Here is a 229324-nt window from a genome sequence, read left to right on the forward strand (position 1 = left end):
AGATCTCGAAGACGTGATCACCATCGCTTTGTTTGCATTGACGGCAAACCCGGCTTCCTGAAGCAACGGAGTCAGGGGCGGAGCAAGCTGCTTGCTACTTGAGTCTATACGCCTCAAACCTAAGCAAGCCCAGCCTCACCCATGAAGGGGGAGAGCTGGGCTTGTTTTCTTTGTCCGGGCCGAGCAGCCGTGTCAGAGCGTCTTGGCCTCCAGCCGCCGGGCGATGATCGAGAGAATGTAGTTCACGATGAAGTACAGGGCGGCGGCGAAGATGAGGGCCGGGATGACGTAGTTCGGGCTGTGTCCCTGCAGAATCTGCACGTTGTGCATGAGCTCGGGAAGCGAAATGATGACGGCGAGCGACGTATCCTTGAGCAGCGAAATAAACTGGCTGACCAAGGGCGGAACCATGCGGCGCAGCGCCTGCGGCAGAATGATATGCCGGAGCGTCTGCATATAGCTCAGCCCCGAAGAGCGGGCCGCCTCGATCTGTCCCCGGTCAACGGAATTGAGCCCGCCGCGGACGATCTCCGAAATCATGGCCCCCTCAAACAAGGTCAGGCCGACGACCGTCGCCCAGAAGGGGGACATCTTGATGCCGAGCTGAGGGAGCACGATGTACATGAAGAAGATGATCAGCAGCAGCGGCAGGTTCCGGATAATATCGACGATGGCTGCGACAATCCGGGACAATACGGGGATTTTGGCGTAACGCAGCGTCCCGAGAACGGTTCCCAGCACGAAGCTGAACACAATGGACAACACCGCGACCTCGATCGTAACGAGGAACCCCTCAAGCAGAAACTTGACGTTGGGTAGGGAATAGGCACCTATAAAATCCATGGCGGCATCTTCTCCTCTTGCCAGAATAAAGCCCCTTTATCGGTCAGCCGAGCGGAAACGGCGTTCCATGTAATGGACCGCAAAGCTGAGCGGAAGCGTAAGCACCAGGTAAAAGACGGCGACGATCGTATACACGGTCAGGGGCAGGAAGGTGTCGGAGTTGATCAGGTCGGCGTAATACATCAGGTCCATCCCGGTCACGACGGCCAGAATGGACGAATTTTTAACGAGATTAATAAACTGGTTGCCGATGGCTGGCAGCACGATCTTGATCGCCTGGGGCAGCACGATGTGAAGCATCGTCTGGATGTACGACAGTCCCGTCGCGCGGGCGGCCTCGGTCTGACCGGCCGGTACGGACTGGATGCCGGCACGGATGGCTTCCGCGATGAAAGAGGCGGTGTAGACCATCAGCCCGAGCGTCCCTGAGGTAAAGCCGTCCAGCGGCAGTCCGAGCGACGGGATTCCCAGGAAAAAGAAAAACACGACAAGCAGGAGCGGGATGTTGCGGATAAACTCAACATACACCGTTCCGATCACATTCAGGGCCCGGATCGGGGAGATCCGCATCACGGCGATGATAACACCGAGTACGAAGCTCCCGATCAAGGCGAGGACGCTGGCTTCGATCGTGTGGATAAAGCCTTCGGCAAAACGGTCCCAGTGGTTAAACAAGACGTGAATGTCAAATTTGCCCGGCATGGCCTTCGTCCTTTCTTAAAGGTTTTCAGGGCTCCCCGCAGCGTGCCGGGAAAGGCAGCGAAAGCCAAGTCCCTACTCGGGTTTGACACCCATCCACTGCTCATACAGCTTGTCGTATTCGCCGCTGTCCTTCATTTCCTTGAGCAGATCGTTGACGGTTTTCACAAACTCGGCGTCGCCTTTTTTGATGGCGATTCCGTAAGGCTCGTCGGTGAAGGTGCCGCCGACCAGCACGTAGTTCGGATCCTGCTTTTGCATGCCGAGCAGGATGGCGTTGTCGGTCGTCAGGGCTTCCCCTTGGCCGGCTTTCAGCGCGGTAAATGCGTCCTGATAGTTTTCAAACTCCAGCACGGTGGCGTCCGGCGCCTTTTCGCGGATGTTTTTAGCCGAGGTGGAGCCTTTGACGGTCAGCACCTTCACGCCTTTTTTCAAGTCCTCCAGGCCTTGGATGGCGCTGCCCTTCTTCACGAGCAGGGATTGACCCGCTTTAAAATAGACGTCGCTGAAATCGACCTGCTGCTTGCGCTCCTCAGTGATGGTCATCGTGGCGACGATGAGGTCGATGTCCCCGTTCTGCAGCAGCGGAATGCGGGTTTTGGACGTTACTTCCTTCAGCTCGATCTTGGTTTCATCACCGAGTATTTTTTTGGCTAGCGCCTTGGCGATGTCGATGTCAAAGCCCTCTACCTTTCCGGAAGTCGGGTCTTTCAGCCCGAACAGCTTGGTGTCGTATTTCACGCCGGCGATAAGCTTGCCGCGGGCCTTGATCGCTTCCAGCGTACCACCCTTGGCGGCCGTGTCCCCGCCGTCGTCCTTGTTTCCGCTTGCGGTCGTGTCGGTCGAACCGCCGCCGGTCGCGGCCGTGGGCTCGCTCTTCGAGCCTCCGCAGGCCGTGAACACCAGGCACATCGCCAACAGGACAAACGCAACACTCCACCTCAAAGGTTTTTTCATGAATTCAATAACCCCTTTCCATATGCTTCCGCTGAATTTAATGATGAATCAGCCGGCTGAGAAACGTCCGCGCGCGCTCTTCCCGCGGATGGTCAAAGAAGCTTGCCGCCGGGCCTTCCTCAATGATCTGACCGTTGTCCATAAAAACGACACGGTCGGCAACCTCGCGGGCGAATCCCATCTCATGCGTAACGATGACCATCGTCATCCCGTCGTAGGCGAGAGAGCGCATTACGTCCAGCACTTCGCCGATCATTTCGGGATCGAGAGCCGATGTGGGCTCGTCGAACAGCATGATCTTCGGATGCATGGCCAGGCCCCGGGCGATGGCGACCCGCTGCTGCTGTCCCCCCGAGAGCTGGGAAGGGTAGCTGGATGCCTTATCCGCAATGCCGACGCGGGACAGATAAGAGGTCGCACGCTCGGCCGCTTCTTCTTTGGAGAGGCCAAGCACCTTGATCGGCGCAAGCACAATGTTGTCGATCACCGTTTTATGGGGATACAGATTAAAATGCTGAAAGACGATGCCGATCTCGCGGCGGAACCGGTTAATGTCGATCTTTTTGTCATGCAGCGCCGTTCCGTTTACGTAGAGCTCGCCCGACGAGATTTTTTCCAGCCGATTGATACAGCGGAGCAGGGTGCTCTTGCCGGAACCGGACGGTCCGATAATCACGACCACTTCGCCCTCTTCGATCCGAAGGTCGATATTCTGGAGGACATGGAAGCTGCCGTAAAATTTACTGACGTTCTTGAATTCGATCAGAAATATACCTCCCTTCCTATGTAACCTTTAAGTGCGTGTTCAAAAAGTTCGGTTTTCAGCACCGAGAAGATTGAATGAAGCAAGGGACTGAGGAGCAGAGCGTACGTAGCGGGTACGTGAGCACCTGAAATGTTTCCGAAGGAAACATACTACGCAAGCATCCACTTAGGCCCGGCTGAATTCAAGATTCGATGCCGAATCAGCTTCCCGATTAAACTTCGTGATCAAAAGCGGACTTTTTGAACAACCTCTTTAAGGAGCATGTCGGCCCGACGTGCTCGTAACACTATATTGCTGTAAGCCCGATAAAATGATTAACCTGCCCAAATGCCGTCAGCTCGAAGTCATATCTTGGCATGGCATATCAACATTTCCCAAATCCTTGCATTTTGGTGATTTTCGTGGTACACTGTATTCAGTTCTAAAATTTGAAACCAATTCACATATTGAAAAGGGTATCATGTTTACGATGGAACTTTTTTCAATGTGTGAATTTTTTTTAGCATTATTTAAAAGAAGGATCATATTAAATTTCAATTTTGGAGGTACAGCCCCATGCAAACAGGTACAGTTAAATGGTTTAATGCCGATAAAGGCTTCGGATTCATCGAAGTTGAAGGCGGAAACGATGTTTTCGTACACTACAGTGCAATCACTGGCGATGGTTTCAAAACGTTGGACGAAGGACAACGCGTCCAATTCAACGTGGTTGAAGGCAACCGTGGACCACAAGCTGAGAACGTAGTGAAACTGTAACATCAACAAGCGGCTGCCCTTAACAGATTCGTTAAGGGCAGTTTTTTCATATAGACCAAGCAGGCTTGTCCAAGATCCGTTCTTGGCGGAGGTTGACTGCTGCAGGGCGTCCGTTTATACAGTTTGGTTTTATACTTCATAAAAGGGGGACTGAGCATGAACTACCGCAAAAAGTCGATGGAGGAAATACCTGAGGAAAATACAGCGATCTGGTCCTGTACGAAGGAAGGGTGCAAAGGGTGGATGCGCGATAATTTCGCCTTTGAGCATGAGCCGACCTGCAGGTTGTGTAATTCCCCGATGGTGCGGGATACGAAAATGCTTCCTGTTCTGAACAATTCGAGTGCCGATCAGAAATCGGCCAAGAAGGGCGTCAAGATCGACTCCTAAGCAATGAACCCGTGTGAAATCATAGAATAATCCGATATAAACGGCAAAAAGGTCTGCACGATCATGCAGGCCTTTTTTCTATGGGATTCAGATCGAAGTTATCCCCATTGAAGGTTCTGGTTCGGTTAATTTATCTTGTTAATGGTTCATGTCCTGAACCCTAGAGAGTCTTTCCCGGCCGGTATCCGGTGTTAGTGGTCTTCGTCGATGACGCCAAGCGCCCGGTTTTTCTCTTTGAACCGCTCATTGTGCGAAGAAACATAAGCAACCTTGGGAGCTTCGGGATCCATGTAGAGCTTGGCGCTGTTCGTGGCAAGCACAGCATCGGTGAATGTGCCTGCAATCAGTCTCACTTTGCTGCTGTAGTCCACAAAGTCTCCTGCGGCAAAAATTCCCGGCACATTCGTTTCCAGCTTGTCGCTGACGTTCGCCGTCCATTCGCCCATATCGATGCCCCAGTCGCGGATTGCCCCAAAGTTATACCGCATGCCGTGGTTGACGATGACCGCATCAACGTCCACGCGAAGGGTATCGCCGCTCTCTTCATGGCAGATCGAAACCTGGTTGATCGCGCACCCGTCGCTGCTGTGCAGCTGGCGGACGGTATAGGGAACATGGATCTGGACGGAGGACTGCTTCATGCGAACTACGTTGCGCTCGTGGCCGCCAAACTGCTCGCGCCGATGTACCACGCAGACGCTGGCTGCGATCGGCTCGAGCTCATTGGCCCAGTCCACGGCGGAATCGCCGCCGCCGGAGATGAGCACGCGCTTGCCGCGGAAGGGCTCGAGCTCCTGCACCGTATAGTGAAGGTTGCTCACTTCGAACCTGTCGGCTCCTTCGATGTCAAGCTTCGCCATCTCCAGGATGCCGTAACCGATCGCCATGATGACGGTGCGGGTCCAGTGCTTTTCTCCGGTTGAGGAAGTAAGCAGAATAGTGCCGTCTTCCAGGCGCTCCTGGCCGACGATCTGCTGGCCCAGCACGACGGTCGGATCAAAGGTCAGCGCCTGCTGCTTCAGCTGCTCAATCAGATTGCGGCATAGAATCGGTCCCGTACCGCCGACGTCCCAGATCATTTTCTCCGGATAAATCAGCATCCGTCCGCCCAGTTCGTCCTTCGCTTCGATCAGCTTGGTCTTCAGGTCGCGCATCCCGCTGTAAAAAGCCGCATACATGCCGGCAGGGCCACCCCCGATGATGGTTACGTCGTACAGCTCCAATGATTCACTCATGGTTTTCCCTCCAAGTCCATTCAGGTATGATCCGATCCAAAAGTCGGAAAATAAGATCTATATCAAGCAATGGCATTTAACTTTTCGCTCTGGCGAGCAGATACAGAAAATAAGGTGCGCCGATGACGGCGACCACGATGCCCGTCGGTACGCCGGAAGGCTGCAGAATCCAGCGGCCGATCGTGTCGGCCGCGATAACGAGCAGCGCCCCGATGAGCGCCGAGACCGGCAGCAGCATCTGATGCTTCGGACCGACGAGGCGTCTGGCCAAATGCGGACCGACGAGCCCGACGAAGGCGATCCCGCCGCTGACGGCTACGCTGGCCGCAGCAAGGGCGACGGCAGCGGCGAGCAGGCGGAACTGCTCTTTGCGTACATTTTCGCCAAGGCTGGTCGCCATCTGCTCTCCCATCTGCAGCACGTTCATCACACGTGCCCGATAAATAATGTACGGCACCAGGACGACGATCCAGGGGAGAAGGGAGAGGACAAACTTCCAGTTCGTTCCCCAGATGCTCCCCGCGAGCCATGTCGCGACGAATTGATACTGCTCGGGCTTCAGCCGGAGCGTCAGCACGATCATGGCCGCCTGAATGCCGGCGGCGACGGCGATGCCTGTCAGCATCAGCCGGATCGGGCGGATTCCCTTGTTCCGCGTGTAGGACAGGGAGTAGATCAGCGCTGCCGTCAATCCTGCGCCCACAAAAGCTAGGAGAGGGAGCAGGAACACCGGCATCGCCTGCGTCGTCGGATAGAACGACACGAGCAGCATGACCATCAGCCCCGCCCCCGAGTTAATGCCGAGGATGCCGGGGTCGGCCAGCGGATTGCGGAAAATCCCCTGCATGACCGCTCCGGACACCGCCAGTCCCGCGCCGATCAGCACCGAAATGACGATCCGCGGGAGCCGGAATTCGAAGAGAATCAGGTTCTCCTGATCCGATCCCTGCCCGAACAGCGTCCGGATCAGGTCGAGCGGGCTTAACCGTATGTAGCCGGTGTTCATGCTGATAATAAAGACCGCAACAATGAGCAGCGCGAGAATCAGCATGACGGTCATGCCGCGAAGCTTTCTCCGCTGTTCGTAAGTAGAAACCGCTTGTCGTTCGGACATTACAGATCCCCTACCTCTCTTCGTGCAAGATAGAGGAAGAACGGAACGCCGATCAGCGAGATGATCGCCCCGATCGGGGTTTCATGCGGCGGATTGATCATTCTTGCCGCCAAGTCGGCGAGGACCGCCAGCAGGCTGCCCAACACCGCCGAGCAAGGGACGATCCAGCGGTAATCGACGCCGACGAGATAGCGGGTGACATGCGGAATTATAAGCCCGATGAAGCCCACCGATCCGACCACGGCTACCGAGGAACCCGCCAGGACGAGCACGATGAGCACGGCGGCCAGCTTGATTAGGGCGGTGCGCTGCCCGAGCCCCTTGGCGACTTCATCGCCGAGACTCAGCATCGTGATCGACCGCGAAATAAGCAGCGAGCCGATCAAGGCGCCGGCGATCCATGGGAACATGATCTTGAGCTGCACCCACTTCGTGCCGGCTACGCCGCCGGCATACCAGAAGGCCAGGTCCTGGCCGATGTGAAAGTACAGCGCCACGCCTTCGCTGAGCGCGGTCAGCAGCAAGCTGAGCGCTGCACCGGCCAGAACGAGTCGTACCGGGGTAAGCCCTCCCGGAGCGAGCGATCCGACGCCGTAGACGAGTCCGGCACCGACCCCCGCGCCGAGAAAGGCGTACAGGATCAGGTACATAAAGGACAGACCGGGGAAGAAGGCAAAGCACAGCGCAAGGGCGAAGCCTGCACCCGCATTAATGCCAAGGAGTCCCGAGTCAGCGAGCGGATTGCGGGTCATCCCCTGCATCAGGGCTCCGGCTACCGCAAAGCTTGCGCCAATCATCGCGCTGGCAAGGACCCGCGGCAGGCGCAAATCCCGAATAATTTGATGATTGACCACATCCGCATGGAAATTGAACACGGCCGACCATACTTCAGACAACCGGATATTGGCCGCTCCGAAGGAGATCGATAATCCCATGCTCAGAACGAGAGCGGCAAGGCCGCCGATAAGGATCAGGCTGGCGGTCTTCGGACGGGAACGAAGGTGTTCCTTGGAGTCCGGGGTCATATTCGCTGCTGCCTGCTGATTCATATATTGTCACCTATTTCCATGAAATTGATTCTCATTCTCATTTCATTCTCAATTACTCATTTTATATGAACAGCAGGCCTCTTGGCAATGAGAAATATGAAATCGGCATAAATCTGGCACAATTGAGCGTTGGTTCTGCAATGCACTGGAAGCAGGCCATTCTCCATAAGGAAGTACGCAGGTGAAACCCTGCAGATATCGGGCAAACCTGTGGACGGTGCCGAATTCCCGGCAAGAAAATAAAGATTGACATGGGGCCAGCGAACTGATAAGTTTTCAATTGATAATGATTATCATTACTGATGAATTACATACCTATGGGGGGTTATTATGTTTACAAGGTCCAAATCATCGTTTACGGTCATGATTCTGGTGTTCATGCTATCCATGCTGGTGACGGCATGCGGCGGCAATAGCGGCGGCAGCGGGTCAGCGGCATCCGGCGGGACGGCAGCCGAAACTTCAGGCAAGGAGACAGCCGCATCGGATTCGAAGGAAACGGCGTCGGACGGAGGAACGCGTACGTACAAGACAGAAAAAGGCGACGTGGAGATTCCCGTAAAGCCGAAGCGCATCGTAACCGATTATTATGGAGGCGAGCTGCTGTCCGTCGGAGCCCCTGTGGTGGGCGCGGAACCGAGCATTTTCCAAAACCCCTTCCTGAAGGATAAGCTGAACGGAGTAGAGGATGTAGGCTATCCAATCAATACCGAGAAGGCGCTCTCGCTCAAGCCCGACCTGATCGTCGTCATGTACGACGACAATTATGAGGCGTTGTCCAAAATCGCACCGACCATCTACATTCCTTACGGCACAGCAACTAACGTTGACGATACGGTGCGCCTGTTCGGCGACATTGTCGGCGAAAAGGAAAAGGCGGAGGAATTCATCAAAGCGTTCGACGAAAAAGCAGCGGCTGCCCGTGAGAAGCTCAAAGGCGTCGTGGACGAGAACGCCACCTTCGGCATCTACGAGTTGACGGACAAGGGCGAGCTGTGGACGTTCGGCGACAATGCCGGCCGCGGCGGCCAGGTGCTGTACAATGCGCTTCAGCTGAAACGTCCTGCGAAGAACAGCAAGGAAAACCAGACGCTGCAGCTGTCCATGGAACTCCTGCCCGAGTATGCGGCGGATTACATGTTCCTGACGACCTACGATCCGGAGAAGAAGGGCGACAAGCTGAAGGAACTGAAGGCTTCCCCGGTATGGAACAGCCTGGCGGCCGCAAAGAACGACCGCATCTACTATAACGACTTTGACACGTTCTACCGCTATGATCCGATTGCTATTATGGGCCAAATCGATTTGTTCGTGGATATGATCCTCGAACACAGTGGTAAGAAATAGGAATTAGCATATAGGGTACCCAGGCGGCAACGCTTGATACCCGCCTGCCGGTAACGAAAAAGAAGCTGCTCCGCTTTGATGCGGGGCAGCTTCTTTTTACATCACTTTGTTAAGCTGTCTGGGACAGTTTCTCTGATCAGCTGTTTTTACCGGTCGTTTATTGCCGTCTTTTCGTAAACGAAGTGATCAAGGACACGATGGACAGCAGCAGGGCGGCAATCGAAGCGACCAGTGTCGCGGTCTGAACGCCGCTGCTTCCGGAATCCGCTGCGGTCGGGGCAGGAGTCGATGCGGCAGCCTGGTCCTGAGCGGATGTGTCGGTCTCGGCTCCGTTATCCGTGGAGGCTGTGTCGTCATGGCCGTGATCGGCAGGCTCCGTGGATTCCGTGGTGGTGATTTTGGTGATGGAGTGCGGCGAATCCGCGCCTTCGTCACCCGTCCATTCCACGATGCTGCCGTCTTTGTAATATTGGTAGGCGTCCCAGGCGACATCGGCATCCTGGTCCGGGTTCTGCGCAACGAAGTTAAACTGCTGGAATTCTCCGGCATTAATGCCGGCCCCGGTAGCGCTCCACGTAATGGTTTTGATTTTACCTGAGGCATCCTTTTCGGTCGTGACTTTCCACTCCGGCACCGGCTGGTACTGTTTAAGGTCCACGTTCTCCGGCACTTTTAACGTTACCTTGGTAGTGGCGACTTCTTTCTCAGACGGAATCTTGATCGTGTACGTTTCCCAGGCTCCCGGAGCCGATGTGGCCGGCTTGACCGTCACATGGGCGCTGGCGATGCCGGAAAACAGAAGCAGGCCGGCGGCTGCCGTGATCAAGAACGGGATGCGTTTGCTCAACAATTTTTTCATGCTCAATACCCCTTTATATTGTATTTGGTGATGAGGCCGATATCATTTGCCCTGCGTGTTTCAACTGCTTCCGACGGTAATCTGGAAGTCGGTATCCCAGGCGTCGAGGGACTCGGTCAAAATATGGACATGGACGTTCCAGCGGCCTGCCATGCTGATCAGGTCCTGGGCTTTATACGTCTTGTCGGCGCCGGGAATCTCGATTTCGTATTTGCCCATCTCCATGTCCAGCGAGGTCAGCGTCAGCTTGATCTGCTGAATGCCCTGCACCGGCTTGCCGCTGGCATCCTTCACACCTACCTCGAAGGTATTCTCGCCTGCGATATTCGGGCTGATCTGCAGCGTGACGACGGTGCGGTTATCCAGCGTCTGCTGCACATTCACCGGCCCCGGATTGGAGGATGCCGGGGGCAGGTTCGAGAGGGCGGCGGCGAGCACGAGGGCTGCGATGCCGGCCGCGAACTCGATCCATACGCCGGCGCCGAGCGGCTTGCTGCGGCGCTGCCCACGGATAAGGTGCACGGCAGCGAAGCCGAGCATCACCAGCAGCAGCACGCATTTCAGCAGCAGGATGCGTCCGTAGGCGGTGTGAAGGAGCGAATACCAGGTCGGTACATACGTCAGCGAGGCGTACACGCCGCTGATCAGCACAGCCGCCACCAAGGTGGTGCCCCATAGAGAGAAGCGCTCGATGACCGCGAAGTAACTCTTTTTACGAAGATCCGGTTCGTCTGGCAGCGATGCCTCCCTGGGCAGAATCAAGCCGAGTGCGAGCAGGCAGCCGAGCCAGATGGAAACTGACACGAGATGAAGGAAATCCATAAATACCGGCATCCATATCGACTCGGCCGAAGCGGCGTGCCCAATGAATGCCTTGGACAGCAGCAGCCCCACGCCGGTGAGCAGCGTGCCCGCATACAACGCACGGAGCCCTTTTTGCTCGGTGCTCTGGGTTGCGGCATAGAGCAGTGCGCCCAGGAAGAGTACAAGGATCACCTGCACCAGCCAAATATGGCCGAAGCTCGTAATGCGCAGCATTTTGCCGAGGAGCTCTGCGTTCCATACCTCGCTCCAGCCGACTCCGGCTTCGATCGCCGTTTGCATCGGCAGGCTCAGGAGCACACCGAGGATCAGAGCGGCATAGGATATGCCCAGAAGCTTACGGCTCCGAGGAGATAACTCCGGATGCCGGGATCCTCCGCCCGCAGGCAGCAAATATAGATAAAAGCATAAAACGCCAAGCAGAAAAGCCAAGCTTACATAAAAGACCCAGCGGATCAGGATTAGATCGGCGCCCGGCGTATAACCAGCGTACACAATGTGGCTGGCCGTATTCTGGCTGCCTGTGCCGATTTGGAACGGAAATGTTCCGTTCACCGGATGGCCGTCGCCGGACACAGCTTTCCACTGAACTGTATAAATGCCGTCCGGAAGACCGGTCTTCAGGTCCACTTCCAGGACGGCCGGCTGTCCGGCCGGAACTCTGCTGTTGCCCTGGTTAACCTCTGCTCCGGACGAATCCATCACGATGATGGAGTGAAAGGCCGGCTGCAGCGCCTCGTTGAACTGAAGCGTCACTTTGGCTGGCGCCTGCGTCATCACCTCATTATCGGACGGGCTGGACTTGGTCAGATAGGCATGGGCCGAACTGGCGGCAGGATGAATGAGCACTCCGATGAAGATCACCAGCATCCACACCCATAGCGGTTTCATATTACGTTTGAACATATCAAGGATTCACCTACTTTGAATTCGGTGCCGTTACCGCCGCTTGCGGCCGGCACATTGGTAATTGTATAGCCGTCGTTCCGAGATGAAAATGACCCTAATGGGCTATAGCCGACCACAGGATTCATCGATTTCGTGAACTTTAGCCATGAAGCTGGATGGATCTAGGCGATTCTTCTTTTTCGGAAGCTAAATTTTTCCATGAAATGGGATATTTGGCGGCTGACTTGCCGGATACCGGAGGATACGGCAGGATTTCTCCGGCTGGGGGCTCTGAGCCCCGGTCATCGCGGTTCAGCCCGCGAGGGCCGGGATCAGCCATTTTCAGCACATTTTCAATAAGTTTCAGGTCTCGATATAATAAAAAGGGAGTTCCCAATGAACGAAAAAATTGAAATCAGGAGTGATGTTATTCATGAGTTTGGCTGTATTGGAACGTCGGAGTGAGCTGCTGAAGAAACGGATTCAACAATTGATCATCAAGGATAACCAGTACGGAATCAGCCGTCAACAGAACATGTTCCTGCAGCACATGATTAAGGAATTACACCAAACATCATACGAGTTAAACACGGAGCGCGGGTAAGCCGGCTGGGCTGATCCGGACGGACAGAAAAAGGGTACCCGCAAGGGTATCTTTTTAGATTAAGAAAGCAATTAAATCAAGTTGAAGAAACCCGGATCATGCTTGCAGACATGCGCCGGGTTTTTCGTTCATATAAATAGAATACGTGTGAATTCAAGGCGTTGTAGGCGAACCCGCATAGAGAAGTTTCACATCCGCAGCAGGGAGGGCTTTGCCCTTCTGTCTGGCTTCGATATACCGGATGAACAGCTCGGTCAGGTCCGGGTCAAACTGGGTTCCGGCACAGGCGCGCAGCTCGCGGATTGCATCTTCGACCGATTTGGTGTTCTGGTATGGGCGCTCCGAGGTCATGGCGTCAAAGGAATCGATCACGGTGAGCATCCGGCACAGCAGCGGGATTTCCTCCCTCTGATACCCGTGCGGATACCCCTTGCCGTCGTACCGTTCATGATGCAGCTCGATATAAGGCACCAGCGCTTTGAATGGCTCCTGAATGAGCGCGATTTCCTTGCCCCAAACGACATGCTTTTTCACCGTTTCCCATTCCGAAGGGCTCAGCTTGCCCTGCTTCCGGATAATGTCGCGCGGTATTTCGAGCTTGCCGATATCGTGGATGAGTGCCCCGAGCACGAACTGCTTCCGGCTGACCGGGTCCAGCCCGAGTACTTTGCTCATATCCATGGCGTAGCGAAACACCCGCTTGGAATGCTTGAACGTATCGATATCCTTGTACAGAAACAGGCTGAGCAGCTGCTCGATGTTTTTGACGTCCTGGGCGATGTCCTGCTCATCCTGAACTGGCTGGGATTCCCCGAAGATTTGTACGGTGTTTTTACCCTGTTTTTTGGCACCGTAGAGGGCCTGGTCCGCCTGATCCACCAATAGCGATTTGTCGTGAATGTCGGGCTTGTATCCGGAAATGCCGGCTGAGAAGGACAAGCATCCATGCGGAAAAATTTCTACGCCTTCGTAAGGGGTATCGTTGATCCGTTTGCGCAGACGGTTGATAAACTCGAGGGCTTGCTGCGTATCGTAACCGGGCATCAGCAGGGAAAACTCCTCGCCGCCGTACCGGGAAGCGGAAATGCCGGCCGTTTCCGATTCCTCTTTTAAAATTTGGCCCATGAGGCCCAGCAGCCGGTCGCCCTTCAGATGACCGAAGTGGTCGTTGTACTTTTTGAAATCGTCGATATCGACCATGGCCAGGGACAGCGGCTTGCCGGTATTTCTCGCCTGCTGCAGCTGCACGTCGAGAATTTGCTCGAAGTAGGTGTGATTGTACAATCCCGTCCGCTGATCCGTATTGGCGCGCTCCTGCACCTGCTGATACATGCCGAACTGCATCCGGAACAGGTGGGACAGCAGCAGGCTGATGCCGAGAAACAGCCCCAGTCCCGTCACGCCGTTATGAACGACCATGATCGTGAGCACGAGAGAGAGGATCAGGATGCATAAGTAGACAAGCATGGATTCCCGCAGCAATCCCTTCAGCAGGGCGTACAGGTTGTCCCGGTTGCGGTACATCAAGCAGTAGTACAAGCTGATACATATCAGATTCAGTATAAAATAAGCAACGAGGGCGCCGAAGTATGCCGGCAAATGGACGTTCTGAAGGTAGCCCTGACGGCCGCCCATCAGATGAAACATGCCGCCTGCACCGGAAATCATGATGGAATAGATGGAGAAGTTGAGAAGGTGCTTCCACCATGCCAATTTCCGTTCGATGCAGGCGAAGATGACCGCGCTGACCAGCAGCATGACCAGAGAAGCCGCGCTCCCATAAGTAAAGATGCACGCCAGATACACGACCGAGTCCATCGACTGCTTGCTCCCGTCCGGGGGAACTTGGAAGGTATACATATACAGGACCAGTGACGCGGCAAGCATGGAGCCGAGAAGAATCCAGTCCGCCGAAGTATATGCGAGGGACAGGCTGCGCATGTTGAGCAGGAACAGAAGGGTGCCAAGCAGGCAGAACACCGTCGTGCCGACCAACCCGGGAATTTGCTGCTGCGTAATAAGACGTTTTTTGAACATAAGATTTATCTCCCTGCAGCAAAAAAATGGATATTTGAATCTGATGTTTATTTCGCCTTGTTAAATCTTAATTCCTTTAATTTTCAAGGCGGAATGGAAAACGAATCATCATCTGACGGTTCTGTGCTTACATACTATTGGGGGGTATCGTATAATGATGGTATCAAAGTGGCATAGGAGGTGTCCTTATGGCGAAGGTCGAAATGAAGGTCGAAGGAGTGACGGGTGATGCCCTGCTCTCCGCAGCCGGTCCTGACAGTTCCTGCGAAGGGGGATGCAGCGAGCGGCACAGCCACCATTCGGAACAAACCAAGAGCAATTTGATTACCCGTTTGAACCGGATTGAAGGACAGATCCGCGGCGTGAAAGGCCTGATCGAGAAGGATACCTATTGCGATGATGTGCTGAACCAGATCGCGGCGATCCAATCGGCCCTGAACGGCGTAGGCAAGCTGCTCCTGGAGGGTCATATGAAGAGCTGCGTGGTCGAGCGGATCGAAGCCGGGGATCATGAAGTGATTGACGAACTGCTGGTTACGGTGAAGAAATTGATGAAATAATACCTGCATGAGAAGCAGGGATTATCCAACTTAAGGAGGAATATATGATGAAACAGGTTACGCTTAACGTTGAAGGCATGTCGTGCAACCATTGCGTCAATGCGGTAGAAGGTGCGGTGAAAAATGCCGGCGCCGCAGGCAAGGTTGACTTGCCGTCCAATACGGTGACTGTGGACTACGACGAGAACAAAGTAAGCCTGGACACCATTAAGGCAGCGATTGAGGATCAAGGCTATGATGTTGTTTAAACATTAGATCAGGCGGATGTTACGCTTCTAATACGAGTTTCAGAAGATGGCGGAGGCGAGGATGTCCTCTGCTTATACCAGGCAGCGATGCGAATTTACGTGATTTGCGGGCGCTGCCTTTTTTGACTCTAGTTTATACCCCGCTGGGGTATGCCATAGACTTGGGGAAAGGAGAGGACGCGGCTATGGAACAGCATACGCCGGATCAATCGGAGAAGCATACGACCCTGCCCATTACGGGAATGACCTGTGCGGCCTGCGCAGCCCGGATCGAGAAGGGGCTAGGCCGGATGGAGGGCGTCAGCCGGGCGAACGTGAACCTGGCATTGGAGAAGGCCTCCGTCACCTATGATCCGAAGCAGACAAATCTGAAGCAGCTGGAAGACAAAATCGTATCGCTCGGTTACGGCACGATGAAGGAAACGATGGATTTTGACATTACGGGAATGACCTGCGCGGCCTGCGCGATCCGGATCGAGAAGGGGCTCAGCCGGCTGTCCGGCGTGACGGAGGCGAATGTCAATTTGGCGCTGGAAACGGCCCGGGTGGAATATATGCCGGGGACGGTAACCGTGCAGGACATGATGCATAAAGTGGAGCAGCTCGGGTACAAGGCGATTCCGAAGCAGGAAGCCAAGGATACCGCCGAGCTCCGCCGTCAGGAGATCCAGCACAAACGATGGAAATGGATGATGTCAGCCATTCTCTCCCTGCCGCTTCTATGGGCGATGGTTGGCCACTTTTCCTTTACGGCATGGATCCCGGTGCCTTCGCTGTTCATGAACCCTTGGTTCCAGCTGATTGTGGCTACGCCGGTACAGTTCATCATCGGCGGGCAGTTCTACGTCGGCGCCTATAAAGCGCTGCGCAATTGGAGCGCCAACATGGACGTGCTGGTCGCTCTGGGTACATCGGCCGCTTATTTTTACAGTCTGTATCTGACGATTGCCTCCGCCGCGATGGGAATGAACCATTCGGTGGAAATGTATTATGAGACGAGCAGCATTCTGATCACGCTGATTCTGGTGGGCAAGTGGTTTGAGGCGCTTGCCAAAGGCCGGTCCTCGGAGGCGATCAAAAGCTTGATGGGGCTGCAGGCCAAAACGGCGCTCGTTCTGAGGGACGGGAAGGAGGTCAGCATCCCGGTCGCGGACGTGGCCGCCGGCGATACCGTGATCGTCCGTCCCGGGGAGAAGATCCCGGTGGACGGGCGTGTACTCGAAGGATCGTCCTCTGTAGATGAGTCGATGCTGACCGGCGAAAGCCTCCCGGTCGAGAAACGGACCGGGGACAACGTCGTGGGCGCCACGCTGAACAAGAACGGCGTGCTGCGCATCCGGGCGACGAAGGTCGGCAGCGAGACGGCGCTGGCCCAGATCATCAAGGTGGTGGAGGAGGCGCAGGGCTCCAAGGCACCGATCCAGCGGATCGCCGACGTCATTTCCGGCATTTTCGTGCCGATCGTGGTCGGCATAGCAATTGTAACCGGGCTGGCCTGGTACTTCCTTGTGGACCCGGGCCACTTTGCCCCTGCCTTGGAGAAGGCCATCGCGGTGCTCGTCATCGCCTGCCCGTGCGCGCTCGGACTGGCGACGCCGACCTCCATCATGGCCGGCTCCGGCAGGGCCGCGGAGTTCGGCATCCTGTTTAAGGGCGGGGAGCATCTGGAGTCAGCGCAGGACGTCCAGGTGGTGGTGCTGGACAAAACCGGCACCGTGACGAGCGGCAAGCCGCAGCTGACGGACGTGGTACCCGCGCCGCTCATGACCGAGCAGTCGCTGCTGCGGATGACTGCCGCGGTCGAGAAGCATTCCGAGCATCCGCTGGCGGAAGCCATCGTGACGGGCGCGCAGGAGCGGAGCAAAGGGCTGCCGCTGCCGGAAGCGAAGGATTTTGCCAATCTGCCGGGCTACGGCGTCTCCGCTCGGGTCGACGGCCGCTTCGTGCTGATCGGCACCCGGAAGCTGATGGCCGAACGAGGAGTAGCGCTGGACAGCGCCATTCCGGTCATGAATCGGCTGGAGGAGGCCGGGAAGACGGCGATGCTGGTGGCGGTGGACGGCAGATATGCCGGGCTCGTAGCTGTCGCCGATACGATCAAGGAGACGTCGCGCGAGGCGGTGTCCCGCCTGCAGGAGATGGGCATCGACGTCGTCATGATCACCGGCGACAACGAGCGGACGGCGCAGGCGATTGCGGCCCAGGCCGGTATCCGCCGCGTGCTGGCGGAGGTGCTGCCGGAAGGCAAGGCCGAGGAAGTGAAGAAGCTGCAGCAGGCCGGCCGCAAGGTCGCGATGGTCGGGGACGGCATCAACGACGCCCCGGCCCTGGCCACAGCCGATATCGGCATGGCGATCGGCACAGGGACGGACGTGGCGATGGAGGCCGCCGACGTCACCTTGATGAGGGGCGACCTGAACGCCATCGCCGACGCGATTCTGATGAGCCGCCGGACGATGGGCAACATCAAGCAGAACCTATTCTGGGCGCTCGCCTACAACACGGTCGGTATCCCGATTGCCGCAGCGGGTTTCCTGGCGCCATGGCTGGCCGGCGCCGCGATGGCGTTCAGCTCCGTGTCGGTCGTGCTGAACGCGCTGCGCCTGCAGCGGGTGAAACTGTGACTCTGCCGCCGATTAGACTTAAACGGCAGCGGTGGCAAGGGTTATGCCGGCCGCTAGTTTAACTGCATATGCCGCATATCAAATACGCCCAAGGGAACCGGATGAACGCCGGCCCCTTGGGCTTTTTGCGTGTAAATCATCTCTCCCCCGTCTCTCCTGAGAACAGGACTGATGCCTGGCAATATGGCCCCGGGTCGGTCAAATTTTAATGTCCGCATGATTCCTTTGAGCTTCGAGCACGTCGTACAGTGCCAATTTATAATTGATTTTATCCAAATTGCGGTAGAGATCGGCTATTTTGTTTTCAATATCTTTTTTATGCTGGAGCATCATCGCTTTACGTTCCGAAATGGTGAAATCGCCCGCTTGATACAACTGGACATATCTCTGTATCTGCACAATTGGCATGCCCGTTGCCCGAAGTGCGGTAATGAAATGGACCCATTCCAGGTCCTCATCATCGTATTGGCGTTTTCCGTTCTCATCGCGTTTGACATGAGGGAGCAAGCCTTCATTTTCATAGTACCGGAGCGTGGAAGCCGATATTCCGGTCATCTGCGTGACCTCTTTTATACTGTTCATGGATACACCCCTCTGTATTTTTTATTAAAGTTAACTTTAGCATAAGTGATGTTCGGAAGTAACTGAAATGAGCGGCTGGATGGATCGAATGCCGATGGGACAGGCAGCAGATGTTGGAGAAAACGGAACACAATATGAAAAACTGAGGATATTGAGCGAAATCTGCGTAAAGAACTCAGAAATAGGAAGTGTTTATGCCAAAGAACCGTGGTCTCTGAAGTGATGGAAAAATACCCTTGACTTAAAGTGAACTTTAAGATTTATGCTAAACATGCAATCCAATAAGGCAATCCAATTCCATGAGTAAAGGAGTAGTGACAAGACATGTGTAAAACACGCGTGCTCAGCACCCCAGGCGCAAAAAAGCCTTTTGAAAAAACAACGATTGAGCGGAGAGAGCTGCGGCCGGACGACGTTTTAATCGATATTCATTACAGCGGGATTTGCCATTCGGATATACATAGTGCCTACGATGAGTGGGGCGGGGGGATATTCCCTATGGTTCCCGGTCATGAAATTGCCGGCATCGTAGCGGCCGTAGGCTCGGAAGTAACCCGATTTGCGGTAGGTGACCGCGTTGGCGTGGGCTGCTTTGTAGACTCGTGCGGAGCGTGCGAATACTGCCTCATGGGGGAAGAACAGTATTGCACGAAGGGCGTCGTTCAGACCTATAATTCGCTGGATTATGACGGCAATCCGACCTATGGCGGGTACAGCCAAAAGATCGTCGTTACGGAAAGATTCGTAGTCCGGATCCCGGAAGGTCTGGAGTTGAGCGAGGCAAGCCCGCTGCTCTGCGCCGGCATCACCACCTATTCCCCATTGAAGCATTGGAACGCTGGTCCCGGCAAAAAAGTAGCCATTGTGGGGATGGGCGGACTCGGCCACCTGGCGATCCAATATGCGCATGCCATGGGTGCGGAAGTCACGGTTTTTAGCCGCTCCATGGGTAAAAAAGACGAAGCCCGGAGCTTCGGCGCAGACGATTACTTTTCCACCAGCGATCCGGATACGTTCAAAACGCTGGCCGGCCGTTTCGATCTCATCCTGAACACAGTATCCGCGAATCTTGACGTTGACGCGTATCTATCACTCCTTCGCGTCGACGGTACGCTTGTGAATGTCGGTGCACCGGGCACGCCGGATCAGTACAACGTGTTCTCCTTAATTATGGGCCGCCGCAGCATTGCCGGATCGCTCGTAGGCGGCATTCGGGAAACGCAGGAGATGCTTGAATTCTCAGCGGAGCACGGCATTGCCCCTAAAATTGAGGTGATCCGCGCCGACCAGGTCGACGAGGCTTATGAACGCGTCCTTCGCAGCGACGTGCGGTACCGGTTCGTCATTGATATGGCTACACTGTAATGAAGCCATATTTCGATGTGGAACTCGCTCAACAGATAACGGATCGCCATGTGCTTCATGGACAGATCCATCCGAGCCCTGGCAGGGACTTTGCCACAATCCCCTGCCGGGGTTTTGTGCTGCCGCTTACTTCTGAAGATGCTGGATGGAGGCGAACCCGGCCAGAACGAACCCGCCGTGCCCGCCGGACAGGACGGTCGTGATCGAGCACTCCGGCACCAGCTCGCTCTGCCTGGAGACGAAGGAGGGGTGCCAGCGGTTCAGCTCGCTCTCGGGAAAGGTATTGAGCAGAAAATCCGTGATCAGTCCGCCGTGGGTGACCAAGGCGAGATGTTGGCCCGGATGCTGCAAAGCCTGCTCCGACAGCAGCGATGACAGCCGGTCGCCGGCCTGCCGCGCGGAGTCGCCGACGGGTGGGACGTAATCCCGGTCGTTCGTGCATCGTTCCCACATGCGCACAAACGCTTCGAAGGTTTGGCCGGGAAGGTCGCCCCAGTTGGCGCGCTCCCTGAGGCGCACATCGGTGTGCACGGGAAGGCCGGACGCTTCAGCGATATATCCGGCCGTGTCCGCCGCCCGCCGGAGCGGGCTGGACACAATCGCGGCCAGGGGCAGCCGGCCTAAATGCCGGGCGGTCTGACGGGCTTCCAGTACTCCCTCGGGGGATAGCGGGACATCGCCTATGGCGCGGACCTTGGTGCCGTGCCGGACGAGATAAAAGGTGGTGCTGGTGGCAATCGGATTCATGAAGGGACCTCCTTGGCATAGAGCGTTAGTGTTGCGTTTCAATCGTTAACGTGATTAACAAACAATATTTGATTTAACGTAAGTGAAATTAGATAATCATCTAAATGAATTCTAATGGATTTCTATGAAAAATAGAAACAGGGGAAGCCACAGCGCATCCATTTTTTGAAAGGACGAGGATTGGTTTATAATAAAAGGGTCCATGTTTGCCTGTATTCACGCGATTGCAGGTGCGATACAAGTCATGAGGCGGCTAGACAATAACCACTCGCGTTAGGAGATGTATGACTGATGAACGAGGTTATATCCTTAATAAAAAACCACCGCTCCATCCGCAAGTTCAAGAATGAACCGGTCACGGAGGAGCAGCTGAACGAGATCATTTCTGCGGCACAGTGCGCTTCCACTTCCAGCAATGTTCAGGCATACAGCGTTATCGCGGCCACGGACCCGGCCCTAAAGAAGCAGCTGGCTGAATTAGCCGGCAATCAGGCCTATATCGAGGAATGCCCGGTGTTTCTGATCTGGTGCGCGGATTTGCACCGTTTGGATCAGGTCACCGCCGGGCACATGGCCGGCCGGGAGTCGTACGTGGATTCGACGGAGAACTTTATCGTGGCCACGGTCGATGCGGCCTTGGCGGCACAGACGGCGGCGGTCGCCGCGGAATCGCTCGGGCTTGGCATCGTCTATATCGGCGGCGTCCGTAACCGGATCGCCGAATTGTCCGAGCTGCTGAACCTGCCGGAGCTTGTCTACCCGGTATTCGGCATGTGCCTGGGTGTGCCGGATCAGGAGCCGGGCATTCGTCCGCGTCTGCCGGTGGAGGCGGTTCTGCACCGCAACGGTTACAACGAGGAGCGGATTCAGGAGCCGGTGCAGGCATATGACCAAACGATGCAGCGCTACCTGTCCGAGCGTACCGGCGGCAAGCGGGATACGCCATGGTCGCAGATTATGGCCGATCGTTTGGCCGAGCCAATCCGGCTGCATATGCGGGAGTTTTTGAGCGGCAAAGGCTTTATGAAAAAATAAACCGGCAGCCGCCGTAACTCGATTATGATAAAAAAGAGGCTTGCGTTTAAATTGCGCAGGTCTCTTTTTTATTGTGTCTGTTGTGCCAATTTTCCTTTTCCTGGGTAAATAACTTAGGAATGGTGACAAAACCTTCATCCAAAAGTAACGGAGCCGCCCTTTTATAGACAAGCAGGGGTCTCTATAATGCTTATAATCGCTTATCCCAGATTGAAAGATATAGAAATGATCATTTTATGGAAAAGGAGCAGCCATACATGCGGACAAGATTCAAATTGGTACTGCCGGGATGCTGTATGCTTCTGGCTTTGGCGGGTTGCACGGAACCGGGCGGCTTGAATGACGGCCTTGGAAGGACTCCAGCTCCCATCAGCGCCGGCGAGGAGGCAGGAAAGCCTGGTCATGCGGAGAACGGGCATTCATCAGGTGGGGCAGCTGGAACAGCGGAGCAGGGTGCGCAGGGGAGTAACGCCTCTTTTGCCGATCAGATGAAGGCTCTGACGAACACGGGGACTGTGAAAAGCTTGAGCTATTCCCGGCTCACCCAAAAATACGTATACATTAAATCGACGGCCAGCAACAGCTTTGAGGTCTATTTCGGAGACGATCAGGCGAAAACAGAAAAGCTCGTCATCAAGCATACATACAGCGCCAAGGAGTCAAGCGTATCCCTAAGCCCTACAGGGCCTTACTTTATCGTCAACCGGGTAACGAGCCGCAATCCCGAGCGATATAAGTCGGAACTTTACTATACCGGAGATTTGAAGCCTTACGCTGTGCTGAACACCTTCGGCGAGCCCAGATGGGACGAGGATGGCAGGCTCATTCGGTCTACGGAGTATTTCGATAAGCATTCGAATACGTACCAAAGCCAGATCAGCGTAGATTCCTTGAAAGCCGTGCCGGAACCGGACGAGGTGTTCGCTCAGACTGTCACCGTGGTGAAGGGTACCGAAACGTCCAGGAAGACCGGCGTTATCTTCAACGTGACCAAGGTGGACAAAAACATGATCTATTATCAGGAACTGAATCTGGATACCAAGCGGATTGAAAACAAGCAGAAGCTGTATTAAGACGAGGCATCACCTTCAACCCTTGATAAGCCAATCCGCCCCGAATGGATACTTGCACTTTAAAAGCTGGCGCCCCGCTGCGGGGCGCCGGGAACATCGATTTCTACTCATGTGATTCGATTTGCGCCGAGCCCGAAAGCGGTGTGGTGTCGAGGTATCTGACCTCGTAGACGCGCTCGGCGAATTTCCAGCCGTCCTCTGTGCGCTGGTAGCGGTCATGGTACACGGCGTAGTTCAGTCCGCTCCTGCCGTCTTGCAGGCGGGCGAGCTCAGAGATGTAGGCACGGCCGGCCGCGGCATCGCCATCGATCTGGATCGTGCCCGGGTGTGTGGTTTGCACGAAAAAATCCCACTGGCTTTGCAGCCGCTTGCTTCCGTCGCGAATCTGCTCCCGGCCGGTGAGTTCAACGCCCGCACCCGGAATCCGCCACACGCCATCCTCCGTGAACAATGACGCTAGACGGTCGGGGTCGCGCATCATCACCGAGTCGGTGAACTCGCCGCGCAGCGCTTCGATCTCGAAGCGATCAACAATACTCTGAATGCTGCTCATTGCTTTTATCCTCCTCTGTGTTTACAGTACACTTTTTTCTCCGACTTCAGCCTTTATACTGGGATCGAAGGTGCACCTTCGGCAAATTCGCCCGCGTAGGAACGTTCGTGTAACTCCGTGAGTGTTGCTCCCTCCTGCCAAGCTTTCAAAAAGGTGTCCGGATTCACCATGACTCCAAGTGCTTCGATGGGATTGGAACATTGCTGAAGCGCGCGCATGGCTTCCAGACCCTTGAGCAAGTCAGGTCCGTAGTTGTCGACTTGGAGTTCCAGGGCATTGTTGTCAGGATCGCGGTAATAGAATGACGTATTTGGACCATGGTTCATCGCCATGTACGGCAGCAGCCCCTTGTGTTTCAGACGTTGGTACGTCCGCATGAGATCGTCAATGCTGTAGATGAATGCTACATGATGCATGCCCGCGCTTGCGGGTACCTGCTCGATACATGCGGGATCATGAAAGAGGACCAGGCGATGGTGAGCCAGATCGAAGGTGTAAAAACCACCGATACCCTCCACTTCCAGGGACGGTGTGACCCCGAGGAAGGTGCGATAGAACGCCCGCATCTCCAGAAACCTTGCCGTTTTAAACCCAATGTGATGCAGCTGCATAGGCGGAATCCCTGCCTCATCAAGGCGGTCTACCTCATGTTGTGGAGTGTCCATCATCTGTTCAGTCATATAGAAGATCAGCTCCCATTCATTTTTTATGCGATTTGCATGCCGCCGGCTGACAAACAAATCCATTTGCGCTATCATGTGACTATAAAGTCACTTATGATACCCTCATCATATGTTACCAAAAAGTAACGTGTCAAGCGAAACAAAACATTTTTTTGAACTGGAGCGTGAAATGAAAATGGAAAACAACCCCCGTCATGTAAGTCGGATCGCGATTAAGGCAACCCCCGAACAGGTTTGGCAAGCGATTACGGATCCGGCCAAGACGTCAAAATTTTGGCACCATTGCGCCATCCGTTCCGATTGGCAAATCGAGTCCCCATTCGAATTATGGAACGGGGAAGAGAAGAGGGCGGAAGGAATCATTCTCGACATCGACCCTCCGAGTAAACTCGTGATGAGTTGGCGGTATGTTGCGTTTCCGGGGGCGAAACACGAGCCCCCGATACGCATTACGTGGGAGATCGGTTCACATGAAGAGCTTATGGGCGTAACCCTCGTCACCGTTGTGCATGATGGACTGGACCAAGCCGCTGAAACCGCAAAAATTGTTGAAAGGGGATTTCCGATTGTGCTTTCAGGCTTAAAGACGCTGCTTGAAACCGGAGAGGCGCTCGTTGGCGGATAACACCCGAAGATAGGTGAAATTGAATTTGGAGAGGGAAAAGAAAAAGGCCTGTCCGTAGCGGGCAGACCCTTTTTTGATTTAGCGCGGAAGGCCGTAAAAACGGCAGGCATTGGCATGCAGCAGCGCCCTGGCTTCCGGCAGGGGGACGCCACGGATGCTGCTCCATACGCGGGCCACCTCCGCGGTCATGCGGGGATGGGTTATCTGACCGGTGAACGGCCCTTCGAACGGCCAAGGCCCGTCGGTCTCGGTCATCACCTGGGAGGCAGGATACCGGCGTGCGAGCTCCTGGATCTCCGCCTCATAGGCGATATCCGGCGTGAACGAGACGTAATATCCGCTATCCGCCATGCGCCGCACGGTGTCCGCCGATCCTTTGAACCAGTGGAAATGGGCGCGGGAGACGCCGTGCTTTTCAAGCAGATCGCAGGCGATATCCGCATCCTCGTACACGGCATGCAGCACGATCGGCTTGTCATGGTCCCGGGCAAAACGTACGAAGCGCTCAAGCAGCGCCTCGTACGGTCCGTTATCCCAAGGAAGCCCGGCTTCGGCGGCCTCCAGCCGCGAGTAGTACGGCAGGCCGACTTCGCCGACGGCGACCATGTCATCCGCATGCTCCGCCATCCAGCCGAAGAGCGCGTCGATCTCGCGGTCAGCAGGGAGCGGCTGCTCGGGATGGAAGCCGAAGGCGGGATAGACCTGCCCGGGCCAAGTCTGGGCAAGCCTCAGATTGGCCTGGCTCGATGCCAAATCCATGGACACGCCGATGACAGCTTCGACGCCGGCATCTTTCAGACTCCCTAGCAGCGCCTGTGTCTCGTGCTTCTTATAAGTATCGAGATGAATATGGGCATCGATCAAGGGCGCGAGCGGCGACCGGTTCGCCTCCGCCGGCGATGCGGATGCCGCCGCTGCCCGGTCGAGGACCATCTCTTGGCCGTTTGCGGGGCTTACTTCGCTGTGGTTGCCGCTCATTGGCGTGAACCTCCTTGCTGTGCAGCCTGCATTTTTCGCTGCTCCTCGCGCATCCATTCGCTCAGCTGACGCTTCAGCTTCAGAAACTCGGGAGCTTCCGTCATTTCCTCGCGCCGCGGGCGCGGAAACGGCACGTCGATGGCGTGCAGCACTGCGGCCGGCCGGCTCGAGAAGACGTAAATGCGGCTCGAGAGCAGCAGCGCCTCCTCGATGTTGTGCGTAATGAAGAGAACCGAGCGGCGGTTCTCTTCCCAAATGTCGAGCAGCCAGCGCTGCATGTCGCTGCGGGTCAGCGCATCGAGCGCGCTGAACGGCTCGTCCAGGCACATCAGCTCCTGCGGGCTGAGCAGCGCGCGGAGAAAGGCCGCCCGCTGCTGCATGCCGCCCGACAGCGTATGCGGATGCGCCTTCTCAAAGCCGGCCAGGCCGACTTTGGCGAGCCAGCGCCGCGCGTTCTCACGGGCCTCCCGGCTGACGGGGCCGTGCACCTCCTGGGCCAGCAGCACATTGTCCTCGATCGTTCGCCAAGGGAACAGGGCGGGCTGCTGCGGCATGTAGCTGATATGCCCCTGCTGCCCGGTCACCTCGGCGCCGTTCATCTGGACGGTGCCGGCATCCGGGCGGGTCAGCCCGCCGATCACGTGCAGCAGCGTGCTCTTGCCGCTTCCCGACGGTCCGATGATGGACACGAATTCGCCTTGGCCCACGGTCAGCGAGATGTCGCTGAGTACCGGCAGCGTCCGGCGCTTCTCTTTGAAGCTTTTGCTGACGGAGACGATCTCCAGCGCGGGCGTGGTTTCTTTATTCATCACGGTATTTCTCCTTTCCGGCCAAGCCCGCTAGCCCTGCTTCGGCTTCCAGCGGACGAACCATTTTTCGAGCAGCGCAATCAGCCCGAACATCAGCAGGCTCAGCACGACGATGATCATGATCGCGACGAACATGCGGTCGGTACGGTAGCCCGATTTTTGCAGCATCATATAATAGCCGATGCCCTTGTCGGCCCCCAGCCACTCGGCGATAATCGCACCCATGACACTGTAGGTGGCGGCGATTTTAATGCCGGAGAAGATGGAAGGGAGTGCGTGGGGCAGCTCCAGCTTGGCGAAAATTTGGCCCTTGCCCGCCCCGATCATGCGCATGTAGTTCATCATGACGGGATCGGTCTGCTTCAAGCCGCCCAAAGCGGCGACCGCCACCGGGAAAAAGCAGACGAGCGTGATGACGATCAGCTTGGGCAGGAGGCCGAAGCCGAACCAGATCATCAGCAGGGGGGCGAGGGCGATAGTCGGGATATTTTGGCTTAGAATGAGCAGCGGATACAGCGCCTGTTTTAAAAACGGAATCAAATGCAGAATCAGTGCGATGACCAGCCCGATGGCGGTTCCGATGGCGAAGCCGAACACGGTCAGCTTCAGCGTGGCCCATACATGCTCCCACAAGCCGCCGGAAGCGGCCGCGGCTTCCCGGGCGATGTCGCTCGGCGCAGGCAAAATCCATTGTTCAATATGGAACAGGGAGGTCAGCAGCTGCCACACGAGCAAAAAGAAGATGACCGCCACGAGGGGCGGCCATACGTTTTTCCACCAGCTTCTCATGGACGGTACTTCTCCGTCAGCTTGTCCATGCTGATTCCGCCGGGATTATGGGCGATTTTGACCTGGGAGATGATACTCGGGCTGCCTGCGGCCACCAGAGCTTCGTGCATTTTGCGTACGACGTCCAACAGCTCCTCCAGCTCGCCCTCCATCGTCGTTTCCAGCGGGTGCACCTCATGTTTCACGCCGGACTGCTGAATGACCTCAATGGCACGGTCGACGTAGGCGTAAGAGTCTTCGTTGCCCGGCGTCTTCGGGATCACCTGAATGCTTAACAGCGTATTGGCCATGCGAATCAACTTCCTCTCTTGATAAGATTACGTGTATTTTAGGTTAGATGTGGCTTACTGTTCCGGCAAAAAGTCGTTCGTGTACGCGCTCTTCACGTCCAGCGGCTTGTCCAGCAGCTTGTGCTCGTACATCCAATCGGAATAGCCCTTCCAGATTTGTTCCTTCTGCTCGCCCCAGCGGGCTGCGTCGTCCTGATATTTAGGACTTAACCATTTCTGGCTTTCGATCACCAGCTGCTTATCGAGGTCCGGCACGTCCTTCAGCAGCAGGTTGGCAGCTTCTTCCGGCTTGTCGATCGCGTACTGGTAACCTTTGGCGGTCGCGCGCATAAACGCTTTGACCAGCTCAGGGTCGTCCTTGATCTGCTTTTCGTTCGTTACGAGAACCGGCGTGTAGTAGTCCAGCTTCTCGGAATAATCTTTGACATACAGCATGTCCAGCGGCTCGCCGCGCAGCTTCGCCTCGATTCCGGTCCAGCCGTAGAAGATCCAGGCGAAGTCGATGTCCCGCTTCACGGCGGTAAAATAATCGGCGTCGCCCATGTTGACGATTTTTACCTTCTTCACGTCCGCCTTGTCGATCTCCATGATGGAGCCCATGACGGCTTCCTCCACAGGGGAGCCCCAGCCGCCGTAGGTTTTGCCTTCGAAATCCTTCGGCGTCTTGATGCCCCGGTCCACCGGTGCGGCAAAGCCCGACGTATTGTGCTGGATGACCGCGGCAATCGAGACGAGCGGCACGCCCTGCGTGCGGGCCTGGGTCACACTCTCCTGATAGCTAACGCCGAAAGGTGCTTTGCCGGAAGCGACCATGGCGTCCGCGCCGGTGGAGCCCGGCTGCACGATCTCGACGTTCAAGCCTTCGTTTTTATAGTAACCCAAGTCTTTGGCGACGTAGAGTCCGGTATGGTTCGTGTTGGGCGTCCAGTCGAGGACAACTTTGACGTCCTTCAGCGGCTTCGCTGCAGTGTCGTCCTGGCCTGCCGTGCTGTCGGAAGCGGATGTGCCTTCTCCGCTGCCCGTATTGTTTTGGCTGCCGCCGCATCCGGCAAGCGCCAGTACGAGCATGCAGACCAGCAGCAGCAAGCCGATCGATTTGTTCTTCATGGCTTTCTCTCTCCTTTGATGTCCGGCCGTTCTTATTCTCTCTGTGGAAGCAACGACCGGTGATCCCCTCTCCCTGTTATATTTAGAATCGTAAGCCGATCTGAGTGACTGAATCATAGAAAGCATTCGCAAGGCGTAATCCCGTTTTTCACTAGTATGAATGAAAAAAGCGCCCCGTAAACGGGACGCTTCATATGCGCAAGATTAGCACGGCTTGTATGCCGTGACAAACGGTTTCCTACGCTGGCATTACCCAGATCAGGTTAAAAGGGTCAGTATCTTGAAGGGATACAATCTCAGCCGGCCAATTCCAGCACCCCGGATTCTATAAGGTTTTCGGGTTGTTTTCCTCCCATATTATAGTCCATCCCCATGGGGGTGTCCAGACATCCGCCCGATTCCAGATTATCTCTGGAAAAATTCGATCCATTCTTTTTCCGGACCATAGATAAAGAAGTATTGGTATCCGTTGGGCAGGGTTACGATTTCCTGATCGATCAGCTCCACGCCGTCGAGCGCCTGAATCCGCTCAAATTCCTTCTGAATATCGTCGACATGGATCGCAAAATGGTGCACCGTGCCTTCGGCCGGCAGGTCGTAGCTGTAGCCTTGAATGAGCTCGATTTCCGTCTCGTTGCTGCCCCCGAAGCCGAGAAACGCCAGCTGGAACACGCCGTTGGTGTGCGTCAGCCTGCCCTTCAGCTCCAGGCCCACGATCTCGGTATAAAATCGGATGGTTGACTCCAAATCCCGTACGACGATGCCGACATGATCCAAACGTTTATTAGCCATATGTATGAGCTCCTTTTCATAGTACTTATAAGTAATGGGTTTGCCCTAAATTAAGGCCATTATAGCATTTAAATCCGAGTTGTAAGGCAACTTTATGCAAACATCATTGTTTATAAATTATAGGCTGTTTGGTGGCATCGTTAGGTATTGAATAGTCAGGAACGGGGGGAGAGGGCCCTGAAAAAAATAATTGCAGCATGGCTTTTCATATGTATGTTGACAGCATGTACCGGGCCATCATCCAGTGGAGGGGACATAACGATACTCGATAAGCAGCTCATTGGCTCGACATATTGGATTGTCGCCGAGAAAACCCATAGTAAAGAAGAAGGAGCATTTAAAATTAAAGTCGATAATGAAAACACATGGAACTTGTTAGAGGTCGGAAGAACGTACTTATCGACATACTCCTACAAGTCGTTGGACAAAGGAGCTAAACTGGAGAGTGTCCGCCATATAAATCAAGGGCAGTGAAACGCAACAGGTTCATTTGACTAAAGCCAGGGAAGTCTGTCAGACTACCCTGGCTTTTTAGTTCTCGCGCTTCTGCTTCTTCTTCGCATAAAATTCGGCCGCCTTATGGCGGTTGCCGCAAGTGTCCATGCTGCACCAGCGCCGCTTGCCGCTCTTGGAGGTGTCCACAAAGTGCAGGATGCAGTCGTCATGCTCGCAGATCCGGATGCGGTCCGAAGATACGCTTGCCAGCGTCTCGAACAGGGAGCGGACGATGGGGTACAGCACGTCTTGGACGGCGGTTTGCCCGTAGGTGATGAGAAGGGGGGTGCCCTGCGCATCCCGCTCAGCCCGAAGCGCCACGTCTAACCGCGAAGCTTCCGCCTCCATGGCGGCGAATGCCTCATCCGACAAGGTACCACCATGGTCCAGGTCTTCTAGAACGAGCCGGCACACGCCGCGAAGACGGAGCAGTTCGGGCAGCAGGTCTTCCCGCGTCACAGCTGAAGCTGCCCCTGCGGTATTGTTCAAGCCGTGCAATTCATTATCGTGGAGCCATTCGTCTAAATAACCTGGCTCCTCCAGCATATCCGTGACCCGGTGCTCCCGCATGCGCACCGTATTGGCGAGATTGATCCACAGGGCGCCCCCCAGCACGTTGCGGGAAGGGGATTTATCCATGATGCGTCATCCTTTATAGAGTAATCGTTTTCTTTGTGTTCAGGAATGCTATGTCCATTGTATCACCAACTGCAGCCCGCAGGCGATTTTGCCAATCGGGAGTCTGCAGGTATACAGGCGGATGGTGGATGGCGGTATGGTGGATCGGCACCAGCCGTTTGGCCCCGAGAACGCGTGCGGCCGCGGCCGCTTGTTCCGGAAGCAGCGTAATCGGCATGCCGCTGGGCGGCTGACGATCAGGACGTTCCAGAACGGCACCGTTCACCGGCAGGCATACCGCATCGAATGGGCCGTGGGCCGCGGCAATCTTCCACCAGTAGCCGTGCCACAGCGTATCTCCGCAGTGGAGCAGGCGGTGCTCGCCGTCGCTCAGCGCCCAGGCGATCTGCACGTCTCCGACCCCGTCGACGGAGTACGTGGCGGCTGCGCTCAGCGCACCGATTTGGAAGGCATCGCCGACGGAAGCACCGATTACGCGGTTCAGGCCGCTATTTTCGGCAAGGAGGACGCTCTCCTGCGGGAGGTACACGGGAATGTCAGCCCCGAAGGCATCGATGATGGCCTGGGGATCAAAGTGATCCGCATGCTCATGGGTAATCAGCACCGCATCTGCCGGGCCGTATTCGTTAAGCGGGAAGAGCGGTTCGTGAGACTGGGCGTATCTTTCCGGAAAATGATAAAGCGGGTCAATGACCACCGATGTGTCTCCTGCCGTCACTCGAATGCCTGCCCAGGGAAGCTTTTGAAGTTCCATGTCATCCATCTCCTTTGTATAACCTCTAAAATTTGTATTACAAGTTATAATTGGAGTATAACCGTATTTTTATAACCTGTAAATATATTTTTAGGGGTTATACAAAAATAAAAAAAAGCGGTCCGGCTGGCCCGCTTTTAATTTGAATGGCTTATTTTCCTGCACCTGATGGCCCCTGCAGTCCGCTCTGGTGAACCAGCTTCCGCCGCTGCAGCTGGAAAGCCGCAAAGCTGAGCACGACCATGCCGGCGGTGAACACCGCGAGCATCCAAGCCGACTGGTTCACTTCCAGATGGTCCAGGCTCCAGCCCATGATAAGCGGAAGGATGGCTCCGCCGACGCCGCCGGAGGCGATTAAAATGCTAGGTGTCGATTCTTCGCTGCCCTGCAGCAGCTTGCTCGCAAATACGAGCGCAATCGAAAAGATCCCCGACATGAACAGCCCGAGCAGCAGGATGATCGCGAAAGCCGACCATACCTGGCCCATCAGCGGGAACACGATCAGCAGCACCAGGGTGATGAGGCAGCTGAACAGCACGTAGACCCGGTAATGAATCTTTTCGGCGACGACGCCGGCAAAGATCCGGCCGACGGACATCGCGATCCAGAAGCAGGTGACGCTGAGCGCCGCGGCGGCTTCCTTCATGCCCATTTTCTCAATCAGGATGGCGGGCATAAAATTGGCCAGGCTCATCTCGGTGCCGACGTACAGAAAGAAGAATACGATAAAGAGGACGAGAATGCCGAAGGCTCCGCCTCGATAAGGGAAGCGTTTGGCCGAGGCATGCTCTTGACCGGATACGGAAGCGGCAGGCCCTTTGGCGCTCAGCACGGCATCGATTTCACCGAAGGAGGCCTTCGACCAGAACAGCAGCGTGACGAGTGCGATCAGCGAAATGACGAGGAACGAAAACCTCCACCATCCTTCCGTAATGAATCCGCTTGCGATCAGCGGCATGACCATGGCCCCGACCCCGAAAAAGACCTCCAGGCGGCTCATCGCCACAGCGGTTTTATCAGTAATCGCCGCAATAATAATGGTGCCGATCACCGCTTCAATCATGCCAAAACCAAAGCCTGCGCACACGGCAATGGCGTACAGCCATTCCCAAGGCGGCAGCAGGGTATAGACCAGCTCGGCGGCCGTAAGCAGGCCGATGGCGATCAGCAGCCCGCCCCTTTTACCAAAACGGCGGTTCAGCCACGGGGATACGAGCACACCGGCCAGAAAACCGGCGAACTGGGTGAAGATCAGCGTCCCGCCTTCGCTGTATTCGCGGTGATAATGCTCCAGCAGCACGGGAAGGACTGATCCCAGCACGACATGCGCCAGGCCGATCAGAAAATAGGATAGACATCCTATCCAAATGAGTCGTTTCATGAGGAACTCCTTTACAGTATTAAATTCTTGGTGCGGACAAGCCGGATGACGGCCGGTATCTCCATCATAACAAGGTATTCAGGGCACGTCATGCCTATTCTTGGATAAAAGCTGACGTGTTCCAAGGTTCATCCTATACCGGACAGGGTACACTATGGGTACGGGCTGTGCCCATGAACAACACGAAGCAGAAAGGAGCGGATCATCTAGAGATGGAAGCGAAAATCATCCTGGAACAAAATCTGGCCAAAATACTGGATCACAACCAGTTTTGCTCATTTGCCACAGTGGAAGGCAACCGGCCGAAGCAGCGGTATATGGCTTTATATAATCAGGGCCTCAGCATCCATCTGGTCACCGACCGCAAGACGCATAAAGTCGAGGAACTGGAGGAAAACCCTCACGTTTCCCTGCTGCTGGGCTATGAAATCGGGGGATCGCGGGAGGTTGTGGAGATTGAAGGAACCTGCAAAGTAACGGCTGAGGACTCCCTGCGTAAGCAGATCTGGAAGGAAGAATTCAAGAAGCGGTTTACCGGTCCCGATGATCCGGATTACGTCCTGCTTGAAATTACGCCCGTCCGTGTAGAATATACGGGAAAAGACGGGGAAAAGCACGAATGGATCGAGTAGATTTACTGTGTCCATAAGCAATTGGAACCATTTTCATAGATCCGTGATACGCCCTGATGCTCGAGACCTTGTTCTCGGGCATTATTTTTTGGGAATTGGATGTATTTGTCTTTATTTCATAGGTTACATCGATATAAACTACTCTTGTAGACAGAACTTAATTTAACAATGGTTAGTTAAATAAAGGGGTTAAATTTGTTCTGCCCACCGTACTCGATGTACATCTATTAGGAGGGGTAACATGTCGAAGTCCCGTAAAAAAGTCCTCAAAGGCATCACCGCCGCAGCCGTTGCGATCAACGTGCTCGCCGTTCCAATGGTGCCGGTATTTGCGGACAGCAGCAGCAACGGATCCAAGGTGAAGCTGCGGATCATGGAAACATCCGATTTGCACGTGAACATGGTCAACTATGACTACTATGCGGACAAGCCCACTGACGAATACGGGTTTGCCAAGACGGCCAGCCTGATCAAGGCAGCCAGAAACGAAGCGAAGAACAGCCTGCTGTTCGATAACGGGGACTTGATCCAAGGGAATCCGCTTGGCGACTACGTGGCCAAAGTGAAACCGCTTAAAGAGGGCGAAGTGCACCCGGTTTACAAAGCGATGGACCTGATGGATTACGATGCCGGCGGCGTCGGCAACCATGAATTCAACTATGGCCTGGACTTCCTGAAACTGTCGGAAGAAGGCGCCAACTTCCCGATTGTCAACGCCAACGTCTACAAGGATGACGGGGACAAGGATGACAGCAACGACGTGAACTATTTTACCCCTTATACGATTTTGGACAAAAAGGTTACGGACGAGAACGGTAAGGAGCAGACGATCAAGGTCGGTGTGATCGCATTCGTTCCTCCGCAAATTTCCCAATGGGATAAAGCCAACCTGGAAGGCAAAGTCATCGTGAAGGACATGGTTGAGACCGCCAAAAAGTTCATTCCGCAGATGAAGAAGGAAGGAGCCGACGTCATCGTCGCCATTCCTCATTCCGGCTTTGAGGATATTCCGGAGACGCCTCTGATGGAGAATACCGTTCTGTATCTGAGCAAGGTGGAAGGTATTGACGCCATCCTGTTCGGACATGCCCATAAAACGTTCCCGAGCGCAGAATTTAAAGGCAAAACCGGCGTCGACCTGGAGAAAGGCACGATTAACGGCGTTCCTGCGGTCGAACCTGGATTCTGGGGCGATCACCTCGGCATCATCGACCTGAACCTGGAGAACGTAGACGGCAAGTGGAAAGTGGTTGATTCGAAAACCGAAGCGCGCCCGATCTACGATACGGCGAACAAAAAGGCGCTCGTTGACGCCGATCAAGAAATCGTGAACGCAGTTAAAACGGAGCATGATGCAACAATCGATTATGTACGCGGACCGGTAGGCAAAACCAGTGCGCCGATCAACAGCTATTTTGCACTCGTACAGGACGATCCGTCCATTCAAATCGTCACCAACGCCCAGAAATGGTACGTCGAGAAAAACCTGAAGGGGACCGAATACGAAAACCTTCCGGTGCTGTCGGCAGGGGCTCCTTTCAAGGCGGGCGGACGTAACGGCGCTTCGTATTATACGAACATTCCGGCCGGAACGATCGCGATCAAGAACGTCTCCGACCTCTACGTGTACCCGAACACCGTGCATGCCGTTGTCGTTACAGGAGCCGAAGTGAAGGAATGGCTGGAGTGGTCCGCAGGCCAGTTTAACCAGATCGATCCTTCCAAGACGACCGAGCAGCCGCTCGTGAACATGGACTTCCCGACATACAATTACGATGTCATCGACGGTGTAACGTACCAAATCGATGTGACCCAGCCGAACAAATACGATGCAAAGGGCACGGTAGTGAATCCTTCGGCAAACCGTATCAAGAATTTGCAGTTTGACGGCAAGCCGATCGATCTGAAACAGAAGTTTGTCGTGGCGACCAACAACTATCGCGCTTCGTCCTCGAAGCTCGCTAACCCGGACGGCAAGCGGATCGTCATGGCCGCTCCGGACGAAAACCGTCAGGTCATCATCGACTACATCCGCGACAACGGAACCATCAACCCGTCCGCTGACGGCAACTGGACTTTTGCGCCGGTGGATGCCAAGCTGAACGTGACCTTTACCTCTTCTCCGGATGCGAAGGACCTTGCGGCCAGCAGCAAAAACATGAAATACATCGGCGCGGCCGAGGACGGCTTTGCCAAATACGGACTCGATTTGTCGGTCAGCACGGCAGGTACGGCACCAGTGACGCCTCCGGCAACCACACCGGAGACGCCTTCGAAGCCGTCCGAGCCAACGACGCCGGCGCAGCCTTCGAAACCGTCCACGCCGTCCAAACCGGCTCCGGCACCGGAAACGAAGCCTTCCGGCAAAGTATACGTCATCAAGAAGGGTGACAACCTGTACCGCATCGGCATCAAGTTCGGTGTGGACTGGAAGACCATCGCCCATGTCAACGGCATTACGAACGTGCATGGATTGAAGGTCGGACAGCAAATTATGATTCCGTAAGTTTCAATCTATAGGTACGATTCGGGATTTAAAGGGAAAAGACGAAAGAGCAGAGAAGTTTCTGCCTTTCGTCTTTTTTGTGTTCAATAGAAAATTTATGAATGTCCAGGGGATCCCGCAAGACCCGGATCGGCATTGAGGTCTGCGGCGGGCCTCAGTGAGGATATTTTGCGCAGACGGGGCTTTTATCACTGCGAGACCGGCGGTAGCGGAGCGGGGGCTTCGGACCGTACATTGAGGACGCCGTCCAGCCACTCCAGCATGCGGTGGTTGAAGTACAGCAGCGCCCCGAATTGGCAGTGCTCCTCGGCGCCTTCTTCTGCTGTGAAGAGCATGAAGGTTTTGGGGCAGTTCAGCGCCTGGAACAGCTGCTGGGCAGGGCAATTGCACTAGCGGGACGAATTATGAGCCCACACCGGCGCGGGTGTTCTGCTGCGGTGCCGCGCTGCGTCCAAAGCGGAGCAGGTAGACGACGGCGACGATGATCATCATGACGGCCAGCACAAGGAAAATGCTGCTGTACAGATAGCTGCCCGGATACGTGTTCAGCGGGTTCCAATGGGCAGATGAGCCGGTGTCGAGAATGCTGCTGTACACAGAGGTGGCAACCGCTGCGCCGATGAAGTTCAGCATGCTGAGCAGTCCCATGCCGACGCCGGTCTCTTCCTTGGCCAGTGTGCGGGAGACGGTGTTCGAGAGCGCGACCTGCATGAAGGTCTGGCCGACATTGCTGAAGATCAGCACGATGGCGATGATCCAGGCATTGATGCCGGCAAAGGCGGAGAGGAGAAAGAAACCGATCATTTGAAGAAGGGCTGCGATGCAGACGACGAAGAGGTTGCCCTTCAGGTCGGCGAACTTTCCTCCCGCGAAGCCGAGCAGCGCGGAAGCCGCGGCACCCGGAATCATGATCAATCCGATGATACTGGCGTCCAGATGATTTGACTGGGTTAGCAGCTGCGGGATCAGGAACGGGATCGAGAAAGCGATACAGGAAATGACAAAGGCAATGCCGATCCCAAAAGTATAGTTTAGATTCCGGAACAGCCGGGGCTGCACGAACGGATCGGCTGCTTTGCGGATACGGATGACGAACAGGATAAGCAGCAGCACTCCGGCGGCTGCCGGAATCCAGCCTCCACCGGTCAAGGCGAACAGGATCAGACCGGTCGAGGCGGCGAGCAGTCCGCCGCCCAGAACGTCCATGCGCCCACTGCTTTCCTTGGCATCGTCAAGGTATTTCCGGTAAAAGGGCAGGGTGAGCAGGACGAGGACCGAGAAGCAGAAGAGCCAGCGCCACCCGGCGTAGCCCATAATGAGCCCGGAGACCACGGGGGCGAGCGTATTGCCGACGGCGAGGCCGATCGCCGACTTGCCGAGGGCGCGGCCCCGGGTCTCCGGCGGGAAATAGCGGACGGGGATGATCATGGCGGCCGCCGGGATCACCGACGATCCGGCCGCCTGAAATACCCGGCCGATGACGATCATCCAGTAGGCGCCGGCGGCGAGCCCGAAGACGGAGCCGAGTACGAACACGATCAGCCCGATGGTGATCAGTTTTTTCAGGGCGTATTTGTCCGCCAACTTTCCGTAGGTCACTGAGCCGACCGCATAGACGAGCATGTAGGCGGAGGACACCCAGCTGACCTGGGCGGCGCTCAGGTGAAATTCCGCCCGGATGCCTGGCAGCGCGATATTGAACATGGAAACGTTCATGACCGAAATAACCAGCGTGAACATGAGAATCTGGATCAGTTTGTTGCCTTGATTGACGGACTCGGCCGTAGACTTCATCGTTATTCCCTTCTTTCGGGTAAGTGATTAGCTGAGGAGCCATTCGGCGGCGGATAAAATGTCTGTCAGCACTTACTGACATATAGTGCGAAAAAGCGCCGCAATCTGCGCTTTTTTTAAGCCCAAAGCCTTTTATTGACTGTAAAAGGGCACTAATTTCCAAGGTATACGCCCGATTTGAAGAAATAGATGCACTTATTGGCGGTCGAGCAGCGGGTTCAACGCCACGCCGGGATAAATAGATGCACTCTTGCGATCAAAGCCTAAGGCGTTAACGCCCGGGTGAACAGCCGGACGCTTTCCTCAATAAAGGCGTCCATCTCGATATCCGTAAACGTTTGGACCGCATGGGTCGTATTGAGGAAGGCCCCGAGGTTCATCCACATAAAGGAAACCGCCGTCAGGGACGGATCCTTCGTGAACAGCTTGCCTTGATCGGACATGTGCTTGAAGTAATTCGTCAAAATTTCATGAAGCTGTCGGGGGTGGTTCTGGGTGTTATTCCTAAAGCCCGGCAAATGATCTCCGACCTGCATGCTGATCATAACTAGCTTCCGGTTACGGTTCATAATTTTATGATAGGTCCGGCTGATCATAAGCAGGTCTTCGTGCAAATTTCCCGTGAGATTTTCCTTGAAGATTTTCTGCATCTCAGCTGCGTACAAATAACGGTCATACGCCTTCTCCAGCAGGTTCTGTTTGCTGCCGAAATGACGGAAGAGCGTCTTCTCGCTCAGCCCGGCTTCAGCGGCGATTTCACGTGTAGACACCCCGTCATAGCCTTTGGCGGAGATGAGATCGATTGCCGCCTGCATCAGCTTATCCTGGGTGCATAACTGGTTGTTTTCGTTCATGTGACTCTGCCCACTTTCCATGTTCTGACTGTCAGTACTTACTGTCATGATAGACTTCGGGTTTGCTCTTGTCAAGGGCAAAACGGCCGCTCTATGCATAGGAAAAAGCAGCCCGGCTTCATAAAGCCAGGCCGCTTTTCGGCAGTCGAGTTGATGCCAGTTCAAGACAATGTTCCCAATTTAGTTTACATCTGCACTATTCAATGTCAGTTACGCTGAACTGTTCAATGTCACCTACGCTGCGCTTCCCAATGTCAGCCTACAATCGCACTGCTGCTCAGATTGCCGATGCCTACCTGAACCTGGCCCAGCCCGCCGAGCTGATAACCGCGCCCGTAAACGCTGATGCTGGTCGGAGTTTCGGTCTCATTGGTCACGGTCACATCCTGCTCGCCGACCGTCACTTGGAGACGCGCGCCGCGGAACATCACTTTGAAGGAGAAGGCACTCCAATGTCCCGGATTGAACGGATTCAGGTGCAGCACTCCATCCTTGACGCGCAGCCCGCCGAACCCGTGCACGACGGACATCCAGGTGCCGGCCATGCTGGTGATGTGGCAGCCGTCCTCGGTGTCGTTGTTGTAATTGTCCAGATCTAGGCGCGATGTGCGCAGGTACATTTCGTATGCCTTCTCCCGGTAGCCCAGCTCACAGGCGATGATCGAGTGAACGCAAGGGGAGAGGGAGGACTCGTGCACGGTCAGCGGTTCGTAAAAATCGAAGTTCCGCTTTTTCGTATCGAGGTCATATCGGTCCCCCAGGAAAAACAGCCCCTGCAGCACGTCAGCCTGCTTGATGTACGCCGAGCGGAGGATCCGGTCCCAGGACCAGTTCTGGTTCAACGGCAGGTTCGACGGATCCAGGTCCTTGACCGGCGTCAGATCCTTGTCGAGGAAGCCGTCCTGCTGAAGGAAAATGCCGCGCTCCGCATCAACCGGATAATACATTTTCGCAAGGATGTCGCCCCATTTGGCCGTTTCTTCGGGCGCCAGCGCCAGCTTGGCCACCAGCTCCTCGTAGTGTGCCGGGTCGCTTGCCTGAAGGCCGGACAGCACCTGCAGCGTGTATTCCATCGTCCAGCAGGCGATCCGATTGGTGTACCAGTTGTTGTTGACGTTGTTTTCGTATTCGTTCGGCCCGGTCACGCCCAGAATCATATACTGGTCCTTGGCTGGGACGTAGTTTACCCGTTCTTCCCAGAAGCGGGAAATTTCAACGAGCACCTCCACGCCGTATTGGGCGAGGTAGCTGTCATCGCCGGTGTAGTTGACGTAGTTGTAAATGGCGTAGGCGATCGCGCCGTTACGGTGGATTTCCTCAAACGTAATCTCCCACTCGTTATGGCACTCTTCGCCGTTCATCGTCACCATCGGGTAGAGTGCGCCTTTGGCAAAGCCGAGTTTACGGGCGTTCTCGCGCGCCTTCTCGAGGTGCTTATAGCGGTAGATCAGCAGGTTGCGGGCGATTGCAGCATCCGCCGTGCTCAGATAGAAAGGCAGGCAGTAGGCTTCGGTGTCCCAGTATGTGCTGCCGCCGTATTTTTCCCCGGTAAAGCCTTTGGGCCCGATGTTCAGCCGGTCGTCCTCGCCGGTGTACGTCTGGTTCAGCTGAAAAATGTTAAACCGGATCGCCTGCTGCGCCGCCACGTCCCCTTCGATCACGATATCGCTCTCGCGCCATTTGGCCGCCCAAGCCTGCACCTGCTCCTCATAGAGATGCCCGAAACCGGCAGCAGCAGCTTCCTGAAGCGCCGATCGTCCGGCGTCCAGCAGTTGGGCGTACCCGTAGTCGCGCGAGGTCACGTTCGCTACGTATTTGTAGATGACGGTCTCCTCATGCTGCTTGGCTTCCACCTGTACGCGGTAGCCGGCGTACTTCTCCTGCTCGATCTGCTCCGGTTCCAGCGCCAGCTTGGCGCCGTTCTGATGGATTTCAAACGTCATGACCGAGGTGACGTGAAAATCGAGCTTTTTGGTCCGGACCGTTAATGCGGCGTTGTCCGCGGTCACTTCCTTGTGCACTTCGACCCAGAATTTCTCGTCATAGTTTGAATCTTTGTTCTGCACATCGCCGTCCAAGTACGGCGTGACGGTCAGCGTTCCGCTAAAGTTCAGCGGCGTCACCGCATAGCGGACCGCTCCGATCTCATGCCGGGCCAGGCTGACAAAACGGACCGCCTCGACGCGAATCTCCTTCCCGTCCGGCAGGGTGGCGGTAAAGCTGCGCGACAGTGTACCTTCCTTCATGTTCAGCACGCGTCTGAAAGACTTGACCTGACAGGCTGCGAGATCAAGCTCGGTGCCATTAACCGAGATGCCGATGCCGATCCAGTTGGTGCTGTTCAGCACCTTGGCAAAATACTCGGGGTATCCATTTTTCCACCAGCCCACCCGTGTTTTGTCGGGATAGTAGACACCGGCCATGTAGCTTCCCTGCAGAGACGGACCGCTGTAAGCCTCCTCAAAGTTGGCGCGCTGGCCCATATATCCGTTGCCGATGCTGAAGACGCTCTCGGATATTTCCTGCTGCTGGGGATCGTACTGCTCCTCGATAATATTCCATGGGTCCAACGTTAGATATTGTTTCATAGTTAACTGGCTCCTTCGGGAAAAAGTGTTATTAACTCTTTGTTATGCGACGTATAATCATTGTGCTGCGCAGGACAGGGGGAGTCCTGGTTTTCATCTCTGCCAGGACTCCCTGCTGCACGAACGCCGCCTGGTTCGGGGAACCTAGCGGTGAGAAACGAGCTCAAGCAGGCGGACGGTCGTCATGTCCTGCAGCGAAGGCACCACGGCATCCGCCGCGCCCAGTACTTTCGGCGAGCCGATGCCGATGCTGCGCATCCCGGCCCGCTTGGCGGCTTCGATGCCGGCCTCGGCATCCTCGAACACGACGCATTCCTGCGGCTGTGCGCCAAGCTCCCGGGCACCCAGCAGGAAAACCTCGGGATCGGGTTTGGCGCTGGCCGTTTTGGTCCCGTCGATAATCGCGTCGAAATACGGAACAAGGCCAGTGTTGTTCAGGATGGTCATCGCATTTTTGCTGGCTGATCCCAGGGCAATGAGGATTCCGTTCTCCCGCAGCTCCCGCAGGAAGGCGAGCGCCCCCGGAAGGATCTCCTGTTCATCCATATGCGAAATATACTCGACATACCAGCGGTTTTTCTTGTCGGCCAGCGCGGATTTGGTCGCATCGTCCAGCTCAAGCCCGCCGACTTCAAGCAAAATGTCCAGCGACGCCATTCGGCTGACACCCTTGAGGCGCTCGTTATCCTCCGGCGTAAATACAAAGCCGAGCTCTTCGGCCAGGCGTTCCCATGCAAGATAGTGGTATTTGGCTGTGTCGACCAGGACCCCGTCCAGATCGAACAGGCAAGCTTTAATGGGAGCTGCAGCTGTCATTTGTCATTCCTCCTTATGTAGTTGTGCAAACGTTTGAACAAACAGGTGAAAAGAAATGAAGCACCGGGATGCTCCACATGGTTTTGATACGTTTACGATGGTTTAGGCGGCGTAAAAATGGACGACTCCCGAATCACCAGCCGGTGGGGAATAATGTGGCGCTTCTGAAACTGCCGGTCCCCGTCGTGCTGAATGGACTGAATCAGCGCCTGGGCTGCGGTGTAGCCCAAGTTATAGATGCCGATATCCATGCTGCTGATGGGCGGCGTGGACAGTTCGGCGATGGAAATGTTGTTGAAGCTGACGATGCACAGGTCGTCCGGAACACGGTAACCGAGCTCGTGAAGTCCACGCAGGACACCAAGCGAGACGAGATCGTCCATGACCACGAGGGCAGTGGGACGCTCCGGCAGATTCATGAAAAACGACATCGCCCGGTAGCCGCTCTCCTGGAGAAACTCGCCTTCGACGATCCAGTCCTTGCGCATCTCGAGACCCGCCTCTTTCAGAGCGTTCGTGTAACCTTTCAGCCGGTCGCGCGAGACGATGTGATTCGGAGGCCCGCTGACAAAACCAATCCGCTGGTGGCCGAGGGATATCAGATGTTTGGTCGCATCGTAAGCGGCCTGAACGTTGTCATTGTCCACGGACAGGATGTCCGGGTACTTCTCGCTGCGTCCGATGAGCACGAACGGATGGCCGTTCTGCCGCAGAAAATCGACCACCGGATCCTCTTTGCGTGAATAGAGCAGGATCGCCCCGTCAACGCGCTTGCCGTTCAGCAGTCGGGAGACGGCCTCGACCTCTTCCTTCTCGCTGCCTCCGGAACTGATCAGTACATCGTAACCGGAGCGGTTGGCCTGGGTGACGATACCGCGGATCAATTCCATGAAGAACAGATTCAGGAACAGCTCTTCGGCAGGCTTGGGCAAAATGACGCAAATGCTGCTCGTCGTCTTGGAAACCAGACTCTTGGCCGTCATGTTGGGGTGGTATCCGAGCTCCTCCATGACATCCCGTACCTTCTGCGACGTTTCACGGCTGATTCTGGAGTTATTCGACAGCACTCGGGAGACGGTGGAGGGGGAAACGCCAGCTCGTTTGGCGACATCTTTAATCGTTACAGACATTTGTTACCTCCTGTGGAACCGTTTGCACTATATCGTAAATGAGAAACGGCCGTCTCATAGACGCTGGCTATTTTACAATTGCTATCTTAGCCGAAAGCCCCAAGCTTGTAAATATCCAACCTGAGGCGGCGAAAGAAGCCGGTGGGATCTGGCTTGAGGTACTTTTTACAAGCAGGAATAGGCGGCGATATTATAAAAACCCATGATATAGATAGAATAGTCAAGAAAATGAAAGATAATACAGTATAAATTGTTAAATATTGCGAAAAACCGGGCAAAAATTCAGCTTTTCATAGAAATTAAGCCGTCGTATTCTCCATACAGACCGGTGTCGTCCGAAAGCTGCCCAGGGTCAGTCCAGCTCGCCAGTGATTATATCCGCTTTCTTTCCAGGTGATTGACGGGGCTGATCGGCAGTATTCTGCTCCAAGGATGCCGGATCAAGCAAAGGAGGATGTCATGAAAACAAACAAATGGGGCATGCCGGCAGGACAACAACTGCGGAGGCTGGCAGCAAGCGTAACGGCGGTATTCATGGCGGTTGCCCTGCTGTCGGGATGCAGCAGCGCGGGAAACCATGCTGCGAATGACAACGGGGCTCAAGGCCGGCCCGATGCAGGAGCTGGCAGCCAGACGGCAGAACAACAGGGACAGCCGGGAACGGGAACCACAGCAGGGGAACAGCGTGGCGGATCTGCCGCCACGGCCGTTGACGAGCAGCCATCGACCGTGTTCTATGAGGTGTTTGTCCGCTCGTTCTATGATTCGAACGGGGACGGTATCGGCGATTTGAAGGGGCTGACGCAGAAGCTGGATTACCTGAACGACGGCAATCCGGCTACGACCGACGATCTCGGTGTCGGCGGCATCTGGCTGATGCCGATCCAACCGTCGCCCAGCTACCATGGGTATGATATTACCGACTACGAGGGCATTCATCCCGAATACGGGACGCTGGAAGATCTGCAGGAGCTGATCGCCGAGGCGCACAAGCGCGGGATCAAGGTTATCATGGATCTGGTGTTGAACCACACCAGCACGCAGCACCCCTGGTTTGTCAGCGCTTCGAAGGATCCGGGCAGCAAATATAGGGACTGGTACGTGTGGGCGGAAGACCAGAAGCTCAGTCCCACCGGGGTCAGTGCGGCCGGCAGCGGCAGTCCGTGGCATGCCTTGAACGGAAGCCACTATCTGGCCACGTTCTGGGAAGGGATGCCGGATCTGAATTACGACGATCCCGAGGTGCGGACGGAAGCCGTCCGGATCGGGCAATATTGGCTGAAGCTCGGCATGGATGGATTCCGGGTGGACGGCGCCAAACACGTTTACGAGAACCTGCAGAGTGACCGGGGCCAGGCGGCCACAGCCAAAAACACGGCGTGGTGGCAGGAATTCCGGACCGGCATGGATCCAGTGAACAAGGATGCCTATATCGTGGGTGAGGTATGGGAGAATTCGGCCGCTGCCATCGCGCCGTATCTGGATCAGGCTTTTGATTCGGGGTTTAATTTCAGCCTGGCGGAGAGTATCCTGAGCGCGGTGAAGGACGAGAAGGACAACAACCTTGCCTTTACGCTGCAGCGGACCCAGCAATTCTACGGTAAACAATCGCAGGGGCGGTTCACCGACGCTATTTTTCTGTCGAATCACGACCAGGACCGCGTAATGAGCCAGCTGGACGGAAATCCGGACCATGCGCGGATGGCCGCGGCGCTGCTGCTGACGCTGCCGGGCAATCCGTTTATTTATTACGGCGAGGAAATCGGCATGCGCGGCGTGAAGCCCGACGAGCGGATCCGGGAACCGATGGTGTGGAGCGATCTGTCCCGTCAGCCCGGCCAGACGTCGTGGGAACAGCCGCTTCTCACCGGAGAATCAGCGAAAGGAATCAGCGTCCAGTCGGAATCGGCCGACCCAAACTCGGTGCTGTCCACCTATCGGGACCTGATCCGCTGGAGAGAGGACGTTCCCGCATTGCGGGATGGCGACATCCAGAGCTATGACTCCGGCAATCCGGCCGTGGTGTCCTTTTTGCGCCGTAGTGCACAACAAACTGTGCTAGTGTTGCACAACTTATCAGGAAAGGAGCAGCAAGTCCAGCTCGAAGCAGGGCAGGGAAGGGGAATCGAAAAGGTACTCAAAAGCACCAGTAAATCCACGGTTTTAGAGCATAATTTACTTCGCCTCCCTCCATATTCCAGTGTGGTTCTGGATTAAAATTGATGTAATTTAAAGATATAATGCGATATGGAAAGAATTATAAAGAAAATTGCTGTTTATACTCTATAAATGGGCTAAAACACATTGTGCAAACGTTTTTACAAAAATATAGACGTTGTGTATGATAAACGCATGTTTAAAGCGCTTACTTGGTAACTTCCGCCAGAGGAAATACCGGCGATTCTTGAAAAAACTGCGGAATTTACGCTGATCTTGCCATGTGATTGCGCAGTCGATCATTGTCCGGGAAGGGCTTCATAACATGCACCTAATCATGCCTTGCCAAGAAAGGCGCTTGCAAATGGGGAGTTAGGCATGTTTATGAAATCGTTTGCGCAAGTATGCAGGTCCTCAAAGAGAGGCGGCAGGGCATCAGTAGGCAGCCATCAGGTATTCATTGGAATCGACGAGGTATCAGGCATGAATGGGAGTCAGCAAAGTAGCAGGTATTACAGAGAGTCAGTAAGTCAGCAGGTATTAAAGGGAGTCAGCAAGGCAGTAGTGTTACGAGTAAATGATCAGAGAGGGGTTCGTTTTGGAATGAAGATGAAAAAGGTTATGGCGCTCGTCGCAACGTTGACCATGGCATTCTCGATTACGGCATGCGGCAGCTCCGGCAGCAAGGCAGAGGAGCAAACTCCATCCACGACAACAACCGAAACGGCGGCTACAGACGGCCAGTCGGATAACACAGCGGCTTCGGGCGACAGCCTCCAGCCGGAAGAAGGGGCTTCCCTCGTCGTATGGGAGTCCAAAGAAGAGCGCTCTTTTACGGATGAAATCGCCAAGCAGTTTACCGAAAAGTACAACGTACCGGTCAAGATTGAAGAGGTAGCGGCAACGGATCAGGTAACGAAGCTGTCCCAGGACGGTCCGTCGGGGCTTGCAGCCGACATCGTGATGTTCCCTCACGATAACCTGGGCAGAGCGGCGGCAGCGGGACTGCTGCTCGCCAACGATGCGTTCAAGGACGAAACGGTGAAAAACAACACGGAAGCCTCGATTCAAGGCGTTACCTATGACGGCGTGCTGTACGGCTACCCGAGAGCGGCCGAAACGTACGCCCTGTACTACAATAAGAGCCTTGTGAAGGAAGCGCCAAAGACGTTCGATGACGTCATCGCGTTTGGCAAAACCTTCACCGACAAAGCCAAAAAGAAATACGGCATCATGTGGGAAACGGGCAACATGTACTTCAACTATCCGTTTATCGCAACGACCGGCGGATACATTTTCGGTAAAGACGGTACGGATAAAGACGATATCGGCCTCAACAGCGAAGGCGCGGTCGAAGGCCTGAAAACCTATGTGCAGCTGAAGGAAATCCTTCCGGTGAAGAGCGGCGACATTTCGCCGGACATCAAGCGCAGCTTGTTCAACGCGGGTGACGTGGCGATGGACATCAACGGTCCGTGGGAGCTTGCCGGCTACAAGCAGGCGCTGGGCGATAACCTTGGCGTAGCTCCGATCCCTACGATCGGCGGCAAAGCGGCAATCTCGTTCTCCGGCATCAAAGCCTGGTACGTCAACTCCTTTACGCAGTATCCGAATGCAGCCCAACTGTTCGCGAACTTCGCCTCCAGCAAGGATGCTCAACTGCTGCTGAACACGAAGGTTGGTTCCATCCCGACGAACAAAGAGGCGCTGGAATCCGATCAAATCAAAAACGATCCGTACATTTCGGCTTTTGCGGAGCAGACGAAAAACTCCCAGCCGATGCCTTCCATCCCGGAAATGGGCAACGTATGGAGTCCGGTGAATGCGGCGCTGCCTGAAATTTGGGACAACAACGCGGATCCGAAGGCAGCGATGGATAAAGCGGCACAGCAAATCAAAGATCTGAACAACGGCGCAACCAAGTAAGGCATCGGCGCACCGCTGTCAGGTAAGGCAAACGTTATGAATGGAAGTATGACCCGCCGCCATCAACCGCGGCGGGTCATTCCCTGACATACCGGTACAGCTGGAAAGGTGCACGCTTCGGCTGCCGGTATCGCCAAGGAACAGGGCCGGGAAAGCGCGGCCTGTCTTCTTGGAAGCAGTACCCTCCGGGGGTGCTTCCGTTGACCCGGGGAGAGGAGAAGAGGATACGATGAACAGGCTCCGCGGCAAAGCCGCTTTACTGTCGATTATCAGCATGGGATTGGGACAAATCTATAACCGTCAATGGATCAAAGGCATCTTGTTCCTGCTGATCGAGGCTTTTGGTATTTACTACTTCATCAACAATTTGGGAAGAGCGCTTTGGGGGATTACGTCGCTCGGGGATACGCCGCGTCTGCTCGTGAAAGGCAAGTGGATCGATGGCGACCATTCCATCTTTATCATGATTCAAAGCTTGATCACGCTGCTGTTTCTGCTGATCTTTATCGTCGTATATGTCATGAACGTCAGAGACGCGTACCATACGGCGATCAAACGCGAAAACGGGCAAGTCCCGAACAGTTTCGCCAAGTCCATTAAATTTGTGATGGATTATAAATTCGCCCAAGCCTTTTTGACGCTGCCGGCGCTCGGCATCTTGTTCTTTACGATCATGCCGATCCTGTTTATGATCATGCTGGCTTTTACGAACTATTCCGCACCGAACCATATCCCTCCGGCGAAGCTGGTGGACTGGGTCGGATTCCAGACCTTCAAAGATCTGGTGTCGCTGAAAACCTGGAGCCATACGTTTTTCGGCGTATTAACTTGGACCATTATCTGGGCGGTCCTGTCCACGGCGACCACGTATTTGGGCGGCCTGCTCGTTGCGCTTTTGATCAACCAGCAGGGCATCAAATTCAAGGGCTTGTGGCGGACGATCCTGGTTATCCCTTATGCCATTCCGCAGCTGATTTCGCTGCTCGTCATGAGGAATATGTTTAACGGCCAGTTCGGGCCGATCAACCAGTACCTCGGCTACTTCGGGCTCGGCGGTCTTCCTTGGCTGACCGATCCGTTCTGGGCCAAGGTGACGGTTATTCTCGTCAACATGTGGGTGGGCATTCCGGTCTCGATGATCCTGATCATGGGCGTGCTCACGACCATTCCGAAGGATATGTACGAAGCGGCTGAAGTCGACGGGGCAAGCGCGTATCAGAAATTTCGCATCGTTACGCTGCCGATGATCCTCTTCTCGACGGCACCGACACTGATCATGCAGTTTGCCGGAAACATCAACAACTTCAACATGATTTTCCTGCTGACAAACGGGAACCCGGTGGTCGGAGACTATCAGTACGCGGGAGCGACGGACCTTCTCGTGACCTGGCTGTACAAACTGACGCTGGATCAGAACAAATACAATATGGCGTCGGCCGTCGGCATCATTATCTTCCTGATTATCGCCATATTCTCCATTTACAATTACCGGCGGACCAAATCATTTAAAGAGGAGGATATGATCCAATGAGCGGACGTCAAGGCAGAAAAGCAGTTCGGCTAACAGTAAGCTACATCATTCTCATCATCATGGCCATCGGCTCGATCTATCCGGCCCTCTGGGTCATTCTCGGCTCCTTCCGCCCGGGGAAATCGCTCTACAGCAAGACGCTTCTTCCGGAAGCGTTCACGCTGGACCATTATCGGGAGCTGTTTACGTCCAGCAGCATTTTGTTCGGACAGTGGTACATGAACACCCTGAAAATCGCCGTGTGCTCGATGATCATCGGCGTCTTCCTGACCCTGCTCACGAGCTATGCGGTGTCGCGTTTCCGCTTCAAGTGGCGCAAGACGGCTTTGTCGACCGTGCTCATCCTCGGCATGTTCCCAGGATTCATGAGCATGATTGCCATTTACCTGCTGCTGAAGGAGTGGCATTTGCTGGATACGCATCTTGCGCTAATTATCGTGTATGCGGCGGGAGCCCCGCTAGGCGGCACCTTTATCGCCAAGGGCTTTCTTGACACGATCCCGCGGACGCTGGACGAGGCGGCAAAGATCGACGGAGCGAGCAACTGGACGATTTTCAGCCGCATTATTCTGCCGCTGTCCCGGCCGATGCTGACCTACATGGCGCTGACGCAGTTCGTCGGCCCATGGGTGGACTACATCTTTGCTCGCCTCGTGCTGCGGACGAAAGAAAATTGGACGCTGGCGGTCGGATTGTTCGACATGGTCAGCACAAACCAGAATACGAACTTCACCACCTTCGCCGCAGGGGCGGTTCTGATCGCGGTGCCGATCACGATCCTCTTTATTTTCCTGCAGCGCCTGCTGGTAGACGGTTTAACATCGGGAGCGAGCAAAGGGTAAGCAGGGCGTGGGGGCTTCTTCCCCACGGGCGCTCTGCCCTGACGGGTTGTTTTTTTGAACAAAAGAAAAACAGAAAGGCACAGCTTTCGCATCATGCATGCAGGCTGTGCCTTTTTATTTCGAGGCTGGCTGTAGCTCCAGAGTGCACCGGGCCCAATTCAACTATAAACAGGAAAGGTTTCCCTTGGATAAAAAGTACCGGATGGGGAGGGATTCGCATTCATATGAAGTATATGTTATAGAGGTGAAAAGAAATAGATCGAAGGGAGTTTACCTATATGAATCAATCATGTTTCGAAGACCGGATTTACTGTATGGGATGCGGCAAGCTCGTGAAGGAGCACAGGGCCAGACAGGTGCTGAAGACCGGATACTATATGCACACCCACCGGCTGGCGGCGGGATGCGATGAGTGCGGAGCGCATTACGTGGATTTGCTGCCGGATGAGACGGGCTCCAGAGCTGCGAGCTACCACCCTTTTTGAAAGCGCATTCAAATAAAAAGGGTTTGTGTCGATTTAACCGGGAACATGTCGTAAAAAAATTCGCTAAAACATAAAATTCCATCTTTCGTTTTTATCGACAACGTCGTATGTTTATAGTAAGTAGAAAATTCCAATTTATAAAATATATTAGGGAAGCGAAATGCACCGGGGGAGTCCCTCGGCGTATGGATGCTGGCCGCCGCCTGTGAACCGTGAGAATAACGGAAGAATAGTCAAACATAGGAATGGTACGGTAGTAGGAGGAAGTTAGGTGGAAGCTCTCGGCTTCATGTTTTTTTCAACGCTGGAGACATTTGCGATCTATTCGCTGACGATGTCGCTGTTTAGGTTCAAAACCTCGGATTACTTGTGGCAGGCTCTGTGTGTCACGCTGCTGGCGAATGTGCAGAGCTATGTTATGAGGGACGAGCTGTCGCTGTCGTTTTCAGCACCGTTAATCACGATTCTGATTTACATTCTGCTGTACACGACCGTGATGAAAATCCCTCTGGCCTGGTCGGCCATCTGCACGATTCTGGGTTATGCGCTGTATGCGCTCATTCAGACCGTCTATGTGCTCTGGTTGTTCGGATCGGTTCAGGAAGCCAGCGCCACGGACGTTAACTCTTACAGCTTGCAGGTTGTCTCGGCGTTAACGGGACTTGGGGTATCGTGGCTCATGTACAAGTTTGGCATCGGGTTCGCCTTTGACTTTGAAAGGCTGCGCTTCAAGAAAGAGCACATCGTGCTGGTGCTGCTGATTATGGTCACGCTCGTCTCGGTGGAATTTATTTTCTATTACAACAAGGTATGGATCAACGTTCTGTTTTTCGCCTGCACGTTCGGCCTCTTTTTGTATTACACCATCCGCAAGGAGGAGGAGGATATCCATGCTGATTGAAACGGCCGCCGTACGAATCGCTGAAGGGATCAAGCGGCAGGTTCCGGAACATAAATCCTCGGTGAACATCCTCAAACATGCGATTGCCGTCATTCTGAACGTGGTGTTGATTATCGCCCTCACGCTGGTGATCGCGTTCTTCACAGGGCATATGGACCGTGCAGCGATAGCGCTGATCGGATTTGCGCTGCTGCGCCAATTCACGGGCGGTATTCATCTGAAAACCGGGGAATGGTGCGTGCTTGTCACCACCGCCTTGTTCACCCTGGTGTCGTTCATCGAGCTGTCCGCCTTCTATGTTCAAGTACTGAACGTTCTCAGCATGGTGCTTGTGGCTGTATTTGCTCCGTGCAAAATCGAAAAGCAATCCAGAATTCCGCGCAGGCATTATCCCAAGCTGCGGGTGATCGGAGTCCTTATTGTACTGGCCAACGTCTTGATCCAGTCGCAGACGCTTGCCGTCGTCTTCTTCGTCCAAGCCCTCAGCCTGATCCACCGAAAGGAGGTGAAACGCCATGTCACTGATCAGCAAAGTTAAGCACAGCACATTCACAGCGATTGCTTCGGCATTAACGCTGGTAGCTGTGTATCTCGTAAGTGTTGCCAGTCCTGTGTATATTTACAGCGGTGAGACGCCAGAGGAGCTGCTGAAGTGAAATGGAGGAGCTGATTCAGATGCAATATCTTACGGTTTCACGAGATATTGAAGGGGAATCAGGCATCGTCAATCTTCGGGTACACGATATTTTGTTCATGGAATTCAGCATTCCGGCAGATCGGGTTGTCGTTCATACGATGGAAGAGCAGTTTTATATGAACGGCACGCTCAAATACTGGTCCGGCATGCTGAGCGCGAGCGGGTATACGTTCCGCAACGTGGACCGGAACCTCGTCAACGTGGACAGGATTATGCTGATCGACAGCGTGTACAAGAAGGCGTATTTTGAGCCGGAAATCCATAAGGGCTCCAAATGCTGCACCATGGCGTTTAAAAGGTACAACAAGATTAAAGAGGAGCTATTAGCCTATAACCCGGGAATATTGATCGTCTGAAAGGAGCTGCGCTAAGCAGCTCTTTTTTTTTGCTTCTTCAACGCTTCTCAATAGGCGCAGAGCTGCTGGCGAGGAAGAAATTACGCTTGACCCCAAAGGCTTCATATACTATAGTAAACCCATCGGAATTAAATTAACTGACTCGTCAGTCAAGTGATGAAAGGGGTCCTGATTCTGCCATCGCAAACTAATGAGGAACCGCAGCGCGAGCAGGAGCTAAGGCAGGCCGCCCTCGAGCTGTTTGCACGCAAAGGTTACCATAATACAAAGATATCGGAAGTGGTGAAGGCGGCCGGCGTCTCGCAGGGGACGTTCTACTGGTATTTTGACGGGAAAGAGCAGATGGCCATCCGTTTGGTGGAGAACGGTCGGGACAAGCTGGTCGAGGTCATTGAACAGGGATACCGCAAGCATGCGGGATCTGTAGACGACATGGTGAATTCCTCAGCCAACTTGCTGACCAACCTGTTCGAGTTTGCCAATGAAAACCGGAATTTGATGGCTTTTCTGCTGATCAAGGGGCAGGGCGCCGATCCCAAGGTCCGTTCGGCGGTATCGGAAGTGTGGATCGCGTTTGAAGAGGCCTTTAAGAAAAATGTGCTCCGCGCTATAGAGTTGGGCATGCTGCCGCAGTTTACGGACGTTTCGCTGCGCGTGAACATTCTCGTGTCGCTCATCACGGGCGTTTTGACCAAATGGTTGTTCGGTCCGCTGCATGACGTTGACTACGAGCCGGTGTACACCGCATCGCAGATTGCCGAAGAAACGGCCCGGTTCGAGTTCCGCGGGCTGCTGGGTTAAATATTACAACCTATATAAGGGGGATTATAGAAATGAAGTTTCGAGTCAAATCACTATTTATGTCGCTGTCGCTGATCGCCGTTATCGCTCTGGTACTGGCCGGCTGCGGCAAAGATCAGGCGTCTTCGGGCAGCAATGCTTCCGGTGGAAGCGGCAATCAGGCGTCTTCGTCGGCTGGCAATCTGCTTGAGCAGGTCAAGAAGAACGGAAAAATCAAGGTAGGTTTGATGGGTACGTATGCCCCGTATAACTTCTTGAACGACAAGAAGGAAGTAGACGGGTACGACGCCGACATCGCCAAAGCGATCGCCAAGAAGCTCGGGGTTGAGGCTGAGTTCATTACCGGCGAATTTTCGGGCCTGATCGAGGGGCTGCAGCAGGGGAAATACGATGTGCTGATCAGCCAGGTGACGATCACGGATGACCGGAAGAAAACGATGGACTTCTCGGAGCCTTACATCAAGAACTCCGTAAATGTGGTCGTGAAGAGCGACAACGATACGATCAAGTCGATCGACGATTTCAAAGGCAAAAAGATCGGGGTCGGACTTGGCACCAATGACGAGAAATACCTGCGCGACGAAGCGATGCCGAAGGTTGGCAAGTTTGAAATCGCAACATACAACGACGTCATTTCGTCTCTGATGGATTTGAACACGGGCCGGATTGACGCAACGATCAACAACATGTTCGCCCTGAAGCCTCTTATCGACCAGAACCATCTGAAGATCAAAGCGGTCGGCGATTCCATCAAGGACGATTATGCCGGTGTTGCCATGCGCAAGAACAATCCGGAACTGCTGGATGCAATCAACAAAGCGCTGGACGAAATGAAGACCGACGGAACGCTGAAGGAAATCCACCAAAAATGGTTTGGCGTCGATCCAAGCTTTTAAGTTATGAGTCTTACAGCTGTGGGAGGCCGTTTTAAATGAAATTGGTAATGGATAATTTGGGTTTTCTGTTTACGGGAGCCTACTACACCCTGCTCATCACGATCGTCTCCATGTTTTTTGGGTTGTTTATCGGACTGTTCACAGCCATCGCCCGGTTAAAAGGAAACCGGCTGATCGCCGGCATCGCCAGGGTATATGTGTCCATCATCCGCGGAACCCCGATTATCGTGCAAATCTTCATCATTTATTTCGGCTTGCCCGATTATGGGATTACCCTGGGGCCCCTGACGGCAGCATATATTGCGCTTAGCATCAATATCGGCGCTTATTTGTCTGAAACTTTCCGCGGTGCGATTCTGTCCGTGGATAAAGGGCAGACCGAAGCGGCGCTGACTCTGGGGCTGACGCCATGGCAGACGATGCGCAAGGTCGTTCTGCCCCAGGCGGCCCGGGCGGCGATTCCGCCGATGGGCAACACGTTTATCGGCATCTTAAAGGAAACGTCGCTTGTGTCCATCGTCACGGTTACAGAGCTGCTGCGATCGGCACAGCTGCTTATTGCGCAGTATTACGTGGCGATGCCGTTCTACCTTGCTATCGCCGTCATGTACTGGGTGATGAGCACAGGCTTTTCGGCGATTTTGAACGTCATTGAGCGGAAGCTGTCCAAGGCTTATTAAGGAGGGAGAAGGCATGATCGAAGTCAGCCATTTAAGCAAAAGCTTCGGATCGTTATCGGTTCTGAAGGATGTGAGCCTGAACATTCGGCAGGGCGAAATCGTGGTGCTCCTGGGTCCCAGCGGCTCGGGCAAGAGTACCTTGCTCCGGTGCCTGAACGGCCTGGAGCAGGCTGATGCCGGCTCGGTCCGCATCGACAGCGTCCACATCGAAGCTGCGATGCGCGCCAAAGAGCGAAAAAAGGCGGTTCACGAGCTGCGCAGCCTGACGGGCATGGTGTTTCAGTCGTTCAACCTGTTCCCTCATCTCACCGTCCTGGACAATGTGATCATGGCCCCGATGACGGTGAAAAATATGCCGAAGGAACAAGCGGTTGACATTGCCGAAAAGCTGCTTGGCAAGGTAGGCCTGGCGGAGAAGAGGGACGAGTATCCTTCGCGGCTGTCCGGCGGGCAGCAGCAGCGGGTGGCAATCGCCCGCGCTTTGGCGATGGAGCCGAAGATCATGCTGTTCGATGAGCCGACATCGGCGCTGGATCCGGAGCTGACCGGCGAGGTGCTGCAGGTGATGCGGCAGCTGGCGGAAGAAGGAATGACGATGGTTGTCGTTACGCATGAGATGAAATTCGCGCAGGAAGTGGCGAATCGGATCGTGTTTATGAGCGAAGGCATCATTCAGGAAGAAGGGGCGCCGGAGCATTTCTTCGCCGGACCGAAGACGGAACGGGCGCGCAAGTTCCTTCGCCAGATGGCGCAGGAGCCGGTCTAAGGCTGGAATATAAACGATGATACACGGACTTAAGAACGGAAATACGGAGACAGGACAGCCTGATCCGAAGGAGTTGAAGCGCAGCATGAATGATCATCAGCAGCATCTGGACATGATTTCGGAGCGGGTACGGCGGATCATGGACAGTGAAAATATCGACGCGCTGGTCGCGACCAGCAGCGAAAATTTTTATTATCTCTCAGGGCATCAGAGTGCCTTTATGTATACCCTGCGCATGAGCGAGGTTGGGCTGGCGGTTCATTTCCGCGATCCCGGGCGGAAGGCAGTCATCATCATGAACGATTTCGAAGCCGCCGGGTTTGCCGGGGATTCCGAGCGGTATGAGGTTCGCACCTACCCTACTTGGGTAGATGTGGATGATCCGCTTCATTTGAAAGGCGGCAGCTATCAAGGGAAGCGGCCGGTGTCCCCGCAGGCGGAGGAGATGTTCGGCGTCCTTCAGCAGGTGCTGGAGGAGTACGGCATCTCCCGGGGGCGAATGGCGGCCGAGCTGGATTTGATGCGGCATTCTTCCGTGATGGCGCTGCGCAAGGCGTGCCCGGACATTTCCGAGCTGGCCGAGGCGGGGCCGATCTTCACGCGTCTTCGGGCGATCAAGACGCCGTGGGAAATTCAGCAGCTGCGCCGGGCATGTGCCTATGCGGAAGCAGGCGTCGAGTACGCGGTCCGCGAAATCGAGCCGGGCGTTTCTGCCGCAGAGATCGTGGATGCGTTCCGGAGATCGCTGATGCGGAATCCGGACGGGTCGACCCCGCGGTTCCATATGATTTCGGTCGGGGACCACTTTGCCCCTGTACAAGTGTTTGATACCCGGCCAAGCCAGCCGGGGGACGTGATCAAGTTTGACGTAGGCGTCGAGGTGGCCGGCTACGGCTCGGACATCGCCCGCACCTTCGTACTGGGCGAGCCTACGGATGTCACGAAGCGGATCTATGAGGCCCTCCGGCGCGGGCATGACCGCCTGCTGCAGACGATCGAGCCCGGGATGCCGATGAAGGCGGCATTCCAAGAGGGGATGAGCGTCATCCGTGCGGAGGGGCTGAGCCAGTACAACCGGGGCCATCTGGGGCATAGCGCAGGGCTGAGCCTTGCCGCGGAGGAAGGGCCGTTCATCAGCCCGTCCGAGACGGCGGTTTTTGAGCCGAACATGGTCGTCTGCATCGAGACGCCTTACTACGGCTACGGGATTGGAGCCATCATGATTGAGGATATGCTTCTGATTACGGAGAACGGCGTGGAGCGGCTGAACCGTTTAAGCACTGATTTGGTATCTTTGTAATTAAGCGTAATGGAAGTAAAGTTTTGTCTGATTAGGGATTAATTTGACGAATTATTATTTTTCTGGAAAACATTCATCCCGATGAAAGTGCGTTTACAAACCGGCTGACTTGGTTTTAAATAGGGTAAGCCCATTTTCCTCGCAAAATCGGTTACTCATCATTAAGGGTTCCTTTCTTCCTGGAAGATCTCCAGGATTCTTAGGGAACCTTGGAAGATCGGGGGGATTGAAATGCAAATCTTGTCTGATGAACAGCTGCTGGAATGCGTGATGCTGGCCAAGCAGTTGGAACTGGATCGGGAATTTCTGGCCCTGTTGATGTCGGAGCTGCAGCGCCGGGGAATCGAGCTGCAGGATGAGGACGGTGTTCTCCATCAGGAGAATTATCAGGTATCCGGAAGCCGCGAGCTCGATGCAGCCGAAATGTACTTTGCATGATCGGGAGAGTCGTCACGAGACTCATGAGAGCGCCGTTGCAGCACTTGCTTCGGGCTCACCGGTTGAGCACCTGACTGAAGAGAATAAAGGCCTCAGCGATGCTGGACCATTCCATATTCGGTAACAAGATTTTCGCTGCAAGCGGTCTGCTTTCAGTGAATGTATGCAATTGGATCGTTTGAGACAAGGAGCTGCGCCCTTTGGGGCTGCAGCTCCTTTTTTATGGGATTCCAGCCTGGAATTCGGCCCGGCAGGCCGGACATGGTACAATACCAAAGGAGTGAGAAGACACCTTTACTTTTCCAAAGGAGATTATTCGTCATGTTTAAAATTTTCATTGTCGAAGATGACAAGAAGCTTGTCAGCCTGCTGGAGGAGCATTTGCATAAATTCGAATATGACACGCGTTCCGTGACAGATTTCGCTGCGGTTCTGAGCGACTTCCGGAGCTACGATCCTCACCTGGTGCTGCTCGACATCAATTTGCCGAAATACGACGGATACTATTGGTGCCGGCAAATTCGCGGCCTGTCGACCTGCCCGATTATTTTCATATCGGCCCGGGAGGGCAAGATGGACCAAGTGATGGCGCTGGAAAACGGGGCGGACGATTATTTGACCAAGCCGTTCGATTATGAAATCGCCGTGGCCAAAATCAGCAGCCAGCTTCGCCGGGCGTACGGTTCGTATGCCGCATCCCAGCAGACGCGGTCCGTCACGGTCTCAGGGCTTACGCTGGATGTGGACCGGCTCTATCTGACCTTGAACGGGCAAAAGGTGGAACTCAGCCATACCGAAGCCAAAATATTAGAGGAACTGCTCACCCGCCAGGAGCAGGTCGTCAGCCGCGACCGGCTGCTGGACCGGATCTGGGACGACCAGTCGTTCGTGGATGACAACACCCTGAACGTCTACGTCACCCGCGTCCGCAAAAAACTGTCGGGGCTCGGCGTGCAGGATGCCGTCCAAACCGTCAGGGGCCAAGGTTACCGGCTGCTTCCAAACTGGGAGGACGAAGCATGAAGCTGTATCTGAGAGACCAAGCCCCGCTTATCGCCCTTTATATTCTGCAATTATTTCTCATCACGCTGGTGTACCGGCTCGACGGGTACCGGAACGCCGAGGTCAGCCTATATGCGGCCCTGCTCAGCAGCTTCCTGTTCGCCGGGTACCTCCTGATCCGGTACTGGCGCAACCGGACATTCTATGCGCGGCTGTCCGCGCCGTCCCCGACGACGGAAGAGCTGCTGAACAACAAGCAGCAGACTCCCTTGTCCCTGAGTCTTCACCGTCTGATCAAGGGGCAGTACCGCCGCTATCAAACCGAGCTGCAGCAGTATAAGCACAAGCTCGATTCCCATATTCAATTCATCAACCAGTGGGTGCATCAGATGAAGACGCCTGTGTCGGTCATCCATCTGATCATTCAGCATCAGGACAAGCCGGAGTTCACCGCGATCGGCGATGAGCTCGACCGGCTCCGGAAGGGGCTGGACATGGTGCTGTACACCGCCCGGCTCGATACGTTCGAAAAAGACTTTTATGTGGAAGAGCTGGATCTGGAGCAGGTGGTGCGTTCGGTGACGTCCTCCCAGCGCCGGCTGTTTATACGGAGCCGCATCTTTCCTGTTATCGAGTTCGAACGGCCGCTTCGGATTACTTCAGACGAAAAGTGGCTGTCCTTTGTCATGACCCAGCTGGTCACGAACGCGGTCCGGTATTCCGCAGGGGAGGAGCACCGGCAAATCCGGTTCCGCGGATACCAAAGCGGCAGCGAGGCGGTTCTGGACATCCAGGACGAGGGCATCGGCATTCCGCAGGGGGATCTGCCGCGCGTGTTCGATCCGTATTTTACCGGCGAGAACGGCCGGTTGTACCAGGAATCGACCGGGATGGGACTGTACCTGGTCAAGCAGATTTGCAGCCGCATGGGACACGGCGTCGAGATTGAATCGGAGGAAGGACGGGGAACGACCGTCCGGATCAAATTCAAGCTTACAAATGTGTAAGCTAGTGTAATGTTGCGCGATGGCAGGCTGAAGCAGGCACTGCCTATAATAAGCCTATGACAGAAATCAAAGCGGAGGAGCCTGGAGCACGTGACGATTCTGGAAGTGAAGCATTTGTCAAAAATCTATGAAGGCCGCGTACCGCTGCAGGCGCTCGACCATATCCAGTTCGCGGTGTCCGCCGGCGAATTCGTGGGTGTGATGGGCCCCTCGGGGAGCGGCAAGACTACGCTGCTCAACGTGATTGCGACCATCGACGAGCCGACGGCCGGCGAAGTCTGGATTAACGGGACCAACCCGCATCAGTTGAGCCGCAAACAGACCGCACTGTTCCGCAGGCGCGAGCTGGGCTTCGTTTTCCAGCACTTCAACCTGCTCGATACGTTGAGCGTCGGGGAGAACATCGTGCTGTCCCTGTCGCTGGACGGGGTGCCCGTCCGGGAGATGGAGCGCAGGCTGGAGGAAGTGGCGGAGAAGCTCGGTATTCGCGGGATTCTGGACAAGCGCACCTACGAGATTTCGGGGGGACAGATGCAGCGGACAGCCATCGCACGGGCGCTGATCCACCGGCCTTCGCTGATTCTGGCGGATGAGCCGACGGGCAATCTTGACTCTAAGGCGTCCAAGGACGTCATGGAGACGCTGGATCAGATGAACCGGCAGGAGCAGGCGACGGTGCTGATGGTGACCCATGATCCGGTCGCGGCGAGCTTCTGCCACCGGGTCATTTTTATCAAAGACGGCAAATTCTATAACGAAATCTATCAGGGCAGCAACCGGCAGGCGTTTTTCCAGAAAATCATCGACATGCTGTCGCTGCTGGGGGGAGACAACCGTGTCCTTTCTACAGTTCGTTTATAGAAACGTCGCCCGCAGCAAGCGGACCTATGCGGCTTATTTCCTCAGCAGCGCCTTCTCGGTCATGATCTTCTTCATCTGCGCCCTGTTCCTGTTCAGCCCCTATATCCGCGGGCAGCTGATCTACCCGATCGTGATGCAGACGATGATCACCGCCGAATGCATCATGTATCTGTTCTCTTTTTTCTTCGTGCTGTATTCGGTAGGCTCCTTTCTGACCTCGCGGAAGCGGGAGATCGGAATCCTGCTGATGCACGGGATGACCAAGGGACAGCTGAACCGGATGGTCCTGATGGAGAACATGCTGATCGGCCTCGGAGCCATCCTGACCGGTATGGCCGCCGGCCTTATCACAGGCAAGCTCTTTCTGATGATTGGCTCCCGTTCCTTCGGGATGGCGCCGATCCCGTTTTACCTGCCCTGGCAGGCGCTGGTGCTGACGGCGGGCGCATTCGTGCTGCTGTTCCTGCTGATTTCGGTCTGCACCTCCGTCATGCTCCGAAACCGGACGCTCATCGAGCTGTTTCAGTCAGGGCAAAGGCCGAAGACCCCGCCGCGGACGTCCGGCATCCAGTCGCTGCTGGCGGCCGTGCTGCTGCTTGCATCCTATGCGCTCGCTGCGACGACCACGGTGAATACGATCTACATCCGCATGCTCCCGGTCGTTATCATGACCATCGCCGGCACGTATTTCCTGTATACCCAGCTTGGCGTATGGGTCGTCCGGCTGCTGCAGAAGCGGAGGCTCTTTTTCTGGAAAAAGACGAATATCGTGACGGTATCCAATCTGGCGTACCGGCTCAAAGACAACGCGAACATGCTGTTCATGGTGACGATCATTTCGACGGTTTCGTTCTGTGCTGTCGGGGTGTTTGCTTCCATTAATACGCTCTCCGGCCAGTTCCGGGAGGACTACCCGGCGGCGGTCAGTTATCTGTCCAAGGGCGGAAATTCTCTGGAAGCGCAGCACGTGCGGCTGCTTGAGGACGAACTTCGTGCGAAGGGGCTCCGTCCGGCGATCGTCAGCTTTCCGGTCAAAAACATCCAGGTCGGCCTGCCAGCCGGCGAAGGGGACAGCGCGCTGCTTCCGGTCATCTCTTATTCCAGCTACAAGCAGGCGGTGGAAGCCGCCGGGGACAGCGACCTGGAGAAGCCGCTGGAAGGCATTGACGCCCTGGTGATGATCAGTTCCGAGCGCGACCGTACCTACACCCGGATCCGGGAGATGGAGGTCTATACGCTGGCGGAAGAGAGGCTGCAAATCCGGGAGATCGGGTACACGTCGCGGGTACCCGTGCCTGAGCATGTCCTGCGGGAAATGAAATGGAAGCGGGAGGGAGACTTCAGCGGCCTCGTGGTCAGTGACCGCCTGTTTGACCGTCTGACGTCTCCCGTGTCAGTGGACCGGTATACCGGATTCTACGTGGACGATTTCGAGCGTACGCTGGGCCTCGGAGAGCGGCTCGCGCCGCGCGGCGAAGTCCGGTATGACGCCGGACTGCCGTACGCGATGACGGTGAGCGGCACGCTGTATGTGACGCAAATGACGTCTTACCGGGCGATGCTGTTTGCAGCGCTGCTGGTGGGGACGGTGTTTTTTATCGCGGCGGGCAGCTTCCTGTATTTCCGCCTCTATGCGGACCTGGACTACGACCGGCGCCAATACGACACGATCGCCAAGATGGGACTGACGGACCGGGAGCTGAACCGGATCGTGACCGGACAGCTCGCGATGCTCTTTTTCGTGCCGATATTACTAGCCGCTCTGCACAGTATTTTCGCTTTTATGGCGCTGCAAAGCTTCTATTATCTCTCCATCGCTTGGGAAATGGGGGCGGTGCTGGCGTGCTTCGTTACGGCCCAGGTGGCGTATTTTTTCTTCATCCGTTACAACTATTTGCGGAACGTAAGAAAGACCCTGATTTAACGCAGGGCTTCACTATAAACCGTATGGGAGGGAATTCCATGGAGCAGTGGATTACCAGCGTCGTGGAACAGTTCGGTTATGTCGGTATTGCGCTCATTATTGCCCTTGAAAATATATTTCCCCCGATTCCGTCGGAGCTGATCCTTACGTTCGGGGGCTTTATGACAACGAAATCGCATCTGACCATCCCGGGCGTTATCGCGGCGGCTACAATCGGCTCCGTGATCGGAGCGGTCATTTTGTACGGCATCGGCCTGCTGCTGGATGTGAACCGCCTGGAGCGGATCGTGGCCAAATGGGGCCGCATCCTGCGGGTCAAATCCTCCGATATCGCCAAGTCGGAGAAGTGGTTCAGCCGTTACGGCTACTTTACGGTGTTCTTCTGCCGGATGATTCCGCTCGTGCGGTCCCTGATCTCGATTCCAGCCGGGATGGCCCGGATGAAGTTTGGTCTGTTTCTGCTCTTTACCACCGTCGGGACGCTGATTTGGAACACGGTGCTCGTGTACTTGGGGGCGGCCCTGGGAGATTCCTGGGAGAGCATTCTGCACTATATGGACGTGTATTCGCATGCCGCATACGCCGTGATCGGCCTGGTTATTGTATGCGTGCTGTTCCTGTACCTCCGCCGCGCGCGGGGAATGCGGGTTGAAAAGTAAACTGAAGGAGTTGTGAAACGTTTTGGATTTGATGGAAATCATTAAAGCGGTGATCCTCGGGATCGTCGAAGGATTGACGGAGTTCGCCCCGGTATCGTCGACCGGGCATATGATTATCGTGGACGATATGTGGCTGAAGACCGGGGAGTTTCTGGCTTCGCCCGTAGCCAATACCTTTAAAGTCGTAATTCAGCTGGGCTCAATCCTGGCGGTGGTCGTCGTGTTCTGGAGCCGGTTTCTCGACCTGCTCGGCCTGCGGAGAAGAAAGCCGGAGGCAGGGGGCAGCCGGGCGCAGGGACGCCTGAAGCTGACCCAGGTCATCGTCGGCCTGATTCCGGCCGGCGTGCTCGGCCTGCTGTTTGATGACTATATTGACGAGCATCTGTTTTCGACGCGGACGGTGCTGATCGGGCTGGTCATCGGGGCGCTCCTGATGATCGCGGCCGACGTATGGCGGCCGAAGCGTCCGAAAGCGGAGACGGTGGACCAGATTACATACGGGCAGGCCTTTGGCATCGGACTGGTCCAGTGCCTGTCCCTGTGGCCGGGCTTCTCCCGTTCCGGCTCCACCATTTCCGGGGGGGTTCTGATGGGCATGAGCTACCGTGCGGCTTCCGACTTTACATTTATTATGGCGGTGCCGATTATGCTCGGTGCCAGCGGGTTGTCGCTGCTGAAGAACTGGGAGTATTTTACGATGGATATGATGCCGTTTTTCTTGGCAGGCTTTATCAGCTCGTTTATCGTGGCGCTGATCGCCATCCGCTTCTTCCTGAAGCTCATCAACCGCATCAAGCTGGTACCGTTCGCCGTGTACCGGATCGTGCTGGCCGCTATTATTTTTCTCGTCATATGGTAACCGTTCGTTATAAGCCCCTCGTAGAGGGGCTTTTTTTTGCTGCTTAGAAACTCCTTCCAATCCAGGCCGGCCATCAGGTACAATAGGTTCGACAAGGAGGCCTGGCATGAAAATTAGAGTGCTGATTGCGGATGATAACTCGTTTATCCGGGAAGGAATGAAGATCATCCTGAATACGTTCGGGGAGTTTGAGGTGCTGGCTACGGTGAACGACGGGCAGGAAGCGGTGGATTACTGCAGGATCCACGAGGTGGACGTGGCGCTTCTGGACGTGCGGATGCCGAATATGAACGGGGTGGAAGCGACCAAAATATTGACCGAAGAGACCGGAACCAAGCCGCTGATCCTGACGACCTTTGATGACGACGAATACATACTCGATGCGATCCGTTATGGTGCCAAAGGGTATCTGCTGAAGAACAATGACCCCGAGCGCATCCGGGATGCGATCAAGAGCGTGCACAGCGGCAACAACGTACTGCAGGACGTGGTGCTGGATAAGCTGAAGTCGGTGATGGACGGACTGCCTGCGGCCCAAGGGAGACGGACGGAAACAGGCGCCAATCAGGAACATGGCGGAGCCCAGCAAGCGGGTGTGCAGGAGGCTGGCGGGAAAGGAGTGTCTGCGAGCACGGGGAGTACATCTGGCCGGGGAACAGCGGGAGCATCGGGCGCATCGGCGGCGCAGGCTAAAGGAGACACGTCTTCCGATTGCCCGTTTGACCGCAGCGTATTCACCGAGCGCGAGTTGGAAGTGATGTCCCTGATCGCCCAGGGGCTGTCCAACAAGGAAATATCCAAAGAGCTGTTTATTTCGGAAGGGACGACGGCCAACTATATTACTTCGATCCTGAACAAAACGGCGCTGTCGCACCGCACCCAGATCGCCATCTATTATTTGACCGGCAAGGTCCGGTAGGCGGCGGATTGTATGGAATTGTGGACCGTCGGCAACAAAACGATACTGCTGCTCTTTGTCGTGATCGCCACCTATTTTACGGCAGCCCAACCGGACCCGTGGATCGTGCTGCTGTTTCTCATTTACTCGGCACTGAATCTGGTGCTGCATATCGTGAAGGGCAGCCGGTTGAAGCAGGGAGCCATCGTGATCATCGAGCTGTTTTTGATCGGCTGTGCGATATATCATCCCTTTTTCACGCTGCTGCTGCCCTTCGGATGTTATGAGCTGGCCACGTTTTATCCCCGGAAGAACGGGGTCGTTCTCCTCGTTATCCTCATTCCGCTGATCTTCCTGCGGGATTCGATGATGGTTCTGTATATGTTCGTGGCCGCGCTGAGCTATTTCAATTATGTGCTGGTCCGGCAGTATATGGGCAGGATCGTCCGCCAGGAAGACGAAAACGAGCTGATACGCAAGGATATGCACCGGCTGGCCCGGAGCTTGAACGAAAACAGGGACTTCGCCAGGGCCTCGGAATATATGGTGAAGCTGGAGGAACGCAGCCGGTTAACCCAGCAGATTCATGACGGGATCGGGCATGCCATGACCGGGGCTCTGATCCAGATGGAGGCCGCCAAGCGGCTGCTGCACAGCGACCCCCATACCGCAGAGAGTCTCCTCCAGAACGCCATCGGCATCTCGAAGGAAGCCATCGAGGAAATCCGCCTCACGCTGAAGAACAATAAACCCCCAGTGGAACAGCTCGGACTAAGCCGCCTGAAAACGGCGGTTGAAGCCTTTAGCGGCAAAACGGGGATGATGACCTCTGTCGTTCATGACGGGAACATGGAAATCATCACCCCTCTCCAATGGAAGATCATCTATGAAAATGTGACCGAGGCGCTGACCAACAGCGCCAAGTATTCCGGGGCTACGTCGGTGCATGTGGAAATTCGCGTGCTGAACCGCTTCATCAAAGCGGTCGTCTCCGATAACGGCCAGGGCTCGTCCAAGATCGTTAAAGGCCTGGGCTTGATCGGCATGGAAGAGCGGACGGCATCCGTGAACGGCACGGTCATCGCCGACGGCTCCCAGGGCTTCACGGTCACCACGCTGATTCCGTACGGCAGGGAATGATAAATTTCATATGACAGGTCATGCCCCCACGGCAAAGACATGAATTTTCTCATGGATCAAGGATGAACTTATGCACTGACATAAGGTCATCCTTTTTTATTAAGATAAGAGCATCAAGACAGATGGAGCGAGCGAGATGCATGCCGCCCTGTCGATCTGTTAAAAGGACAACGAAACGGAGTGGGATGAAATGAACGTGCTCGATATTCGGGGGCTGACCAAAAAATTCGGTGAATTCGTCGCCGTGGACAATATGTCGCTGACGGTAAGGGAAGGGGAGATTTTTGGCTTTCTCGGGGCCAACGGCGCCGGCAAAAGCACAACGATCAATATGGTATCGTCACTGCTGCGCCCAAGCAGCGGGGAAATCCGGATTTTGGACCGGGACATCACAAAGCAGAGCCGGTTCGCCAAGCTGAACCTGGGCATCGTGCCGCAGGATCTGGCGATCTATGAAGATATGACGGCCTATGAGAACGTGAGCTTCTTTGCCGGATTGTACGGTCTGCGCGGCACCCAGCTCAAAGAACGGACGGAGGAAGCGCTCGAATTTGTCGGCCTCAGCGACAAGGCGAAGAGCCTGCCGAAGAACTTCTCAGGCGGGATGAAGCGGCGCTTGAACATCGCCTGCGCGATCGCTCATAAGCCGAAGCTTATTATTATGGATGAGCCGACGGTCGGCATCGATCCCCAGTCGCGGAACTATATCCTGACCTCGGTGCGGAATTTGAATGAATCGGGCTGCACGATTATTTATACGAGTCACTATATGGAAGAAGTCGAGGAAATCTGCTCGCGGATCGCCATTGTGGATCATGGCAAAATCATCGCCGAGGGCACGAAGGAGCAGCTGAAGTCAACGATTACCGACGTGAAAGACATCCGCATCGAAGTGAAATCGGTGCAGCCTGCGGCAGCAGCGGCGCTCAAAGCGATCCCGGGCGTGCGGACGGTGCTGCAGGAAGAGAACGTGATCCGGATTCACAGCGACGCGGCGGTCGACAACCTGAACCGGATCCTGAAGCAGCTCATGGACGACGGGATGGAAATCCGCTCGGTGGAAGAGAAGGAGCCCAATCTGGAGACGGTGTTTCTGACCTTGACGGGGAGAAATTTACGGGATTAATCGCTTAAGCGGGGAGGAGGTTCATGAGGTGAATATTTTATCGATTGCATTTAAAGAAATCAAACAGGATTTCCGGGATCGGCGCACACTGATTTTTATGCTTGGCTTTCCGATCATTCTGATGCTGATTCTAGGTCTGGCTCTGACGAACGCATTCAGCGGCGATTTGAGCGTCGGTGACCTGAAGGTGGTCGTGAAGGACACCACCGGAGGAGGACCGCTGTCCGAAGCGTTTGCTGCCTTTACCAAGGAGGCCGGAAAATCGGGGATCACGTTCGATTCGCTCCCGGCGGGGAAGAACGGCCGGACCGAAGTGGAGAATAACCGCTACGTGGATTATGTGGAGCTGAGCGGGCAGGGGATTTCCCTCTACGGCAGCAGCCGCAGTACGATTGAGAGCAATATTGTGCAGGGGATGCTGACGTCCTTTGCCGATAAGTACAATGCGGCTGCGGCGGTTGCGCAGACCGAGCCTGCCCAGGTTCAGGCGGTGTTTGCTGGCGGAGCCGGGTCGGACTACATCAAGGAACTGTCGATCAACGCGGACCGGACGCCGGGGTCCATTGATTACTACGCGCTGGCCCTGACGGTAATGGTTGGCCTGTGGGCGGCCATGCCGGCCGGGGGGCTGATCCAAAGAGAGATCGGGCGCGGAACGGCGGTGCGGCTGGTGACGGCGCCGGTACGCAAAAGCGAGATATTTGCCGGCAAGGTGCTGGGCGGCATCGTGACCAACTTTCTGTTCGTGATCGTTATTATCGTCTTCAGCAAGTACGTCTTCAAGGCGTATTGGGGAGAGCATATGGGCATCGTCCTGATCGTGCTGCTGTCGGAAGTCATCATGGCGCTGAGCCTGGGCCTTGCCTTCAGTTATCTGCTCAAAGGCAGTGCATCGCGGGGCATTATCTCTCTGATCGTTCAGCTGATGTCCTTCTTTGGGGGAGCGTACTTTCCGATCGGGGACGAAGCCGGGGGAGGCATCATGGGATTTCTCGTGAATTTGTCTCCGGTCCGCTGGGGAAATCATGGATTGACCGAGGTGATTTACGGAAACGACGTATCCGCTGCCTGGCCGGCGGTCGGCCTGTATATCGGTTTTGCCATACTGTTTCTGGGCGTATCCATCGCCGTCATGAGACGCAGGGAGGGATTGTAACATGTGGAAGGATATCTGGTTTTTGGTGATCCGGACACTCCGGGCCACATTTCGCAAACGCAGCACGATGGTTCTGTACTTCGGGCTGCCGATCGCCGGCATCTTGGCTTCCTTGCTGCTCTATGGATCGCAGGGAGCAACGGAGCTTCGGGTAGGCGTTGTCAACGGGGATGATGGGCAAACCATCGCGGCCGATACGGTTCAGTTTGTTCAAGGTCTGGACCATGTCAAGGTCGTGAACGTGACGCAGCAGGAGCTGCAGGACCAGCTTGCCGCAAGCGATCTCGACAGCGGGCTGATCATCGAGTCCGGCTACTCGGAGAGCGTTCGGAGCGGCAGCCCGGACCATATCGCGATTCAGTCGGTAAAGGGCGCCCAGGTAACGGCGTATATGAAATCTATGCTGTACGGATATATCGACAACGTGGCGGCTATGGGCAGAATCTCGGCCGGGAACGACGCGAAGTTCCAGCAGCTGTATGACCGCTATCGTTCGGCGGACTTCAAGGTCACCTCCGAGTCTGTCAATGACACGTCGACCACGAAGGAGATGTCCTACCAGTCTATCGGCTTTCTGCTGATGTTTATGATGACCTCGGCAGTGAGCTTGTCGGAGCTCATTCTGAAAAACCGGGAGAACCGCACGTACTTCCGGGTGCTGTCTTCGCCGATTAACGCCAGGACGTACGTCATGGCCAACATCTTAATGAATCTGATCGTCATGCTGGCGCAGATCGTGATCGTCCTGTTCTTCATGCGCGTCGTGTTCCGGATCGATCCGGGCATGCCGGTGGCGCAGATGTTCGGCATCCTGCTGCTGTTCTCCTTGGTATCGGTGAGCATCTCCCTGGTGATCGTGGCCTTCTCGAAGAGCTCGGCCATGGCCGGCGCGCTTTCGAACCTGATCGTCACACCGACCTGCCTGCTCTCCGGCTGCTTCTTCCCGATCAGCATCATGCCGGATGCGATCCGCCGGGTGTCCGACTTCCTGCCCCAGAACTGGGTGCTGCAGTCGATCGAGAAGCTGCAGTCCGGCGAAGGCTTCGCCGGCGTATGGTTTAACCTGTCGATTCTGTTTGCGTTCGCGGTTGTGTTTTTCCTCATTGCGACCTACAAGTTCGGCAGAAACAACGATACGCGGAACTTTGTGTAAAACTTGGCTTTGGCGAAAAAAAAGGGACCCCAGGTACGAAACCTGGGGTCCCTTGCTTCTTATTTATCCGCTTTAAGCATGGCGCAGCCGTATGCCGGCAGCTTTACTTCAAGCTTGCCCTGGCGGGCAGACGCGGTTTGGCCTGTGCGGATATCCGTCCAGCTTGATTCCTCCACGTCGACCGAGAGGGTGTCCTCTTGGGCCGAATTGTTCATGAGAATGACGATCTTGTCGTTCTCGTCCTCGCGGGAGTAAGCCAGCTGCTTGCTTCCTTCCTCCGCGGACAGGAACGTCAGTCTTCCGGTGCGGAGCGCACCGTACTGATGGCGCAGAGCGATCAGGTCCTTATAGAACGCCAGCAGGTCCTGGTCCTGCTTGGCGGAATCCCACTGCATGCACTGGCGGCATTCCGGGTCCTGACCGCCGCTGAGGCCGACCTCATCCCCGTAGAAAATGCACGGGGTTCCGGGGAATGTGAACTGGAACTGAGCGGCCAGCTTCATTTTATCCTTGTTCCCTTTGCATTTGGTCAGCAGGCGCGGCGTATCATGGCTGTCCAGCAGGTTGAACGCCACTTCGTTCGCCTGGCGCGGATAGCGGGAGAGCTGCTTGCCGATCGCATTGGCGAATCCTTCGGCGTCCGTAATTCCGTCGACAAAGAAATCGAGCGCCGCGTTGGTGAACGGATAGTTCATGACGGCGTCGAACTGGTCTCCCTGCAGCCAAGGTGAGGACTCGTGCCAGATTTCACCGAGAATATAGGCGTCCGGTTTAGCCTGTTTTACGACCTGGCGGAACTCGCGCCAGAACTGATGGTCGACCTCGTTGGCCACGTCCAGGCGCCAGCCGTCGATGTCGGCTTCCTTGATCCAGTATTCCGCGACCTTCAGGAGGTACTCCTTCACTTCAGGGTTTTCGGTATTCAATTTCGGCATGAGGGGCTCAAAAGCAAACGTGTCGTAGCTCGGTACGCCGTCCTCCACGCCGATCGGGAACTTGCGAATGTGGAACCAGTCCTTGTAGCGCGACTGCTCTCCTTTTTCCCGAAGGTCCAGGAAAGGGGCGAACGTTCGGCCGGAGTGGTTGAACACCGCATCCAGCAGCACGCGGATGCCCCGCTCGTGGCAGGCGGCCACGACCTTCTTCAGCAGCTCCATATCCCCGAATTGGGGGTCGATCGTTAAGTAATCTTCGGTATCGTATTTATGGTTGGTCGTCGCCTTGAAAATCGGCGTAAAATAAATCGCATTGACGCCCAGCTCGCTTAAATGATCCAGGTGGTCAAGCACCCCTTGCAGATCCCCGCCGAAGAAGTTGTCCCGCTCAGGCTCGCCGCCCCAGGGCAGCGTTCCTTTCGGATCCAGCGACGGATCGCCGTTTGCGAAGCGCTCAGGGAAAATTTGATAAAAGACCGCGTCCTTCACCCATGCCGGCACGGTAAAAATATCGACCGGATTGATGAAAGGATACTCGAACAAACGGTCCGGCGTCTTTGGCGGCTCCGGAAGGAAGTCGTATTCAGTCATCCAGTACTTTTCCTTGCCGTCCTCGAGCAGAAATCCGTATTTCAGCCGGCGGTAGGGGGGCGTCACTTCACATTCCCAGTAATCAAACAGTTCGTCGGAAACCAGCTTGATCATCGGGATATACTCCATCGACTCATCCCAAATGTACTTGTCGCCGGCCATGGCCGATACCGAGGTCACGTCGTCTCGTTTGGTGCGGATTCTCAGGTGGATGGTACGTCCGTCATAGGCATAACACCAGTTTAGTTTGGGGCGGTGGTACACAGCTTCCAGCAGCATCTCATTTTCCTCCTCACGCAAAAAAGGCACAACCAGGGTCCACATACTTCAGCCCGAGGTTGTACCTTCATTTAGGGTAACATAGCCTTTAAATTAGAATGCTGAGAACATCGGTTAAGGAAACGTCCGTGCTCAGGTAGCTAAAATATAGCATGATTCCTTCTGGGCTTCAACCTGCAAAATTGTGCGGCCGATCGGTGAACGCTCCTCCTCTTCCAGCGAAATAAGGTATAATCACATTGAAATTACCTTGGATGCTTATGCCTGAAACAGACAGAAGGGAACGATATCATTGAACGTATCATTGTTATATATCGAAGACGACGCCGAGATCGGCGAATGGGTCTGCCGGGACCTGGCTGAACGCGGATATCAGGTGGAATGGCAGCGCAGCGGCGAAAGGGCCGCGGAGCTTGCGGCCAACTGCAAGCTGGTTATTCTCGATGTCATGCTGCCGGGCCTGGACGGATTTACGGTTGGACAAAGGCTGAAGAAGGCGTACCCGGAGCTGCCGATTCTGATGCTGTCCGCGCGGACGTCCATCGACGACAAGCTGGAAGGGCTGCAGTTTGCCGACGATTACCTCACGAAGCCTTTTCACCCCGACGAGCTGGCGGCCCGCATCGAAGTGCTGCTCCGCCGGTCGGGATCGGTCGCGTCCGATGTGCTGGAACTGAAGCACTTGTCGGTATACGAGCGGGAGAACCGGATCGTGAACCGTGAGACCGGGGAAGAGATCATCCTGACCGGCAAGCAGTATCAAATTTTCAAGTTTATGCTCCGGCATTTGGGCCAGATCCTGACCAAAGAGCAGATCTATGAGGGCGTGTGGGGCGAGCCTTATTTTGACGGAGACAAAACGCTGATGGTGCACATCCGTTATCTCCGCGAGAAGCTGGAACGTGACCCGGCCTCGCCCGAAATCATTGAAACGATCCGCGGTGTCGGCTACCGCATCAAAGCATGAAGACGGGCAAAAGCGGAAAGTTCCGCGGTTCGCTGCTGTCGAGATACCTTTTAATTATGGTCATCGCGCTGCTTTTTATTCCGGTGGTGTTTCCTGCGGCGCTGATCGGATATCAGCTTGTCAACTTGAATATCGTCGATCCGCTGTTTCCCTCGGAGCCGGAGCAGGAGAATCCATACGCCGGCTTGCGTCTTGAGAGAAAGTGGCATCAGGAAGCCAAGCAGCTGAAGGACAAAACCCCGGCGCAGATCGATGCCAGGCTAAAAAAGCTTAGCCAGGAGTACGACAAGGCGGCCGTGTTCTGGGTTGACGGACAGGGCAACCTCAGGGAGCCGGGGGGCAGCAAGCTGGATCTTCCGAAGCGGTGGAGCGCGTCGGATGCGATGGCCTATATGAAGAAGTACCGGGAATCCTACGGGAAGTTTACGGTGGTGGCTTTTATCGGGGATGCAGAGTCTCTGGGCAAGGGGTTTATGGTCATCGAGGTGCCGAAGGAAGTGCAGAGCACCCGCAGCGACTCGGTGTCAGACCGTACGTTTTACTTCGTATATGTACTTATTCTACTGATGTTTTTGGCCTTTGTCGCCGTCTCATGGATGTTCTTCGTGAACATGAGAAGGCGGCTGCTGAGCCTGCAGCATGCCATGACGGTGCAGGGTCAGAACGGACTGCCGGAGCCGATCCAGGTCAAAAGGGAGGATGAGATCGGACAGCTGGAAAACGCATTTAACGGGATGGTGGCCAAGCTGGGCCGAAGTTTAAAGCGCGAACGGGAAGAGGAGGAGCTGCGCAAGCGGCTGATCGCCAATCTGTCGCATGACCTGCGTACACCGCTGACCGTCATCCGTGGCCATGTCCATACGCTGCAAAAAGAGCCCTTGTCCGATCGGGGACAGGAGCTGCTGAAGCTGACCGAAGCCAAGCTCGGTGATTTGGGCGGGCTGATCGATAACCTGCTGTCGTATAATCTCCTGACGAGCGGCAGATACACCCTGCAGCCGGTGCAGGCGGACGTGCTCCGGATCGTGAGGGAAAGCGCGGCCGCCTGGTATCCGCTGTGGGAAAAGGAAGGCTTTGAAGTGGATGTCTCGCTGCAGGAAGAGCCGCTGTGGTGGCTTGTCGATATTCAGTGGTTCCGGCGGATTCTGGACAATCTGTTCCAGAACGTGCTGAGGCATGCTCATTCCGGATTGTATATCGGCATCGCTACGGAGGCGGCCGGGGGCAGGACGGCCATTGTCATTTCCGATCGCGGCCAGGGCATGCAGTCGTCTTCCGGCGGCAAGGGCGCCGGGATCGGCCTCGCGATCGTCGGCTTCCTGACGCGGGAGATGGGGCTGTCCATGATGATCGAGAGCGATTCACAGGGGACAAGGGTCCTGCTGTACCCCGCGGGCTCGGAGAAACCGGGGCTGATGATCAAGTGAAGCTTTGGTTTTGACCATAGAAAACTACACCCCTTGTTAGCCGAAGCCTAACAAGGGGTGTAGTTTAATCGGAGCGGTTTTCTGTATACTTTCACGTGATGAATATTTCAGCTGTTAAAGGATTTGATGAAGTTTTTCTGATCCTTGGTGAACACGTATCCACGGCGTTCGTAGAATCGGTGGGCCTGGACGCGGCTCGGATGCGACAGCAGCTTGACTCCGGAAAACCCGTGGCTTCTCCCCCACTGCTCCAGATGGCTGATCAGCATACTGCCGACCCCTTGATTCCGGTGCGATTTTTTTACGACAAACCCCAGAACGTTGATCAGGGAGTCGGAAAAGAGCAGCTCATAAGGACTGCCGTGAATGTATCCGACGACTTCTTCATTGTGCTCGCACACAAAAATGACATCCTTCGTCTGAGCCGTGATGGCTTCAATCCTCTTCTTCACCCGGTCTTCGGTAAACAACCGCAGATCCGGGTTGAAATCCTGATTCAATACGTAAATATCGCGGTAATCCGCTGCTTCAATCTGCCTAACCGTGCAATCCGTCAATGTTACGCCTCCAATCGTCAAGAGATGACAGGTTTCTCTCATTTATGGTAGAGGCTGGCGCGGATTTTGGCAATGGAGTTTTAAACGAAATTTAAACTTGGAGCAGCCTGTCTTTTAACCTTGGCCCGGTAAGATGGGTATCGAGGTGATGATCGTGAGTGAACTCGTGATACAGACGAGAAATTTGAACAAAAAATACCGCGGCCGCTATGCCGTACGCAATTTGGATTTGGAAATCGCCAAGGGGGAAATTTACGGCTTTCTCGGACCGAACGGGGCCGGGAAGACGACGACGATCCGGATGCTGCTCGGCCTGATTCGCCCGACCGTGGGCTCGATCCAGATTTTCGGCAAGGACCTGAGGAAGGATAAAATGAACATCCTGCGCAAGGTCGGTTCGCTGGTCGAATATCCATCGAACTACGGCCATTTGACGGCCGTGCAAAATCTGGAGGCGATCCGCCGCATCCTCGATGTGCCGAAGGCGCGCATCCACGAAGTGCTGGACATCGTGTCCCTCACGAAGGACGCGAAGCGCCCCGTCAAAGGGTATTCGCTCGGCATGAAGCAGCGGCTGGGCATTGCCGCCGCTCTGCTCGGGAGTCCGGAGCTGCTGATCCTGGACGAGCCGACCAACGGGCTGGATCCGGCCGGGATCCACGAAATACGCGAGCTGATCCGCAGCATGCCGAAGCAGCACGGGATTACCGTGCTCGTCTCGAGCCACCTTCTTTCCGAGGTCGAGCAAATGGCCGGGACCGTCGGCATTATCCGCGAAGGGGAAATGGTGTTCCAGGATACGATCGACAACCTGAAGCAGCAGGCCTCAGGCGGATTCCGCCTGGTCGTATCGGAGCCGCAGGAGGCGCTGGTTCACCTGATCGGCCAAGGCTATACCGGCCGGATGGAAGACGGGGCGATCAAGCTGGACCAGCTGAGCGATCCGGAAGTGGCGCTGCTCGTCAAGCGCCTCGTAGACAATAACCATGCGATTTACCGGGTGGAAGAGAAGCGCCGGTCGCTGGAGGATATCTTCATGCAGGTGATCGAGCAGGGGGGATTCTCATGATGGTGGCGCGCGCGCTGTCGGCCGATTTTCTGAAAATGCGCCGCAAAGGGATCTGGCTCCTCGTTATTCTGGGCTCGGTCGGACTGCTGGCGATGCAGGGGCTGAATTTCGGCCTCCGGTACGACTACCTGCTGCAGCGCTATCAGGATGATCCGTGGGCCGGGTTGATCGGGGAGATCTTCTCGTTCGTGCCGATCGCCCTGTTCCTGGGCACGACGCTGATCGCTTCGCAAATTGCCAACGTCGAGCATGGCAGCAACTCCTGGAAGCAGCTGCTGGCATTACCGATTTCGCGGGGCTCGGTGTTTACGGCCAAATATCTGCTGGGGATCATTGCCCTGGCGGTATCCTGCCTGATTTTGTCCTGCGGAACCGTCGTCCTGGGACTGGCCCTCAAATTCAGTCCGGACCATATTCCGTATTTGACGATTCTGAAGCTTAGCTTTGTGCCTTTCCTGGCGTCGCTGCCGCTGTTTGCCCTGGAGCTGTGGCTGTCCCTGACGTTTAAAAATCAGGCGCTGCCGATCACGCTCGGCATTACCGCCGCCATCGCTTCGCTGTTCGCGGGGAATTACCCGGAATGGTTCCCGCTGGCCTGGCCCCTGCTGTCGTTCTATGGAAAGGCGTCTCCGGCCCTGCCGGTAGGCGGAGGCATCATTTTGGCATTTATCATTTATTTGGTGGGCATGGGGCAATTCCGCGGAAAGGATGTGGACTAGAGATGCTGAGTTACTTTCGGGTGTTATCCGCCGAACGGCTGAAGATGTCCCGCTCTCTGATCGTGCTGCTTATCCTGGTCAGTCCGCTCGTCTCCGTCCTGGTCGGGCTGCTGTCGGACGTCGACAGCCGGCAGCAGCCATGGCTGGTGCTGCTCGGCGCCTTGAGCATGCTGCATGCGCTGCTGTTCATGCCGATCATGTCGGGAATCTTCGCCGCCTTCATCTGCCGCTACGAGCATCAAGGGGGCGGGTGGAAGCAGCTGCTGGTGCTGCCGGTGACCCGGTCCGGGGTGTTCCTGGCAAAGTATACGGTCATTATCGCTCTGCTGCTGATCATGCAGGTGCTCTTTCTCGGCGCACTGCTGCTGGTCGGCGCGGTGAAGGGCCTGCCCGGTCCGATTCCGTGGACGGAGATCGGCCGCAGCCTGCTGGGCGGCTGGGTCGCCTGCCTGCCGCTCGCGGCGCTGCAGCTGGCCGCCTCGCTTATGTGGAGCAGCTTCGCGGCTCCGCTGGCGCTGAACGTGATGTTCACCATCCCGAATATGCTGGTGGTGAACTCGGCTACCTATGGTCCTTACTATCCCTGGGCGCAGCCGTTTCTGGCAACCCTGCCGGCAGGCACGATGGAGGGAGGCGGATTCGGGGCGCTGAACCTGCCGTTTGAAAGTCTGATGATTACAGTCGTCGGCAGCTTTGTAGTCTTTTTCCTGATCGGGTGGATCTACTTCCGGATGAAGGAAGTATAGAAGGTTTGGGCTGCTGAAAATAAGGGTAAAGCATCATAAGGGCGTCCCCGCTGGGGGCGCTCTTTTTTTGTGCTGGTGCAGGGCGAAGATGCCGTTCAACGGGACTTCCAGTCCGGCGGCTATTCACAAAGCGAATATAACATGATATATTATTTAATGATTGTAGAATGGTTCAGCGGAGCTGAACTTGTGGACCCAGAGACAGAGGAGGTTGCAACGTGTCGCATGAATCGTCGTCGAAGCCGATGTACGAACAAATCTTTGAAGAACTGCGCGATCAGATCGTAGCCGGAAAATATATGCCGGGGGAGCGGATCCCATCGGAAAAGGAGCTGGGCGAAGCCTACAGCGTCAGCCGGATCACCAGCAAGAAGGCGCTGGAGATGCTTACGCAGGAGGGATACATTGTCCGCCAGCCGGGAAGAGGCTCCTTTGTGGCCGAGGATTATGAAAGCGGGGGAGGAACACCGCCGTCCCGTGCGGGGGCAGCGTCCAAGCGGCGCCGGGAGAGCGGCAAGCTGCTGATCGGACTGGTCATGACCGACTTTGGGGACAGCTATGGAACGGACCTCGTCTTCGGCATGGAGGAAGCATCCCGCGAGCATGACAGCTATTTGATTCTCCGCAGGTCGCTGGGAGAGACCGCCAGAGAGCAGGAAGCCATTCAGGGCCTTCTGGAGATCGGGGTGGACGGGCTCATTATTTTCCCGGCGCAAGGCGAATACTTCAATGCCGAAATTTTGAAGCTGGTCATCAGTGAGTATCCATTCGTGCTGCTGGACCGGCACCTGAAAGGCGTCTCCGCCAGCTCCATCAGTACAGACAACGTATCGGCGTCCAAGCAGCTAATCCATTACCTGTTCGGACTCGGGCATACCCATATCGGCCTTATGACCACCCCGCCCCGGGATACGACCGCCATCGAGGAGCGGATCGAAGGGTTTATCCAGGCCCATGCGGAAAGCGGCATTGCCGCCGACCGGAGCCTGTGGATGGAGAACATTACGGCGACGCTGCCGGCTGCCTTTGTACCGGAGAACAAGAAGAAGGAGAAGGAACATATCAAGCGCCATCTCGCGGCCCATCCGGAGATTACTGCTCTGTTCGCCATGGAATACAACATAGCCAGACTTGCTTATGAGGCGGCGCTGGAGTCGGGGATCCGTGTGCCGGAAGACCTGTCGATTGTATGCTTTGACAGTCCGGATGACGCTGCAGGCTCCTTGTTCACCCATATGCGGCAGAAGCAGAATGAGATGGGGAGGCTCGCCTTTGAAAACGTGCTTAAATTGCGAAATGGCGAGAGCGTTCCCGGTAAAATCCTGCTGGATGCCGAGCTCGTCGAAGGCTTGTCGGCGGGACCTGTCCGGAACGGCGGGCTTGCCATGAAACACGAATAGAGTTGGAACCAAAGCGGCAGGCCTCAGCGGGAATGCCGTTTTTCTTTTAAATAATATAATATTTAACGATAAAATGTTATAAAAAGTATATTGACATGTTAACTTACCAACAAATATAATTTTTGTGTATTCATACGGTAGCATAGCTGATATATTCATTAACTTTCGACGCTTATGATGCCATAACCAAGGAGGAGAGCGCATGAAATCACTGGGTACGGAGCCTGTTACTTTGGAACGGTTGGCCGGGAGAATGTCGGAACAGCTGGCCGGAGAGACGCGTTTGCTGGACATTTTTCAAAATGCGATACGGAATACTTGGGGGACGACGCTGAAACGGATGGAGGACGGAACGACTTTCGTCATCACCGGCGATATTCCGGCCATGTGGTTGCGCGACTCGGCCGCGCAGGTGCGGCCGTTTCTGGTGCTGGCGAAGGAGGATCCGGAAGCTGCGGACATGATCGAAGGCTTGGTGCGGCGGCAGCTGGATTCGATTTTGCTGGACCCTTATGCAAACGCCTTCAACGAGGAAGCCAACGGGCGAGGACACCAGGCGGACGAGACGGAGATGACCCCCTGGATATGGGAACGCAAATACGAAATCGATTCGCTCTGCTATCCGCTTCAGCTCAGCTACCTGCTCTGGAAGAACACGGGCAGAACCTCGCAATTCCAAGGCAGCTTCCGTCAAGCTGCGGAGGCCATCCTGGATTTGTGGACGGTGGAGCAGCGCCATGAAGAGCGGTCGCCTTACCGGTTCCAGCGGAAGGACTGCGTGCCGAGCGATACGCTGGTGCGGGACGGCAAAGGCGCAGAGACGGCCTATACGGGCATGACCTGGTCCGGATTCCGGCCGAGCGACGATGCGTGCGAATACGGCTATCTGGTTCCTTCCAATATGTTCGCCGTCGTGGTGCTCGGCTATTTGCAGGAAGTCGCCGGAGAGGTGCTGCAGGATGAAGAACTGCAGGGCAGGGCCGCCAAGCTTGCCCAGGAGATCGAGCAGGGCATCCGGAAGCACGGCATCGTACAGCATCCGGAATTCGGCCCGATCTACGCCTACGAAACCGATGGCTTGGGCCATCACAATCTGATGGACGACGCCAACGTGCCGAGCCTGCTGTCGATTCCGTATCTCGGTTACCGGGATGCGTCGGATGAGGTGTACCAGAATACACGGCGGTTTATTTTGAGCCGGAACAATCCTTATTATTATGAAGGAACTGCGGCTGAGGGCATCGGCAGCCCGCATACGCCGCAGGGCTACATTTGGCATATCGCCCTGGCGATGCAAGGGCTGACCGCGGACAGCCGTGAGGAGAAGCTGCGCCTGCTCCAGGTGATGAGCCGAACGGATGCGGGAACCGGGCTGATGCACGAAAGCTTTAAAGCCGATGACCCGGCGGAGTATACGAGACCTTGGTTCTCGTGGGCAAACATGATGTTCTGCGAACTGCTGATGGATTACTGCGGCATCCGCGTGATGCGGTAAGAGAGATAATCCCAGATATCTAATAAAGTGCGGAGTTGGACGAAGGCTTTCCTGCACCTCGATATTACTTTCCTCCTACTTCCGTAGGGGGAATTTTTGTTTCATCGCCTTGGCGGCGGCCAAGAGCTTGTTGCATATGTGAGGAGACAGAGTGAAGTAAAAATATTACACTTAATCCAAAGATAAAAACATTATATTACTTTTGCTGCTTCTGTAATATTGGTGTAACACAGCCTGGTTTGTGTTGGGCTGATCGAAAAGGAGGGCATACACAGTGATAAAACTCATGGTAGTCGATGACGAGCACTGGATTCGGGAAGGCTTGAAAAGGACCATTGATTGGAGCTCACACGGAATCCAATTTATCGGTGACGCCGAGGATGGTTGCAAGGCGTTGGAATTAATCGAAGCCCATGTTCCGGAAATTATCATTTCGGATATCAAGATGCCCACGATGGACGGTATGGATTTAATGGAAGAAATCAAAAAGCGCGGAATCGATACAAAGGTTATTTTTATTAGCGGCTTCAGCGACTTTGCGTATGCGCAGAAGGCGGTCAAGCTAGGAGCGTTTGACTATATTCTCAAACCAGTTGAAGAACCGATTTTGCTTGAAATCATTGAACGCTGCATCAGCGAAATTAAACAGAAGCAGGAGCTGAACTCTCGCCTGCAGGAATTGTCGGGCCGCATCAGGGAAAGCCTGCCGCTCGCCAGACAGAAGCACCTGGAGATGTGTTTAACCCGATCTTTGACAGAGCGAGAGATGCAATCCGCATGGGAAGCCCTTCATATCAACCTCGATCCGAAACGGCTGATCGTTATGGCGATGGTCGTCCACGAGTGGGGAGACCGGGAGATGGACGAAAGCGGATGCTCGCTCATGAGGTACGCACTCGGGAATTTGGTGGAAGAAGTCCTGTCTCAAAAGGACATCCGGTGCTTGGCTTGTCCTTTACAAGGGAATGATTTTGCGGACATTGCGCTGATTGCTTCGCTATGTGAGCCCGATACCTCTCTCGGCGTCGATGACTTGTACCGCTATATGGATGGTGTTATTGAAGATGCGCTTCAAGTGTTAGGCGTTCGAATCAGCATAGGGATCAGCGGCTTAAGAGAGCGGACGCAGCTTGCATCCTCTTTTAGGGAAGCGCTTACCATAAGTATGAATTATTTGGTTCGCGGACCCGGGCAGGTCCACACTGCCCCGATGGACGGCAGTTCAGCAGGTCATGGATCCAAGCAACGCCCGGCTGAGCAGCTGGACTACCGCATGGCGGCATGCATGGGGCAATTGGCGGCGGACGTTCTGCTCACGGATCACAAAGCGGACTCCCTTGACTCGGCATTGTCGAATCGGATTCTGCATGCCATGAAGCTGATGGATGCGGGCAGATTGTCCGAACTGCTCGATGTACAAACCGGGCTGCTACAAGAGCTCATCAAGCAGACGCCGGCCATTGCCGTGCGGTATGAAATGAATATGCACATCAGCATCCTTTTGTCCAAGTGGCAGGAGCTGCTCCAGGCAAAGGATCATTCCAAGGCTTCCACCATTACGCATCAACGCAAGCTTCAGCTCTACAGGTGTTCAATTGGCGATTGGAAGGCCATGATCATGGACACCTTCCTCATAAAGGATACTCATGTACCCTCAATTGCGCATAAGCGAACGATAGAAACGGCGCTGCGTTATATCCATGATAACTACCACCTTGGCATCAGCCTTCATAACGTGGCCGAAAAGATTTACATGAATCCTTCTTACTTCAGCAGAGTGTTTCACGAAGAGGTTGGCGAAACGCTCAGCCGCTATCTCATTCGAATCCGAATCACGAAGGCGAAAGAATTACTTGAACAGACCCCTCTAAAGGTATATGAAGTCGCAGACCGGGTCGGATATCGGGATTTTCGGCATTTCGTCAAAACCTTTAAGGAATGGGAAGGCATGACGCCCGCTCAATACCGTAATTACGGGGCATAAGAAGAGAGGGACCTCATGAGACTGCAGTTCATCGATAGAATCAAGTTCAATTCGGTCGGAATGAAGGTGTTCGGATTCTATGTAGCCAGCATGATCGTCATTATTACCGTTATGGGATATCTGTCCTATGATAAATCCGCTCAGATGATGGAGAACAAAATCGGAGGCATGGCGCTTCAGAATGTTCAGCAGATGAGCAAGCGGATCGATATCCTTCTGGAGGGATACGAGGACCGTTCCCTTCTTGTCGTCGGCAATAAGGATATTCAGAAGCAGCTCATGGGAGATTTTATGGACGAGAAGGAAAGGATTCAGACGAATAACGCGAATACGGCCTTTCTATCGAACCTGGTAAACTCCAGGAATGATATGAATAATATTTATCTGCTCAGCGAGAGGGGCTACTCCTACCGCTATTCACCCAAAGAATCCTTTCCGGTCTACAATTCTTACCCCTATGAATATTTCACGGAGGCCTGGTATCAACAAATCCGTCAGGCTGACGGCAGGCTCGTCTATTTCGGCATCATGCCTTCATTAATAAAAGGTCCGAGCTCCGAGCCTGTTTTTACCTTTGGCCGTGCCCAGAAAAATATGAAAGGCCGCGGAGAAATTATCGGCGTCGTGCTGTATGAAGTCGATCCGGCGGAGGTCCGGGAAATTTTGGCGGAAATCGATTATGACGGGTCGGGAATCAACGTCATGATGGACGATACCGGCCAGATCAAAGGGGATAAGGGTGGAATTCTCTTGTCCAGCAAACTGGACATTCCGTTCAAGGAAGAGCGTCAGGGAACGCTAAGCTACTCTATAGACGGGCAAGAGATGCTGGTCGTCTACAGTCAACTGGAGACGAACCACTGGAGGCTCGTCGGCATGCTGCGCAGCAATGATTTGATGAAGGAAGCGATGGATATTCGTTGGTATATGCTGTCGCTGGGCATTGTATTTTCCTGCATCGGTATCCTGCTCGCGATCATTATCGCTTCTGCCGTTCACCGGCCGCTTCATAAGATGACGCATGCGATGCGCCGAGCCAGGGACGGCGATTTCAACATCCGGATTGTCGATAAACGAGTGGACGAATTCGGCTATTTGTTCACCCATTTTAACCAGATGGTAGCCCATATCAAAGAATTAATCAACGAACTGTATGTGCAGAAGCTGCTGGAACGGGATCTTCAGCTGAAAATGCTGGGATCTCAAATTAACGCTCATTTTCTGTACAATACGCTCGATTCCGTCCACTGGATTGCCCGCATACATAAAGTTGACGACATTAGCACGATGATCTTCGGACTGTCGAAGTATTTGCGGATCAGTCTGAGCGAGGGAAGGGATGAAGTACCGGTCAGCCAGGTCGTACATTTGATCGAGAGCTATATCATGATCCAGAAGGTTCGGTACAAGGACAAGTTTACGCTCTATGTGCAAGCGGACGAATCGCTGATGGATTATAGAGTGCTCAAGTTTATTTTTCAGCCGATCGTAGAGAATGCGATTTATCACGGGCTGGAGCGAAAATCAGGCAAGGGCCGGCTGGATATCGCCTTTACCCGGGAAGGCAACTGCCTGAAATTCGTCGTTACGGACGACGGTGCGGGAATTGCGCCGGATAAGCTGGCTGAATTGAAGCACATTCTGGGCGGAGAACAGCCTGCGGAGGAAAGCAGCTTTGCGCTGAGAAATATTAATTCACAAATAAAAATCGCATATGGCGCCCAGTACGGGATCGAGATGGAGAGCAGCTTGGGGGAAGGGACGAAAGTAACCATGACGATCCCGCTCACGAAGCGAAGCCCTGCCCAGCAAGTCAGTTGAAACGAGTTTCATAGGACAGCGTGCGTAGATGATTACAAGAGAAAGTTAAAAGTGGAGGTAACGATGAAAGTGTTCTTGACTCGTCGAAAGATGCCTGTTCTTTTCATACTTGTACTCCTGGCCACCGTAATCATGGTATGGAACGCTTATGTCAGCAAGGGAGCGACATTCAACGTCAATTCGGAATTATTAGGAAAAGATGCTGCGAGCAGCTCGATTAAGCATAACGGCCCTGTAACGATAAGCTTCTGGTATTCGTGGGTCGGAGGATTTCAGGACGAATTCTACGATACGGTCGTGAAGCCGTTCGAAGAGGCAAACCCAGATATCAAGGTTGAAATGACCTTCATTGAGAACTCGGATAATTCGCAGGGCTCAGATAAGCTGTTGACGGCGATTGCCGGAGGGAAGGCGCCGGATGTCGCGATGATCGACCGGTTTATTGTAGGCGAATGGGCGGCGATGGGCTCTATTGAAGACATTTCGGCTTATGCGAATCGTGAAGATATGGCGAGTATTTATTATAAAAGCGTGTGGGCCGAATCCCAATACGACGGCAAAACGTACGCCCTCCCCTGGAATATGGACAGCCGCGCCATGTATTATAACAAAACGATGATGAAGCAGGCGGGTTTTGATCCTGACCATCCCCCGAGAACCATTGCCGGCCTGGATGCCATGGCAGAGCGGATGTTCAAAACGAACGGGGACGGCGCATATGAGCAAGTCGGATTCGTCCCATGGATGGGTCAGGGCTTCTTGTATACGCATGGATGGAACTTTGGCGGCGAATGGGGGCGAAGCGGGAAGCTGACGCCGAACGATCCGCGGAACGTTAAAGCGCTGGAATGGGTGCAGGGCTACGCCGAGAAGTACGATGTAAAGAAACTGTTGAAATTTTCGGAGATGATGAGACAAACCGGAAGAAACTCCTTTTTGTCCGGCAAAGTCGGATTTGTCTATGAAGGCAACTGGCTTCTTAATGAGATGGAAGATTTGGATTTCGAGTGGGGGGTGGCGCCGATGCCTACAATCGATGGCAGCCGGCCGGTCACATGGTCAGGGGGGTGGTCGTTCGTCATGCCCAAAGGGGCGAAAAATAAAGAGGAAGCTTGGAGGTTTATGAAGTACGTAGCGGGCAGGGAAGGCTCGCTCCTGTGGGCCAGCCGCGAGGGCGGCAGGAATGATCTGATGTGCATTCCGGAAGTGAATGCCAAGCTCGGCTTGGATCAGAAGGAACCGATGAAGGTGTTTACAGAGCTGCTTGGGAATGCCCACATCAGGCCCGTCACACCTGTGGGCGGATACATGTGGGATGAAATGCTCCGCGTACAAACGCTGGCGATGAATCTGCAGGGGGAACCGGGAGAGCTCTTGAATGAAATGAAGAAGAACGTCGATGCTGAATTGGCTAAGGTCATGGGGTACGGGAACAGCAAAATGGAGCATCCCCAAGGCCGCGATGAGCAGCCGTAAGAGTGTCTGTCATGCTTTTGACAGGCACTCTTTTTTTCTTGCCCCGGATTGAAATGCGAAGCCGATGGTTCCCCTTCCAAGAAAGTAAAGATAGCACACGAAATACAAAACCAGTCTCATTATCCCCTCCCATAAAAGCGTTTACACTAAAGAGGAATTAACTTCATTAGTACCATTTAAAACCTATATAAGATGAACTAAAGAATAGGATGCAGGCAAGGGAGTAAAATGATTCCGAAGAAGCGAAGCGGTCACATTTGGCTTTCGGATTTCTACCTCACATGGGTTCAAACAAATCAAGAAATCCGAAAACAAGAGGGATCGTAGGGACATTTTACGTACTTGGCCCCATCCCTAGTTCAATATTTCAACTTATATATGCAAAAAGGAGGCATGTAAGTGAGGAAAAAGAAGGGCGCCACTCATTTGAGAAGAGCGATGCTCAAGTATCTGGTTACCGCATTATCGGTATGTTTCGTATTAACAGGCTGCGGGGGCTCGGGCGGGTCCAGCGGAGAGAATGGAGCCAAGGATACAAAGGGAACGGACAGTACGAATCAACAGACCGATACCGCCAAGAAAAATACCGATACGGGTAAAGGCAGCGGTGAAAAGGTAACGCTTGAGCTCTGGGGTTGGGGAGGCAAATTCCAGACGGACTACACGAAAATTGTCATCAGCGAATTTGAGAAAGAGCACCCGAATATCAAGGTGAAATACATCATCGATCAAGGGGGCACGGATAAGCTGACGACGCTGATTGCCGGCGGCACGCCTCCGGACGTAGCGGTGCTAGACCGCTTCATGGTAGGGCAATGGGCCGCGAAGGGATCGCTGGAAAGCCTGCAGCCGTTCGTCGATGCCGGAGACGAAGTACGCGCCGACGATTATTATCCGGGCGTCTGGGCGGAAGCGAATTACAAGGACCAGCTCTATGCAATGCCGTTCACCACAGATAACCGGGCGCTTTATTATAATAAAACGCTTATGAAGGAAGCGGGGCTCGATCCGGAGAAGCCGCCGGTTACGATTGCGGAATTGGACGCGATGGCGGAAAAAATGTTCAAGAAAACAAGCAACGGCAGCGGCTATGAGCAGGTCGGCTTTATTCCCTGGGCAAATCAAACCTACTTATACACACAAAGCTGGAACTTCGGCGGAGAATGGACCAATGGCGAGGAATTGACGCCAAACCACCCGCAAATTGTGAAAGCGCTTGAATGGATGGTCAGCTACGCCAAAAAATACGATATGTCCAAAATCAACAAGTTCAACGATGTTATGGGCAAAACCGGCATTAATTCGTTCTGGACCGGCAAAGTTGGATTCGTCGTGGACGGCAACTGGGTGCTGAACGATTTGACCAGCAATGCGAAGGTGAAGCCTACCTTCGAGTGGGGCGTCGCCCCGATGCCTTCCGCGGAAGGCTATCCTCAAACGACATGGGCAGGCGGCCATTCCTGGGTGATGCCGAAGGGAGCCAAGCATCCGGAAGAAGCATGGGAGCTCCTCAAGTTTATCGGCGGCTATAAGGGCACGCTGCTCTGGGCCAAGCGGGCGGATGCGGGCAACGATATTACGACGATGCCGAAGGTCAACGAAGAGATTAAAATCACCGAGAATCCGAAGCTGAAGGTATTCGTCGATTTAATGCCTGTGGCGCATTACCGCCCTGTTACGCCTGTTGGCCAGAAGCTGTGGGATGAAACCTTCCGTGTTCAGGATTTGGCCTTGAACGGAAAGGGCGAGCCGAAGAAGCTGCTGGACGAAGTCAAGAAGAACGTCGATAACGAGCTCAAAAAACTGGAATCGAAATAATCAAGGTGGACCGGTTTCATAAGGAGGGGGGCGGCTGAATCGCCTGTCCCCTTTCTTCATCAGAAGGAAGAGAACCGCTTAAGGGACATCCTGATGAATTGAACGACAAAGAGGTGACGGTGCTTGAAATGGCGTTGGAATGATGCACTAAAGTGGAAGAGAGTCATGCTTATATCGATCACTTTTCTTGTCTTTTCGCTGACCTTCGGTGAGAGCTTTCATTCTTATGCCGACAACGAACGTTTACGGGACCGGAATCAGAATCAAGGCGTTCCGCTGGCGAATGACCAATTAGCCATGAACAGTATTTTGGAGCCGACTTATGCGACTACGCTGGCCGGATATAAGAAAGAGGGCTATCCGCCTGCCGATCAGGCGGACATCGTGATGAAAGCCGATCAGCATTCGGCGTTTGGAGGCACGAAGCCGGTCTTGGAAACGGTAGACGGCCTTTCCGCTCTTGTGTGGGACAGCAAGACAACGTGGATCGAATGGTCGGTAGATATCCCGCATGACGGTCTTTACAACCTGGCCCTAAGTTATTATCCGATGCCGGGAAAAAGAATGCCGATTCAGCGGGAACTGCTTATTGACGGAGAAAGCCCGTTTCGCGAGGCGCAGCGTATCTATTTCTACCGCAGCTGGGTCGACCGGGGCGATCCGGCCCAAAACAACCAGGGAGACGACGTCAGACCCAAGCAAATCGAGAAGCCGCAGTGGATGGACCTTCCGGTTTCGGACGGGAATGGTCTGTACCCGGAACCCTTCCAATTTTATATGACCGCAGGCAAGCATGTCATTCGGATGAATTATTTGCTCGAACCGATGGCCATCGACGAGATCCGGATCACGTCACCGGAGCAGCTACCCAGTTATGCCGAAGTGAAGCAGGCCTACACCGCGCAAGGCTATAAGCCCGCCCAGCAGATCAATGTGAAAGTGCAGGCGGAGAACAATCCGACGAAATCCGATCCGACGATCCGCAGAGAATCGAATGGCGATCCGTTAATGGAGCCGGCAGGCGATGGGCGAATTCGGCTGAACGCATTTGGCGACTGGCGCTGGAGGAAGGGCGGTCAGAAGGCATCGTGGGCGTTCTCGGTTCCGCAGGACGGGTTGTATAAGATTGGGCTGAAATTTGGACAATGGTGGGGCGATGGGCTGCCGTCCTATCGTCAAATTCTTATAGATGGAAAAGTTCCGTTCAAGGAAATGGAGCTCTACCCTTTTACCTACTCGCGCAACTGGCGGATCGAAACGCTGCATAAGGACAATGAACAAACAGGCAAAGACGAACCCCTGCTCGTGTACTTAACGAAAGGCGAGCATACGCTGACGATGACCGCCCAGGTCGGGCCGTATCAACCGATTATGGAGGCTTTGACGGCCGATACCCAGAAGCTCTCTGATCTGTACAGGCGCATTATTATGATCACGGGACCGACGCCGGATCCGAACTTCGAATACGAGCTGAACAAGAAGGTGCCGAAGCTGATTGAGGACTTGAAGGTTATCGCGGACGATCTGCTCGTTCAGATGGATGCGCTCAAGGCTCTGTCGGATGTAGAGCCGAGCACGGTGAACAGTCTGCGGATGATGAACCACACGTTCGAGAAAATGATCCGCAACCCCGATTCGATTCCAAGACAATTATCGGAGCTCAGCAACAGCCAAACGAACCTCAGCACGCTGCTGATGGATCTCCAGAATGTGCCGCTTGTTCTGGATTACATCCTGATCAGCGCCCCGGATACGAAATATCCGAAGGTAAAATCCAACGTTCTGCAAAAATCGGTCAGCACGTTCAAAAACTTCATGGCTTCCTTTACGAAGGACTATACGGGCGTAGGCAGCGTCTACGACAACGAAACGGGGGAGGAAGAGGGTCCGGTTATCGAGGTTTGGGTATCCCGTGGCAAAGAGTGGGCGGAAATTATGAAGGAAATGGCGGAGGAAGACTTCACGCCCAAAACCGGCATACGCATCAACATCAATACGCTCCCGGCCGGCCAATTGAACTCGGGTTCCGTCAACACGCTGCTGCTCGCGGCAAGCTCCGGCAGAGCGCCGGATGTCGCAACAGGCGTCGATGCGCATCTGCCCGTCGAATTTGCGATCCGGGACGCTTCCGTCGATTTAACGCAGTTTCCTGATTATGAACAAGTCAGTAAACGGTTCCTTGTGGGATCGCTCATTCCTTTTAAATACAATGGGGGGAACTATGCGCTTCCGGAAACGCAGGATTTCAACTTGCTGGTCTTCCGGAAGGATATCTTGAACGAGCTGGGCGTCAGCATCCCGAAGACATGGGATGAGGTCTATGCCCTGCTTCCGATTCTGCAGCAGAACGGGATGCAGATGTATTATCCGATTACGCAGCTGGGCTTCATGCCGTTTCTCTACCAGAATGGCGGCGACTATTACAAGGAGAACGGAACAAAGTCGGCGCTGGATTCACCGGAAGCCTTCCAGGCCTTCACGGAATGGACGGAGCTGTATACCAATTACAAGTTCCCGGTCATGGCCAACTTCTTCAACAGGTTCCGTACCGGGGAAATGCCGATCGGGATCGCGGATTATCTCACGTATGTACAGCTCTCTACCGCAGCGCCGGAGCTGATCGGACGCTGGGGCGTCGCTCCGTCTCCCGGCCATCAGAAGGCCGATGGATCGATTGACCGCACGACCGGTGGAGCGGTACAGTCCGTTGCGATCTTCAAGCAATCGGAGCACCAGCAGGAATCCTGGGAGTTCCTGAAATGGTGGACGAGTACAGAGGTTCAGCTGCAGTTCGGCCAAGAGCTGGAGGCGCTGCTCGGCGTCGAGGCCCGCTGGAATACGGCGAATATAGACGCTTTATCGCAGCTGCCATGGCCGGAGGACGACCTCAAGGCATTGAAGGACCAATGGAAGTACTACAAAGAGCAGCCGTACGTGCTCGGCGGATACTTCACGGGGCGGAACATCGATAACGCCTGGAACCGCGTCGTTCTTGGCGGCATGAATATCAGGGAGTCGCTGGAGAAGGGCATCAAGGATATTAACAAAGAGCTTAACGCCAAGCAGAAGGAATTCGGATTCACGCCGAAAGACTAAGGCGCGGAAGGAGGAGCAGTATGCAAAGCAGCGTGGAAGTTAAAGGGCCGCTCCAGCTGGCACCGCAGAAGGCACGTCGATTCAAATTGACTCACGCGAGAAAGAGGGCTGCGCTCGGTTATTTGTTTCTCAGCCCGTTCCTGATTCTCTTCATCGTGTTTACTGTCATTCCCGTCGTGCAGTCGGTCTATCTCAGCTTCACCTACTACAACATGCTCCAACCGGCGAGATGGGTAGGCTTATCCAACTACAGCGTCTTGTTTCTGGAAGACGACATCTTTCTCACATCGCTAAAAAACACGTTTATCTTCGCTGTGATCGCCGGGCCGCTAAGCTATTGCTTATCCTTTTTGCTCGCGTGGGTGATCAATACGCTGAAGGCCAAAATGATCTTTTCGTTGGCCTTTTATGTCCCTTCGATTACAAGCGGAATCGCTTTATCAATCGTCTGGCTGTACATATTCTCCGGAGACCGCTACGGGTTGTTGAACAATGCGCTGCTCAACTGGGGCATGATCAGCGAACCGATTCTCTGGAATACGGATCCGAATACGATCATGCCGGTCATCATCATCGTTTCTTTGTGGATGAGCATGGGTACGGGATTTCTGGTGTTCCTGGCGGGGCTGCAGAATGTATCGCCAGAGCTGTATGAAGCAGGCGCCATTGACGGGATTTCCAGCCGGTTTCAGGAATTGTGGTTCATTACGCTGCCGCTGATGAAGCCGCAGCTGCTGTTTGGTGCAGTCAACGCCATCGTCGGCGCTTTCGGGGTGTTCGACATTGCCGTGGCCATCTCCGGTATGCCGAGCCCGAACTATGCGGGTCATACGATTATTGCGCATCTGTTCGACTATGCCTTCATCCGGTTCGAGCTGGGATATGCATCGGCAATCGCCGTCTTCCTGTTTGTAGTCACGTTCGGCTTAGGCCGCATCGTGATGCGGTTACTATCGTCCAAAGATCAATAAGGGGGTTAAAGGACGTGACGATGAGCTTTACGAAATTTATCGCCCGTTTCAACAGGGGTTTGTTATACGCGTTTATGATCGCATTGGTCGGATTTACGTCCTTGCCGATCGTATATATGATTTCCACGGCTTTCAAACCGCTCGACGAGCTGTTCCTTTACCCGCCGAGATTTTTCGTGCAGAAGCCGACCCTGCGCAGCTTTTTTGATCTGCTTACCGCGACGGACAGCTCTGTCGTTCCTTTCTCGCGGTACATCTTTAACAGCTTGTTCGTCTCCGTTGCGGTCGTGCTCTCCAGCTTGGTCGTATGCTGCCTGGGAGCGTACGTGTTATCCAAGTTCAAGCCGCCGGGTGCGGGCTTCATCTTCTCCGTTATTTTGTCGGCCCTGATGTTCTCGCCGCAGGTGACCCAGATTCCGACCTATATGATCGTATCGAGCTTAGGCTTGGTCAATACGTATTGGGCGTTAATTCTGCCGAAGATCGCCGTGGCCTTCAACATCTTCCTCATGAAACAGTTCTTCGACCAAATTCCCGATGCCCTGATTGAGGCGGCGCATATCGACGGCGCATCGGATTGGAAAATCTTCTGGAGGGTGATTATGGCGGTGAGCAAGCCGGCCTGGGCAACGTTGATTATTTTCTCTTTCATCGGGAACTGGAACGATTTCTTTTCGGCGCTCGTGTTTACGACAAGCGAATCGATGAAGACGCTGCCGCTGGCGATCCAGACGCTGGCCGGGGGACCGGGTGTCGTTGCGCGGACAGGTGCGCTGGCTGCCGGCACGTTCTTGATGACGCTTCCTCCGATTCTCATCTTTCTGCTGTTCCAGAAGCTGATTATGAATACGATGGTTCATTCCGGGATCAAATCATAGGGGGCGGATATGGTGTACAAACGAATAACGGCGGGTATACTCGGCAGTCTGCTGTTTCTGATCTGCAGCTTGCCTGCCCATGCGCTCCCGCAAATGTCCTATACGCTTGATCCGATGTATGGCCATCGGATGCCGATCCCCCTGACCTATACGGTAGACACGATCATTATGGATGTTGGCCAGCCCGGCTTGAATAAACCAAACGACTTGTTTATCGACGAGAAGGGGCTCTTATACGTAGCCGACACGGATAACAACCGGATTGTGAAATTGGACGGCCAAGGGAAAGTGCTGGGCATCTTCGGGAAAGAACAAGGCGTCGAGCTCAGCAGTCCGAGCGGTATCTATGTCGATAGCCTCGGTCATATGTTCGTAGCCGACACAGGCAGCGGCAGGATCATCCATCTGTCTCCGAAAGGTGAATTGATCGAAGAGTTCGTCAAGCCGGAGTCTTCCTTACTGAGCGAGGATTTGGAATTTGCCCCGGATAAAGTCATCATGGACCGGCGCGGTTATCTCTATGCGCTCAATAAAAATGACTACAGCGGCTTCATGATGATCGACGCGATGAACCAGTTCCGCGGCTATATCGGCGCCAACCGCGTTCCGTTCGACTGGAAGAAGCTGCTCATCCGGTTACTGGCAACACCGGAGCAGCGGGAGCAGCTGAACAATGCGGTTCCTCCGCAAAATTCAAATATCACGATCGACGGTAAAGGATTTATTTATACGCCGACGGTTCTGATCGAAGCAGACCAGCTCAAGAAGTTCAATGCCATGGGTGAAAACATCTACAAGAAGGCATTTTTCGGCGAAGCCTCGATCGAAAGCGGGGCGCTGGAAAACCCTTATTTCATCGATATGGCCGTCGATCAATACGGGGTCGTGAACGCACTCGACGCAATGTCACGGAAGATCTATCAATACGATCAGGAAGGCAATCTGCTTGCCGTATTCGGCGGACAAGGCGATGAGAAGGGGCGCTTCGAATACCCGACGAGCATCGTCGTCGATAAGGCGGGCAAAATCTACGTGCTGGACCGGGACCGCAATAACATTCAAATTTTTCAGCCGACACGCTTCGCGGAATTGGTTCACCAAGCGAGCCAGCTGCACTTCAACGGGCGTTACCAGGAAGCGATGGTGCCCTGGAAGGAAGTGCTGAAGATCGACGAGAACTATCCGCTCGCCCACCGCGGCGTGGCGAAAGCGCTGATGAAGGAAGAGAGATGGAAGGAAGCGATGCGGGAATTTAAGCTGGGCAATGACCAGGAAGGGTATTCACTGGCTTTCGCCGAGTATCGGCATGGCCTTTTGCGTGAGTATTTGGGCTGGATCATTATGGCCGTCGTTCTCATCGTGGTCGCCATCTACTTTATCGTCAAATTCATGATCCGCGTCACGAATACCGTCATAAGGAGGTATGGCTATTGATCAGAACGGCGGATATCAAACAGTCGGGTCTCCGGTCACTGCGGCTGGGCATAGCAATACTGTTCCATCCGGTGGACGGTTTTGAGGAGCTGCAGAAAAACAAGCATCTAATCTCGGCATTCGTCCTAATCCTGCTGACCATCAGCGTCAGAATTATCTCGATCTATATGACCAGCTTTCATATGACGTCGCTTCAGCCGAAGGATGCCAATTTAAATTTGGAAATCATCCGCTTCGTCGTGCCGCTGATCTCGGGCGTTATTGCCTGTTATTTAATTACGGCGATTATGGACGGCGAGGCCTACTTCAGCCAAGTGCTGACCGCGATGTCCTATGCCTTGATTCCCTATATCGTATTTACCATCCCGCTGGCTGCCGTCTCCTTGGTGATGTCAAGGGGCGAACTGGGGCTGTACAACAGCATCAATTCGATCATATGGCTGTGGGTGGCCCTGCTCATCTTCATTCAACTGAAGGTGCTGAATGACTATACCTTTAAGAAGGCGGTCGGCGTCCTCCTTTTATCCATCTTTGCTTTTATTATTTTCTGGGGAACGGTAGGGCTTGTCTTCGCTTTGACGAACCACGTTCTTCAATTTGTGCGTGAAGTGGCCGTAGAAGTCAGATACTTACTGGAAAATTGAGGGGGGTACCATGAAAACGAGACTCGCCAAACGATGGATCTACTATTTAACCGTCAGCGTCATCATTGCTGCGCTCGTGCTCCTGGCGTTACCCTCCGTGCAAAAAGCTATGGAACGGGCCAAGGAGGAAATGCGGCCGAATAAGAACCAGGTCGTTGAGAGTGAGCAGATGCCGACTCCAGAGGAGAGCGGACAGCTGCAGAAGCCGACCAATTTTGAGAAGATCGCCGAAAACGACCGGCTTGAGCTGCTGTTCCGCTCATCCGATTCCGCCATCGCGGTGATCGACAAGAGCAACGGGTACCGGTGGGAATCGGCAGTTCCGCTCCAGGATGTCGAAACGGACGGGAATGAGCTGTGGACCGCTAGCAGTCAGTCCATTTTTCATCTGACCTACACGGATCCCCATCTGCCTGCGCTGGAAACGCAGGAGACGAACTTTGCCCTCGAGCAGCCGAAGATGACGACGACCTCACTGGAAAACGGGATATCGGTCCGTTACGAGCTGCCAAGGCTGAAAATCAGCTTCGATATGAGCTTCCAATTGAAGGGGAACGCCCTTGAAGTCACCGTACCCGGCCAATCGATCCAGGAAGGGGAAGACAACTGGCTCATGTCGGTTGCTCCGCTTCCCTTCTTCGGAGCGGCATCGGATCACGATAAAGGCTATGCGGTCTATCCCGACGGGCCGGGTGCGCTGTCTTACTTTAAGACGAACCACCCGAATTATTTGAATCCTTATCGTGCGAGCGTTTACGGCGCGGATACGATTACCTTCAATTTTTTCGGACGGGAACAGAACGCGATGCTGCCGATCTTCGGCTTGAAAGTGGGCGATAACTCCTTTATGGGGATCATCACCCAGGGGGAATACGACGCGAATATCCTCTATTCGCCGAGCGGCTATCTCATTAATTTGAACCGTGTATCTTCCGAGCTTGTTTACAGGCGCGAGTATGAAGCGGTTAAAAAAGACGGCAATTTGACGAAGAAGCCCGAAAAGGATCTGATCCGCGAGGATCATACCATCCGCTACGTGTTCTTTAGCGGCAAAGAAGCCGATTACAGCCATATGGCGACCGCCTATAGAGAGTATTTGCTCGACGAGCAAGGCGTGGTTCCGAAGGTGAAAAAAGGGGAGGCGGTTCCTTTCGGGCTTGACCTGCTTATGGGCATTAAGAAGGACCAGATTCTGATCGATCATTTCATTCAGAATACGACCTACTCAGAGGCGCAGGACATGATGGAGGACCTCAGCCAACGCGGCGTTCAGTCAATCTCGGCGAACCTGCTCGGATGGACGGGCGAAGGCTACATGAGTTATCCGTCGGGATATAAGCCTTCCCGTAAGCTGGGCGGCACAAGCGGGCTTGCGAAGCTGAGCGAGTATGCGAAGGAGAAGAACTACCAGCTTTTTCTGCAGGACAACTATGTCGAGGCATGGAAGGGCAACGACGGGTTCTCGTCGCGTAAGGACGTCGTTGTCGGAGCCAATCATTTTGTCGTGACCGACCGTTACAGCGAGCTCTTCTACTTGAATGCAGGCAAACAGAATGCGCATTTCCAGAAAAAAGTGCTGAATCCGCTGCGCAAGCTGCACATTACCGGCATTAACTTTGACGGCATCGGCAGTCAGCTCTACTACGACTATAACGACGATTATCCGCTGAAACGCGGGGGGACAGCCAAGCAGTGGATGGAAATGATGGAGAAATCGGTCCTGCAGTTCGGCGGTGCGGCCTCGGTTGGGGGCAATGGATACAGCCTGAAGCATTCCTCCCGCCTGTTCGGCATCCCGATGGAGGACAGCGGCTTCTTCTTTACCGACGAAACGATTCCGTTCTACCAAATGGCACTGCATGGCATTATTCCTTACTCGGGCGATCCGCAAAATTTATTTTACGATCCACAGCTGCAGTACCTAAAGATGGTGGAATACGGCTATATGCCGTACTACCAATTAACGATGAACCACTCTGAAGATTTGAAGGACACCATCTACAGCGATTTGTTCAGCTCGGCCTACAGCAACTGGGTGGATCAAGCGGTCCAATACTACAAAGAGATGAACGACAAGCTGAGGCCGGTATGGTCGCAGACGATGAAGGAGCACCGCAAGCTGCAGGATGATGTCTATGAGGTCGTATATGAGGACGGGACTCGCGTCATTGTCAATTATACGCCGGGTGAGGTGACGGTCGATCATCATGTTGTTCCGGAGAAAAACTTCATCGTGGTGCCGAAGGGGGGATCAGCATGACAGGGAAAAAGTTGAGTCTGGAACGAAAAAAAATGCTGGCAGGCTATGTTTATATCGCTCCATGGGCGATCGGGTTCGCATTGTTCATGCTGTATCCCTTGATTTACTCCCTTTGGCTGGCCTTTCATGAAGTGGTCGGCGTCGGCAATTTCGACCTGGAGCCTGTCGGCTGGGGAAATTTCAACAAAGCATTCGTGCTGGATACGCAGTTTATTCCGTTGTTCATTTCAGTGGTGCAGGATGCCGTCATCAATACGCCGCTGATTCTGGTCTTCTCTTTGTTTATCGCGATCCTGCTGAATCATAAGATCCGCGGGCGCGCCTTCTTCCGGGCAGCATTTTTCCTGCCTGTTTTGATCGGCTCCGGCCTTGCGATGCAGCAGCTGCTCTATGCAGGGGTCGGCAAAGACACGCTGGTGAACGGCATCGGCGTTCCGGAAGAAGTATTTCTGTATATGGGCCCGACGTTCTCGCAGATCGTTTTTGATATGCTGAGCAGGCTTACCGTGATCTTCTGGAAGACGGGTGTACAGATCCTGCTCTTTTTAGCCGGACTTCAGGGGATTTCTCCGTCGCTCTATGAGTCGGCAAGATGCGATGGGGCAACCGAATGGGAGATGTTCTGGAAAATCACGCTGCCGCTGATCTCACCGATCATCCTGCTTAATCTCGTCTATACATGCGTGGATTCCTTTACGGATATCAACAACAGGATGATGGTCTATATCAAAGATACGGCCTTTACGAAGATCGAAATGGGCTACGCGTCCGGTATGGGCTGGATCTACTTCTTGTTTATCTTCCTCCTGCTCATTATCGTATTTGCTTCAACCAGACGCTTAGTCGTATACACAGGTGAAAAATGAGAATGAGGAGCAAGGAGGTGGTGCAGCGTGAAACCGATTCCGATGTCGAAGACCAAGCAGCGTGTGGCTGTGCAGCCCGAAAGTATCGCTAACCGGGCGAAAGCGTTAAGAAATAACAGCGTCATCAGCCGGATCAGCAGCAAAAGCCGCTGGTTCGCGCTCATTTACCGCATTTTCGTGTATGTAATTCTGATCGATTTGGCCTTTGTTTTTCTCTATCCGTTTATCTATATGATCACGACCTCGCTCAAGCATCCGGTGGATCTGATCGACTTCGCGATCAAGTGGATTCCGACGAGTCTGGCGTGGGAAAACTTCTACTACGGCATGAAGGGGCTGCAGTTTTGGACGCATTTCAATAACTCGGCCCTGATTTCCGTAGTGAGCGTGATCGGCCAGGTGTTATCCTGCTCATTCGTCGCCTATGGTTTCTCGCGAATTAGGTTTCCCGGGCGGGAAGTCCTGTTCGTGCTGTGCATGTTCACGATGATCATTCCGCCGCAAACGATCATTGTCCCTTTGTATATGCAGTACAAGACGATCGGCTGGCTGGACAGCGTGATGCCGCTGATCGTACCTTCCTTTTTTGCAAATGGGCTTAGGGGTGCCTTGTTCATCTTTATCTTCCGCCAGCTGTTCCGTGGGCTTCCGTGGGAGCTGGAGGATGCGGCCAGGGTGGATGGCTGTGGAAGCTTCCGCGTATACTGGAAAATTATTCTCCCGCTTACACCGCCCGCGATCGTCGTAACAACCCTGCTGTCCTTGGTGTGGCACTGGAATGACTTCTTCGAGCCGTCGATCTTCCTGACGTCGGAGGAGAAGTTTACCTTGCCGATGATGCTTCCGCGGCTCTATCAATCTCTGGATACATTGACAGGCAGCAGCTTTGAAGTGTTCAGCCTGCCTGTCGTCATGGCCGCTACATTCCTAGCGCTGATTCCGATGCTTGTCGTCTATCTCTTTCTGCAGCGGTATTTCATTCAAGGCGTGGAGCGTTCCGGGCTGGTTGAGTAAGTGGAATGAACAGCACTCCATTCGGGTGCCGTTGAAAGGGGAGAGAGGTCGCCATGCTGTGGTCAGAACGCGCGGATGCGGCGCAGGAAGCGCTGCGCCGGCATTATTGGAACCCGGATATCTCGATGTTTAATATTGAAACGCCGTGCCCGAACGGCGATTGCAACACGATTTTTCATTACTGGTGGATGGCGCATGCCGCCGACGTGCTGGTGGACGGACTGCTGCGCACCGACGAGGCGGTGTACGGGGAGACGCTCGCGGAGCTGCATGACGGCATCCGGCGCCGGAACGGCGGCGTGTACCCGAATGAGCTGTACGACGATATGGAATGGATGGCGCTCGCCTGGCTGCGCGCGTATGAGGCGACCGGCGAGGAGAAGTACAAGGAAACCGTCCACATCCTGTGGGAAGACATCCAGACCGGATGGAACGACCATATGGGAGGCGGCATCGCGTGGCATAAATCCCAGCTGGCTTACAAAAACACCCCGGCCAATGCGCCCGCCGCCATTCTCGCGGCAAGGCTGTACCGGTGCTTTGGCAGCGCGGAGGATTTGGAGTGGGCCCGCAACATTTACGATTGGCAGAAGCGCTCCCTGGTCGATCCTGCCACCGGCTTCGTATGGGACGGCATGAACCGGACCGGGGACGGAAGCATTGATAAGGACTGGAAGTTCACGTATTGCCAGGGAGTCTTTATCGGTGCGGGCGTGGAGCTGTGGCGGGTGAGCGGGGAGCCGGGCTTCCTCGTGGATGCTCTGCGCACGGCCGAGGCCGCCAAGGCGGAGCTTGCCGCGGATGACGGCGTGTTCCCGGACGAAGGAAGCGGGGACGGCGGCCTGTTCAAAGGCATCCTGGTCCGCTACCTGGCTGAGCTGAGCCTGGCCTCGGAGGAGGCGGCCCGGCTTGCCGTCCCGATGCTAGCCGCAAATGCCGGCGCGCTGTGGGACGCCGGACGAAGCGCCGCATGCCTGTTCGGTACGGACTGGAGGCAGGCGCCGGCAGAACCGGTATCCCTGAGCACCCAGCTGAGCGGTGTGAAGCTGCTGGAGCGCATGGCGATGCTGGAGAAACTGGGGTTTGCCGATCATGAGAATAAACAATAAGCATGTTTAACGATATTTTAATCAGTAGAACTTTATCGTTGGTATGGAAGGCGGGCTCAGTGGACCGTTCACGTAAAGTGGGCGGTCTTTTGGTTTGTTTTCCCGCTTACTAAAAAAAGGATTGTGTTGAAAGCGCTTGTATGGTATTTTATGTACATAAAAACGTTTTTATAGCAAAGGAAGAATGGTTATATGGGTAAGGTAACGATCAAGGATGTGGCTAAAGCGGCCGGAGTTTCCATTTCTACGGTTTCGAATGCGTTGAATGACGTGGATGTATTGACTCCGGAGACCAAATCACATGTTCTGAAGGTGGCAGAACAATTAAATTATGTACCGAACCTGAACGGGAAGCTGCTGAAGTCGGGGAAGACCAAGATGCTTGGCTTCTTTACAACAAGCGTGGCAGGGCCCTACTTCTACACACTGGTTGAGTCGATGTCACATGAATGCGACCGTTTGGGTTACGGATTGAATGTGTTTATTACGAAGGATAAGCAGGTTATTATGAGCAATATTATGGGCGGCCGGGTGGATGGCGTCATCATATTCGAAGAGTTGAGGATCGACGATAAAGACATCGCCGCTATGGAGAAGGACAAGATCAATGCCGTGTTCCTGGATCGCGAGATTCAGAAAGAAACGATGGGCAGCATCATTTTCGACTCCTATGAGGCCGGTTATGAAGCGACGAAATATCTGATCAGCCTGGGGCATAAGAAGATTGCCTATATTTCCGGCGTGGATACGATGTTTGACAGCGTTCAGCGGAAAGAAGGATATCTGGCTGCACTGCGCGAGTGTCAGTTTCCCATCGATGGAGACTATATCCTGCAAGGTTATTTTGAGGAAGAAGGCTCCTATAACGCTGTGAAATCCTTTCTTCACCTGCACCCCGACAAAGTGCCGGATGCTTTTCTTGCCGGTAACGACGTGAGTGCCATCGGTTGTATCCGGGCCCTGAAATCTCTGGGATACGAGGTTCCCCAAGATATAAGCGTCGTGGGCTTCGATGATATTGATATTGCACAGTATTTTACACCGCCTCTCTCGACCGTACGCAATCAGATTGCCAGACAAGGCATTCTGGCAGTGGATCACCTGGTTCGCATGATTCAGAAGAAAGAGCAAGGCAAGACTCAGAAATTGCCTGGGGAGCTTGTCGTTCGCGGCACCAGTCATGTGAAGATCAGTCGGAATAAACCGGTTTAAGTGAAAGGGCTGATGATTATTCCGATTCTTTTTTTAAAAATGATACCACATAGGAGGATGTTTTTTGCCAAAAAATAAAAACGTTTTTATTTAAGTCTGTCATTTTGTGATCAAAGGAGGCTTACCAGGTGGGCAAAACAGTTTTAGTTCAGCCAACCGGCACAGGCCCGGTTCAATCAACCGGAAAGAAGCCGCGAGGGCAGAGAATCAAGGAATTTTTCATTGATTTCAGGCGGCAATGGGAGCTTCAATCGATGATTCTTCCGGGTATTATCTTTATGTTCATTTTTTGCTACATACCGATCTATGGTTTATCCATTGCTTTTAAAAATTACACCGTCATTGATACGCTGGATTCCGCCCCGTGGGTTGGCCTGGACAATTTCAAAATTATTATATCGGACAAGTATTTTTGGGATTCCGTAGTCAACACGCTGGGCATCAGCTTTTTAAAATTGGCGGTGGGCTTTGTCATTCCGATCATTCTGGCCATTATGATTTACGAGGTTAGCATAGGCCGGTTCAAAAAGTTCGTACAGACCATTTCGTATCTGCCTCACTTCTTGTCATGGATCGTGCTGGGCGGAATGCTCATTACCTGGTTCTCCACCTCCGGTTTACTTAACGAAGTGCTGCTTGGCTTAGGGCTGATCTCGCAGCCGCAAAACATTTTGCTCGACCCGAGCAAGTATTGGTGGATTGCGACCTTATCGGACATCTGGAAAGAAGCTGGATGGGGGACGATTCTGTACTTGGCGGTCATGTCCAAGATTGATCCTACCTACTATGAGGCCGCAAAAATCGATGGTGCGAGTCGCCTCAGACAAATCTGGAACATCACACTGCCTAACATGAAGATGATTATCAGCTTAAATCTGATCCTGACTGTAAGCGGTTTATTGGGGTCGAATTTGGATCAAACCTTGGTGCTCATGAATTCACAGAACCGGGAAAAGGCAGAAGTCATTAACTCGTACGTGTACCGGATGGGGATGACGCAAGGGGATTTCTCTTATGCCACCGCGGTTGGTTTGGGTGTATCCATCATATCAGTCATTCTGCTCGTTACGGCTAATAAGGTGACCAGCAAACTAAATGATAATCAATCCGTTCTATAGGCCAAGCAGGAGGAGGCATTACGGTGAATTTGAAAGCAGCAAAAGGGGATCTCGATAGCAAGATCTTTGATACGATCAACATCATCCTATTGGTTGTATTTACGATTATTATTGTCGTTCCGTTATGGAACGTTGTCGTTTCATCCTTCAGTTCGGGCAGAGCCCTTGCCGAGGGCGGGTTTATTTTCTGGCCTAAGGAATTATCGCTTGAGAATTATCAGGCTGTGTTCAGGGATACAGGCATATGGCAGGCCTTTTTCATCTCGGTTGCCAAAACCGTGATCGGGGTTATCACCCATGTATTCTTCTGTGCCATGGTTGGTTACGGTCTGAGCAAAAAATACGTCCGCGGGCGCAAGTTCTACGTTGCGATGGGTGTCATCACCATGTTTTTCTCGGGCGGTATGATTCCGACCTACTTATTGATTAAAAGCTTGGGCCTGCTAAACACCTTCTGGGTTTATATTATTCCGGCTCTCTTAAGCTTCTATGATGTCATCATTCTGATGAATTTCTTCCGCAATGTGCCGGATTCGCTGGAAGAGTCGGCCAAGATCGACGGCGGTGGCGACTGGAGAGTTTTTCTGAGCATATTCATTCCTCTTTCTATGCCGGCCATGGCCACAATCGCCCTGTTTAACGGGGTAGGGCAATGGAACGATTTTATGACCACGAAACTGTATATCACCGATCAATCGCTATATCCCTTACAGATGATGCTGTATGAAATTATTGTGCAGTCTCAGACGCAATCGATGCAAAATATCGGTTCGGTAGCGATTCAAACCACCACGAAAGGGGTCCAACTAGCAACAATCGTCGTAACAACACTGCCGATTGTTGTGATGTATCCGATATTGCAAAGATATTTTATCTCGGGGATGATGCTTGGGGCAGTCAAAGAATAAGTGGACAAGAAGCTGGCTGTAAAGACACAGGCTCTATCAGGAAAGCGCTTTAATTAAAAGGGAGGGTACAGGATGTTTGCGAACAAAGCTTTTGGAAAGAAAGGACTCACACTGTTTACTGTATTGATGAGTGTTGTATTGGTTGTGAGTGGCTGCAGCGGATCGGGCGGCAAGTCCGGCTCAAAGAAGGAGAATTGGGTTTCGATCGAAGACCGTTATACACCGGATGCCGAGACTCCTGCCTGGAAGCTGGATAAAAAAGAAGAGGTAACCAACCTGACTTGGTATGTCAATGCGGATTGGTGGAATACGGATTTCGGCAAGGACGTTGTCACCAAGAAAATCAAGGAAGATCTGAATATCAATATCAAGTTCATCACGGGTGACGATACCAAATTGAACACGTTTTTTGCCGGCGGGGAAATGCCGGATTTGATCACAACGTTCGACTCCAACTCCCCGGTGGTGCAAAAAGCGGCCACATGGGCGCTGCCGTTAAATGATCTGGCTGAGAAATATGATCCCTACTTCAATAAAGTCGCTGCACAAGACACACTCAAATGGTTCCAGCTCAAGGACGGCAAAACCTACGGATATCCGAACTATTCCAATACACAAAAGGACTATGACAGCGGCAATATTCCTGCGAAAACGGCATTTATCATCCGTAAGGATGTTTACGAAGCCTTGGGTAAGCCGGTCATGGGCACACCAGAACAATTTCAGGCTGTCCTCCAGGATATCAAAAATAAATTCCCTGAGCTGATTCCATTCGGGTTCAACTCCATTGGTGAAGGAACAGGATCGCTTGGCGATACGCTTCAGGACTTCATCGGCGTGCCGCTGGAAGACAACAATGGCGGATTTTATAACCGTAACCTCGATGAAGACTATTTAACCTGGGTAAAGACGCTTAATTCCGTATACAGAGCCGGGGCGATCAGCGATGACAGCTTTGCCGATGACGGAACAGCTTTTGAAGAAAAGGTCAAGGCCGGCAAATATGCAACCATTTTGCTGGATGGAACACCGCAGCAGGGCGGCAACCTGCAAAGCTTCTACAGTAATAATAAAGGCAAAGAGTATATCGCGATTGACGGCCCCCAAAGCACGGTCGGGCATTCACCGACACTGAACCAATCCGGGATCACAGGTTGGATGATCAGCTTTATTACGAAAAAAAATGTGGATCCCGCTAAATCGATTCAGCTCTTCACCTACTTGTTAAGCGAAGAAGGACAAATGTTGATGAACTATGGTATTGAAGGCGAGACCTATAAAGTGAACGCGGATGGAAAGGTCGAGTTTCTGCCTGCTGTGAAGGAGCTTCAGTTGAATAACCCGGATTCTTTTAAAAAGGATTACCGCATGGGCGAATTCATGTTCTTTGGCCATGACCGCCACAAAGCGCTCAGTGGTGACGCATTCCCGGATGCCATCAAGCAAATGCAGGAATGGGGTAAAGGGAAGCTGGTACCACACTTTATTCTGGAGAATATCAACCCTGACCAAGGCACACCGGAAGCGCGTTCTTTGGCCGCAATCAATACGAAATGGAATTCAACACTCATCAGTATGATTCGTTCGAAGGATGATGCTGCGTTCGATAGCCTCTTAAATGAATACAAAAAGTTCCTGGACAGTAACAATTGGGACAAAATCGTGGAAGTTCGCAATGAGAAGATGAAAGCGAACAAAGAAAAGCTTGGGCTGAAATAAGCGTTCACGGATAGGAAACGATATATAGAAATCTGGAGGGAACAACATGCTGAACATGACAATCTACCAGTCGAATGGGGAAGAGGAATTATTCATTAAGAAAACCAAGGAGGAGCTTACGCCTGTATCTCCCACTGCACGGCTGAATACGGTTGTGATCGATGAGAAGCAGACGTATCAGGAGATGGATGGCTTTGGCGCGTCCTTCACGGATTCCGCGGCTTATCTGATTCATCAAGTACTGGGGGCCGAGCAGCGCTCGGAGCTTATGACCCAATTGTTCGATCCGAAGGAAGGGATTGGTTTGTCGGTACTGCGCCAGCCCATGGGCGCATCTGATTATGCACGCGACTTCTACAGCTATAATGATCTGCCGGAAGGCCAGTCCGATATGGAGCTGAAGCAGTTTTCCATTGCACACGATGAGGATGATATTATTCCACTCCTGCAGGAAGCGCTGCGCTTGAATCCGGATATCAAGCTGATGGGTTCGCCTTGGAGTCCGCCTGGCTGGATGAAGACTAGCGGGTCGATGATCGGCGGAGAGCTGAAGCAAGAGTGCTATTCGGTTTATGCCAATTATTTCGTTTGTTACATTCAAGAGTATGCATCTAAAGGTCTGCCTATCTATGCGGTGACACCGCAAAATGAGGCCTTGTATTCACCAGGTCATTATCCCGGCATGATCATGCTGCCTGAGGCACAAAGTGATTTCATTAAGAATCACCTGAAGCCGCAATTCGTAAAGAATCATATCGATACGAAAATCCTCTGCTATGATCATAATTGGGATAAACCCGACTACCCGCTGACGGTGTTGGAGCAGGCCGGAGATGCGGTGGATGGCGTCGCTTGGCACTGGTACGGCGGTAAGCCGTCAGCCCAATCGGACGTATTCGAAGCTTTCCCTGATAAAGAGGTTCATTTTACGGAAGGATCAGGCGGGGAGTGGATTCCGCCGTTTGAGCAAGCCTTCTCGAATGTCATGCGGACAGGTATCGAGATTCTCCGCAATCACAGCAAGTCTTACGTCTTGTGGAATATGGCACTGGATGAGAAGAATGGCCCTACCGTACCCGGCTTTGGTACAAGCACCTGTCGCGGTATTGTGACCGTGAATCAACAGACGAAGGAACTAACCTATACGCTGGACTACTATGCGCTGGCGCATTTCAGCAAGGGGATCCGTCCGAAAGCGCGTCGTATTGCTTCGACCAGCAATGATCTGATCCGCTCCGTTGCCTTTAAAAATACGGATGGATCTATTGCAGCCGTTATGTTTAACGACAGCGAAGCATCGGAGAGTGTAGCTGTTCAGCTGCACGGAAAAGAGGCATTGCAGCTTGAGATGCCGCCCAAGAGCGCTTTAACGGTCATGTTTGAAGCGTAACTAGTAGAGGGGCCGTTTTATAAAAAAACCAGCTGTTACATGAGAAAACGGCCAGCACCGATTGAAAAGCATAAAAGAGGATTACGCTGCACGGCGATCGCTTCCCGGTATCCAACCGGAGAGTGATCGCCGATTTTTTTTAACTCAAATTTTCCTACAAACTACGCGGCTTGGTTGGGATGACACAGAGAAAATTCACCCCGAAACCAAATGATTGGGCTTTACAACCTCAATGTTCTAGTGTACTATACAACTATAACACTAATACAAGGGAGTTGTAAGCATGAACCATCGAACAAATATGCAGGCGGACGCCGATGCGCCGGTTCTTTCACTCCAAGGGGTATCGAAACGGATCGGAAGCAAGTGGATCGTCAGCCAGCTTTCTTTTGATGTGCATAAAGGCGAAGTGGTAGGCCTGCTGGGGCCCAACGGTGCGGGCAAGACGACAACCATCCGCATGATCGCCGGATTGATCGGGATGACGGAAGGGGATGTGCTGGTCCGCGGGAGCAGCATCCGCCGCGACTGGAAGCAGGCGATCCGCCATATCGGGGCAATTATCGAGAACCCGGAGTTCTACCCGTATATGACCGGATACGATAATTTGAAGCAGTACCAGCGGATGAATCCCTGGATCAGCCGGGAGCGGATCGACGAGGTTGTCCGGCTCGTAGGGCTGGAGCAGGCCATGAAGAAGAAGGTCAAAGCCTACTCGCTCGGCATGCGCCAGCGGCTCGGTATCGCCCAGGCGCTGCTGCATGAGCCGTCGGTCCTGATTCTGGATGAGCCGACGAACGGCCTGGATCCGGCGGGCATCCGCGAGATGCGCGACTATCTCAAAAATATCGCCCGCGAAGAAGGCATCTCCATTCTGGTGTCGAGTCACCTCCTGCTTGAAATGGAGCAGCTGTGCAGCCGGGTCGTCGTCATTCAAGACGGCAAGCTGGTGACGGTCCGCTCTATTGGCGGAGGCAGCGGGGAAGCGGAGCAGCCGGGGCAGCAGGAAGCCATTCGCGTCATGTTCCGCGTCGGCCGCCTCGAAGAGGCCAAGAGATTGCTCGAAGGGCTGGATCTGGCCGAGGTACTCGCGGTGAACCCGGAACAAAGCGAGCTGATACTTTCCTTGCAGTACAAGAACATTCCGGGGGTAGTGGAGCGGCTGGGCACCGGCCGGATCCCGATTTACCTCATTACCGAGCTCAAGCAGTCCCTAGAAGACGAATTCCTGAAATGGACGGGAGGAAACCAAATTGCGTAGTTTTTCTTTACTGGTGGTCAACGAATGGCTCAAGATGGCCAAGAAGCGCAGCTTCTTCATTCCTTATGCCATCGCTGCGGTGGCCGCGATCGCCCTGGGCTGGATTCTGAAGCGTTGGGGTGGCGAGATGATGACAGGGGCGAGCGCCCTGGATTATACGGTGTTGATGGCGGGTATGAACGGCTTTGGCCAAATGACGGCCATGCTGGCGATCATCTTCACGGCCGGCATCGTATCCGGGGAGCACAACCAAGGAACGATCAAGTTCCTGCTGATCCGCGGGCAGAGCCGGTCCGCAGTTCTGGCATCCAAGTACACGGCGGCCGTCCTGTTTACACTGTCGCTGGCCGTATGGTTGACGGTGCTGAGCTTTGCAGCGGGTGCGTTCTTCTTCGGCACGGATGCAGGGGAAGCCGGCTGGCGGGATGTGCTGGTGGCCGGAGGCAGCACGCTGGTGTACAGCATCATTTTCATGACGCTTGCCTTTATGATGGGGGTGCTGACCCGGTCGACGGGAGCCGCGATGGGCGTAGGCATGGCCTCGGTGATGTTCAGCGGAATCGTTATTCCGAAAAGCTTCTATAAATACGTGCTGTTCCCGAACGCAGACCTGTCGGTGTACAGTCAGGGCGGTCACGCACCGATCCAGGGGATGAGCCTGGGCTTTTCCATCGCCGTTCTGGCGGCATATCTCGTCTTGTTTCTTGTCGCCAGCTTTGTTACGTTTAAGAAACGTGATATAGCCTGATGCGCGGGAACGTAAGCTGACGGCGAAAGGAGTCTGTCCTGAAGTGAGTATTGAATTCGACAACAATTTGCCGATCTATCTGCAAATCATGAACCATATCAAGAGACAAATTGTCTCAGGCATTCTGCAGCCGGGCGATAAAATTCCTTCCGTAAGGGAACTGGCGGCCGACCTGCAGATCAACCCGAACACGATCCAGCGCACGTTTCAGGAGCTGGAACGCGAGGAAGTCGTAGAGACCCGGCGCGGGCTGGGAAGATATGTGACAAGCGAGGAATCGAAGATTATGGCGATTAAAAAGGAAATGGCGGGCGAATTGCTTCACCAGTTTATCCATGGCATGCAGGAGCTGGGGTTCAAAAATCAAGACATCGTCTCCATCGTAAGCGAGGCGGTCGCGGAGGACCGAAAGCAAAGCGTAAAGGAGGGGGCTAAGGGTGGAAACACTGCTCAAAGTTGACGGCGTATCCAAGAAATACGGAGGCAAGCTGGCTCTGAACAGCGTGTCACTGCGCATCGGAACGGGACGGATCGTCGGCCTGCTCGGGTCGAACGGCAGCGGGAAGAGCACGCTGATGCGAATCGCCGCCGGGCTGACGCCGCCTACGACGGGAAGCATTTCCGTGCTGGGCAAGCCGGTGGGCAAGGAGACGCGCAGCCTGATCTCTTATATGCCGGACCTTCCGCTGACGGAGAGCTGGATGCGGGTGAAGGATGCGGTTGCTTTTTACCGGGATTTCTATGATGATTTCGACTTGGAAAAGGCGCGCGAGATGCTCGACTTTATGAATTTGAAGGAGAACGACCGGGTCAGCTCCCTTTCCAAGGGCATGGGCGAACGGCTGCAGCTGACGCTGGCCCTCTCCCGCCAAGTGAACCTGTATCTGCTCGACGAGCCGATCGGCGGCGTGGATCCGGTGGCCCGGGGTAAAATTCTGGACGCGATCGTCCGCTTCTACAGCGAAGACAGCAGCCTGATTGTCAGCACGCATCTGGTGCGCGATATGGAGCGGATTTTTGATGAAGTCATGTTTATCCAAGACGGCGTCATCGTCCTGCACGAGGAAGTCGAGAGCATCCGCATCAACCGTGGAAAAGGCATTGACGATCTGTTTAAAGAGGTGTTTGGCGAATGATCAAGCTGTTAAAATACGATTTAAAGCGCAACGCGACGCTGCTGCTCGGCGGAATGGCGATTCTCCTCCTGTGCGAGTTCGTCCTCCTCTGGTCCAGGGCTACGGATGAAGTGAAAATTGTCCTCTCGGTTCTGTTCTTCGGCGCAGTCGCGGTGATTTACTTCATTTCCAGCCTCCGTGTGTTCGACTACAACATCACCACGGTCAGCCGCCGGCTCGTACCGGTAGGTGCCTTGTCTTACGTGGGAGCTTCCCTGCTGTACGGACTGCTGAACTCGCTGGTGCTGACCGTAATTGGCGCGGCATTCACTGCCTATATGGTGGTCAACTTAGGGGGCGGATTCAGCTGGGCCGGCCAGATTCCGGTCTGGGCCATCGTGCTGATCGTTGTCGAATATCTGTTTCTGCTCGTATACGGCTTTTTAACCTTTTATGTGACGATCGCCTTGGCGCGCAGCCTGGTGACCAAAGGCGTGTTTTGGATCGGACTGCTGATTTTTATCGTCCTGACCATCGTCCTGTCTTATGTTGAAGACTTTCTGTTCGGCCAGGATTCGTCCGCGTTGTTCGGAAGCGTGGATCTGGAGTGGAGCTCTCAGTCCGGCGTGTTGGCCCGGGAGCTGCCGGGTCTCCTGTCTGCCTGGCAAACCTGGGGCTCCATCGTGTTTGAGGGGCTGCTGTGCGTCGCCTTTTTGTACGTGATCAAATGGTGTATAGAGAAAAAGATTGAAGCGAGATAAGGAAAAGGGCTGGCCTTGAGCGGCGTCAGGTTGAAGACCGAACGCAGGGGTAAACCGTGCCGCCGTTTGCTACAGAAAGAAAGGTTAGGGAACTTAAAAGGTACCCGTACACTGACACTTCAAAAAGTGTTTAATGTACGGGTACCTTTTTTGCTTACGGGGTTATTTGAATTTGATGGTGTTTTTAATTTTGCTCCCGCAGCCGCATATGATCGTGTGCTTCAAATCTTTAATTGGCTGATGGCACAGGGGGCATATGCTTGGATGAATTGGATCGTTCAATCTCACAGCCACCTCCGTACTTAACTCGGCTTCGCTCGGTGCATTTGTCGTGCCGTTCCTGCCTCGATGCTCTATACCGGCAACAACACAAACAAACTCTCTTTTCATTCCATCGACAAACGGTTTGGGTTACTTGTTTTCCCCTGTCGCCACGAGCACGGCTCTCCCCAGCGTATGACCCAGCATGGTGAATCCTAAGACGGCCGGCGTCGCGCTGCGGTCAACGCCGATATCCTCGACATCCAGCGCATGAACGACAAAATAATACCGATGCGGACCATGTCCCGCTGGAGGCGCCGCACCGATAAACCGTTCGAGCCGGGCATCGTTCGGCAGCTGCAGGGCGCCTTGCGGCAAACCGCTGCCATGCTCGTCGCCTGCGCCAGTCGGCAGCTCGGTGACATTGGCAGGGATGTTGATGACGGCCCAGTGCCAGAAGCCCGATCCGGTCGGGGCATCCGGGTCATATGCGGTTACGGCGTAGCTCTTCGTTCCTTCGGGCGCACCGGACCATTTCAAATGGGGCGATAGATCTTTACCGCCCTCCACTCCAGACGCGTATTGCTGGGGAGGAAGGGGAAGGCCCTCCGCAATATCATTACTCGTTAACCGAAAGGCTTCAACTTCCGGCAATTTGGCAAATGGGTTGTTGTTCATTGTAAACTCCTCCTTTTTTGTATGAGTCGATTATATACACAAGAATCGATTCTGTAAATAGAAATCGTTTTGTGTATGTATTATCGATTTATTTCTTGTTTTTTTGTGGGTTTCGGTGTAAATTATTTAAACGTGTACAATCCCGATATGTATAAAGGATGGTGTCGGCTTCATGGCCAAAAGAAACGGTTCGTCCACTTTAAGTGAAAATGTCACAAAAAAACTGAGGTATGATATTTTGGACGGACAATATGAACCGGGCGCTCCATTAACCGTTTCGGAATTAGCCAAAGGTTTCGAAGTCTCGGTTGCCGTCGTTCGGGAAGCGCTGACCCGTTTAGCGACCCAAGGCCTCGTCATACAGAACCCGAATCACGGATTTTCCGTGAAGACGGCGTCGGAAGAAGAACTGAAAAGCATCATAGAAGCGCGGTCGATCAATGAATCCGCAGCCTTGCGCCTGTCCATCGCTAACGGCGATCTCACATGGGAATCCAATGTCATCGCTGTTCACCATAAACTATCGCAAACACCCGAGTACGAGGATGGTCATCCAAAGCTCGTCGTTCGCGAAGAGTGGTCCGACATTCACCGTCAATTTCATTACGAACTTATTGCTGCATGTCCCAATCCGGTGCTTCTGGATATTTGCAGACGCTTGTGGGATTTAAGCGAATTTTATCGGCATTATTCACCTCCGCAGCAGTCCGTTCGTGATGGCCGCGCCGAACATAAGGCATTAGCGGATGCCGTAGTAAGCCGTGACGGCGATCGTGCCGTCGAGATTTTTAAGGCGCACATCCAACTCACTGCGGATATCCTGTTTGACCATCGATAAGCGGATACCCTTCAAACGGCCACGTATCCTTTCTGAAATCAAAAAAGGAGCAGTCTGCGCTATGGCAAACGGCTCCTTTTTTAATGATGTCTACACTCATCTCAACTCATCTCACCTCACCTCATCTCACCTTTCTCTTGGCTCAGCCCGTTCCAAACCACGCTGGTAAAATCAGGTGTATTCTGCCATCAGACTCATCGGGCGACAACCAGGCCGGATCTCGGAGATGGAGGAACCTCGGATGCGTACGGATATCTTTAAAAAATCACTTTATCTCGGGAGTATGATTCCTTTAAAATAGAGGGATAAGGTCTGTGAACATTTTCCAGTTTTGTGAAGATCAGCGGATCATAACGGATCTATATTTTCGAGCCAGCGAAAGTGAGGAATGACATGAACGGAGGAATTGTCCGACTGCGGGAAATTCTGGATGACATTACACCATCGGAGCGCAAGGTGGCCGATTTTATTCTGCAGCACCCGGGCGAGATGATCGGGCTTTCGATCGCCGAGTTGTCCCGCCGGAGCGGGGGAAGCCAGGCCGCCGTCGTCAGACTGTGCAAATCGGCCGGATTTAAGAGCTACCAGGAGCTGATGCTCAAGGTGGCGGGCGATCTGCAGGAAGGCCAGGAGGAGCCCGGAGGGTATCAGGAGATCCGCCCGCATGACTCGGTGGATGCCATTATTCATAATGTGACGAATAACAATATTCAGTCGATCCGCAACACGGTTAAGGTGCTGGACAAGCACATGGTTGAACGGGCGATCGAGGCGCTCGGCCGGGCGGAGCGGATTTTTTTCTTCGGGATCGGCGCCTCGAACCTCATTGCCCAAGATGCGCAGCACAAGTTTCTGCGGATCAACAAGCCAAGCTTTTCGTTTGCCGACCCGCATCTGCAGCTGACCTCTTCGGTGCTGCTCACGGAGCGGGATGCCGCCGTCGGCATTTCGTATTCCGGCAAAACGGACTATGTCATCTCCGGTATGAAAGCCGCCAAGGAGGCGGGGGCGGTGACGATCTGCATTACGAAATACGGAAACTCGCCGCTGAGCGAGATTGCCGACATCCAGCTGTACACATCATCGACCGAAAACGATATCCGCAGCGGGGCGACCGCCTCCCGGATCACCCAGCTGAACATCATCGACATGCTGTACCTGGGTGTCGCCAGCCGCAGCTATGACCAGTCGGTGGACTACCTGGAGAAGAGCCGCGCGATGATCAACAAGACGAAGCAAAAGGGAGGCTGAGCTCAGGGGAGCTTGGGACCCGGTTGAAGCGTGCCATTCCGGGCTTGACTGCGTCCGCACCCGCGGGGACAGGCCCAATACGTATAAGAGTAACGCTGCGGCAAAAGGCTGCTCCGTTTAATCCGGGGCAGCCTTTTATCACGGGCAAAAAGACTCGCTACCGACTTTCTATTCCATCACGAGTGCTGTATTCGATGCCCTGAATCATTTGACCGTACTGCAACTTCTCCAATCGCTTCGGCAGGTAAGATACGGAAAACAGGAAAAACTTCAAACTTTTGGTTTCCCTCCGACAGCAGACAAATTATACTTAAATTTGACAAAATGCCATCAAGGCTTGAATGGAGAGCGTTTTGGGAGGATATGTACATCCTGTCATAGTCGGAAGTGAAAATCATTTGGAACCCGCTGGAAGATCCGACGTAAAAAAAAGCTGTAAAGTACAAAGCAATGAAATAAGGGGTGTAACGAAAATGGGAAATGAGATGGATGTCATTTTGGTCGAGAAGATGTCAAACGGCAGCCTGCGGACGATGGAAGAGCGCAGATGGGGCATGAATATGGTGGCTGCGCTGGAGCATGTCAACTATATCGTCGTCGGCGGCAAGGAATACGAAACGATTGAGGGAAGGCTGAATGTCGATACCGGCAAGCTTGAGCTTTTGCTGGTGCAGATACGAAACGAGTAACAGGGAACTCGGCGAAAGGAGATGCGATCATGGCAAACGAAGAAAAGGCAAAGCGGAGCGACGAATCCGGATCAAGACGGTTTCCGGTTGAAGGGAAGGCAGCCCGGGTATTGTCCACGTCCCTGGGCGTAGCGCTGCTGGCCAATGCCTTTCTGATCCCGGGAGCGACAGCGGCCGGAGCGTCGGCCAATACATCAGGTGACCAGACCGCGGCGGATGAACCGATCCTGGTCTCCTGGTCGACAGAGGAAGTAAAACAGTATTTTGATAAAAACGCGGACTGGAACATTCCGCTTAAGGAGCAGCCGGAGGAAGACAAGGAGGGGCAATCGGCGTCGACAGGCTCCGGATCGTCGGGCGGCGGAACGACCGTCATTAACAATTACGGCTCGGCTCATTCCGGATTCGGCTGGGATGACCTGCTGCTGTACCACATGCTGTTCAACAGCGGATCCAGTTATTCTACCACCAACTATTACAACGGCCGGCCGACGTACTACACCGGCACCAGCCAAACGTATAAGCCGCGGTCCTATACCAGCGGCACGTTCCAGAACAAGCCTGTCGTCGGCTCGACGGTGCGCCCGAAAACGTCGACTTCGACCGGGTCGATCACCCGGAGAGGAACGTCGTCTTCGTCCGGCAGCATCGGCGGCAAGTCAAGCGGATTCAGCTCCTCTTCGAGCTCCCACTCCAGCTCCAGAAGCGGCGGTTTTGGCGGATGAGCAGCGTATTTGAGGTGCTTGCCCCGGGAACCGGCGAACGCGCGGAGCGGGTGGAGCAGCTGCGGCAGCTGGGCTTTGCCTGGGCCGATCTGGAGGACGAGGAGTACTGGCTGGACCAGATCGTCGTCATGAACGGGGAGACGTACCGCGAACTCGAGGAGGCCTCCTCGAGGCTGTGGGGCGTGCTCGACAAGACGGTCCGCTATGTGCACAAGCGCCGCGACCTGTATGAGCTGATCGGCATTCCGCAGATTTTGTGGGATATGCTGGACGACTGTCCGATTCCCGAAAAAGGTCTGATCAGCCGCTATGCCCGGTTCGATTACGCGGTCGGCCATGACGGAAGCATCAAGCTGTATGAGCTGAACGCCGATACGCCGACCGGCTATGTGGAAGCGTCGATCGCGACCCCCTGGCTGTGCGGCGAAGCGGGAATTTCGACGCCGAACGGGCGGATGAAGGAGCTCGTGAAGGCCGCTTGGGCGGTGGAGCGCCCGGATACCGCCGCCTGCGTCGCCTACGGCAGCCACCTCGAGGACTCGGGAACGATCGAGGCGCTGGTGAAGCACAGCGGCCTTCCCGTGACCTGCGTCGACTGCCTCGATCTGTGGATTGACGAGGGGATCGTCAAGGACGCGACGGGCCGGGAAATCAAGCGGATGTTCGCGCTGTACCCGAAGGAGTGGATGGCCGTCGACGACGGCGGAGACGCGCTCGCCTATGCGATCGAGACCGGCAAGCTTGCGCTTTTTAACGGACCGCACAGCATCCTGCTGCAGTCCAAAGGACTGCTGGCGGCGGCCTGGGGTCTGTATGAACTGGGCCTCCTGTTTGACGAACAGGAGCAGGAGACGGTGGAGAAATATATTTTGCCAACCTACAATAAGCCCGTGTTCTCGGGAAGCTATGTGTCCAAATCGATGTTCGGCCGCGAGGGCGGGTCGGTGCGGATGTTCAATGAACAAGGTGAGATGGATATCCAGGACGAGGCCGGATTCGACACGAGCGTCCTGTTCCCGTCCGTCTATCAGCTGCGGGCGGAGCTACCGCGGATTGAGACCGCCGCAGGGCCGCGGCACCTGCTGACCGGTATGTTCGTGATCAACGGACAGCCGTGCGGGCTGCTCGGAAGAGCGGGCGGATTGATTACGGGGAATACGAGCCATTTTATCGCGATGGGAGTGAAATAAATGAAGACTTACCACAAGTTCTTCCGGACGGGTCTGGGACTGTTCCTGCTGGCGGCGCTCCTGCTGAGCGGATGCTCTTCGAATGAACCCTCCGTATTCGATACAAGTGTGTCGACGTCGGAGGATACGAACGTATCCCGGGTGCCTTGGGATTACCGGATCGTCGAAGGAACGGTCGGCGATCTCATCGGCAGCGACATGACGGTCCTTCCGGACAACGAGCTGATGCCTAACGACGGCAACTATGCTACGGGGGACAAAATTTGGTCTTTGCAGTACATGGACGCCGAGATGACGACCGGTGCCAACCAGAAGACCGACGTCCGCCTGTCCTCCTGGGACACGATCAAGACGTTCAAGACGCAGGAGGAGGCCAAGAAGGACTTGGCCAATCTGAAAGTTAACGTGACGACCGAAGTCGATCTGGTCGGCGTATACCAAACAAAATACAAGGATCAGACGCGGGACTTTGCGGTCGTGGAGCTGCCTTCCGGCAACCGGATCAAGCAGCCGATCGACGATGCGCGTTACAAGGAACTGGAGAAGAAGAAGAAAGTATCCGTCAAACTCGAGGAAGTTCATGATTTCGCCGATTACGATTCGGCATACGCAAAATTCAGGGGGTGGGCCAGTTAATGGTCGTCGTTAATATTGTTGTCAGTGTCATCGTCATCATCATCCTGCAGCTGCTCGGTATGGTGATCTTCAGCTGGATGACGCCGTTCAAGGACATGGAAGAGCTGAAGAAAGGCAATACGGCCGTCGGCATCGCGCTTGGGGGCAAATTTTTGGGGACGGCCATCATTCTCGGCGTGGCGGCTTATACGAACACGTCCATTTGGTTTTTGGCCATGTGGTTTGCCGTCGGGTATGTGTGTCTGGTCGCCGTGTATTGGATCTTTGAACTGGTGACCCCGGGCTTTAAAATTTCCGAGCAGCTGCAAAAGGGAAACACGGCCGTCGCCGTCCTCTTATCCATGGTGTTCGTCGGCATGGCTTTTGCCATCAGCAGCCTGATTGTATAAAGCTGTAGATCAAGCTGCCATGCTGAAGAGAGGGTGAGACCGCTGCATTTTTTCCTCCGGCTATCCGCCCGGATGATGCGGATGCGCAAAACGACGATTGGCCTGATTATTGTTATTTTTGTAACGGTGAGCGCAACAATTGCCTATCTGCTCGAGCCGTCTACCTTTCACAGCTGGTTTAATGCCCTGTACTGGGTCATGACGACGATGGCCACGGTCGGGTACGGCGACTTCTTTGCTGCTACGGTAGCCGGTAAACTATTTACGCTGTTTCTATACATCTTCGGTATCGGGCTGCTCAGCTTGGTCATCGGTAAAATCATCGATTCCATCGCGGGCATTCAGCGCCAAAGGGAGGCGGGTACGTTGAATTTTCACGGAGGCAATCATGTCATCTTAATCAATTGGAGCCGAAAGGCGAGGTCCGCCATCGACGAGATTCTCACGTACGACCCGAAGGCGCAGATCGTCATCGTCGATGAGACGGACCGCCATCCGGCGCTGCAGATGCACCAGGTGCATTTTGTCAGCGGGGATCCTTCGTCCGCGGAGACGCTGATCAAGGCCGGGATTGAGCGGGCGCGGGCAGCCATTATTTTTGCCGACACCCGGATCGAGGAAACATCGCTGACCGACGGCAAGTCGCTGTTGATCGCCTCCAGCATCGAACGGATCGCGCCCGAGGTGCACACGACGGTGGAAATCATGCACGAGAAGCACATTCAGAACTTCCGGTTTGTCCAGGTCAACGAATTCGTGCTGTCCCACGATGCGATCTCCAGTCTGGCGGTGCGGGCTGCGCTGCAGGAGGGGAATCCGGCGGTGATCAGCCAGTTGATCAGCCGCGAGCACGGGGACGATATCTACGAAGTTCCGTGCAATCCGGCCTGGAAAACCTATGGCGAGGCGTTTCAGGCTCTTTTAGGGCAGGGCGCCACCCTGCTGGCCGACCGGAACGACATGTCGATCAACCGTCGGTTAAGCGACCCGATCCCGACCGATGCGAGGCTGTATGTGGTTGCCGATGAGGCGACGTACCGGCGGATTGCCGGAAAATAAAGCCAAACACGGGTCGATAGAGATCATTTCCCGAAAGAACCGATGGCCTGCAAGAGCGGGCTGTCGGTTTTTTTAGATATAAGGGGATAAGCGGGAGTAGAATGATTCCGAAGAGGCGAGGCGTTCTAAGAACTTTCCAAAGGAAAGCTGAATGACACCGATGAACGTTATTACATAGGGATGAAGGGAGGACACGTCATGTTAAAGGGGAACAGCGTATATTTAAGGCCGTTAACGATTCAAGATGCGGAGGAAAGCCTGTGGCTGCAGGTGGAGAACCGGGCGTTTTTTGAGCAGTTTTCGATGCCGCGGGATCCGGACTACTACACACTGAAAGGTCAGCAGGCCAGAATCCTTGCGCAGGCGGAGAGCCGGGAGCAGGACCTGGAATACAGCTTTGGCGTCTTCCGGATCGAGGGCGACCGGCTGATCGGCAGCATTAACCTGTTTCAGGTACTCCGGGGAGGGCTGCAGAGCGCCTTTATCGGTTATTTTCTGGACCGGGCCGAAAATGGTAAGGGCTATATGACCGAAGCCGTGCGGCTAATTGTCGACTATGCGTTTACCGAGCTGAAGCTACACCGGATCGAAGCCGGCGTTATGCCACGCAACCTGGGATCCATCCGCGTACTCGAAAAAGCAGGCTTTCACCGTGAAGGCATCGCCCGCAGCAATGTGCTGATCAACGGCAAGTGGGAAGATCATCAGGTGCTGGCCATCATCAATCCGGATGACTAGCGGGAAGGGGCAGGCTCGCTTGGATCGGCGGTTTCGGCCGGTTTCAGCGAATCGGGGGGATCCTTCAGCGTAGACTCGATCAGCACATCGATTCCATTCATGGTCTGGACGGCAATAGCCTGATCAGGAGCCGTTCCCTGGATGGAAAATATGCCGGTTCCCACCTCGTATGCATTGGAATAGGTTCCGTGGTATTCGTGGCCTTCGACATCGGCGTAGGTTTCTACGGTACCGAGGCGGGTGCCGATTTCGACGGAGTGCAGCTCGGTCAGCCGATACAGACGGCTATCCCAGCGGATAAACGGAAAAGCCCAGGAATGCGAGATGCCGGTTTGCACCGTCTTGTGTGCACCATTGTTTCCTGATTCTCGGCTGCCGCATCCCGGCAGTGTCGTGAGCAGCAAAACAACGGCCAGGAGTGCGGAGGGCAGGATCAGAGCGCGGCGGCGGAGAATTAATTTTAATAGTGGTTTACGAGGAATAGTAGTCACCTCCCAAGTATTCATTCCCATATTAAGGTACTTTGGGCGGTGTGGGAAGAGAATCAAATGCTGCTGCCCTCATTTTAGAGATGTGAGCAAAGGCTGACGGCAAGCATCGTGCACTGCAATGAAGGAGGTTTATATCTGTGAGTCAAACGATACGCGTAGAATGGGGCGGCCAGCCGGTCAAGCTGACCTGGATCCCAACGAAGGACATGCCGGATCCGGCCAAAGTGACCAGCGTTCACGGCATCTGTATGCTGCGGGGTAACGTGCTGGCCGTCCATGTGGACGGGCGCGGTTTTGATATCCCCGGCGGGCATGTCGAGCCGGGCGAGACGCCGGAGGAGGCGTTTCACCGCGAGGTGCTGGAGGAAGGCAGCGTCCGCGGCCGTGCCGTGTACATCGGGATGATGGAAGTGAGCCACGAGGAGAACGAGCATTTTGACCCGAACGGCAAATATCCGCTGGTCGGCTACCAGCTGTTTTACCGGATGGACATTGAGGAATGCCTGCCGTTTAACCGGGAAAACGAGTGCCTGGCCCGAATTTGGGTGGAGCCTGAAGAGTTTCGTTATGTTATTGATCATGCCTTATTGGGACTGGTGCTGGAGGAGGCGCTGAAGCAGCCTGCCGGCGAATCGGAAGGGGAACAATGAAGGCGTGTAAACGCGCCTGTATCAGGAAGAAGTCGTCCATGGGGAACACCCTCCTCGAGTTCGGAAGACCCGGAGCCGCCTATTCCTATTGCTCGGCCCCTGATTGATGCTCGTAGTTCCTCATCAGCATGCCCGTTGCTTTTTTCATACCCAAACGGGCGTAAAACTCCTGCACATCCGGATCGCACAGCAAATCCACCATATACAGCCCCTTCAGCCTCTCCAGCATCCGTGCCGTCAGCTCCTTGCCGATCCCCCGGCCCTGATATTCCGGAATCACTTCAAGTAAAGGAATATAGGCCGTTAATACTTTGTCTGATAAACAATTAATAAAACCAATCATTCGCTTGGTATCGGAATCGATAGCCAGTATGATAAAGGTAGAGTTCGCAAGCACCCGGATCAGCACAGCGGGCGAGGGCGGGTTGGGCCAGCCGTCGAAAAAGCCGGGGGCAACCGATGACTCCGTGATTCCCTGCAGATGGTCCTGGTAAATAATCATTAAGTGTACCTTCTTTCTCGAAAATGAAATGAGTTGGTATGACTTTACTATATAGGAGGTCAATCATGGACAACAACCCTGTCTGGTCGGAGCAGATGCCGGCCGTTCAGTTCCGGGTGGCGCGCCCGACGCACCAAATCGAGAAAATCAAACAGTTCTATCATGAGGGTCTCGGACTGCCGGTCATCGGCTCGTTTCAGCAGCACCAAGGCTATGACGGCGTGATGTTCGGCTTGCCGGATTCCTCCTATCATCTCGAATTTACGCAGCATGAACACGGGGTTCCCGTGCCGCCGCCTTCAGCGGACAATCTGCTGGTGTTTTACATACCGGATGCCGACAAGCGAAATGCCGTCGCACAGCGTCTTCAGGCGATGGGTTACCCGGCTGTCAAAGCCGAGAACCCGTACTGGGACGTTAACGGCATCACCATCTGTGACCCGGACGGCTGGCGCATCGTGCTGCAAAATACTAGCGGCCTATAGAATACAAAAGAAAAAAGCGGTTATACAGATCAAGTGTTACGAAAAATGGTAAGCAGATACATGCTGACGAAGGCAGCTTACCCAGGGGGCGATTATAATGAGCAGCAGTCCAATAAACCCGGCTGAGTGGATCGTGGAGGCCGATATCGCCGGCATGCAGGAAGCGATGAATACCGGCACCATCACTTCGGAAGAGCTGGTCCAGCTGTATTTGGAACGAATCCGGCAGTTTGATGGAAAACTGAAAACGATCATCGAAGTGAATCCAGAGGCTCTGGATATCGCGCGGGCGCTCGACGAAGAGCGGTACGAAATCGGCACCCGCGGGCCGCTGCACGGCATCCCGATTCTGTTAAAGGACAACATTGCTACGCGGGATGCGATGCATACCAGCGCAGGGGCGTTGGCGCTGGCGGATTCGATAGCCGTGAAGGACTCCTTCGTGGCGGAAAAATTGCGGGCCGCCGGGGCGGTATTGCTCGGAAAAGCCAATATGACCGAGTGGGCCAACTTTATGTCCAGCACGATGTGGTCAGGTTACAGCAGCCGGACCGGGTTATGTCTGAACCCTTACGGGCCCGGCGAACTGTTTGTCGGCGGCTCGAGCTCCGGCTCAGCCAGCGCGGTGGCGGCGAATCTGGCCGCGGCCGCCATCGGCACGGAGACCTCCGGGTCGATCATCAGTCCGGCCAGCCAGAACAATATCGTCGGAATCAAACCGACGATCGGGTTAGTAAGCCGAGCCGGCATTATCCCGATATCGCATACGCAGGATACGGCAGGCCCCATGACCCGAACGGTGGCCGACGCGGCGGTGCTGCTTGGCGCTTTGACCGGCGTAGACCCAGAGGATGAGGTGACACACGGCAGCAGCGGGCAATTTTATACGGACTATACGCCGTTTCTGGATGCCGAATTTCTCCCGCAGGCGAGAATCGGGATTCCGAGGTTTTACTATCAGGAGCTGGACGAGGACCGGCTGAATATCATCGAAGCCGCGATCAGGGTGCTGAAGGAGAAGGGAGCCGAGATCATCGATCCCGTCGAATTATCCTGCGAGCAGGCGGAGTGGGATGGGCGTGTGCTGACCTATGAATTTAAGAAAGGGGTCAATGACTACTTGTCCCGCTTGCCGGAAACCGTGCCGGTGCATTCTCTCAAAGAGGTGATCCGGTTCAATGAGGAGCATGCGGATACCTGCCTCCGCTACGGGCAGGACGTTCTGATCCATTCGGAGGCTACCAGCGGCACGCTGACCGAGAAAGAGTATATCGGCAGCCTGAAGCGCAGCGTCAGTCAGGCAAGACAGGGGCTAAACGGGGCTTTCGATGAGCATAAGCTGGATGCCCTCTTGTTTCTGGGGAGTGAAGGGGGCGATGACCTGGCGGCACGGGCCGGTTTCCCGGTCATTACCGTGCCGGGCGGATTCGCCGAGCGCGGGGTCATTGCTCCCGGGGGTTATACCACCAAAGGGCCTCAGGGGATTACTTTTATCGGCCGGGCTTTCAGCGAGCCGACGCTGATCAAGATCGCTTACGGCTATGAACAGGCCACCAGGCACCGGGTGCCTCCTGTTCTGGAGTAGGCAAGGGGGATAGTGAAAACTTAAAGCTGCTTTTTCAAGTAACGCCGCCGCGATGACCCGACCAGAAGGATGGAAACGAAAAGCATGATGAGACTTGCGGGCATAGGTTGGCCGTAAATCCAGCATTGGACCATCCGGGCGACGGCAGCCAGTCCAAGAACGAGTGACAACAGGATAAAAGGGTCCAGCCTGCGTTTTAGTCCCTTGCTGAACAGGAGCTGGATACCCCCGATCACTAGAGCGGACCAAAACAACACCATCAAGACAGCCGCCAAACCGATCAAGGCGAAATTCACGCGGGCTTCCCCCTTTCCAAAAAAGTGATGTATGATAGCAGTATAGCTTGCGTCCCATAATATGTAAAATAACACTCGGAAAGGGGGAAGCTCATGCGTTCCCAGCTTGCTATTAAATATCCGCTGCGGGCAAAATTTTTGATCGGCATGGCTGTGATTCTAGCCATTACGATTCAAATGTTAATTGTTAATTCGTTGGATGACAATTTTAAAATAAGCATTTACGTCATGAATATATTGCTGCTTCTATATATTATTGGGGCCATTACGGTTGCACTCTTCCGCTCGGCAGGGAAACCCAAAACGCTGCTGCTCGAACCCGGAAAGCTTGTTCTGGAAGGCAAGGAAGTATCCGCTGCGGACATTCAGGGCATGTGGATCAACGAGCGCTGGTATGGAATCAAGCTGAAGCAGCGGCGGATCGTGCCGATGAAGCTGTGCTTTGTCCTGCAGCCCCGTCAGCCTGCCGGCGAGCCGGAGCTTCTGCAATGGGCAGAGGAGCATTCAATCCCCGTGGAACAGAGATTTTTTATCCGGTGGATGTAGCCGGCTAGACCAGATTCAGCTTATCCAAATTGCTGCGGATGACGCCACAGGACGCGGCAAACAGCCCGCGCTCATCTTCATTCAGATTCAGCTCTATAATTTCTTGGATCCCGTCGCTGTGAATAATCGCCGGGACGCCGGTACACACGCCGTGTTCGCCATATTCTCCCTCGAGGATGGCCGACACGGCGATTATTTTATGCTCATCGTTCAGCACCGAGCGGGTGATGTGGGCAATGGCACTACCGATGCCAAAATGCGTAGATCCTTTGCGGGTGTAGATCTCCCAGCCGGCGTCCTTCGTTTTTCGGGCGATGTCCGTCAGGTCCACGTGCTTAAAGCGCTCCTTGTGTTGTGAGAGAATGTCCAGAACCGGTTTGCCGCCAATCGTGACATGCGACCATGCGACGAACTGGGACTCGCCGTGTTCACCCAGAGCATACCCGTGAACGCTGCGGGGGTCGATCGAAAAAATGTCCGACAGCAGCGTTTTGAGGCGCGAAGAGTCGATGGACGTTCCGGTGCCGATGACCCGGTTCCGTGGAAAGCCCGACAACTGCCGGATCAGATAGGTGACGATATCGACCGGATTGGCCGCGGTGATGAATATGCCCTCAAAGCTGCTCTTCAAAATCGGCGTAACGATCTGTCGGGTGATAAGTACCGCCTCTTCAAGCACGTCCAGCCGGGTCTGGCCCGGCTTCGGATTAGCTCCTGCCGTCAATATTACGACGTCCATATCCGAACAGTCCGCGTATGTTCCAGCGTAAACCGAAGTGCGCGTATGCGTAAAATCAATGCAATGCGACAAGTCGAGTGCCTGCGCCAGCGCGCGGTCATAAGTGCGGTCGACCATCATGATCTCGTCACAGATCGATTGGTTGATCATGGAATAGGCCGCAGTTGCACCGACCATGCCCGAGCCGACGATGGCGACCCTGCGCTTTCTTCTTTTCATTTCCGCCACCTCCTTCTCCGTGAGCTAGAATTCCCCAAATTTCCCTAAGGACGATTTGGCCAGGGAACAATATGGAGCTCCCGCCCGCGCCTCCACCAGGCCAGCGCATCCAGACGTACCCACCTTTTGCACACGGTCGTGCTGACCGAACTGCCCAGTATGGCGATCAGCTCATGCCCGTTGGCCCGCTTGAGGCCGGCATACACCGCAGAGCTGAGAATCATTTCGTAGACCACAAACGTAAACACATCGGATCGGGACACGACCCAAACCGTAAACTCGGAACGCCGCCTGGGGCGCCCTAGGTCCTTCTTCATTCCTTTCCTCCTGCCCTGTGCCCTGGGGTAATTTTAAAGCGGCACTTTGAATCGCGGAATCATATTATTTTATGGAAAATCAGGCTTGGGCTATTCGCTCCTCACGCGGAGTGGAAGGTTTCGGTCGCAAGGCGTCCTTTTTTTACGTACCCTGATCAATGGGAGAAGACATCAAAAGTGTGCGGCGATACAAGCAGGCCTCAGCATATTGCGGATTACGGATGGCAATAAATATAGTACATGGTAAACCGGGAGCGGCCTTACAGGTGTGGGGCTGCTCTTTTGGCATGATCAGGTGCGGAAGGGGGGATCCGAGTTGGGATAACGAAAAAGCATCGCCCGTTTTTATCGCAAACCATCAAACAAGCCTTTGAGATGAAGAAGGTTGCGCTCCCGTGGAACCGGGCTTTATGCGCCGGTTTGTGCATTGGCCTGCCATCCCTGATCGGATTTTGGCTTGGCCAATTTTCGTACGGGATGCTGGCAGGAACAGGCGGTTTCGCCTATCTGTACATGGCGAGCGAGCCGTATGGGTTTAGGGCCAAAAAAATTCTGTTTGCCGCCCTGGGCCTGACATTCTCTGTGGCAGCGGGAACGCTGCTGGCTCCCTACCCGCTTCTTGCCGCCTTTGTTCTGGGCTGCATCGGGGCAGCGGCGTCCTACCTGTTCGGCGTGCTGAAGTTTAAAGGTCCGGGGGCGTTATTCTTCGTGCTCAGCTTCACGCTGGCCACGGGGATGCCGCCCGATCCTTCCCAGGCGTTCCTCCGCGGCGGCTTGGTGTTTCTAGGCGGAATGCTGGCCTGGTGCTTTGCCATGGCCGGCTGGCTGCTTCGGCCGCACGGTCCCGAAATCGGCGCCGTCCGCCAGCTGTATCTCGACCTGGGCTCCCTATTGGATGGTGCGGGCACCCGGGAATACAGCCGGGCCCGGCATCAAACGCTGCTGTCCATGTACAGCGCGGAAACCACTCTAGCGACAGGCGGGTTCGATCGGCGAAGCGACGCAACACCGCGCCGGTTGTCGCAGATGTACTCGCTTGCGCACCACATTTATCTGATTACGGACAAAATTCCGTTGGCCGTGGGGGAGAAGCTGCCGCCCGAGCTCAGCGCCGCAGTCAGAAGGGCAGGGGAAGGGTGCGGGCAGCCGGATGCATGGGTTCGAACGCCGCTGCCGGACGACCCGGATCCCCGCATCCGGGATCTGAGGGACCTTGTTGGGCAGCTGGATGCTATTTTTAGCGATGCGGAACCCGAGGGGGAGCAGGACCGCCGTAAGCTGACCCGCACGCCGGTGCGGAGCATCCTGGAGGGCAATTTGGATAAGGACTCGATCGTATTTCTGCAGGCGATCCGGTTCGGTGTCATTTTGATGGTGGCTGCCGCTGCCGCGTATGCGTTTCAGCTGAACCGGTCCTACTGGGTGCCGCTCTCCTGTGCTTCGGTGATGCTCGGAGCCACCGTCATCGCCACCTTTCACCGGGCGATTCAGCGATCCCTCGGAACGATACTCGGCATCCTCATCGCGAGCGCGATATTGTGGACCCACCCGGAGGGCTTCGTCGTATCCATAGCGATCATGCTGTTCACCTTTTTTACGGAACTGCTGATCGTGCGCAACTACGCCCTGGCCATGCTGTTCATCACGCCCAACGCACTGCTGATGGCGGAGACCAATACCCGGATACATAACTTCGGCTATTTTGCCGGCGCCAGGCTGACCGACGTGCTCGTCGGCAGCGTTATCGGCCTGATCGGTGTGCTGCTGGTCGGCAGCCGCTCGGCTTCCAGCCGGATTCCGTACCTTCTCGGCCGGACGATCCGCAGCCAGGCGCAGTTTCTGGCGCTGCTGTTCATTCGGCAGCCTGCGAGTGCCGCAGCGAGGCTGAGCCTCATCCTCCAGCAGCGCTCCATGCGGCGGCACCTGTCCAATCTGAGGACGGTGTACCAGACCGCGCTCGGCGAGATTCCGCGCAGTGAGGAGGAGCTGGAGAAGCTGCTGCCCGTCATCTGGTCGCTGGATCAGTTCGGGTACGTGCTGAACTCCTACGCGCTGAGCGCCCTCCGGCCCGTCCTGCCTGACCAGGAACTGGGAGCGGTGCTGCTCCATCTCGAGAAAATGGCCCAGTCCGCAGAGCAGCGGCGGGAGACGGAAGAAGGGCCGGAGGGAACCGACGGGCTGGAGCTGCCGCTGGTGCCGGATATCGGGCAGGAGCTCGCCGATCTCCGGCATGCGCTGAACGGCAGGTGAGCGGGCACCAATCCCAACACAAAACAGCCCTCTTCCATGGCAAATGCCTTGGAAAGAGGGCTGTTTGGTTTAATGCGTCAAACGATGGTTTACAGATTAGTAAGCCAAAGTGTAGAGAGCTTTGATGTGAGACAGGTAACGGATGTTACTTGCTTCCTTCATCAGGGATGCAGGCAGACCTTTGAGGGCCGTGTTGCTTTCGCCGATGGTAGCCACGGCATCTTTACGGCCAAGGCTTGCAAGCGTACCGGAGTTCACCGGAGCAAATGTTTCGAACGCATGGTTTTCGAGCAGGGCATACAGGTTGTAGCCGATCAGCTCGCCCATTTGCCAAGCGATTTGCGCGGTTGGCGGTTGTGGGCGTCCGCTTGGATCAAATACAACGGCGCTGTCCCCAGCCACAAACACGTCCGGATGGGAAGTGGATTGCAGGAATTCGTTGACGGTAGCGCGTCCGCGGTTCACTTCGAGGCCGGATTCGCCTACGAGCGGGTTGCCTTGCACGCCGCCTGTCCATACGAAGGTGTTGGTTACGATCTTTTGACCGTCTTTCAGGTCAACCACGTTGCCTTCCACGTTTGTTACAGGCAATCCTGTCAGGAAGGTTACGCCGCGTTTTTCCAGACTGCTTTGCGCGCGCTCGATGAGCGGATCAGGCAGCACAGGCAGGATTTTAGGGCCGGCTTCAACCAAAAGCAGCTTCACTTCGGCTGGATTTACGCCGTATTTTTTAGCCAGACCAGGCATGATATCAGCGATTTCGCCGACAAGCTCAACGCCGGTCAAGCCGCCGCCGCCGATGAGGATCGTTGCGTCAGCTTCGTTTTTGGTTTTGGAGTATTCGCGGATGCGGTCTTCGATGTGCTTATGAATGTTCAGCGCGTCTTCAGCAGACTTCAGCACGAAGCTGTACTGCTCGAGCCCTGGAATGCCGAAGTAAGCCGTTTTACTTCCGAGTGCGACAACCAAAGCGTCGTAAGACAGGCTGGAACCGTCGGAAAGTTTGATTTCTTTGCTGTCTACGGAGAAAGAGTTGACCGTTGCGATCTTCAGGTCGACTTCTTTGCCCTTGAACAGTTTTTCGAGCGGCATAGCGATCGCTTTCTCAGCAATGCTGCCTGCAGCCAGACGGTGCAGCTCGGTAATGATTTGGTGCGTAGGGTATTGGTTCACGACCGTAACCCGTGCTTGATCTTTGTTCATATATTTGCGTACGGTCAGAGCGGCAAGCAAGCCGCCGTAACCGGCACCCAAAATGACAATATGTTTTGACATGGTTTTTCCTCCGTCCTTACTGGTTAGATGTATAAAAGATTATTGTTGTTTTGCTTTTTCCGCAGAGATTTGAAGGTAAGCGTTCAGGAACCGGAAGATTTTTTGAGCTTGCGGATCCTTCAGCATTTTAAGCAGACCAAAAAGACCGATCACTTCGTTGCTGTCTTCAGCGCGGTCTTTCGCTTCGATGACAGTAGCGGCGATGTTCTTCACCGAATGCTTCACAGGCTCCACAATTTCGGTGATCGCGCCGACGGTGTCGCTCTTCAGCACTTTGTCGGTAGCGACGGTTTGAGCGAAGTCATAAGACTTTGTCAATAGATTCACAAGCTCAGTCAGCTTTGGAAGCTGGTCGACCAGAATCGTAAGGGATTCCTGCACCTCAGGTTTGAGCAGCTGGTCCAGCACGTCGTTTTGTTCCTTGCCGACAGACACGTTTTGTGTCTCTTGTTCAGAAATTGCTTCTGACATGTCCATTTCTCCTTTGCGTAAGCAGTTGTGCTTAAGTATTTTTATAATGAAAAGGAGCTCATAGACTCCCTTCGAAGGAGTATCTACAAGCCACAAGACCTTTTCCGTCCGAAAAGGCCTAGTCACTATCGTCCTCCTAATGTTAACATAAATGATCGTAAAAAGGACCACTTTACGAAAGAAATGTGAAAAAATATACATGGTATCGCCGCCATCGATTGGAAAAGAGCTTGCAGGCAGGGCGTCCAGCGCAGCGGACCCGCTTATTTCATTCGTTTTAAGCATTTTCCAAACGGCCTGGCGTTATGCATTGGCGGGTTTATTTTTTGAGGAAATCTTCTGATATCAAAAAAGCCAATCTCCTTATCTTAAGGAAATTGGCTTATCGTTTGCCCCGGGCAGGAAACCCTGCGTGGAAGACGTTCAAATCTGGCTTAGTATCGATCATGGGGTCATTCCGCCGGATTTAAGGGATCGGATACCGATTCTAAGGCAGCGGGCGCATACTTCCGGTACTGTCTCAGCATGAAAATCCGCCAGCGGAGGATCATGCCAAAGGCCAGAATGAAGAACAGGGCGCCGGTCTGCGGAATCGATACATATTCCTCAATCACCTGGTGCAGCAGCATCCGGACGGCCAGCAGGGCGAAGAGAATAATGATAAAGCTCTTGGAGCGCTGTGCAAAGACCTGTCCTCCGCTTACTTCAAATTTGGTGCTGCGTATCAGCGGATAGGAGAACAGGAACCAGCCGACTAAAAAGGCGATGAGCGCCCACCACAGCGGGATTCTCACGGCCGGGGCGACGAACATCAGGAAACCGGTCGCCATGCCCATCGGCGGAATTAATATTTTCTTTATCGTAACGGGTCTGTGGCTCGCCTTGAGACGGATGAATATGGTCATCAGGGCCAAAACCAACGTCCCCACGGTCGTTCCAATTTGCAAATACAAGGGACTGATATGAGGCACGTCAAGGACTCCCCTCTTGTCAATATCATTTATCACATCTAATAGTATATCACACAAATAGAGAAGTAAACTTGAACGTCATATGACATCTTTACCGGGCCTTGAGGGCAAGCCTGCCGGGCAGTTATGCGCCGGATTCCAGTCCTTTCAGAAAGGCTCTCATAACAAAATGCAGGCTCTCGTCAAAATCGAGCTTCATCTGAAAGCCATTGTTCTGTTCCAGGGAGGCGAAGCCGTGCAGGAGGCTCCGCAGACCGCGGATCGTATGCAAGGTGTTCTGTTCCCCGAGACCGTAGGGTTCGAGAACCCGGATAAAGATGCTCAACAGCTGCTCACCCAGCTTTCCGGTCTCCGGGGAATCCGACGCTTCGATTTTGTAAAAGGCCTCATAGAGGCCGGGGCGCTGGCGGGCAAATGTCAAGTAGCTTGTGCTCAAGCTCAGAATCGCTTCCTCGCCCGATTTGCCGATGACCGCATCGCGCATCAAATCGACCAGATGCTGCATGCAATAGGCGGCAAGCGCACTGCGCAGGTCCGGTAGTCCGTTCACATGGTTATACAGGGAAGGGGAGCGGACACCGAGCTTCTGGGCCAAAGCGGACAGCGTCAGGTTATCCAATCCGGCTTCATCGGCCAGTTCGGCCGCGGCAATCAGCAGGGTTTCGCGATCAAGCCCCATGCGGCGCACCATTAGACCGCCCCCTTCTTCAAGGCCTCTTCGGCCCGGGAAATGGCGACAGCCATCTTATCGGTCGGCTGCGGAATCATTTTGCCGTGGCCGACCGCCAGCCAGGTCGGATTCAGACCGGCCAGCCGTTTGGCGCTGGCGATGGAAGTTGCCTTGCTCCAGGTGGCCATCGCCGGGAAAGGGAACAGCGGCTGCATATGGCCGGATACGGCCAGCGCCGCGCGGGTCTGAAAGGCGTCGCCCGCGATGAGTACGCCGCTGCGCGTGTCGTAGAACGCCATATGTCCCGGCGTGTGTCCGGGGGAGGCGACGGCCAGCAGCGACCCGATGCGGTCTCCGTCTTCCAGCAGCACGTCAGGCTTCGTGGTGACCTTGCCCGGGGCGGGGATGTCTCCGCGGATCGGCTCCTGCGGCTCGCCGGGCTCGAGCTCCTTGTTGCCTGCAAGGAGGCGGCTGTCGCGGCGGGAAATATAAGTCGTCACTTGAGGAAGAGCCGCCTTCAGCAGGTCGAATGCCCCGATATGATCACCATGCGCATGAGTAAGAACGATCCTTACGATCGGTTTGCCTAAGCGGGCGGCGGCTTGCTGGATGCCTTTTATGCTAAAAGGCATGCCGGCATCGATTAGGGTCAACCCGTCTTCTTCTTCAATCAGATACACATTAACGGGAAACAAGCGGGGCATAAAAGCAACCTGGGTTACTTGCTGAACGGTCGTCATTTTCATGGATAACTCCTCCTCAAAACTAATCATATTAGTATAATAACTAATGATATTAGTTTTGGCAATACCCAATTTAAAAATAATTGGCGGAGATGTGAAAAACTTAGTAAATATGTGGTGAAAAACATGTAATGAGAAACATGTGAAATCTAGGACATGAGGATATGAGGATATAAGGGTGTGGGGATAAAAGGACATGAAGGTAATATAAGAACATGAGGTACAAGAGATATACGATACACAGCCCACATGAGATAAAATGAAATTAAAGGATAAAAAAGCGTTTTCAATCAGGAAGATTTATACTATAATACCTATTGTAAACCCTTTCATATGTCTAATCTGATTTGGAGCTCCTTCGCTGAAGGGCTCATTTTTTTGTGTTATTGGGGATTTTGACTCCGAAAATCCCTCTCGGGTCCGCCGCTGTGATGTTCAGTGTGGCGGACTTTTTTGCGCCTGATCGGGTAGTCGGGGAGAGTTGAGACAATCCACTTTGGCATCTGTTCGACCGATTGACAGATGTTTTTTCCAGAAAGTGAGAGCATTCGTCCTCATATGCCGTCTATAGATTCAGATGGCTATTAAAGCAGGGAGGATCGTCATGATAGACCCGAAACGGGAAAGCTTGCTGATCGAGCAGGTGTTGGCTGGGCGCAAGGAAGTCTTTGCCGAGCTGGTCGATGCGCATAAAAACAAAATATACGGTCTGCTCCGGAGTATGGGGGCGGGTCATCAGGATGCCCAGGATTATACGCAGGAGGCTTTTGTCAAAGCGTATCGCAAGCTGGCCAGTTACCGCCTGGAGTCGAGCTTTGCGTCCTGGCTGTATACGATCGCGGTGAATGTACTGCGGGATGCGGGAAGGCGGAAGTCGTTTCCGCAGGCCCCGGAGGAAGAAGCCTACCAGGCGGTACGGGATGAGAACACGCCCGAGCGGGCTCTCCTTCGCAAGGAAGCTCGGCAGGAGGCTTTGCAGTTAGTTCGGGAGCTGCCGGAACAATACCGTCTGGTGTTTCTGCTGCGGTACACAAATGAGCTGAGCTATGAAGAAATCGGCAGCGTCACGGGCCTGACGGTGGATCAGGTTCGCAACCGGCTGCACCGGGCCAGAAAGCAGCTGCAAAAAAAGCTGAAGGGAAAGGAGGGGATCAGCCGTGAAATGCTTGAATCGTGCTCAGATGGAAGAGTTCATTCTTGAAGAAGCGTCTGCTGGGGCTGGGTTAACTATTCATGTGCAGAACTGCTCTCGCTGTCAGGCGTTGATGGCAGAAGTCCGACAGGAGCAGGAGGCCTGGAGCCAAGCGCTGTACCCGGAGCAGTTGACGGATGATTTCACCCGGCAGGTCATGGCTTCCTTGGCTGATGTCCCGATTGAGCTTGCAACTGAGGAGAACGAGCCGGACACGATTTCGTTGAGAAAAAGGAGACGTTCTCCGTTCATTCGCCGGGCCGCTCTGGCCGCAGCCTGCTTACTGATCGTCGCCGCCGCACTAACGGTTTACGCCCAGCCTTCGATAGCGGATTGGGTGAGGTCGATATTTGCGAGGGATAATACGGATATTGGGCTGTTGGATTCTCAAACACTCGGACTTGTCCAAAATCCGCATATCAAAGTAAAGGACAAAGGATATACATTAGAAATTAATGAAGTTGTTGTGGATGCAGCCCGGATTATGATGGGAGTCAAAATTACCGACCCGAATGGGAAGCCGGTGGTAAACAAGGTAGACTGGAGCCAAGTTACAGTTAAGGATACTGAAGGCAAGGTATTGACTGAACTTCTATCTTTAGGAGGATCCGACGCGGTTGAGAATGTTACGTCGCTTCTCCCAAGTGGAGTTAAATCGGATAAACTCATCGTGGAGGGAAATATTAACCAGATTGGTCAGGAAATATTTTCTCACAAGATCGTTAAGGGGAATTGGAATTTCAAATTTTCCCTGGATATGAAAAAAGCGAATGAACTGACCAAGGTAACACCACTGGATCAGCAGTATACTACACCAGAAGGATTACACGTTAAGATGGAACGGCTGGTTCGAACACCAAGTGCTGTACGGCTGGAGCTATCTACTTCATTAGATGGGAAGCTGGCTAAGCTGGTCCCGGAATCAGGTTTGGAGAATATGCTGCTCATGTACCATTTTGAGGACGAGAATGGAACTGACTTTTCAAGCGTCAATAACAATAGGAGACCACAAATAGAAACGTTGATTGCCCAACAACATAGTCTGGTTGGAAATGAGCATCACTGGTCCTACACATTTAAGTACCTTCCCTATGACCGCGAGAAGGTGAGGTTTGTTTTGGACGGGTATTCCATTCCTGTGATAAGTGACGATTCGGTGCAATTTCATCCTCTTGAACTATCTTCGAAGCCAGCCGAATTTAAGGGCCAAGGGGATTCATTAACCATCAGCAGCATGAAAATTGGCCAGGATCCAAGCTCGCTAGAGGAAGAAACGGCTGGTTTGCTACGGGTAAACGGGAAGTACAGAAACATGCTTTCCCATGACGAATGGGTGATGAGAGACGAAGAGTCAGGCAAAGAATTTCCCGCAACTTTTAGGGGCTCATATGGAGGATTTACCGATATCCAGGATATCAACGGCGACCTCACCGTCGAAGGCTTAACAACTCTTCCTGAAAAAGCGACCCTCATCCGCAAGGTCACCGACAAGTGGTACACCAACGTCAACTGGTCCTTCGACCTGCCGAAAGGCGAGCCCATCAAGGGACTGGAAAACGTGAATCCGGAGGATTATTGGGAAGCCCCATGACGATTTCTCAGCCCACCCCATGTCCGAATCTTTGTATGAAAAAAGCCCCTGCCAGCCGCTGCTGGCCGGTAGGGGCTTTGATGTCGATAAGACCGATCACTTATTCGTTCATCCCGCCACACAACATTACATAATCGAAGGTGACACGCAGGGGGCCTTGCCCGGCAGCCCGCTGAATCGCTTCTTCCGGCACGCCCCAGGAGAGCGGGGTCATGCGGAGAAGATGCTCCAAGGCTTCTCCGGCGACGAGCATGTCGTATTCCACATGCTGAACATCCACGCTGGCAAAATTCCTGCCGAACAATTCGGCGGTACGACCGGTAACAGGAACGAGCCGTCGGGTGGTGCTGTCGGCAGCAGGAGACGGGCGGTCGATTGTGCATCCGTCGGTAAACCCCTCGGCAGGAGACGGCCGGTTTGCAGCCTCACCTTGGAACAAGGCGCGGATTTCCTGCAGATATCGGCTTCCTGGAATGACTTTGATCAACATGCCATCATCCCGGAGTAGGCGCTGGAACTCCTGGTAGTTCGCCGGAGACAAGATGTTCAGGATGACGTCGAACTGCCGGTCGGCAAACGGGCTGCCAGCCAGGTCGGCCGCACACCAGATCGCCGGTGCGCCCGATTTGGCGGCCAGGCGAATCCCTTCTTTGGCGATATCCACGCCCACGCCCAGGATGTCTGGAGCATCCGGCTTCTGCAGGGCAGACAGAATCGCCGCCAAATGGGAGCCCTCGCCGCATCCCGCATCCAAAATGCGTAATTCCCTCGATCGAGAAGGCGCCGTATCCTCAATTTTGTTGCGAATCGCATCGATCAGCGGGTCAAACAAGCCGTGGCGGCTGGTTTCCCGCCGTGAAGTAAACAGGTCTTTGTTGTATTTGGACCGCACGGCGTGCGGAATCAAGTTGATGTAACCGTCCTTGGACAAGTCAAAACAATGCCGACTGCCGCAAATCATGCTGCGAGATCCGTCCATTTTCAATGGGCGGGAGCAGATTGGGCAGCGAAACAGGTGCTCATGCCGGGATATCAGTCCGGCGAGCACGGTTAATTTAGCGTTGTGCACCAAAAACACCCCATTCATTCGTTTTCCGTTTGAATGAAAAAGGCACAGACAAATAAACCCTCGTCAGTATTTTTAAAAAAACGGGGCTTTTGTTATCTGTACCTTACATTAACGGTAACGAATAAACTGAATAATCATGGTTTACACAACCTCTTTCACGCAGGATTTAGGGAGCCTGGAGCCTTAGATCTAAAGGACAGGATCCCGCTCTAGTATAACAAACTTTTCAGAGCCGGGAAAACGATCGCTGGATCTGTCAGGAGAGGAGGTTTAATCCAAGGGGAATTAAGTCAAACTAAGCATACTGGTCCGGAGGAAAAACAGTCCCGGCAGTCTCGTTAACGTCCTTTATTTATTTTTCAGCGGAAAACGTTCCAAACCCTGGCAATCCGGTTGACACAAGCAACTGTAAACCATATAATTACAGTAATAAGGGGGAGCGAAAATGAATAGTGAGTTCAACATTGCCGTCCATTGTTTAACCCTTCTTAGCTTGAAAGAAGAACGAATGGCTAACAGTGAAGAGATTGCCAAGAGTGTCTGCACGCATCCGGCACGGATTCGGAAGGTGCTTGGATTGCTGCGCAAACAGGGGTATGTAACGACCAAGGAAGGTGTCGGCGGGGGCTATTTGCTGAATCCGGGCACCGAGAAGGTCACATTGGGTGATTTGTACCGTCTGCTTGCAAGAGGATCCTTGAAGCCGAGCTGGTGTTCAGGCGGAGAGGAGCTGCCTTGTGAAGTGGCTTCCAATATCGAGGGAATTATGGATCAGATATACAGCGGTGGTGAAGCCGCGCTGGAGCGGTATCTGGATGGCATTACGCTGACGGATGTCATAAAACAGATCGAGGAAGCGGGCAGCGCGGCAAACCCCACGTGATGAACAGAATGGAACGACATGAAGTCCGGCGTAAGCCGGGCTTTTTTGTGCTGTTCCGGAGTACAGCACGAACCTTCGGGTTCGTATATCACTTTAAAGTGCCTTCTTCCCGAAAATCGCTAAATATTGGATAATACGTTTAACCGATTTAGGGAGGGGAGTTATGATGAACGATTTTGTTAAGGTAGAGGTGCTGCATACAGGCCGATTGAAATATGACCGCTCGCTCGCATTTAAGCAACTGGACAGCATACCTCCGGTGAATCAGCGGGGCGAATCCTTCCAGTCCGAGGTTCCGCTGTCCAGCTATTTGATTGAGCACCCCAGTGGACGGCGCGTTGTCGTCGATGCCGGATGGCATGAGGATATACGAACCCGACCGGAGCAGCACCTGGGCAGCGATTTATGGCAGTTCATCGAATACGATTTGCCTGCCGGCAGCTCTGTCAGGGAACAGCTGCAGGCGCGCGGGCTTACCCCGAAAGATATTGAGCTTGTTGTCATCAGCCATCTGGATGTCGATCATATCAGCGGCCTTGGGCTGCTGAAGGGTGCGGGGCGTTTTCTCGTCAGCCAGCCGGAGTGGGAGTTTGCGGCCGTAAGCCAGGAGGCGTGGCACCGGGAAGTGCCCGTAACGCCGTTTGCTCTCGAGCCGATTCCCTACGGCCCGTATCAATCGGGTCTGGATGTATTCGGCGACGGCTTGCTGTATCTGGTTCATACCCCGGGACATACTCCAGGACATTTGTCTATTTTGGCCAAAGTAGAGAAAGGGTGGCTGCTCCTGGCTTCCGATGCTGGGTATGCGGAGAGATCCTGGCAGGAGATGATTCTGCCGGGGATTACATCGGATCCGGATCAGGCGATGAAATCGCTGCAGTGGGTGCGGGATTTCGCCGGGAGAGAGGACTGCGTTGCGGCGCTGGCCCATCATGAGGCGAAGCCGATTCCTATGCGGTTTTAAATGTCCGGGCAACAGACTTGATGCAGGAGAGCATATCCCTTTTCTTGGAAAACGGCAGCGGGTGCGTTATATTGGACATAAAACGCATTCGAAAAACATTCCAAAGGAGAAGGGCTATGTGCAGAAATATCAAAACGCTGTTTAATTTTGATCCGCCGGCTACCGATGAAGAGATTCAGGCTGCGTCCCTGCAGTATGTGCGCAAGCTGTCAGGCTTCCAGAGCCCGTCGAAGGCGAATGAGGAAGCTTTTAATCTGGCGATAGCGGAGGTCGCCGCGGCATCCAGGAAGCTGCTGGACTCCCTGGTTACGAACTCCAGTCCCCGTGACCGCGAGATCGAGGCTCAGAAGGCGAAAGAGCGGTCGGCGAAGCGATTCGGAACGGCAGAGGCGTAAGCGGCGGGGTTAGGCAGTGCGAGGCTTAGGCGGCAGTAGTCAGTAATGGGCGCATGCTTGGACCAAGCTGGAATGAAGAAGCCATAGGTTACGCCAAAGCCCATGATCTGAGGCAAGACCGGTCCCGGCTAAAGTAAAGTGAGCCTGCCATGTAGATCGACGCCGCACCGAAGACAAACCAAAGACAAGCTGTAGACAAATCGAAGAACGCCCCGGAATTTTCCGGGACGTTCTTTGTTCTGCCTCTATCGACAGCAGGAAGACAGGGGATTCAGACCGTTAACGGCTGGTTTTTAAGCACCGCCTGCCACTTTTCGTACAGCTCCCGCGGCTTGCCGGATTCCAGCAGCGCCTTGCCCGTATACAGGCCTTCCTCAACAGACTGCACCCGATCCGCCAGATGCAGGCGCACTGCCGCGTTCAGCAGCACCTGATACATAAAAGCCATATTGCCCTTGCCCTGCAGCACCTGGCCGGTGACCGCCGCCTGCTCGGCTGGCGTCCAGTCGACCTCTGGCAGCGGCGTATCCAGGCCAAAGCTCTCCGGATCGATGATCTGGAGCGAAGCCTCCCCGTGTTCGATCCGGTAGGTTCGGGTCGGGCGGTGGATGTACAGCTCATCCGAGCCTTCGCTTCCCTGGATAATCAAGGCCCGCTCATAGCCGAGGTTCATGATGAGCCGGCCGAGCCGGTCAAAGACCGTGTTATGGTACACCCCGAACGTTAAGAAAGGGGAGTGCCCGTAATCCGCAAACTTCTCGGCCGTGTTGAGCACGGTCCGCATGCCGAGCTCTTCGCGAATGGGGCGAAGCTTCGCCAGCGGAGGGCACCAAGTCTCGGCATGGGCGTACAGTACGCCCGTCTGACGCGCTGCTTCCAGGCACAGCTCCCTGGACAGCGACGGATCGGAAATACCCATTGCGGCAAACACATCGGCCAGCGTCATCCCCCACTTCGGCGGAAGGGACGCCGACCCGTGCAAGGTAACAGGCAGCCCTGCGGCAGCCAGCACAAAAGAGGTGGCGATCGTGGATATAAAGGACGACTTCCGCCCGTCATACGGGCCGGCGCAGTCGATGCCCTGAGGAAGGTCCGAACGGGCGGCGTGTTTGCGCAGGACCGACACGAAGGCTTCCAGCTCTTCTACGCTTTCCATTTTGATGCGTTCGGCGATAAAAAACGCCCCGATCTGGGCGGGCGTGGCGGTTAAACCGAGGATCGCTTCAGCCGCCTGGAGGGCTTCCTCATAGGTCAGGTCACGGGCGCCCCGCTTGCCCCGGCCGACTTCTTTTAATAAATGGATCATGATTTCTTGGCACCTCCCGAACCGGATTCCTGAAGCAGCTGATACAGCTTGACGATGGAGGTCGCGACATCCACCATCCGTTTCCGTTCATTCATCGCCTGCTTGCGCAGGACGTCATAGGCTTCGGATTCCGATATATTTTTGAGTTCGCACAGAATCCCCTTGGCCATATCGATCCACTTTCGTTCTTCAATGCGGGCGAGAAGCTGCTTGCGCTCGTTCTTCCACTGCTGCCGCTCATAAAAGTGGGCGGAGCTGAAATGCAGCGACCAATGCAGCTCGTGCGCTTTCATGGTCGGAAATAAAAGCCCGTCAATAATAACATCATCCTCACATGCCTCGAGGGACATGGAAGCGGCCGTATCGCTGCACCACCAAAGAACCGGCGTTTGTTTGTGTTTCTCGAGCTTGCCGCACCAAGCCTTGATCTCGGAGACCGGAAGGTGAAGCACCGCACCGTCCGCATCTCCGATTCCGGCGATCGCCTGCTCTTCGTTGCGTGCTAGATGGACTTGGTACCCGTAGGAACGAAGGATGTACTCCGGCAGAAGCGTCCTGCTATCTGAATCACTTCGCTCTGAAGGAGGGGTCTGGCGGTGGATAACCAGCAATGAACGCATGCATAGACGCTCCCTTCTTAATTCAGTCCAGTCAGAGTTTAAGATGAGTGCAACAGATTTGTATGTTAATTTATATAACATAAAACAAGGTGACATGTCGATAACCAAATGAAATTGTGTTTTCATGTTAAATATGTTGACAAATGCTCGGGGAATAGTGTATATTTCCCTCAAGAACTTGATAACAGCCGGATACAACGGTGTATCCTTTATAGCGGCAATGAAGCCTGCTTTCGACTCCTGAACCAGAGTGCGTCCACTCTGTCCGGGGCCTGAAGGCGGGCTTTTCTGGTTTTTGGTACAAGATTCAGAAGATTGGACTATTGAGGGGAGCGGAAGAGACATGGCGACGAAAAAGCTGGTCATGGTCGGTAACGGGATGGCGGGGGTAAGAGCGCTGGAGCATCTGCTGAAGCTGGCGCCGGATGCGTACGAAATCACGATTTTCGGGGCGGAGCCTTATCCCAACTACAATCGGATCATGCTGTCATCGGTCCTTGCGGGCGGTGCGGATATTCAGGAAATTGTGATCAACGACTGGGACTGGTACAAAGAAAACCGGATTCAACTATATGCCGGGCACATGGTGACCCGAATCGATACGAAAAACCGCGTCGTTTACTCCGATCAAGGTGCAGAGGCGAAATATGACGTGCTGATTATGGCGACGGGCTCCAATCCGTTCATGCTCCCGCTTCCGGGCGCAGATAAGGAAGGGGTAATCGCCTTCCGGGATATCAAGGACTGCGAAATGATGATGGAGACGTCTAAAAAGCATAAAAAGGCCGTGGTCATTGGCGGCGGACTGCTGGGGCTCGAAGCGGCGAGAGGGCTGCTGCACCTCGGCATGGATGTCTCGGTCGTCCATATCCATCCTTATTTAATGGAGCGTCAGCTGGACGAAACCGCATCACGGATGCTGCAGCGGGAACTGGAAGCCCAAGGGATGACGTTTCTGCTGAGCAAGCATTCCGAGTCCATTATGGGGCGCAAGCGGGTCAAGGAGCTTCGCTTTACCGACGGCACCCGGGTCGACGCCGATTTGATTGTCATGGCGGTCGGCATCCGGCCGAATGTGGCCTTGGCGAAGTCCGCCGGAATTGAGGTCAACCGGGGCATCGTCGTCAACGATTATATGGAAACGAACATTCCCAGCATCTATGCCGTAGGGGAGTGCGCGGAGCATCGTGGCATCGCCTACGGACTGGTCGCTCCCCTGTATGAACAAGGGGCTGTGCTCGCCAAACGGCTTGCGGGCGTCGATACCGCCGGTTATGCCGGCTCCGTGACTTCCACCAAATTGAAAGTGTCAGGCGTAGATGTATTCTCCGCGGGTCATTTTGCCGAGCCGGAGGGCACCAGGGCTTTGCGTTACCAAGATGAAGTGGAGGGCGTGTATAAAAAGATCGTCATCCACGACGACCGTCTCGTCGGCGCCGTTTTGTTCGGGGACACAGGCGACGGCTCCAAGCTGTTCTCGCTGATGAAGAGCCGGGAATCGGTCAAGGGCCGGGAAAAGGAGCTGCTGCTCGGCTTCACCGCCGGCGCCGGATCTTCCGTATCGCCGGAAGAACGGCTGGCCAGTCTGCCGGATGACGAAATCATCTGCGGCTGCAACGGCGTCACCAAAGAGACGATCAAGGACGCGATCCTGAACAAAAATTGCACGACTGTATCCTCGGTCAAAGCGTGCACGAAGGCGTCTGGGTCCTGCGGCGGCTGCAAGCCGCTGGTCGAGGGACTGGTTCAGCTCTATGCGGGTGATGCGGCAGGAGAGCCGGTCAAAGAAGGCATATGCGGCTGCACAACACTGAACCGGGACGAAATCGTCGCAGAAATCTCCCGGATGGGACTGAAGTCTATCAAAGAAGTGATGAACGTGCTGGGCTGGAACAATCCCGAAGGCTGCTCCAAATGCCGTCCTTCGCTGAACTACTATTTGGGTATGCTGTTCCCCGAGTCTTATAAGGATGAAAAAGAATCCCGGTTCACCAACGAGAGATACCACGGGAACATTCAAAAGGACGGAACCTATTCCGTGGTGCCGCGGATATATGGTGGCGTCACTTCTCCGTCCGAGCTGAAGAAAATCGCCGAGGTCGCCGAGAAATTCGACGTGCCGATGGTCAAGATCACCGGCGGGCAGCGGATCGACCTGCTTGGCGTCAAAAAGGAGGATCTCCCGAAAATGTGGGAGGAGCTCGACATGCCTTCCGGTTATGCTTACGGCAAAGCGCTCCGCACGGTCAAAACCTGCGTCGGTTCCACCTTCTGCCGGTTCGGTACCCAGGACTCCATCGGCATGGGCATCCGGCTTGAAAAAGAGCTGGAACGTCTGAGTACACCGGCCAAGGTGAAGCTGGCCGTATCGGGATGTCCGCGGAACTGCGCGGAAGCGACGATTAAGGATTTCGGCGTGGTCGCCATCGATGGCGGCTGGGAGCTGCATGTCGGCGGCAACGGCGGCGTGCATGTGCGGGCAACCGAGCTGCTCTGCGTCGTGAAGACGGAGGATGAAGTGGTCGAATGGGCGAGTGCCTTTATTCAATATTACCGCGAGCATGCGCAGTGGAATGAACGGACTTCGGTCTGGATTGAGCGGGTCGGGCTGGACAGCGTGAAGAAGGCGCTGGAGAAGAAGGAAGACCGCGAGGCTCTCCATGCGCGGCTGAAACTGGCGCTCAGCACGCAGAAGGATCCGTGGAAGGAGATTTTGTCCGACAAGGAACTCCGCAAAAACTTTGAACCTCTGCCGAATGCAGAGCCTGTGAAGAACTAAGGGGGAAACGGGATGGTTAAGCATCTGATCGGAAACATATCGGAAATCGATCCGAAAGGATCGCGGACGGTGGTGCTGGAGGGGACGGAGATTGCCTTGTTCCGCTTAAGCGACGGGGATATTTTGGCGGTGGAGAACAAGTGCCCGCACAAAGGAGGAAAGCTCTCCGAAGGCATGGTGTGCGGCAAAGATGTGCATTGTCCGCTGCACGACTGGAAAATCGACCTGCGCAGCGGTTGCGTGCAGGAGCCGGATACCGGCAAGGTCAGCACCTATGAGGTTGAGGTGGATCCGGTAAGCGGGGCGATTTATTGCCTGACGGAATCTTAAGCGAGAGGGAGGAGGAGCAGCCGATGGATTACGTAAAACCAGGCGAAGTTCTAAATGACATGATTGAGGGAGGCGCGAACAAAGCGAAGCTGAGTCCGGGGCAAATGCTGGTGCGCAGCATGCTCGCGGGGGCAATTCTGGCCTGTGCCACGACGCTGGCCTTTACCGCTTCATCCCAAACGAATATTCCGATGGCCGGTGCGCTTATTTTTCCCGTGGGCTTTGTGATTATCGTGCTGCTCGGGCTGGAGCTGGTGACAGGGAGCTTTGCGCTCATTCCGCTAGCGGTAATGCAGAAAAAGGCCTCGGTCCGCTCCATGCTTGGCAATTATGGATGGGTCATCCTCGGCCATGTGATCGGCTGCCTGGTCTATGCGGTGCTGTACGGCCTGACCATTACCAAGATGGGGCACGACATGAGCAGCCCGCTTGTCCAGACGATCATCAAGACGAGCGAAGCAAAGACGCTGGCCTATAAGGAGCTCGGCGGCGAAGGCCTGCTGCTGGTCGTGATCAAGGCGATGCTGTGCAACTGGATGGTGACGCTGGGCGTGGTCATGGCGTTTACGTCCAAGTCTACCGCTGGAAAAATCGCAGCGATGTGGCTGCCGATCCTCATCTTTTTCGGCCAGGGATTCGAGCATGCCGTCGTCAATATGTTCGTCATTCCGGCCGGGATGATGCTGGGCGCCAACGTCAGCTTTGCCGATTGGTGGCTGTGGAACCAGATCCCCGTGCTGATCGGCAACTTCATTGGCGGCGCTTTGTTTACGGGCGTGGCGTATTACGTGTCCATCCGCGGATTTGGCAGAAGCAAGTCCGGCGCGATCGGATCGGCCGGGGCCCGCGGCTCCATGGAGGCGGCGGCTGTGTCTGCCGAACGCGGCCGATGAAGCCGGGCATGGTGTCCATCGTCGGCGCCGGTCCCGGTGATCCGGAGCTCATTACGGTAAAGGCGCTCCGGCGGATCCAGGAGGCGGATGTCATCTTGTATGACCGCCTGGTAAACAAGGAACTGCTTGGGTACGCGAAGAAGGGCGCCGCGCTCGTCTACGTCGGCAAGGCGCCGGGGCAGCATGCGGTGCCGCAGGCGGAAATTCATGAGCAGCTCGCCGCTTTCGCCCTGAAGGGCAAGCAGGTCGTGCGGCTGAAAGGCGGCGACCCGCTGATCTTCGGCCGCGGCGGCGAAGAGGCACAGGAGATGGCGCTGCGCGGCATCCCGTACGAGTTCGTGCCGGGCGTGACCTCGGCGATCGGCGCCGCCTCGTCGGCGGGCATCCCGTTGACCCATCGGGGGCGGAGCGCCTCGGTCGCCTTCGTCAGCGGCTCGAGCTGCGCCGGCCGGGAGCAGGGTCCCCGCTGGGACCTGCTTGCCCAGGGCGTCGACACCCTGGTCGTGTACATGGGTGTCGCCGGCATGGCCGATATCTGCCGCGAGCTGATCGCTCACGGCCGGCCGCATTCGGCCCCGGCTGCGATCGTCGAGCAGGGGACGAGCGAGCAGGAGCGGGTCATTACCGGCACGGTGGGCAGCATCCACAAGCTGGCTACCCTCATGCACGTCAAAAACCCGGCCTTGCTCATTTTCGGCGAGGTGGTGCATGTGCGGGAGCAGCTGCTCCGCCTGGCCGAGGAGGCTGAGGAGCGGATCGGGTAACTTTAGGAAAGCCGTGAGAAGGGACAGCCGAAGGGGGTTCCGGTCTAAACCAGCGGCTGACTGAAAAACAACGGAAGAACCGTCGTTTAGCAGGCAAGGACTGCCTAACGGCGGTCTTTTTTTGTTTATTTGGCCTCCTGGTGATGGGCGTTCCTGAGAACCAGGTTATCTTTTTTTGAAAAAAGTGAACTTCATTTAAAACCGTTCCGTGCTTTCCACAGTCTTTTTAGAGTATAGACTTTTAAATATTCAGCGGAGCTGAAGGTCTATACTCGCAGGACAAACTTCCTCAAATCGCGGTCTGTCTTCATTGGAAGTATGACGATAGATGTTTGTCTTGGATATACAGACGCTGGCAGGGCCGGCGAAGGGGAGAGGGAAAGGGGTCTGACGATGGAACAAACCGAGCTGGCCGCTGCAGCATGCCGCGGGGACGAGCAGGCTTTTCATATCCTGGTGTCCAGGCAGCAGAGGCGCTTGTACGGCATTGCCTACAGCTATCTGCATCATGAGCAGGATGCGCTTGAAGCGGTGCAGGAAGCGGTATGCCGGGCCTGGATCAAATGCGGAAAGCTGAAGGATCCGGGAGCGTTTATCCCGTGGCTGATCCGGATCCTGATCAACTGCTGCGTGGATGAGCAGAAGCGCAAGAAGAGGGTGACGCCGCTTCCGGACCATGCGGACATCCGGTCGAACGAAATGATCAGCGACAGCAAAATCGATCTGGAGCGCGCCCTGGACCGTATGAAACCGAAGTACAGGCACGTGTTGATGCTGAAATATTATGAGGACATGACCTTAACCGAAATCGCCCGGGTGCTGGACCGGCCGGAGGGCACGGTGAAAACATGGCTGCATCAAGGTCTCAAGCAGCTGCGGGGAAAAATGGAGACAGGAGGCGAGTTGTTTCATGGGTGAGGAAAAGGAGCGTCTGCTGGAGCAGTACTTTCAGTCCGCGGCCATTGCGAGCCGGCGGATCCCAGAGCCGCTGCTGGAGGAAGCAGTGGCGGCCGGCCTGAACCGCGGCAAGCGGATCAGGCGCAGCCGGGCGATCATGCGCCGGTCTGCGTTTTTCATTGGGACGGTGGCGGCAGCGGTGATACTTGGGATCGGGATCGCATTTCCGCAGGCCTACAGCCTTTCCGGGTTGGAAGGTTTGGCGGCTAATCTGATAGGCAGAGCGGAGATTCCCGATTATGTCGAGCAGCTGGCCGGGGATCGGGGGATTTTGCGGGAAGCGCTGGACGACGGGAAATACCAGGCGGTCACTCGGACGGCTTCCTATGGCGGGTTCCAGGTTACGGTGGACGGCATGCTGACGGACCTGAACCATGTCGTCCTGTTCTATACGTCCCGCAGCGATGCCGGGGAGCGGATTACGCCGGATTCGCCAAGGCTGTTCACCCTGGGATATGATCCATTGAATGCCATCCAGTTCATGGCAGGCTCACAGCAGTTTAAAGGCGTTACGGAAGAGGGCGGGATCTATCATGACATGATCATTTTTGATCTCCCCCTAGGCGAAACGCTGCCGTCCGAGTTTTATTTGGCCGGTCGCTGGCGGAACGAAGGGAGTCGGATCCCCCAAGACGAGTGGCTGGAAGTAAAGATCCCGGTCAAGGTCAATCGGCTGGCTGTTCTGGGGCGGGACATTGATGTCAACCGGACACTGGACTTCGACGGACAGAAAATCAAGGTGGCGACCGTGAAGCAGGTTGTGCAACAGCTGGAGGTCACCTTGCTGGCCGATCCGTCTAACGATAAGCGTGCAGAGAGAATGAATGGGCTGATGCTGTATAACAACCGGAAGGGAGGGTACACCGCGTATAACCTCGTTACGATGACTTCGAACGGAGAGGGGTGGAAATTGGGTTACCTGGCGCCAGAATACCAGCGCGGCGATCCGCTCATTTTAACAGGAAAAGGGCTGGAAACGGCATTTGAAGGCGAGAAGAAGATGGTGATTAACACCGCGACGAAAACGCTGGTTCAAGCTCCGGACAGCCGCCTGCAGCTTAAGAGCATCGAACGGTCAGGCAGCTTTATCCGGATCCGGACCGCGATCCAAACCCCACTGCAAGGCATGGCTTACGTGGCACGGCCGAAGAACGACTTTAAGGATGCGAAGGGGGCCGTCTATTCCCTTCCGCAGGATGGTGAAATCCATGAAAGGTGGCACAGCAGCGGGGAGTGGAGCGAATATTATTTTGATATTCCGGCCAGCCAGTACGCCCAGCCGCTCACATTTGACCTGAGGGATTACCCCGGAGGACTGATACAGCAGGATTTTAAAATCGAGATCAAGTAAGCTTCACGATGAGAAGGGCTCTGCCGCGGCGCAGGGCCTTTTCCACTGGAGTCGGTAAACGTTTTAGATCATAAAAGATGAATTGCGTGAACCACATCTCATTTTATTCCTATTGTACTCATCGGATTAATATTCTATAGTAAGGTCAAAGACCCCTATCTCTTCTTTAAAGGACGGTGAACCCCCGATGAAGGAAATTCCGGAACCCTATGTCAAAGCGAATCAGACTGGCATCGTGCTGTTTGTGATCCTGACTGCCGTGTTCAACCAGCCATACATTTTGCTGGCCCTGTGGATCATTCAGGTGCTTGGATTGCTGACAGGGAAAAATGCGTTCGTGCTCCTGGCCAAACCGTTTCTGCGTGTCCAAGGCAAACCGACTCAGGCGCTGGAACTGCAGCGGTTCAACAATGTGCTGGCCGTGCTGTTCCTGACGCTGTCGCTGCTCTTTTTTGCGCTGCAGCTGCCGGTGCTCGGCTATATTTTTGCGGCGATGCTGTTTCTGGCGGCATTCGTGGCGCTGTGCGGGTACTGCATCGGCTGTACGGTGTATTTTCAATACAAGCAGTTTAAGGCGAGAAGACGGATTCATTCATAAACGGGTTTAATATACAGGGTAAGTGACCGCCCACCGGTCCGTTCGTTTCCATACCATCGAGGCGCTCGCAGGAGCGCTTTTTTGCTGTGCCCCTTCTTCATCAGCCGCAGGCAGTCGCCGAGAATAAAATAGGGTAATATATAGAATGAACTACAGAAATGAATCTATAATGAATTCAGATGAGGATCCTATTTTTGAATGGACAAGGAGTGGTGAATGGTGAACCCGGAAAATAAAAGCTTCTTCTATACAGGTACATACGCCCCTGAGGCGGAAAAGGGGATATTCCTCTGTTCCCTCGACACGGAAACCGGGGAAATGGCCGTCGTGAACGGCCTGCCCGGCATTGCCAATCCCTCGTATCTGACGCTGAACGCGGCGGGGGACCGGCTGTATGCGGTGAGCGAAACGGGAAGCGGCGAGATCTTCGCCTATTCGATCGACAACGAAACCGGCGAGCTGCATCTGCTGGACCGGATGACGACGGAAGGGGCGGACCCCTGCTATGTCTCCTTGACCCGGGATGGGCAGTTTGCGATGGTGTCCAATTATTCCAGCGGGCATATCAATGTGTTCCGGATCGGCGAAACCGGCGGGCTGGCGGAGATGAGCTCCATCGTCAAGCACAGCGGGCGCAGCATCCGGGACGACCGGCAGGAGGGGCCGCATCCGCACTCGATTTTTCAGGATCCGGAAGGTAGGTTTGTGCTGGTCTGCGACCTGGGGCTGGATGAAATCGTACTCTACCGCCTGGAAGACGGCAAGCTGGTGACCCATGGGGAAGTAAAAACGACGCCGGGAGCGGGACCGCGCCACTTTGATTTTCATCCGTCCGGTAAGTGGGCGTACGGCATTAACGAGCTCGACAATACGGTAACGGTGTTTGCCTATAACGGGCAGACCGGGGAGTTGAAAGTGCTGCAGAACGTATCTACGCTGCCTGAGGATTTTACCGGGGAGAGCTTCTGCGCCGACATCCATATTTCCCCTTGCGGGCGTTTCCTGTACGGGTCCAACCGGGGAGATGACAGCATCGTCCTGTTCCATATCAACGAGTCGACCGGTGAAGTGACCCCGGTGGATTGGGTATCGACAGGCGGCGAGTTTCCGCGCAATTTCGCGATCATTTCGGGATACCTGATAGCAGCAAACCAGAATACCGGCAATATGCTGTCGTACAAGATCGATTCGGATTCCGGGCGTTTGACCCCGACCGGCTTTGCGCTGGAGCTGCCGAAGCCGGTATGCATTCAGCAGTGGGTGAAGGGCGAATAGCAGGCTAATTTCTTAACAACCAAAACCAGGGTTCCATTTTATGGTTCCCCTGGTTTTTTTGTTGTGATACATTGGGTTTAAGCTCCATTGCAAATTTCTGATATGACGGAGCGATGAGAGGGGAATAGGATGAGGAAGTTCCGATGGCTCGATTACGCGATTGTGTTTGTCCTCGTTTTTGGTCTGGGGATCATCAATATCGTCCCGCCGGCCAATTATGCTGCCATTGTGGCCAGTCTCGCCGTATCCGCAATGCTGGTCAGTCTGGTGGTCGGCACTGTCACGAACCTGGTGTTCAGGTCTAGAAAGAGAAATTGATTTTTGTGAAAAAAAGGTTTGACAGGTACGTTTCGGCTCACTACAATATAGCCATATAACATACTAATCAGGTAGGAATAATTACAAATTGCAGTTCTCACCGTACGGACGGAGGAACCTCTGGAACAGGAGCAGACAGGTCGATACATGACCGGTTTGTCTGCAGGCTGTGCCGGATTTTCCTCTGTCCTTTTTTGCTTGGCGAACACCGGCCAAACCGACAATTTCACGATAAATCATGGTCAGGCCGTACATTTTATCACTGGGGAGTGGGTCATATGGTACACGTATGGAGAAGAAAACAAATCGTAAGGCGGGGAGTGAGCGCAGGGCTGGCACTGCTGCTGACTGCTGCGCTAGCGGCCTGCGGAAATGGAAGCGGCAACGGCAGTACGGACAAAGAGGCGGGGGGCACCACCGAAGGGAAAAGCACGGAGGCGCAGGCGGACAGCTCGGCCAAACCGGTTGAACTGCTGAACGTCTCCTATGACCCGACACGGGAGCTGTACGAGAACTACAACAAGGCGTTTGCGGCCTATTGGGAAAAAGAAAAGGGCCAGAAGGTCACAATTAAGCAGTCGCATGGCGGCTCGGGGGCGCAAAGCCGTTCCGTTATCGACGGACTCGAAGCGGATGTGGTCACGTTGGCGCTCGGCTATGACATCGATGCGATACAGAAGAAAGGCCTGATCAATGAAGGCTGGGAAAGCAAATTCGAGCACAACAGCACGCCGTACAGCTCGACGATCGTGTTTCTGGTGAAAAAGGGCAACCCGAAGAACATCAAGGATTGGGGCGATCTGATCAAAGGCGACGTGGAAGTCATCACGCCGAATCCGAAGACATCGGGCGGCGCCCGCTGGAATTACCTGGCGGCGTGGGGCTATGCCTTGAAGCAAAACAATAACGACGAGGCCAAAGCGCAGGAGTTCGTCAAGGAACTGTTCAAGCACGTACCCGTGCTCGACACCGGCGCCCGCGGAGCGACGACAACCTTCGTAGAGCGCGGCATCGGCGACGTGCTGCTTGCCTGGGAGAACGAGGCCATGCTGTCGGTCAAGGAGCTGGGTCCGGACAAATTCGACATCGTCTATCCGTCGGTCAGCATCCTTGCCGAACCGCCGGTCGCCGTCGTTGACAAAGTCGTGGATAAGCGCGGAACCCGCGAGGTAGCCGAAGCTTACCTGAAGTACCTGTACTCGGAGGAAGGCCAAACGATCGCCGCGGAAAACTTCTACCGGCCGACACTGGATAGCGTCAAGGAGAAGTTCAAGGATAAATTCCACGACATCAATCTGTTCACGCTGCAGGATGTGTTCGGAACGTGGGATGAGACGCAGAAGAAGCATTTTAGCGACGGAGGCATTTTCGATCAAATTTATACGCCTGGCAGCTGATCGGCGCACACAAGGCCGAAGGCAGGAAAGGATGAACCGTCATGAGTCAAGTGAATGCGGCCCGGCGGAGGGTGCTGCCGGGTTTTGGGCTGACGCTGGGATACAGCGTGCTGTATTTGAGCCTGGTGGTGCTGATCCCGCTGTCGGCGCTCCTCCTAAATTCCACAGGGCTGGACTGGGACAAATTTTGGCATGTGGCTACCGACCCGCGGGTGCTGGCCTCTTACAAGATCAGCTTTTTGACTTCGGCGGCGGCCGCCCTGATCGATTCGATCCTGGGGCTGCTGATCGCTTGGGTGCTGGTGCGTTACGAGTTTCCCGGTAAAAGGCTGTTTGACGCACTGATCGACCTGCCCTTTGCGCTTCCGACCGCGGTAGCGGGGGTCGCCCTGACTGCGCTCTACTCGCAAAACGGCTGGATCGGCTCGCTGCTGGAGCCGCTGGGCATCAAGGTGGCCTTTACGCAGCTGGGCATTACGATCGCGCTGATGTTCATCGGCATTCCGTTCGTTGTGCGGACTGTGCAGCCTGTGCTGCAGGATGCGGAGCGGGACGCTGAAGAAGCAGCCGCCACGCTCGGGGCGAAGCGATTCCGGACGTTTCGGACCATCATTTTGCCGGAGCTGATTCCGCCGCTCCTGACGGGTTTTGCCCTGGCGTTCGCGCGCGGCATCGGGGAATACGGCTCGGTCGTATTCATTTCCGGCAATATGCCGCTGAAGACGGAAATCGCCCCGCTGCTCATCATGTCAAAGCTGGAGCAGTACGATTATGCCGGCGCCGCCGCTGTAGCGATCCTGCTGCTGCTGATCTCGTTTCTGCTGCTGCTCGTCATCAATTCGCTGCAGCGGTGGACACGGCGCTCGGTGCGTTAATGCCCCGCCCGGGTTTAACCCGGCCCGGACTATCCCCTATGCTCAAGTGTCACTAAGAAAAGGAGGGCTTCCCAATGGCAGGTACCGTGCCCATGACTTCCGTTCAAACGAGTGCCCAGGCTTCTCCGGCCACGACGGAAGCGGCCTGGGTGAAATGGCTGCTGATTACGGCGGCTGGGCTGGCGATGCTCTGGCTGATCGTGCTGCCGCTGCTCATCGTCCTTACCGAGGCGCTCAAAAAGGGATGGGATGTGTACGTCGCGGCTCTCGCCGATCCAGACGCGCTGTCCGCCCTGAAACTGACGCTCATCGTTGCGCTGGTGACCGTTCCGCTGAACACGGTGTTCGGCATCGCCGCGGCCTGGGCCATTACTAAATTCAAGTTTCGCGGCAAAGGGGCGCTGATCACGCTGATCGACCTGCCCTTTGCGGTGTCGCCCGTCATCGGAGGGCTGATCTTTGTGCTCGTGTTTGGGGCCAACGGCTGGTTCGGCCCCTGGCTGAGCGACCACGATATCAAAATCATCTATGCCGTGCCGGGCATCATCCTGGCGACGCTGTTCGTGACCTTTCCCTTCGTGGCGAGGGAATTAATCCCGCTGATGGAGGACCAGGGCACCCAAGAGGAGGAGGCGGCCGTAACGCTGGGCGCGCGCGGCTGGCACGTATTCACCCGGGTGACCCTGCCGAATATTAAATGGGGCCTCCTGTACGGGATGATCCTGTGCAACGCCCGTGCTATGGGGGAATTCGGGGCGGTGTCGGTCGTCTCCGGGCACATCCGCGGACAGACGAATACGCTGCCTCTGCATGTTGAAATTTTGTATAACGAATACCAATTCTCGGCGTCGTTTGCGGTGGCGTCGCTGCTCCTGCTGCTGGCGCTGGTCACTCTTCTTTTTAAAAGTTGGCTGTCGTGGAAAAATGCTCATTGACAGCGATTTTACCCGCGTGATAATGTTAAACCATACTAATTTGGTTGGAAAAGAAGGATTATTATTACATTCATCCCCAATGGCTCATATTCCTTAAAATCCAGGAACTAAAGGAGGCGTCAATTGTGGCAAAACCTCTTATCGTTGATGAAGTATGGAAGGAACGTATTGCGAGTCAGCTGAACGATATGGAATTCGGTTCGCTTCACATCGTTGTGCATGAGGGACAGATCGTGCAGATGGAGCGGACGGAACGCAAACGGTTTGAGAACACGCCGGGCAGCTCCGTGAAGGCGGCAGCAAGAGCCGAGCGGAGGACCGGAAGAGAGTCCGGGCTGCGCTAGCCTCGGACGCCCCCGTCAGCATGACGAACGGACAATAAATAACCCCGCTGAATGCCTTACCTTCCATCATGGAAGGGGGCAGGACAGCGGGGTTATTTTTTAGGAGATCAGAAAGTATAGGTTTCGGAGCTTCTGCTTCCTGATCTCGCAAGAAAAACTTCCTCTAGATGCGGTCTGTCTTCTTTGAGCCAACCCTATTCCATAAGTGGAAACGAGGGGGAAGGGCCGCTGGACGCAGGCTCTGGAGACTCAGCGATCCTTCGGATTCTCCTCGTTGTCTTGGGTTACTTCGCGGTGGCCGGCATAGGGCCGGTTCCGGCGGCTGGGCTTGGGGTTCAGGTTAAAGCCGAACAGGAACAGCACCACCTGGACGGCCAGTATGTAAGGTGCCGCGGTCAAACCGAGCAGGTGCAGAAGCGCCACCGCGGCGATGATCAGGGCGAGCAGCCGGTACAGGATGCCCGGCGTATCCCTTCGGGTATCCATGATGACCCAGTACAGGAAGAGCGTGGCCGCGAGGCATGAAATGAGCCGCGTCCACAGCTCAAGGCTTGTCCACGACAAGGCGGCGGCGCCGCTGTCCTGAAAGCCGTTATACAGCTGGATGAACCAATACAGGGTGAGGACCAGAGCGGCGAAAGGAACCGCCGGGCGGATCATTCTCCAGAAGCTGGTGCCCCAGCCGGGATTGTCTATTTTGCGGATCAGCACCGATTGTTCATGAATCCGCCGGTGGATTTCCCGGTCCAGCATTTTCTGCAGCATCAGGAGCCGGGAGAAATCCCGTTCGCGTATGTAAGCATCGATCATGTCCAGCAGCTCCGGAGTCATCAGCGGGGCCGCCTTGCATTCCTGGAGCAGCTGGACAAGCTGGTCCGGCTCCTGGGCGCCGACATGGGCGGCTTCCACTTCTTCGCCAAGGACGCCCTGCGCCCGGCTGTACAGGGCGAGGGTGCGCTGCAGCAGCTCCAGCCGCGCGGCGGCCTCGGCCCTCAAGGAACGGGATGTGCGGATGTACAGCCAGAGGAAGACGATGACCGCGAGCCCAGCTATGATCAAATTTGACTCCGTTCCGGTCAGCCGGTCAAGGCCGGCCTGTAGAGCAAGGGACAACAGCGCCACCTCCCTTCATTCATTATTATTTTATCAAGATCAGGAATTTCAAAGGTGAAGCTGAATCATCCAATGATCGCAAGAAAAACATCCGCTAAATGTGGTCTGTCTCCTGTGAATTTGCATCAACAGCGGTTTTATTTTAACTATTGCATAACCTTTCCGGGATTTCAACAGGTTAACCTTCGCTACTCGAGGTTTGCGGATAATATATGAGGCAGTTCACCCAGCTCCCGCAGCAGGTCCTGCAGCGTCCCGTTATGCTTGGCCCTGGCCTTGATGTTCAGGTGATACAGGCTGCTGTCGCCCGGGTCCTGTTCGAGCTGGTAGGAGGTCACTGCGATTTTCCGCGCCGACAGGCGCTCGAGAATCGGCTTCACGGACTCCTTGTCGTCCAGCTCAAATGAAATGCTGAGCGCTTTGCCGGTTTTGAATATGCTCAGCAGCTCAAGGCCGATCATGACGAGAATGGTGGCGCTGATCCCAGCCGCATACATGCCCGAGCCGATGGTCAGGCCGATGCCGGATGTCGCCCACACACCGGCCGCGGTCGTCAGGCCGCGCACGCTTTTCCGCTCAATAATGATCATGCCTGCACCTAAAAAGCCGATGCCGCTGACAGCTTGGGCGGCGACCCGGCTCGGGTCGAGCGCCACGTGGTCGTGGTCCATAATGTCGAAGAAACCGTACTTGGATACCAGCATAATTAATGCGCTTCCAACCGCAACGAGAAAGTGGGTGCGCAGCCCCGCCTCCTTGGCCCTCAGCTCCCGCTCAAGGCCGATTACGGCTCCAAGCAGGCCGGCCACGGCCAGCCGGACGATAAATTCACCAATCATGTGACAACAGCTCCTCTCCATGCTACAAATGTTTTTGTAACCATCCACCGTCCCTAAGGTACTGCTCCCCAGGTAACATTACCCATTCCGCCCGCCGATGCCAATCGGGATTTTCACCCCCGCCCTGAAATGGGTAAATATTGAGCAAACGATGAGACACGGGAGGCGGAGGTTATGGATTATGGCATGATCACCATAAAATTAATTACGGGATTCATCGGCTTGTGGCTGATGACCCGGGTTCTCGGGAAAAAGGAAATTTCCCAGCTGACCCCCTTCGACTTCGTCTCCTCGCTTATGCTGAGCGAGCTGGTGGGGAATACGGTATACCAGAAGGACGTCCACTATGGCCAGCTCCTGTTCGGACTGGCGGTTTGGTTCATCCTATCGTATTTATTTGAAAAAGTCACCCAGTATGCGCGCCGAACCAGGGGGCCTTTGGAGGGTACGCCTTCCATATTAATACACAACGGGAAAGTGGATATGCGGGAAATGAAAAAGAACCGGCTGGATTTTGAGCAGCTGCGCATGATGCTGCGTCAAAAGGATATTTTTTCCCTGCGCGAGGTTGCTTATGCCATCTTTGAAACGAACGGCTCGCTCAGCGTTCTGAAGAACGCCGATTTTGAAGCGGTCCAAAAACAGGATCTGGATCTGGATTCGGATCCATCCGGCCTGACCTATAATCTGCTGGAGGATGGGGATTATAACGACGATAAATTGCAGCAGATCGGCAGAGACCGGAAATGGCTGGCGGCCATGCTGAAGGAAAAAGGCTTCAGCGATCCCGGCAAGCTGGCCTATGTCGAATGGGAGGAAGGGAAAGGATTATACGTTTTGCAGCATAACCGGGATGGGCAGACGGGGAGCGGACGGCTGCAAAAAGCGGAAGGATAGCATGCGGAAGATAGGTCATGTAGAATAATAACAGGCATAACAGCGAAGGAGACAATAACCTATGGAAACGATCAATGCAATGCATATTACGATATTTGGAGCCAGTGGACAGGTCGGAAAAGCCATCGTTCGTGAGGCGCTGAAGCGCGGGCACGGGGTCACGGCCGTCGTGCGGGATCCCGCCAAGCTGACCGAGGAGCACGAACGGCTGAAGGTGGTGACCGGAAACATTCTGGACCCTGCATCGGTGGCCAGCGTTTGCGAAGGGCAGGACGCGGTCATCAGCGCATACGGTCCGACGTTTGGCGAGGAGCAGGAGCTGCTGGAAGCCGCGCGTTCACTCATCGAGGGCGTACAGCGTGCCGGCGTGAAGCGGCTGCTCATCGTCGGCGGGGCGGGCAGCCTGAAGACCGGTCCGGATACGCTGCTGATGGATACGCCGGAATTTCCGCAGGAGCTGGTGCCGCTGGCCAGGGCGCATGCGGATGCGTACGACATTTACAGACTGTCCGATCTGGATTACAGCTACCTCAGCCCGGCGGCGGTGTTGGAAACCGGACGGCGCACCGGCAACTTCCGGATCGGTATGGACATGCTCATCACCGATGAGCTGGGCAGCAGCCGGATCTCGATCGAAGATCTGGCCGCGGCCCTGATCGACGAAATGGAGGATCCGTATTTCGTCCGCACCCGGTTTACGGTAGCTTACTAGGCCAGCGACGGGGCTACGCGGTCGGGCTGCTTCTATATTAAGCATCCGGGCGGAGGCTGCCTTGGAATGGAACAATACGAGGGTCCCTTTAAAACAGCTGGATGACATCGAAGACAACCCCACATCGGTGGGGTTGTTTCATATAAGGAGGAGACGGCAGATGTATATCGTGACATCCGACGAAATGAGAGAGCTGGACCGCCGAACGATCGAGGAGGTCGGCATCCCGGCGGTGGCGCTGATGGAAAACGCCGGCAGAGCTATCGCGGAGGAGGTGATCCGGTGGTGCCGGGAGCGCCGTTATGTCAGCGGCGGCAGCCGGAAAGGCGCCGAGTTCAAGAATGGAAGCCAGGGTGATATTGTGCCGGCGGTGCAAGGGGACGCCGCGCTCCGGCTGGAGGAACCGGAGCGCGAGCATTGGCTCGTCTTGGCCGGCAAGGGCAACAACGGCGGGGACGGCCTGGTCGCGGCGCGATACTTGCGTGAAGCGGGCATGCGCGTCACGATCGTATACGCCGCAGAGCCCGGCAGCCTCACAGGCGAGGCGGCGCTGCAGCGGGACGCGGCCCGCGCATTGGGCATCCCGGTGCTCGTCCACGGTCGGGACGACGTGGACTTCACCGCCTGCACAGGCATCGTGGATGCCCTGCTCGGCACCGGCAGCCGCGGTGCGCCGCGCGGCGCCTACGCCGAGCTAATTGCCGCAGCGAACGGCAGCGGCAGGGACATCGTGTCGGCGGACATCCCGAGCGGGCTGGACGCCGACACGGGGGCCGTGCACGATCCCTGTATCCGTGCACGGCGGACCGTATGCCTCGCGTTCCTGAAGCGAGGCCTGGCGCAGTTCCCCGGCGCGGAAGCCGCCGGGGAGATCGTGGTGCGCGCCATCGGCATCCCCGCGCTGCTGTGCGCGCAGCAGAACGTCAGCACGTTCCTGCTGACGGAGGAGGTGCTGCGCACGCGGCTTGGGGTCGATACGGCGCGCCGCCGCTCGCCGGACGGCCATAAAGGCACGTACGGCCACGTGCTTGTAGCGGCGGGCAGCCTGCCGATGAGCGGCGCGGGCCTGCTCTGCTCGCGGGCGGCCCTGCGCGCCGGCAGCGGCCTCGTCACCTGGGCGCTGCCCGGTCCGCTGCTGCCGCATATGGCGGGCGCCGCGCCGGAGGTCATGCTCGCCTCGGCGACCGCTGCCGACTGGCACGAGGCCTCCGCCGCCCGCGTGCTCGAGCTGCTGGCCGGGCGCGACGTGCTCGCCGTCGGCCCCGGGCTGGGGCGCTTCGAGGGCGACGGACGCTGGCTGCGTACGCTTTGGGAGGAAGCGGCATGCCCGCTGGTCGTCGACGCCGACGCGCTCAACATGCTGGCAGCCAGCGACGACCTGGACGCGTGGAAGCCGCGCCAGGCGGACACGGTGCTGACGCCGCATCCCGGTGAAATGGCGCGGCTGGCCGGCTTGTCCACCGCCGAGGTGCAGCGCGACCGGATCCGCCTGGCGTCCGAATACGCCAAGGCGCACCAGGTGACGCTGGTGCTCAAGGGCGCGCGGACGGTCATCGCCACGCCGGACGGCGATGTGTTCGTGAATGCGACCGGCAGCCCGGGCATGGCAACCGGCGGCGCCGGCGACGTGCTGACCGGCATCATCGCCGGGCTGCTGGCCCAGGGCGCAAGCGGCCCACAGGCCGCCGCGTTCGGTGTGTACCTGCACGGACTGGCCGGGGAAGCGGCGGCGCGGCGCCGTTCCAATCCGGCATCCCTGGTGGCGGGCGATATCATCGAAGCGCTGTAGCCGGCCCGGAGCCGCAAAAGCGGCGGCTACAGAAAGCCCCAGCAGAGCAGGGGAACCAGCAGGGCGAAAATCAGCGTGATGAGTGAATCGCGTACAAACAGCTTTTTCCCGACGTAAAACAGCAGCACCGTACACATGCCCGCCACCGTGGAGGCGATATGGTCCGTTCCTGCGGCGTCATGTACATACAGCGCATAGAAGCACAAAAAACCGGCCGCCGCGTAGATCGAGATTTGTTTGTCCCTGGACAGGGGAGGCAGCACGTACAGTACAAAATCCGCCAGGATGGAGGCGGTCATCGCATAACCGTAGACCCAGTAGGACAAGGGAATGGGCAGATCGTTGTCCGTGGCCGTGGGAAGCTGATCCTGAAGGGGCAGCATACTGGAGATCAGCACCAGCAGGAGCAGCGTCAAACCGGCTGATGCGAGCTTGTTCAGGGCATACAGCCCCGATTTGAGCCTGGACGAGATAAAGGGGGAGCGGTCTGAATTCATCAAGTTTCTCTCCTTGTGATTCCATAGTACGTAGTACAGCATAATCGGATGCCGGAGCAAAGGTGACTGGGAATGTCACCTGCAGACGGCAGAGGTTTTAGCGGTGCAGGTTTGGAGTTCCGCTGCTGAAAAAAGTAAAAATTAGCGTGAATATGATCAAAATACCGTCAAAGCTGCTGACGGTATTTTTTTTATAATATCAAGTATAAATTCCAGAGCCATTGCTTCCTGATATGGCAAGAAAAACTTCCTTTAGACGCGGCCTGTCTTCTTTGAAGGTACCTCGATCGACGTTTTTCTTTTAATCAAATCAGGCTATAAGGAATGCAGAAGAAACGGGGTGTGGAGCTTGGAACAACGAATGGAAACGGCCGCGGCAGCGCCGCCGGGCATAGGGAAACGCACCCGGAAGAGCGGCTCCCTCCAGCGGGGCGAAACGTTGTGGGGAATGCTGTTTGTCAGCCCGATGCTGCTCGGGGTATTCATCCTCGTGTTGGTGCCGATCGTCGCAACGATGGTGCTCGGATTTGCCGACTGGAACTTTGTGCAGGGGTGGAACGGCATCCGCTGGGTCGGATTTGAAAATTTTCGAAATTTGCTTCATGATGACATGTTTATTAAGTCGGTCCGCAATAATGTCATCTTTCTGCTGACCGTGCCGGTGTACATGCTCATTTCGATGGTGCTCGCCATCCTGATCGATCGGTTCGTGTACATGAAGAGCTACTTTAAAGTCGCTTACTTCATGCCCTATATCTCGAGCGTCGTCGCGGTGGCCGTCGTTTGGCAGGTGCTGTTCCAGCCCTCCTACGGCCCGATCAACGAACTGCTCAAATCGATCGGGGTGCATGATCCGCCAAAATGGATTGCCGATCCGCATTTTGCGCTGCTGTCGATCATGATGATTTCGGTCTGGATCTCCATCGGCTTCAACATGATCATTTACATCGCCGGGCTGCAGTCGATCCCGCGCGACCTGTACGAGGCGGCTGACATCGACGGCGCCAACGGTTGGACAAAATTCACCCGGATTACGGTGCCGCTGCTGTCGCCGACGTCCTTTTTCCTGATGGTGACGGGCATCATTTCAACGTTCAAAGTGTTCGATATTATCGCGGTGATGACACAGGGCGGCCCGGTGGGCTCCACGACGATGATGGTCTGGTACTTGTACGACACGGCATTCGTCAATTTGAAGGTGGGCTACGCTTCGGCGATCGCCGCCGTGCTTTTCGCCTTTGTTATGCTGATTACCCTTGGACAGTGGTCCGCCCAGAAGAAATGGGTCAATTACTAAGCGAAAGGAGCTGAGCGGAAAATGACGACACGTACCGGGCCCGACTGGCGCAGGCTGGTCATCACCGTGGTCATGCTGGCGGTCAGCATCCTGTTTCTGATGCCGTTCATCTGGATGCTGGTCACTTCCTTCAAGATTGAAAAGGACGTCTTCGTCTACCCGATCCAGTGGATCCCAAGGAAATGGAACGCGGTGGCGAATTATAAAGAGGTATGGTTCGGCGATTACCCTTTTTATCTCTATTACTGGAACTCGATCAAGGTAAGCGTGCTGACGACGCTGATCTCCTGCACGGCGTCGGCCCTGGCCGCCTACGGATTCTCCAAAATCCAGTTTGCCGCCGGCCGCTGGCTGTTCATGATCGTGCTGATCACCTACATGATTCCGGGGCAGGCCATCCTGATTCCGCAGTTTATTTTATACCGCAACATCGGCTTGTTCGACAGCCACTTTGGTCTGATCATTCTGGGCAGCTTCAGCGTGCTGGGCACGTTCATGCTCCGTCAATTCTTTATGGGCATTCATCAGGAGTTCATCGAGTCGGCGAAAATCGACGGCGCGGGCCATCCGCGCATCTTCTCCTCGATCGCGCTGCCGCTCGTGAAGCCGGCGGTGGCGACTTACGCCATTCTGCGGTTTATCTGGACATGGAACGATTACCAGAATCCGCTGATCTTTCTGCGGAGCGACCGGCTGTTTACGATTCCGCTGGCGATGCAGAAGTTTACGTCTTTAAGCGGGGAGTTTTACTCGCTGATTATGGCCGCGGCGGTATCCGCCATTTTCCCGCTGCTGCTGATTTTTATCATTGGGCAAAAAAACGTCATCGCTGGCATCGCCCTCGGGGGAGTCAAGGGCTAGCATGGGTCAAGATAGCAGGATCAACGGTCAATTTAGCGTCATGAGCCGGGGGAACGGCCCCGGTATAATCAAAGCGTCAGATACGGGAAAATGCAGCCGGCAGGCGGTGGGCATACGGAAACATGTGGAGGCATATGAGGCACACGGAGCCAGGCGGATAAAGTGGCATATGGCCCGAGGCCGGTGTCCTGTTAGCCCTATGGGAGTTGGCGGTAGAAGCATTTTCACGGGCGAGCATAATCCAAGGGAGGTTATTGAGGGATGAAGAGAAAAAGATGGCTTACCGGCGCGGCAGCCGGCATGCTGCTGATCAGTTTGCTGTCAGGCTGCGGGGGAAGCAGCGGCGGCGGGGATAGCGAAGGGGCGGCGTCCGGCTCCGGCGGATCAAGCGGCGGCCAGGACAAGGTCAACCTGAGATTATACACCTATGGAACCGAGGAAGCTTACAATTGGAGCAAGACGCTCAAGGCCTACGAAGACGCCAACCCCGGCGTCACGATCGAGCTGGTGCAGCTCAGCGAAAAAGGCGATACGCAGGAGGCTTCCAAGAAGCTGGATCTGGAGGCGGCGTCCTCCGCGCAGATGGACATCCTGATGTTCAGCGATCCGGCCGGATACGCGCAGCGCGTAGCTTTGGGCATGGCGGAGCCGCTGGACGACTACATTGCCAAGGACGGTTATAAGGAAGAGACGGATTATAAAGTCGATACCCGCCTGAACGGCAAGGTGTATGCGCTGCCGGGCAAGTTCAACCCATGGTATGTGCTTTTGAACAAGGACCATCTGGATGAAGCAGGCCTGAGCGTGCCGACGGATTGGACGTGGGACCAGTTTGCCGATTATGCGAAAAAGCTCACCAAGGGCGAAGGTGCAAGCAAGCGCTACGGCACGTACTTCCACGGCCCGCAGGGCGGGGGCTGGCTCGAATTCCTGAAGCTGAAGATGGAGAATCAGCCGGAAAACTCCGACTTTCTCAAGGCCGACGGCTCCTCGAATCTGGATGATCCCAATTTCCGAGCGACGCTGGAGCTGCGGCTGAAAATGGAAAAAGAGGATCAGTCCTCCGTTCCGTATACCGATATGATTTCGCAGAAGCTCAATTACCGGACGCAGTTTTTTAACCAATCGGCGAGCATGATCGTGATCGGCAGCTGGATGAATACCGAAATCGGCGGGACGGATAAGGTGCCGCTGGAGTAGCCGTCGCGCCGTTCCCGAAAAACAAAGAAGGCGATCCCACGGGCATCACCCCGGTCACGACCGATTATGTCGCTGTCGCCGCCAAGTCCAAGCATAAGGAAGAAGCCTACAAATTCGTTCGCTGGTATACAACCGAAGGGCAGACGGTCCAAGGTAAAAATATTCCGGCCTGGAGCCAGGTGAAGAGCGACCAGGTGGAGCAGATTATCGATACGATCCTCGCCGGCACGAAAACCCCGGAGAAGGTCGACAAGAAGTCATTGGTCGACACGCTGGTCGCCTCGAAAGCATCGGCGATCGTACCGCCGGCCTCCTACCAGGCCGAAGTGTTCAAAGCGGTCAACGAGGAATACGAGAAGCTGATCCTCGGCAACCAGGATATCGATGCGACGGTGAAAAACTCGCAGGAGCGCGTGAACAAAATCATCGAATCCAACCAAAAATAATTTTGGTATAATATGATCCAAAAACAGGGGACGGCGATTTCGTCCCTTTTTTGTACCCTGGGGGGACCATCATGATCAACCGGCTGCGGCACTTGGCGCTGCGCTCGATCCGCCACAAGCTCATTTTCGCGTCGATTGTCTGCATTGTCGTTCCCGCGGTCATCAGCCTGATCGTATACAACGGATTATCGCGGGAGGCGGTGAAGCGGCAGGCCGTATCGAACGCAAGGGATTCGCTGCAGCTGGTGGCCGGATCCGTCACGAACCTGCTGTCCAGCAAGCTGAACATTGCCAACTACATTCAGGTCAATTCCGGTTTGAACACCTACTTCAAGCAGGTCGCCTCAGGCAACGAGGAGAAGGATCCGTACCGCCGGTTCACCGAGGCGAACCGGGTGCTGGAGCAGCTCGACAGCTTGACGGTGGTAGGCGAGCAGACGTATGTGACCGTGCTGCTGACAAACGGGGCGTATTACATGAATTATTCCGTAAGCGATTACAATCCGCCGGACCTGACCCGGCAGCCCTGGTTCAGGCAGATGAAGGAGCTGAGAGGGCTGGAATCTTATTGGACCGGGCCTGAGCGAACCGTCTACGTGCAGGATCAAGCCGATCACCCCTATCAGCTGTCCATTGCCCGGTCGCTGCGGCTGGCCAATTCGGAAATTTACGGCTATGTGGTGGTGTCTTGGGTGGAGGACCAGGTTAGCGGCATCTTTGACCGGCTCTCCAAAGGAAACCGGGTGCTGATGGTAGACGGCTCGGGCACGATCGTATCGGGACCGGCCGGCCAAATCGGCAGGAAGTTTGCTTATGCTGATCTGAACGAGGGAAACAAGCCGTATTCGATTGAACGGATCGATGGGGAGAAGTTCCTGATGGTGGAGCAGGAGATTCCGATGAACGGCTGGCATCTCGTGCTGATGCAGCCGTATCGGGACGCAATCGTGGACCTGAATGCCATCTTCAGCAAAGTATTTCTGTTCGAAATGATCTCGTTCTTCGTCTTCCTTCTGCTGCTGATCGTGCTGGTGCGCAGGTTCACGACGCCGCTCGTCCGGCTTGGCAAGGTAACGAACGCGGTGCAGCGCGGCAACCTGGACGTGCGTTCAGGCGTGGCCGGCAACGATGAGATCGGGCGGCTCGGACTGTTGTTCGACCAGATGCTGGACCGGGTCAAAGAGATGATCGCCGAGGTGTCGGACCACCAGGCCCGCAAGCGAAGGGCCGAGCTTAAAATGCTGCAGGCGCAGATTCATCCCCATTTTTTGTTCAACGTGTTAAATTCCATCCGGATGAAGGTGATGAAGCGCGGCGATCCGGAGAGCGCCAAAATGATCGGCTCGCTGTCGGTCCTGCTCCGCATGACGATCAGCCGCGAGGACGACGAAATTTTGCTGCACGAGGAGATCGACTTGATTTCCCATTACGTCGCTCTGATGAACCTGCGGCAGAAGGAGGAGGCCGTGCTGCAGCTGGATATTGACCCGGAGGCGTTTCTGATCAAAGTGCCGCGCTTCTTCCTGCAGCCCCTTGTCGAAAATGCGATGATTCATGGGCTGAGCCGCCAGGCGGGCACGATATCGATCCGGGCGGTGACGGAGGCGGAGCGGATCATTTTGACGGTTGCTGACGACGGCGCAGGAATAGAAGAGGAGCGAAGGCAGGAGCTGATGCGGATCCTGAACGGAGCCGCTTATGCAGCCGAGCCATTTACATCAAGCGGATCCTTTTCAGGCATTGGCCTGCCCAATGTGGCGGAGCGGATGAACATGATGTTTGGCGATGGATTCCAGGCTTGCGTGAACAGCGAGCCGGGGGCCGGAACCGTGATTGAAATGCATATTCCACGGAAGGAGGGGCTGCGGGATGTATAATGTCATGCTGGCCGACGATGATTACCCCGTGATTGAGCTGCTGTCAGAGACGATCCGCTGGGAGGAGCTCGGGTTGAGGCTGATGTCCACCCACGAGAACGGATGGAGCGCCTGGGAGCAGGCCCAGCGCCAGACCCCGGATATTCTTATTACGGATATCGGGATGCCCAAGATGGACGGCTTGGAGCTGTCGGGACGCATCCGGGAGCTGAATCCCGCCGTGCGAATCGCCATTTTGTCCTGTCACAGCGAGTTTCAGTATGCGCAGCAGGCCGTCCGTCTGAACGTACAGGACTATCTGCTGAAGGACACCCTTGACCCGGAGGATCTGGTACAGCGGCTCACCCGGTTCAAGCAGGCGATGGATGAGGAGAAGCAGGCCGGATGGGAGCACAGCCGGATGAAGCGCATGTATGATGAGGCGAAGGAGCTGCGGAAGGAACAAAGCCTGAAAAACCTCATCGATCTGCCCCTGCTGTCCCCGGAGAACTGGAGGAAGGAAGCTGCGGAGTACGGCCTGCTCCGGGAAGGCGAGCACACCCTGCCGGTCGCCGGATTTCTGGAGAACTACCGGCAGGTGAAATACCGCTTCTTCTCGGATCAAACGCTGCGCTTTGCCGTCGGCAACGTCCTGAAGGAAGTGCTGGAGAACTTTGCACCATGCGGGGTACACGCGGGTTACGATGCCAGAACCTGGCTGCTGTTTTTCTCCGGCAAGCCGGGGCTTCATCGGAATTTATATGAGGAAACGGCGCAGATGCTGAAGGAAATCCAGTCCGCGCTGCGAAAAGTACTTAAGGTTGACATGTCGCTGTGCATCGGCGAGCCCTGCGCTTCGCCGGAGAGCTTGAAGCAGGCGCTCGGCGGTCTGCTGGCCTCGGGCGGGCTGCGTTTCTATCTGGAACCCGGAGAGACGGTGAAGCTGCGCGCATCAAGGCCGAAGCCGGAGACGGAGCCGGAAGGGGATGACCTGCCGCCGCGGGATCTGTTCAGCTTCTACGATGAGGCACTTGGCGAGCTGCGCGGGGCCTTGCTGGACCGGGAGCCGCAGGCGATCCGGTCGGCGACGGCCGCCTGGACCGCGAGAATCCGCAAGGAGCGGTATCCGCCGGAGGCGGTGAAGGATTGGGTCCTCAAGCTGCTGCTCGATTTGAAGCTGAAGCTTCAAGCCATCCCTTCCGTTTCGACGGCATCGTCCGCGGATACGCTCCATAAGGAAATCGCGGACATCGATTCGCTTGCGGATCTTCATGCCTGGCTGAACGGGCATCTGGAGTCGTGGGCGGCGACCGATTTTGGCGGACATAAGTCCGGCAGACGGCCCGAGATTACCGAAGCCTGCGTGTACGTCACGCGGCGGCTGCACAGCCGGATTTCGCTGGACGAGGTGGCGGAGCACCTTCACATGAACACCAGCTACTTCTGCCGGCTGTTCAAGAAGGAGACGGGCAGCACTTTTATCGAATACGTGACCCGGCTCAAAATGATGCGGGCCCAGGAGCTGCTGGACCGGACGGGAGCGACCGTCGGGGAGATTTGCGAGCAGCTGGGCTATGACAATCAAAGCTATTTCATTAAGACATTCAAATCTTATGCCGGCGTGACCCCGGTCGAATACCGGAGCCGGCTGCGGTGAGGCTTGGACCGCATAAGAGAGGAGGATTCGCAATTGCTGGAATCATCATCCCGTCATGAGCAAGGAAGTCCGTCCCTGAAGGAAGTGGCTCATGACATGGCTCCCGCCGGGTTGGACCTGTATTATCCGGACGGTGACGCGGCCCGTTTCTGGCAGAAGGTCCGGACCTCGGACCTGTATGAAGCGGACCGGCGTGAAATTCAGGCGGAAGGTCAGCGGCTGCTGGGACTGCCGCTGCCGGTATTAACGTACTCACTGTATGCCGACTTTGCCCGCACCGGGCGCCGGCTCGGCTATGAGCGGGTGTATTTCGAGCGGCGCCGCCGGCTGAATACCTTTGCGATTCTGACGATGCTTGAGCCGGAGCGGGATGAATACCGCGAGGCTCTATGCGATACGCTGTGGCTTATTTTGGAGGAGTATACCTGGTGTCTCCCCGCCCACCTGGGAGAAGGGGACGCCGGGGGCGAGATCGATCTGTTCAGCGCTGAAACCGGCTTTGCGCTCAGTGAGCTGCTGTACCTGGCGGGCGACGGTCTGCCGCCATTGATCCGGAGCCGGATTCGGGATGAAGTGCATCGCCGCCTGTTCGAGCCGTATTTGGCCCGGGAGTTTCACTGGGAGTCGGCCGTACATAACTGGTCCGCCGTGTGCGCCGGCTCGATCGGCGCGGCGGCGCTGCTGCTGATGGAGGAGGCGGACTGTTTGGCGGCCGTTCTGGCGAAGGCGGAGAGAAGCATGCACTGCTATCTGACGGGGTTCGGTGAAGACGGCGCTTGTCAGGAGGGGCTCGGGTACTGGAATTACGGATTCGGTTATTTTACGTACTACGCCGATCTGCTCCGGAAGCGGTCCCGTGGACGGCTGGACTGGTTCGCCAGCGACAAGGTCCGCCGCATCGCGCTGTTTCAGCAAAAATGCTTTCTTGGCGGAAGCGCGGTGGCGAACTTTTCCGACTCCAGGCCAAGCGGCAGCATTCACCTGGGGCTGTCGGATTATCTGGCCGGCCTGTATCCGGAGTTCCAGCGGCCGCCGGCGCGCCTCCGGGCTGCGTTTACGGAGGATCACTGCAGCCGCTGGGCGCCGGCCATCCGGAATCTGCTGTGGCGGAGCGGGGAGCCGGCCCAGAGCGAGTGGGGGCCGTTCTTCGGCTACCTGCCCGACGCACAGTGGCTCATCTGGAGGCATGCCGGCCCCAGCTGCGCGTTCGGCTTTGCGGCCAAAGGCGGGCATAACGCCGAGCCCCACAACCATAACGACCTCGGGCAGTTTATGCTGTACGGGGACGGCGAGTTTTTCCTCGCCGACCTCGGCAGCGGGGAATACACGAAGTCGTATTTCGGACCGGAGCGCTACACCTACGACTGCAACGGCTCACAGGGGCACAGCGTGCCGATCGTCGGCGGCCAGTATCAGGCCGAAGGAGAGGACAGCCGGGCGGTGGTCGAAGAGGCTTATGCCGATGAGGCTGGAGCTGTGTTTGGCGTGGACCTCACGCAAGCCTACCGGTACGCGGGGCTGGAAAGCCTGCGCCGTGCGCTCAGCTGGGAGATGCAGGGAGGGCTGCCGAGTCTGGCGCTGACCGACGAGTACCGGTTTGCGGGAGCGCCAAGCTCGGTGGTGGAGCGGTTTGTCACCCGCGTCCGGCCGCGGCTTGCGGGGGACCTTATCGAGCTGCAAGGATCAGGAGAGCAGGGCCTGAAGCTGATCATGCGTTATGACGGCGGGATGCTCTCGCCGGAGATCACCCGGCGGATGTTTATGGACCATGACGGATGTGAAGCCGAATGGTACACGATCGATTTGACGGTCCGGAAGCCGGAGCCCTCCATCCGGGTTGCCGTCACCTTCGAGTTTGAGCCAAATGACGAGGAAAGCGGGGATCGGGAGTGAATATGACGGAACAGGCCGCGCAAGCGGTATGGGTAAATGAAGCTTGGGGGAAGGCGCTGGATAAAGTCCGGCGCACGAGCCAGCGCATCGGGGCGGGATTTCCCCATGCCAGCCCAAACGGCGAGTATGTGCTGGAACCCCCGCACTGGTGGACGGCGGGTTTCTGGCCGGGGCTGCTCTGGCTGCTGTACAACGGCAGCGGGGACGAGCGTCTGAGGGGGATCGCCGAGGAATGCGAGGCCCGGCTCGATGAAGTGCTGGACGGCTACACCCGTCTCGACCATGATCTCGGATTTATGTGGACGCTGACGAGCCTGGCTTCCTACAAGCTGACGGGAAGCGAGGAGTCGAAGCGGAGGGCGCTCAAGGCGGCCAATTACCTGGCTGCCCGCTTCAATTTGAAAGGCCGGTTCATCCGCGCCTGGAATCCGTGGTCCGAAGGCGAGGACAATACCGGCGTCGCCATCATCGACTGCGCCATGAACGTGCCGCTGCTGTTCCAGGCGTCCGCCATGACCGGCGATCCGCGGTACCGCCACGTCGCCGAGGCGCATATGGACACGGTGGCCGCCGACTTTGTCCGGCCGGACGGCTCCGTGTACCACATCATGCGCTACGACCCGGACACGGGCGAGCGCCTCGGCGGCCTCGGGGGCCAGGGTTATGCCCCGGAGTCGGCCTGGTCCCGCGGCACGGCCTGGGCCATCTACGGCCTGACGCTGGCCTATCATCATACCGGCAAGCAGGCCTATCTGGACACGGCCAAGCGCGTCGCCCACTTCTTCCTTGCCAATCTGCCGGAAGACCACGTGCCGCACTGGGACTTCCGGGCGCCGCTGGAAGAAAGGCAGTACCGCGACTCCTCAGCCGGCGCGTGCGCGGCCAGCGGGCTGCTCCTGCTGTCGGAGCAGGTGGGCGAGCTGGAAGCAGCCGTCTACCGTGAGCCGGCCGTGCGCATGCTGGAGTCGCTGTACGTGAACTACGGCGCTTTTGACGATCATGCGCAGGAAGGCCTCATTTTGCATGGGACGAGCCATTATCCGAACCAAACGAATGTGGACGTGCCGCTGATTTATGGCGACTTTTTCTTCGTAGAGGGCCTCGCCCGGCTGCAGGGGAAAGGACCGTTTTATTGGGAATAAGCGGGCATTGTATTGCGGCGTATGGGCGATTTGAACGTGTAAGGTTGAGCGGTCGAAGCCGTTTTTTTACAGCTGAATACTTGAATTGACGAAAGGAATGGGACTTTAGGGTCTCATTCTTTTTTTATTTTATACTTTTCTAAACTTAATAAAGGGTGAGAAGCGTTATTTTAGCAGCGATAAGTTAAATATTTTCCAAAAGCGATTGAAATTTCATGATTGTCATTATATGATTACTTAAAACATTTTAGTTTTATTTAAATAAAATACATGTGGAAAGCGGTTTACAGGTCGATGAAACGGTAAAAAGGGAGGGATCGGTCGCTGGGCCGCGGCAGGCGTCACGATGAAGCAGCGCTGTGCGGATCAATGAATGCGTTTTCGCAAAAGGCTGAATGATCTTATTTTCTGAGATTTTATTTGTTGGAGGGAGCAAACATGAACAGAAGGTGGGTTTCGGCATTGTTGATGATGATGCTGTTCGTCACGGTTCCGGGGCAGGTATTTGGCACCGGGTCGGACAGTACGGCGGAGAAAGGCGGCAAGACACAGGGGCAGCAGGGACAGGCGCCGGTGTATCAAAACGTATCCGTACACGATCCATCCATCGTGAAGGACAGGGATACGTATTACGTATTCGGTTCGCATATTGAGGCGGCCCGATCAAAGGACCTGCAGAGCTGGTCCCGCTTTACGAACGGGTATACGACGCCGGGCAACGTGCTGTATGGCGATCTGGCGCAAAATTTGGCCGGGTCGTTCGCCTGGGCCGGACAAAATGATTCGGACAGTAAGGGCGGTTTTGCCGTGTGGGCTCCCGACGTGTTTTGGAATCCCGAATATGTGAATGCGGACGGCACCAAAGGCGCCTATATGCTGTACTACTGCACGTCCTCGACGTATATCCGGTCGGCCATCGGGTTTGCCGTGTCGCCAAAGATCGAGGGGCCTTATCAGTATGTCGATACCCTGGTGTACTCCGGCTTTACGGAGGGCGATGCCAAGGATAAGGACAGCGTGATCAATAAAAAGTGGACGAACACGAACATTCCGAAGCTGATCGATGCCGGACAGCTCAGCGGGGCAAGCGGTGCCTGGTTCAACGCTGACGGGTCGTTTGCCAACGGCACGTATCCGAATGCGATCGATCCGAACCTGTACTATGACAAAAACGGGCAGCTCTGGATGTCTTACGGCTCCTGGTCCGGTGGTATCTTCGTCCTTCCCGTGGACCCGAAGACCGGCAAGGTGAAATATCCCGGCAAAGACGGCAAGACCGCCGACGGACGCCTGGTGGACCGGTATTTCGGCACGAAGGTGGCCGGAGGCTACGGCAAATCGGGCGAAGGTCCGTATGTGGTGTTTGATAAAGCTACCGGCTACTACTACCTGTACATGACCTACGGCTGGCTGGGAGCTGATGGCGGTTACAACATGCGGGTGTTCCGCGCGAAGAACCCGGACGGACCGTATGTGGATGCCCAGGGCCAGAACGCCGTTCTACCCGGAGACACGGACAACGCGCCGTACGGCAACAAGCTGATGGGGAACTACCTGTTTGCCAGAGACGTAGGTGATCCGGGCACCGGCATCGGCGTCGGCTATGTGTCCCCGGGACATAACTCCGTGCTGCTGGATGATGCGACCGGCAAGCGGTTCCTCGTCTTCCATACCCGTTTCCCGCAGATGGGCGAAGCGCATGAGGTGCGGGTGCATCAAATGTACATGAATGAGGACGGCTGGCCGGTGGTTGCCCCATACCGGTATGCAGGAGAAACGTTGAGCAAGGTGGACCGTCAGGACCTGATCGGGGAATATAAATTCATCAACCACGGAAAAGGGACGACGGCGGATATCCAGTCCTCCGTGTATATCCGGCTGAACAAGGACAACACGATTTCGGGCGACTTGACCGGCACTTGGAAAAAGACCGGGCACAACGAGGCGGAGCTTGTCATTGCCGGTTCTGTGTACAAGGGCGTCTTCGCCAGCGGCTGGGATCCGGTGTCCGAGCGTGATGTCATGACCTTCACGGCTTCTTCGCGGGAGGGCGTGGCGGTCTGGGGCAGCCGGCTTGAAGACAAAACCGATCAGGCGCTGGTTCAGGACGTATACAATGATCTGAGTCTGGGGGATACGGCGAAGGTCGTGTCGGACCTCACCCTTCCGGCGGAAGGAACCCGGCACACCGCGATTTCCTGGAAGAGCTCGGACGAAGCGGTCGTATCGTCCTCAGGTGAGGTGCACCGTCCGGCGGGCGGCGCCTCGGCCCAAGCGGTGCTCACTGCAACAATCACCAAAGGCGGCGCGTCGCTGACGAAGTCTTTTACGGTGTCTGTTCTGCCATACCAGGACGCCAAGCTGTCTGCTTATTACGGCCTTGAGGGTAACTTTGCGGACAGTCAAGGGCGGTTTGCCGCAGGCACGGTGACCGGCGACCGGATTGACAAGTCCGGCGGCAGCATCACCTTCGCTGAGGGCAGACAAGGCCAGGCCGCCAAGTTCGACGGAGCCTCCGGGATCCGGCTGCCGGACGGACTGATTTCAAACAATGCCTATTCGGTTGCGCTGTGGATCAAACCGGAGGAGCTGACGACGTACACGACGGCCTTCTTTGGCGCGAAGGACGGCGACCATTGGGTGAGCCTCGTGCCCCGGGGAGCCGTCGCCAACAATACGATGGTGTGGTCGGGCAGCACGAGCTGGTATGACGGGGCGACCGGACTGACCATTCCGACCGACGAGTGGTCGCACCTGGCCTTTTCCGTGGAGAACGGCACGCTGACCGTGTACGTGAATGGGGTGCAGAAGTTCAAGGGAGCGAACTTCCCGGACTGGTTTACCGGCACGAAGGCAAGCTTTAGCCTGGGCGTCAACTGGTGGGATCCGCCGTTTAAAGGTCTGATCGACGAGCTGCGCGTGTATGATGGCGCGCTGACACCTGCGCAGGCGGCGGATTTGGCCAAGAATCCGTCTTAAACAATGGAGGGGGCCAGTTTCTATTCTGGCCACAAATAAGAGGGACAAAGCGAAAGATGACCTTTCGCTTTGTCCCTTTTTTGAAGAGATAAGAAAGTATAAGTTTCGGAGCTTCTGCTTCCTGATCTCGCAAGAAAAACTTCCTCTAGACGCGGTCTGTCCTCTTTGCAAGTACGTCGATAGACGTTTTTCTTAAGATTACAGAATTTATTTTCTTTAGCAGCGGTTACAGGTTCGGCAGTACTTTGCGCGCGGCGAGGAACAACCAGGTGCTGAGCACAAATGGCAGGGTCAGAGCGGGCAGGCCGTAAGGCAGAATCCAGGTATCGATGCCGGCCGTAACCGGCACCGTTACCGCGGCGGCAATCAGCCCGGTGAGCAGCGCCCAGCGGCTTTTGGCGTCAAATACGGCGCCGACGGCGAGGATGGTCAGGACGGCGTTGTACCCGTACAAGCCGAGGTTCATCAGCGATATTTCCGCGCCAAGTCCCAATGCGGTAAGCCACCCGGCTATAGAGCCGATGGCCGCATAAATGCCAAGGCGCCAGTTCCCCCACAGCACGGCGACCCAAATCAGCAGGCAGGGCCAAATCCCGTCCTGAAAGTAAACTTGTCCGACACCGTCCACAAGGCTGCGGAACAGGTGGATGGCTCCTTCCGGATGAAGCGTCCAGTGGGACAGGTCCTGCGGAGCAAGATCCGGGCTAAGCCGGAACAGGCTCAGCCGGTAGGATGCCATCAGCAGAAACCAAGTGACGACAATAAAAGGGAGCGTCAGAACCGGGAGCCCGCTGCCCCGCATCGCATGCATCATAGCGGCTGTGAGGAGGGCGGCGGCTGCGGCACCGGCCAGCGCGATGACCCACCGGTCCGAGCCTCCCAGATAGAGCGATAACGAGATGCCGGCCAGCACCGAGTTGTAGCCGAGCAGCCCCTGCTTGACCGCATCGCGGTCGGCACCGCCCCACCAGCCGATCAGCGTAGCGATGCAGGCCGACAGCAGTGCGATGAGGCCTACCCGGACCGAGGAGATCAGAATGGCGATCAGGATGAGGAGGCCGGAGACGGTATTTTCGACCAGGATTACCTGAGAAATCCCCTTCAGGACGGCTTCCGCAAAAGCGGGCAGTCTCCAAGCCCCGAAGAGATAGCGTTCGATTTTCAGCATCATATTCCCCTTTTCCTTTGAAGTGCTTTCGAGATATCCGGGCATCCCTCCATGACAAGATGTGATAGATATATGTAATTTATTATATATATAATTTATGATATATTAAGGCTGCGGGGTTATCAATCACAAAGTTTTTCGCCCGGAAAGGCCACAAACAAGCGCATCGCGGACGGGAAATCGAAAAGAGACTGCCGCACACAAATGTATCCGAATGGATAAGGAGGCCGAAAGCACAATGCAGCTGCTGCCGCGTGAGGTTGATAAGTTACTGATAGTTGTCGCCGCGGATCTTGCAAGACGCCGCAAGGAAAGGGGGCTTAAGTTAAACCACCCGGAAGCTGTTGCCTACATTACCTATGAGGTATTGGAAGGGGCGAGGGACGGACGTACCGTTGCCGAACTAATGGAGTATGGGGCGACCATACTGACCCGTGCCGATTGCATGGAGGGCGTACCCGAAATGATCCACGATATTCAGGTGGAGGCTACCTTCCCGGACGGCACTAAACTCGTCACCGTACATAATCCGATACGATAGGAGGAATCGTGATGATCCCAGGGCAATTATTTTTGCAAACCGACGACATTGTGTGCAATGAGGGAAGGGTCGTGTCCCGGACGAAGGTGACCAACACGGGCGACCGCCCGGTGCAGGTCGGGTCCCATTTCCACTTCTATGAAGTGAACGAAGCGCTGCAGTTTAATCGCAAAGACGGCTTCGGCATGCATCTGAATATTCCGGCAGGGGCGGCAGTCCGCTTCGAGCCGGGGGATGAGAAGGAAGTTGAGCTGGTAAGTTACGGCGGAGAGCGACGCGTATACGGCTTCAACAATAAAACCGACGGTTCCGTGGAAGGGGGCCCCCGCCCATGACTTTCCGGATGCCTAGAACGCAATATTCGCAAATGTACGGCCCGACCACCGGCGATTCAATCCGGCTCGCGGATACGGACCTGATCATTCAAATCGAGAAAGACTATACCCACTATGGGGACGAAGTGGTGTTTGGCGGCGGGAAAGTCATCCGGGACGGCATGGGACAGCATCCGCTCGCCACCCGCGCCGAAGGGGTCCCGGACGTCGTGATCACGAACGCCGTAATCCTGGATTATACCGGTATTTACAAGGCGGACATTGCCATTCGCGACGGGAAAATCGCCGGCATCGGCAAGGCGGGCAATCCGCTGGTGATGGAGAAGGTGGACATCGTCATCGGGGCATCGACGGAGATCATCGCCGGGGAAGGCATGATCGTCACGGCCGGCGGCATTGACAGCCATGTGCACTTCATCAGTCCTTCCCAGATTGAAACGGCCCTGTCCTCTGGCCTGACGACACTGATCGGCGGGGGCACCGGCCCGACGGCTGGCTCCAAGGCAACAACGGTCACCCCTGGTGAGTGGAACATCCACCGCATGCTGGAAGCTGCGGAAGGGATGCCGGTCAACGTCGGCTTTACCGGTAAAGGCCAGGCCGCCGCAATCGAACCCCTTGCAGAGCAGGTCCGGGCGGGGGTGATCGGGCTGAAGGTTCACGAAGACTGGGGAGCGACGGCATCGGCACTGGATCATGCGCTGACCGTGGCGGACCAATATGACGTGCAGGTAGCGGTACATGCCGATACCCTCAATGAAGGGGGCTTCATGGAGAACACGATGGCCGCGATCAAGGGCCGGGTGATCCACATGTACCATACCGAGGGTGCGGGCGGCGGCCACGCGCCGGACTTGATCAAGTCCGCAGGCTACCCTAACGTGCTTCCTTCATCCACCAATCCGACGCTGCCCTATACCGTGAACACGATCGACGAGCATTTGGACATGCTCATGGTGTGCCACCATTTGAACCCGTCGATTCCCGAGGATTTGGCGTTTGCGGACTCACGGATTCGGCGCGAGACGATTGCTGCAGAGGATATTTTGCAGGACATGGGCGTATTCAGCATGGTCAGCTCCGATGCCCAGGCTATGGGCCGGATTGGGGAAGTCATTCTGCGCACCTGGCAAACCGCTGACAAAATGAAAAAGCAGCGCGGCTCCCTGCAGGGTGACAGCGAACGGTCTGACAACAACCGCGCGAAACGATATGTCGCCAAATATACGATCAATCCGGCCATCACCCACGGTATTTCCGAATATGTGGGCTCGGTCGAAGTCGGCAAGATGGCCGACCTGGTCATTTGGAATCCGGCCTTTTTCGGGGTGAAGCCCGAGTTGATTCTGAAGAACGGCATGGTGGTTCAGAGCCTGATGGGGGATGCCAATGCGTCGATTCCGACGCCGCAGCCGGTCATCTACCGGCCAATGTATGCACAGTACGGCAAAGCTCTGGCTTCCTGCTCCGCTACGTTTATATCGCAATCGGCCTTTGATCTGGGCGTCCACGAAAAGCTGGGTCTGCAGAAAATCGTCCTGCCCGTCCGCGGCATTCGCTCTTTGACGAAAAAGGACATGCGGCTTAACAGCGAAACGCCAGAAATTACGGTCGACCCGCAGACATACGAGGTTCGGGTGAACGGGGATTTGATCACCTGTGATCCGGTCAGCGAGGTGTCGATGGGCCAAAGGTATTTCCTATTCTAAGCATGGAGGTAAGCGCGTTGATCATTGAACAAATCGTAGGCAATCTGGACCGATTGGAGCCGGAGGAAATCAAGAAACGCCATACCGAGAAGGTGTATCTGGAGAGTTCCGATCTCGTGAAACGGATCCAGCGCGTCAAGACCGACCACGGAAAAGAAATCGGGATTCGGCTGAAGGACCCTCGCGACCTTGTGGCAGGCGACATTTTATATATGGATGACACCAACATGATCGTGATCGATGTGCTTTCTGACGACCTGATCGTAATTCATCCGCGCAGCCTGAAGGAGATGGGGACGATCGCCCATCAGCTGGGCAACCGCCATCTTCCGGCACAATTTGAAGGCAATGAGATGCTTGTCCAGTACGACTATTTGGTGGAGGAACTGCTGATACAGCTCGGCATCCCGTACCAGCGGGAGGAGCGCAAGGTGAAGCAAGCCTTCCGCCACATCGGCCACAGCCATGGATAAATCGATGTTGTCCCTGCTGCAGCTGTGCGACTCCAACTTTCCGACCGGGGCTTTCAGCCATTCGTTCGGCCTGGAGAGCTACATTCAAGAGGGGCAGGTGCATGATCCGGCGACCTTTGCGAATTGGCTCGGCGTTTATTTGAACCAGCAGCTGGTGCATGCCGACGGGCTCGCCGCGCGCTGCGTGTTTGACGCCGTACAGGGGAACCGGCCTGACGAGGTGTGGAAATGGGACCGGCTGCTTACCGTGCAGAATCTGGCACGGGAGACGAGGGAAGGCACGCAGAAGATGGGGGACCGGATGCTTGCGCTCATCGAATCGATGTACAGCTTCCCCCTTCTCTCGCAATACCGGCAGCGCATCCGGGGCAAGGACAGCTTCGGACATCCCGCCGTCGTCTTTACGATGACGGGTCACCATTTGGGAGCAAGCCGGGAAGATACGCTTGTATTTTATCTGTACTCGGTGGTGGTCGGCCTGGTGCAAAATGCGGTCCGGGCCATCCCGCTCGGGCAGACGGCGGGGCAGCGAATCATCCGCGACGTTCAGGAGGCGCTGCCTGCTGCTGTCGACCGGATTCTCGCCTTGGACGAAGAAGACTTCGGCGTCCTGTCGCCGGGAATCGAGCTGTCCCAGATGAAGCATGAACGCGTCAATATCCGGATTTTTATGTCCTAAACTATTAATCTATAGAAAGAAGTGTTGAGGATGGAGCCGATCCGTATTGGAATTGGCGGCCCGGTAGGGGCCGGAAAAACGATGCTGGTGGAAAAGCTGACCCGCCATCTTGACGGCGAAATCAGCATGGCAGTAGTCACCAATGATATCTATACGAAGGAAGACGCCAAATTTCTGATGGCTAACGGGGTGCTCCCAGACGATCGGATCATCGGGGTGGAGACTGGAGGCTGTCCGCACACGGCAATCCGCGAGGATGCATCGATGAATTTCGCGGCGATCGATGAGCTGAAGGAAAGACATCCCGACGTACAGCTCATCTTCGTTGAGAGCGGAGGGGATAACCTCGCCGCTACGTTCAGCCCGGAGCTCGTTGATTTTTCCATCTATATTATCGACGTGGCCCAAGGAGAGAAGATTCCGCGCAAAGGCGGGCAGGGGATGATCAAATCGGACCTGTTTATCATCAACAAGACCGATCTGGCGCCTCATGTCGGGGCACGGCTGGAAGTGATGGAATCGGATACGAAGGTGTTCCGCGGCAACAAGCCGTTTGTCTTTACGAATCTGAAAAAGGAAGAAGGGCTTGACCAGGTCATCGCCTGGATCAAGGATAACGCCTTCCTCCACGGTCTGAGCTAGGTTATGAAGGATTGGACAGGCATTCTGCGGCTGGAGGCGGAAGAGCGGGACAGCAGGACGGTCGCGCGGAACGTCTATTTTCAAGGGGCCTTCAAGGTGATGCGTCCCATCTATCACGACGATTCCGGGCAGCCGTGTTATTATTTGCTGAATCCGGGGGGCGGCTACCTGGATGGGGACCGCTATCATCTTGGCATATCGCTGCTGGAAAACGCCCGGCTCACGCTGACGACGCAGTCGGCCACCAAAATCTACAAAACGCCGAACACGCCAGCGTACCAGGAAACGGAGATTTCGCTGAAAAAGGGAAGCTATCTCGAATACATTCCCGATCCGCTGATCGGTTACGAGCATGCCCGGTACGATCAAAAGACGGTGATCCGCATGGAAAAGGGGGCGTCGCTGCTGTACTGCGACAGCGTCACCCCCGGCTGGTCGCCCGAAGGCACCCTGTTCAGCTACGACACCCTTCGGCTTCGCACGGAGATCTATATGGACGGCGAGCTTGCCGTCTACGATCATATTAAACTGCAGCCTGCCGGCCAGCTGGTGAATGGGCTGGGGTTTCTGGAGGGGTACACGCATCTGGGATCGATGCTGTTCATCGGGGAAGAGGCGGATGCCGGACTGCTTGACGAGCTGTACAGCGCCGTTCACCCGGAGCCGGACGGGGTCCGGATCGGCATGTCGCTGCTAAATGTCCCCGGCCTGGCTGTCCGGATCCTAGCTCACTCCACCCAGGCGGTGGAACGGATCCAGGCGGAATGCCATCATCTCGTCAGCCGCCGTCTGTTCGGCAGGAATCCGAGCTTTCTGCGCAAATACTAGTTTCTTCCGCCGGCCGCAGCGATCCGTCCCGCCGGCTGCATGCTCTTCGCCAAACTTCTTTGCTAGCTTTTTTAGCCGGAAAGGTACCATTTCGAGATCATTGCGGATACACTGGTAGTATACAAGCCGGATAAAGCTGCCGGTTCGAGGTATATATCTATAAGAACGCAAGGAATGAAACGAAATGAACACATTAGGTTACGCAATACTCGGCGTGCTGGCCCGTACGCCGTGTTCGGGATACGAACTGGCTGCTTACTTGGAGGTTTTGTGGCCTGCCAAGCACAGCCAGATCTATCCGCTGCTGAATAAAATGGAGCAAAAGGGCCTGGTGGCATATGAGCATGTGGAGCAGACGGGACGGCCAGACAAGAAGACGTATTCCATCACGGATCAGGGCCGGGAGGCACTGGGGTCCTGGGTGGAAGAAAAGCCGGCGGACCCCGCAGTGCGGGACGAGTTCCTCATCAAGGTTTACTCGATGTGGTTGACCGATGAGGAGAACGCCAGAAAGTTGATCCTGGAACGGATCTCCAAGCTGAAGCTGAGAGTGACGGTCCGGGAGAAAAAAATTGCGTCGGTGGAGAAGGACCATACCCGCGCCTCCTCCAAGCATTTCGGGAGGTACGTGCTGCTGAACCGCAGCAATGTTCTCGACAAGGAAGAGATTTCGTGGTGCAAGTGGGTGCTGAATCTGATGGATAATCCGCTGATTGTCAAGTTTGTGATCGGGTTCATCGGCGCCGGCACGTTCAATACATTGATCCGGGGCATTTCGATGCTGTCCGAATGTTGACCGGCTCTTTCGTGAAAGGTGGAAACATGAAATTCATTTGGAACCGTTACATGCTGGGCGTGGCATTGATCCATGTCCTTGGGCTGCTTGCCTTATTTGCGGTGGTGCCCGCCCATCCGGCTTTTGTCGGTATGGGAATTGCGGCTTACGTCTTTGGCGTCCGCCATGCTTTTGATATCGACCATATCGCCGCAGTGGATAACACGATCCGCAAATTGGTGGCGCAGAAAAAGGATTCCCGGGGCGTTGGCTTCTTCTTTTCCCTGGGGCACTCGACCGTCGTCTTCCTGCTGGCGGTGCTGACGGCCATCTCCGTGCGCTTTGTCGCCAAGCATATGTCCGGGATGCAGGAGATCGGCGGCATCATCGGGGTGACCGTGTCAGGGGTGTTCCTGCTGTTTCTGGCCGTGCTCAATTTCATGCTGTTTACCCAGCTCTGGCGCACGTTCCGCAGAATCCGGGAAGATCGGATCGGGGAAGCGGAGCTTGAGGAGATGTTCGAAGCCAAAGGCTTCTTTACGCGATTTATGGGCAAATGGTTCAAGCTGGTCACGAAAAGCTGGCATATTTACCCGATCGGCTTTCTGTTCGGCCTCGGCTTTGACACCGCCACCGAGATTTCGCTGCTTACGATGTCGGCTGGGGCGGCCAACCAGCAGGTTCCGGTCCTGGGCATCATTGCGCTGCCTTTGCTGTTTGCGGCTGGCATGAGCCTGTTCGACACGCTGGATGGCCTCATGATGACCAAGAGCTATGCCTGGGCCAGTGACCGTCCGATCCGGAAGGTCTACTACAACCTGATCGTCACGGCGATTTCGGTGATCGCCGCCGTGGCAGTCGGCGCGGTGGAACTGGCGCAGATTACGACGGAGAAGCTGCATTTATCCGGCGGCATCTGGGACGTCATCGCAGGCATCGACTTTGGAAATTTGGGTATTTTCCTGGTCGTGGCGTTTCTGGCCATTTGGGGCGTGGCAGTGCTCATTTGGAAAGTTTACCGGATTGAAGAGCGGTATGCGGTGAAAGGGAAAAGTCTATAAGGATCGTGAAAGCAAAAACGGGACCTGCCCGGCGTGATGCCGGCGGGTCCCGTTTTTGGATAAACGCGGTCTGTCTTCATAGGAACGTGCGTCGATAAGCGTTTTTCTTTGTCCGCTAGTTCTTTCGGCGCGGAATCGTCAGTGTCTCCCAAGCGTCCGATTGAATCTGCTTGGCGATGTAAATGATCTGCCCGATATGGCTGGAATAGTGCGACATCTGCCGTTCGATCGCTTCCAGCACCGAATGTGGCTTTTCCCTGATGTAGACGGTCCGCAGCAGGTCATCGCCGCCGAGGGAGCTGAGCGCCTGCAGAAAGACGCCCCAGCCGCGGTTCCAGATGTCCAGCAGCTCATCTCTCGAGGCCACGGTGCCCTCGAACTCGCTGTCCCGGTCGCGGCCTTCTTTTTCCCCGTCGGAATCGAGGAAGTCCGTCCAGCGGGAGATCATATTCCCGCTCATATGATGAACGATAACCGCAATGCTGTTGGAGTCTTCGTTTAACGACCAATTCAGCTTATCGTCCGGAACCTGCGCGATCGCCTTCTCGGCGGAACGCTTCAGCTCGGCGAATTTATCGTTGACCACCCGGAAATATTCAGTTCCGATGTCGTGGGCGCTCATTCCAACCACCTCCGCAATAAAATGACTTCTTCACACCAGTATAGGGGCCGTCCTTCTTTCCCGGCAAGCAGAGAGGTGACTCTACGATACGGTTACTCCGCTTTGGGGCCAGGGGGCACCAGCTTATCGATACCGCCCATATACGGCCGAAGGGCGCTCGGAATGTAAATCGAGCCGTCTTCTTGCTGATGGTTTTCGAGCAGTGGGATCAGAATGCGGGGCGAGGCCACAGCTGTATTGTTCAGCGTATGGCAGTACTGAAGCCTGCCTTCCGCATCGCGGTAGCGGATGTTCGAGCGCCGGGCCTGGAAGTCGAGCAGATTCGACGACGAATGGGTTTCGCCGTAGGCTCCGCGGCTCGGCATCCAGGTTTCGATGTCGTACTGCTTATACGTCTTCTGCGACATGTCTCCGGTGCAGACGGCCATCACCCGGTAAGGAAGCTCCAGCAGCCGCAGGATCTCCTCGGCATGGCCGGTAATTTCCTGAAGCATCGCCTCCGACGCCGCGGGATCGTTCTCGCAGAGGACGACCTGCTCGACCTTGGCGAACTGGTGGACGCGGTACAAGCCGCGTACGTCGCGGCCCGCCGAGCCGATTTCCCGGCGGAAGCAGCTCGACACGCCCGCGAGCCGGATAGGAAGGGCGGCGTCGATCACTTCGTCGCTGTAGTACGACACCAGCGACACCTCCGAAGTACCGACGAGCCACTTGTCCTCACCAGCCAGCTCATAGGTCTGATCCTTCCCGGTAGGGAAGAATCCCGAACGGGCCAGCGCTTCGGGACGGACCATGACCGGCACGTCCATCGGCGTAAATCCGCACGACGCAAGGAGGTCAATTGCCAGCCGCTGCACGGCCAGATGCAGGAAGAGGCCAGCTCCCTTCAAATAATAGCTGCGGCTGCCCGCCGTCTTGACCCCGCGTGGAATATCGAACAGATCATGCAGCTCGCCGAGCGTGACATGATCCTTCATCTCAAAATCGAATTGCCGCGGCGTCCCAATCCGGCGGACTTCCACATTGTCGCTGTCGTCCTTGCCAATCGGCGTGTCCTCCGAGACAACGTTGGGGGCGAGCAGCATCAGTTCCTCAAATTTGCTGGTTGCCTCGCGCAGCCCGGCTTCGCAGCCGTCCAGGCTGCGGTTAATCTCCTTCACTTGGCCCTTAAGCTGCTCCGCGGCTTCGTCCTGGCCCTGCTTCAGCAGCCCCGCGATGCTCTTGGTCAGCTCATTGCGCTGCGCCCTTAGCGATTCCGTCTCCTGCAGCAGCCTTCTTCGCTTCTCGTCCCATTCCAGCAGATCGTCCACCTGAAAGGGAATGTTTTTTTGCTCCGCGACTTGCTGTACCTGCTCCTGATGGTCACGGATGAATTGAATGTTTAGCATCGATACCGTCTCCTTTGTCTCTTTGTCCTGTAAAAATGCAAAAAGCGCCCTCATCCCTTGGGACGAGGAGCGCTTGCTCGCGGTGCCACCCAATTTGACCAGCCTGCCCGAAGGCAGTGCCGATCCGCTTGGTTCCGCGATAACGGACGGAGGCCGGTTAACTTAGAGAGAGAATGGTGAAGCCGCTGCACCGTTGTGCTGCGTACACATGGGAATCGCCATCCGCTCCGGTCGAAAACGCCTCACAGTTGGATGCTGTTCATCGGCGTAATGTCACTGTTCAGTTCTTTGCGGTTTAGTATAGCGTAAACCGATCAAAAGCACAATATACGTACATCCCTTACCTGGATGAATACTCCTCCAAAAGCTTTTGTATGCTTTGGTGAATGCGGAGCAGGCTCTCCACATCGGAAGCGGGGAGCTGCTCGAGGGCATACGCCATGGCTTGGTAGGAGCGGGGCTTAGCCGCCGACCGAAGGGAACGCTCCTGTCCATCAGCGGTAAGGCTCAGTTTGACCTCCCTGCGGTCTGTCTCGGAGATAACACGGTCCACCAATCCCGATTGGACGAGGCCTTCCACTTGAACGCTAAGGGTGCTTTTAGGAGAAGAGAGACGCTCGGTTAATTCTCTTAGTGTCATGCCGGGCGCGGTATACAGCGTGTTCAGGATGGCGAGCTGCAGCACGGTTAATCCCAGGCCCTCCGCGTTGCTGCGGGTAAACTCCAGAAGGCGTTTTTGAATGCCGGAAAAGGATTGAACGACTTCACCGGCCAGCTTGATTTGAGGATCTTGGCGTTCTTGGTGATCCATGGCTAAAGCAACCTTTCGTTTATAAATTTGTTCAATGATGAACAGTTCAAATATGGACAAATTATATGCGGATCTGGGGCATTTTTCAAGGTTCAAATCTCCGATTCCGGGTTAAAAACAAGTACCACATTCTAACGAAAGAAAGGTGATCACGATGATCGGACTCGCGATTTTGTTTTTGATCATTGCCATCGTAGCTGCGATTTTCGGCTTCTTCGGCATCGTTTCTGCGCTCGTTGGCGTCGCAAAGGTGCTGTTCTTCGTCTTCCTGATCCTGTTTATTCTGTCGCTGATTTTTGGCAGAAGACGGAGCAGTTGACGCTAGCTGCGCGCTGATCCCGTTCATACGAACACTCGATAAGAGCAGAAAAGGCTTGCGCCCACATACGTGTGGGACAAGCCTTTTTTGGGTTGAAAAAATTCGAAACGACGTACGTTTTATCCGGTCCGCATGCTGGTGTTTGCAGCAGGCTTTCGCGCGGGCTTCCGCCAAAACAAGGTCAGGCTTTGGGTGGTGCACCAAAGCGCAAACAGCAGAAACAGCACCGACCAGGCGATGGCAGGGAGCACCGTCATGTGAGCCAGGTTGGCCGCGTCACCGGCCTGCCGCGGATTGGTCAAGGAAGTGATGGCCAGGGTAAGCGGCCCGACAACCGATTCTTCCAGGCAAAGGAAGGCGAGCAGAAGGTAATAGAAGTTGCGCACGGTGCTGCCCAGCAAATAAAACACGATGTTCAGCGCCATAAAGATGACGAGCCACCAAACGCCGTAGCTGTTCCGGACAAAAAAGAGCAGGTTGACGGCAGCCAGCAGCGTGATCAGGATCAGCCCTGCGGCCTGCTTGCGTTTCGCGTACCCGTAGAATAGAAGCACAGCGAAGATGGAAGCGATCGTATACCCCGACAGCGAGACGAGCACGGAGCTCCAACCGGAGGATAAATAGGAGTAGGTGGTCCCGCTGTGATCGGCATTGAGCTCGATGCGCAGGACCCTTCCGGAGAGCAGCAGGGTGACGACCGCATGGCCGAACTCATGAATCATCGTATCCAGGGTGCGGAACCAGGAGGAGAACGGGATCAGCCGGGTCAGAATCGCGGATGCGACAAGAAACAATACAGCCTTCAAGGATTTATTCACGGGCAACGGGCAGCTCCTTTCCAAACGGTAACATGCGGATCTAATCTTTTGTTCCATCATACACGATCCAATGAAAAAGGGAAGCGCAGCGGAGCTGCACTTCCCGGTTGTTGCGAAACGAGTATATTGCAGGCGAGCGGCTTACAGATCGTCGAATCCGTTGTCGTCGCCGACTTTGCCGTAGTTGCGGGACTTGGCTTCAAAGAAGTCCGTTTTGGTGGCGTTCAGCGCCTCGTCGGAGAAAGGACGAATCCATGGCATGCAGTTGGAGTCCACGCCTTCGTAACCTTTTTCCATCCCCATCATTTTCAGGCGTTTGTTGGCGATGTACTTGATGTAGTCGGACAGCTCATTCAAATCGATGCCTTTGACCTCGCTGAGCGTGTAGTGAGCCCAGTTCGTTTCCAGCTCAACCGCGCGGTCGATCGTGCGGTAGACGTAGTCCATGTTCTCCTTCGTGTTCAGCTCAGGGAAATCCTTGAGTAGCTGCTTGAACACTTCGCCGAAGAAATAGCAGTGCTGGTTCTCGTCGCGCTGGATGTAGGAGATCATTTGGCTAGTCGCCATCATCTTCTGGTCACGGGCCAGGTTGTAGAAGAAGGCGAACGTGCTGTAGAAGAAAATGCCTTCCAGGATCAGGTCGGCCACAAGTGCTCTAAAGAACGTTTGCGGATTTTGCTCGTCGCGGAACTCCTGGTAGATTTCCGAGATGAAACGGTTGCGGTCGAGCAGCACCGGATCATGCTTCCAGTATTCGAAAATCTCTTTCTGCTCCTGCTCTGATACGATCGAGGACAGCACGTAGGAGTAGGATTGATTGTGCACGACTTCCTGCTGCCCGATGATAGCCGAGATGGCCTCCAGCGAGGAATCGGTAAAATAACGCTTTACGTCGCCGATGAACATCGTCTGCATCGAGTCCAGCACGGCTAGCAAAGAAATGTTGATCTTGAAGGTGCGCTGCTCTTCCGGATCGAGGTTGACGAACTGCTGCGCGTCTTTGGCCATCGGAATTTCGTCGGCGATCCAGTGGTTCAGCAGCAGAACCTTATACAATTTGTACATATGGGGCATGCGGATATCGTTCCAGTTCAGGATGCCCGAGCATTCTCCTTCGATGATGCGGGTCGAGCGGTTCGGCGCTTCGGTGTTAAAAATCTTTTGCATTTGCATACTCGATTCCTCCTCGTAGTTCTGTTTTTACTTGCTTATATATCAACATCCACCGCAGAATGCTGTAATCCATATCAGTTGATCTGCACCAGTGATCTTTAACTTAAGGTTTCGGATAGTCTGCCTCAAATGGTTCATGCAGTATCTTTCCATTCCAGTTGTACTTATCCGTTTAATCGGACGCGTGGCGAGCTCCTGCATTTTGCGAAGCAAAACAGGGAGCAAAGCCGCGCGACGCAAGGGGTCTCCGAGAATCGAGGAGACCACCACTCGCACCGCTCAAACGTAAAAGCGTGTCCCCCATAACCTGCAAAGCAGGAGGGGGACGAAAGCGACTCTCAGCACATATTCACATCAAAAAAATCCGCCACCCGCCGGACATCCACCAACATTCCGGGTGTCCAGAGGGCAGCGCCCTCGGGGCCCTCCCTTGGAAGGGAGGGTTTGGGAGGGATCGAAAAAGGTTTTAGGCTTTAATATCTTTTACGATGCACACGACTCGCACTCTTCAATCGTCAGCGCACGGCTGCGGACGTAGTACGTCGTTTTGATGCCGGCTTTCCAGGCGTGAAGGTGAAGCTCCAGGAATTCCGTCGCGCGGATATCCGGACGAACGTACAGATTGAAGCTTTGAGCCTGGTCGATATGGCGCTGACGCGCCGCGGCCATCTTGATGGACCAATGCTGGTCAATCAGGAATGCCGTTTTGTAATACCAGATCGTCTTCTCGGACAGGTCCGGAGCCGGGTTGGCGATCTTGTAGGTCGTTTTTTCCTCGTAAGACAGAAGGTCGTACAGCGGATCGATGCTGGCGGTGGAGCCGGCAATGATCGAAGTCGAGCCGTTTGGCGCGATAGCGAACAGCCAGGCGTTGCGGACGCCGTTCTGCTGCACTTCCTGCTGGAGCTCTTTCCACTCCTCGGTGGTAACGAACTTGCCTTCATGCTCGCCGTCGACATAACCGCGGCTGGTGAAGTAAGCGCCGTTCTCCCAGTCGGAGCCTTTGAACTTCGGATAGTGGCCTTTTTCTTTGGCCAGCTCCATGCTGGATTTGACGAGCAGGTAGTTGATTTTTTCGTACAAATTGTCGTTATATTCAACCGCTTCGTCGGACTCCCAGCGGATGCCTTCGAGGGCGAGCAGGTGATGCAGGCCGAAGGTGCCGAGTCCAACCGCGCGGTATTGGCTGTTCGTATATTGGGCTTGCAGGACTTCAATGTTGTTGATGTCGATGACGTTATCCAGCATGCGTACCTGGATCGGCACCAGACGGTCCAGCACATTGTCCGGAACGGCACGGGCCAGGTGAATCGAGTTCAGGTTGCAGACGACGAAGTCGCCGGGAACCTTGGAAATGACGATCCGGGTTTGGCCGTCTTTGGTCACGAGTTCTTCTTTTTCCACCACGGTGGCGGACTGGTTCTGCATAATTTCGGTGCACAGGTTGGACGAGTAGATCATGCCGTGTGCACGGTTCGGGTTCGCGCGGTTGACGGTATCCCGGTAGAACATGTACGGCGTGCCGGTTTCCAGCTGCGATTTCATGATGCGCTTCATGATGTCGATCGCAGGCACCGTAATTCTTGGAAGCAGCGGGTGGGCAACCGCTTCGGCGTACTTCTCGCGGAACGATCCTTGACCGACCGTTTCGTCATAATAATCCTCAAGACCCGCCGGACGGCCGTTGGCATCCTTCCAGCCCATGATCTTCTTCACTTCATGCGGGCAGAACAGGCTCCACTCGCTGCGAGCTTCGACCGCCTCCATGAACAGGTCAGGCAGGCACACGCCATGGAACACGTCATGCGCTCTCATGCGCTCGTCACCGTTGTTCAGCTTCAGGTCCAGGAAGGCCAGGATGTCTTTGTGGAAGACGTCCAGGTAGACGGCAACCGCACCTTTACGGGTACCGAGCTGGTCAACGCTGACCGCCGTGTTGTTCAGCTGGCGGATCCAAGGGATGACGCCGGAGCTGGTGTTCTTGTGACCGCGGATGTCGGAGCCGCGCGCCCGGACTTTGCCGAGGTAAACGCCGATGCCGCCGCCCATTTTGCTGAGACGGGCCACGTCGGTATTGGAGTCGAAAATCCCTTCCAACGAGTCGTCCACCGTGTCGATAAAGCAGCTGGACAGCTGACCGGCGACCTTCTTGCCGGCGTTGGACATCGTTGGCGTGGCGGCGGTCATGTACAGGTTGCTCATGGCCCAATACGCTTCCTTCACGAGCTCAAGGCGCTTGTCCTCTGGCTCGGTGTGCATCAGGTACATGGCGATGACCATGTAGCGCTCCTGCGGGAGCTCCATGACGCGTCCGTCGAAATCATGCGCCAGGTAGCGGTCGGACAGGGTCAGCAGCCCGATATAGTCGAACAGCAGGTCGCATTTGTAATCGATGCAGCGGCCCAATTCTTCAATTTGCTCTTTGGTATAGCAGGTGAGGAGCTCCTCGCGGTAGATTCCTTTTTGCACCAGCTCGGTAATGAGAGGGTAGAACGCACCATATGGCTCGTCAGGATAGGCTTTGTAGCGGCGGTTGTAAGCGGCCTTCTTGTACAGGGAGGTCAGCAGCGAGCGCGCTGCGGCGAACTTCCAGTTCGGCTCCTCCTTGGTGACCAGCTCAAGCGCCGACATCGTGAACGCGCTGCTGATTTCGTCGCCGGTGACTTCCTCGCGGCGCAGTTTGCTCTGCACGCCCCGGAGGAGGCGCTCCTTGTCCAGGGTCTCCAGCCCCTCCAGGATTCGGTCGGCATAAACGGAGAGACGGATTTCATCAAAAGCCAGCTGACGGTTGTTCGGTTTGGTAACGAGCTGCGGCATGGTGCAGATCTCCTTTCAAAGTTTGTATATTTGGTATAACGGAAAGTAGGACGATGCTGTTAAGAGGGAGCTCTTGCTGTGCTTGCCCATACAAAAGGCATTTCCGAAGAACCTGAAGCACAGGTACGAAAATGCCGCTAGATCCCGTATGCCCTATTTACGAGCATGGGAAAAAATATCTATCATCCTATGTATAGATATCGACTGGCATCACGCACCTATTCCTCGTAGGCCTTTCGTGAGACAAAACAGGCAGGTCTCCTGACTCCCGAAAATGCGATATTCGGCGCCTTCCCGTCCGCATGACAGACAGTGGCCTTAGCCGATATCGTGCCGAAAGCTCGGAGCTCTCGGCCTTCCGGTTACAGTGGCGGGACCGTGACGGATTCACACCGTGCTTCCCTATTATGAACGCCTGGCAAATTCAGCCGTGTTCACCTGTTTCCACTATATTTGGTTGCTTTCATACTAATTTAACCCAATATCTTGTGTTTGTAAACCTAGTTCCTCTTAAAAGACGAGCAATGAGAATTATACCAGATGGACCCCCGGGGCGCTACTGTGAACCATTGGAGATTAACCTCTAGAGGGGGCTGAAAAGGTAGAAATCGGGCGGAATTTGCAGGAAAAACGCGAATAAAAAATTTTGCGGGCTATCCTTTTGCGATTCCGCAGGCGGTCGGGTACAATAAAATTAGGAATAAAGTTCGATCCGCTTGCAAAAGGATAAAGGAGGCGCACGACCATGGCAATTGCAGAGGTAACGATCATTCCGATCGGAACGGCAACGACCAGCCTGAGCTCCTATGTGGCACAAATGCAGCAGGTGCTGGCGGAGCAGAAGGGGATCAGCTACGAGCTGACGTCGATGAGCACGATCATCGAGGGGGCTCTTCCGGATGTATGGCAGGCGATTGCAGCCCTTCACGAAGCACCGTTCCTGGCGGGCGCGCAGCGCGTATCCACTTCGGTCAAAATCGACGACAGACGGGACAAAGCCTCATCCAGCGCCCAGAAGCTGCAATCGGTCCGCGACAAATTGAAATAAATTCCAATCGCAATGAAGTATTGCATTTTGGAGAAGAAGTTGTATAATAGTTTTTGTTTGACGGAAAATTTCATTTTCCACGCTGGTGTAGCTCAGGGGTAGAGCAACGCACTCGTAATGCGTAGGTCGGGGGTTCAATTCCCTTCACCAGCATCTTTCATAAGCCTTACAGGACGCGGGTTTCCGGATTTCGGAGACCGCGTCTTTTTTGTTGAGTTGGGCGATCTTCTACCATTTTTCTACCTTTAAGTGCGTTTACCCATACCAAATAGTGGAATACACATATTGTAATATTAACTTCTGACAAAGGAGGTACATGTATGAGCGACGGTGTTGTTGGTGGCGTAGGATACGGTTACGGTTTGCACAGCAATGTAGGTGCTATCCTGGTGCTCTTTATTCTTTTGGTAATTATCGTTAAGGCATTCTGTTGGTAATAAAAAGTCAGGAATGAGGAAGTTCCTGCTGGCTAAGTGCTGGCAGGGGCTTTTTTATTTATAAATAAAGTAGTTCCTTACTATCTAGGTCCGTACAGGTTGGTTACTAGGGTAGCACGTGTTGTGCTAATCCCGTCAGCCCGCCGTGGGCTCTCTCGAGACCGAGAAAAAATAGTCTTTTAAACCGCTGACTCTGTCCACAACGCTCAAAGGTTTCTTTCATAGAATAAAACTGATCCTATGAAGAAAGGGGAATATCACATGAGCGAAGTTGGTGGAGTTGGTTATGGTGGCGGCTGGTCGACGAGCGTCGGCATCATTCTCGTCCTCTTTATTCTGCTTGTCATCATCGCGAAAACTTGGGGATATTAATTGCTGAACGGTCCTTAGCCCGCCTGGTCGATCCGGAGGCATGAGACCAACACAAGCGAAGCGCAGTGATCCGTTATGGATCCTGCGCATTTTTTCATATAGAACGTATCCCACGCATAATTTCCTGTCCCCGAAGCCACAATGGGTAGGATGCGATTTGCAGAGAATTAGGAGGTTCCACCCCATGTATTTTTATAAAGAAGACCTGATTAACCTGATCGTACCGGACAAGCCCGATCCCAGCGCTGCCAAGGTGATGCAGGAAACGCTGGGCGGACGCTTCGGCGAAATGCGAACGATGATGCAGTTCTTTTTCCAAAGCAACAATTTCCGCGGGAAAGACACCCAGTTCCGCGATCTGATCCGCGGCGTGTTTTTGGAGGAAATCAGCCACGTCGAGCTGGTGCAGCACACCATCAACCAGCTTCTTACCGGCTCGGGCGCGGAAGGTGCCGGAAATTCGGGGTCGGACGGTGCGCCGCTGGATGAGGCGATCAAGCATGCCAATCCGCACCATTTTATTATGGGAGCCCAAAGCTCGCTTCCGGTCGATGCCGCCGGCAACCCGTGGAACGGCAACTATGTGTATGACCACGGCAACCTGATCAGCAACCTGTTGGACAACCTGGTGCTGGAATCGACAGGGGTGCTGCAAAAATCGCGGATTTACGAAATGAGCACCAACCAGACGTTCCGCGAGACGCTGGCCTTCCTGATCGTACGCGACAATGCGCATCAAAACGCCTTCGCGAAGGCGCTGGAAACGCTCGGTGTCAATTGGGCCAAGCTGTTTCCGGTACCTAACTATGACATCAACAAGTATCCGGAATGCCGCAAGTATGTCGATATGGGCTTCCATAACGCACAATTTAACTTCCGGTTGGACAGTACCCGCATCGGCGAAATTTTCAGCGGACAAACGCCTAGCCGTAACGGCGGGGAGCTGAGAGTGATCCAGCCGCCGGAGGGCTTCCCGGTACCGATGATGCCTGAGCTGGCCGATGAGCACAGCCCTGGGATCACGGATATGAATCGTTAAGGCTGACAGCCTCCCCGGGCTTCTGTAGTCCTAGTAAAGCGTCCCAAGCCTGAATAATCCCGGTACCCCTGGGTAAAATACGGGGGATCATTCCAAGAGGAGGTAAACAGCAATGACGATGGTTCGCGACGTAATGACCAAGGACGTAAAGGTATGCGCACCCCATGATTCGGTCACGGCTGCGGCGCAAATCATGCGCGATGTCAACTGTGGATCGGTTCCGGTCTGCGAAGGCAAAAAAGTGGTAGGTATGATTACCGACCGCGATATCGTGCTGAACTGCGTAGCTGCGGGTAAAGACCCTGGCAGCGTACACTGCCATGACTGCATGACAAGCGGTGTCATTTCGTGCTCGCCGGACACCGATGCTCACGAGTGCGCGCAATTGATGGCCGACCATCAAATCCGCCGCATTCCGGTTGTAGAAAACGGAGAAATGGTAGGGATCTGCGCAATTGGCGACCTGGCGACGATGAACATCCACATCAACGAAGCCGGCGATGCGCTCAGCCAAATTTCTGAACCTCTCCATTAAGAGGACGGCTCTGCAGGGAAACTAGTTCGCAGCAGAAGCACCCGTAAAGCGAAAGCGCGATACGGGTGCTTTTTCGTCTATTGTGGCGTTCAGATTTTCTGTTGACTTCAGGCCAATCGCTCATTACAATAATTTGTAACAACATAGGCGATGGAGTTCGCCTTTAACCGCCCGTGAGCTAATGACTCCTACCAGTGCAGACACTGGTAGGAGTCTATTTTTTTGCAGACATTCCGGCACCGGGACAAGCAGGGGAGCGGTAATTTGCCCCTGAATGAGGAACAATAGGAAAATACATCATAGCTGGGGGGAAACCGCTGTAATGGGAAAACGGATGACGAGGGGAAAACGCAGGTTATATGTATACGCAGGCAAATTCATGCATCTCGCGCTGCTTGGCTATATCGTGAAGTGGTCGGTCATCGGGAGTCTGGTGGGGGTGCTCACAGGCTCCGGATCGGCCTTGTTTCTGGCAGCGCTGGATGCCGTTACGCAGCAGCGTCTGCAGCACCCGTGGCTCCTATGGCTGCTTCCATTTGGGGGAGCCTTGGTGAGCTACCTGTATTGGAAATACGGCAAGGACGCGTCCAAGGGCAACAACTTGATACTAGAGCAGATTCATGACGGCGGCGGAGCTATTCCGCTGCGCATGGCTCCGCTCGTCCTGTTCGGAACGATTCTGACCCATTGGTTCGGCGGCTCGGCCGGACGGGAAGGTACGGCGGTGCAGGTGGGTGGAAGCTTGTCGGAATGGATCGGCAAGAGACTTCGGCTGAGCCCCGCCGACCGTCGCATCATTCTAATGTGCGGCATCAGCAGCGGTTTTGGCTCGGTCTTTGGGACGCCGCTCGCCGGAACAGTCTTCGGGCTTGAGGTGCTTGCGTTGGGAATGATCCGTTACGAAGCGCTGTTTGCCTGTTTTGTGGCGAGCTTTATCGGGGATTTGACCACAAAGGCCTGGGGAATTCATCATATTCACTATTCCGTAAACACGATTCCGGCGATTACGCTGATCACGGTGCTGAAGGTCGTGCTCGCGTCGATGGTGTTCGGCCTGGCCAGCATTTTGTTCAGCGAGCTGACGCATTGGCTGAAGGCGCGGTTCACCGGCTGGTTCCGGAATCCGGCGGTGAAGAGCTTCGCCGGGGGCTGCATCCTGATTGCCGTTGTCTACGCATTCGGCACAAGGGAATACCTCGGGCTTGGCCTTCCGCTGATCGGCGATGCTTTTGAAGGGACGGCGCCAAAGCTGGCGTTTCTCTGGAAAACCGTGTTCACTTCAATTACGCTTGGGGCCGGATTTCAAGGCGGAGAGGTGACTCCGCTCTTCGTCATCGGCGCAACGCTGGGCAGCACGCTGGCGGACTTGCTCCATCTAGCGGTGCCGTTTATGGCAGCCCTCGGTTTTATTGCAGTGTTCAGCGGTGCGACGAATACCCCGATTGCCTGCTTTATTATGGGGATCGAGCTGTTTGGTTCGGGGAATTTGGTGTACATGTTCATCGCCTGCGTCGTCAGTTATTATTTTTCCGGGCATACCGGCATCTATGGTTCGCAGCGGATCGGGGTGTCCAAGTCCAGGCTGCTGCGCCTGCCGGAACAGGCAACGCTGGCTTCGGTCCGAGGGAAGAAGGGAAGGCAGAAGGGGAAAAGGGAGCGCGCCTAATTTTTTTGGCAAGACATCTTCCCCTCTGGGCGCCCTGGGCATATGCTATCCCATCATCGATTGGAGGGATTGCATTGTCTTCTGGAAAGAAAGCCCAAGTAAAACACTTAGCATGGCATGAAACATTGGAAATGCATGAGCTGGTAGCAGCACAGTCCAACGACCTGATCTGCCTGAAAATGGACATCGGCAAGGTCACCGATCCGCAGCTGCATGCCCTGTATAAAGAGGCTATCATGAGCCTGGAGCAAAACATAAAGGACCTGCTGCAGTTTTACCCGCAAGCACCGGTCCCGGCAGCGAGAGGCGGCAAAGCCGAAGCGGCAGACATGACGGGCTTTTATGCCGGCCATTTGCTGGGCAAGGCCAAAGGTTGGGTTCGCAATTACGCGCTTGCGATTACGGAAACGGCAACACCGGCCTTAAGGGAGGTTTTCGTTAAGCATCTGAACAATGCGATCAAACTCCATGCCAAGGTTTTTGATTTTATGGAGGAGCGTTCGCTGTACCCTGCTTACGATCTGGAGCGGCTCCTGGCCAATGATATGGAAAATGCGAAAAAGGCGTTAAGCATGTAACATCTGCACCGCTTGGGGCAAGGGGAAAAAGAGATATCGAGGAAAGTCCGGGAGCCTGGTCCCGGGCTTTCCTCGTTTTTCGGCCAGATCCTACACCGTGAAGCCGGGCCTCCCCAGCTGTTGGCTTATGCAGTATACTTTCCTTAAAGTAATAAATAGTTTACGTGGAACGAATAAATAGTTTACGTGAACCGGATTAACAGTTTAGGAGGTGAACGGATGTGATTATGGTCAGCTCTTGCCTGGCCGGACTGAAGGTCCGCTATAACGGAACGGACAGCCTAAATGACGTGGTTCAGCAATTGGTGGAGCAGAACAGGGCAGTGACGGTCTGCCCCGAACTGCTGGGGGGATTCGTCACCCCGAGAGAGCCTGCGGAGATCGTAGGCGGTGATGGGAGGGACGTACTGGAGGGCCGGGCCAGGGTTGTTGAGAAATCGGGCCGGGACGTCAGCGGTATGTATATTCAGGGGGCTCACCGGACGCTGGAGAAAGCCCGTGAAGTCAGTGCGTCCATGGTGGTGCTCAAAGAGTACAGCCCTTCCTGCGGAAGCGCCATGATATATAACGGTTCCTTCGCCAATGAGAAGGTAGCTGGCAGCGGGGTGACAACCGCCCTGCTGGAACGGGAGGGCATTCGGGTGATGTCCGAAGAGACGTTTCTGGAGGTTTTGGACTCAGGGCTCCTCTAAAATCGCTGGCATCGCTCGTCCATCCCGTAAAAGTTTCGGACAAGTTTGCCGGGGCGGATGAATATATATGACCTTAAAGGAGGTCATATGATGCTCAAGAAGAAACGGTTTCGCAACTATGCGCTCTGGATCAGTATGGTCTCACAGGTGCTTCTGCTGGTGCAGCTGATCGGCCATCTCACAGGCGCGTTTGAACTGTCGGATATGAAGCGGCAAGAGCTCGTGGCGGCCGCAGACCTGGTGCTCGGAATTTTGGCGACGCTGGGGATTATCTCCAACCCGACCAAGCCGAACAGCGGCGGATATAATTTGTAGACGGGAACCCTGCCGTGCAGCCGTCGGCTGCCGGGCAGGGTGTTTTTTTTGCCAAATTCGGGTGTCTCCGTATAGAAATGAATCCGTATGGAAGCTGCATCCCTTCTTGGCGGCGCGATTTCGGGTAGGAACGATCTGTCCCGTTTGATATGATGGAAAGAAAGACTTGCCGGGAGGAGAAGCTTCATGAAAATACTGGTATCAGGATTTGAGCCCTTTGGCGGAAATGCGGTCAATCCGACGGAGCAGCTCGTGCGGGATATCCGGGAGGAGACGTTTGCGGAGGCCGAGATCCGGACGGTTCTGCTTCCGGTCCATTATGACGAATGTGCCGAAAGGCTGCTTGAGGCGGTGCGTGACTTTCAGCCGGACGCCGTAATCTGCTGCGGTCTGGCCGCAGGCCGGACAGCGGTAACGCCGGAGCGGATCGCCGTGAACGTCAAGGACGTTGCGCCGGAAGCGGCTTACGCCGACAACAAAGGGGAGAGACCGCAGGATCTGCCCATTAATCCGGCAGGACCGGACGGATTGTTCTCGCGGCTGCCGATCCGCGAGGCCGTGAACCGGCTGAAGGCGGAGGGGATTCCGGCTGCCGTGTCCGAGTCAGCCGGCACGTTTATTTGCAACAACACGATGTACGCCGTGCTGGATTATATCCGTGAGCAGAAGCTGCCCACGCTGGCGGGTTTTGTTCATTTTCCGGCCTCCACGGAAATGGCGCTGCAGAAGCCGGGCCTGCCTTCGCTGCCGCAGGAAACGATGCTGCGGGCGCTGCGCGTGATCATCCATGCAACGATCGATGCGGCAAAGCAGCAGTGGCAGCCCGCGGTGTAACGGGTATCGCTCACCGCCTGACACCTCCAGGTGCTTGTTCAAAACAAGCGCCGGGGGTGTTTTTTGCTGTTATTGCCCTTCGCCGGCGCGGTGAACCGGACGCTTGATAAAAACGATCAGGGCCGGTTCTTCCGCAGTTTGCCAAGGGAGCAGTTTCCGAATATGATCCGTCTGGCTTCCCATACGACCGGTTCCGGGTGGTAGGAGGAATTCGAATTCGGGCTGGACGTCCTGATGGACGGCTTCCGGCAGAGGCTGACCGACTGATCCGGCGCTAAGCAAAAAAATCAGGGGGACTAGGAAGTCCGCCCTGATTTTTTTCCGTAAAACACCGCAAAGTCCAAATACTTGTACATACAGTCCACGTCTTCAAAGCCGGCCTCTTCCATCCACTGCATTTGATCGGCGGCGGTAGCGTTGATATCCAGGCTTCTGCGTTCAATCGACGCCTGAATGGCATCTTCCGGCAGACCGCTTGCCCTGATTTCTTCCAGCCAGCGTCTCCGGTAATATACGTCCGCCTGGTCGGTATGGCCTTTCACCTGATCGGCATTGACAAAGATGCCGCCTTCATTCAGCAGCCGATGGATCGTGGCGAACAGCTGCCTTTTTTCCGGGTGGGTCAGATGATGAATGGAGAGGGAAGAGACGACGGCATCGTAAGTTTGCGTAAACGGATAACTGCTGTAATCCCCGGTAATATAATCTACATTGGGTGCCCCGTGGAACCGCCGGCGGGCCTCCTGCAGCATGCTGTCGCTTAAATCCATCAGCGTAAGCCGGGCCTCAGGGTATTTGAGCAGTACCATGCTGGAGAACAGGCCTGTTCCGGCCCCCAGATCCAAAATACATGGAGAAGAATTGCCGCACTCCACCAGGGACAGAGCCATCCCGTAAAAGTCGTCGAAGCAGGGAATCAATCCCCTCCGCTGCCGGTCATAATCCTTTGCATTGGCGTCAAAAAGCTTGATCACAGATCTGTCCATCACCATTCTCCTTTACCCGTGGATTGTTGGAATTGACTTCATTGTACCGGCAGTCCGCTAATTATGGAAATATATAAACCGTATTATACTTATAGGTATTTCCTATATCTTTCCTTCTACGGATCAGCATTGATAAGCTCGAGAGAGTTGTGGCGGCAAGGTCCTTTAACCTCGGGAACATCGCGCATTTTCATAGGGCAAATGGACCTGAATGATATTTGTCCAAACCGATTAGCCTTACGCGGCATACGATAGAGTATAAACAGGAGAGAGGGGGAGAAACCATGAGTGGTGTAGGAAACCCATTTACCTCAACGGGAGCCATCCTGGTTCTGTTTATTCTGCTCGTCATCATTACCAAATCCTTTATCTACTAATCCATGGACCCAAGCGGTCCTTGGACAACGAAGCTCCCGCCCTCCGGCGGGGCTTTCGTCATTTCATAAGAAAGGCAGATACCGCAGTATATACATATGGATTGAAAAAGGAAATATAGACAAGTAAATGGGAGAATGGATTAGTATACAGAGGGAAATAGCGCATACATGCAGTTTTGGGTTCGGACGATTATAACGCTATAATGAAAAACAGTGAACCATCGGACCCGGCGAACCTGAGAGTGGGGAGCCCGCTTGAACCTCTCGCAACATTTCATGAACGGATAGCAGCACGATCAGCCCTACAGATACAACTTTATATCCACAGGAGGGATTATTTCTTGTTTTTGAACTGGATCAAACAAGGCTTCTTTAGCAATGTCAGAAAAGATATTTTGTCCGGTCTAACCGTTGCCTTTGCGCTTATTCCCGAAGCGATCGCGTTCTCTATTATGGCCGGCGTGGATCCGATGGTCGGTCTCTACGCATCCTTTGTGATTGCCGTCAGCATTTCGTTTTTCGGCGGACGCCCGGGGATGATTTCGGCGGCCACCGGTGCCATGGCATCCTTGATGGGACCGATCGTTGCCAAGTACGGGATCGAGTATTTGTTTGCGACTACAGTGCTGACCGGCATTCTGCAGTGGATCATGGGGGCGCTGAAATTCGGGCGCTTCATCACATTTATCCCGCAATCGGTCATCGTGGGCTTTGTTAACGCGCTGGCGATCGTTATTTTTATGGCGCAGCTGCCGAATTTTGAAGGGGCTACCTGGATCATGTACTTGATGGTGGCCGCGACGCTGCTGATCATTTATCTGTTCCCGCTGCTCACCAAAGCAGTGCCTTCAGCGCTTGTCGCCATTATCGTCATGACGATCATTTCGGTGCTGACCCATGCCGATGTCCGTACCGTTGGCGATATGGGTACCATTACGCAGTCGCTTCCCGCATTTCATGTTCCGTCGGTTCCCTTGTCGTTTCATATGTTCCTGACGATTATGCCTTACGCGCTGGCGCTCGCGGTCGTTGGCATGACCGAGACGCTCTTGACCGCCAACCTGGTGGATGAGCTGACCGATACCGGCAGCAACAAAAACCGTGAGATCAAAGGGCAGTAGGGCATCGCCAACATCCTCACCGGCTTTTTCGGCGGGATGGCGGGCTGCGCCATGATCGGCCAGACGGTCATCAACGTAAAGTCGGGGGGCCGCTCCCGGCTGTCGACCTTTATCGCCGGCGCCTTTCTGCTGTTCCTGATCCTCGTGCTCGGCGATGTCGTCAGGCAGGTGCCGATGGCAGCGCTGGTGGGCGTTATGATCATGGTGTCGGTGGGCACGTTCGACTGGCATTCATTAAGAACGATGAACAAGGTGCCGCTGGGCGACACGATCGTCATGGTCGTGACCGTCGTGATCGTGGTGGCCACGTCCAATCTGGCGATCGGCGTTGTGACCGGAGTCATTCTGAGCGCTCTGAATTTTGGGTGGAAAATGGCACGTATTCAAGCGCAGACCCATATCGATGAGCATGGGGTAAAGGTGTACGAAATCAAAGGGCAGATGTTTTTCGGAACGATGAACCATTTTGTGCATCTCTTCCATTACCAGGAGGATCCGGAGCTGATTGCGATTGACTTTTCCCACTCCCACGTTTGGGATCAGTCGGGCGTGAACGCCGTGTCCAAGGTGCTGGCCAAATATGAGGCGCTGGACAAAAAGGTGGCCGTTCGGGGATTGAATCCGGAGAGCCAGCGTATCATCGACAAGATTGGCGTAGCCTCGGTATCGTCCCATTAACCATCTCGTAAAACCTGCATTTTATATACGATAGGAGAACAGCCTTCCGGCATGCCGGAAGGCTTTTTTGCGTAGTTATCCGCTTGAGGAGCGAACGCTACCTCACCATTTTCTCATAAATATTAAACCCGCTCTCATGCTGGCCCTTCAGCGTAAAGCCGGCCCCGCTGTACAACCGGTTCAAGCCGGGGTTGTCGGCGATGCAGTCGAGACGGATTCGGTCTTTGCCCTGGAACCTTATTCCGGTCAATGCCCAGTGCAGAATGGCGCTGCCAAGACCCGTTCCCCCGAATTCGCGTTCAATGGCCAGCCGGTGCAGATAGACAGAGGTATCGTGCCCCTCCTCGCCCCACAGGTTGCGGTCCCATTCGCTCGCATGCTGCTGGAGGATGACGATGGCGGCAAGGCGCTCCTCCTTTTTGAACAGGAAGACGTCCCCTCGCAGGACCGCCTCGTTGATATGATGCCTGTCTTCGCCGGTCAGCAGCTGATTCCATTGCTTGGAGCCTATGCTCTGAAGCCATTGCGCGGTTCGAAACAGCAGTCCCTGCGCGGCTGTGACATCTTCCGGACCTGCCTGAACGGCACGGATTTCCGGGGTAACCCACTCCTGATTGATGATAAAATGATCTGCTTTTGCCTGCTTCATACATCCACCCTCCAAGCGTTACATATGTTCTTATTGTAAGAAGCCGTGAAGAATTAGGCAATGCTTCATACCGGAGCGGTCCGGAGATTTTTACGTGAATCAGGAGCTCTGAAGACGTGGGGCGGCAGCCGCGTCCAGGCCGTTAGCAAGCGGTCAGCATCGTATGTACCAGAGGGTTGGGAGGGAGGATTATGAAGAAACAAAACTTTATCGCCATCATGGCACCGTTGGCTGAATTCGACCAGCTGCAGTCGGGCGTGCCGGCATCGCTCACGATCGCCCAGGCGGCCCACGAATCCGCCTGGGGTACGAGCGAGCTGGCAGTGAAGGCCAACAATCTGTTCGGCATCAAGGGACAGGGCACCGCAGGAAGCATGCGCCTGCAGACCACCGAGTACGTTCGCGGCGTGGCCGGCCGGGTGATAGCCGACTTCCGCGCGTACAACAGCTGGGCCGAATCGGTGGCCGATCACTCAAGCTTACTGGTGAACGGCGTGTCCTGGGACCGTGACAAGTATGCCGGCGCGCTCCGCACGGACGGGCGATCCGCCGCCGCCGCGATGGGCGCCGCCGGTTATGCCACGGACCCGGAGTATGCAGATAAGCTAATCCGGATTATTGACCAGTATAACCTGGACCAATACGATGCCTGGAAGGAGGGGGCGCATATGACCCCTGAGGAAAAGGCGGCATTTAGCGAGCTGCAGAACACGGTTGCGAAGCAGGCAGAATGGATCAAGCAGCAGCAGGCGCTGTTAAGCATGCCCTGCCCGGACTGGGCAAAGGAGGCATACCGCTATTACAAGCCTTATATTGCAGATGAAACGGGAAGTTATGATTTCTGGCGGCAGCTGGTGATCCAGTACCGCAAAGAGAAGGGAATCAAGGTCGTTTCGGATCAAGACTGACGGCACTTACAGCCATTACGGCCGGATGGTCACCCTTGTATTCACAGGAATGTAGGAAGACAAATCCAGCACATCCTCATTGTGCATCCGGATACAGCCGTGGGAGACTTCCCGTCCGATGGAGGCGGGATCATTGGTTCCGTGAATGCCGTAATGGGGCTTGGAGAGGCCCATCCACAGCACCCCGAACGGTCCGCCGGGATTTTCCTGTTTATTGACAATCGTGAACTCTCCGGTCGGGGTTTTCGTCACCATTTTTCCGATGCCTACGGGATAGGATTTGACGGTCTGATCGCCGTCCAGCAAATATAACATGCGTTCCGACAGATCGACGATGATCCGGTATTTTGGCATTTGCATCACTCCTTGTTTCCAGAGTATGTTTATAGGGCGGGGAATGCATCCCTCTGCAAGTGAATTTATGGAACGAAGGGGATTGGAACGTGATGCTGAGAAAAAAAATTATCCTCTATTGCACCTTTTCCGTGCTTGTGCTGTTCGCGGCATTTTTCGTCTGGAGGCAGGGCCCTTATGTGTATCATCTGGTTCGTTATCCCGGAAGGCCTCACATCAAAAAGGAAGAGAGCGGTGTTCCGGCTTACAGCTTTATTTCCACCAGACCGACGCCAGGTGCGGTGTATTATAAAAACAAAGTCATCACACTGATGTACCATGATGTCTCCCCGCGTCCGATCAATGACAAGAGTCTGGATACCGCTGTATTCGAGGAGCAGCTCCAGGCCATGAAGGCGAACGGATTCCATTGGATTACGATGGAGCAGTACGCCGACTTCGTCACCCGGCATCAGCCGGTGCCGGACAACGCCGTGCTGATGACGTTTGACGACGGCTATGAGACGTTCTATACCAATGTGTTCCCGATCTTGAAGAAGTACCATGTGCCGGCAACGAATTTTCTGATCGTGTCGACAGTGGGAAATCCGAAGCATCCCGGACTGCCGAAGCTGACCTGGGCCCAGGTCAAGCTCATGCACCGGATCGGTATCGACTTTTACAGCCATACGTTTGATTCGCACGCCTATGCTTATGTTCGCCCCGAAGGGAAAACCCATGACAGGCTGGAACCGATGCTGATGGGACCGGAGCATAACAAAACCACCGGGCATGTGGAGACGGAGCAGGAGTATATCCGGCGGGTGAAGGGTGATTTAACCCGGGCGGATCAAATCCTCCGGAATGAAATCGGCAACCGCCGCGATATTCTCGCTTTTCCCTACGGCGGCTATACGCAGCAGGTGCTGGATCTCTGCCGCAATCTCGGCATTCAGGTAGTCTTTACCGTCAAACCGGGAATCGACGGCCCCGGGCAGTACATGGGATACCGGGTCAACGCGGGCGGCATGGACAATAACCCGATCGCGCTCATTGAATCGATGAAGCATGCGGAGTCGCTCCGCGGATACAGCAAAGCCGGCTAAGCCTCCTGACGAGAGAAGGAAGTGGCAGTAAGCCGTAATTACATTGGGAAATATGGATAACCCCCCGGACATTTCTCCGGGGGGTTTGGCTTTGGCAGCGCTGCGGCCGCCTCATATATTTAACCCCTGACAGCCGTTCAAGGCTGCAGTCTGGTTCCTTGTTCTAGTTCGTTAACAGAATAATGACTTCCAAAACAACAAAAGCCCTGCCTCTCTTTTGTCCTTGCGGCTCCGATGACCGCGCCAGCGTGAATCAGAAATAGCATCTTAAATCTCATACTTCGCATTGGGTTATTTCAAAATAGGAAATTAAGTCTTCGAGGTTGAAGATTTATTCTTTCTTGCGGGGAACGAAAAGGGTTAAATGAAGTTATACTAATATAATTTATCACATATCATTTATAAATGCAATAGGAAATTATATCGCCCGCCAGACTTGTATAAATATGCAAAAGCACCATTTCATACGGAGGGATTTTATGATAAAAGTTGGTTTTTGTCGCAGGTTCATGTCACATTTTGGGATGAAATAACCGATATTCTTAATAGTGCTGCGCCGAACGGCCTATATTGATGAAAAAGGAAGGCTGGCTTATGGATACCGATTCTACCCGTTTGCAGGGGGTTGCCCTGTATTACGCTTTTCGGAACAAATTGGTACGGAATTATATTTTCGGATCGCTATTCGCGGTATGGATCGTGGGCAGCGCTCTCGTTCTGACCACGATCAGCATTTCTCCGCAGGAGATCAAACGGCTGGCGATCATCTTTGCTTGCTCCATGGCGGTCATGGTCGCGGTGGAATCCTGGGTATTCACGCGGCACGTTCGGCCGATCCGGCAGGGCTTGTTCTGCCGGACCTGTACGGTTCAGACCATTGAAACAGCCTACCGGCAGGCACATAAGCTGCCGCAGCTGGCGGTGTTCCGGATTCTGGTCCCGCATTTCCTCGGGCTTGCCATACCTGCAGCCGGCTTGACGCTGTGGCAGATGAGCCGTGGCCTTCTTCATTTCCCGCCGATTTATGTTGCGGCTGCGGTAGCCGGCGCCTTCCTCGTAGCCAGCATGCATGCGATGATCGAGTTTTTCCTGACGACGGCGACGGTCCGGCCGCTGATGGAGGAATTTCACCGGCTCGCCCAGGAAACGCACCGCATTGAGCTGAATCCGGAGGGGCATGTCGTCTTGTCCATCCGTCCGAAGTTTCTGCTCAGTGCCATGTTGATCGGTACCTCGCCGCTCCTGCTGTTCACCCTGGCTGCCCAGATTCGGCTGGGCAATTTAAACGAGGAAATGATGACCGGGTACTGGGGCTGGGCGGGGCTGATCCTGCTGGTCGACATCATTTTTACGTATACGGGTGCCAGGCTGTTGACCCATGAGGTGGAGCGGCCGATCTCCCATCTGTACGACGCCATGAATCATGTCAAGGACGGCCGGCTGAAGACGGTCCAAAACGTGTATTCGGACGAGTTTTCCCGGCTGGCCACCGGCTTCAACATGATGGTCCGGGCGCTTCAGTCGCGTGAAGCCCAGACCAGGGCGATGCTGGACAGCTATTTTGTGACCCTCGCCGTTGCGCTCGATGCCAGAGACGCCTACACGGCAGGGCATTCCTTGCGGGTGGCCGAATATTCGGAGCTGATCGGGCGGCTCAGCCGGATGACGGAGGAGGATATCAACGTGATCCGCCAGTCGGCGCTGCTGCATGACATCGGGAAAATCGGTATCCGGGACACCGTCCTGTTGAAGGAAGGGCGTCTGACGGAAGAGGAGTTCGACCAAATCAAGGCCCATCCGGTGCTTGGCGAGACGATTCTGAAGCAGATCGAGCCAAAGGATGCCCTGGCGCCGCTCCTTCCCGGCGTAAGGTCCCATCATGAGCGATACGACGGGAAAGGGTATCCGGACGGACTGGCCGGGGACGATATCCCGCTGCTCGGGAGAATTATCGCCGTAGCCGACGCCTTTGATGCGATGACTTCGGATCGTCCATACCGTAAAGGCATGGATGTCGCCAAGGCGCTGTCCATTCTCGAAGAGGGCGGAGGGACGCAGTGGGATCCGGAATACGCCCGCATTTTTGTCGACTATATGAGAAATCAAAGGTTGGAAAAAGCGGCAGGCGACGATACATAAGCGATGACCAAGGTTCGGAGAGCAAGAAAACCTCCCGGCCGTGAAGGATGACTTCCGGACGGGAGGTTTTTTCGTCGTTTTGAGCGTTTGATAAGGAATCAGTTTGCAGCCGAGCGCAGGAACCCTGGCAGACGGAAGAATGCAACCAGGAGGCCGGCGGCCCCGAACGTCAGGAGAATGAGGGCAGGTCCCGCAACGTCACCGAGATGGGCGCCATGGGCGATAATGTTCTGCAGCGAATGCAGCGCCCAGTACTGCGGCAGAAAGTGCCCGACGGTCTGTACGGATTGCGGAAGCAGATAGGACGGTACCCACAGCCCGCCCAGCATGGCACCGCCCATGGCAATGACCTGGGTGATGACCATGGCAGCTCCCTCGCCGGGCACCAGGAAGGATAAGCCGAGCCCGATGCCGGTTCCGCAGATGCTGAGGCTGAGCACAATCAAGGTAAGGGCGGCGACGTCGCCAAGCTTCACATCATAGACGAAGTGGCCGAAGGCGAACAGGACGACACACTGGGCGATAACCGTCAGGATGAAGGGCACCCACATCCCGACCAGGTACTGCAGCGGCTTTACGCGCGTGCTGCGAATGCGGGACAGAAGGCCGGTCTTCTTTTCATCAAAGAAGCGGCGGGCCATCGTGATCATAATGTAGAAGACGAACATAACGGTCATGCTGGGGACCATGGAGTCCATATAGCTGATATGGTCGGACGTCGTCGCCACATCTTTAATCTGGATCGGGGAGGCCAGCGCCTGCTCTGCTTGTTCCTTAGAATCTCCCTTGGCCAGCAGGACATCCGTCAGCTTCTGCTCGCGGTATTGGCTGGAAATGCTGCTGAGGATCGCCTGAATCGGCGCAAGCTCGGTCTGTGCGGTGGGATCCTGGTACAGCTGGATATCCGCGGGGCTGCCTTCCTTCATGGCTTTTTCGAATCCGGCGGGAATGACGAGCATGGCCGAGAACTGGCCCTGCTTCATTCTGTCGACCTGGTCGTCCAGGCTGGATGCCGATTCCAGCTTCACGTCCATAATCCCCTGCATTTGCTTCACAAAGGCTTGGGACGCGGCGGATTGATCCTGGTCGATCGTGCGGATGGATATAGAGGAACTGTCGCCTCCACCGCTATTGAAAATCGTACCGAACATGGCGATGAACAGGATTGGCATCAGCAGGAGGAAGAAGAAGCTTTTGCGGTCTTTGCGGATCAGCCGCAATTCTTTGATAATCATGGCTCTCATGGGTTTTGCTCCTTTGCTTGTTAATTTCTTTGTTTGTTTCATACGATGAACGATCTATCACCTTAATGAGTGAGAGGGAAGCTTGTGAAAGAATTAATCCCGGAGCGCGGTACCGGTTACCCGCAGGAATACGTTCTCCAGCGAGGGACGGACGATTTCCATCTGCTTCACGTCCCAGCTGTGCTGGGATGCGAGGCGAAGCAAACGCTGCATCACGCCGTGCAGATTTTCCGTTTCCAGAATGTATCCGGAGCCTTCCTTGCGGACTGCGGTTACATCCGGGTCTTCCGGCAGGTGATGGGCTCCTGCAATTTCCACGTAAATGGCCTTCTGTCCGTAATTCTCCAGCAGTTCCCCGAGCGGGCCCATCGCCTTGATCGTGCCCTGATCCATAATGGCCACTTCATCGCACAGCGCTTCGACTTCCTCCATGTAGTGGGTGGAGTAGATGATTGTCACGCCTTCGCGGTTCAGGTCGCGGATCATTTCGAAGATGTGGTTCCGCGACTGCGGATCGATCCCAACCGTCGGCTCGTCGAGAATCAGCAGCTTGGGACGGTGGAGGAGCGCGGCGGCGATGTTAATCCGGCGCTTCATGCCTCCCGAGAACGTGCCGACTTCCTCTTTGGCCCGGTCCAGCAGACCGGTCTGGCTCAGCACCTCATGGATGCGCTGCTTCAGCATTTTGCCCCGAACGCCGTAAGCCTCACCGAAAAACTCCAGATTGTCGTAAGCGGACAGCTTATCGTACAGCGTAATTTCCTGCGGGACGTAGCCGATATATTTCGATACGGCGTCCGGATTTTTGGTCGCCTCCTTGCCGAGCAGCCGGACGGAGCCGCTGTCGGCCTGGACAATGCCGGTCAAAATTTTCATCGTGGTGGACTTTCCCGCGCCGTTCGGTCCGAGGAAGCCAAACGAAGTGCCGGCTTTCAGAGAGAAGCTCACGTCCTGAAGCGCCTGTTTCTTCGGATAGGATTTGCGGAGCTGGGAAACCTCTAGCATATAACCGTTGTTATAAGAAGTATGATTGGATTCGGTGTTGTTGCGAGTCGTCGTTTGGATCATAGGGACAACCTCCTAAAAGTTTTGTGAAGCATAACCTCAAAGCAAAATCGTCGCAGCAAAACTGGCATCGGAAGCATCAGCTTAAGTTTTGTGAAGCATAACCTCAAAGTAAAATCGTCGCAGCAAAACTGGCACCGGAAGCATAAGCTTTAAGTTTTGTGAAGCATAACCTTGAAATAAAATCGTCGCAGCAAAACTAGCATCGGAAGCATCGGCTTAAGTTTTGTGAAGCGGCATGTTTGTAAAAATAGACGGGCCGCCGGTAGTACCGGCTCGCGCGGATGAACGAAAGGCTTCCGGCGGCCACGTTGAATATCCCGTTAAGTTTATAGAAGAAAAGCGTTTTGAACTTGCTACAGATCCAGCTTATTATCCATGACGTATGTCACCGCCCGGATCAGGCCATAGGCTACCGCCCAGCTGCCGATGATGATTGCCGGAAGCTCCCATGGGAAGGGGAAGAACGTGACTGGTCCTGCGGTTTCCAGCCGGCCTTCAGGAAGCAAATACTCGTTCAAATTGGAGTATACAATGCTGAAGCCTCCCATAAATAGAATCCAGAGCAGCGGCGTCAGCGGCTTGGCGGTGCTGTACATGACGCTAATGGTCAGCATGCCTGCGGCTATGATGAATGGGGTCAGGCCGGCGACAACGGTCAGCCAGTTAATGCCCGTAATCATAAAGGAGACGGCCATGTCGTAGGTGTAATGATCGATGGTCGAGGTCAGAATAAGTACGTACGCCGAGAGGGCGATATAAATGGCGATCATTGCGATCCATACCTTCAGGCAGTTACCGAGCCATTTGGCGGCAATAAGGCGAAATCTCGGGATCGGGAGCGTCAGCCACCAGCCGTACGTATCGTTGGACCATTCTCTTTTTACAGCGCCGTATCCCAGGAAGAAGATCCAGTAAGGGAACGCCAGCGTCATATACCAGAAGCTGCTCAGTTCCAGGTCGTTGCGTGCCGCCAGATAAGTGGTGACGATGACCACCGCTGCGGCAACAATCAGGATATAGGCGACACACCAGCTTCTGGATAAGCGGACGCGATTCTTTTTTCTCCAGCTGCCCCGCACCATAAACTCATGCTGGACAAGGTCCATAAACGTGCCTGATGACATCAACGCTGCCACTCCTTTGCGTACATTTTACGGAATACATCGCGCAGTGAACCGTATTCCGCCCTCAAGCTTTCGGTGTCGCCTGACCAGATCGCCTGACCCTGCTTCATCATGACCGTGTAATCGAACAACCCTTCAACCTCCTGAATATCATGGGTGCTGATCAGGACAGACTGACCGCTGTCCTCGAGGTAGTCGATGATGCCGGCCACAATCGCCTCCCGCGACATGACGTCGATGCCGGTAAAAGGCTCGTCGAGAATAATGAGGGACACTTCCCGGGCAAGGCACAGAATCAGCATAACCCGGGCTTCCTGGCCCTTGCTCATTCCGCCGATTCTCGCATCCAGTTCAACATCCATATAATCCGCCAGGCGGATGGCCTGTTCCATCGAGAAGCGAGGCAGGAAGGACTCACCCCATTCGAACGCCTGCCGCACCGTATGGTTCGGATACCAGCGGGCCCGGTCGGGGAGGTAGGCGATGTGGCGGTTGGTTTCCCAGCCGGGCTTCGAGCCGAGCACTTCCACGGTGCCCCGGTCTGGCCGGACGAGGCCGGTAAGCATCCGGAATAACGTGGATTTGCCGCAGCCATTCGGGCCCAGAATACCGGTGATCCGCCCCTCGGGAACGGTAATGTTCAGCCCGTTTAGCGCCTGCTTCTTCCCATAGGCCTTGCTTACTTGTTCGCATCGCAGTATCGGTGCTGTCATCGCGTTGTTCCTCCTTCCTCCGCGTCGTATTTTTGTTCAATATAGGACTGGATATCGTTCCAGGTTAGTCCGAGGCGTTCCATTTGATCCATAAAGCTGTCGATATATTTGGCCGCGAGCGCCGTTCGGAACGACCGGACATGCTCCGGGGAAGAGGTGACGAAGGTTCCTTGACCCCGCCGTTTCTCGGTAAGTCCGTCCCGTTCAAGCTCCTGATAAGCCCGCATGACGGTGTTCGGGTTCACCCGAAGCTCTTGAGCCAGCTCGCGCACAGAAGGCATCTTGTCTCCCAATCCAATCTCTCCTTTGGCAATGGCGCTGCGCACCTGATCCAGAATTTGTTCATATAAAGGTTGGCTGAAGTCGATGTGGAACCGCAGCGGGCCAACCTGTTGGTCTTCCATGGCCTTCCCTCCTAAAAGCTCTGCTGGTCTGGAAGCACAGCTTTCCTTCTCGGCATAAGCGCAAACGTTCAGGTCACTTATGTGATTTAAGTGTATTATATCACTTAATACACCTAATGCAATAGGCGATCAATATTTTGGTTAAAATCTTTTTCGCACCGGTTGATGGCTATGAAGACTGGGGCAGCATTGCTGGTGCTCGATGGATTCAGCCCGCGTTCCTGCGGGTAATAAAGAACTACAGGCGGAGCGGATAGGTTCCGCCGACCAACAAACTTATACCGAGAGGAGTTGATCCTCATGGATCATAACGTATTCAAGGGAAAATGGAATCAACTGAAAGGCGAAGCCAAAAAGCAGTGGGGCGAGCTGACGGATGACGATTTGGATAAAATCGACGGCGAAAAGGACAAGCTGATCGGCAAGCTTCAGGAGCGCTATGGTCATACCAAGGACGCCGCGGAAAAAGAGTACCATGACTGGACGCGTTCGCGTCAGTTGTAGGACTCTTCGTCCTGCGGCCGGCATGTGGAAATAACAAAAGGCGCAGCGAATCTCCGGCAACCGGGGAGCGCTGCGCTTCTTTCGGGTGTTCATCTACACTACCCAAGTACGACCTGACCTCACCTGGATGACTTCAAGCACGCTATCCGCCATAGACTTACCTCAAAGGTCTGACCGGTTTACCCACAAGAAGGTTCCCCCATTTACCCGGTATGGGCCGCAACATCAGCCAGAATCCCCCAGCTTCGGCGGGCTGCCGCGGTAATCACGGTTAGCCCGGCATCGTTTTATATAAATTCTGGATATATGGATCTGCCATGATATGATATGAGAGCACGGCTAATATCCATCTTCAGGAGTGAGTACATGGATTTTTGCAAAATATTTCTTGGTAACACAGCCCTGCTCATAGCGGCTGCCTACTTGGCCAATCTGGTCTACAAATATGGACTTGCCCGTGCCCCTAAACTTGTGAAATACACCTGCTCGGTGCTGCTGATCATCTTTTGCGGATGGCTGAGCATGGTTTTCGGATACAAGCTTAGCGAAAATGTGATATTCGATCTCCGGATCATCCCCCTCATCATTGCGACGGTTATTTACGCAGAGCCGGTGACGCTGGCCATTATCGGCATCGGCATCGGATTCGCGCGCCTTACGTTCGGCGTGAACGAGGCCTCGGTCGCCGGTTTGTTCAATCTGTGCATTTTGGGCGCTGCGGCGGCACTGCTCAATATTTGGATGAGACGCAGGGGGTTCAGTCTTGTGACCCGCGGCTTCCTGGCCATTGTGGTCTTGAACGTACTGAATTGTATCGATATTGCATTTTTAGGCGTTATTCCTGCCGCTCATTATTTTGAAACGATCATGCCGGCCACGCTTCCGCTCACCCTCTTGCTGAGTTTGATCTTTTCTTTGATCCTCCGCGATTTCCAGCTTGAAGCAGCCCGCACCATCCAGCTCAAACAAAGCAACGTGCTGCTGTCGGCCCAGGCCGAAGAGCTGCATCAGGCCAAGCGCGTGCTGGAGGAACGGGCCAAAGAGCTGGCGAGGTCCTCGCGCTACAAAACGGAGTTTCTGGCGAACATGTCCCATGAGCTGCGCACTCCCTTGAACAGCATCATCAATTTTGCCGAGCTGATCAGCGACAATGACGACAGCCGCACCAAGGAGGAAATGGCCGAGTACGGTGAAATTATTCACCAGTCGGGCCATGAGCTGCTGCGCATCATCAACGACATTCTGGACTTGTCGAAGGTGGAGGCCGGTCGGCTGGAAATCATGCATGAAGAGATGAATATCAGCGAAATTCCGCAGCTGCTGCAAATGCATTTTGAACTGGTCGCCCAAAAAGAAAACGTCGGCTTCTCCATCAAGCTGGACCCCTCGCTTCCGGAAACGTTCCGGACCGATCCGAGCCGGGTGCAGCAGATTTTAAAAAATTTGCTGTCTAATGCGTTCAAGTTTACCCATCAGGGAAAGGTGAGCCTCGTCATCCGTGCGGAGCATAACCCGGAGGGAAAGCTTGCGGGCTCATGGATCGTGTTCGACGTTCAAGATACCGGTATCGGCATTTCGCCGCCGCAGCAGCGGCGGATCTTTGAAGCGTTCGCCCAGGCGGACGGCTCCATCAGCCGGAAGTACGGCGGGACGGGTCTCGGGCTCTCAATCAGCCGGGACCTGGCGCATCTGCTGGGTGGGTTTATCCGGCTGGAGAGCAAAGTGGGGAGGGGCAGCTGTTTCTCGCTCTATTTGCCGCTGGCCAACGAAGCGGAGGAATGTGCCACCCTGGAAATCACCCCATCCGTCGGCGGAGTGGAGCAGAAGGCGCTGCTTCCGGGACGACCCGGAACGGTTCCGGGCCTGGAATAACCGTCCTTCCGCTGCTCATATACGCTGAGCGGTCCTTGGAGCCCAGGGAGAAGGTGGGTGACGGGCAGCTTGCAATCGAGGCAGCCGCACGCCTGGAGCAGCGCGGTGCCGTATTGCAACTTGGCCTACCTCTGTTTACAATGAGAAGGATAGTACGAAGACGAAAGGGTGACTTCCATGAGTAAAAAGGTGATTTCGACCGAGTCCGCGCCAGGAGCGATCGGACCTTACAGCCAGGCCGTTCAGGTCGGCGACTTTATTTTCACATCGGGACAATTGGGGCTCGACCCAGCGACCGGTGAGTTCGGCAGCGGCGTTCAGGAGCAGGCCCGCCTGGCTCTGAACAACGTGAAGGCGATTCTTGAAGCAGCAGGGAGCAGCCTGGATCAAGTGGTCAAGACGACCGTGTTCCTGAAAGACATGAACGATTTTGCCGCGGTCAACGAGATTTACAGCTCTTTCTTCACCCAGCCTTACCCTGCGCGCAGTGCGGTTGAGGTCGCACGCTTGCCGAAAGACGGCTTGGTGGAAATCGAGACGATTGCCGCCGTTAAATAGATCGGAAGCTACATATCCTATAGAAAGCCGGACTTTGCCCGAGGCGCCGCCCCGTTTGCAAAGCCCGGCTTTTTTGTGTTGTTCATATCTCGGGGCTCCCCGCAAAGTATCTGATATACGCCTGAGTAGAGTCTCCACTTTGTGGGGTGATTTTCGGGTCTCCCCGCAAAATACCGGATATACGCCGAAGCCGAGGCCGCGCTTTGCGGGTAACATTCAGTCCCGATCCCGGCTCCGGGCGAAGAATAGATAGATGGCATAGACGAACAGAATGATCGCCAGGATGAGTGCGGCTATAAACGCCCGCTCCACCTGATCCTGCTGCTCCAGGGCTATGGCGACATAGCCCCATACGAAGACCAGCGGATAGATGCTGTCCCGGTATGGGTAGCTGACCAGAATGGCGACCAGTGCACCGGCGAGCAGGAAAACCACGGCCCACACCAGCTCGCTCAATCCGAAGCCGTTCCAACCGTTCTTTTTCAGCACGATTGCGATATTAAGAATGACGGCTACGCTAAGCCAGCCGAAATACAGGCTGAAGGGAAGCTTGATCAGCCACATCTCTCCGGATGTCGGATAATAGATGCTGCGCGTCCGCCGATAGATGACAAACAGCGAGAGCAGCAGCAGGACCATGGCGACGAGCGACAGCTCGATATATTCATACTGCCACAAGAGCAGCCACGCGATGTTCAGCACGCAGGAGATGATAAACCACGGACCGATGGACCGGACCGAATCCCGGGTTTCGGTGACCCGTCCGCTTTGATAGAGAAGAAAGCCAAGCAGCAGTACATAAATTAAGGACCAAATGGTAAAAGCATACCCTTCGGGCGTGATCATGGTTGGGTATTGGTCCGATATTTCCCCTGTCGTTTTTCCCCCGAGCACAGCAGTATTGGCCAGCGCGTTGACCACCATCGCGGCGACGAACGCGAGCCAGTTCCACCATTTATACGGATTGCTTCTAAGCATCGTACCAGCCTCCTGAAGTGATGTCTACGGCTTGCCGCAAAGCGGCCTTTCCCCTACAAATATACCCGAATTTGTCCCAAAAAGAACAAAATGATGCAGATTCAATCCTTGTCGATATAGGTAATTAAATGAAAAACCATGAAAGTGTAAGGAGTGAGGGCATGAACTCGAAAAAATCGTCTCAGCTGCTGCAGCAGCTCATTTTTGTCGGACCGTCGGCCCTGTGCTTCCTCGTCATTGTTGTCGTTCCCTTTCTTTTAGGACTGTATTATTCGTTTACCGACTGGAACGGGGTGTCGAGGCATGCGGGCTGGGTCGGCTTCCGCAATTATATCCACATTTTCACGGAAGACCCGGCGTTTCTGAATTCGTTCTGGTTTACCGTCAAATTTACCGTACTTGGAGTCATCCTAACCAATGTGCTCGGTTTTATTCTCGCCTATGTGCTGACGCGGTCGCTGCTGACGCGAAATGCGCTGCGGACCGTATTTTTTGTGCCTCATGTTATCGGGGGGCTGCTGCTCGGATTTATCTGGCAGTTCATCTTCGTGAAAGGGTTTTCTTCTGTCGGTGCGGCCACCGGGCTCTCCTTCTTCAAGCTGCCCTGGCTCGGCACCGAGGCGACGGCCTTCTGGGCGGTCGTCATCGTCTTTGTCTGGCAGAACGCCGGCTATTTGATGGTCATCTACATTTCCTCGCTGAACAATGTGCCGAAAAGCCTTATTGAGGCCGCTCAAATCGATGGTGCATCCAGGGGACAGGTTCTCCGGAAGATCACCGTTCCGCTGGTCATGCCGGCCGTGACGGTCTGTCTGTTCCTCGCCATTTCCTGGTCGTTCAAGCTCTTTGACCTGAATCTGTCGCTCACCAAGGGCGGTCCGTTCAAGTCAACCGAATCCGTCGCGCTGAACATTTACAATGAGGCGTTTAACATCAGCCGCTTCGGCATGGGCTCGGCGAAAGCGATTATCTTCTTTATCGTCGTGGCTTTGATTTCGATCCTTCAAGTGCGCGCCACGAAGCGCAAGGAGGTGGAAGTATGATGCACACAAGCACCAATACAGGCACCAACACAGGCACCAAACGAGGTCCAAGCCCAAGAGCCGGCGCAAGCACAAGCCGCGGGTATCGCGCCAAACGGCTGATCCTTGAACTGCTGATGATTCTGCTGGCCCTGGTGTTCCTCGTGCCGTTCTACTTTCTGCTCGTCAACTCGGTCAAGTCCTTCGGCGATATTCTGACCAACTCTGCGGGCTGGCCGCATGCCTTTCTATGGAACAACTATGCACAGGCGTGGAAAATTACCGCCTTCCCGAAAGTGTTCGGCAATTCCCTGCTGATCGCGGTTATCAGCAACGTGCTGCTGGCCTTGATCAGCTCGATGGCGGCGTACCGGATGGTGCGCAGGGACACGGTGTTCAACCGGCTGCTGTTCGCTGCGTTTGTCGCCGCGATGGTCATTCCGTTCCAATCGATCATGATCCCGCTCGTTAAGGTCGTCAGCACGCTCGGCCTCATGGACACGAGAACCGGGCTGATCATCTGCTACCTCGGATTTGGCGCGCCGCTGTCCGTATTTCTGTTCCACGGCTTCGTCAAATCGGTGCCGCGGGAAATCGAGGAGGCAGGCCGGGTGGACGGCTGCTCCACGTACGGCATTTTTTTTCGCATCGTCCTGCCCTTGATGCAGCCGATCATCGTCACCGTCATCATCCTGAACGCGCTGTGGATCTGGAACGATTACCTGATGCCGTCGCTCATTCTGCAGAGCCCGTCGCGGCAGACGATCCCGATTGCGACCTATGCGTTCTTCGGCCAGTTTACGAAGCAGTGGGATCTGGCCCTGCCCGCGCTGGTGCTCGGCATTACGCCGATCGTCATCTTCTTCCTGGCCATGCAGAAGTACATTATCGAAGGCATCGCCCAGGGATCGGTGAAGGGCTGAACCCAGCCCCAGTCCGTCCCGGCAGCCCAAGTATATTCCATAAAGGAGGTTATGCGGCATGAAGAAAAAGGCCTATGCCGTTGGAGCCCGCCTTGGCGTGCTGCTGGCCTCGTTCGCCCTGCTGGTCGGATGCGGCAGCGGAAGTGGCAGTGGCGGGGTCAAGACCATTCATATTTTTCAGTTCAAAGTGGAAATCGCGGATGCATTAAATAAACTAAAAGCGGAGTATGAGCAGTCCCATCCGGGGATCAAGCTGGACATTCAGACCGTCGGTGGGGGCAGTGATTACGGCGCCTCGCTCCGGGCTAAATTCGCAGCCTCGAAAGAGCCGGACATCTTCAACATCGGCGGGTATGCCGAAATGGACATGTGGCAGGAATATTTGGAGGACTTGTCCGATCAGCCTTGGGTCAAGGATGTGAAGGACATCGCCAAAGAGCCGATGACCAAGGACGGCAAGCTGTACGGGCAGCCGATGAACCTGGAAGGGTACGGCTTCATTTATAACAAGGATTTGTTCAAGAAGGCGGGCATCACACAGCGTCCGACCACGCTCAGCGAGCTTGAGGAAGCGTGCAAGAAGCTGAAGGCCGCCGGCATTACCCCGTTTGCCAACGGGTATCAGGAAAATTTCGTGCTCGGCAACCATAACATCAACGTGGCTTTTGCCGACCAGAAGGACCCTGGCGCTTTTATCCAGCATCTGAACGACAAGACGGAAACGTTCGCGGACAACGAAGTCGTGAAGCAGTGGTCGAACCTGTTCGACCTGACGCTGAAATATGGCAATCCAGGTCCGCTTACGACGGACTACAACACCCAGGTCACGATGTTCGCCAGCGGGGAAGCCGCCATGATGCAGCAGGGGAACTGGACCCAGGTGCAGATTGACGGCATCAACCCGAAGCTGAACCTGGGCATCCTGCCGATGCCGATCAATGACGATCCGCAGCTGGGGGACAAGCTGTACGTCGGCGTGCCGAACAACTGGGTTATTTATAAGGATTCGCCGGTCAAGGAGGAGGCCAAGGAGTTTCTGAACTGGCTGGTGACCTCGGATACCGGGAAGAAGTACATTACGAAGGAGTTCAAATTCATTCCGGCCTTCAAGTCCATTAAAGGTACGGACGAAGACCTGGGACAGCTGGGCATGGAAGTGCAGAAGTACACCGACGAAGGCAAGACGCTGACCTGGAACTGGTTCCGGTTCCCGTTCGGCATGCAGCCCGAATTCGCCGCGGCCATGCAGGGGTACATCGGCGGCAAAATCACGAAGCAGGAGATGTTTGAGCAATTCCAGCAGAACTGGGACAACCTGAGCGTCCGCTAATGACCGCCGGGCTCAGTGCGTCTGAGCCGCGAGGTCCTTCCGGAACTCGTTGGGCGTGCGGCCTTCCTGCTTCTTGAACACCTTGCTGAAATATTTTTCGTCCTGATAACCGACCATTTCGGCAATCTGGGAGATGCGCAGCTGCGGATTGTGCAGCAGCAGCTTGGCCTTCTCAATCCGGATCCGGGCGAGAAAGTCGGATAGGTTTACATGGAATTCCTGCTTGAAGCGTCTGGAGATGTATTCCCGGCTGAGAAAAAAGCGCGCAGCCATTTCCTGCAGGGAAATATCCTCGGCATAATGGCTTTCCAGGTATGCGGCAATGTCGTGGATGATATGGTTCTCCCGCGAGTGCTTCTGTGTCAAAATGCGGCTGGCTGCGGTCAGCCGCCCTTCGTATTGGGAAGTCCACAGGTCATAGGACAGCCGCCCATGCTTGTCGAGCGGAAGGGAGCGGGGCAGCTCCAGCAGGGCGTCCTTGTCGGGACTTGGCGCCGCTGCTTCGGCGCCCTGATCCATCCACTGCTTCAGCATCCAGTCCCACTCCGCGTTCCACTGCACCAGCTGCTCGGGCGTCACCCGATCGAGCTGCCGGACGGCCTGCATCCAGCCGTCCACGGCGGCGCTGATCTGCTCGCGGCTGCCGCTGAGCGCCGCCAGGCGGAACTGCTCCTCATGCGCGCTCAGGCGCAGGGGCCGCGGAGCTGCCGGGCCGGCGGCGCTAAGCGTATGCAGCCAGGCGGCGGGGTCCTGCAGGCTGCGCTGCCAGAGCGCCCGGTGCGCCTCCTGATAAGAGCTGGCGAGGCCCTCCGGGAACGGCTGGAAGGACCCGGCGCCGATATGCACGCTGCGGTGCAGGGTGGCGTCGATGCCGCGGTGGATGTCCTCCAGCAGGGAGGACATCGGCATGGAGTCATCCCATAGGAGCAGCACGATTTCTTCGGGGTTCGCCAGATGATGGAAGGCGAACCCTTTCCGTTTGGCCGACAGCAGCTCGTTGCCGATGTTCGTCAGCGTAAAATAGAGCAGCTGCTTCATACGGGCAAACTTCTCCAGCAGCTCGTCGTCCAGCTGCGCCGTGCTGATGACCGCCGCGGCGCAGCGGTCGATTTGCTCCGGCAGGCCGTATTCCTCCCGCAGCTGCTGAAGGATCTCCTCCCGGCGCCCGTGCCCGCCGATCAGGTCGGACAGCAGCTTGTCGGCATAATGCGGCCGCATCCGGTTCATCTCGATGCTCTGGCGGCTGCTCTGCCGCCGCTTCAGCTCCTCCTCCCGGCAGGCCGCCACGGCTTTGGCGAGCGCCTCGTTCAAGGCGGCGGGGTCCACCGGCTTCAGGATGTAGTCCATCCCGCCGTGGCGGATGGCATGGCGGACCAAATCGAAATCGTCATAACCGCTGATGACGATCGTCTTGATCCCGGAATGGCTTCCGCTCAGCCATTCCATCAGCTGGGTGCCGTCCATGCGCGGCATGCGCATATCCGTCATCACGATCTGGGGAGCGTGCTCCTCGATCATCTCCGTCGCTAACTTCCCGTCGGCCGCTTCCAGAATGTCCGTAATGCCATGGCGCTCCCATTCCCCGAGCAGCTTGATGGCTTCCCGGACATGCTTCTCATCGTCTACAATTAACACTTTCATGGCTGTCAATTCTCCTCTGTATGAACTTCCCCCGGCCCGGCCCCTGTGCGGGCTTCAGCCGTTTTATTTTCTCCGGTGTGCATATCTTGCATATCTTCTGTATCGATTTCCAAGGAAATACGGACTCCATACGGCTCAAGGTTTTCGATCCGCATGCCGACGTCATGCGGCGTATACAGCTGCAGACGGAGCAGGACGTTGCGCACGCCGATTTCTCCGTTATCGCCTGCCCATTCGTCCTCCAGTTCGCCGGTTCCCCGGCCAGCCAGCTGTTCCTGCAGCGTGGCAAGCTTCTCCGGCTCGATCCGGCTGCCGTTATTTTCAATCCTGATTTGCAGCACGCCGTCTTCCCGCATATGGCTTTCGATGCGAACCATGCCCTGGCGGCCTTCGTGATCCATACCGTGCTTGAAGTAATTTTCGATCAGCGGCTGAAGAATCATTTTCGGCATGGACACATCCAGCGTATCCGGCGCCAGATCCAGCGTGTAGACGAGCTGGTCCCCGAAGCGTTCCTTCTGCAGTTCCAGATAGAGCCGGACGTGATCTGCCTCGTCTCTCAGCGTCACCAGCACATCGTTGTTGCGCATGCTGTAGCGCATAATTTTGGCAAGGGAAGAGAGCAGGGCATAAATCCGCGGAACGTTATTTTGCAGCGCCAGTGTTCCGATCGACTGCAGGGTGTTGTACAGAAAATGGGGGTTGATCTGGGCCTGCAGCGCTTTGAGCTGATTGGTCTTGTTCGCCAGCTCCAGCCGGTATTCCCGCAGAATCAGGTTGTTGATCGTATCCATCATCTGCCTGAAGCGGGTGAACATGATGCCCGTCTCGTCCTGCCGGTTCCAGGATATGTCGACGTCGAGCTGGCCGGATTGAATCCGGTTCATGTAGCTGGTCAGCCTCTTGATCGGCTCGGTGATCCGGATCGAGATGAACAGCGTGCCAAAGATGATGATTCCCAGGGCGATGACCGCAATGGCGGCGTTGATCTGGGTCAGCTGTCGCGCGCGCTCATACAGCGTGCTGTTCGGAATTCTTTTAATAATCGTCCATTCGGTATAAGGCGTCTGCATCTTCTCGAATACGTTCATGGCGCCGCCGCTTTCGAAAAAGCCCTCGGTCTGCGTTCCCTTGATCCGCGCCAGCAGTTCCTTGTCCGTGATCTGGGTGCCGAGCTGGCTGTCCCGCCCGGAATAGACGACGGTGCCGCCCTGGTCAACGACCAGCAGCTGCTCCTTGTCCTTGTTGAACAGCTGCTCGGTAATATCCGCCACCGAATCCAGGCTGACGTCGATCGCCAGCAGGGCCAGCACTTTCTCCGACGGCACATTGGTGATGGACCGGTGGAAGGTGAAGACCATTTTGTCCGAGTAGGAGGTCGGAGACGGGGGAAAACCATAGTCATGGCTTTTATGGGTCGGCTCGATCGCCGTCGTATATTTTTCATACCCTTGGGTCGAAATGTAGGGCTCGGTCCGGTACTCCCGCTTCGGGTAGATCGCAGGCGTAACCAAGGTGGATTGGCCGGACTGGGTGGCGTGCAGGTAAATCCGCTCGATGCCGTGCACCGTATTCAAAATATTTTGCAAGGACGTGTATACTTCGGCCACCGCCCGGTAATCGTCCGGGATTTTCCGCAGATTGCGCAGGAAGTTGGCGTCCGTGTACAGGGTGAGCGAAGCCTGGTTGATGCTATTCAGATAGTTGGTCAAATTGACCTTGCCCTGGTAGATCAGGTTCCGGTTCTCTTCGAGCGCCTGCTCTTTGATCGTCTCCTTGGTATGGATGTATGTGATCGTAATGGAGAGCAGCAGCGGGACGGTCGTCGCCAGCAGCATAAACAGAATCAGCCGCGAACGGATGCTGCGGAATTTCATGGAAACACCACTCTTTCGGGGTGCGTGAGGTATGTCATATCAATATTTTCCCCCTAACGGTTCACGATCCTCCGTGTTATTGAAGAACCGCTTCCCTCATACTGAAATAGTCATATACGAATCGTAAAGGGGAGATCAGGATGAATCGCCAAAAGTCATCCGGGCTGCTCCAGCAGCTGATATTCGTGGGGCCATCCACGATTTTTTTTCTCATCATCATTGTCGTTCCGTTCCTGCTGGGCTTATATTATTCCTTTACCGACTGGAACGGGGTATCCGGCGACGTCACCTGGGTCGGATTCGACAATTTCAAACAAATCATAACCAATGATCCCGATTTTGGGAAGGCTTTCTGGTTTACGGTAAGGTTCACGGTCATCGGCATTATTGTAACCAATGTGCTCGGATTTTTCCTTGCCTATTTCCTGACCAAGCCATTGAAGTCGCGCAATGTGCTGCGGACGATTTTCTTTATGCCGAACGTGATCGGCGGGCTGCTGCTTGGTTTTATTTGGCAGTTTATCTTTGTAAAGGGTTTCTCGGCGCTCGGCAGCGCTACCGGCTGGCACTTCTTCAACCTGCCTTGGCTGGGGGATGAAACGACCGCCTTCTGGGGCATCGTTATCGTGTTCGTCTGGCAAACCGCGGGCTACCTGATGGTCATTTACATTTCTTCGATCAATAATATCCCTAAAGATATTCTGGAAGCGGCCGAAATCGACGGGGCCAGCAAGCTGCAAATTCTGAAATCGGTCATCGTGCCGCTGGTGATGCCTGCCGTTACGGTCTGTCTGTTCCTTGCCATTTCCTGGTCGTTCAAGATGTTTGACCTGAACCTGTCGCTGACGAAGGGCGGACCGTTCCGCTCGACGGAATCGGTGGCGCTCAACATTTATAATGAAGCATTCCAGAACAACCGTTACGGGCTTGGAACCGCCAAAGCGATCATCTTCTTCGTCGTGGTTGCCATCATTACCAGCCTTCAGGTTAAAATCACGAAAAGCAAGGAGGTCGAATCGTAATGGAAGCATCCAAACAATACCGCTGGGGGACGCTCGTCACCGAGATCATTATGGTGCTGGTTGCGCTGCTCTTCCTGGTTCCGTTCTACTTTCTGTTCGTTAACTCGGTGAAAACGTTTGGCGACCTGCTGACGAACTCCGCCAGCTGGCCGAAAACCTTTGAGTGGCACAATTACAGCCGGGCCTGGGACATTACCAACTTCCCGTCGGCGCTGTGGAACTCGCTGGTCATTACCGTGGTCAGCAACGTGCTGCTGGCGCTGTTCAGCGCCATGGCCTCGTACCGGATGGTGCGTCACAATACGCGGTTCAACCGCTTTCTGTTTATGATTTTCGTGGCTGCCATGGTCATCCCGTTCCAATCCATCATGATTCCGCTTGTCAAAGTCACCAGTTCGCTGGGCTTGATGAACAGCATTCCGGGACTGATCGCCTGTTACCTCGGCTTCGGGGTGCCGATGACGGTATTCCTGTTCCACGGTTTCGTCAAATCGATTCCGCTGGAAATCGAGGAAGCCGCTACGGTGGACGGAACGAATATTTACGGCACGTTCTTCCGGATCGTCGTTCCGCTGATGAAGCCAATGTTCGTTACCGTCATCATTCTGAACACGCTCTGGATCTGGAACGATTACCTGCTGCCGTCGCTGGTGCTCCAAAGCCCGGACCTGCGGACGATTCCGATCGCGACCTTCGCCTTCTTCGGACAGTTCACAAAGCAGTGGGATCTGGCCCTGCCGGCGCTCGTCTTGGGCATTCTGCCGGTCATCGTCTTTTTCCTGGCTATGCAAAAATACATCGTCGAAGGCATTACGCAGGGAGCGGTCAAAGGCTGAATCCTTCAGCTGCGAACAACAGGTCAATCCCGTCCCCCTGTTTGATCAATATCGTAAGTGCCGGGGGGGGCAGGCTGTTCCCTATAATGAGGGAGTAAGCGATTTCAATCAGAGAACTTTTTAATGAAGCATTCCACTTGATATGCAAGAACAAAAGGGAGGATTCTTGATCATGAAAAAACGGACAAAAATGGCGCTGGCTTCCGTGCTGGCCCTTTCCGTAGTACTGGCCGGCTGCGGCTCCAAAACAGATAAAAGCGCCGAAGGCGCGAGCGGCGGCAGCGGCGGCACCAAGACGATTCACATTTTCCAATTCAAGGTGGAGATCGCCGAGGCGCTTAACAAGCTGAAAGCCGACTATGAAGCCAGCCATCCTGGTGTGAAGCTTGACATTCAGACGGTAGGCGGCGGTTCGGATTACGGTGCGGCGCTGAAGGCGAAATTCGCATCGGGCGAGGAGCCGGATATTTTCAACGTAGGCGGTTATACCGATCTGGATACGTGGCAGGCCAAGCTGGAAGACCTGTCGGGTGAAAAATGGGTCGGCGATATGGTAGATGTCGCCAAGGACCAAATCTCCAAGGACGGCAAAGTGTACGGCATGCCGATGAACCTGGAAGGCTACGGCTTTGTCTACAATAAAGACTTGTTCAAAAAGGCGGGCATTACCGATATTCCGAAGACGTTAACCGAGCTTGAGGCAGCCGCCAAAAAGCTTCAAGACGCGGGCATCACCCCGTTCGTCAACGGATACCAGGAAGGATGGATTCTCGGCCAGCACTCGCTGAACGTGGCTTTTGCCCATCAGAAGGATCCGGGCGCTTACATTGAGGGCCTCAACAACGGAACGGCCAAGTTTGCCGGCAACGAGCAAATGGACCAGTTCATGAATCTGTTTGACCTGACGCTGAAATACGGCAACAAAAATCCGCTGACGACCGACTACAACACGGAAATGACGATGTTTGCGAACGGACAGGCGGCTATGACGCAGCAGGGCAACTGGACGCAGGTGCAGATCGATGGCATCACGCCGAACATGAATATCGGGATCCTGCCGATGCCGATCAACGACAACGCGGAGGAGAACGACAAGCTGCTCGTTGGCGTGCCGAACAACTGGGTCATCAACAAAAACTCCAAGGTGAAGGATGACGCGAAGGAATTCCTGAACTGGCTCGTCACCTCCGATGAGGGCAAAAACTATATCACCAAGGAATTCAAATTCATTCCGGCCTTCAAGAGCATTAACGCCACTGAAGAGGATCTGGGAGCGCTCGGCGCGGAAGTGCTGAAATACAGCAAAGAGAACAAGCTGCTGAGCTGGCAGTTCGCGAGATTCCCGGAAGGCGCTTGGAACGAATTTGGCGCAAGCATGCAGGGGTATATCGCCGGCAAGACCGACAAGGCCAAGCTGTTCGAGGACTTCCAAAAAACGTGGGATAATTTGAAAAAATAATAGCTTAAGCAGCATACGAATGACCTGGAGGCTTCCTTTTGAACCAATGAAAGGGAGCCTCTTCATCTTAGAGGAGGGAAGCAGGATATGGAGGGCAGCGAAGCAATCCGGCCGGATAAAGACGGACCTGTCATTGTGCAGGAGGCTTGGGAGAACCTGGGTATCTATACCGGCGTGGAAAAAAGAGAAGGAACCTACTGGGTACGAACGGAACGCGGGGGAGCGGCCGTGGAATTTGTCACGGACGACATGCTGCGCATTAAATATTTCCTCGGAAATGATCCGGAAATGTCGACTACGGTCGCCATCGATCCGGCCGCTGCGGCAGGGGGCGAGGTTCAGGCACAGCAGGAGGAGACGGAAGGGGGCGTCCGGTTCCGCACGGCGTCGCTGGAAGTGACGCTGGACAAGCTGGGATTGTCCATGACCGTCAGGGACCTGGCAGGAACCGTGCTGGCTGAGCAGAAGAGCATCACCTTCAGCCCGGACGGATCGGCCTTCGGCGTGTACGACATGCCGCAGGATTCCCATTTCTACGGACTCGGGGAGAAATCGAGCTTCCTCGATAAACGCGGCGAGCGGTACACGAACTGGAACACCGACGTTTACGCACCGCATATGCCGGAAATCGAGGCGCTGTACGAGTCGATTCCGCTGCTGATTCATATGCACGGCGGCATCAGCTGCGGACTGTTCCTCGATAATCCGGGACGCTCGGATTTCGACATGCGCAGCCATGGAGTCGCCTTCACGGTCAGCTGCACGACAGGAAGCTACGACCTGTACTTCATCAACGGGCCGGAGCTGAAGGATGTCGTCAAGCGTTACACCGCTCTGACCGGGCGGATCAACCTGCCGCCGAAATGGGCGATCGGATATCATCAGTCCCGTTACAGTTACATGAACCAGCAGGAGGTGCTGGAGCTCGGCCGGACGTTCCGGGCGAAGCAGATTCCGTGCGACGTCATTTATTTGGATATTCATTATATGGACGAATACCGGGTGTTTACGTTCGATCCGGTGCGGTTTCCGGATCCGGCAGGCATGATCCGCGAGCTGAGGGAGATGGGGATCCGGATCGTGCCGATTGTGGATCCCGGCGTCAAGAAGGATGCGAAATACCCGATTTATCAGGAAGGGATCCGGGAGGACCACTTCTGCAGGAAACTGGAGGGGGAACTGTTCTTCGGCGAAGTATGGCCGGGGACAAGCGCCTTCCCGGATTTCACCGACGACCGCACAGCGAAGTGGTGGGCGGATCAGCATGCCTTCTATACTGAACTCGGCATCGAGGGCATCTGGAACGACATGAACGAACCGGCGGTGTTCAACGAATCGAAGACGATGGATCTGGACGTGATGCACCGCAACAACGGCAAGCCGCTGACGCATGAGGAGCTGCACAACATCTACGGCCTGCTCATGTCCAAATCGACCTTTGAAGGGTTGAATGAGCAGCTGGACCGCCGCCGTCCGTTTGTGCTGACCCGCGCCGGGTATGCGGGCATCCAGCGGTATGCGGCCGTCTGGACGGGAGACAACCGCAGCTTCTGGGAGCATATGGCCATGGCCATGCCGATGGTGCTGAACATGGGGCTCTCCGGCCTGGCGTTCGCGGGTCCGGACATCGGCGGCTTCGCCCACCATACCTCCGCGGAGCTTCTGATCCGCTGGACGCAGATGGGCGTCTTCTTCCCGTACTGCCGGAACCACTCGGCGCTCGAAACGGTGCGGCAGGAGCCGTGGTCGTTCGGGGAAGAGGCCGAAGCTATCCTGCGGGAGTACATTGGTCTGCGATATCGCTGGATGCCGCAGCTGTACAACCTGTTCCATGAGGCGGCCGTGACCGGGCTGCCGGTCATTCGCCCGCTCATTCTGGAGTATCCGCACGATCCGAACGTAACGAATCTGTGCGATCAATTCCTGCTCGGCGATAACGTGCTGATCGCGCCGGTCTATCGTCCGGACACCGACCATCGTGCCGTATACCTGCCCGAAGGGACTTGGCTGGACTACTGGACGGGCGAAGCGCATGAAGGCGAGCGGTATATCCTGGCCCACAGCCCGCTGTCCGTTATGCCGATCTACGTGAAGAAGGGCAGTGTGATTGCGGAAGGCCCGCTGAAGCTGCATGCCGAAGACGGAGCGGATGATGCGTTAACGTTCCATGTGTACGGCGCGGAAGCGGAAGGTGACTTTGCGGCTTCTTACCGCCTGTATGAGGATGACGGGGTGAGCTACGGGTACGAAGTCGGAGCTTACAGTGAGCTGGAGCTGAAGGTGCGGGCCGAGCAAGGCCGGCTTGTCCTGTCGTATGCTTACCCGCATCGGCAGTATGAAGCGAATCGCGAACACCTCCGCTTCGTGCTGCGCCGGCCGAAGCTCCGCCCGGCTGAAGTCGAAGGGCTCGGGCAGGTGACGCTTGAGCAAATGGAGCAGGGGGCGCTCGGCTGGGCCGTCGATGGCCAGAGCGGCGACCTGATCATTCAGGTCCAGGATCTGCCCGAAGGCGGACAGTGGGCGGTAATCTCCGCCTGATCAGCCTATATACAGATCTATGGTGGATTCAAGCCGGAACCGGTTCAGGGAGATTAGTGCTCCCGGGACGGTTTCCGGCTTTTTTAGTTTTTTTAGATATAAGAAAATTTAATTTTCCGAGAGTAGGCTTCCTGGTATTTCCACAAAAACGGTGTTAAATGCGGTCCGGCTTCGTTGAATGCTCATCAATGAGACGCTTTTACTCTGATGCTGCATGATCAGGTCAGGCAGAGGGCAGGTGGCCCCATGGTGGGCAAAAAGCATAAAAAATAGTGAAAAATGCCTAAAAAAGACCCGGATCTCGTTTTTAAATTCATGCGTTTTCGTATAAGATGGAAGTATATGTGTAATTACGGATACGACAGGAGACTACCATGAATCAACCGCTTTATGGCGTATGGCTTGGCGATGTGTTTTTTTGTTTTTCAGGAGAGATGTCCGAACCGAGAGTGGATGCATGGAGCAAAGTGGTCAAGCAGCTGATGCTGACGGACGGGACACGCCCTTTTGCCCAGGCTGCGCTCAGGCTGGCCGAACTCAAGTACCCGTCCGCGCATGCGGCTCAGCGTACGAGCCGCCGGGGGGAACGGCGCCAGCTCATGGGCAGAACGCTGGAGGGACTTGCCCTGAGCGCCGCAGACGCCTTCAGCCTGCTTCTCGCATGGGATGAGCCTTATATCCGGCAGGCGGGAATGGAGCCCGGGGCGGAGATGGGGTACTGGGCCCAGGCGGCCCGGTTCGCCCTGGAGCTGATGCTGCGCGGCAGTATCGCGCCGGGTACGGCCCCTGTGCCGACAAACGGCACCCGCCGCAAATCGGGCGAGCAGGCGCTGACAGCGGAATGGAAGCCGAGCCTGAACCAGCCGCAGGACGCGGAGCGGTTCCTGCAGCTGGCGGCGGCGATGCCGCCTGTGGCGCTTGGAGTACCGGCGCTATCCGGCAGGGATGCGATGACCAAGGAGGAAGCGGGGGCATTTTTGCTGCACTCGTTTATGGGCGCCATGATCCATGCACAGGTACGGGAAGTGATCCGTGAGAACGAGAGCAAATTTTCCCGCTACCATGCAGATTACCGGAGAGGATATTCCCCGGTGGCGGAGCTGTGGTGGAACAGTACCCTGACCGCCAGCCGGATGATCCCGGTTCAAGGGAGCACGGAAGAGATGGAGGAGCTGGCGTCCGCGGTTGGAGAGACGGGGGGGACCTCGATCCCGGCCGTGGAAAACGGGGATGCTGCGGCACAGGGCCGGATGCAGCTGGGACTGCGGCTCGAGCCCTGCCATACCGAGGAAGAGGAACGCTGGTGCGTCTCGTTCTGGGCTGAGTTTCAGGATGAGTTCGGGGCATGGATTCCCATCCGGGCCATCTGGTCGTATCAGGAACGGGATATCAGCCGCCGCGGCCGCGTCTTTCCGAATGTGAAGGAGCAAATGCTCCGTGCGCTCGGCGATGCGTCGAGGCTGTCCCCGGAACTGGCTGAAGCGCTGAGGAGCCCGGCTCCGGAGAGCCTTGAACTCACTACGGAGGAAATGATCGCCTTTGTCCGCCTCTCGGTTCCGAAGCTGACGAAAGCCGGAATCACGGTCCAGATGCCCTCCCGGTGGAGCCGGAAGGGGCGCCGCCGTGTGGGATTGTCGCTGAAGATGCTGGCGGAAAATGCAGGCGGAGGCGCGCCCGGCCATCCGGTGATCGGCCTGGAGCAGCTTGTCTCCTTCCGGGTGGAAGCCGCCCTTGAGGGCCACACCCTCACCCGGGAGGAATTGGCCGAGCTGGCCGAGTCGACCCTGCCGTACGTGAAATTCCGCGGGGAATGGATCGAGCTGGATTTGAAGGAAATCCGCCAGGTGCTGCGCTATATCAAGAAGCATGACGAAGGCGAAATGAACATGTCCGACTGGATGCATCTCAGTGCAGGAGAAGACGGTGAACGCACCTGGAAGGGCATTCCGGTGCTGGAGCTGGAGACGATGGGCTACCTGCAGTCCCTTCTTGGCGAGGAGGGGCCGAAGAAGGTGCCTGTCCGCCCGGTTCCCGCTTCACTGCACGGCGTACTCCGCCCTTATCAGGAGCGGGGCTACCAATGGCTGGCGGCGATGCGGGACATGGGCTTCGGCGTCTGCCTGGCCGATGACATGGGCCTCGGGAAGACGGTGCAGGTGATTACCTGTCTGCTGGAGCAGCACAAGGAAGGGAATCCTCCCGTGCTGATTGTGTGTCCGACCTCGCTGCTCGGCAACTGGCAGCGCGAAATGCAGCGCTTTGCCCCCGGGCTCGAGCTGTACATTCATCACGGCAACCGCCGCCTTCATGGGGATGAATTTTTGGAGCAGGCGCTTCGGCATGACGTCGTGCTGACAACCTACCATTTGGCCGGAAGGGACGGCTCCGACCTGGCCTCGGTGCTGTGGTCCACCGTCGTGCTGGACGAAGCCCAGTACATTAAGAACTACCGGACCAAGCAGGCGCAGAGCGTCATGAAGCTGTCGGCGCCTCACCGCATCGCGATGACCGGGACGCCGGTGGAGAACCGTCTCGGCGAGCTGTGGTCGATTTTCCAATTCCTCAATCCGGGTTATCTCGGTTCTTCCACATCGTTCCGGCAGCGGTACACGACAGGGGAGGTCGCGCCAGGGAAGCTGCAGGAGCTGCATAAGCTTGTATCGCCCTTCATGATGAGACGCCTGAAGAGCGATCCCGACATCCGCAAGGATTTGCCGGAAAAGCTGGAAATCAAATCTTACTGCACGCTGACCGAAGTGCAGGGAGCGATGTACCAATCGGTCGTGGACCAGATGATGGGCCAGATCGGACAGCAGACGGGGATCGCCCGGAAAGGGCTGGTGCTGTCCTCGCTGACGAAGCTGAAGCAGATTTGCGACTCGCCGCTTCTGCTCGGCAGGGAGGACGTGCGGGGCGCCAAAGCCGAGTCTTCCGGGAAAATGGAGCGGCTCTTCGATCTGCTTGACAACATCCGGGAAAATCAGGAGTCAGCGCTCATCTTCACGCAATACGTGGCGATGGGGCATCTTCTGGTGTCCAGGCTGAAGGAGCGTTACGGCAGGGCGCCTTTCTTCCTTCACGGCGGCGTGTCCAAACAGGAGCGCGACGACATGGTCATGGCCTTTCAGGAGGGCGAAGGCCCGTCCTTCTTCGTACTGTCGCTGAAGGCGGGAGGCGTCGGTCTGAATCTGACCCGGGCCAATCATGTGCTGCATTATGACCGGTGGTGGAATCCGGCGGTGGAGAATCAGGCGACGGACCGGGTATTCCGGATCGGACAGCAGAAAAACGTGCAGGTTCACAAGCTGATCTGCCAAGGGACGCTCGAGGAGCGGATCGACGAGCTGATCGAGCATAAAAAGTCGCTCTCCGAGCAGGTCGTCGGTTCGGGAGAAACGTGGCTGACCGAGATGTCGGATCACGAGCTGAAGGAATTGATCATGCTGCAAGGGGAAGACTGGATGTAAATGTAAACCGGCGGCTTAGGGCTTCCTTAAGCAGGCTGCGGCTATCATGTTAATTCGACGCTTCTGATTTTTTGGGGGCACTCCAAGGAGGGAACAAGGGATGAAGGCACAAGGTAAAGACCGAACGGAGCTGATCGTGGAAGCGGAACCCGGATTGATCCGGGCTCAAGGGACAACCGCAGAAGGCCGTGAGGAATGGACCCTCGGCATTCCGGTGACGGTAGACGGAGCTGTGCCCGCAGGCACCATCGTGGAGAGGCTGGCCGATTGCCCCGCCGACCTTTATTTACTGCTTCAGGAAAGCCAGCTGCCTTGGCTGGATGAGCTGCTGGGGCAAACCGCCCTGACCTGGGGTGAGGCGGTCTGCAGCTGCGGCGCAGACGGATGCTCCCATGCTTCGGAGTCGATGCCGGCCATCCGTCAGCGCTTGGCGGAGGAGCCGCTTCTCATGCTGGCACTGCTGGGGCTTCCTCGTGAGGAGCTGCTCGGCCGGGTCTTCGGCGACTGGGCTGGTTCCCTGCCCCCGGGTGACGCCAAGTTGGCCGACGGCGACCTGTCCTCCCTGGAGGAGAAGGGCAAAGGCGGACCGTCTCCCGGCGAATGGCTGGCAGAAGCGGCGCAGCAGGGCATGCTGCATGAACCGGGAGCGCCGTACCGGGAGGTGGCCGTCCATCTGAAGGCGGTGCCCGCCAAGGATATGCCGGAGGAGGATTGGTCGGGCCTCCTGCCCAAGGTGACGGCAGCCCGGCAGGTGATCCGCTCGATCAAGACGCAGACTGCTGCGAGAGCCAAGGAGCAGCTGAAGCGGGTACCACCGGCTGCCGCTGGGCTGGTCCCAGCCCCAGCTCCGACTCCGGCTCCGGCTTCGGAGAAGAGAACATGACCGGGCCATCCCGCGCCGGAAGCCGGGGCGCCTGCCTTCTGGCGGCGCTGATCCTCTCGGCGTCCGCCGTGCTCAGCGGCTGCGAGCGGTCGGAGGGGGCAGGGCGGGAGAGCGGACAAGCCCTGCACGCTCCCGGAGGCTCGGATGCGGGAGGGCAGGCGGGCCTTGAGCGGGTCGCCGATCCTGTACTGGCCAAGCGCAGCGAAAATTCGCTGCAGGCTACGGCCCGGACCGTGAACGGGAAGCAGGTGGTGACGAATCCGGATGCGGTCACCGTGGTAGTCAACAAGCAGCGCAGCCTTCCGGAAGGGTATGCCCCTCCCGACCTCGTGGAACCGGACGTGCCCTTTACGTTCGACGGGCACCATGAGAAACGGCAGCTGCGAAAGGATGCCGCCGCCGCGCTCGAAAGGCTGTTCGCCGGGGCATCGCAGGCCGGCTTGGAGCTTCGGGCCGTCTCCGGCTACCGCTCGTATGAGCGCCAGCAGGCCGTTTACGGGCAGCATGTCCGCACCAAGGGGGCGGAGGAAGCCGCCCGCGTCAGCGCCGTCCCTGGGACGAGCGAGCATCAGACGGGCCTGACGATGGACGTTTCGAGCCCCAGCGTCGGCAACGTGCTGGGGACTATATTCGGCTCGTCCGAGGAAGGGCGCTGGCTTGCGGCGCATGCCGCGGAATACGGCTTTATCGTCCGGTATCCCGACGGAATGGAGAGCGTGACCGGCTACGTGTACGAGCCGTGGCACATCCGCTATATCGGAACGGACCTGGCACCGGACATCGCCCGGAGCGGGCTTGCGCTCGAGGACTATTTTGACGAAGCGAACATGAAGCTGTAATGGCGTTCCATCTAGATATACGCCAATAAGCCGTCCCCCTAGTTCGGGGACGGCTTTGTTTCACTATTCAATCGTTGTATAACTCGATCCATGGTCGCTGGTCTTTTTCGCAACCTCAAATTTCACCCGGTATTAGCTTTCTCCCTCGTGCATTTCATGCAGGGCTCCCTCGATTAAATCGCCGTTCTCCGCAAGAATCTCCTGGCGGAGCCGGAGCATCTGGTGATCCAGCTTGTCGGCGGCCTGGGAAGCTTCTTTCAGCTCGGCCACCACATGGGGCGGAACCTGCTTGTCATATTTGTAGAAAATAATATGCTCCATGCTCGCCCAGAAATCCATGGCCAAGGTCCGCATCTGGATTTCAACCTTCATCCAGCGAGTGCCTTCGATCAGAATCAGCGGCACGGCCACGATGACGTGCAGGCTCTGGTAGCCGTTCGGCTTCGGATGGGCGATATAATCCTTGACCTCAATCAGCCGGATGTCGTCGCGGTGGGTTAAATGGTCAAGCAGCCGGTAAATGTCCTGGACAAACGCGCAAACGATCCGCATGCCGGCGATATCGTGGATATGATTCAGGATATTATCCATCGTCAGCTCATATCCTTTGCGCTCCATTTTGTTCATGATGCTCTTGGGTTCCTTGATCCGGACCTTGATATGTTCGATGGGGCTGTAACCGTCCTGCAGCTTCAGTTCGGTCTTGATCAGCTTGATTTTGCTCTGAAGCTCCTCCAGGGCCAGTTTGTACAGCATCGGAAGCTTCTTCCACTCTTCAAATTGACGGAGCAGGTTGTTATCTATATCGAGCTGATGGAGGTCTTTCAACGTTACGGGACTTACGACGAGCTGTTGGTTCTGCTGTTCGTTCATGCCAATCTCCTACCTATCTGCAAATTGGGGTGCTGTATAGAATGAATGAAAGAAATGGCTGCTTTAGTTCATTCTATTTATGTATTCATTTTACCTGAAAATAGGAGGGTGAAGCAAAGCAAGACGGCAGTGCAGCAATCCTGTAAAGGCCGCAAAAGCCCCTGCCATCCGCCCGAATTCCATGTACCGGAGTACCGGAAAGTCAGGCGGGGCAAGGGCCGGAAAGGGATATGGGGATCATCCCTTTATTTGTTCAGAGGAGATCCTTCATACCCTTTATCGTGGTAATCGGTATGCTGCATTTTACCTAAAATATTCATGTCCTCGATCGTGCGCCGCGTTTTTTCGTCCCCGATCTCATGCAGATAAGCATACACGGCGATCAGTCTATCGTTATACTCATCAGCCGCTTCATCATGGTCGGCCGATTTATACGGAACAAAGGTGCGTTTGAACGCATACTCGTCTTCCTTGGTGAGATCCTCCAGCAGATCCCGCAGCTTTGACACTTCCGTCTCGGTCATCAGGACCTCATACTCGGCGGAGTCATTGGGCACATCTTGAATCAGCTGATGGCTCACAGAAATATAGTAACGCTTCTTATCGGTATCCATAAGGCAGATTCCTCCCTTATCCATGGCATCCGCGCATCCCGTGTGTTGGCAAGTTCCGGTGGATGCTCCGGACAGGCATGAACGCTTTTACTGCTTTTTACACGAGACCGGCCGGTTTGAATCAGGAAATCACCTCAGCGTCTGGGTGAAACGGGCTTGGGCGAGTCCGGATGGGGCAGGATGCCGAAAGCTTCATGCAAAAAGCGGGAAGGCGCCGACGGCTTGCCGTGGTAGTACGCGGGCGAGCTGATATACAGCCTCTCCTTGGCCCGCGTGACCGCGACATAAGCGAGCCGCCGTTCCTCCTCCAGCGCCGCGGCCGCCAGCTGCTGCTCGTCCGTCAGCGCTTGTCCGGCTTTGATATCGGCCGGAGGCTGCTTCTTCAAGGCGGAGCTGTGCGGGAGAATCCCTTCACTGGCGCCGATCCAATACACCTGGCGGAATTCCAGCCCCTTGGCCCGGTGGATCGTCATGAGCTGAACGGCGCTGCCGTTCCGTTCCTCCCGGGCCGCCTCCATCTGCTCATGGCGGGCCGTCAGCTCGTCTGCATAAGCCACGAACTCCTCAATGGTATCAAAGCGTCCAGCCGCACTCTCGAACTCCTCCAGCGTATCGCTCACCATCTCTTTATACTGGGTATAAATGAGAGGATCGCCCGCCTGAAGGTACTTGTCATAGAACTGTCTGCGCATTTCCTGAATGGCATAGGCCGGTTTGAGGG

220 protein-coding genes, 1 tRNA gene, 2 pseudogenes and 3 riboswitches (2 of these 226 running past the window's edge) are annotated in these 229324 nt (G+C 55.2%); of the genes and pseudogenes, 154 read left to right on the forward strand and 69 right to left on the reverse strand.

Features of this window, described 5'->3' with window-relative positions; genetic code table 11:
* Nucleotides 1-61, forward strand: partial view of a TetR/AcrR family transcriptional regulator gene (locus tag ABID47_RS19380; RefSeq protein WP_354499189.1) — the final stretch only. It extends 542 nt beyond the left edge of the window; 61 of the gene's 603 nt are visible here — the last part of the coding sequence; the start codon falls outside the window, past its left edge; its stop codon occupies nucleotides 59-61.
* A 131-nt stretch (nucleotides 62-192) separates the two neighbouring features.
* On the opposite strand, the gene ABID47_RS19385 is transcribed toward ABID47_RS19380, so the two are convergent.
* The 4 genes from ABID47_RS19385 to ABID47_RS19400 all read right to left on the reverse strand — a co-directional run bounded on the left by ABID47_RS19385 (nucleotide 193) and on the right by ABID47_RS19400 (nucleotide 3265).
* Nucleotides 193-843, reverse strand: a complete 651-nt coding sequence (locus tag ABID47_RS19385) for an amino acid ABC transporter permease (RefSeq protein WP_076172665.1) — start codon at nucleotides 841-843, stop codon at nucleotides 193-195.
* 36 nt (nucleotides 844-879) lie between these two features.
* Entirely contained in the window at nucleotides 880-1545 is a 666-nt protein-coding gene (locus ABID47_RS19390) for an amino acid ABC transporter permease (RefSeq protein ID WP_076172668.1), read from the reverse strand.
* 72 nt (nucleotides 1546-1617) lie between these two features.
* A complete protein-coding gene (locus tag ABID47_RS19395) occupies nucleotides 1618-2499 on the reverse strand; it encodes an ABC transporter substrate-binding protein (RefSeq protein WP_076172670.1) in 882 nt (293 codons plus the stop codon).
* Nucleotides 2500-2536: 37 nt separating this feature from the next.
* Nucleotides 2537-3265, reverse strand: a complete 729-nt coding sequence (locus tag ABID47_RS19400) for an amino acid ABC transporter ATP-binding protein (RefSeq protein WP_354499710.1) — start codon at nucleotides 3263-3265, stop codon at nucleotides 2537-2539.
* A gap of 555 nt (nucleotides 3266-3820) precedes the next feature.
* Between ABID47_RS19400 and ABID47_RS19405 the strand changes: the two genes are divergently transcribed.
* Entirely contained in the window at nucleotides 3821-4021 is a 201-nt protein-coding gene (locus ABID47_RS19405) for a cold-shock protein (RefSeq protein ID WP_076172675.1), read from the forward strand.
* A 156-nt stretch (nucleotides 4022-4177) separates the two neighbouring features.
* A complete protein-coding gene (locus tag ABID47_RS19410; RefSeq protein WP_076172678.1) occupies nucleotides 4178-4411 on the forward strand; it encodes a cold-shock protein in 234 nt (77 codons plus the stop codon).
* Between the two features lie 191 nt (nucleotides 4412-4602).
* Here the strand turns inward: ABID47_RS19410 and ABID47_RS19415 are convergent, their stop codons facing one another.
* The 3 genes from ABID47_RS19415 to ABID47_RS19425 all read right to left on the reverse strand — a co-directional run bounded on the left by ABID47_RS19415 (nucleotide 4603) and on the right by ABID47_RS19425 (nucleotide 7809).
* Nucleotides 4603-5646: an NAD(P)/FAD-dependent oxidoreductase gene (locus ABID47_RS19415; protein WP_076172681.1), complete on the reverse strand. Its 1044-nt coding sequence runs from the start codon at nucleotides 5644-5646 to the stop codon at nucleotides 4603-4605.
* A 76-nt stretch (nucleotides 5647-5722) separates the two neighbouring features.
* Nucleotides 5723-6760, reverse strand: coding sequence for a FecCD family ABC transporter permease (locus ABID47_RS19420; RefSeq protein WP_076172683.1), 1038 nt, complete (start codon nucleotides 6758-6760; stop codon nucleotides 5723-5725).
* Nucleotides 6760-7809: a FecCD family ABC transporter permease gene (locus ABID47_RS19425; protein ID WP_354499194.1), complete on the reverse strand. Its 1050-nt coding sequence runs from the start codon at nucleotides 7807-7809 to the stop codon at nucleotides 6760-6762. The genes ABID47_RS19420 and ABID47_RS19425 overlap by 1 nt, the downstream gene beginning before the upstream one ends.
* A gap of 330 nt (nucleotides 7810-8139) precedes the next feature.
* Between ABID47_RS19425 and ABID47_RS19430 the strand changes: the two genes are divergently transcribed.
* Nucleotides 8140-9156, forward strand: a complete 1017-nt coding sequence (locus ABID47_RS19430; protein WP_354499196.1) for an ABC transporter substrate-binding protein — start codon at nucleotides 8140-8142, stop codon at nucleotides 9154-9156.
* A 157-nt stretch (nucleotides 9157-9313) separates the two neighbouring features.
* On the opposite strand, the gene ABID47_RS19435 is transcribed toward ABID47_RS19430, so the two are convergent.
* Both ABID47_RS19435 and ABID47_RS19440 read right to left on the reverse strand, forming a co-directional pair.
* Nucleotides 9314-10015 carry a YcnI family copper-binding membrane protein gene (locus ABID47_RS19435; protein WP_354499198.1) on the reverse strand — a complete coding sequence of 234 codons (702 nt, stop codon included), beginning with the start codon at nucleotides 10013-10015 and terminating at the stop codon, nucleotides 9314-9316.
* 60 nt (nucleotides 10016-10075) lie between these two features.
* Complete coding sequence (locus ABID47_RS19440; protein WP_354499200.1) at nucleotides 10076-11743, reverse strand: copper resistance CopC/CopD family protein; 1668 nt, start codon at nucleotides 11741-11743, stop codon at nucleotides 10076-10078.
* 415 nt (nucleotides 11744-12158) lie between these two features.
* Here ABID47_RS19440 and ABID47_RS19445 point away from each other — a divergent pair, with 415 nt between their 5' ends.
* On the forward strand, nucleotides 12159-12329 hold the full coding sequence (locus ABID47_RS19445; protein ID WP_163880247.1) for a hypothetical protein: 171 nt from the start codon (nucleotides 12159-12161) through the stop codon (nucleotides 12327-12329).
* A gap of 153 nt (nucleotides 12330-12482) precedes the next feature.
* On the opposite strand, the gene ABID47_RS19450 is transcribed toward ABID47_RS19445, so the two are convergent.
* On the reverse strand, nucleotides 12483-14366 hold the full coding sequence (locus ABID47_RS19450; protein WP_354499202.1) for a bifunctional diguanylate cyclase/phosphohydrolase: 1884 nt from the start codon (nucleotides 14364-14366) through the stop codon (nucleotides 12483-12485).
* Nucleotides 14367-14554: 188 nt separating this feature from the next.
* Here ABID47_RS19450 and ABID47_RS19455 point away from each other — a divergent pair, with 188 nt between their 5' ends.
* The 3 genes from ABID47_RS19455 to ABID47_RS19465 all read left to right on the forward strand — a co-directional run bounded on the left by ABID47_RS19455 (nucleotide 14555) and on the right by ABID47_RS19465 (nucleotide 17798).
* Nucleotides 14555-14926, forward strand: coding sequence for a metal-sensitive transcriptional regulator (locus ABID47_RS19455; RefSeq protein WP_354499204.1), 372 nt, complete (start codon nucleotides 14555-14557; stop codon nucleotides 14924-14926).
* A 47-nt stretch (nucleotides 14927-14973) separates the two neighbouring features.
* Nucleotides 14974-15174, forward strand: coding sequence for a copper ion binding protein (locus ABID47_RS19460; RefSeq protein WP_105445797.1), 201 nt, complete (start codon nucleotides 14974-14976; stop codon nucleotides 15172-15174).
* A 185-nt stretch (nucleotides 15175-15359) separates the two neighbouring features.
* Nucleotides 15360-17798, forward strand: a complete 2439-nt coding sequence (locus ABID47_RS19465) for a heavy metal translocating P-type ATPase (RefSeq protein ID WP_354499206.1) — start codon at nucleotides 15360-15362, stop codon at nucleotides 17796-17798.
* Nucleotides 17799-17996: 198 nt separating this feature from the next.
* Here the strand turns inward: ABID47_RS19465 and ABID47_RS19470 are convergent, their stop codons facing one another.
* Complete coding sequence (locus tag ABID47_RS19470; RefSeq protein ID WP_116232919.1) at nucleotides 17997-18380, reverse strand: MerR family transcriptional regulator; 384 nt, start codon at nucleotides 18378-18380, stop codon at nucleotides 17997-17999.
* Nucleotides 18381-18704: 324 nt separating this feature from the next.
* Here ABID47_RS19470 and ABID47_RS19475 point away from each other — a divergent pair, with 324 nt between their 5' ends.
* Nucleotides 18705-19745, forward strand: a complete 1041-nt coding sequence (locus ABID47_RS19475) for an NAD(P)-dependent alcohol dehydrogenase (RefSeq protein WP_354499208.1) — start codon at nucleotides 18705-18707, stop codon at nucleotides 19743-19745.
* 126 nt (nucleotides 19746-19871) lie between these two features.
* Here ABID47_RS19475 and ABID47_RS19480 read toward each other — a convergent pair whose 3' ends face one another.
* Nucleotides 19872-20534 carry a histidine phosphatase family protein gene (locus ABID47_RS19480; RefSeq protein ID WP_354499210.1) on the reverse strand — a complete coding sequence of 221 codons (663 nt, stop codon included), beginning with the start codon at nucleotides 20532-20534 and terminating at the stop codon, nucleotides 19872-19874.
* A 249-nt stretch (nucleotides 20535-20783) separates the two neighbouring features.
* Here ABID47_RS19480 and nfsA point away from each other — a divergent pair, with 249 nt between their 5' ends.
* Nucleotides 20784-21527 carry an oxygen-insensitive NADPH nitroreductase gene (nfsA, locus tag ABID47_RS19485; RefSeq protein ID WP_354499212.1) on the forward strand — a complete coding sequence of 248 codons (744 nt, stop codon included), beginning with the start codon at nucleotides 20784-20786 and terminating at the stop codon, nucleotides 21525-21527.
* Nucleotides 21528-21784: 257 nt separating this feature from the next.
* Nucleotides 21785-22600 carry a hypothetical protein gene (locus ABID47_RS19490; RefSeq protein WP_354499214.1) on the forward strand — a complete coding sequence of 272 codons (816 nt, stop codon included), beginning with the start codon at nucleotides 21785-21787 and terminating at the stop codon, nucleotides 22598-22600.
* Nucleotides 22601-22703: 103 nt separating this feature from the next.
* On the opposite strand, the gene ABID47_RS19495 is transcribed toward ABID47_RS19490, so the two are convergent.
* Both ABID47_RS19495 and ABID47_RS19500 read right to left on the reverse strand, forming a co-directional pair.
* Complete coding sequence (locus tag ABID47_RS19495) at nucleotides 22704-23153, reverse strand: nuclear transport factor 2 family protein (protein WP_192716035.1); 450 nt, start codon at nucleotides 23151-23153, stop codon at nucleotides 22704-22706.
* Nucleotides 23154-23206: 53 nt separating this feature from the next.
* Nucleotides 23207-23899, reverse strand: coding sequence for a VOC family protein (locus ABID47_RS19500; RefSeq protein WP_354499216.1), 693 nt, complete (start codon nucleotides 23897-23899; stop codon nucleotides 23207-23209).
* Nucleotides 23900-23945: 46 nt separating this feature from the next.
* Here ABID47_RS19500 and ABID47_RS19505 point away from each other — a divergent pair, with 46 nt between their 5' ends.
* On the forward strand, nucleotides 23946-24461 hold the full coding sequence (locus ABID47_RS19505; protein WP_354499218.1) for an SRPBCC family protein: 516 nt from the start codon (nucleotides 23946-23948) through the stop codon (nucleotides 24459-24461).
* A 78-nt stretch (nucleotides 24462-24539) separates the two neighbouring features.
* On the opposite strand, the gene ABID47_RS19510 is transcribed toward ABID47_RS19505, so the two are convergent.
* The 9 genes from ABID47_RS19510 to ABID47_RS19550 form a co-directional block, all read right to left on the reverse strand.
* Nucleotides 24540-25394 carry a TatD family hydrolase gene (locus ABID47_RS19510; RefSeq protein WP_435530651.1) on the reverse strand — a complete coding sequence of 285 codons (855 nt, stop codon included), beginning with the start codon at nucleotides 25392-25394 and terminating at the stop codon, nucleotides 24540-24542.
* Nucleotides 25395-25435: 41 nt separating this feature from the next.
* Entirely contained in the window at nucleotides 25436-26248 is an 813-nt protein-coding gene (locus ABID47_RS19515) for an ABC transporter ATP-binding protein (protein WP_354499222.1), read from the reverse strand.
* Nucleotides 26249-26278: 30 nt separating this feature from the next.
* A complete protein-coding gene (locus ABID47_RS19520; protein WP_076172705.1) occupies nucleotides 26279-27037 on the reverse strand; it encodes an ABC transporter permease in 759 nt (252 codons plus the stop codon).
* Nucleotides 27034-27327: a thiamine-binding protein gene (locus ABID47_RS19525; protein ID WP_076172706.1), complete on the reverse strand. Its 294-nt coding sequence runs from the start codon at nucleotides 27325-27327 to the stop codon at nucleotides 27034-27036. The genes ABID47_RS19520 and ABID47_RS19525 overlap by 4 nt, the downstream gene beginning before the upstream one ends.
* Nucleotides 27328-27381: 54 nt before the next feature.
* A complete protein-coding gene (locus ABID47_RS19530; protein ID WP_354499225.1) occupies nucleotides 27382-28434 on the reverse strand; it encodes an ABC transporter substrate-binding protein in 1053 nt (350 codons plus the stop codon).
* Nucleotides 28435-28652: 218 nt separating this feature from the next.
* Nucleotides 28653-28765, reverse strand: a riboswitch (TPP riboswitch).
* Nucleotides 28766-28839: 74 nt separating this feature from the next.
* Nucleotides 28840-29226 (reverse strand): VOC family protein, encoded by a 387-nt coding sequence (locus tag ABID47_RS19535; protein WP_089549216.1) that lies wholly within the window; start codon nucleotides 29224-29226, stop codon nucleotides 28840-28842.
* A 531-nt stretch (nucleotides 29227-29757) separates the two neighbouring features.
* The gene (locus tag ABID47_RS19540) at nucleotides 29758-30360 is read right to left on the reverse strand and encodes a CGNR zinc finger domain-containing protein (protein WP_354499227.1); all 603 of its coding nucleotides are present in this window, start codon (nucleotides 30358-30360) and stop codon (nucleotides 29758-29760) included.
* 13 nt (nucleotides 30361-30373) lie between these two features.
* Entirely contained in the window at nucleotides 30374-31114 is a 741-nt protein-coding gene (locus tag ABID47_RS19545) for an MBL fold metallo-hydrolase (protein ID WP_354499229.1), read from the reverse strand.
* A 151-nt stretch (nucleotides 31115-31265) separates the two neighbouring features.
* Nucleotides 31266-32573 (reverse strand): MFS transporter, encoded by a 1308-nt coding sequence (locus tag ABID47_RS19550; RefSeq protein ID WP_354499712.1) that lies wholly within the window; start codon nucleotides 32571-32573, stop codon nucleotides 31266-31268.
* A gap of 95 nt (nucleotides 32574-32668) precedes the next feature.
* On the opposite strand from ABID47_RS19550, the gene ABID47_RS19555 reads away from it, so the two are divergent.
* Entirely contained in the window at nucleotides 32669-33127 is a 459-nt protein-coding gene (locus tag ABID47_RS19555) for a pyridoxamine 5'-phosphate oxidase family protein (protein WP_240913336.1), read from the forward strand.
* Between the two features lie 241 nt (nucleotides 33128-33368).
* Nucleotides 33369-35633 (forward strand): bifunctional 2',3'-cyclic-nucleotide 2'-phosphodiesterase/3'-nucleotidase, encoded by a 2265-nt coding sequence (locus tag ABID47_RS19560; RefSeq protein WP_354499232.1) that lies wholly within the window; start codon nucleotides 33369-33371, stop codon nucleotides 35631-35633.
* A 188-nt stretch (nucleotides 35634-35821) separates the two neighbouring features.
* On the opposite strand, the gene ABID47_RS19565 is transcribed toward ABID47_RS19560, so the two are convergent.
* From ABID47_RS19565 to ABID47_RS19590, 6 genes are all read right to left on the reverse strand, one after another.
* Nucleotides 35822-35968, reverse strand: coding sequence for a hypothetical protein (locus tag ABID47_RS19565; protein WP_354499234.1), 147 nt, complete (start codon nucleotides 35966-35968; stop codon nucleotides 35822-35824).
* 67 nt (nucleotides 35969-36035) lie between these two features.
* Nucleotides 36036-37427, reverse strand: a complete 1392-nt coding sequence (locus ABID47_RS19570) for an MFS transporter (protein WP_354499236.1) — start codon at nucleotides 37425-37427, stop codon at nucleotides 36036-36038.
* A 263-nt stretch (nucleotides 37428-37690) separates the two neighbouring features.
* A complete protein-coding gene (locus ABID47_RS19575) occupies nucleotides 37691-38281 on the reverse strand; it encodes a TetR/AcrR family transcriptional regulator (protein ID WP_116232902.1) in 591 nt (196 codons plus the stop codon).
* A 254-nt stretch (nucleotides 38282-38535) separates the two neighbouring features.
* Entirely contained in the window at nucleotides 38536-40869 is a 2334-nt protein-coding gene (locus tag ABID47_RS19580) for a glycoside hydrolase family 65 protein (protein WP_354499238.1), read from the reverse strand.
* Between the two features lie 144 nt (nucleotides 40870-41013).
* Complete coding sequence (gene pgmB / locus ABID47_RS19585; RefSeq protein ID WP_354499240.1) at nucleotides 41014-41685, reverse strand: beta-phosphoglucomutase; 672 nt, start codon at nucleotides 41683-41685, stop codon at nucleotides 41014-41016.
* A 92-nt stretch (nucleotides 41686-41777) separates the two neighbouring features.
* Nucleotides 41778-42815 (reverse strand): LacI family DNA-binding transcriptional regulator, encoded by a 1038-nt coding sequence (locus ABID47_RS19590; RefSeq protein ID WP_105445783.1) that lies wholly within the window; start codon nucleotides 42813-42815, stop codon nucleotides 41778-41780.
* A 459-nt stretch (nucleotides 42816-43274) separates the two neighbouring features.
* Between ABID47_RS19590 and ABID47_RS19595 the strand changes: the two genes are divergently transcribed.
* The 26 genes from ABID47_RS19595 to ABID47_RS19720 all read left to right on the forward strand — a co-directional run bounded on the left by ABID47_RS19595 (nucleotide 43275) and on the right by ABID47_RS19720 (nucleotide 68376).
* Nucleotides 43275-45032, forward strand: coding sequence for an alpha-amylase family glycosyl hydrolase (locus tag ABID47_RS19595; RefSeq protein ID WP_354499242.1), 1758 nt, complete (start codon nucleotides 43275-43277; stop codon nucleotides 45030-45032).
* A 543-nt stretch (nucleotides 45033-45575) separates the two neighbouring features.
* The gene (locus ABID47_RS19600) at nucleotides 45576-46898 is read left to right on the forward strand and encodes a sugar ABC transporter substrate-binding protein (protein WP_076172721.1); all 1323 of its coding nucleotides are present in this window, start codon (nucleotides 45576-45578) and stop codon (nucleotides 46896-46898) included.
* Between the two features lie 229 nt (nucleotides 46899-47127).
* Nucleotides 47128-48429: a sugar ABC transporter permease gene (locus ABID47_RS19605; protein WP_354499244.1), complete on the forward strand. Its 1302-nt coding sequence runs from the start codon at nucleotides 47128-47130 to the stop codon at nucleotides 48427-48429.
* Complete coding sequence (locus ABID47_RS19610; protein ID WP_076172723.1) at nucleotides 48426-49271, forward strand: sugar ABC transporter permease; 846 nt, start codon at nucleotides 48426-48428, stop codon at nucleotides 49269-49271. Before ABID47_RS19605 ends, ABID47_RS19610 begins: the two co-directional genes overlap by 4 nt.
* A 278-nt stretch (nucleotides 49272-49549) precedes the next feature.
* Complete coding sequence (locus ABID47_RS19615) at nucleotides 49550-49756, forward strand: hypothetical protein (RefSeq protein ID WP_076172724.1); 207 nt, start codon at nucleotides 49550-49552, stop codon at nucleotides 49754-49756.
* Between the two features lie 271 nt (nucleotides 49757-50027).
* Nucleotides 50028-50657, forward strand: a complete 630-nt coding sequence (locus ABID47_RS19620) for a hypothetical protein (RefSeq protein ID WP_089549204.1) — start codon at nucleotides 50028-50030, stop codon at nucleotides 50655-50657.
* Nucleotides 50647-51195 (forward strand): accessory gene regulator ArgB-like protein, encoded by a 549-nt coding sequence (locus ABID47_RS19625; protein ID WP_354499247.1) that lies wholly within the window; start codon nucleotides 50647-50649, stop codon nucleotides 51193-51195. Before ABID47_RS19620 ends, ABID47_RS19625 begins: the two co-directional genes overlap by 11 nt.
* Nucleotides 51173-51313 (forward strand): AgrD family cyclic lactone autoinducer peptide, encoded by a 141-nt coding sequence (locus ABID47_RS19630; RefSeq protein ID WP_089549203.1) that lies wholly within the window; start codon nucleotides 51173-51175, stop codon nucleotides 51311-51313. The genes ABID47_RS19625 and ABID47_RS19630 overlap by 23 nt, the downstream gene beginning before the upstream one ends.
* 19 nt (nucleotides 51314-51332) lie before the next feature.
* A complete protein-coding gene (locus ABID47_RS19635; RefSeq protein WP_163880297.1) occupies nucleotides 51333-51710 on the forward strand; it encodes a LytTR family transcriptional regulator in 378 nt (125 codons plus the stop codon).
* Nucleotides 51711-51866: 156 nt separating this feature from the next.
* Nucleotides 51867-52511 carry a TetR/AcrR family transcriptional regulator gene (locus tag ABID47_RS19640; RefSeq protein ID WP_105445773.1) on the forward strand — a complete coding sequence of 215 codons (645 nt, stop codon included), beginning with the start codon at nucleotides 51867-51869 and terminating at the stop codon, nucleotides 52509-52511.
* 32 nt (nucleotides 52512-52543) lie between these two features.
* On the forward strand, nucleotides 52544-53407 hold the full coding sequence (locus ABID47_RS19645) for a transporter substrate-binding domain-containing protein (RefSeq protein WP_116232896.1): 864 nt from the start codon (nucleotides 52544-52546) through the stop codon (nucleotides 53405-53407).
* 35 nt (nucleotides 53408-53442) lie between these two features.
* A complete protein-coding gene (locus ABID47_RS19650) occupies nucleotides 53443-54087 on the forward strand; it encodes an amino acid ABC transporter permease (RefSeq protein WP_076172728.1) in 645 nt (214 codons plus the stop codon).
* A 13-nt stretch (nucleotides 54088-54100) separates the two neighbouring features.
* Nucleotides 54101-54853 carry an amino acid ABC transporter ATP-binding protein gene (locus tag ABID47_RS19655; RefSeq protein ID WP_105445771.1) on the forward strand — a complete coding sequence of 251 codons (753 nt, stop codon included), beginning with the start codon at nucleotides 54101-54103 and terminating at the stop codon, nucleotides 54851-54853.
* An 85-nt stretch (nucleotides 54854-54938) separates the two neighbouring features.
* Complete coding sequence (locus ABID47_RS19660; protein ID WP_354499251.1) at nucleotides 54939-56153, forward strand: M24 family metallopeptidase; 1215 nt, start codon at nucleotides 54939-54941, stop codon at nucleotides 56151-56153.
* Between the two features lie 231 nt (nucleotides 56154-56384).
* Entirely contained in the window at nucleotides 56385-56591 is a 207-nt protein-coding gene (gene sda, locus ABID47_RS19665; RefSeq protein WP_105445770.1) for a sporulation histidine kinase inhibitor Sda, read from the forward strand.
* A gap of 321 nt (nucleotides 56592-56912) precedes the next feature.
* A complete protein-coding gene (locus ABID47_RS19670; protein ID WP_326105610.1) occupies nucleotides 56913-57614 on the forward strand; it encodes a response regulator transcription factor in 702 nt (233 codons plus the stop codon).
* Nucleotides 57611-58600 (forward strand): sensor histidine kinase, encoded by a 990-nt coding sequence (locus tag ABID47_RS19675; protein WP_354499254.1) that lies wholly within the window; start codon nucleotides 57611-57613, stop codon nucleotides 58598-58600. The genes ABID47_RS19670 and ABID47_RS19675 overlap by 4 nt, the downstream gene beginning before the upstream one ends.
* A 90-nt stretch (nucleotides 58601-58690) precedes the next feature.
* Nucleotides 58691-59461 carry an ABC transporter ATP-binding protein gene (locus ABID47_RS19680; RefSeq protein ID WP_116232892.1) on the forward strand — a complete coding sequence of 257 codons (771 nt, stop codon included), beginning with the start codon at nucleotides 58691-58693 and terminating at the stop codon, nucleotides 59459-59461.
* Entirely contained in the window at nucleotides 59436-61385 is a 1950-nt protein-coding gene (locus ABID47_RS19685) for an ABC transporter permease (RefSeq protein WP_354499256.1), read from the forward strand. Before ABID47_RS19680 ends, ABID47_RS19685 begins: the two co-directional genes overlap by 26 nt.
* A 38-nt stretch (nucleotides 61386-61423) precedes the next feature.
* Nucleotides 61424-62044, forward strand: a complete 621-nt coding sequence (locus ABID47_RS19690; RefSeq protein WP_354499258.1) for a DedA family protein — start codon at nucleotides 61424-61426, stop codon at nucleotides 62042-62044.
* Nucleotides 62045-62075: 31 nt separating this feature from the next.
* On the forward strand, nucleotides 62076-62903 hold the full coding sequence (locus tag ABID47_RS19695; RefSeq protein ID WP_181909179.1) for an undecaprenyl-diphosphate phosphatase: 828 nt from the start codon (nucleotides 62076-62078) through the stop codon (nucleotides 62901-62903).
* Between the two features lie 106 nt (nucleotides 62904-63009).
* Nucleotides 63010-63822 (forward strand): response regulator transcription factor, encoded by an 813-nt coding sequence (locus tag ABID47_RS19700; protein ID WP_354499261.1) that lies wholly within the window; start codon nucleotides 63010-63012, stop codon nucleotides 63820-63822.
* Nucleotides 63823-63834: 12 nt separating this feature from the next.
* The gene (locus ABID47_RS19705) at nucleotides 63835-64941 is read left to right on the forward strand and encodes a sensor histidine kinase (RefSeq protein ID WP_354499263.1); all 1107 of its coding nucleotides are present in this window, start codon (nucleotides 63835-63837) and stop codon (nucleotides 64939-64941) included.
* Nucleotides 64942-65131: 190 nt separating this feature from the next.
* Nucleotides 65132-66067: an ABC transporter ATP-binding protein gene (locus tag ABID47_RS19710; RefSeq protein ID WP_354499265.1), complete on the forward strand. Its 936-nt coding sequence runs from the start codon at nucleotides 65132-65134 to the stop codon at nucleotides 66065-66067.
* Between the two features lie 28 nt (nucleotides 66068-66095).
* Nucleotides 66096-67223, forward strand: a complete 1128-nt coding sequence (locus tag ABID47_RS19715) for an ABC transporter permease (protein WP_354499267.1) — start codon at nucleotides 66096-66098, stop codon at nucleotides 67221-67223.
* A gap of 1 nt (nucleotide 67224) precedes the next feature.
* Nucleotides 67225-68376 (forward strand): ABC transporter permease, encoded by a 1152-nt coding sequence (locus ABID47_RS19720; protein WP_354499269.1) that lies wholly within the window; start codon nucleotides 67225-67227, stop codon nucleotides 68374-68376.
* A 59-nt stretch (nucleotides 68377-68435) separates the two neighbouring features.
* On the opposite strand, the gene ABID47_RS19725 is transcribed toward ABID47_RS19720, so the two are convergent.
* Complete coding sequence (locus ABID47_RS19725) at nucleotides 68436-70181, reverse strand: alpha-glycosidase (protein ID WP_354499271.1); 1746 nt, start codon at nucleotides 70179-70181, stop codon at nucleotides 68436-68438.
* A gap of 292 nt (nucleotides 70182-70473) precedes the next feature.
* On the opposite strand from ABID47_RS19725, the gene ABID47_RS19730 reads away from it, so the two are divergent.
* Together ABID47_RS19730 and ABID47_RS19735 are read left to right on the forward strand one after the other, a co-directional pair.
* Nucleotides 70474-71148 (forward strand): response regulator transcription factor, encoded by a 675-nt coding sequence (locus ABID47_RS19730; RefSeq protein ID WP_105445760.1) that lies wholly within the window; start codon nucleotides 70474-70476, stop codon nucleotides 71146-71148.
* Nucleotides 71145-72575, forward strand: a complete 1431-nt coding sequence (locus ABID47_RS19735; protein ID WP_354499274.1) for a HAMP domain-containing sensor histidine kinase — start codon at nucleotides 71145-71147, stop codon at nucleotides 72573-72575. Before ABID47_RS19730 ends, ABID47_RS19735 begins: the two co-directional genes overlap by 4 nt.
* 107 nt (nucleotides 72576-72682) lie before the next feature.
* Here the strand turns inward: ABID47_RS19735 and ABID47_RS19740 are convergent, their stop codons facing one another.
* Nucleotides 72683-73132 carry a GNAT family N-acetyltransferase gene (locus ABID47_RS19740; protein ID WP_208837129.1) on the reverse strand — a complete coding sequence of 150 codons (450 nt, stop codon included), beginning with the start codon at nucleotides 73130-73132 and terminating at the stop codon, nucleotides 72683-72685.
* Nucleotides 73133-73280: 148 nt separating this feature from the next.
* Here ABID47_RS19740 and ABID47_RS19745 point away from each other — a divergent pair, with 148 nt between their 5' ends.
* The 28 genes from ABID47_RS19745 (at nucleotide 73281) to ABID47_RS19880 (ending at nucleotide 108164) form a co-directional block, all read left to right on the forward strand.
* A complete protein-coding gene (locus tag ABID47_RS19745; protein ID WP_285855349.1) occupies nucleotides 73281-74201 on the forward strand; it encodes an ABC transporter ATP-binding protein in 921 nt (306 codons plus the stop codon).
* Nucleotides 74201-74920 carry an ABC transporter permease gene (locus ABID47_RS19750; RefSeq protein ID WP_435530652.1) on the forward strand — a complete coding sequence of 240 codons (720 nt, stop codon included), beginning with the start codon at nucleotides 74201-74203 and terminating at the stop codon, nucleotides 74918-74920. Before ABID47_RS19745 ends, ABID47_RS19750 begins: the two co-directional genes overlap by 1 nt.
* A 2-nt stretch (nucleotides 74921-74922) precedes the next feature.
* Entirely contained in the window at nucleotides 74923-75666 is a 744-nt protein-coding gene (locus tag ABID47_RS19755; RefSeq protein WP_089549184.1) for an ABC transporter permease, read from the forward strand.
* Between the two features lie 218 nt (nucleotides 75667-75884).
* Nucleotides 75885-77066: a GntR family transcriptional regulator gene (locus ABID47_RS19760; RefSeq protein WP_251677994.1), complete on the forward strand. Its 1182-nt coding sequence runs from the start codon at nucleotides 75885-75887 to the stop codon at nucleotides 77064-77066.
* A 202-nt stretch (nucleotides 77067-77268) separates the two neighbouring features.
* On the forward strand, nucleotides 77269-78561 hold the full coding sequence (locus ABID47_RS19765) for a glycoside hydrolase family 125 protein (protein ID WP_435530646.1): 1293 nt from the start codon (nucleotides 77269-77271) through the stop codon (nucleotides 78559-78561).
* A gap of 274 nt (nucleotides 78562-78835) precedes the next feature.
* Nucleotides 78836-80545, forward strand: coding sequence for a response regulator transcription factor (locus tag ABID47_RS19770; protein WP_354499279.1), 1710 nt, complete (start codon nucleotides 78836-78838; stop codon nucleotides 80543-80545).
* A 15-nt stretch (nucleotides 80546-80560) separates the two neighbouring features.
* Entirely contained in the window at nucleotides 80561-82366 is a 1806-nt protein-coding gene (locus ABID47_RS19775; RefSeq protein ID WP_354499281.1) for a cache domain-containing sensor histidine kinase, read from the forward strand.
* Between the two features lie 63 nt (nucleotides 82367-82429).
* On the forward strand, nucleotides 82430-83842 hold the full coding sequence (locus tag ABID47_RS19780; RefSeq protein WP_354499283.1) for an ABC transporter substrate-binding protein: 1413 nt from the start codon (nucleotides 82430-82432) through the stop codon (nucleotides 83840-83842).
* Nucleotides 83843-84241: 399 nt separating this feature from the next.
* Nucleotides 84242-85660, forward strand: coding sequence for an ABC transporter substrate-binding protein (locus tag ABID47_RS19785; protein ID WP_145138616.1), 1419 nt, complete (start codon nucleotides 84242-84244; stop codon nucleotides 85658-85660).
* Between the two features lie 165 nt (nucleotides 85661-85825).
* On the forward strand, nucleotides 85826-88756 hold the full coding sequence (locus tag ABID47_RS19790; RefSeq protein WP_354499286.1) for an extracellular solute-binding protein: 2931 nt from the start codon (nucleotides 85826-85828) through the stop codon (nucleotides 88754-88756).
* 20 nt (nucleotides 88757-88776) lie between these two features.
* On the forward strand, nucleotides 88777-89727 hold the full coding sequence (locus ABID47_RS19795) for a carbohydrate ABC transporter permease (protein WP_076172753.1): 951 nt from the start codon (nucleotides 88777-88779) through the stop codon (nucleotides 89725-89727).
* Nucleotides 89728-89747: 20 nt separating this feature from the next.
* Nucleotides 89748-90605: a carbohydrate ABC transporter permease gene (locus tag ABID47_RS19800; RefSeq protein ID WP_089550416.1), complete on the forward strand. Its 858-nt coding sequence runs from the start codon at nucleotides 89748-89750 to the stop codon at nucleotides 90603-90605.
* Nucleotides 90606-90614: 9 nt separating this feature from the next.
* The gene (locus tag ABID47_RS19805; RefSeq protein ID WP_354499288.1) at nucleotides 90615-92039 is read left to right on the forward strand and encodes an NHL repeat-containing protein; all 1425 of its coding nucleotides are present in this window, start codon (nucleotides 90615-90617) and stop codon (nucleotides 92037-92039) included.
* Nucleotides 92036-92683, forward strand: a complete 648-nt coding sequence (locus ABID47_RS19810) for a Yip1 family protein (protein WP_076172755.1) — start codon at nucleotides 92036-92038, stop codon at nucleotides 92681-92683. The genes ABID47_RS19805 and ABID47_RS19810 overlap by 4 nt, the downstream gene beginning before the upstream one ends.
* A gap of 10 nt (nucleotides 92684-92693) precedes the next feature.
* Nucleotides 92694-94943: a DUF5696 domain-containing protein gene (locus ABID47_RS19815; protein ID WP_354499290.1), complete on the forward strand. Its 2250-nt coding sequence runs from the start codon at nucleotides 92694-92696 to the stop codon at nucleotides 94941-94943.
* On the forward strand, nucleotides 94940-95809 hold the full coding sequence (locus ABID47_RS19820) for a carbohydrate ABC transporter permease (protein ID WP_105445746.1): 870 nt from the start codon (nucleotides 94940-94942) through the stop codon (nucleotides 95807-95809). The genes ABID47_RS19815 and ABID47_RS19820 overlap by 4 nt, the downstream gene beginning before the upstream one ends.
* 27 nt (nucleotides 95810-95836) lie before the next feature.
* A complete protein-coding gene (locus ABID47_RS19825; protein ID WP_145026946.1) occupies nucleotides 95837-96823 on the forward strand; it encodes a carbohydrate ABC transporter permease in 987 nt (328 codons plus the stop codon).
* Between the two features lie 53 nt (nucleotides 96824-96876).
* Complete coding sequence (locus ABID47_RS19830) at nucleotides 96877-97932, forward strand: glycoside hydrolase family 76 protein (protein WP_354499292.1); 1056 nt, start codon at nucleotides 96877-96879, stop codon at nucleotides 97930-97932.
* Between the two features lie 192 nt (nucleotides 97933-98124).
* Nucleotides 98125-99144 carry a LacI family DNA-binding transcriptional regulator gene (locus ABID47_RS19835; protein WP_105445744.1) on the forward strand — a complete coding sequence of 340 codons (1020 nt, stop codon included), beginning with the start codon at nucleotides 98125-98127 and terminating at the stop codon, nucleotides 99142-99144.
* A 128-nt stretch (nucleotides 99145-99272) separates the two neighbouring features.
* Nucleotides 99273-100262, forward strand: a complete 990-nt coding sequence (locus tag ABID47_RS19840; protein WP_181909156.1) for an ABC transporter permease — start codon at nucleotides 99273-99275, stop codon at nucleotides 100260-100262.
* 23 nt (nucleotides 100263-100285) lie between these two features.
* Complete coding sequence (locus ABID47_RS19845; protein WP_089549172.1) at nucleotides 100286-101170, forward strand: carbohydrate ABC transporter permease; 885 nt, start codon at nucleotides 100286-100288, stop codon at nucleotides 101168-101170.
* Between the two features lie 72 nt (nucleotides 101171-101242).
* Nucleotides 101243-102889 (forward strand): type 2 periplasmic-binding domain-containing protein, encoded by a 1647-nt coding sequence (locus ABID47_RS19850; RefSeq protein WP_354499294.1) that lies wholly within the window; start codon nucleotides 101243-101245, stop codon nucleotides 102887-102889.
* A gap of 46 nt (nucleotides 102890-102935) precedes the next feature.
* Nucleotides 102936-104279: a glycoside hydrolase family 30 protein gene (locus tag ABID47_RS19855; RefSeq protein ID WP_354499296.1), complete on the forward strand. Its 1344-nt coding sequence runs from the start codon at nucleotides 102936-102938 to the stop codon at nucleotides 104277-104279.
* A 283-nt stretch (nucleotides 104280-104562) separates the two neighbouring features.
* The gene (locus tag ABID47_RS19860) at nucleotides 104563-105540 is read left to right on the forward strand and encodes an ABC transporter ATP-binding protein (protein ID WP_354499298.1); all 978 of its coding nucleotides are present in this window, start codon (nucleotides 104563-104565) and stop codon (nucleotides 105538-105540) included.
* Nucleotides 105533-106288 carry an ABC transporter permease gene (locus tag ABID47_RS19865; RefSeq protein ID WP_116232863.1) on the forward strand — a complete coding sequence of 252 codons (756 nt, stop codon included), beginning with the start codon at nucleotides 105533-105535 and terminating at the stop codon, nucleotides 106286-106288. The genes ABID47_RS19860 and ABID47_RS19865 overlap by 8 nt, the downstream gene beginning before the upstream one ends.
* A gap of 43 nt (nucleotides 106289-106331) precedes the next feature.
* Nucleotides 106332-106748, forward strand: a complete 417-nt coding sequence (locus ABID47_RS19870) for a GntR family transcriptional regulator (protein ID WP_116232862.1) — start codon at nucleotides 106332-106334, stop codon at nucleotides 106746-106748.
* Nucleotides 106726-107424 carry an ABC transporter ATP-binding protein gene (locus ABID47_RS19875; RefSeq protein ID WP_354499301.1) on the forward strand — a complete coding sequence of 233 codons (699 nt, stop codon included), beginning with the start codon at nucleotides 106726-106728 and terminating at the stop codon, nucleotides 107422-107424. Before ABID47_RS19870 ends, ABID47_RS19875 begins: the two co-directional genes overlap by 23 nt.
* Nucleotides 107421-108164: a hypothetical protein gene (locus ABID47_RS19880; protein WP_116232860.1), complete on the forward strand. Its 744-nt coding sequence runs from the start codon at nucleotides 107421-107423 to the stop codon at nucleotides 108162-108164. The genes ABID47_RS19875 and ABID47_RS19880 overlap by 4 nt, the downstream gene beginning before the upstream one ends.
* Nucleotides 108165-108575: 411 nt before the next feature.
* Here the strand turns inward: ABID47_RS19880 and ABID47_RS19885 are convergent, their stop codons facing one another.
* Nucleotides 108576-109103, reverse strand: coding sequence for a YbhB/YbcL family Raf kinase inhibitor-like protein (locus ABID47_RS19885; RefSeq protein ID WP_354499303.1), 528 nt, complete (start codon nucleotides 109101-109103; stop codon nucleotides 108576-108578).
* A 172-nt stretch (nucleotides 109104-109275) separates the two neighbouring features.
* Here ABID47_RS19885 and ABID47_RS19890 point away from each other — a divergent pair, with 172 nt between their 5' ends.
* The 9 genes from ABID47_RS19890 to ABID47_RS19930 all read left to right on the forward strand — a co-directional run bounded on the left by ABID47_RS19890 (nucleotide 109276) and on the right by ABID47_RS19930 (nucleotide 116618).
* Nucleotides 109276-109941 (forward strand): GntR family transcriptional regulator, encoded by a 666-nt coding sequence (locus tag ABID47_RS19890; protein WP_354499305.1) that lies wholly within the window; start codon nucleotides 109276-109278, stop codon nucleotides 109939-109941.
* A gap of 393 nt (nucleotides 109942-110334) precedes the next feature.
* On the forward strand, nucleotides 110335-111192 hold the full coding sequence (locus tag ABID47_RS19895) for a MurR/RpiR family transcriptional regulator (protein WP_116232856.1): 858 nt from the start codon (nucleotides 110335-110337) through the stop codon (nucleotides 111190-111192).
* 473 nt (nucleotides 111193-111665) lie between these two features.
* Complete coding sequence (locus ABID47_RS19900) at nucleotides 111666-111881, forward strand: hypothetical protein (protein ID WP_076172771.1); 216 nt, start codon at nucleotides 111666-111668, stop codon at nucleotides 111879-111881.
* Nucleotides 111882-111910: 29 nt separating this feature from the next.
* Nucleotides 111911-112606, forward strand: a complete 696-nt coding sequence (locus tag ABID47_RS19905) for a hypothetical protein (RefSeq protein ID WP_105445735.1) — start codon at nucleotides 111911-111913, stop codon at nucleotides 112604-112606.
* Nucleotides 112603-113796, forward strand: a complete 1194-nt coding sequence (locus ABID47_RS19910; RefSeq protein ID WP_354499308.1) for a glutathionylspermidine synthase family protein — start codon at nucleotides 112603-112605, stop codon at nucleotides 113794-113796. The genes ABID47_RS19905 and ABID47_RS19910 overlap by 4 nt, the downstream gene beginning before the upstream one ends.
* Nucleotides 113797-114432: a hypothetical protein gene (locus ABID47_RS19915; protein ID WP_116232854.1), complete on the forward strand. Its 636-nt coding sequence runs from the start codon at nucleotides 113797-113799 to the stop codon at nucleotides 114430-114432.
* Nucleotides 114432-114821 carry a DUF350 domain-containing protein gene (locus ABID47_RS19920; protein ID WP_116232853.1) on the forward strand — a complete coding sequence of 130 codons (390 nt, stop codon included), beginning with the start codon at nucleotides 114432-114434 and terminating at the stop codon, nucleotides 114819-114821. The genes ABID47_RS19915 and ABID47_RS19920 overlap by 1 nt, the downstream gene beginning before the upstream one ends.
* 81 nt (nucleotides 114822-114902) lie before the next feature.
* Nucleotides 114903-115880 carry a potassium channel family protein gene (locus ABID47_RS19925; RefSeq protein WP_354499311.1) on the forward strand — a complete coding sequence of 326 codons (978 nt, stop codon included), beginning with the start codon at nucleotides 114903-114905 and terminating at the stop codon, nucleotides 115878-115880.
* 198 nt (nucleotides 115881-116078) lie between these two features.
* Nucleotides 116079-116618: a GNAT family N-acetyltransferase gene (locus ABID47_RS19930; protein ID WP_354499313.1), complete on the forward strand. Its 540-nt coding sequence runs from the start codon at nucleotides 116079-116081 to the stop codon at nucleotides 116616-116618.
* Here ABID47_RS19930 and ABID47_RS19935 read toward each other — a convergent pair.
* Nucleotides 116615-117109 (reverse strand): hypothetical protein, encoded by a 495-nt coding sequence (locus tag ABID47_RS19935; RefSeq protein WP_354499315.1) that lies wholly within the window; start codon nucleotides 117107-117109, stop codon nucleotides 116615-116617. The two genes, ABID47_RS19930 and ABID47_RS19935, sit on opposite strands and share 4 nt — an antisense overlap.
* Before the next feature lie 137 nt (nucleotides 117110-117246).
* Between ABID47_RS19935 and ABID47_RS19940 the strand changes: the two genes are divergently transcribed.
* Entirely contained in the window at nucleotides 117247-117759 is a 513-nt protein-coding gene (locus tag ABID47_RS19940; protein WP_251678017.1) for an NUDIX domain-containing protein, read from the forward strand.
* 85 nt (nucleotides 117760-117844) lie between these two features.
* Here the strand turns inward: ABID47_RS19940 and ABID47_RS19945 are convergent, their stop codons facing one another.
* Entirely contained in the window at nucleotides 117845-118261 is a 417-nt protein-coding gene (locus ABID47_RS19945) for a GNAT family N-acetyltransferase (protein ID WP_285855329.1), read from the reverse strand.
* Between the two features lie 65 nt (nucleotides 118262-118326).
* Between ABID47_RS19945 and ABID47_RS19950 the strand changes: the two genes are divergently transcribed.
* A complete protein-coding gene (locus ABID47_RS19950; RefSeq protein ID WP_116232849.1) occupies nucleotides 118327-118746 on the forward strand; it encodes a VOC family protein in 420 nt (139 codons plus the stop codon).
* Between the two features lie 97 nt (nucleotides 118747-118843).
* On the forward strand, nucleotides 118844-120331 hold the full coding sequence (locus ABID47_RS19955) for an amidase family protein (RefSeq protein ID WP_354499318.1): 1488 nt from the start codon (nucleotides 118844-118846) through the stop codon (nucleotides 120329-120331).
* Between the two features lie 20 nt (nucleotides 120332-120351).
* On the opposite strand, the gene ABID47_RS19960 is transcribed toward ABID47_RS19955, so the two are convergent.
* Nucleotides 120352-120627 carry a hypothetical protein gene (locus ABID47_RS19960; RefSeq protein ID WP_251678021.1) on the reverse strand — a complete coding sequence of 92 codons (276 nt, stop codon included), beginning with the start codon at nucleotides 120625-120627 and terminating at the stop codon, nucleotides 120352-120354.
* A gap of 93 nt (nucleotides 120628-120720) precedes the next feature.
* Between ABID47_RS19960 and ABID47_RS19965 the strand changes: the two genes are divergently transcribed.
* A complete protein-coding gene (locus tag ABID47_RS19965; RefSeq protein ID WP_354499320.1) occupies nucleotides 120721-121173 on the forward strand; it encodes a hypothetical protein in 453 nt (150 codons plus the stop codon).
* Between the two features lie 4 nt (nucleotides 121174-121177).
* On the opposite strand, the gene ABID47_RS19970 is transcribed toward ABID47_RS19965, so the two are convergent.
* Nucleotides 121178-122131 (reverse strand): L-lactate dehydrogenase, encoded by a 954-nt coding sequence (locus ABID47_RS19970; RefSeq protein WP_354499322.1) that lies wholly within the window; start codon nucleotides 122129-122131, stop codon nucleotides 121178-121180.
* A 44-nt stretch (nucleotides 122132-122175) separates the two neighbouring features.
* Nucleotides 122176-122448 carry a hypothetical protein gene (locus ABID47_RS19975; protein WP_116232844.1) on the reverse strand — a complete coding sequence of 91 codons (273 nt, stop codon included), beginning with the start codon at nucleotides 122446-122448 and terminating at the stop codon, nucleotides 122176-122178.
* Nucleotides 122449-122823: 375 nt separating this feature from the next.
* On the opposite strand from ABID47_RS19975, the gene ABID47_RS19980 reads away from it, so the two are divergent.
* On the forward strand, nucleotides 122824-124698 hold the full coding sequence (locus ABID47_RS19980) for an FUSC family protein (protein ID WP_354499324.1): 1875 nt from the start codon (nucleotides 122824-122826) through the stop codon (nucleotides 124696-124698).
* A gap of 96 nt (nucleotides 124699-124794) precedes the next feature.
* On the opposite strand, the gene ABID47_RS19985 is transcribed toward ABID47_RS19980, so the two are convergent.
* The 5 genes from ABID47_RS19985 to ABID47_RS20005 all read right to left on the reverse strand — a co-directional run bounded on the left by ABID47_RS19985 (nucleotide 124795) and on the right by ABID47_RS20005 (nucleotide 128831).
* Nucleotides 124795-125973, reverse strand: a complete 1179-nt coding sequence (locus ABID47_RS19985; protein WP_116232842.1) for an NAD(P)/FAD-dependent oxidoreductase — start codon at nucleotides 125971-125973, stop codon at nucleotides 124795-124797.
* 39 nt (nucleotides 125974-126012) lie between these two features.
* Entirely contained in the window at nucleotides 126013-126444 is a 432-nt protein-coding gene (locus ABID47_RS19990) for a helical membrane plugin domain-containing protein (RefSeq protein ID WP_076172788.1), read from the reverse strand.
* Between the two features lie 452 nt (nucleotides 126445-126896).
* Nucleotides 126897-127415 carry a CcdC family protein gene (locus ABID47_RS19995; protein WP_354499327.1) on the reverse strand — a complete coding sequence of 173 codons (519 nt, stop codon included), beginning with the start codon at nucleotides 127413-127415 and terminating at the stop codon, nucleotides 126897-126899.
* A gap of 124 nt (nucleotides 127416-127539) precedes the next feature.
* On the reverse strand, nucleotides 127540-128106 hold the full coding sequence (locus ABID47_RS20000) for a TetR/AcrR family transcriptional regulator (RefSeq protein WP_354499329.1): 567 nt from the start codon (nucleotides 128104-128106) through the stop codon (nucleotides 127540-127542).
* Nucleotides 128106-128831: an MBL fold metallo-hydrolase gene (locus ABID47_RS20005; protein WP_354499331.1), complete on the reverse strand. Its 726-nt coding sequence runs from the start codon at nucleotides 128829-128831 to the stop codon at nucleotides 128106-128108. The genes ABID47_RS20000 and ABID47_RS20005 overlap by 1 nt, the downstream gene beginning before the upstream one ends.
* A gap of 601 nt (nucleotides 128832-129432) precedes the next feature.
* Here ABID47_RS20005 and ABID47_RS20010 point away from each other — a divergent pair.
* Nucleotides 129433-130029 (forward strand): RNA polymerase sigma factor, encoded by a 597-nt coding sequence (locus tag ABID47_RS20010; RefSeq protein ID WP_354499333.1) that lies wholly within the window; start codon nucleotides 129433-129435, stop codon nucleotides 130027-130029.
* On the forward strand, nucleotides 129986-131611 hold the full coding sequence (locus ABID47_RS20015) for a DUF4179 domain-containing protein (RefSeq protein WP_354499334.1): 1626 nt from the start codon (nucleotides 129986-129988) through the stop codon (nucleotides 131609-131611). Before ABID47_RS20010 ends, ABID47_RS20015 begins: the two co-directional genes overlap by 44 nt.
* A gap of 100 nt (nucleotides 131612-131711) precedes the next feature.
* Here ABID47_RS20015 and ABID47_RS20020 read toward each other — a convergent pair whose 3' ends face one another.
* Nucleotides 131712-132680 carry a putative RNA methyltransferase gene (locus ABID47_RS20020; RefSeq protein WP_354499336.1) on the reverse strand — a complete coding sequence of 323 codons (969 nt, stop codon included), beginning with the start codon at nucleotides 132678-132680 and terminating at the stop codon, nucleotides 131712-131714.
* A 445-nt stretch (nucleotides 132681-133125) separates the two neighbouring features.
* On the opposite strand from ABID47_RS20020, the gene ABID47_RS20025 reads away from it, so the two are divergent.
* The 3 genes from ABID47_RS20025 to ABID47_RS20035 all read left to right on the forward strand — a co-directional run bounded on the left by ABID47_RS20025 (nucleotide 133126) and on the right by ABID47_RS20035 (nucleotide 134922).
* Entirely contained in the window at nucleotides 133126-133563 is a 438-nt protein-coding gene (locus ABID47_RS20025; protein ID WP_076172795.1) for an RrF2 family transcriptional regulator, read from the forward strand.
* 163 nt (nucleotides 133564-133726) lie between these two features.
* A complete protein-coding gene (locus ABID47_RS20030; protein WP_354499338.1) occupies nucleotides 133727-134527 on the forward strand; it encodes an N-acyl homoserine lactonase family protein in 801 nt (266 codons plus the stop codon).
* Nucleotides 134528-134643: 116 nt separating this feature from the next.
* Entirely contained in the window at nucleotides 134644-134922 is a 279-nt protein-coding gene (locus ABID47_RS20035; RefSeq protein WP_076172796.1) for a DUF2277 domain-containing protein, read from the forward strand.
* 271 nt (nucleotides 134923-135193) lie between these two features.
* Here ABID47_RS20035 and ABID47_RS20040 read toward each other — a convergent pair whose 3' ends face one another.
* Nucleotides 135194-136228: an anthranilate phosphoribosyltransferase gene (locus tag ABID47_RS20040; RefSeq protein WP_354499340.1), complete on the reverse strand. Its 1035-nt coding sequence runs from the start codon at nucleotides 136226-136228 to the stop codon at nucleotides 135194-135196.
* Nucleotides 136225-136848, reverse strand: coding sequence for an ANTAR domain-containing response regulator (locus ABID47_RS20045; RefSeq protein WP_076172798.1), 624 nt, complete (start codon nucleotides 136846-136848; stop codon nucleotides 136225-136227). The genes ABID47_RS20040 and ABID47_RS20045 overlap by 4 nt, the downstream gene beginning before the upstream one ends.
* Nucleotides 136849-137191: 343 nt before the next feature.
* On the opposite strand from ABID47_RS20045, the gene nirB reads away from it, so the two are divergent.
* From nirB to ABID47_RS20110, 13 genes are all read left to right on the forward strand, one after another.
* The gene (nirB, locus tag ABID47_RS20050; RefSeq protein WP_354499343.1) at nucleotides 137192-139627 is read left to right on the forward strand and encodes a nitrite reductase large subunit NirB; all 2436 of its coding nucleotides are present in this window, start codon (nucleotides 137192-137194) and stop codon (nucleotides 139625-139627) included.
* A 12-nt stretch (nucleotides 139628-139639) separates the two neighbouring features.
* Complete coding sequence (nirD, locus tag ABID47_RS20055) at nucleotides 139640-139957, forward strand: nitrite reductase small subunit NirD (protein ID WP_089549144.1); 318 nt, start codon at nucleotides 139640-139642, stop codon at nucleotides 139955-139957.
* Between the two features lie 23 nt (nucleotides 139958-139980).
* The gene (locus ABID47_RS20060; protein WP_116232835.1) at nucleotides 139981-140850 is read left to right on the forward strand and encodes a formate/nitrite transporter family protein; all 870 of its coding nucleotides are present in this window, start codon (nucleotides 139981-139983) and stop codon (nucleotides 140848-140850) included.
* An 8-nt stretch (nucleotides 140851-140858) separates the two neighbouring features.
* On the forward strand, nucleotides 140859-141614 hold the full coding sequence (gene cobA, locus ABID47_RS20065) for a uroporphyrinogen-III C-methyltransferase (RefSeq protein WP_435530647.1): 756 nt from the start codon (nucleotides 140859-140861) through the stop codon (nucleotides 141612-141614).
* A 393-nt stretch (nucleotides 141615-142007) separates the two neighbouring features.
* Nucleotides 142008-142532, forward strand: a complete 525-nt coding sequence (locus tag ABID47_RS20070; protein ID WP_354499348.1) for a sigma-70 family RNA polymerase sigma factor — start codon at nucleotides 142008-142010, stop codon at nucleotides 142530-142532.
* Nucleotides 142525-143922, forward strand: coding sequence for a DUF4179 domain-containing protein (locus tag ABID47_RS20075; protein ID WP_354499350.1), 1398 nt, complete (start codon nucleotides 142525-142527; stop codon nucleotides 143920-143922). Before ABID47_RS20070 ends, ABID47_RS20075 begins: the two co-directional genes overlap by 8 nt.
* A 187-nt stretch (nucleotides 143923-144109) precedes the next feature.
* A complete protein-coding gene (locus ABID47_RS20080; RefSeq protein WP_105445708.1) occupies nucleotides 144110-144520 on the forward strand; it encodes a DUF4395 domain-containing protein in 411 nt (136 codons plus the stop codon).
* Between the two features lie 216 nt (nucleotides 144521-144736).
* Nucleotides 144737-145795, forward strand: coding sequence for a lactonase family protein (locus ABID47_RS20085; protein WP_354499352.1), 1059 nt, complete (start codon nucleotides 144737-144739; stop codon nucleotides 145793-145795).
* A gap of 129 nt (nucleotides 145796-145924) precedes the next feature.
* A complete protein-coding gene (locus ABID47_RS20090; RefSeq protein ID WP_200633134.1) occupies nucleotides 145925-146113 on the forward strand; it encodes a hypothetical protein in 189 nt (62 codons plus the stop codon).
* Between the two features lie 278 nt (nucleotides 146114-146391).
* Nucleotides 146392-147510 (forward strand): sulfate ABC transporter substrate-binding protein, encoded by a 1119-nt coding sequence (locus tag ABID47_RS20095; protein WP_354499354.1) that lies wholly within the window; start codon nucleotides 146392-146394, stop codon nucleotides 147508-147510.
* Nucleotides 147511-147551: 41 nt separating this feature from the next.
* Nucleotides 147552-148385: a sulfate ABC transporter permease subunit CysT gene (cysT, locus tag ABID47_RS20100; RefSeq protein ID WP_354499356.1), complete on the forward strand. Its 834-nt coding sequence runs from the start codon at nucleotides 147552-147554 to the stop codon at nucleotides 148383-148385.
* A 74-nt stretch (nucleotides 148386-148459) separates the two neighbouring features.
* Nucleotides 148460-149320: a sulfate ABC transporter permease subunit CysW gene (gene cysW / locus ABID47_RS20105; RefSeq protein ID WP_145161364.1), complete on the forward strand. Its 861-nt coding sequence runs from the start codon at nucleotides 148460-148462 to the stop codon at nucleotides 149318-149320.
* A gap of 125 nt (nucleotides 149321-149445) precedes the next feature.
* Complete coding sequence (locus ABID47_RS20110) at nucleotides 149446-149664, forward strand: YezD family protein (RefSeq protein ID WP_076172809.1); 219 nt, start codon at nucleotides 149446-149448, stop codon at nucleotides 149662-149664.
* A 249-nt stretch (nucleotides 149665-149913) separates the two neighbouring features.
* On the opposite strand, the gene ABID47_RS20115 is transcribed toward ABID47_RS20110, so the two are convergent.
* Together ABID47_RS20115 and ABID47_RS20120 are read right to left on the reverse strand one after the other, a co-directional pair.
* The gene (locus ABID47_RS20115; protein ID WP_326105669.1) at nucleotides 149914-150777 is read right to left on the reverse strand and encodes a hypothetical protein; all 864 of its coding nucleotides are present in this window, start codon (nucleotides 150775-150777) and stop codon (nucleotides 149914-149916) included.
* A 188-nt stretch (nucleotides 150778-150965) separates the two neighbouring features.
* Complete coding sequence (locus ABID47_RS20120; RefSeq protein ID WP_105445702.1) at nucleotides 150966-151616, reverse strand: MgtC/SapB family protein; 651 nt, start codon at nucleotides 151614-151616, stop codon at nucleotides 150966-150968.
* Between the two features lie 174 nt (nucleotides 151617-151790).
* On the opposite strand from ABID47_RS20120, the gene ABID47_RS20125 reads away from it, so the two are divergent.
* From ABID47_RS20125 to ABID47_RS20135, 3 genes are all read left to right on the forward strand, one after another.
* Nucleotides 151791-152513, forward strand: coding sequence for a DUF421 domain-containing protein (locus ABID47_RS20125; RefSeq protein ID WP_354499359.1), 723 nt, complete (start codon nucleotides 151791-151793; stop codon nucleotides 152511-152513).
* A 79-nt stretch (nucleotides 152514-152592) separates the two neighbouring features.
* The gene (locus ABID47_RS20130) at nucleotides 152593-153225 is read left to right on the forward strand and encodes an NAD(P)-dependent oxidoreductase (protein ID WP_116233127.1); all 633 of its coding nucleotides are present in this window, start codon (nucleotides 152593-152595) and stop codon (nucleotides 153223-153225) included.
* Between the two features lie 160 nt (nucleotides 153226-153385).
* A complete protein-coding gene (locus tag ABID47_RS20135) occupies nucleotides 153386-155014 on the forward strand; it encodes an NAD(P)H-hydrate dehydratase (RefSeq protein WP_354499361.1) in 1629 nt (542 codons plus the stop codon).
* A 26-nt stretch (nucleotides 155015-155040) separates the two neighbouring features.
* Here ABID47_RS20135 and ABID47_RS20140 read toward each other — a convergent pair whose 3' ends face one another.
* Nucleotides 155041-155511, reverse strand: a complete 471-nt coding sequence (locus ABID47_RS20140) for a hypothetical protein (RefSeq protein WP_354499363.1) — start codon at nucleotides 155509-155511, stop codon at nucleotides 155041-155043.
* Between the two features lie 361 nt (nucleotides 155512-155872).
* Here ABID47_RS20140 and ABID47_RS20145 point away from each other — a divergent pair, with 361 nt between their 5' ends.
* The 8 genes and pseudogenes from ABID47_RS20145 to ABID47_RS20180 all read left to right on the forward strand — a co-directional run bounded on the left by ABID47_RS20145 (nucleotide 155873) and on the right by ABID47_RS20180 (nucleotide 168842).
* Nucleotides 155873-156808 carry a carbohydrate ABC transporter permease gene (locus tag ABID47_RS20145; protein ID WP_354499717.1) on the forward strand — a complete coding sequence of 312 codons (936 nt, stop codon included), beginning with the start codon at nucleotides 155873-155875 and terminating at the stop codon, nucleotides 156806-156808.
* Between the two features lie 21 nt (nucleotides 156809-156829).
* Nucleotides 156830-157669: a carbohydrate ABC transporter permease gene (locus ABID47_RS20150; RefSeq protein WP_094599721.1), complete on the forward strand. Its 840-nt coding sequence runs from the start codon at nucleotides 156830-156832 to the stop codon at nucleotides 157667-157669.
* 261 nt (nucleotides 157670-157930) lie between these two features.
* Nucleotides 157931-159315, forward strand: a pseudogene (locus ABID47_RS20155) (ABC transporter substrate-binding protein).
* Nucleotides 159316-159386: 71 nt separating this feature from the next.
* The gene (locus tag ABID47_RS20160) at nucleotides 159387-161192 is read left to right on the forward strand and encodes a sensor histidine kinase (RefSeq protein ID WP_354499365.1); all 1806 of its coding nucleotides are present in this window, start codon (nucleotides 159387-159389) and stop codon (nucleotides 161190-161192) included.
* The gene (locus ABID47_RS20165) at nucleotides 161185-162828 is read left to right on the forward strand and encodes a response regulator transcription factor (RefSeq protein WP_354499367.1); all 1644 of its coding nucleotides are present in this window, start codon (nucleotides 161185-161187) and stop codon (nucleotides 162826-162828) included. Before ABID47_RS20160 ends, ABID47_RS20165 begins: the two co-directional genes overlap by 8 nt.
* 33 nt (nucleotides 162829-162861) lie before the next feature.
* Nucleotides 162862-164721 carry a heparinase II/III family protein gene (locus tag ABID47_RS20170; protein ID WP_354499369.1) on the forward strand — a complete coding sequence of 620 codons (1860 nt, stop codon included), beginning with the start codon at nucleotides 162862-162864 and terminating at the stop codon, nucleotides 164719-164721.
* Between the two features lie 2 nt (nucleotides 164722-164723).
* Nucleotides 164724-165863 (forward strand): glycoside hydrolase family 88 protein, encoded by a 1140-nt coding sequence (locus tag ABID47_RS20175; protein ID WP_354499719.1) that lies wholly within the window; start codon nucleotides 164724-164726, stop codon nucleotides 165861-165863.
* A 438-nt stretch (nucleotides 165864-166301) separates the two neighbouring features.
* The gene (locus tag ABID47_RS20180; protein ID WP_354499371.1) at nucleotides 166302-168842 is read left to right on the forward strand and encodes a LamG-like jellyroll fold domain-containing protein; all 2541 of its coding nucleotides are present in this window, start codon (nucleotides 166302-166304) and stop codon (nucleotides 168840-168842) included.
* Nucleotides 168843-169068: 226 nt separating this feature from the next.
* Here ABID47_RS20180 and ABID47_RS20185 read toward each other — a convergent pair whose 3' ends face one another.
* Nucleotides 169069-170013: an urea transporter gene (locus tag ABID47_RS20185; RefSeq protein ID WP_354499373.1), complete on the reverse strand. Its 945-nt coding sequence runs from the start codon at nucleotides 170011-170013 to the stop codon at nucleotides 169069-169071.
* A 235-nt stretch (nucleotides 170014-170248) separates the two neighbouring features.
* Here ABID47_RS20185 and ABID47_RS20190 point away from each other — a divergent pair, with 235 nt between their 5' ends.
* The 9 genes from ABID47_RS20190 to ABID47_RS20230 all read left to right on the forward strand — a co-directional run bounded on the left by ABID47_RS20190 (nucleotide 170249) and on the right by ABID47_RS20230 (nucleotide 177053).
* Complete coding sequence (locus ABID47_RS20190; protein ID WP_354499375.1) at nucleotides 170249-170551, forward strand: urease subunit gamma; 303 nt, start codon at nucleotides 170249-170251, stop codon at nucleotides 170549-170551.
* Nucleotides 170552-170562: 11 nt separating this feature from the next.
* On the forward strand, nucleotides 170563-170886 hold the full coding sequence (locus tag ABID47_RS20195) for an urease subunit beta (protein ID WP_354499377.1): 324 nt from the start codon (nucleotides 170563-170565) through the stop codon (nucleotides 170884-170886).
* Nucleotides 170883-172595 carry an urease subunit alpha gene (gene ureC, locus ABID47_RS20200; RefSeq protein WP_354499379.1) on the forward strand — a complete coding sequence of 571 codons (1713 nt, stop codon included), beginning with the start codon at nucleotides 170883-170885 and terminating at the stop codon, nucleotides 172593-172595. Before ABID47_RS20195 ends, ureC begins: the two co-directional genes overlap by 4 nt.
* Before the next feature lie 17 nt (nucleotides 172596-172612).
* Nucleotides 172613-173068 (forward strand): urease accessory protein UreE, encoded by a 456-nt coding sequence (gene ureE / locus ABID47_RS20205; protein ID WP_354499381.1) that lies wholly within the window; start codon nucleotides 172613-172615, stop codon nucleotides 173066-173068.
* Nucleotides 173061-173747 carry an urease accessory protein UreF gene (locus tag ABID47_RS20210; protein WP_354499383.1) on the forward strand — a complete coding sequence of 229 codons (687 nt, stop codon included), beginning with the start codon at nucleotides 173061-173063 and terminating at the stop codon, nucleotides 173745-173747. The genes ureE and ABID47_RS20210 overlap by 8 nt, the downstream gene beginning before the upstream one ends.
* A 30-nt stretch (nucleotides 173748-173777) precedes the next feature.
* Complete coding sequence (gene ureG / locus ABID47_RS20215; protein ID WP_145026839.1) at nucleotides 173778-174389, forward strand: urease accessory protein UreG; 612 nt, start codon at nucleotides 173778-173780, stop codon at nucleotides 174387-174389.
* Between the two features lie 3 nt (nucleotides 174390-174392).
* Nucleotides 174393-175217, forward strand: a complete 825-nt coding sequence (locus tag ABID47_RS20220) for an urease accessory protein UreD (RefSeq protein ID WP_354499386.1) — start codon at nucleotides 174393-174395, stop codon at nucleotides 175215-175217.
* A 184-nt stretch (nucleotides 175218-175401) separates the two neighbouring features.
* On the forward strand, nucleotides 175402-176013 hold the full coding sequence (locus ABID47_RS20225; RefSeq protein WP_354499388.1) for a PadR family transcriptional regulator: 612 nt from the start codon (nucleotides 175402-175404) through the stop codon (nucleotides 176011-176013).
* A 26-nt stretch (nucleotides 176014-176039) separates the two neighbouring features.
* On the forward strand, nucleotides 176040-177053 hold the full coding sequence (locus ABID47_RS20230) for a HoxN/HupN/NixA family nickel/cobalt transporter (protein ID WP_354499390.1): 1014 nt from the start codon (nucleotides 176040-176042) through the stop codon (nucleotides 177051-177053).
* Nucleotides 177054-177168: 115 nt separating this feature from the next.
* Here the strand turns inward: ABID47_RS20230 and ABID47_RS20235 are convergent, their stop codons facing one another.
* Complete coding sequence (locus ABID47_RS20235; RefSeq protein WP_354499392.1) at nucleotides 177169-177675, reverse strand: DUF1572 family protein; 507 nt, start codon at nucleotides 177673-177675, stop codon at nucleotides 177169-177171.
* Nucleotides 177676-177767: 92 nt separating this feature from the next.
* Nucleotides 177768-179063 (reverse strand): serine--tRNA ligase, encoded by a 1296-nt coding sequence (gene serS / locus ABID47_RS20240; protein WP_354499394.1) that lies wholly within the window; start codon nucleotides 179061-179063, stop codon nucleotides 177768-177770.
* Here serS and ABID47_RS20245 point away from each other — a divergent pair.
* Nucleotides 179053-179229, forward strand: a complete 177-nt coding sequence (locus ABID47_RS20245) for a hypothetical protein (protein WP_181909153.1) — start codon at nucleotides 179053-179055, stop codon at nucleotides 179227-179229. The two genes, serS and ABID47_RS20245, sit on opposite strands and share 11 nt — an antisense overlap.
* 174 nt (nucleotides 179230-179403) lie before the next feature.
* Here ABID47_RS20245 and ABID47_RS20250 read toward each other — a convergent pair whose 3' ends face one another.
* On the reverse strand, nucleotides 179404-179874 hold the full coding sequence (locus ABID47_RS20250; protein WP_354499396.1) for a MarR family winged helix-turn-helix transcriptional regulator: 471 nt from the start codon (nucleotides 179872-179874) through the stop codon (nucleotides 179404-179406).
* A 154-nt stretch (nucleotides 179875-180028) separates the two neighbouring features.
* Between ABID47_RS20250 and ABID47_RS20255 the strand changes: the two genes are divergently transcribed.
* On the forward strand, nucleotides 180029-180193 hold the full coding sequence (locus ABID47_RS20255) for a DUF1328 domain-containing protein (protein ID WP_076172824.1): 165 nt from the start codon (nucleotides 180029-180031) through the stop codon (nucleotides 180191-180193).
* A gap of 119 nt (nucleotides 180194-180312) precedes the next feature.
* Here the strand turns inward: ABID47_RS20255 and ABID47_RS20260 are convergent, their stop codons facing one another.
* From ABID47_RS20260 to ABID47_RS20270, 3 genes are all read right to left on the reverse strand, one after another.
* Nucleotides 180313-181011 (reverse strand): M50 family metallopeptidase, encoded by a 699-nt coding sequence (locus ABID47_RS20260; protein WP_076172968.1) that lies wholly within the window; start codon nucleotides 181009-181011, stop codon nucleotides 180313-180315.
* A 141-nt stretch (nucleotides 181012-181152) separates the two neighbouring features.
* A complete protein-coding gene (locus tag ABID47_RS20265) occupies nucleotides 181153-182184 on the reverse strand; it encodes a ribonucleotide-diphosphate reductase subunit beta (protein WP_076172825.1) in 1032 nt (343 codons plus the stop codon).
* A 483-nt stretch (nucleotides 182185-182667) separates the two neighbouring features.
* Nucleotides 182668-185001, reverse strand: a complete 2334-nt coding sequence (locus ABID47_RS20270; RefSeq protein WP_354499399.1) for a ribonucleoside-diphosphate reductase subunit alpha — start codon at nucleotides 184999-185001, stop codon at nucleotides 182668-182670.
* Between the two features lie 234 nt (nucleotides 185002-185235).
* A riboswitch (cobalamin riboswitch) is annotated at nucleotides 185236-185458 on the reverse strand.
* A gap of 288 nt (nucleotides 185459-185746) precedes the next feature.
* Between ABID47_RS20270 and ABID47_RS20275 the strand changes: the two genes are divergently transcribed.
* The 12 genes from ABID47_RS20275 (at nucleotide 185747) to ABID47_RS20330 (ending at nucleotide 192721) form a co-directional block, all read left to right on the forward strand.
* Complete coding sequence (locus ABID47_RS20275; protein ID WP_116232813.1) at nucleotides 185747-186049, forward strand: MTH1187 family thiamine-binding protein; 303 nt, start codon at nucleotides 185747-185749, stop codon at nucleotides 186047-186049.
* 81 nt (nucleotides 186050-186130) lie between these two features.
* Nucleotides 186131-186202, forward strand: a tRNA-Thr gene (locus tag ABID47_RS20280).
* 167 nt (nucleotides 186203-186369) lie between these two features.
* On the forward strand, nucleotides 186370-186486 hold the full coding sequence (locus ABID47_RS20285; protein WP_208837126.1) for a YjcZ family sporulation protein: 117 nt from the start codon (nucleotides 186370-186372) through the stop codon (nucleotides 186484-186486).
* A 261-nt stretch (nucleotides 186487-186747) separates the two neighbouring features.
* A complete protein-coding gene (locus tag ABID47_RS20290) occupies nucleotides 186748-186858 on the forward strand; it encodes a sporulation protein YjcZ (RefSeq protein ID WP_105445680.1) in 111 nt (36 codons plus the stop codon).
* Between the two features lie 184 nt (nucleotides 186859-187042).
* Nucleotides 187043-187897, forward strand: a complete 855-nt coding sequence (locus ABID47_RS20295; protein WP_116232761.1) for a manganese catalase family protein — start codon at nucleotides 187043-187045, stop codon at nucleotides 187895-187897.
* A 112-nt stretch (nucleotides 187898-188009) separates the two neighbouring features.
* Nucleotides 188010-188432 carry a CBS domain-containing protein gene (locus tag ABID47_RS20300; protein WP_354499402.1) on the forward strand — a complete coding sequence of 141 codons (423 nt, stop codon included), beginning with the start codon at nucleotides 188010-188012 and terminating at the stop codon, nucleotides 188430-188432.
* A 137-nt stretch (nucleotides 188433-188569) separates the two neighbouring features.
* Nucleotides 188570-188630: riboswitch (Fluoride riboswitch) on the forward strand.
* Between the two features lie 136 nt (nucleotides 188631-188766).
* The gene (locus ABID47_RS20305) at nucleotides 188767-190098 is read left to right on the forward strand and encodes a voltage-gated chloride channel family protein (RefSeq protein ID WP_435530653.1); all 1332 of its coding nucleotides are present in this window, start codon (nucleotides 188767-188769) and stop codon (nucleotides 190096-190098) included.
* Nucleotides 190099-190229: 131 nt separating this feature from the next.
* Complete coding sequence (locus tag ABID47_RS20310; RefSeq protein WP_354499404.1) at nucleotides 190230-190676, forward strand: spore coat protein; 447 nt, start codon at nucleotides 190230-190232, stop codon at nucleotides 190674-190676.
* 221 nt (nucleotides 190677-190897) lie between these two features.
* Nucleotides 190898-191368, forward strand: coding sequence for a 2-thiouracil desulfurase family protein (locus tag ABID47_RS20315; RefSeq protein ID WP_354499406.1), 471 nt, complete (start codon nucleotides 190898-190900; stop codon nucleotides 191366-191368).
* Nucleotides 191369-191455: 87 nt separating this feature from the next.
* The gene (locus ABID47_RS20320; protein WP_094599702.1) at nucleotides 191456-191683 is read left to right on the forward strand and encodes a phage holin; all 228 of its coding nucleotides are present in this window, start codon (nucleotides 191456-191458) and stop codon (nucleotides 191681-191683) included.
* 186 nt (nucleotides 191684-191869) lie between these two features.
* Entirely contained in the window at nucleotides 191870-192517 is a 648-nt protein-coding gene (locus tag ABID47_RS20325) for a pyroglutamyl-peptidase I (RefSeq protein ID WP_354499408.1), read from the forward strand.
* 63 nt (nucleotides 192518-192580) lie between these two features.
* Nucleotides 192581-192721: a hypothetical protein gene (locus ABID47_RS20330; protein WP_354499410.1), complete on the forward strand. Its 141-nt coding sequence runs from the start codon at nucleotides 192581-192583 to the stop codon at nucleotides 192719-192721.
* 92 nt (nucleotides 192722-192813) lie between these two features.
* On the opposite strand, the gene ABID47_RS20335 is transcribed toward ABID47_RS20330, so the two are convergent.
* A complete protein-coding gene (locus ABID47_RS20335) occupies nucleotides 192814-193503 on the reverse strand; it encodes a class I SAM-dependent methyltransferase (protein ID WP_354499412.1) in 690 nt (229 codons plus the stop codon).
* 284 nt (nucleotides 193504-193787) lie between these two features.
* Between ABID47_RS20335 and ABID47_RS20340 the strand changes: the two genes are divergently transcribed.
* Nucleotides 193788-193880 carry a sporulation protein YjcZ gene (locus ABID47_RS20340; RefSeq protein ID WP_084203986.1) on the forward strand — a complete coding sequence of 31 codons (93 nt, stop codon included), beginning with the start codon at nucleotides 193788-193790 and terminating at the stop codon, nucleotides 193878-193880.
* A 347-nt stretch (nucleotides 193881-194227) separates the two neighbouring features.
* A pseudogene (locus tag ABID47_RS20345) lies at nucleotides 194228-195679 on the forward strand (SulP family inorganic anion transporter).
* Nucleotides 195680-195776: 97 nt separating this feature from the next.
* Here the strand turns inward: ABID47_RS20345 and ABID47_RS20350 are convergent.
* Nucleotides 195777-196328: a GNAT family N-acetyltransferase gene (locus ABID47_RS20350; RefSeq protein ID WP_354499414.1), complete on the reverse strand. Its 552-nt coding sequence runs from the start codon at nucleotides 196326-196328 to the stop codon at nucleotides 195777-195779.
* 191 nt (nucleotides 196329-196519) lie between these two features.
* On the opposite strand from ABID47_RS20350, the gene ABID47_RS20355 reads away from it, so the two are divergent.
* A complete protein-coding gene (locus ABID47_RS20355; RefSeq protein ID WP_354499416.1) occupies nucleotides 196520-197236 on the forward strand; it encodes a glycoside hydrolase family 73 protein in 717 nt (238 codons plus the stop codon).
* A gap of 15 nt (nucleotides 197237-197251) precedes the next feature.
* Here the strand turns inward: ABID47_RS20355 and ABID47_RS20360 are convergent, their stop codons facing one another.
* A complete protein-coding gene (locus tag ABID47_RS20360) occupies nucleotides 197252-197590 on the reverse strand; it encodes a L,D-transpeptidase (protein ID WP_354499418.1) in 339 nt (112 codons plus the stop codon).
* Nucleotides 197591-197682: 92 nt separating this feature from the next.
* Between ABID47_RS20360 and ABID47_RS20365 the strand changes: the two genes are divergently transcribed.
* Nucleotides 197683-198675 carry a polysaccharide deacetylase family protein gene (locus ABID47_RS20365; protein ID WP_354499420.1) on the forward strand — a complete coding sequence of 331 codons (993 nt, stop codon included), beginning with the start codon at nucleotides 197683-197685 and terminating at the stop codon, nucleotides 198673-198675.
* Nucleotides 198676-199269: 594 nt separating this feature from the next.
* Nucleotides 199270-200814, forward strand: a complete 1545-nt coding sequence (locus ABID47_RS20370; protein WP_145161313.1) for an HD-GYP domain-containing protein — start codon at nucleotides 199270-199272, stop codon at nucleotides 200812-200814.
* Between the two features lie 98 nt (nucleotides 200815-200912).
* Here ABID47_RS20370 and ABID47_RS20375 read toward each other — a convergent pair whose 3' ends face one another.
* The 5 genes from ABID47_RS20375 to ABID47_RS20395 form a co-directional block, all read right to left on the reverse strand.
* Nucleotides 200913-202058: an ABC transporter permease gene (locus tag ABID47_RS20375; RefSeq protein WP_354499422.1), complete on the reverse strand. Its 1146-nt coding sequence runs from the start codon at nucleotides 202056-202058 to the stop codon at nucleotides 200913-200915.
* Between the two features lie 93 nt (nucleotides 202059-202151).
* Entirely contained in the window at nucleotides 202152-203126 is a 975-nt protein-coding gene (locus ABID47_RS20380) for an ABC transporter ATP-binding protein (RefSeq protein ID WP_354499424.1), read from the reverse strand.
* Between the two features lie 353 nt (nucleotides 203127-203479).
* Nucleotides 203480-204250, reverse strand: a complete 771-nt coding sequence (locus tag ABID47_RS20385; RefSeq protein ID WP_354499426.1) for an ABC-2 transporter permease — start codon at nucleotides 204248-204250, stop codon at nucleotides 203480-203482.
* On the reverse strand, nucleotides 204250-204963 hold the full coding sequence (locus ABID47_RS20390; RefSeq protein WP_076172844.1) for an ABC transporter ATP-binding protein: 714 nt from the start codon (nucleotides 204961-204963) through the stop codon (nucleotides 204250-204252). The genes ABID47_RS20385 and ABID47_RS20390 overlap by 1 nt, the downstream gene beginning before the upstream one ends.
* Nucleotides 204960-205367 (reverse strand): GntR family transcriptional regulator, encoded by a 408-nt coding sequence (locus ABID47_RS20395; RefSeq protein ID WP_116232745.1) that lies wholly within the window; start codon nucleotides 205365-205367, stop codon nucleotides 204960-204962. Before ABID47_RS20395 ends, ABID47_RS20390 begins: the two co-directional genes overlap by 4 nt.
* Before the next feature lie 300 nt (nucleotides 205368-205667).
* Between ABID47_RS20395 and ABID47_RS20400 the strand changes: the two genes are divergently transcribed.
* The 3 genes from ABID47_RS20400 (at nucleotide 205668) to ABID47_RS20410 (ending at nucleotide 208301) form a co-directional block, all read left to right on the forward strand.
* Entirely contained in the window at nucleotides 205668-205871 is a 204-nt protein-coding gene (locus tag ABID47_RS20400; RefSeq protein WP_105445664.1) for a CsbD family protein, read from the forward strand.
* 366 nt (nucleotides 205872-206237) lie between these two features.
* Nucleotides 206238-207743 carry an ATP-binding protein gene (locus ABID47_RS20405; protein WP_354499429.1) on the forward strand — a complete coding sequence of 502 codons (1506 nt, stop codon included), beginning with the start codon at nucleotides 206238-206240 and terminating at the stop codon, nucleotides 207741-207743.
* 177 nt (nucleotides 207744-207920) lie between these two features.
* Complete coding sequence (locus ABID47_RS20410) at nucleotides 207921-208301, forward strand: RidA family protein (RefSeq protein ID WP_105445662.1); 381 nt, start codon at nucleotides 207921-207923, stop codon at nucleotides 208299-208301.
* 216 nt (nucleotides 208302-208517) lie between these two features.
* On the opposite strand, the gene ABID47_RS20415 is transcribed toward ABID47_RS20410, so the two are convergent.
* On the reverse strand, nucleotides 208518-209279 hold the full coding sequence (locus ABID47_RS20415) for a tryptophan-rich sensory protein (protein WP_145026791.1): 762 nt from the start codon (nucleotides 209277-209279) through the stop codon (nucleotides 208518-208520).
* A gap of 161 nt (nucleotides 209280-209440) precedes the next feature.
* Between ABID47_RS20415 and ABID47_RS20420 the strand changes: the two genes are divergently transcribed.
* The 3 genes from ABID47_RS20420 (at nucleotide 209441) to ABID47_RS20430 (ending at nucleotide 212554) form a co-directional block, all read left to right on the forward strand.
* Nucleotides 209441-210322, forward strand: coding sequence for a carbohydrate ABC transporter permease (locus tag ABID47_RS20420; RefSeq protein WP_116232741.1), 882 nt, complete (start codon nucleotides 209441-209443; stop codon nucleotides 210320-210322).
* A 116-nt stretch (nucleotides 210323-210438) separates the two neighbouring features.
* Nucleotides 210439-211224: a carbohydrate ABC transporter permease gene (locus ABID47_RS20425; protein ID WP_076172973.1), complete on the forward strand. Its 786-nt coding sequence runs from the start codon at nucleotides 210439-210441 to the stop codon at nucleotides 211222-211224.
* A gap of 58 nt (nucleotides 211225-211282) precedes the next feature.
* A complete protein-coding gene (locus ABID47_RS20430; protein WP_354499432.1) occupies nucleotides 211283-212554 on the forward strand; it encodes an ABC transporter substrate-binding protein in 1272 nt (423 codons plus the stop codon).
* A 12-nt stretch (nucleotides 212555-212566) separates the two neighbouring features.
* On the opposite strand, the gene ABID47_RS20435 is transcribed toward ABID47_RS20430, so the two are convergent.
* On the reverse strand, nucleotides 212567-214195 hold the full coding sequence (locus ABID47_RS20435) for a response regulator (protein ID WP_354499434.1): 1629 nt from the start codon (nucleotides 214193-214195) through the stop codon (nucleotides 212567-212569).
* Between the two features lie 5 nt (nucleotides 214196-214200).
* Complete coding sequence (locus ABID47_RS20440; RefSeq protein ID WP_354499436.1) at nucleotides 214201-216072, reverse strand: cache domain-containing sensor histidine kinase; 1872 nt, start codon at nucleotides 216070-216072, stop codon at nucleotides 214201-214203.
* 140 nt (nucleotides 216073-216212) lie between these two features.
* On the opposite strand from ABID47_RS20440, the gene ABID47_RS20445 reads away from it, so the two are divergent.
* The 7 genes from ABID47_RS20445 to ABID47_RS20475 all read left to right on the forward strand — a co-directional run bounded on the left by ABID47_RS20445 (nucleotide 216213) and on the right by ABID47_RS20475 (nucleotide 227116).
* Nucleotides 216213-217094: a carbohydrate ABC transporter permease gene (locus ABID47_RS20445; RefSeq protein WP_076172854.1), complete on the forward strand. Its 882-nt coding sequence runs from the start codon at nucleotides 216213-216215 to the stop codon at nucleotides 217092-217094.
* On the forward strand, nucleotides 217094-217930 hold the full coding sequence (locus tag ABID47_RS20450) for a carbohydrate ABC transporter permease (RefSeq protein ID WP_354499438.1): 837 nt from the start codon (nucleotides 217094-217096) through the stop codon (nucleotides 217928-217930). Before ABID47_RS20445 ends, ABID47_RS20450 begins: the two co-directional genes overlap by 1 nt.
* Nucleotides 217931-218102: 172 nt before the next feature.
* Complete coding sequence (locus tag ABID47_RS20455; RefSeq protein WP_354499440.1) at nucleotides 218103-219389, forward strand: ABC transporter substrate-binding protein; 1287 nt, start codon at nucleotides 218103-218105, stop codon at nucleotides 219387-219389.
* A gap of 87 nt (nucleotides 219390-219476) precedes the next feature.
* Nucleotides 219477-221927, forward strand: a complete 2451-nt coding sequence (locus tag ABID47_RS20460; protein WP_354499442.1) for a glycoside hydrolase family 31 protein — start codon at nucleotides 219477-219479, stop codon at nucleotides 221925-221927.
* Nucleotides 221928-222301: 374 nt separating this feature from the next.
* Complete coding sequence (locus ABID47_RS20465) at nucleotides 222302-225394, forward strand: DEAD/DEAH box helicase (protein WP_354499444.1); 3093 nt, start codon at nucleotides 222302-222304, stop codon at nucleotides 225392-225394.
* A gap of 100 nt (nucleotides 225395-225494) precedes the next feature.
* Nucleotides 225495-226277 carry a hypothetical protein gene (locus ABID47_RS20470; RefSeq protein ID WP_354499446.1) on the forward strand — a complete coding sequence of 261 codons (783 nt, stop codon included), beginning with the start codon at nucleotides 225495-225497 and terminating at the stop codon, nucleotides 226275-226277.
* Nucleotides 226274-227116: a M15 family metallopeptidase gene (locus ABID47_RS20475; RefSeq protein ID WP_354499448.1), complete on the forward strand. Its 843-nt coding sequence runs from the start codon at nucleotides 226274-226276 to the stop codon at nucleotides 227114-227116. Before ABID47_RS20470 ends, ABID47_RS20475 begins: the two co-directional genes overlap by 4 nt.
* 132 nt (nucleotides 227117-227248) lie before the next feature.
* On the opposite strand, the gene ABID47_RS20480 is transcribed toward ABID47_RS20475, so the two are convergent.
* The 3 genes from ABID47_RS20480 to ABID47_RS20490 form a co-directional block, all read right to left on the reverse strand.
* A complete protein-coding gene (locus tag ABID47_RS20480) occupies nucleotides 227249-227989 on the reverse strand; it encodes a GTP pyrophosphokinase (protein ID WP_105445654.1) in 741 nt (246 codons plus the stop codon).
* A gap of 245 nt (nucleotides 227990-228234) precedes the next feature.
* The gene (locus ABID47_RS20485) at nucleotides 228235-228603 is read right to left on the reverse strand and encodes a hypothetical protein (RefSeq protein WP_105445653.1); all 369 of its coding nucleotides are present in this window, start codon (nucleotides 228601-228603) and stop codon (nucleotides 228235-228237) included.
* A 134-nt stretch (nucleotides 228604-228737) separates the two neighbouring features.
* Nucleotides 228738-229324: the 3' end of an ATP-dependent helicase gene (locus ABID47_RS20490; protein ID WP_354499451.1), read on the reverse strand. Its footprint extends 1540 nt past the window's final position; only the last 587 of its 2127 coding nucleotides appear in the window; the start codon falls outside the window, past its right edge; it ends in the stop codon at nucleotides 228738-228740.

This window comes from Paenibacillus favisporus (genome assembly GCF_040545415.1).
GTDB classification, from domain to species: Bacteria; Bacillota; Bacilli; order Paenibacillales; family Paenibacillaceae; genus Paenibacillus_AQ; species Paenibacillus_AQ favisporus.

Excerpts from the sequence above, each read along its gene's own strand:
- ABID47_RS20310 (WP_354499404.1), top strand. The coding sequence starts at position 190,230 with ATGCATGAGCTGGTAGCAGCACAGTCCAACGACCTGATCTGCCTGAAA.
- ABID47_RS20265 (WP_076172825.1), bottom strand. The coding sequence starts at position 182,184 with ATGCAAATGCAAAAGATTTTTAACACCGAAGCGCCGAACCGCTCGACC.
- ABID47_RS20130 (WP_116233127.1), top strand. The coding sequence starts at position 152,593 with ATGCATATTACGATATTTGGAGCCAGTGGACAGGTCGGAAAAGCCATC.
- ABID47_RS19625 (WP_354499247.1), top strand. The coding sequence starts at position 50,647 with ATGCTGATTGAAACGGCCGCCGTACGAATCGCTGAAGGGATCAAGCGG.
- nirB (WP_354499343.1), top strand. The coding sequence starts at position 137,192 with ATGGCGACGAAAAAGCTGGTCATGGTCGGTAACGGGATGGCGGGGGTA.
- ABID47_RS20360 (WP_354499418.1), bottom strand. The coding sequence starts at position 197,590 with ATGCCAAAATACCGGATCATCGTCGATCTGTCGGAACGCATGTTATAT.
- ABID47_RS20235 (WP_354499392.1), bottom strand. The coding sequence starts at position 177,675 with ATGAGCGCCCACGACATCGGAACTGAATATTTCCGGGTGGTCAACGAT.
- ABID47_RS20335 (WP_354499412.1), bottom strand. The coding sequence starts at position 193,503 with ATGGACAGATCTGTGATCAAGCTTTTTGACGCCAATGCAAAGGATTAT.
- ABID47_RS20320 (WP_094599702.1), top strand. The coding sequence starts at position 191,456 with ATGATGCTCAAGAAGAAACGGTTTCGCAACTATGCGCTCTGGATCAGT.
- ABID47_RS19885 (WP_354499303.1), bottom strand. The coding sequence starts at position 109,103 with ATGAACAACAACCCATTTGCCAAATTGCCGGAAGTTGAAGCCTTTCGG.
- ABID47_RS19425 (WP_354499194.1), bottom strand. The coding sequence starts at position 7,809 with ATGAATCAGCAGGCAGCAGCGAATATGACCCCGGACTCCAAGGAACAC.
- ABID47_RS20465 (WP_354499444.1), top strand. The coding sequence starts at position 222,302 with ATGAATCAACCGCTTTATGGCGTATGGCTTGGCGATGTGTTTTTTTGT.
- ABID47_RS20300 (WP_354499402.1), top strand. The coding sequence starts at position 188,010 with ATGACGATGGTTCGCGACGTAATGACCAAGGACGTAAAGGTATGCGCA.
- ABID47_RS20380 (WP_354499424.1), bottom strand. The coding sequence starts at position 203,126 with ATGATCCAAACGACGACTCGCAACAACACCGAATCCAATCATACTTCT.
- ABID47_RS19700 (WP_354499261.1), top strand. The coding sequence starts at position 63,010 with ATGAAAATTAGAGTGCTGATTGCGGATGATAACTCGTTTATCCGGGAA.
- cysW (WP_145161364.1), top strand. The coding sequence starts at position 148,460 with ATGGCAGGTACCGTGCCCATGACTTCCGTTCAAACGAGTGCCCAGGCT.
- ABID47_RS20000 (WP_354499329.1), bottom strand. The coding sequence starts at position 128,106 with ATGGTGCGCCGCATGGGGCTTGATCGCGAAACCCTGCTGATTGCCGCG.
- ABID47_RS19945 (WP_285855329.1), bottom strand. The coding sequence starts at position 118,261 with ATGATTATTTACCAGGACCATCTGCAGGGAATCACGGAGTCATCGGTT.
- ABID47_RS19980 (WP_354499324.1), top strand. The coding sequence starts at position 122,824 with ATGAAGAAGGTTGCGCTCCCGTGGAACCGGGCTTTATGCGCCGGTTTG.
- ABID47_RS20005 (WP_354499331.1), bottom strand. The coding sequence starts at position 128,831 with ATGAAAATGACGACCGTTCAGCAAGTAACCCAGGTTGCTTTTATGCCC.
- ABID47_RS19600 (WP_076172721.1), top strand. The coding sequence starts at position 45,576 with ATGAAGATGAAAAAGGTTATGGCGCTCGTCGCAACGTTGACCATGGCA.
- ABID47_RS19445 (WP_163880247.1), top strand. The coding sequence starts at position 12,159 with ATGAGTTTGGCTGTATTGGAACGTCGGAGTGAGCTGCTGAAGAAACGG.
- ABID47_RS20285 (WP_208837126.1), top strand. The coding sequence starts at position 186,370 with ATGAGCGACGGTGTTGTTGGTGGCGTAGGATACGGTTACGGTTTGCAC.
- ABID47_RS19695 (WP_181909179.1), top strand. The coding sequence starts at position 62,076 with ATGGAAATCATTAAAGCGGTGATCCTCGGGATCGTCGAAGGATTGACG.
- ABID47_RS19475 (WP_354499208.1), top strand. The coding sequence starts at position 18,705 with ATGTGTAAAACACGCGTGCTCAGCACCCCAGGCGCAAAAAAGCCTTTT.
- ABID47_RS20475 (WP_354499448.1), top strand. The coding sequence starts at position 226,274 with ATGACCGGGCCATCCCGCGCCGGAAGCCGGGGCGCCTGCCTTCTGGCG.
- ABID47_RS19745 (WP_285855349.1), top strand. The coding sequence starts at position 73,281 with ATGATCGTGAGTGAACTCGTGATACAGACGAGAAATTTGAACAAAAAA.
- ABID47_RS20425 (WP_076172973.1), top strand. The coding sequence starts at position 210,439 with ATGATTCTGCTGGCCCTGGTGTTCCTCGTGCCGTTCTACTTTCTGCTC.
- ABID47_RS19925 (WP_354499311.1), top strand. The coding sequence starts at position 114,903 with ATGCGCAAAACGACGATTGGCCTGATTATTGTTATTTTTGTAACGGTG.
- ABID47_RS19915 (WP_116232854.1), top strand. The coding sequence starts at position 113,797 with ATGAAGACTTACCACAAGTTCTTCCGGACGGGTCTGGGACTGTTCCTG.
- ABID47_RS20295 (WP_116232761.1), top strand. The coding sequence starts at position 187,043 with ATGTATTTTTATAAAGAAGACCTGATTAACCTGATCGTACCGGACAAG.
- ABID47_RS19850 (WP_354499294.1), top strand. The coding sequence starts at position 101,243 with ATGTTTGCGAACAAAGCTTTTGGAAAGAAAGGACTCACACTGTTTACT.
- ABID47_RS19705 (WP_354499263.1), top strand. The coding sequence starts at position 63,835 with ATGGAATTGTGGACCGTCGGCAACAAAACGATACTGCTGCTCTTTGTC.
- ABID47_RS19435 (WP_354499198.1), bottom strand. The coding sequence starts at position 10,015 with ATGAAAAAATTGTTGAGCAAACGCATCCCGTTCTTGATCACGGCAGCC.
- ABID47_RS19545 (WP_354499229.1), bottom strand. The coding sequence starts at position 31,114 with ATGGAACTTCAAAAGCTTCCCTGGGCAGGCATTCGAGTGACGGCAGGA.
- ABID47_RS20165 (WP_354499367.1), top strand. The coding sequence starts at position 161,185 with ATGTATAATGTCATGCTGGCCGACGATGATTACCCCGTGATTGAGCTG.
- ABID47_RS19505 (WP_354499218.1), top strand. The coding sequence starts at position 23,946 with ATGTTACCAAAAAGTAACGTGTCAAGCGAAACAAAACATTTTTTTGAA.
- ABID47_RS19670 (WP_326105610.1), top strand. The coding sequence starts at position 56,913 with ATGTTTAAAATTTTCATTGTCGAAGATGACAAGAAGCTTGTCAGCCTG.
- pgmB (WP_354499240.1), bottom strand. The coding sequence starts at position 41,685 with ATGACAGCTGCAGCTCCCATTAAAGCTTGCCTGTTCGATCTGGACGGG.
- ABID47_RS19390 (WP_076172668.1), bottom strand. The coding sequence starts at position 1,545 with ATGCCGGGCAAATTTGACATTCACGTCTTGTTTAACCACTGGGACCGT.
- ABID47_RS19725 (WP_354499271.1), bottom strand. The coding sequence starts at position 70,181 with ATGCTGCTGGAAGCTGTGTACCACCGCCCCAAACTAAACTGGTGTTAT.
- ABID47_RS19735 (WP_354499274.1), top strand. The coding sequence starts at position 71,145 with ATGAAGACGGGCAAAAGCGGAAAGTTCCGCGGTTCGCTGCTGTCGAGA.
- ABID47_RS19630 (WP_089549203.1), top strand. The coding sequence starts at position 51,173 with ATGTCACTGATCAGCAAAGTTAAGCACAGCACATTCACAGCGATTGCT.
- ABID47_RS19615 (WP_076172724.1), top strand. The coding sequence starts at position 49,550 with ATGAATCAATCATGTTTCGAAGACCGGATTTACTGTATGGGATGCGGC.
- ABID47_RS19790 (WP_354499286.1), top strand. The coding sequence starts at position 85,826 with ATGCTTATATCGATCACTTTTCTTGTCTTTTCGCTGACCTTCGGTGAG.
- cysT (WP_354499356.1), top strand. The coding sequence starts at position 147,552 with ATGAGTCAAGTGAATGCGGCCCGGCGGAGGGTGCTGCCGGGTTTTGGG.
- ABID47_RS20025 (WP_076172795.1), top strand. The coding sequence starts at position 133,126 with ATGAATAGTGAGTTCAACATTGCCGTCCATTGTTTAACCCTTCTTAGC.
- ABID47_RS20420 (WP_116232741.1), top strand. The coding sequence starts at position 209,441 with ATGAACTCGAAAAAATCGTCTCAGCTGCTGCAGCAGCTCATTTTTGTC.
- ABID47_RS20125 (WP_354499359.1), top strand. The coding sequence starts at position 151,791 with ATGGATTATGGCATGATCACCATAAAATTAATTACGGGATTCATCGGC.
- ABID47_RS19650 (WP_076172728.1), top strand. The coding sequence starts at position 53,443 with ATGAAATTGGTAATGGATAATTTGGGTTTTCTGTTTACGGGAGCCTAC.
- ABID47_RS19835 (WP_105445744.1), top strand. The coding sequence starts at position 98,125 with ATGGGTAAGGTAACGATCAAGGATGTGGCTAAAGCGGCCGGAGTTTCC.
- ABID47_RS19710 (WP_354499265.1), top strand. The coding sequence starts at position 65,132 with ATGAACGTGCTCGATATTCGGGGGCTGACCAAAAAATTCGGTGAATTC.
- ABID47_RS19415 (WP_076172681.1), bottom strand. The coding sequence starts at position 5,646 with ATGAGTGAATCATTGGAGCTGTACGACGTAACCATCATCGGGGGTGGC.
- ABID47_RS19800 (WP_089550416.1), top strand. The coding sequence starts at position 89,748 with ATGAGCTTTACGAAATTTATCGCCCGTTTCAACAGGGGTTTGTTATAC.
- ABID47_RS19405 (WP_076172675.1), top strand. The coding sequence starts at position 3,821 with ATGCAAACAGGTACAGTTAAATGGTTTAATGCCGATAAAGGCTTCGGA.
- ABID47_RS19660 (WP_354499251.1), top strand. The coding sequence starts at position 54,939 with ATGAATGATCATCAGCAGCATCTGGACATGATTTCGGAGCGGGTACGG.
- ABID47_RS20195 (WP_354499377.1), top strand. The coding sequence starts at position 170,563 with ATGATCCCAGGGCAATTATTTTTGCAAACCGACGACATTGTGTGCAAT.
- ABID47_RS20040 (WP_354499340.1), bottom strand. The coding sequence starts at position 136,228 with ATGATCCATTTATTAAAAGAAGTCGGCCGGGGCAAGCGGGGCGCCCGT.
- ABID47_RS19690 (WP_354499258.1), top strand. The coding sequence starts at position 61,424 with ATGGAGCAGTGGATTACCAGCGTCGTGGAACAGTTCGGTTATGTCGGT.
- ABID47_RS19455 (WP_354499204.1), top strand. The coding sequence starts at position 14,555 with ATGGCGAAGGTCGAAATGAAGGTCGAAGGAGTGACGGGTGATGCCCTG.
- ABID47_RS20450 (WP_354499438.1), top strand. The coding sequence starts at position 217,094 with ATGGAAGCATCCAAACAATACCGCTGGGGGACGCTCGTCACCGAGATC.
- ABID47_RS19820 (WP_105445746.1), top strand. The coding sequence starts at position 94,940 with ATGACAGGGAAAAAGTTGAGTCTGGAACGAAAAAAAATGCTGGCAGGC.
- ABID47_RS19450 (WP_354499202.1), bottom strand. The coding sequence starts at position 14,366 with ATGTTCAAAAAACGTCTTATTACGCAGCAGCAAATTCCCGGGTTGGTC.
- ABID47_RS19755 (WP_089549184.1), top strand. The coding sequence starts at position 74,923 with ATGCTGAGTTACTTTCGGGTGTTATCCGCCGAACGGCTGAAGATGTCC.
- ABID47_RS19795 (WP_076172753.1), top strand. The coding sequence starts at position 88,777 with ATGCAAAGCAGCGTGGAAGTTAAAGGGCCGCTCCAGCTGGCACCGCAG.
- ABID47_RS19465 (WP_354499206.1), top strand. The coding sequence starts at position 15,360 with ATGGAACAGCATACGCCGGATCAATCGGAGAAGCATACGACCCTGCCC.
- ABID47_RS19655 (WP_105445771.1), top strand. The coding sequence starts at position 54,101 with ATGATCGAAGTCAGCCATTTAAGCAAAAGCTTCGGATCGTTATCGGTT.
- ABID47_RS20290 (WP_105445680.1), top strand. The coding sequence starts at position 186,748 with ATGAGCGAAGTTGGTGGAGTTGGTTATGGTGGCGGCTGGTCGACGAGC.
- ABID47_RS20405 (WP_354499429.1), top strand. The coding sequence starts at position 206,238 with ATGGATTTTTGCAAAATATTTCTTGGTAACACAGCCCTGCTCATAGCG.
- ABID47_RS20180 (WP_354499371.1), top strand. The coding sequence starts at position 166,302 with ATGAACAGAAGGTGGGTTTCGGCATTGTTGATGATGATGCTGTTCGTC.
- ABID47_RS19540 (WP_354499227.1), bottom strand. The coding sequence starts at position 30,360 with ATGGATAAATCCCCTTCCCGCAACGTGCTGGGGGGCGCCCTGTGGATC.
- ABID47_RS20210 (WP_354499383.1), top strand. The coding sequence starts at position 173,061 with ATGGATAAATCGATGTTGTCCCTGCTGCAGCTGTGCGACTCCAACTTT.
- ABID47_RS20340 (WP_084203986.1), top strand. The coding sequence starts at position 193,788 with ATGAGTGGTGTAGGAAACCCATTTACCTCAACGGGAGCCATCCTGGTT.
- ABID47_RS20010 (WP_354499333.1), top strand. The coding sequence starts at position 129,433 with ATGATAGACCCGAAACGGGAAAGCTTGCTGATCGAGCAGGTGTTGGCT.
- nirD (WP_089549144.1), top strand. The coding sequence starts at position 139,640 with ATGGTTAAGCATCTGATCGGAAACATATCGGAAATCGATCCGAAAGGA.
- ABID47_RS19495 (WP_192716035.1), bottom strand. The coding sequence starts at position 23,153 with ATGAGCAGCATTCAGAGTATTGTTGATCGCTTCGAGATCGAAGCGCTG.
- ABID47_RS20350 (WP_354499414.1), bottom strand. The coding sequence starts at position 196,328 with ATGAAGCAGGCAAAAGCAGATCATTTTATCATCAATCAGGAGTGGGTT.
- ABID47_RS20190 (WP_354499375.1), top strand. The coding sequence starts at position 170,249 with ATGCAGCTGCTGCCGCGTGAGGTTGATAAGTTACTGATAGTTGTCGCC.
- ABID47_RS20185 (WP_354499373.1), bottom strand. The coding sequence starts at position 170,013 with ATGATGCTGAAAATCGAACGCTATCTCTTCGGGGCTTGGAGACTGCCC.
- ABID47_RS19635 (WP_163880297.1), top strand. The coding sequence starts at position 51,333 with ATGCAATATCTTACGGTTTCACGAGATATTGAAGGGGAATCAGGCATC.
- ABID47_RS20270 (WP_354499399.1), bottom strand. The coding sequence starts at position 185,001 with ATGCCGCAGCTCGTTACCAAACCGAACAACCGTCAGCTGGCTTTTGAT.
- ABID47_RS20035 (WP_076172796.1), top strand. The coding sequence starts at position 134,644 with ATGTGCAGAAATATCAAAACGCTGTTTAATTTTGATCCGCCGGCTACC.
- ABID47_RS20480 (WP_105445654.1), bottom strand. The coding sequence starts at position 227,989 with ATGAACGAACAGCAGAACCAACAGCTCGTCGTAAGTCCCGTAACGTTG.
- ABID47_RS19510 (WP_435530651.1), bottom strand. The coding sequence starts at position 25,394 with ATGGTCCTCGACCGGGCAGCGGCGGCATCCGCATCGCCGGCGGAGGCG.
- ABID47_RS20095 (WP_354499354.1), top strand. The coding sequence starts at position 146,392 with ATGGTACACGTATGGAGAAGAAAACAAATCGTAAGGCGGGGAGTGAGC.
- ABID47_RS20365 (WP_354499420.1), top strand. The coding sequence starts at position 197,683 with ATGCTGAGAAAAAAAATTATCCTCTATTGCACCTTTTCCGTGCTTGTG.
- ABID47_RS20070 (WP_354499348.1), top strand. The coding sequence starts at position 142,008 with ATGGAACAAACCGAGCTGGCCGCTGCAGCATGCCGCGGGGACGAGCAG.
- ABID47_RS20485 (WP_105445653.1), bottom strand. The coding sequence starts at position 228,603 with ATGGATACCGATAAGAAGCGTTACTATATTTCTGTGAGCCATCAGCTG.
- ABID47_RS19500 (WP_354499216.1), bottom strand. The coding sequence starts at position 23,899 with ATGGATTTGTTTGTCAGCCGGCGGCATGCAAATCGCATAAAAAATGAA.
- ABID47_RS20455 (WP_354499440.1), top strand. The coding sequence starts at position 218,103 with ATGAAAAAACGGACAAAAATGGCGCTGGCTTCCGTGCTGGCCCTTTCC.
- ABID47_RS20400 (WP_105445664.1), top strand. The coding sequence starts at position 205,668 with ATGGATCATAACGTATTCAAGGGAAAATGGAATCAACTGAAAGGCGAA.
- ABID47_RS19890 (WP_354499305.1), top strand. The coding sequence starts at position 109,276 with ATGGCCAAAAGAAACGGTTCGTCCACTTTAAGTGAAAATGTCACAAAA.
- ABID47_RS19580 (WP_354499238.1), bottom strand. The coding sequence starts at position 40,869 with ATGAAACAATATCTAACGTTGGACCCATGGAATATTATCGAGGAGCAG.
- ABID47_RS20160 (WP_354499365.1), top strand. The coding sequence starts at position 159,387 with ATGATCAACCGGCTGCGGCACTTGGCGCTGCGCTCGATCCGCCACAAG.
- ABID47_RS19575 (WP_116232902.1), bottom strand. The coding sequence starts at position 38,281 with ATGAACGAAAACAACCAGTTATGCACCCAGGATAAGCTGATGCAGGCG.
- ABID47_RS20220 (WP_354499386.1), top strand. The coding sequence starts at position 174,393 with ATGAAGGATTGGACAGGCATTCTGCGGCTGGAGGCGGAAGAGCGGGAC.
- ABID47_RS20045 (WP_076172798.1), bottom strand. The coding sequence starts at position 136,848 with ATGCGTTCATTGCTGGTTATCCACCGCCAGACCCCTCCTTCAGAGCGA.
- ABID47_RS19855 (WP_354499296.1), top strand. The coding sequence starts at position 102,936 with ATGCTGAACATGACAATCTACCAGTCGAATGGGGAAGAGGAATTATTC.
- ABID47_RS19640 (WP_105445773.1), top strand. The coding sequence starts at position 51,867 with ATGAAAGGGGTCCTGATTCTGCCATCGCAAACTAATGAGGAACCGCAG.
- ABID47_RS20460 (WP_354499442.1), top strand. The coding sequence starts at position 219,477 with ATGGAGGGCAGCGAAGCAATCCGGCCGGATAAAGACGGACCTGTCATT.
- ABID47_RS19570 (WP_354499236.1), bottom strand. The coding sequence starts at position 37,427 with ATGAAGTCTACGGCCGAGTCCGTCAATCAAGGCAACAAACTGATCCAG.
- ABID47_RS19815 (WP_354499290.1), top strand. The coding sequence starts at position 92,694 with ATGAAAACGAGACTCGCCAAACGATGGATCTACTATTTAACCGTCAGC.
- ABID47_RS19990 (WP_076172788.1), bottom strand. The coding sequence starts at position 126,444 with ATGTCAGAAGCAATTTCTGAACAAGAGACACAAAACGTGTCTGTCGGC.
- ABID47_RS20370 (WP_145161313.1), top strand. The coding sequence starts at position 199,270 with ATGGATACCGATTCTACCCGTTTGCAGGGGGTTGCCCTGTATTACGCT.
- ABID47_RS20060 (WP_116232835.1), top strand. The coding sequence starts at position 139,981 with ATGGATTACGTAAAACCAGGCGAAGTTCTAAATGACATGATTGAGGGA.
- ABID47_RS20385 (WP_354499426.1), bottom strand. The coding sequence starts at position 204,250 with ATGTCATCAGGCACGTTTATGGACCTTGTCCAGCATGAGTTTATGGTG.
- ABID47_RS19805 (WP_354499288.1), top strand. The coding sequence starts at position 90,615 with ATGGTGTACAAACGAATAACGGCGGGTATACTCGGCAGTCTGCTGTTT.
- ABID47_RS19565 (WP_354499234.1), bottom strand. The coding sequence starts at position 35,968 with ATGCTCTTCACAGCAGAAGAAGGCGCCGAGGAGCACTGCCAATTCGGG.
- ABID47_RS20245 (WP_181909153.1), top strand. The coding sequence starts at position 179,053 with ATGTTTAGCATCGATACCGTCTCCTTTGTCTCTTTGTCCTGTAAAAAT.
- ABID47_RS19440 (WP_354499200.1), bottom strand. The coding sequence starts at position 11,743 with ATGTTCAAACGTAATATGAAACCGCTATGGGTGTGGATGCTGGTGATC.
- ABID47_RS19765 (WP_435530646.1), top strand. The coding sequence starts at position 77,269 with ATGAAATCACTGGGTACGGAGCCTGTTACTTTGGAACGGTTGGCCGGG.
- ABID47_RS20275 (WP_116232813.1), top strand. The coding sequence starts at position 185,747 with ATGGCAATTGCAGAGGTAACGATCATTCCGATCGGAACGGCAACGACC.
- ABID47_RS19530 (WP_354499225.1), bottom strand. The coding sequence starts at position 28,434 with ATGAAGAACAAATCGATCGGCTTGCTGCTGCTGGTCTGCATGCTCGTA.
- ABID47_RS19985 (WP_116232842.1), bottom strand. The coding sequence starts at position 125,973 with ATGTCAAAACATATTGTCATTTTGGGTGCCGGTTACGGCGGCTTGCTT.
- ABID47_RS20080 (WP_105445708.1), top strand. The coding sequence starts at position 144,110 with ATGAAGGAAATTCCGGAACCCTATGTCAAAGCGAATCAGACTGGCATC.
- ABID47_RS19555 (WP_240913336.1), top strand. The coding sequence starts at position 32,669 with ATGAACAACACGAAGCAGAAAGGAGCGGATCATCTAGAGATGGAAGCG.
- ABID47_RS20470 (WP_354499446.1), top strand. The coding sequence starts at position 225,495 with ATGAAGGCACAAGGTAAAGACCGAACGGAGCTGATCGTGGAAGCGGAA.
- ABID47_RS19605 (WP_354499244.1), top strand. The coding sequence starts at position 47,128 with ATGAACAGGCTCCGCGGCAAAGCCGCTTTACTGTCGATTATCAGCATG.
- ABID47_RS19830 (WP_354499292.1), top strand. The coding sequence starts at position 96,877 with ATGCTGTGGTCAGAACGCGCGGATGCGGCGCAGGAAGCGCTGCGCCGG.
- ABID47_RS19975 (WP_116232844.1), bottom strand. The coding sequence starts at position 122,448 with ATGAAGAAGGACCTAGGGCGCCCCAGGCGGCGTTCCGAGTTTACGGTT.
- ABID47_RS19560 (WP_354499232.1), top strand. The coding sequence starts at position 33,369 with ATGTCGAAGTCCCGTAAAAAAGTCCTCAAAGGCATCACCGCCGCAGCC.
- ureC (WP_354499379.1), top strand. The coding sequence starts at position 170,883 with ATGACTTTCCGGATGCCTAGAACGCAATATTCGCAAATGTACGGCCCG.
- ABID47_RS19610 (WP_076172723.1), top strand. The coding sequence starts at position 48,426 with ATGAGCGGACGTCAAGGCAGAAAAGCAGTTCGGCTAACAGTAAGCTAC.
- ABID47_RS19970 (WP_354499322.1), bottom strand. The coding sequence starts at position 122,131 with ATGAAAAGAAGAAAGCGCAGGGTCGCCATCGTCGGCTCGGGCATGGTC.
- ABID47_RS19955 (WP_354499318.1), top strand. The coding sequence starts at position 118,844 with ATGAGCAGCAGTCCAATAAACCCGGCTGAGTGGATCGTGGAGGCCGAT.
- ABID47_RS19775 (WP_354499281.1), top strand. The coding sequence starts at position 80,561 with ATGAGACTGCAGTTCATCGATAGAATCAAGTTCAATTCGGTCGGAATG.
- ABID47_RS19720 (WP_354499269.1), top strand. The coding sequence starts at position 67,225 with ATGTGGAAGGATATCTGGTTTTTGGTGATCCGGACACTCCGGGCCACA.
- ABID47_RS19470 (WP_116232919.1), bottom strand. The coding sequence starts at position 18,380 with ATGAACAGTATAAAAGAGGTCACGCAGATGACCGGAATATCGGCTTCC.
- ABID47_RS20030 (WP_354499338.1), top strand. The coding sequence starts at position 133,727 with ATGATGAACGATTTTGTTAAGGTAGAGGTGCTGCATACAGGCCGATTG.
- ABID47_RS19385 (WP_076172665.1), bottom strand. The coding sequence starts at position 843 with ATGGATTTTATAGGTGCCTATTCCCTACCCAACGTCAAGTTTCTGCTT.
- ABID47_RS20445 (WP_076172854.1), top strand. The coding sequence starts at position 216,213 with ATGAATCGCCAAAAGTCATCCGGGCTGCTCCAGCAGCTGATATTCGTG.
- ABID47_RS20175 (WP_354499719.1), top strand. The coding sequence starts at position 164,724 with ATGACGGAACAGGCCGCGCAAGCGGTATGGGTAAATGAAGCTTGGGGG.
- ABID47_RS19395 (WP_076172670.1), bottom strand. The coding sequence starts at position 2,499 with ATGAAAAAACCTTTGAGGTGGAGTGTTGCGTTTGTCCTGTTGGCGATG.
- ABID47_RS20145 (WP_354499717.1), top strand. The coding sequence starts at position 155,873 with ATGGAAACGGCCGCGGCAGCGCCGCCGGGCATAGGGAAACGCACCCGG.
- ABID47_RS20440 (WP_354499436.1), bottom strand. The coding sequence starts at position 216,072 with ATGAAATTCCGCAGCATCCGTTCGCGGCTGATTCTGTTTATGCTGCTG.
- ABID47_RS20435 (WP_354499434.1), bottom strand. The coding sequence starts at position 214,195 with ATGAAAGTGTTAATTGTAGACGATGAGAAGCATGTCCGGGAAGCCATC.
- ABID47_RS20090 (WP_200633134.1), top strand. The coding sequence starts at position 145,925 with ATGAGGAAGTTCCGATGGCTCGATTACGCGATTGTGTTTGTCCTCGTT.
- ABID47_RS19910 (WP_354499308.1), top strand. The coding sequence starts at position 112,603 with ATGAGCAGCGTATTTGAGGTGCTTGCCCCGGGAACCGGCGAACGCGCG.
- ABID47_RS19525 (WP_076172706.1), bottom strand. The coding sequence starts at position 27,327 with ATGGCCAATACGCTGTTAAGCATTCAGGTGATCCCGAAGACGCCGGGC.
- ABID47_RS19905 (WP_105445735.1), top strand. The coding sequence starts at position 111,911 with ATGGCAAACGAAGAAAAGGCAAAGCGGAGCGACGAATCCGGATCAAGA.
- ABID47_RS19920 (WP_116232853.1), top strand. The coding sequence starts at position 114,432 with ATGGTCGTCGTTAATATTGTTGTCAGTGTCATCGTCATCATCATCCTG.
- ABID47_RS19590 (WP_105445783.1), bottom strand. The coding sequence starts at position 42,815 with ATGTCTGTAACGATTAAAGATGTCGCCAAACGAGCTGGCGTTTCCCCC.
- sda (WP_105445770.1), top strand. The coding sequence starts at position 56,385 with ATGCAAATCTTGTCTGATGAACAGCTGCTGGAATGCGTGATGCTGGCC.
- ABID47_RS20085 (WP_354499352.1), top strand. The coding sequence starts at position 144,737 with ATGGTGAACCCGGAAAATAAAAGCTTCTTCTATACAGGTACATACGCC.
- ABID47_RS19410 (WP_076172678.1), top strand. The coding sequence starts at position 4,178 with ATGAACTACCGCAAAAAGTCGATGGAGGAAATACCTGAGGAAAATACA.
- ABID47_RS19895 (WP_116232856.1), top strand. The coding sequence starts at position 110,335 with ATGAACGGAGGAATTGTCCGACTGCGGGAAATTCTGGATGACATTACA.
- ABID47_RS20150 (WP_094599721.1), top strand. The coding sequence starts at position 156,830 with ATGACGACACGTACCGGGCCCGACTGGCGCAGGCTGGTCATCACCGTG.
- serS (WP_354499394.1), bottom strand. The coding sequence starts at position 179,063 with ATGCTAAACATTCAATTCATCCGTGACCATCAGGAGCAGGTACAGCAA.
- ABID47_RS19860 (WP_354499298.1), top strand. The coding sequence starts at position 104,563 with ATGAACCATCGAACAAATATGCAGGCGGACGCCGATGCGCCGGTTCTT.
- ABID47_RS20140 (WP_354499363.1), bottom strand. The coding sequence starts at position 155,511 with ATGAATTCAGACCGCTCCCCCTTTATCTCGTCCAGGCTCAAATCGGGG.
- ABID47_RS19930 (WP_354499313.1), top strand. The coding sequence starts at position 116,079 with ATGTTAAAGGGGAACAGCGTATATTTAAGGCCGTTAACGATTCAAGAT.
- ABID47_RS20325 (WP_354499408.1), top strand. The coding sequence starts at position 191,870 with ATGAAAATACTGGTATCAGGATTTGAGCCCTTTGGCGGAAATGCGGTC.
- ABID47_RS20415 (WP_145026791.1), bottom strand. The coding sequence starts at position 209,279 with ATGCTTAGAAGCAATCCGTATAAATGGTGGAACTGGCTCGCGTTCGTC.
- cobA (WP_435530647.1), top strand. The coding sequence starts at position 140,859 with ATGGTGTCCATCGTCGGCGCCGGTCCCGGTGATCCGGAGCTCATTACG.
- ABID47_RS19675 (WP_354499254.1), top strand. The coding sequence starts at position 57,611 with ATGAAGCTGTATCTGAGAGACCAAGCCCCGCTTATCGCCCTTTATATT.
- ABID47_RS19780 (WP_354499283.1), top strand. The coding sequence starts at position 82,430 with ATGAAAGTGTTCTTGACTCGTCGAAAGATGCCTGTTCTTTTCATACTT.
- ABID47_RS20120 (WP_105445702.1), bottom strand. The coding sequence starts at position 151,616 with ATGATTGGTGAATTTATCGTCCGGCTGGCCGTGGCCGGCCTGCTTGGA.
- ABID47_RS20375 (WP_354499422.1), bottom strand. The coding sequence starts at position 202,058 with ATGAGAGCCATGATTATCAAAGAATTGCGGCTGATCCGCAAAGACCGC.
- ABID47_RS19460 (WP_105445797.1), top strand. The coding sequence starts at position 14,974 with ATGAAACAGGTTACGCTTAACGTTGAAGGCATGTCGTGCAACCATTGC.
- ABID47_RS20395 (WP_116232745.1), bottom strand. The coding sequence starts at position 205,367 with ATGGAAGACCAACAGGTTGGCCCGCTGCGGTTCCACATCGACTTCAGC.
- ABID47_RS20135 (WP_354499361.1), top strand. The coding sequence starts at position 153,386 with ATGTATATCGTGACATCCGACGAAATGAGAGAGCTGGACCGCCGAACG.
- ABID47_RS20075 (WP_354499350.1), top strand. The coding sequence starts at position 142,525 with ATGGGTGAGGAAAAGGAGCGTCTGCTGGAGCAGTACTTTCAGTCCGCG.
- ABID47_RS19595 (WP_354499242.1), top strand. The coding sequence starts at position 43,275 with ATGAAAACAAACAAATGGGGCATGCCGGCAGGACAACAACTGCGGAGG.
- ABID47_RS20430 (WP_354499432.1), top strand. The coding sequence starts at position 211,283 with ATGAAGAAAAAGGCCTATGCCGTTGGAGCCCGCCTTGGCGTGCTGCTG.
- ABID47_RS19490 (WP_354499214.1), top strand. The coding sequence starts at position 21,785 with ATGCGGACAAGATTCAAATTGGTACTGCCGGGATGCTGTATGCTTCTG.
- ABID47_RS19420 (WP_076172683.1), bottom strand. The coding sequence starts at position 6,760 with ATGTCCGAACGACAAGCGGTTTCTACTTACGAACAGCGGAGAAAGCTT.
- ABID47_RS19515 (WP_354499222.1), bottom strand. The coding sequence starts at position 26,248 with ATGAATAAAGAAACCACGCCCGCGCTGGAGATCGTCTCCGTCAGCAAA.
- ABID47_RS20255 (WP_076172824.1), top strand. The coding sequence starts at position 180,029 with ATGATCGGACTCGCGATTTTGTTTTTGATCATTGCCATCGTAGCTGCG.
- ABID47_RS19645 (WP_116232896.1), top strand. The coding sequence starts at position 52,544 with ATGAAGTTTCGAGTCAAATCACTATTTATGTCGCTGTCGCTGATCGCC.
- ABID47_RS20410 (WP_105445662.1), top strand. The coding sequence starts at position 207,921 with ATGAGTAAAAAGGTGATTTCGACCGAGTCCGCGCCAGGAGCGATCGGA.
- ABID47_RS20250 (WP_354499396.1), bottom strand. The coding sequence starts at position 179,874 with ATGGATCACCAAGAACGCCAAGATCCTCAAATCAAGCTGGCCGGTGAA.
- ABID47_RS19900 (WP_076172771.1), top strand. The coding sequence starts at position 111,666 with ATGGGAAATGAGATGGATGTCATTTTGGTCGAGAAGATGTCAAACGGC.
- ABID47_RS19430 (WP_354499196.1), top strand. The coding sequence starts at position 8,140 with ATGTTTACAAGGTCCAAATCATCGTTTACGGTCATGATTCTGGTGTTC.
- ABID47_RS19750 (WP_435530652.1), top strand. The coding sequence starts at position 74,201 with ATGGTGGCGCGCGCGCTGTCGGCCGATTTTCTGAAAATGCGCCGCAAA.
- ABID47_RS20390 (WP_076172844.1), bottom strand. The coding sequence starts at position 204,963 with ATGACAGCACCGATACTGCGATGCGAACAAGTAAGCAAGGCCTATGGG.
- ABID47_RS20225 (WP_354499388.1), top strand. The coding sequence starts at position 175,402 with ATGAACACATTAGGTTACGCAATACTCGGCGTGCTGGCCCGTACGCCG.
- ABID47_RS20305 (WP_435530653.1), top strand. The coding sequence starts at position 188,767 with ATGACGAGGGGAAAACGCAGGTTATATGTATACGCAGGCAAATTCATG.
- ABID47_RS19950 (WP_116232849.1), top strand. The coding sequence starts at position 118,327 with ATGGACAACAACCCTGTCTGGTCGGAGCAGATGCCGGCCGTTCAGTTC.
- ABID47_RS19880 (WP_116232860.1), top strand. The coding sequence starts at position 107,421 with ATGATCAAGCTGTTAAAATACGATTTAAAGCGCAACGCGACGCTGCTG.
- ABID47_RS19520 (WP_076172705.1), bottom strand. The coding sequence starts at position 27,037 with ATGAGAAGCTGGTGGAAAAACGTATGGCCGCCCCTCGTGGCGGTCATC.
- ABID47_RS19965 (WP_354499320.1), top strand. The coding sequence starts at position 120,721 with ATGCGTTCCCAGCTTGCTATTAAATATCCGCTGCGGGCAAAATTTTTG.
- ABID47_RS20230 (WP_354499390.1), top strand. The coding sequence starts at position 176,040 with ATGAAATTCATTTGGAACCGTTACATGCTGGGCGTGGCATTGATCCAT.
- nfsA (WP_354499212.1), top strand. The coding sequence starts at position 20,784 with ATGAACGAGGTTATATCCTTAATAAAAAACCACCGCTCCATCCGCAAG.
- ABID47_RS19535 (WP_089549216.1), bottom strand. The coding sequence starts at position 29,226 with ATGGCTAATAAACGTTTGGATCATGTCGGCATCGTCGTACGGGATTTG.
- ureG (WP_145026839.1), top strand. The coding sequence starts at position 173,778 with ATGGAGCCGATCCGTATTGGAATTGGCGGCCCGGTAGGGGCCGGAAAA.
- ABID47_RS20355 (WP_354499416.1), top strand. The coding sequence starts at position 196,520 with ATGAAGAAACAAAACTTTATCGCCATCATGGCACCGTTGGCTGAATTC.